Annotated in this window: 222 protein-coding genes and 2 tRNA genes (2 of these 224 cut by a window edge); 111 read left to right on the top strand and 113 right to left on the bottom strand. The window is 42.9% G+C overall.

Going from position 1 to position 230,686, the window contains the following annotated elements; genetic code table 11:
* The 5 genes from HYN43_RS14410 to HYN43_RS14390 all read right to left on the bottom strand — a co-directional run.
* Window positions 1-1,069, bottom strand: the 5' portion of a protein-coding gene (locus HYN43_RS14410) for a head maturation protease, ClpP-related (RefSeq protein ID WP_162996483.1). It extends 131 nt beyond the left edge of the window; the window shows 1,069 of its 1,200 coding nt (coding positions 1-1,069); its start codon is at window positions 1,067-1,069; the stop codon falls past the left edge of the window.
* 286 nt (window positions 1,070-1,355) lie between these two features.
* Window positions 1,356-1,586, bottom strand: coding sequence for a hypothetical protein (locus HYN43_RS14405; protein WP_119410014.1), 231 nt, complete (start codon window positions 1,584-1,586; stop codon window positions 1,356-1,358).
* A 183-nt stretch (window positions 1,587-1,769) separates the two neighbouring features.
* A complete protein-coding gene (locus tag HYN43_RS14400) occupies window positions 1,770-4,379 on the bottom strand; it encodes a hypothetical protein (protein WP_119410013.1) in 2,610 nt (869 codons plus the stop codon).
* 218 nt (window positions 4,380-4,597) lie between these two features.
* The gene (locus HYN43_RS14395; protein ID WP_119410012.1) at window positions 4,598-5,224 is read right to left on the bottom strand and encodes a hypothetical protein; all 627 of its coding nucleotides are present in this window, start codon (window positions 5,222-5,224) and stop codon (window positions 4,598-4,600) included.
* A 99-nt stretch (window positions 5,225-5,323) separates the two neighbouring features.
* On the bottom strand, window positions 5,324-7,372 hold the full coding sequence (locus HYN43_RS14390) for a hypothetical protein (RefSeq protein WP_119410011.1): 2,049 nt from the start codon (window positions 7,370-7,372) through the stop codon (window positions 5,324-5,326).
* Between the two features lie 85 nt (window positions 7,373-7,457).
* On the opposite strand from HYN43_RS14390, the gene HYN43_RS14385 reads away from it, so the two are divergent.
* Both HYN43_RS14385 and HYN43_RS14380 read left to right on the top strand, forming a co-directional pair.
* Window positions 7,458-7,901, top strand: a complete 444-nt coding sequence (locus tag HYN43_RS14385; RefSeq protein WP_119410010.1) for a lipocalin family protein — start codon at window positions 7,458-7,460, stop codon at window positions 7,899-7,901.
* A 122-nt stretch (window positions 7,902-8,023) separates the two neighbouring features.
* Window positions 8,024-8,476 carry a lipocalin family protein gene (locus HYN43_RS14380; protein ID WP_119410009.1) on the top strand — a complete coding sequence of 151 codons (453 nt, stop codon included), beginning with the start codon at window positions 8,024-8,026 and terminating at the stop codon, window positions 8,474-8,476.
* Between the two features lie 4 nt (window positions 8,477-8,480).
* On the opposite strand, the gene HYN43_RS14375 is transcribed toward HYN43_RS14380, so the two are convergent.
* The 5 genes from HYN43_RS14375 to HYN43_RS14355 form a co-directional block, all read right to left on the bottom strand.
* Entirely contained in the window at window positions 8,481-10,595 is a 2,115-nt protein-coding gene (locus HYN43_RS14375) for a hypothetical protein (RefSeq protein WP_119410008.1), read from the bottom strand.
* A gap of 48 nt (window positions 10,596-10,643) precedes the next feature.
* On the bottom strand, window positions 10,644-11,084 hold the full coding sequence (locus HYN43_RS14370; protein ID WP_119410007.1) for a hypothetical protein: 441 nt from the start codon (window positions 11,082-11,084) through the stop codon (window positions 10,644-10,646).
* A 227-nt stretch (window positions 11,085-11,311) separates the two neighbouring features.
* The gene (locus HYN43_RS14365) at window positions 11,312-12,022 is read right to left on the bottom strand and encodes a hypothetical protein (RefSeq protein ID WP_119410006.1); all 711 of its coding nucleotides are present in this window, start codon (window positions 12,020-12,022) and stop codon (window positions 11,312-11,314) included.
* Window positions 12,023-12,070: 48 nt separating this feature from the next.
* On the bottom strand, window positions 12,071-13,330 hold the full coding sequence (locus tag HYN43_RS14360) for a PBSX family phage terminase large subunit (protein WP_119410005.1): 1,260 nt from the start codon (window positions 13,328-13,330) through the stop codon (window positions 12,071-12,073).
* Window positions 13,331-13,365: 35 nt separating this feature from the next.
* Window positions 13,366-13,836, bottom strand: a complete 471-nt coding sequence (locus HYN43_RS14355; protein WP_162996482.1) for a terminase small subunit — start codon at window positions 13,834-13,836, stop codon at window positions 13,366-13,368.
* A 156-nt stretch (window positions 13,837-13,992) separates the two neighbouring features.
* Between HYN43_RS14355 and HYN43_RS14350 the strand changes: the two genes are divergently transcribed.
* The 6 genes from HYN43_RS14350 to HYN43_RS14325 all read left to right on the top strand — a co-directional run bounded on the left by HYN43_RS14350 (window position 13,993) and on the right by HYN43_RS14325 (window position 23,248).
* Window positions 13,993-14,499, top strand: coding sequence for an antitoxin Xre/MbcA/ParS toxin-binding domain-containing protein (locus HYN43_RS14350; RefSeq protein ID WP_119410003.1), 507 nt, complete (start codon window positions 13,993-13,995; stop codon window positions 14,497-14,499).
* Window positions 14,500-14,564: 65 nt separating this feature from the next.
* Window positions 14,565-15,029: an RES family NAD+ phosphorylase gene (locus HYN43_RS14345; RefSeq protein WP_162996481.1), complete on the top strand. Its 465-nt coding sequence runs from the start codon at window positions 14,565-14,567 to the stop codon at window positions 15,027-15,029.
* An 82-nt stretch (window positions 15,030-15,111) separates the two neighbouring features.
* Window positions 15,112-16,356 (top strand): BamA/TamA family outer membrane protein, encoded by a 1,245-nt coding sequence (locus HYN43_RS14340; RefSeq protein WP_119410001.1) that lies wholly within the window; start codon window positions 15,112-15,114, stop codon window positions 16,354-16,356.
* Window positions 16,357-16,628: 272 nt separating this feature from the next.
* Window positions 16,629-17,231, top strand: coding sequence for a hypothetical protein (locus HYN43_RS14335; protein WP_119410000.1), 603 nt, complete (start codon window positions 16,629-16,631; stop codon window positions 17,229-17,231).
* A gap of 146 nt (window positions 17,232-17,377) precedes the next feature.
* A complete protein-coding gene (locus tag HYN43_RS14330) occupies window positions 17,378-17,668 on the top strand; it encodes an RNA recognition motif domain-containing protein (protein ID WP_119409999.1) in 291 nt (96 codons plus the stop codon).
* A gap of 270 nt (window positions 17,669-17,938) precedes the next feature.
* Window positions 17,939-23,248 (top strand): NHL domain-containing protein, encoded by a 5,310-nt coding sequence (locus HYN43_RS14325; protein ID WP_119409998.1) that lies wholly within the window; start codon window positions 17,939-17,941, stop codon window positions 23,246-23,248.
* Window positions 23,249-23,307: 59 nt separating this feature from the next.
* On the opposite strand, the gene HYN43_RS14320 is transcribed toward HYN43_RS14325, so the two are convergent.
* Complete coding sequence (locus tag HYN43_RS14320; RefSeq protein WP_162996480.1) at window positions 23,308-23,652, bottom strand: hypothetical protein; 345 nt, start codon at window positions 23,650-23,652, stop codon at window positions 23,308-23,310.
* 216 nt (window positions 23,653-23,868) lie between these two features.
* Here HYN43_RS14320 and HYN43_RS14315 point away from each other — a divergent pair, with 216 nt between their 5' ends.
* Entirely contained in the window at window positions 23,869-24,369 is a 501-nt protein-coding gene (locus HYN43_RS14315) for a hypothetical protein (protein ID WP_119409996.1), read from the top strand.
* Window positions 24,370-24,471: 102 nt separating this feature from the next.
* Here the strand turns inward: HYN43_RS14315 and HYN43_RS14310 are convergent, their stop codons facing one another.
* From HYN43_RS14310 to HYN43_RS14305, 3 genes are all read right to left on the bottom strand, one after another.
* On the bottom strand, window positions 24,472-24,933 hold the full coding sequence (locus HYN43_RS14310) for a GNAT family N-acetyltransferase (protein ID WP_245447272.1): 462 nt from the start codon (window positions 24,931-24,933) through the stop codon (window positions 24,472-24,474).
* 128 nt (window positions 24,934-25,061) lie between these two features.
* Window positions 25,062-25,226, bottom strand: coding sequence for a hypothetical protein (locus HYN43_RS30375; protein WP_162996479.1), 165 nt, complete (start codon window positions 25,224-25,226; stop codon window positions 25,062-25,064).
* A 425-nt stretch (window positions 25,227-25,651) separates the two neighbouring features.
* Entirely contained in the window at window positions 25,652-26,353 is a 702-nt protein-coding gene (locus HYN43_RS14305) for a S24 family peptidase (RefSeq protein WP_119409994.1), read from the bottom strand.
* A 202-nt stretch (window positions 26,354-26,555) separates the two neighbouring features.
* Between HYN43_RS14305 and HYN43_RS30370 the strand changes: the two genes are divergently transcribed.
* The gene (locus tag HYN43_RS30370; protein WP_162996478.1) at window positions 26,556-26,750 is read left to right on the top strand and encodes a hypothetical protein; all 195 of its coding nucleotides are present in this window, start codon (window positions 26,556-26,558) and stop codon (window positions 26,748-26,750) included.
* A gap of 36 nt (window positions 26,751-26,786) precedes the next feature.
* The gene (locus HYN43_RS14300) at window positions 26,787-27,203 is read left to right on the top strand and encodes a hypothetical protein (RefSeq protein ID WP_119409993.1); all 417 of its coding nucleotides are present in this window, start codon (window positions 26,787-26,789) and stop codon (window positions 27,201-27,203) included.
* Between the two features lie 101 nt (window positions 27,204-27,304).
* On the opposite strand, the gene HYN43_RS14295 is transcribed toward HYN43_RS14300, so the two are convergent.
* Entirely contained in the window at window positions 27,305-27,643 is a 339-nt protein-coding gene (locus HYN43_RS14295) for a hypothetical protein (protein ID WP_119409992.1), read from the bottom strand.
* 210 nt (window positions 27,644-27,853) lie between these two features.
* Between HYN43_RS14295 and HYN43_RS14290 the strand changes: the two genes are divergently transcribed.
* Both HYN43_RS14290 and HYN43_RS14285 read left to right on the top strand, forming a co-directional pair.
* A complete protein-coding gene (locus tag HYN43_RS14290) occupies window positions 27,854-28,189 on the top strand; it encodes a hypothetical protein (protein WP_119409991.1) in 336 nt (111 codons plus the stop codon).
* Between the two features lie 166 nt (window positions 28,190-28,355).
* Window positions 28,356-28,718 (top strand): helix-turn-helix domain-containing protein, encoded by a 363-nt coding sequence (locus tag HYN43_RS14285; protein WP_119409990.1) that lies wholly within the window; start codon window positions 28,356-28,358, stop codon window positions 28,716-28,718.
* Window positions 28,719-28,822: 104 nt separating this feature from the next.
* Here the strand turns inward: HYN43_RS14285 and HYN43_RS14280 are convergent, their stop codons facing one another.
* Window positions 28,823-31,057, bottom strand: a complete 2,235-nt coding sequence (locus HYN43_RS14280) for a tetratricopeptide repeat protein (protein WP_119409989.1) — start codon at window positions 31,055-31,057, stop codon at window positions 28,823-28,825.
* A gap of 685 nt (window positions 31,058-31,742) precedes the next feature.
* Entirely contained in the window at window positions 31,743-32,075 is a 333-nt protein-coding gene (locus HYN43_RS14275) for a YnfA family protein (RefSeq protein WP_119409988.1), read from the bottom strand.
* A 102-nt stretch (window positions 32,076-32,177) separates the two neighbouring features.
* Between HYN43_RS14275 and HYN43_RS14270 the strand changes: the two genes are divergently transcribed.
* The 8 genes from HYN43_RS14270 to HYN43_RS14235 all read left to right on the top strand — a co-directional run bounded on the left by HYN43_RS14270 (window position 32,178) and on the right by HYN43_RS14235 (window position 36,336).
* A complete protein-coding gene (locus HYN43_RS14270) occupies window positions 32,178-32,900 on the top strand; it encodes a hypothetical protein (protein WP_162996477.1) in 723 nt (240 codons plus the stop codon).
* 83 nt (window positions 32,901-32,983) lie between these two features.
* Window positions 32,984-33,574, top strand: coding sequence for a TetR/AcrR family transcriptional regulator (locus HYN43_RS14265; protein ID WP_119409986.1), 591 nt, complete (start codon window positions 32,984-32,986; stop codon window positions 33,572-33,574).
* 5 nt (window positions 33,575-33,579) lie between these two features.
* The gene (locus HYN43_RS14260; protein WP_119409985.1) at window positions 33,580-33,969 is read left to right on the top strand and encodes a VOC family protein; all 390 of its coding nucleotides are present in this window, start codon (window positions 33,580-33,582) and stop codon (window positions 33,967-33,969) included.
* 29 nt (window positions 33,970-33,998) lie between these two features.
* The gene (locus HYN43_RS14255; RefSeq protein WP_119409984.1) at window positions 33,999-34,280 is read left to right on the top strand and encodes a YciI family protein; all 282 of its coding nucleotides are present in this window, start codon (window positions 33,999-34,001) and stop codon (window positions 34,278-34,280) included.
* Between the two features lie 95 nt (window positions 34,281-34,375).
* Window positions 34,376-34,594, top strand: a complete 219-nt coding sequence (locus tag HYN43_RS14250) for a hypothetical protein (protein WP_119409983.1) — start codon at window positions 34,376-34,378, stop codon at window positions 34,592-34,594.
* Window positions 34,595-34,751: 157 nt separating this feature from the next.
* Window positions 34,752-34,964 carry a hypothetical protein gene (locus tag HYN43_RS14245; RefSeq protein ID WP_162996476.1) on the top strand — a complete coding sequence of 71 codons (213 nt, stop codon included), beginning with the start codon at window positions 34,752-34,754 and terminating at the stop codon, window positions 34,962-34,964.
* 302 nt (window positions 34,965-35,266) lie between these two features.
* On the top strand, window positions 35,267-35,887 hold the full coding sequence (locus HYN43_RS14240) for a hypothetical protein (RefSeq protein WP_119409981.1): 621 nt from the start codon (window positions 35,267-35,269) through the stop codon (window positions 35,885-35,887).
* A gap of 77 nt (window positions 35,888-35,964) precedes the next feature.
* On the top strand, window positions 35,965-36,336 hold the full coding sequence (locus HYN43_RS14235; RefSeq protein WP_119409980.1) for a DMT family protein: 372 nt from the start codon (window positions 35,965-35,967) through the stop codon (window positions 36,334-36,336).
* 48 nt (window positions 36,337-36,384) lie between these two features.
* On the opposite strand, the gene HYN43_RS14230 is transcribed toward HYN43_RS14235, so the two are convergent.
* Window positions 36,385-37,491: a Gfo/Idh/MocA family protein gene (locus HYN43_RS14230; protein ID WP_119409979.1), complete on the bottom strand. Its 1,107-nt coding sequence runs from the start codon at window positions 37,489-37,491 to the stop codon at window positions 36,385-36,387.
* Window positions 37,492-37,681: 190 nt separating this feature from the next.
* On the opposite strand from HYN43_RS14230, the gene HYN43_RS14225 reads away from it, so the two are divergent.
* Window positions 37,682-38,080, top strand: coding sequence for a GNAT family N-acetyltransferase (locus tag HYN43_RS14225; RefSeq protein WP_119409978.1), 399 nt, complete (start codon window positions 37,682-37,684; stop codon window positions 38,078-38,080).
* A gap of 8 nt (window positions 38,081-38,088) precedes the next feature.
* Here the strand turns inward: HYN43_RS14225 and HYN43_RS14220 are convergent, their stop codons facing one another.
* Both HYN43_RS14220 and HYN43_RS14215 read right to left on the bottom strand, forming a co-directional pair.
* Complete coding sequence (locus HYN43_RS14220) at window positions 38,089-38,619, bottom strand: DUF4269 domain-containing protein (protein WP_119409977.1); 531 nt, start codon at window positions 38,617-38,619, stop codon at window positions 38,089-38,091.
* Window positions 38,620-38,621: 2 nt separating this feature from the next.
* On the bottom strand, window positions 38,622-39,440 hold the full coding sequence (locus HYN43_RS14215) for an N-acetylmuramoyl-L-alanine amidase family protein (RefSeq protein WP_119409976.1): 819 nt from the start codon (window positions 39,438-39,440) through the stop codon (window positions 38,622-38,624).
* Window positions 39,441-39,663: 223 nt separating this feature from the next.
* On the opposite strand from HYN43_RS14215, the gene HYN43_RS14210 reads away from it, so the two are divergent.
* On the top strand, window positions 39,664-40,485 hold the full coding sequence (locus HYN43_RS14210) for an alpha/beta fold hydrolase (protein WP_119409975.1): 822 nt from the start codon (window positions 39,664-39,666) through the stop codon (window positions 40,483-40,485).
* A 549-nt stretch (window positions 40,486-41,034) separates the two neighbouring features.
* Window positions 41,035-41,610 carry a YceI family protein gene (locus HYN43_RS14200; RefSeq protein WP_119409973.1) on the top strand — a complete coding sequence of 192 codons (576 nt, stop codon included), beginning with the start codon at window positions 41,035-41,037 and terminating at the stop codon, window positions 41,608-41,610.
* Window positions 41,611-41,697: 87 nt separating this feature from the next.
* Here HYN43_RS14200 and HYN43_RS14195 read toward each other — a convergent pair whose 3' ends face one another.
* Both HYN43_RS14195 and HYN43_RS14190 read right to left on the bottom strand, forming a co-directional pair.
* Window positions 41,698-41,919 carry a hypothetical protein gene (locus tag HYN43_RS14195; protein ID WP_162996475.1) on the bottom strand — a complete coding sequence of 74 codons (222 nt, stop codon included), beginning with the start codon at window positions 41,917-41,919 and terminating at the stop codon, window positions 41,698-41,700.
* 150 nt (window positions 41,920-42,069) lie between these two features.
* Complete coding sequence (locus HYN43_RS14190) at window positions 42,070-42,510, bottom strand: hypothetical protein (protein WP_119409971.1); 441 nt, start codon at window positions 42,508-42,510, stop codon at window positions 42,070-42,072.
* 106 nt (window positions 42,511-42,616) lie between these two features.
* On the opposite strand from HYN43_RS14190, the gene HYN43_RS14185 reads away from it, so the two are divergent.
* Together HYN43_RS14185 and HYN43_RS14180 are read left to right on the top strand one after the other, a co-directional pair.
* The gene (locus HYN43_RS14185) at window positions 42,617-43,867 is read left to right on the top strand and encodes a DUF2130 domain-containing protein (RefSeq protein WP_162996474.1); all 1,251 of its coding nucleotides are present in this window, start codon (window positions 42,617-42,619) and stop codon (window positions 43,865-43,867) included.
* 62 nt (window positions 43,868-43,929) lie between these two features.
* Window positions 43,930-44,847 carry a ChbG/HpnK family deacetylase gene (locus tag HYN43_RS14180; RefSeq protein WP_119409969.1) on the top strand — a complete coding sequence of 306 codons (918 nt, stop codon included), beginning with the start codon at window positions 43,930-43,932 and terminating at the stop codon, window positions 44,845-44,847.
* A gap of 5 nt (window positions 44,848-44,852) precedes the next feature.
* On the opposite strand, the gene HYN43_RS14175 is transcribed toward HYN43_RS14180, so the two are convergent.
* Window positions 44,853-45,062: a hypothetical protein gene (locus tag HYN43_RS14175; protein ID WP_119409968.1), complete on the bottom strand. Its 210-nt coding sequence runs from the start codon at window positions 45,060-45,062 to the stop codon at window positions 44,853-44,855.
* A 174-nt stretch (window positions 45,063-45,236) separates the two neighbouring features.
* Between HYN43_RS14175 and HYN43_RS14170 the strand changes: the two genes are divergently transcribed.
* A complete protein-coding gene (locus HYN43_RS14170; RefSeq protein WP_119409967.1) occupies window positions 45,237-46,244 on the top strand; it encodes an ABC transporter ATP-binding protein in 1,008 nt (335 codons plus the stop codon).
* A 10-nt stretch (window positions 46,245-46,254) separates the two neighbouring features.
* Here HYN43_RS14170 and HYN43_RS30975 read toward each other — a convergent pair whose 3' ends face one another.
* From HYN43_RS30975 to HYN43_RS14155, 4 genes are read right to left on the bottom strand one after another with little or no spacing between them, the layout of a single operon-like run.
* Window positions 46,255-46,737, bottom strand: coding sequence for a DUF6169 family protein (locus HYN43_RS30975; RefSeq protein WP_119409966.1), 483 nt, complete (start codon window positions 46,735-46,737; stop codon window positions 46,255-46,257).
* Window positions 46,721-46,894, bottom strand: coding sequence for a hypothetical protein (locus tag HYN43_RS30365; RefSeq protein WP_162996473.1), 174 nt, complete (start codon window positions 46,892-46,894; stop codon window positions 46,721-46,723). The genes HYN43_RS30975 and HYN43_RS30365 overlap by 17 nt, the downstream gene beginning before the upstream one ends.
* A gap of 41 nt (window positions 46,895-46,935) precedes the next feature.
* On the bottom strand, window positions 46,936-47,898 hold the full coding sequence (locus HYN43_RS14160; RefSeq protein WP_119409965.1) for an EamA family transporter: 963 nt from the start codon (window positions 47,896-47,898) through the stop codon (window positions 46,936-46,938).
* Window positions 47,899-47,907: 9 nt separating this feature from the next.
* Window positions 47,908-48,387 carry an Lrp/AsnC family transcriptional regulator gene (locus HYN43_RS14155; RefSeq protein ID WP_119409964.1) on the bottom strand — a complete coding sequence of 160 codons (480 nt, stop codon included), beginning with the start codon at window positions 48,385-48,387 and terminating at the stop codon, window positions 47,908-47,910.
* 251 nt (window positions 48,388-48,638) lie between these two features.
* On the opposite strand from HYN43_RS14155, the gene HYN43_RS14145 reads away from it, so the two are divergent.
* From HYN43_RS14145 to HYN43_RS14135, 3 genes are read left to right on the top strand one after another with little or no spacing between them, the layout of a single operon-like run.
* The gene (locus HYN43_RS14145) at window positions 48,639-49,199 is read left to right on the top strand and encodes an RNA polymerase sigma factor (protein WP_119409962.1); all 561 of its coding nucleotides are present in this window, start codon (window positions 48,639-48,641) and stop codon (window positions 49,197-49,199) included.
* 20 nt (window positions 49,200-49,219) lie between these two features.
* Complete coding sequence (locus tag HYN43_RS14140; protein ID WP_205589931.1) at window positions 49,220-49,621, top strand: hypothetical protein; 402 nt, start codon at window positions 49,220-49,222, stop codon at window positions 49,619-49,621.
* Between the two features lie 58 nt (window positions 49,622-49,679).
* Window positions 49,680-49,895 carry a hypothetical protein gene (locus HYN43_RS14135; protein WP_119409961.1) on the top strand — a complete coding sequence of 72 codons (216 nt, stop codon included), beginning with the start codon at window positions 49,680-49,682 and terminating at the stop codon, window positions 49,893-49,895.
* 63 nt (window positions 49,896-49,958) lie between these two features.
* Here HYN43_RS14135 and HYN43_RS14130 read toward each other — a convergent pair whose 3' ends face one another.
* Together HYN43_RS14130 and HYN43_RS14125 are read right to left on the bottom strand one after the other, a co-directional pair.
* Window positions 49,959-50,417 carry a VOC family protein gene (locus tag HYN43_RS14130; protein WP_162996472.1) on the bottom strand — a complete coding sequence of 153 codons (459 nt, stop codon included), beginning with the start codon at window positions 50,415-50,417 and terminating at the stop codon, window positions 49,959-49,961.
* A gap of 89 nt (window positions 50,418-50,506) precedes the next feature.
* A complete protein-coding gene (locus tag HYN43_RS14125; protein ID WP_119409959.1) occupies window positions 50,507-50,737 on the bottom strand; it encodes a hypothetical protein in 231 nt (76 codons plus the stop codon).
* A 124-nt stretch (window positions 50,738-50,861) separates the two neighbouring features.
* Here HYN43_RS14125 and HYN43_RS14120 point away from each other — a divergent pair, with 124 nt between their 5' ends.
* Both HYN43_RS14120 and HYN43_RS30360 read left to right on the top strand, forming a co-directional pair.
* Entirely contained in the window at window positions 50,862-51,521 is a 660-nt protein-coding gene (locus HYN43_RS14120) for a Pr6Pr family membrane protein (protein WP_119409958.1), read from the top strand.
* Window positions 51,522-51,659: 138 nt separating this feature from the next.
* On the top strand, window positions 51,660-51,806 hold the full coding sequence (locus HYN43_RS30360) for a hypothetical protein (protein WP_162996471.1): 147 nt from the start codon (window positions 51,660-51,662) through the stop codon (window positions 51,804-51,806).
* An 88-nt stretch (window positions 51,807-51,894) separates the two neighbouring features.
* On the opposite strand, the gene HYN43_RS14115 is transcribed toward HYN43_RS30360, so the two are convergent.
* Together HYN43_RS14115 and HYN43_RS14110 are read right to left on the bottom strand one after the other, a co-directional pair.
* Entirely contained in the window at window positions 51,895-52,092 is a 198-nt protein-coding gene (locus HYN43_RS14115; RefSeq protein ID WP_119409957.1) for a hypothetical protein, read from the bottom strand.
* 111 nt (window positions 52,093-52,203) lie between these two features.
* Window positions 52,204-53,058 (bottom strand): glycoside hydrolase family 16 protein, encoded by an 855-nt coding sequence (locus tag HYN43_RS14110; RefSeq protein WP_119409956.1) that lies wholly within the window; start codon window positions 53,056-53,058, stop codon window positions 52,204-52,206.
* A 174-nt stretch (window positions 53,059-53,232) separates the two neighbouring features.
* On the opposite strand from HYN43_RS14110, the gene HYN43_RS14105 reads away from it, so the two are divergent.
* The 3 genes from HYN43_RS14105 to HYN43_RS14095 all read left to right on the top strand — a co-directional run bounded on the left by HYN43_RS14105 (window position 53,233) and on the right by HYN43_RS14095 (window position 58,014).
* Complete coding sequence (locus tag HYN43_RS14105) at window positions 53,233-54,504, top strand: metallophosphoesterase (RefSeq protein WP_119409955.1); 1,272 nt, start codon at window positions 53,233-53,235, stop codon at window positions 54,502-54,504.
* A gap of 65 nt (window positions 54,505-54,569) precedes the next feature.
* Window positions 54,570-54,785, top strand: a complete 216-nt coding sequence (locus HYN43_RS14100; protein ID WP_119409954.1) for a hypothetical protein — start codon at window positions 54,570-54,572, stop codon at window positions 54,783-54,785.
* A 388-nt stretch (window positions 54,786-55,173) separates the two neighbouring features.
* Entirely contained in the window at window positions 55,174-58,014 is a 2,841-nt protein-coding gene (locus HYN43_RS14095) for a hypothetical protein (protein WP_119409953.1), read from the top strand.
* Between the two features lie 43 nt (window positions 58,015-58,057).
* On the opposite strand, the gene HYN43_RS14090 is transcribed toward HYN43_RS14095, so the two are convergent.
* The 5 genes from HYN43_RS14090 to HYN43_RS14075 all read right to left on the bottom strand — a co-directional run bounded on the left by HYN43_RS14090 (window position 58,058) and on the right by HYN43_RS14075 (window position 61,295).
* A complete protein-coding gene (locus HYN43_RS14090; protein ID WP_119409952.1) occupies window positions 58,058-58,573 on the bottom strand; it encodes a DUF6169 family protein in 516 nt (171 codons plus the stop codon).
* A gap of 7 nt (window positions 58,574-58,580) precedes the next feature.
* The gene (locus HYN43_RS30355; RefSeq protein ID WP_162996470.1) at window positions 58,581-58,724 is read right to left on the bottom strand and encodes a hypothetical protein; all 144 of its coding nucleotides are present in this window, start codon (window positions 58,722-58,724) and stop codon (window positions 58,581-58,583) included.
* Window positions 58,725-58,864: 140 nt separating this feature from the next.
* On the bottom strand, window positions 58,865-59,617 hold the full coding sequence (locus HYN43_RS14085) for a copper homeostasis protein CutC (protein ID WP_119409951.1): 753 nt from the start codon (window positions 59,615-59,617) through the stop codon (window positions 58,865-58,867).
* 110 nt (window positions 59,618-59,727) lie between these two features.
* Entirely contained in the window at window positions 59,728-60,738 is a 1,011-nt protein-coding gene (locus HYN43_RS14080; RefSeq protein ID WP_119409950.1) for a glycosylasparaginase, read from the bottom strand.
* A 116-nt stretch (window positions 60,739-60,854) separates the two neighbouring features.
* Window positions 60,855-61,295 carry a putative signal transducing protein gene (locus HYN43_RS14075; protein WP_119409949.1) on the bottom strand — a complete coding sequence of 147 codons (441 nt, stop codon included), beginning with the start codon at window positions 61,293-61,295 and terminating at the stop codon, window positions 60,855-60,857.
* A 54-nt stretch (window positions 61,296-61,349) separates the two neighbouring features.
* Here HYN43_RS14075 and HYN43_RS14070 point away from each other — a divergent pair, with 54 nt between their 5' ends.
* The 4 genes from HYN43_RS14070 (at window position 61,350) to HYN43_RS14055 (ending at window position 63,834) form a co-directional block, all read left to right on the top strand.
* Window positions 61,350-62,297: a helix-turn-helix transcriptional regulator gene (locus tag HYN43_RS14070; RefSeq protein WP_119409948.1), complete on the top strand. Its 948-nt coding sequence runs from the start codon at window positions 61,350-61,352 to the stop codon at window positions 62,295-62,297.
* Between the two features lie 118 nt (window positions 62,298-62,415).
* On the top strand, window positions 62,416-62,871 hold the full coding sequence (locus tag HYN43_RS14065; RefSeq protein ID WP_119409947.1) for an EVE domain-containing protein: 456 nt from the start codon (window positions 62,416-62,418) through the stop codon (window positions 62,869-62,871).
* Window positions 62,859-63,281 (top strand): SRPBCC family protein, encoded by a 423-nt coding sequence (locus HYN43_RS14060; protein WP_119409946.1) that lies wholly within the window; start codon window positions 62,859-62,861, stop codon window positions 63,279-63,281. Before HYN43_RS14065 ends, HYN43_RS14060 begins: the two co-directional genes overlap by 13 nt.
* A 94-nt stretch (window positions 63,282-63,375) precedes the next feature.
* Complete coding sequence (locus tag HYN43_RS14055) at window positions 63,376-63,834, top strand: GyrI-like domain-containing protein (RefSeq protein WP_119409945.1); 459 nt, start codon at window positions 63,376-63,378, stop codon at window positions 63,832-63,834.
* A gap of 94 nt (window positions 63,835-63,928) precedes the next feature.
* Here HYN43_RS14055 and HYN43_RS14050 read toward each other — a convergent pair whose 3' ends face one another.
* Together HYN43_RS14050 and HYN43_RS14045 are read right to left on the bottom strand one after the other, a co-directional pair.
* Window positions 63,929-65,263: a dihydroorotase gene (locus tag HYN43_RS14050; protein ID WP_119409944.1), complete on the bottom strand. Its 1,335-nt coding sequence runs from the start codon at window positions 65,261-65,263 to the stop codon at window positions 63,929-63,931.
* A gap of 102 nt (window positions 65,264-65,365) precedes the next feature.
* Entirely contained in the window at window positions 65,366-65,782 is a 417-nt protein-coding gene (locus HYN43_RS14045) for a winged helix-turn-helix transcriptional regulator (protein WP_119409943.1), read from the bottom strand.
* 81 nt (window positions 65,783-65,863) lie between these two features.
* Between HYN43_RS14045 and HYN43_RS14040 the strand changes: the two genes are divergently transcribed.
* The 9 genes from HYN43_RS14040 to HYN43_RS14000 all read left to right on the top strand — a co-directional run bounded on the left by HYN43_RS14040 (window position 65,864) and on the right by HYN43_RS14000 (window position 76,751).
* Window positions 65,864-66,748 (top strand): NmrA family NAD(P)-binding protein, encoded by an 885-nt coding sequence (locus HYN43_RS14040; protein WP_119409942.1) that lies wholly within the window; start codon window positions 65,864-65,866, stop codon window positions 66,746-66,748.
* A gap of 693 nt (window positions 66,749-67,441) precedes the next feature.
* Window positions 67,442-68,794, top strand: a complete 1,353-nt coding sequence (locus tag HYN43_RS14035; protein ID WP_119409941.1) for a DEAD/DEAH box helicase — start codon at window positions 67,442-67,444, stop codon at window positions 68,792-68,794.
* An 8-nt stretch (window positions 68,795-68,802) separates the two neighbouring features.
* Complete coding sequence (locus HYN43_RS14030) at window positions 68,803-69,069, top strand: hypothetical protein (protein WP_119409940.1); 267 nt, start codon at window positions 68,803-68,805, stop codon at window positions 69,067-69,069.
* A 7-nt stretch (window positions 69,070-69,076) separates the two neighbouring features.
* Window positions 69,077-69,409, top strand: coding sequence for a gliding motility protein GldC (gldC, locus tag HYN43_RS14025; RefSeq protein ID WP_090524371.1), 333 nt, complete (start codon window positions 69,077-69,079; stop codon window positions 69,407-69,409).
* A gap of 7 nt (window positions 69,410-69,416) precedes the next feature.
* Window positions 69,417-69,854 (top strand): hypothetical protein, encoded by a 438-nt coding sequence (locus HYN43_RS14020; RefSeq protein WP_119409939.1) that lies wholly within the window; start codon window positions 69,417-69,419, stop codon window positions 69,852-69,854.
* A gap of 90 nt (window positions 69,855-69,944) precedes the next feature.
* Complete coding sequence (locus HYN43_RS14015; RefSeq protein WP_119409938.1) at window positions 69,945-73,388, top strand: response regulator; 3,444 nt, start codon at window positions 69,945-69,947, stop codon at window positions 73,386-73,388.
* A gap of 2 nt (window positions 73,389-73,390) precedes the next feature.
* Window positions 73,391-74,221, top strand: a complete 831-nt coding sequence (locus HYN43_RS14010) for a CheR family methyltransferase (protein WP_205589930.1) — start codon at window positions 73,391-73,393, stop codon at window positions 74,219-74,221.
* Window positions 74,211-74,798 (top strand): chemotaxis protein CheB, encoded by a 588-nt coding sequence (locus tag HYN43_RS14005; RefSeq protein ID WP_162996469.1) that lies wholly within the window; start codon window positions 74,211-74,213, stop codon window positions 74,796-74,798. Before HYN43_RS14010 ends, HYN43_RS14005 begins: the two co-directional genes overlap by 11 nt.
* A 24-nt stretch (window positions 74,799-74,822) precedes the next feature.
* A complete protein-coding gene (locus tag HYN43_RS14000; RefSeq protein ID WP_119409936.1) occupies window positions 74,823-76,751 on the top strand; it encodes a hybrid sensor histidine kinase/response regulator in 1,929 nt (642 codons plus the stop codon).
* A gap of 6 nt (window positions 76,752-76,757) precedes the next feature.
* Here HYN43_RS14000 and HYN43_RS13995 read toward each other — a convergent pair whose 3' ends face one another.
* Window positions 76,758-77,243 carry a methylated-DNA--[protein]-cysteine S-methyltransferase gene (locus HYN43_RS13995; RefSeq protein WP_119409935.1) on the bottom strand — a complete coding sequence of 162 codons (486 nt, stop codon included), beginning with the start codon at window positions 77,241-77,243 and terminating at the stop codon, window positions 76,758-76,760.
* A 97-nt stretch (window positions 77,244-77,340) separates the two neighbouring features.
* On the opposite strand from HYN43_RS13995, the gene HYN43_RS13990 reads away from it, so the two are divergent.
* From HYN43_RS13990 to HYN43_RS13930, 13 genes are all read left to right on the top strand, one after another.
* Window positions 77,341-78,024: a heme exporter protein CcmB gene (locus tag HYN43_RS13990; protein WP_119409934.1), complete on the top strand. Its 684-nt coding sequence runs from the start codon at window positions 77,341-77,343 to the stop codon at window positions 78,022-78,024.
* A 444-nt stretch (window positions 78,025-78,468) separates the two neighbouring features.
* Window positions 78,469-79,653 (top strand): carboxypeptidase-like regulatory domain-containing protein, encoded by a 1,185-nt coding sequence (locus HYN43_RS13985; RefSeq protein WP_119409933.1) that lies wholly within the window; start codon window positions 78,469-78,471, stop codon window positions 79,651-79,653.
* A 137-nt stretch (window positions 79,654-79,790) separates the two neighbouring features.
* Window positions 79,791-80,306, top strand: coding sequence for a hypothetical protein (locus HYN43_RS13980; RefSeq protein WP_119409932.1), 516 nt, complete (start codon window positions 79,791-79,793; stop codon window positions 80,304-80,306).
* A 323-nt stretch (window positions 80,307-80,629) separates the two neighbouring features.
* Window positions 80,630-80,920 (top strand): WYL domain-containing protein, encoded by a 291-nt coding sequence (locus tag HYN43_RS13975; protein ID WP_119409931.1) that lies wholly within the window; start codon window positions 80,630-80,632, stop codon window positions 80,918-80,920.
* 9 nt (window positions 80,921-80,929) lie between these two features.
* Complete coding sequence (locus tag HYN43_RS13970; RefSeq protein WP_119409930.1) at window positions 80,930-82,768, top strand: AAA family ATPase; 1,839 nt, start codon at window positions 80,930-80,932, stop codon at window positions 82,766-82,768.
* A gap of 85 nt (window positions 82,769-82,853) precedes the next feature.
* Window positions 82,854-83,585, top strand: coding sequence for a cytochrome c biogenesis protein CcsA (gene ccsA, locus HYN43_RS13965; protein WP_281024320.1), 732 nt, complete (start codon window positions 82,854-82,856; stop codon window positions 83,583-83,585).
* A 1-nt stretch (window position 83,586) separates the two neighbouring features.
* Window positions 83,587-83,796 (top strand): CcmD family protein, encoded by a 210-nt coding sequence (locus tag HYN43_RS13960; protein ID WP_119409928.1) that lies wholly within the window; start codon window positions 83,587-83,589, stop codon window positions 83,794-83,796.
* A 151-nt stretch (window positions 83,797-83,947) separates the two neighbouring features.
* Window positions 83,948-85,384: a Glu/Leu/Phe/Val family dehydrogenase gene (locus tag HYN43_RS13955; RefSeq protein WP_119409927.1), complete on the top strand. Its 1,437-nt coding sequence runs from the start codon at window positions 83,948-83,950 to the stop codon at window positions 85,382-85,384.
* Window positions 85,385-85,480: 96 nt separating this feature from the next.
* Window positions 85,481-85,990: a hypothetical protein gene (locus tag HYN43_RS13950; protein WP_119409926.1), complete on the top strand. Its 510-nt coding sequence runs from the start codon at window positions 85,481-85,483 to the stop codon at window positions 85,988-85,990.
* A 404-nt stretch (window positions 85,991-86,394) separates the two neighbouring features.
* A complete protein-coding gene (locus tag HYN43_RS30350) occupies window positions 86,395-86,583 on the top strand; it encodes a hypothetical protein (RefSeq protein ID WP_162996468.1) in 189 nt (62 codons plus the stop codon).
* Between the two features lie 301 nt (window positions 86,584-86,884).
* Window positions 86,885-87,295 carry a cytochrome c maturation protein CcmE domain-containing protein gene (locus tag HYN43_RS13940; protein WP_119409924.1) on the top strand — a complete coding sequence of 137 codons (411 nt, stop codon included), beginning with the start codon at window positions 86,885-86,887 and terminating at the stop codon, window positions 87,293-87,295.
* Window positions 87,296-87,304: 9 nt separating this feature from the next.
* Entirely contained in the window at window positions 87,305-89,767 is a 2,463-nt protein-coding gene (gene ccsA, locus HYN43_RS13935; RefSeq protein ID WP_119409923.1) for a cytochrome c biogenesis protein CcsA, read from the top strand.
* Complete coding sequence (locus HYN43_RS13930) at window positions 89,768-90,478, top strand: phytanoyl-CoA dioxygenase family protein (RefSeq protein ID WP_119409922.1); 711 nt, start codon at window positions 89,768-89,770, stop codon at window positions 90,476-90,478.
* Window positions 90,479-90,481: 3 nt separating this feature from the next.
* On the opposite strand, the gene HYN43_RS13925 is transcribed toward HYN43_RS13930, so the two are convergent.
* Window positions 90,482-91,399, bottom strand: a complete 918-nt coding sequence (locus tag HYN43_RS13925; protein WP_119409921.1) for an alpha/beta fold hydrolase — start codon at window positions 91,397-91,399, stop codon at window positions 90,482-90,484.
* Window positions 91,400-91,480: 81 nt separating this feature from the next.
* On the opposite strand from HYN43_RS13925, the gene HYN43_RS13920 reads away from it, so the two are divergent.
* From HYN43_RS13920 to HYN43_RS30345, 7 genes are all read left to right on the top strand, one after another.
* The gene (locus HYN43_RS13920) at window positions 91,481-92,263 is read left to right on the top strand and encodes a Rossmann-like and DUF2520 domain-containing protein (RefSeq protein WP_119409920.1); all 783 of its coding nucleotides are present in this window, start codon (window positions 91,481-91,483) and stop codon (window positions 92,261-92,263) included.
* Between the two features lie 19 nt (window positions 92,264-92,282).
* Complete coding sequence (locus HYN43_RS13915; RefSeq protein ID WP_119409919.1) at window positions 92,283-92,615, top strand: 2Fe-2S iron-sulfur cluster-binding protein; 333 nt, start codon at window positions 92,283-92,285, stop codon at window positions 92,613-92,615.
* 88 nt (window positions 92,616-92,703) lie between these two features.
* On the top strand, window positions 92,704-92,946 hold the full coding sequence (gene iscX / locus HYN43_RS13910) for a Fe-S cluster assembly protein IscX (protein ID WP_090524422.1): 243 nt from the start codon (window positions 92,704-92,706) through the stop codon (window positions 92,944-92,946).
* A gap of 167 nt (window positions 92,947-93,113) precedes the next feature.
* Window positions 93,114-93,635, top strand: a complete 522-nt coding sequence (locus HYN43_RS13905) for a KdsC family phosphatase (RefSeq protein WP_119409918.1) — start codon at window positions 93,114-93,116, stop codon at window positions 93,633-93,635.
* Window positions 93,636-93,756: 121 nt separating this feature from the next.
* The gene (locus HYN43_RS13900) at window positions 93,757-94,329 is read left to right on the top strand and encodes a Maf family protein (RefSeq protein WP_162996467.1); all 573 of its coding nucleotides are present in this window, start codon (window positions 93,757-93,759) and stop codon (window positions 94,327-94,329) included.
* A 181-nt stretch (window positions 94,330-94,510) separates the two neighbouring features.
* Window positions 94,511-95,197, top strand: a complete 687-nt coding sequence (locus HYN43_RS13895) for a DUF4136 domain-containing protein (RefSeq protein ID WP_119409917.1) — start codon at window positions 94,511-94,513, stop codon at window positions 95,195-95,197.
* Between the two features lie 21 nt (window positions 95,198-95,218).
* Window positions 95,219-95,380, top strand: coding sequence for a hypothetical protein (locus tag HYN43_RS30345; RefSeq protein WP_162996466.1), 162 nt, complete (start codon window positions 95,219-95,221; stop codon window positions 95,378-95,380).
* Here the strand turns inward: HYN43_RS30345 and HYN43_RS13890 are convergent.
* From HYN43_RS13890 to HYN43_RS13880, 3 genes are all read right to left on the bottom strand, one after another.
* Entirely contained in the window at window positions 95,377-95,577 is a 201-nt protein-coding gene (locus HYN43_RS13890) for a hypothetical protein (RefSeq protein WP_119409916.1), read from the bottom strand. The two genes, HYN43_RS30345 and HYN43_RS13890, sit on opposite strands and share 4 nt — an antisense overlap.
* Window positions 95,578-95,593: 16 nt before the next feature.
* Entirely contained in the window at window positions 95,594-101,983 is a 6,390-nt protein-coding gene (locus HYN43_RS13885; RefSeq protein ID WP_121540045.1) for a LamG-like jellyroll fold domain-containing protein, read from the bottom strand.
* Between the two features lie 447 nt (window positions 101,984-102,430).
* Complete coding sequence (locus HYN43_RS13880; RefSeq protein WP_119409914.1) at window positions 102,431-104,416, bottom strand: M1 family metallopeptidase; 1,986 nt, start codon at window positions 104,414-104,416, stop codon at window positions 102,431-102,433.
* 163 nt (window positions 104,417-104,579) lie between these two features.
* Here HYN43_RS13880 and HYN43_RS13875 point away from each other — a divergent pair, with 163 nt between their 5' ends.
* Window positions 104,580-105,287, top strand: coding sequence for a carboxypeptidase-like regulatory domain-containing protein (locus tag HYN43_RS13875; RefSeq protein WP_119409913.1), 708 nt, complete (start codon window positions 104,580-104,582; stop codon window positions 105,285-105,287).
* Here HYN43_RS13875 and HYN43_RS13870 read toward each other — a convergent pair whose 3' ends face one another.
* From HYN43_RS13870 to HYN43_RS13850, 6 genes are all read right to left on the bottom strand, one after another.
* Window positions 105,288-106,214 carry a Ppx/GppA phosphatase family protein gene (locus HYN43_RS13870; RefSeq protein ID WP_119409912.1) on the bottom strand — a complete coding sequence of 309 codons (927 nt, stop codon included), beginning with the start codon at window positions 106,212-106,214 and terminating at the stop codon, window positions 105,288-105,290.
* Between the two features lie 94 nt (window positions 106,215-106,308).
* A complete protein-coding gene (locus HYN43_RS13865) occupies window positions 106,309-107,562 on the bottom strand; it encodes an ABC transporter permease (protein WP_119409911.1) in 1,254 nt (417 codons plus the stop codon).
* Window positions 107,555-108,475 carry an ABC transporter ATP-binding protein gene (locus HYN43_RS13860; RefSeq protein WP_119409910.1) on the bottom strand — a complete coding sequence of 307 codons (921 nt, stop codon included), beginning with the start codon at window positions 108,473-108,475 and terminating at the stop codon, window positions 107,555-107,557. Before HYN43_RS13860 ends, HYN43_RS13865 begins: the two co-directional genes overlap by 8 nt.
* 67 nt (window positions 108,476-108,542) lie before the next feature.
* Window positions 108,543-109,202 (bottom strand): hypothetical protein, encoded by a 660-nt coding sequence (locus tag HYN43_RS13855; RefSeq protein WP_119409909.1) that lies wholly within the window; start codon window positions 109,200-109,202, stop codon window positions 108,543-108,545.
* A gap of 9 nt (window positions 109,203-109,211) precedes the next feature.
* Window positions 109,212-109,373, bottom strand: a complete 162-nt coding sequence (locus tag HYN43_RS30340; protein ID WP_162996465.1) for a hypothetical protein — start codon at window positions 109,371-109,373, stop codon at window positions 109,212-109,214.
* 48 nt (window positions 109,374-109,421) lie between these two features.
* Window positions 109,422-110,015, bottom strand: coding sequence for a hypothetical protein (locus HYN43_RS13850; RefSeq protein ID WP_119409908.1), 594 nt, complete (start codon window positions 110,013-110,015; stop codon window positions 109,422-109,424).
* A 111-nt stretch (window positions 110,016-110,126) separates the two neighbouring features.
* On the opposite strand from HYN43_RS13850, the gene HYN43_RS13845 reads away from it, so the two are divergent.
* Complete coding sequence (locus tag HYN43_RS13845; protein ID WP_119409907.1) at window positions 110,127-111,509, top strand: Fic family protein; 1,383 nt, start codon at window positions 110,127-110,129, stop codon at window positions 111,507-111,509.
* Window positions 111,510-111,559: 50 nt separating this feature from the next.
* Here the strand turns inward: HYN43_RS13845 and dnaJ are convergent, their stop codons facing one another.
* The 5 genes from dnaJ to HYN43_RS13820 form a co-directional block, all read right to left on the bottom strand.
* Window positions 111,560-112,723 carry a molecular chaperone DnaJ gene (gene dnaJ, locus HYN43_RS13840; RefSeq protein WP_119409906.1) on the bottom strand — a complete coding sequence of 388 codons (1,164 nt, stop codon included), beginning with the start codon at window positions 112,721-112,723 and terminating at the stop codon, window positions 111,560-111,562.
* Between the two features lie 160 nt (window positions 112,724-112,883).
* Window positions 112,884-113,489, bottom strand: coding sequence for a nucleotide exchange factor GrpE (locus HYN43_RS13835; RefSeq protein ID WP_245447269.1), 606 nt, complete (start codon window positions 113,487-113,489; stop codon window positions 112,884-112,886).
* Window positions 113,490-113,728: 239 nt separating this feature from the next.
* Window positions 113,729-114,409, bottom strand: a complete 681-nt coding sequence (locus HYN43_RS13830) for a cell division ATP-binding protein FtsE (protein WP_119409904.1) — start codon at window positions 114,407-114,409, stop codon at window positions 113,729-113,731.
* Between the two features lie 6 nt (window positions 114,410-114,415).
* On the bottom strand, window positions 114,416-114,619 hold the full coding sequence (locus tag HYN43_RS13825) for a fructose-6-phosphate aldolase (RefSeq protein ID WP_110584940.1): 204 nt from the start codon (window positions 114,617-114,619) through the stop codon (window positions 114,416-114,418).
* Window positions 114,620-114,728: 109 nt separating this feature from the next.
* On the bottom strand, window positions 114,729-115,754 hold the full coding sequence (locus HYN43_RS13820) for an acyl-CoA reductase (protein ID WP_119409903.1): 1,026 nt from the start codon (window positions 115,752-115,754) through the stop codon (window positions 114,729-114,731).
* Between the two features lie 101 nt (window positions 115,755-115,855).
* Between HYN43_RS13820 and HYN43_RS13815 the strand changes: the two genes are divergently transcribed.
* Window positions 115,856-116,209, top strand: a complete 354-nt coding sequence (locus HYN43_RS13815) for a 4Fe-4S dicluster domain-containing protein (protein ID WP_119409902.1) — start codon at window positions 115,856-115,858, stop codon at window positions 116,207-116,209.
* A 439-nt stretch (window positions 116,210-116,648) separates the two neighbouring features.
* Window positions 116,649-117,413, top strand: a complete 765-nt coding sequence (locus HYN43_RS13810) for a C40 family peptidase (protein ID WP_119409901.1) — start codon at window positions 116,649-116,651, stop codon at window positions 117,411-117,413.
* Between the two features lie 2 nt (window positions 117,414-117,415).
* Here HYN43_RS13810 and HYN43_RS13805 read toward each other — a convergent pair whose 3' ends face one another.
* From HYN43_RS13805 to HYN43_RS13745, 13 genes are all read right to left on the bottom strand, one after another.
* Window positions 117,416-120,742, bottom strand: a complete 3,327-nt coding sequence (locus tag HYN43_RS13805; RefSeq protein ID WP_119409900.1) for a T9SS type A sorting domain-containing protein — start codon at window positions 120,740-120,742, stop codon at window positions 117,416-117,418.
* A 226-nt stretch (window positions 120,743-120,968) separates the two neighbouring features.
* On the bottom strand, window positions 120,969-124,361 hold the full coding sequence (locus tag HYN43_RS13800; RefSeq protein ID WP_119409899.1) for a T9SS type A sorting domain-containing protein: 3,393 nt from the start codon (window positions 124,359-124,361) through the stop codon (window positions 120,969-120,971).
* A 269-nt stretch (window positions 124,362-124,630) separates the two neighbouring features.
* Window positions 124,631-125,536 carry a WD40 repeat domain-containing protein gene (locus tag HYN43_RS13795; protein ID WP_119409898.1) on the bottom strand — a complete coding sequence of 302 codons (906 nt, stop codon included), beginning with the start codon at window positions 125,534-125,536 and terminating at the stop codon, window positions 124,631-124,633.
* Between the two features lie 127 nt (window positions 125,537-125,663).
* Window positions 125,664-126,251 carry a bifunctional phosphoribosyl-AMP cyclohydrolase/phosphoribosyl-ATP diphosphatase HisIE gene (gene hisIE / locus HYN43_RS13790; RefSeq protein ID WP_119409897.1) on the bottom strand — a complete coding sequence of 196 codons (588 nt, stop codon included), beginning with the start codon at window positions 126,249-126,251 and terminating at the stop codon, window positions 125,664-125,666.
* 155 nt (window positions 126,252-126,406) lie between these two features.
* Complete coding sequence (gene hisF / locus HYN43_RS13785) at window positions 126,407-127,162, bottom strand: imidazole glycerol phosphate synthase subunit HisF (RefSeq protein ID WP_119411237.1); 756 nt, start codon at window positions 127,160-127,162, stop codon at window positions 126,407-126,409.
* A 206-nt stretch (window positions 127,163-127,368) separates the two neighbouring features.
* Window positions 127,369-128,118 carry a 1-(5-phosphoribosyl)-5-[(5-phosphoribosylamino)methylideneamino]imidazole-4-carboxamide isomerase gene (locus HYN43_RS13780; RefSeq protein WP_119409896.1) on the bottom strand — a complete coding sequence of 250 codons (750 nt, stop codon included), beginning with the start codon at window positions 128,116-128,118 and terminating at the stop codon, window positions 127,369-127,371.
* A gap of 5 nt (window positions 128,119-128,123) precedes the next feature.
* Window positions 128,124-128,714 carry an imidazole glycerol phosphate synthase subunit HisH gene (hisH, locus tag HYN43_RS13775; RefSeq protein ID WP_119409895.1) on the bottom strand — a complete coding sequence of 197 codons (591 nt, stop codon included), beginning with the start codon at window positions 128,712-128,714 and terminating at the stop codon, window positions 128,124-128,126.
* Between the two features lie 156 nt (window positions 128,715-128,870).
* Window positions 128,871-130,013: a bifunctional histidinol-phosphatase/imidazoleglycerol-phosphate dehydratase HisB gene (gene hisB, locus HYN43_RS13770; RefSeq protein ID WP_119409894.1), complete on the bottom strand. Its 1,143-nt coding sequence runs from the start codon at window positions 130,011-130,013 to the stop codon at window positions 128,871-128,873.
* 44 nt (window positions 130,014-130,057) lie between these two features.
* Window positions 130,058-131,104, bottom strand: a complete 1,047-nt coding sequence (hisC, locus tag HYN43_RS13765; RefSeq protein WP_119409893.1) for a histidinol-phosphate transaminase — start codon at window positions 131,102-131,104, stop codon at window positions 130,058-130,060.
* A gap of 120 nt (window positions 131,105-131,224) precedes the next feature.
* Window positions 131,225-132,511 carry a histidinol dehydrogenase gene (gene hisD, locus HYN43_RS13760; RefSeq protein ID WP_119409892.1) on the bottom strand — a complete coding sequence of 429 codons (1,287 nt, stop codon included), beginning with the start codon at window positions 132,509-132,511 and terminating at the stop codon, window positions 131,225-131,227.
* Window positions 132,512-132,589: 78 nt separating this feature from the next.
* Window positions 132,590-133,441: an ATP phosphoribosyltransferase gene (hisG, locus tag HYN43_RS13755; protein ID WP_119409891.1), complete on the bottom strand. Its 852-nt coding sequence runs from the start codon at window positions 133,439-133,441 to the stop codon at window positions 132,590-132,592.
* A 698-nt stretch (window positions 133,442-134,139) separates the two neighbouring features.
* Window positions 134,140-135,657: a hypothetical protein gene (locus HYN43_RS13750; protein WP_119409889.1), complete on the bottom strand. Its 1,518-nt coding sequence runs from the start codon at window positions 135,655-135,657 to the stop codon at window positions 134,140-134,142.
* Window positions 135,658-135,862: 205 nt separating this feature from the next.
* A complete protein-coding gene (locus HYN43_RS13745; protein ID WP_119409888.1) occupies window positions 135,863-136,354 on the bottom strand; it encodes a D-glycero-alpha-D-manno-heptose-1,7-bisphosphate 7-phosphatase in 492 nt (163 codons plus the stop codon).
* A 230-nt stretch (window positions 136,355-136,584) separates the two neighbouring features.
* On the opposite strand from HYN43_RS13745, the gene HYN43_RS13740 reads away from it, so the two are divergent.
* Window positions 136,585-136,914 (top strand): YbjQ family protein, encoded by a 330-nt coding sequence (locus tag HYN43_RS13740; RefSeq protein WP_112573541.1) that lies wholly within the window; start codon window positions 136,585-136,587, stop codon window positions 136,912-136,914.
* A 118-nt stretch (window positions 136,915-137,032) separates the two neighbouring features.
* Here the strand turns inward: HYN43_RS13740 and HYN43_RS13735 are convergent, their stop codons facing one another.
* Window positions 137,033-137,230, bottom strand: coding sequence for a hypothetical protein (locus tag HYN43_RS13735; protein WP_119409887.1), 198 nt, complete (start codon window positions 137,228-137,230; stop codon window positions 137,033-137,035).
* A gap of 34 nt (window positions 137,231-137,264) precedes the next feature.
* Window positions 137,265-137,750 carry a hypothetical protein gene (locus tag HYN43_RS13730; RefSeq protein WP_162996464.1) on the bottom strand — a complete coding sequence of 162 codons (486 nt, stop codon included), beginning with the start codon at window positions 137,748-137,750 and terminating at the stop codon, window positions 137,265-137,267.
* A 214-nt stretch (window positions 137,751-137,964) separates the two neighbouring features.
* Between HYN43_RS13730 and HYN43_RS13725 the strand changes: the two genes are divergently transcribed.
* Window positions 137,965-138,909 carry a hydroxypyruvate isomerase family protein gene (locus tag HYN43_RS13725; protein ID WP_119409885.1) on the top strand — a complete coding sequence of 315 codons (945 nt, stop codon included), beginning with the start codon at window positions 137,965-137,967 and terminating at the stop codon, window positions 138,907-138,909.
* Here HYN43_RS13725 and HYN43_RS13720 read toward each other — a convergent pair.
* The gene (locus HYN43_RS13720; RefSeq protein WP_119409884.1) at window positions 138,902-139,822 is read right to left on the bottom strand and encodes a hypothetical protein; all 921 of its coding nucleotides are present in this window, start codon (window positions 139,820-139,822) and stop codon (window positions 138,902-138,904) included. The genes HYN43_RS13725 and HYN43_RS13720 overlap by 8 nt on opposite strands.
* Before the next feature lie 93 nt (window positions 139,823-139,915).
* Here HYN43_RS13720 and HYN43_RS13715 point away from each other — a divergent pair, with 93 nt between their 5' ends.
* From HYN43_RS13715 to HYN43_RS13705, 3 genes are all read left to right on the top strand, one after another.
* On the top strand, window positions 139,916-141,067 hold the full coding sequence (locus HYN43_RS13715) for a M28 family metallopeptidase (RefSeq protein WP_119411236.1): 1,152 nt from the start codon (window positions 139,916-139,918) through the stop codon (window positions 141,065-141,067).
* Window positions 141,068-141,081: 14 nt separating this feature from the next.
* Window positions 141,082-141,633 carry a GNAT family N-acetyltransferase gene (locus HYN43_RS13710; RefSeq protein WP_119409883.1) on the top strand — a complete coding sequence of 184 codons (552 nt, stop codon included), beginning with the start codon at window positions 141,082-141,084 and terminating at the stop codon, window positions 141,631-141,633.
* Between the two features lie 138 nt (window positions 141,634-141,771).
* Window positions 141,772-141,987 carry a hypothetical protein gene (locus tag HYN43_RS13705; protein WP_119409882.1) on the top strand — a complete coding sequence of 72 codons (216 nt, stop codon included), beginning with the start codon at window positions 141,772-141,774 and terminating at the stop codon, window positions 141,985-141,987.
* Between the two features lie 196 nt (window positions 141,988-142,183).
* Here HYN43_RS13705 and HYN43_RS13700 read toward each other — a convergent pair whose 3' ends face one another.
* Window positions 142,184-142,843, bottom strand: coding sequence for a YdeI/OmpD-associated family protein (locus tag HYN43_RS13700; RefSeq protein WP_119409881.1), 660 nt, complete (start codon window positions 142,841-142,843; stop codon window positions 142,184-142,186).
* Window positions 142,844-142,961: 118 nt separating this feature from the next.
* On the opposite strand from HYN43_RS13700, the gene HYN43_RS13695 reads away from it, so the two are divergent.
* Entirely contained in the window at window positions 142,962-143,648 is a 687-nt protein-coding gene (locus HYN43_RS13695) for a GNAT family N-acetyltransferase (protein WP_119411235.1), read from the top strand.
* A 65-nt stretch (window positions 143,649-143,713) separates the two neighbouring features.
* Here the strand turns inward: HYN43_RS13695 and HYN43_RS13690 are convergent, their stop codons facing one another.
* Both HYN43_RS13690 and HYN43_RS13685 read right to left on the bottom strand, forming a co-directional pair.
* The gene (locus HYN43_RS13690; RefSeq protein ID WP_119411234.1) at window positions 143,714-144,244 is read right to left on the bottom strand and encodes an RNA methyltransferase; all 531 of its coding nucleotides are present in this window, start codon (window positions 144,242-144,244) and stop codon (window positions 143,714-143,716) included.
* A gap of 116 nt (window positions 144,245-144,360) precedes the next feature.
* Window positions 144,361-145,527, bottom strand: a complete 1,167-nt coding sequence (locus HYN43_RS13685) for a galactokinase (RefSeq protein ID WP_119409880.1) — start codon at window positions 145,525-145,527, stop codon at window positions 144,361-144,363.
* 137 nt (window positions 145,528-145,664) lie between these two features.
* On the opposite strand from HYN43_RS13685, the gene HYN43_RS13680 reads away from it, so the two are divergent.
* Window positions 145,665-145,955 carry a YciI family protein gene (locus HYN43_RS13680; protein ID WP_119409879.1) on the top strand — a complete coding sequence of 97 codons (291 nt, stop codon included), beginning with the start codon at window positions 145,665-145,667 and terminating at the stop codon, window positions 145,953-145,955.
* A gap of 81 nt (window positions 145,956-146,036) precedes the next feature.
* On the opposite strand, the gene HYN43_RS13675 is transcribed toward HYN43_RS13680, so the two are convergent.
* The 6 genes from HYN43_RS13675 to HYN43_RS13650 all read right to left on the bottom strand — a co-directional run bounded on the left by HYN43_RS13675 (window position 146,037) and on the right by HYN43_RS13650 (window position 153,098).
* Window positions 146,037-146,438 (bottom strand): hypothetical protein, encoded by a 402-nt coding sequence (locus HYN43_RS13675; protein ID WP_162996463.1) that lies wholly within the window; start codon window positions 146,436-146,438, stop codon window positions 146,037-146,039.
* 97 nt (window positions 146,439-146,535) lie between these two features.
* A complete protein-coding gene (locus HYN43_RS13670) occupies window positions 146,536-147,399 on the bottom strand; it encodes an aldo/keto reductase (protein WP_119409877.1) in 864 nt (287 codons plus the stop codon).
* A gap of 198 nt (window positions 147,400-147,597) precedes the next feature.
* Window positions 147,598-148,002: a DUF1761 domain-containing protein gene (locus HYN43_RS13665; RefSeq protein WP_119409876.1), complete on the bottom strand. Its 405-nt coding sequence runs from the start codon at window positions 148,000-148,002 to the stop codon at window positions 147,598-147,600.
* A gap of 178 nt (window positions 148,003-148,180) precedes the next feature.
* A complete protein-coding gene (locus HYN43_RS13660) occupies window positions 148,181-150,907 on the bottom strand; it encodes a carboxypeptidase regulatory-like domain-containing protein (RefSeq protein WP_119409875.1) in 2,727 nt (908 codons plus the stop codon).
* A gap of 245 nt (window positions 150,908-151,152) precedes the next feature.
* A complete protein-coding gene (locus HYN43_RS13655; RefSeq protein WP_119409874.1) occupies window positions 151,153-152,103 on the bottom strand; it encodes a hypothetical protein in 951 nt (316 codons plus the stop codon).
* Window positions 152,104-152,156: 53 nt separating this feature from the next.
* Window positions 152,157-153,098 (bottom strand): hypothetical protein, encoded by a 942-nt coding sequence (locus HYN43_RS13650; protein WP_119409873.1) that lies wholly within the window; start codon window positions 153,096-153,098, stop codon window positions 152,157-152,159.
* Between the two features lie 90 nt (window positions 153,099-153,188).
* Here HYN43_RS13650 and HYN43_RS13645 point away from each other — a divergent pair, with 90 nt between their 5' ends.
* Window positions 153,189-153,659 (top strand): CYTH domain-containing protein, encoded by a 471-nt coding sequence (locus tag HYN43_RS13645; RefSeq protein ID WP_119411233.1) that lies wholly within the window; start codon window positions 153,189-153,191, stop codon window positions 153,657-153,659.
* A gap of 6 nt (window positions 153,660-153,665) precedes the next feature.
* On the opposite strand, the gene HYN43_RS13640 is transcribed toward HYN43_RS13645, so the two are convergent.
* Window positions 153,666-153,959, bottom strand: a complete 294-nt coding sequence (locus tag HYN43_RS13640) for a DUF3892 domain-containing protein (protein WP_119409872.1) — start codon at window positions 153,957-153,959, stop codon at window positions 153,666-153,668.
* 116 nt (window positions 153,960-154,075) lie between these two features.
* On the bottom strand, window positions 154,076-155,248 hold the full coding sequence (locus HYN43_RS13635; RefSeq protein ID WP_119409871.1) for a hypothetical protein: 1,173 nt from the start codon (window positions 155,246-155,248) through the stop codon (window positions 154,076-154,078).
* 160 nt (window positions 155,249-155,408) lie between these two features.
* Here HYN43_RS13635 and HYN43_RS13630 point away from each other — a divergent pair, with 160 nt between their 5' ends.
* The 5 genes from HYN43_RS13630 to HYN43_RS13610 all read left to right on the top strand — a co-directional run bounded on the left by HYN43_RS13630 (window position 155,409) and on the right by HYN43_RS13610 (window position 161,181).
* Window positions 155,409-156,152 carry a DUF5020 family protein gene (locus HYN43_RS13630; protein ID WP_119409870.1) on the top strand — a complete coding sequence of 248 codons (744 nt, stop codon included), beginning with the start codon at window positions 155,409-155,411 and terminating at the stop codon, window positions 156,150-156,152.
* A 98-nt stretch (window positions 156,153-156,250) separates the two neighbouring features.
* Window positions 156,251-156,589 carry an ArsR/SmtB family transcription factor gene (locus HYN43_RS13625; protein WP_119409869.1) on the top strand — a complete coding sequence of 113 codons (339 nt, stop codon included), beginning with the start codon at window positions 156,251-156,253 and terminating at the stop codon, window positions 156,587-156,589.
* Window positions 156,586-157,011 (top strand): SRPBCC family protein, encoded by a 426-nt coding sequence (locus tag HYN43_RS13620; RefSeq protein WP_119409868.1) that lies wholly within the window; start codon window positions 156,586-156,588, stop codon window positions 157,009-157,011. The genes HYN43_RS13625 and HYN43_RS13620 overlap by 4 nt, the downstream gene beginning before the upstream one ends.
* Window positions 157,012-157,022: 11 nt before the next feature.
* Window positions 157,023-157,469 (top strand): SRPBCC family protein, encoded by a 447-nt coding sequence (locus tag HYN43_RS13615; RefSeq protein WP_119409867.1) that lies wholly within the window; start codon window positions 157,023-157,025, stop codon window positions 157,467-157,469.
* Window positions 157,470-157,623: 154 nt separating this feature from the next.
* Complete coding sequence (locus tag HYN43_RS13610) at window positions 157,624-161,181, top strand: TraB/GumN family protein (RefSeq protein WP_119409866.1); 3,558 nt, start codon at window positions 157,624-157,626, stop codon at window positions 161,179-161,181.
* A 99-nt stretch (window positions 161,182-161,280) separates the two neighbouring features.
* On the opposite strand, the gene HYN43_RS13605 is transcribed toward HYN43_RS13610, so the two are convergent.
* The 3 genes from HYN43_RS13605 to ppnP form a co-directional block, all read right to left on the bottom strand.
* Complete coding sequence (locus HYN43_RS13605) at window positions 161,281-162,759, bottom strand: glutamate synthase subunit beta (protein WP_119409865.1); 1,479 nt, start codon at window positions 162,757-162,759, stop codon at window positions 161,281-161,283.
* Window positions 162,760-162,762: 3 nt separating this feature from the next.
* Window positions 162,763-167,280 carry a glutamate synthase large subunit gene (gene gltB, locus HYN43_RS13600; protein ID WP_119409864.1) on the bottom strand — a complete coding sequence of 1,506 codons (4,518 nt, stop codon included), beginning with the start codon at window positions 167,278-167,280 and terminating at the stop codon, window positions 162,763-162,765.
* A gap of 654 nt (window positions 167,281-167,934) precedes the next feature.
* A complete protein-coding gene (gene ppnP, locus HYN43_RS13595; RefSeq protein WP_119409863.1) occupies window positions 167,935-168,216 on the bottom strand; it encodes a pyrimidine/purine nucleoside phosphorylase in 282 nt (93 codons plus the stop codon).
* Between the two features lie 166 nt (window positions 168,217-168,382).
* Here ppnP and HYN43_RS13590 point away from each other — a divergent pair, with 166 nt between their 5' ends.
* Window positions 168,383-168,952: a DUF6252 family protein gene (locus HYN43_RS13590; protein WP_162996462.1), complete on the top strand. Its 570-nt coding sequence runs from the start codon at window positions 168,383-168,385 to the stop codon at window positions 168,950-168,952.
* Between the two features lie 75 nt (window positions 168,953-169,027).
* Here HYN43_RS13590 and HYN43_RS30335 read toward each other — a convergent pair whose 3' ends face one another.
* Window positions 169,028-169,444: a hypothetical protein gene (locus tag HYN43_RS30335; RefSeq protein ID WP_162996461.1), complete on the bottom strand. Its 417-nt coding sequence runs from the start codon at window positions 169,442-169,444 to the stop codon at window positions 169,028-169,030.
* A 336-nt stretch (window positions 169,445-169,780) separates the two neighbouring features.
* On the opposite strand from HYN43_RS30335, the gene HYN43_RS13580 reads away from it, so the two are divergent.
* Entirely contained in the window at window positions 169,781-170,206 is a 426-nt protein-coding gene (locus HYN43_RS13580; RefSeq protein WP_119409860.1) for a hypothetical protein, read from the top strand.
* A gap of 54 nt (window positions 170,207-170,260) precedes the next feature.
* On the top strand, window positions 170,261-170,812 hold the full coding sequence (locus HYN43_RS13575; RefSeq protein WP_119409859.1) for a sugar O-acetyltransferase: 552 nt from the start codon (window positions 170,261-170,263) through the stop codon (window positions 170,810-170,812).
* Between the two features lie 185 nt (window positions 170,813-170,997).
* On the opposite strand, the gene HYN43_RS13565 is transcribed toward HYN43_RS13575, so the two are convergent.
* Window positions 170,998-171,780 (bottom strand): DUF817 domain-containing protein, encoded by a 783-nt coding sequence (locus HYN43_RS13565; RefSeq protein WP_119409857.1) that lies wholly within the window; start codon window positions 171,778-171,780, stop codon window positions 170,998-171,000.
* Window positions 171,781-171,783: 3 nt separating this feature from the next.
* Window positions 171,784-172,554 carry an oxygenase MpaB family protein gene (locus tag HYN43_RS13560; protein ID WP_119409856.1) on the bottom strand — a complete coding sequence of 257 codons (771 nt, stop codon included), beginning with the start codon at window positions 172,552-172,554 and terminating at the stop codon, window positions 171,784-171,786.
* A 366-nt stretch (window positions 172,555-172,920) separates the two neighbouring features.
* On the opposite strand from HYN43_RS13560, the gene HYN43_RS13555 reads away from it, so the two are divergent.
* Both HYN43_RS13555 and mutS read left to right on the top strand, forming a co-directional pair.
* A complete protein-coding gene (locus HYN43_RS13555; RefSeq protein WP_245447267.1) occupies window positions 172,921-174,780 on the top strand; it encodes an LTA synthase family protein in 1,860 nt (619 codons plus the stop codon).
* Between the two features lie 120 nt (window positions 174,781-174,900).
* A complete protein-coding gene (gene mutS, locus HYN43_RS13550; protein WP_119409854.1) occupies window positions 174,901-177,510 on the top strand; it encodes a DNA mismatch repair protein MutS in 2,610 nt (869 codons plus the stop codon).
* Between the two features lie 107 nt (window positions 177,511-177,617).
* Here mutS and HYN43_RS13545 read toward each other — a convergent pair whose 3' ends face one another.
* Entirely contained in the window at window positions 177,618-181,154 is a 3,537-nt protein-coding gene (locus HYN43_RS13545; RefSeq protein WP_119409853.1) for a T9SS type B sorting domain-containing protein, read from the bottom strand.
* Between the two features lie 10 nt (window positions 181,155-181,164).
* Entirely contained in the window at window positions 181,165-182,217 is a 1,053-nt protein-coding gene (locus HYN43_RS13540) for a hypothetical protein (RefSeq protein WP_119409852.1), read from the bottom strand.
* Window positions 182,218-182,428: 211 nt separating this feature from the next.
* Between HYN43_RS13540 and HYN43_RS13535 the strand changes: the two genes are divergently transcribed.
* A complete protein-coding gene (locus HYN43_RS13535; RefSeq protein ID WP_162996460.1) occupies window positions 182,429-182,998 on the top strand; it encodes a C40 family peptidase in 570 nt (189 codons plus the stop codon).
* Here the strand turns inward: HYN43_RS13535 and HYN43_RS13530 are convergent, their stop codons facing one another.
* A complete protein-coding gene (locus HYN43_RS13530) occupies window positions 182,999-183,415 on the bottom strand; it encodes a hypothetical protein (protein WP_119409851.1) in 417 nt (138 codons plus the stop codon).
* Between the two features lie 87 nt (window positions 183,416-183,502).
* Between HYN43_RS13530 and HYN43_RS30895 the strand changes: the two genes are divergently transcribed.
* A complete protein-coding gene (locus tag HYN43_RS30895) occupies window positions 183,503-183,631 on the top strand; it encodes a hypothetical protein (protein ID WP_281024317.1) in 129 nt (42 codons plus the stop codon).
* On the opposite strand, the gene HYN43_RS13525 is transcribed toward HYN43_RS30895, so the two are convergent.
* Window positions 183,618-185,528, bottom strand: a complete 1,911-nt coding sequence (locus tag HYN43_RS13525; RefSeq protein WP_119409850.1) for a DUF3857 domain-containing protein — start codon at window positions 185,526-185,528, stop codon at window positions 183,618-183,620. The two genes, HYN43_RS30895 and HYN43_RS13525, sit on opposite strands and share 14 nt — an antisense overlap.
* Window positions 185,528-187,498: a transglutaminase domain-containing protein gene (locus HYN43_RS13520; RefSeq protein ID WP_119409849.1), complete on the bottom strand. Its 1,971-nt coding sequence runs from the start codon at window positions 187,496-187,498 to the stop codon at window positions 185,528-185,530. The genes HYN43_RS13525 and HYN43_RS13520 overlap by 1 nt, the downstream gene beginning before the upstream one ends.
* Window positions 187,499-187,623: 125 nt before the next feature.
* On the opposite strand from HYN43_RS13520, the gene HYN43_RS13515 reads away from it, so the two are divergent.
* Together HYN43_RS13515 and HYN43_RS13510 are read left to right on the top strand one after the other, a co-directional pair.
* Window positions 187,624-188,649: a 3'-5' exonuclease gene (locus HYN43_RS13515; protein WP_119409848.1), complete on the top strand. Its 1,026-nt coding sequence runs from the start codon at window positions 187,624-187,626 to the stop codon at window positions 188,647-188,649.
* 148 nt (window positions 188,650-188,797) lie between these two features.
* A complete protein-coding gene (locus tag HYN43_RS13510; protein ID WP_119409847.1) occupies window positions 188,798-190,036 on the top strand; it encodes an NHL repeat-containing protein in 1,239 nt (412 codons plus the stop codon).
* 58 nt (window positions 190,037-190,094) lie between these two features.
* Here the strand turns inward: HYN43_RS13510 and queG are convergent, their stop codons facing one another.
* On the bottom strand, window positions 190,095-191,027 hold the full coding sequence (gene queG, locus HYN43_RS13505) for a tRNA epoxyqueuosine(34) reductase QueG (protein WP_119409846.1): 933 nt from the start codon (window positions 191,025-191,027) through the stop codon (window positions 190,095-190,097).
* A gap of 202 nt (window positions 191,028-191,229) precedes the next feature.
* On the opposite strand from queG, the gene HYN43_RS13500 reads away from it, so the two are divergent.
* From HYN43_RS13500 to HYN43_RS13490, 3 genes are all read left to right on the top strand, one after another.
* Complete coding sequence (locus HYN43_RS13500; protein WP_119409845.1) at window positions 191,230-192,249, top strand: leucine-rich repeat domain-containing protein; 1,020 nt, start codon at window positions 191,230-191,232, stop codon at window positions 192,247-192,249.
* Between the two features lie 226 nt (window positions 192,250-192,475).
* Entirely contained in the window at window positions 192,476-192,844 is a 369-nt protein-coding gene (locus HYN43_RS13495) for a SpoIIAA family protein (RefSeq protein ID WP_119409844.1), read from the top strand.
* A gap of 10 nt (window positions 192,845-192,854) precedes the next feature.
* Window positions 192,855-193,046: a hypothetical protein gene (locus HYN43_RS13490; protein ID WP_119409843.1), complete on the top strand. Its 192-nt coding sequence runs from the start codon at window positions 192,855-192,857 to the stop codon at window positions 193,044-193,046.
* A gap of 109 nt (window positions 193,047-193,155) precedes the next feature.
* On the opposite strand, the gene HYN43_RS13485 is transcribed toward HYN43_RS13490, so the two are convergent.
* The 10 genes from HYN43_RS13485 to HYN43_RS13440 form a co-directional block, all read right to left on the bottom strand.
* The gene (locus tag HYN43_RS13485; RefSeq protein ID WP_119409842.1) at window positions 193,156-194,046 is read right to left on the bottom strand and encodes a polysaccharide deacetylase family protein; all 891 of its coding nucleotides are present in this window, start codon (window positions 194,044-194,046) and stop codon (window positions 193,156-193,158) included.
* Window positions 194,047-194,273: 227 nt separating this feature from the next.
* Entirely contained in the window at window positions 194,274-195,470 is a 1,197-nt protein-coding gene (locus HYN43_RS13480) for a Gfo/Idh/MocA family protein (protein WP_119409841.1), read from the bottom strand.
* A 36-nt stretch (window positions 195,471-195,506) separates the two neighbouring features.
* Window positions 195,507-196,529 (bottom strand): Holliday junction branch migration DNA helicase RuvB, encoded by a 1,023-nt coding sequence (gene ruvB, locus HYN43_RS13475; RefSeq protein ID WP_119409840.1) that lies wholly within the window; start codon window positions 196,527-196,529, stop codon window positions 195,507-195,509.
* Window positions 196,530-196,660: 131 nt separating this feature from the next.
* Window positions 196,661-197,392, bottom strand: coding sequence for a polyprenol monophosphomannose synthase (locus tag HYN43_RS13470; RefSeq protein WP_119409839.1), 732 nt, complete (start codon window positions 197,390-197,392; stop codon window positions 196,661-196,663).
* A gap of 110 nt (window positions 197,393-197,502) precedes the next feature.
* Entirely contained in the window at window positions 197,503-198,981 is a 1,479-nt protein-coding gene (locus HYN43_RS13465; RefSeq protein ID WP_119409838.1) for a POT-type proton-dependent oligopeptide transporter, read from the bottom strand.
* 122 nt (window positions 198,982-199,103) lie between these two features.
* The gene (locus HYN43_RS13460; RefSeq protein WP_119409837.1) at window positions 199,104-200,033 is read right to left on the bottom strand and encodes a hypothetical protein; all 930 of its coding nucleotides are present in this window, start codon (window positions 200,031-200,033) and stop codon (window positions 199,104-199,106) included.
* Between the two features lie 291 nt (window positions 200,034-200,324).
* Entirely contained in the window at window positions 200,325-201,503 is a 1,179-nt protein-coding gene (locus HYN43_RS13455; protein WP_119409836.1) for an acetyl-CoA C-acyltransferase, read from the bottom strand.
* A 139-nt stretch (window positions 201,504-201,642) separates the two neighbouring features.
* Window positions 201,643-201,819 (bottom strand): type II toxin-antitoxin system antitoxin, encoded by a 177-nt coding sequence (locus HYN43_RS13450; RefSeq protein WP_119409835.1) that lies wholly within the window; start codon window positions 201,817-201,819, stop codon window positions 201,643-201,645.
* Window position 201,820: 1 nt separating this feature from the next.
* Window positions 201,821-202,348 (bottom strand): hypothetical protein, encoded by a 528-nt coding sequence (locus HYN43_RS13445; protein ID WP_162996459.1) that lies wholly within the window; start codon window positions 202,346-202,348, stop codon window positions 201,821-201,823.
* Between the two features lie 4 nt (window positions 202,349-202,352).
* Entirely contained in the window at window positions 202,353-203,210 is an 858-nt protein-coding gene (locus HYN43_RS13440; protein WP_119409833.1) for an SPFH domain-containing protein, read from the bottom strand.
* Window positions 203,211-203,324: 114 nt separating this feature from the next.
* Between HYN43_RS13440 and HYN43_RS13435 the strand changes: the two genes are divergently transcribed.
* The 4 genes from HYN43_RS13435 to HYN43_RS13420 all read left to right on the top strand — a co-directional run bounded on the left by HYN43_RS13435 (window position 203,325) and on the right by HYN43_RS13420 (window position 206,799).
* Window positions 203,325-205,394: an HD family phosphohydrolase gene (locus tag HYN43_RS13435; RefSeq protein ID WP_119409832.1), complete on the top strand. Its 2,070-nt coding sequence runs from the start codon at window positions 203,325-203,327 to the stop codon at window positions 205,392-205,394.
* Between the two features lie 87 nt (window positions 205,395-205,481).
* Window positions 205,482-205,568 (top strand) — tRNA-Ser (locus tag HYN43_RS13430).
* 237 nt (window positions 205,569-205,805) lie between these two features.
* Window positions 205,806-205,892 (top strand) — tRNA-Ser (locus tag HYN43_RS13425).
* Between the two features lie 124 nt (window positions 205,893-206,016).
* Complete coding sequence (locus HYN43_RS13420) at window positions 206,017-206,799, top strand: hypothetical protein (protein WP_119409831.1); 783 nt, start codon at window positions 206,017-206,019, stop codon at window positions 206,797-206,799.
* Window positions 206,800-208,646: 1,847 nt separating this feature from the next.
* Here the strand turns inward: HYN43_RS13420 and istB are convergent.
* Window positions 208,647-209,408: an IS21-like element helper ATPase IstB gene (gene istB, locus HYN43_RS13410; RefSeq protein WP_119407387.1), complete on the bottom strand. Its 762-nt coding sequence runs from the start codon at window positions 209,406-209,408 to the stop codon at window positions 208,647-208,649.
* Window positions 209,409-209,428: 20 nt separating this feature from the next.
* Window positions 209,429-210,958, bottom strand: coding sequence for an IS21 family transposase (gene istA / locus HYN43_RS13405; protein ID WP_245446919.1), 1,530 nt, complete (start codon window positions 210,956-210,958; stop codon window positions 209,429-209,431).
* Between the two features lie 82 nt (window positions 210,959-211,040).
* Between istA and HYN43_RS30970 the strand changes: the two genes are divergently transcribed.
* Together HYN43_RS30970 and HYN43_RS30965 are read left to right on the top strand one after the other, a co-directional pair.
* Entirely contained in the window at window positions 211,041-211,400 is a 360-nt protein-coding gene (locus HYN43_RS30970; protein WP_425373714.1) for a hypothetical protein, read from the top strand.
* The gene (locus tag HYN43_RS30965; protein ID WP_425373713.1) at window positions 211,388-211,549 is read left to right on the top strand and encodes a leucine-rich repeat domain-containing protein; all 162 of its coding nucleotides are present in this window, start codon (window positions 211,388-211,390) and stop codon (window positions 211,547-211,549) included. The genes HYN43_RS30970 and HYN43_RS30965 overlap by 13 nt, the downstream gene beginning before the upstream one ends.
* Before the next feature lie 10 nt (window positions 211,550-211,559).
* Here HYN43_RS30965 and HYN43_RS13390 read toward each other — a convergent pair whose 3' ends face one another.
* Genes HYN43_RS13390 through HYN43_RS13375 form a run of 4 tightly spaced genes read right to left on the bottom strand, consistent with a single transcriptional unit; the run spans window position 211,560 to window position 214,066 of the window.
* Entirely contained in the window at window positions 211,560-212,198 is a 639-nt protein-coding gene (locus HYN43_RS13390) for a response regulator transcription factor (protein WP_119409827.1), read from the bottom strand.
* Window positions 212,179-212,997, bottom strand: a complete 819-nt coding sequence (locus tag HYN43_RS13385; protein WP_119409826.1) for a sensor histidine kinase — start codon at window positions 212,995-212,997, stop codon at window positions 212,179-212,181. The genes HYN43_RS13390 and HYN43_RS13385 overlap by 20 nt, the downstream gene beginning before the upstream one ends.
* The gene (locus tag HYN43_RS13380; RefSeq protein WP_121540043.1) at window positions 212,964-213,620 is read right to left on the bottom strand and encodes a hypothetical protein; all 657 of its coding nucleotides are present in this window, start codon (window positions 213,618-213,620) and stop codon (window positions 212,964-212,966) included. The genes HYN43_RS13385 and HYN43_RS13380 overlap by 34 nt, the downstream gene beginning before the upstream one ends.
* An 8-nt stretch (window positions 213,621-213,628) precedes the next feature.
* Window positions 213,629-214,066 (bottom strand): hypothetical protein, encoded by a 438-nt coding sequence (locus tag HYN43_RS13375; protein WP_119409824.1) that lies wholly within the window; start codon window positions 214,064-214,066, stop codon window positions 213,629-213,631.
* 167 nt (window positions 214,067-214,233) lie between these two features.
* On the opposite strand from HYN43_RS13375, the gene HYN43_RS13370 reads away from it, so the two are divergent.
* The 3 genes from HYN43_RS13370 (at window position 214,234) to ppsA (ending at window position 219,299) form a co-directional block, all read left to right on the top strand.
* Window positions 214,234-214,995: a hypothetical protein gene (locus tag HYN43_RS13370; RefSeq protein WP_119409823.1), complete on the top strand. Its 762-nt coding sequence runs from the start codon at window positions 214,234-214,236 to the stop codon at window positions 214,993-214,995.
* An 11-nt stretch (window positions 214,996-215,006) separates the two neighbouring features.
* Complete coding sequence (locus HYN43_RS13365) at window positions 215,007-216,464, top strand: hypothetical protein (RefSeq protein ID WP_162996456.1); 1,458 nt, start codon at window positions 215,007-215,009, stop codon at window positions 216,462-216,464.
* Window positions 216,465-216,671: 207 nt separating this feature from the next.
* A complete protein-coding gene (ppsA, locus tag HYN43_RS13360) occupies window positions 216,672-219,299 on the top strand; it encodes a phosphoenolpyruvate synthase (RefSeq protein ID WP_119409821.1) in 2,628 nt (875 codons plus the stop codon).
* A gap of 177 nt (window positions 219,300-219,476) precedes the next feature.
* On the opposite strand, the gene HYN43_RS13355 is transcribed toward ppsA, so the two are convergent.
* Window positions 219,477-220,346: a toll/interleukin-1 receptor domain-containing protein gene (locus tag HYN43_RS13355; protein WP_119409820.1), complete on the bottom strand. Its 870-nt coding sequence runs from the start codon at window positions 220,344-220,346 to the stop codon at window positions 219,477-219,479.
* 8 nt (window positions 220,347-220,354) lie between these two features.
* Window positions 220,355-221,254, bottom strand: coding sequence for a toll/interleukin-1 receptor domain-containing protein (locus tag HYN43_RS13350; RefSeq protein ID WP_119409819.1), 900 nt, complete (start codon window positions 221,252-221,254; stop codon window positions 220,355-220,357).
* Between the two features lie 548 nt (window positions 221,255-221,802).
* Between HYN43_RS13350 and HYN43_RS13345 the strand changes: the two genes are divergently transcribed.
* Window positions 221,803-223,794, top strand: coding sequence for a glycoside hydrolase family 127 protein (locus tag HYN43_RS13345; protein ID WP_119409818.1), 1,992 nt, complete (start codon window positions 221,803-221,805; stop codon window positions 223,792-223,794).
* Window positions 223,795-223,861: 67 nt separating this feature from the next.
* Here the strand turns inward: HYN43_RS13345 and HYN43_RS13340 are convergent, their stop codons facing one another.
* Together HYN43_RS13340 and HYN43_RS13335 are read right to left on the bottom strand one after the other, a co-directional pair.
* Complete coding sequence (locus HYN43_RS13340) at window positions 223,862-225,856, bottom strand: ATP-binding protein (RefSeq protein WP_119409817.1); 1,995 nt, start codon at window positions 225,854-225,856, stop codon at window positions 223,862-223,864.
* 626 nt (window positions 225,857-226,482) lie between these two features.
* Entirely contained in the window at window positions 226,483-227,613 is a 1,131-nt protein-coding gene (locus tag HYN43_RS13335; protein WP_119411231.1) for an acyltransferase family protein, read from the bottom strand.
* A gap of 271 nt (window positions 227,614-227,884) precedes the next feature.
* Here HYN43_RS13335 and HYN43_RS13330 point away from each other — a divergent pair, with 271 nt between their 5' ends.
* The 4 genes in view from HYN43_RS13330 to HYN43_RS30325 are tightly spaced (at most 43 nt apart) and all read left to right on the top strand, a layout consistent with a single transcriptional unit that may run on beyond the window.
* On the top strand, window positions 227,885-229,477 hold the full coding sequence (locus HYN43_RS13330) for a hypothetical protein (RefSeq protein ID WP_162996455.1): 1,593 nt from the start codon (window positions 227,885-227,887) through the stop codon (window positions 229,475-229,477).
* Window positions 229,478-229,484: 7 nt separating this feature from the next.
* Entirely contained in the window at window positions 229,485-230,012 is a 528-nt protein-coding gene (locus tag HYN43_RS13325) for a hypothetical protein (RefSeq protein ID WP_162996454.1), read from the top strand.
* Between the two features lie 43 nt (window positions 230,013-230,055).
* Complete coding sequence (locus HYN43_RS13320; RefSeq protein ID WP_162996453.1) at window positions 230,056-230,565, top strand: hypothetical protein; 510 nt, start codon at window positions 230,056-230,058, stop codon at window positions 230,563-230,565.
* Between the two features lie 9 nt (window positions 230,566-230,574).
* Window positions 230,575-230,686, top strand: partial view of a hypothetical protein gene (locus HYN43_RS30325; protein ID WP_162996452.1) — the start only. Its footprint extends 254 nt past the window's final position; 112 of the gene's 366 nt are visible here — the first part of the coding sequence; it begins with the start codon at window positions 230,575-230,577; its stop codon lies off the right edge, out of view.

Raw genomic sequence — 230,686 nt, 5'->3', positions numbered from 1 at the left:
TTTTTACCTCGGTGCGTGTTTTTTGGAGGTTAGCATTGGCTTCTTCAATCGCAGCGCGGGCTTCGGTTAAGAGAGCATTTTGTGCGTGCAAGCGCGCTTTAAGTTGCTGCATGCGGCTTTGAATATCCAGTGGTTTAGCCGCGGGTTTTAACTTATCGGCCGGTACATCATCCTCTTCGTCGGTTAACTGAGATTCTTCTTCTGCCGAAGGGGTTATCCTGTGGATTTTACCCTGCTTAACATCCAGTTGTTTGCCATCGGCGCAGGTATAAATATCGGTTATTGCCGGGGCGGATAGGTCTTCGTCCTGGAATACCTCGCTACCCTCTTCCAGTTGATCGCTGTGGTGCAGGGCTCCCTTGTCGGTAATGGTTTGTTTGTTCACCACTTTTTTAAAAAAGTTCATGATTTTGTTCAGTACCGAAGTGTTTTTTTCGATGAGTTCTTTGTTTTCGATGTTCATGCTGTTATTATTTATGTTTAAGATTTTGTTGATGCATCGTTGATAGGCAACAGGGGCATTGTTTGTGTAGTTTTTAATCAGTAGGCTGTTAGTGATTTGCGTATGGTAATCTTCAATCAAATCGATAAAACCGAGGTCGAGCGCCTGGTCGGCTGTCATCCAGGTTACAGCGTTAATCAGGCTGTTTATGGTAAGGCCATCCAGCTGCGATTTATCCATGTAGATCTGCGCCAAACGTTCCTGAACCGCGTTTAACATCTGCACATCTTTTAAAAGTTCGTCGGCATTGCCGCCTGTGCCCACCATGGGCTTGTGAATCATGAGCAAAGCATATTTGCTCATGATCACCTGCCTGCCCGCCATGGCTACAATTGAAGCAGCCGAAGCGGCGAGCGCATCGATATACGTGGTAACATTGCCGGGATATTTTTTTAACAGATCGTAAATGGCGATAGCGTCAAAAGCGCTGCCACCTGTCGAGCTGATATGCACCTCAACATCGGCTCCGGCCGCTGCGTCGAGCTGGGTTTGGATATATGCTGAGGAAAGCGTGCCCGAGCCAATGCAATCGGTGTCGGTATCGTATAAATAAATTTTGTAACTCATGTTTTTTGGTTTTGGTCCGCAAGTCCGGATGTCCGAAAGTCGGTGGGTGTCGGAGTGTGTTTGATTTTGAAATGCCTGGAGATTACAGGCCGTAGGATGCCGGTGGGCATACATCAAAGGTCGTTAGTATTTTTTATTGTGATGGTGACGGTGTTTTGTCAGTAAGTGACGGGATACTTTTGCCTGTAAAACTATAGGGTGATATTGCTATCAGAAGTACAAAACAAAGATCGGCATTGTAACGGTGGAATATGGTGACAGCGTTTTGTCAGTACCCGGGTAACGTTTATTCCGAAAAGCAATTTAGCGCCCGCCAGATAGTACGCTCATCTTTGCCAAATTTTACCTCAGCCTCTAAAACTGCCTGGTTTTTAGAGATCTGCCTGGCCTTTACCTGGGCATTGACCCATAGGTAAATCTCGCGGTAGATAAACACTTTGGTGGTAATAAAACCGGCCTTGTACATGGCCGAAAATACGCCTTCATCAAATAATGCGTTTGCAGTTTGGATATTCATTTTGGTTAGAGGTTAGAGGTTAGAGGTTAGAGGTTAGAGGTTAGAGGTTAGAGGTTAGAGGTTAGAGGTTAGAGGTTAGAGGTTAGAGGTTAGAGGTTAGAGGTTAGAGGTTAGAGGTTAGAGGTTAGAGGTTAGAGGTTAGAGGTTAGAGGTATGTTTTGTGTGCTGAATGGCATAATTTAATTATAGATTTACACGGTTTATGGTTTGTGCCAATATGTTTTGCTGAGTGTTAATATCTTTTACATCTACATAAACAGGAGGGAAGTTGTTGATCATTTGATAGGCCAGCGTGTTTGCCAGATCCTTAACATCATTTACCGGTTGATTATAATAGCGGTTGGCATTACCGCCATCAGTAAATATCCCACCTATGGCATAACCTCTGCCCGGATTGGGGATTGAAAAATCACGGCCGCCGTGGGCTACGTTAATGGCACTCACCAGGTTGCGGGCCCAGGGATTACGCATGGCTTCCGAAACTATAATGGCTTCGCCCGAGCGTAAATAAGCGTTGGTATTATCGCTGCGGCTATAGCCGGGTAATAATGCGCCACGACCATCAGATATATATTGCCCACCGGATGCAAACCCCGGTTTCTGTTTTATAATAGAGGCCAGTGATGATGCACCCACGGCCGCCACAATCGCAGTTTCGGCTATAGCTTTTGGAACGCCTACGAACGGAATAGCACCATCGGCAGACCAAATGCCCATTATCGCTTTTTTGGTATCAATAATAACCTGAGCAGCAGCCGCTGCCTGGTGAGCGCGGAAAGCAACTCTTGATGCAGCACTGTTTTTTCCAAAAATGCTTGTTAAGGCATTAGAAAGGCTGTCAACCGTTTTTAAATATTTCCTTTGACTTTCGGCCTGGGCTTCCAGCCGGGCTTTATCAAGATGCTGTTGCTTTCTATGGTAGTCATTTGTTACTTTTTCAAGCGCTTTTTCTTTGCCTTCTGCTGCAGTAATCGCCTGTTGTTTTTCCAGATCAAGTAGTCGTTGTTTTTGATCAAATTCTTTTTTCCAGTTTCCATCTTCGTGAGCATTATCTATACCGGTTTGAAGATCGTTTTGCTTTTCATCAAAAACTTTTTGTGCTTTACCCTTTTCAATGTTTTGTTTTATTTTTTTCTCGTCGGCAATAAATTTTTCATCTGCCTCCAATTTTACAGTATTAGCTTTGTCAATAATATCCTGTTCATACTGAAGTGCCTGAATGAGGGAATCTGCTTCCTGTTTCCGCCCTTGCCTGTTTAAATCATCGATTCTTTTTTGGATAGCAGATTTTTGTTTTGCGGCATCTTCGGCTTGTTGCGTTATTTCAGTAATTTTTGTGGTATGTTCATCCCTTAGTTGTTGTAAGCCCAACTCTTCAGCCGTTTTACCAAAGTCTCGTGCGGCTTTGTTTAGTTGCTCCTGGTATGCCTCCAGTTTTTTGAGATCTTCATTTTGAAATTTTTGATTGATGCCGGCTAAGGTAGCCACTCTTTCACTTTCTAACTGGCTTACGGTTTCTTTGTGCTTTTTATAACGTTGTTTCAGGTCGTCAAAGTGCTTATTGGTGCTTTCAATTTCTTTGGCGTAGTTGCCAAGCAAAATTTCAGCTTCACGATCTTTTGATTCTGAAAGTTCTTTCAGCGCTTCGGCAGTGTCATCAGTTTTACCTGATTTGTCGCGGCCTTTCGGCTCATCAATCTTTACTTCATACGCTAATAGTGTTTGCCTGGTTTGCTTTATTTTTTCGATAATGGGTTGGGCTTTTACTTTATAGTCCTTTGCCGCGGCATCTAATTTGTTTAGTTCGTCCTGTTGATCGGATAGTACTTTGTCCCAATAGGCTTTTCCGGTTAACTTTGCCGGGGTTTGAGTTTGAGTTTTAGATGTGAAACTTTTAAGCTGCTGCTCAACAATACTATTAATTGAGTTCATTCTTTTTACAATTTCTGCGTCTTTTTCAGCGTATTCCTTGTATTCGTCCTCTGCATCCTGCTTTACATTATATATCCCTCCTTTATAATTTTTTTTATTTGCATGATCAGGGTGGGCCCTGTAATCTTCTACTCTTTTTTTTGCCGCCTGATATCCTTCTGTTATATCCATCCGATCTTTTATCACCTCGGCCATTTTAGATTGAGCTGCCTCTTCAATCGCTTTTCGTTTTAGTGCGTCTGTGTATTCATTTATAGCTATTGTGCCTTCTTTTGTATTGATATTAGCGAGCGTTAAACTTTTTAAATGATCTGGCGAGAGTGCTATAAGTTTCTGAAGTGCATCGAGCCTTACATCGTCTGCAAGGTTTTGATTTTTTGCTATCGAGAGTAACACCATATATTCGCCCGATTGCCTGGAAACTGTTTGAGTGAATGCTTCCATCATATCCTTATAATCCTTCAACGCTTGTGCAGCTGCCCTGGCCTTATCCGAATCAAATAGCTTAGCTACAAACGACAAAACCTGTGGACCGTACGTTGCAATCAGCGTAATTCCTATTGATAACGCTGAATTCCAGGATAAAAATGCAGAGCCAAGCTCCTTTAAAATGCTTTTTGGCTTTTGCCCGGATGCGGCCAGTTCTTTATTTTGCGCATTTAGTTTCTGTATAGAATCTACTACCTCCGGCAGTTTTTCGCCTAAGGCAATCAATCCCTCCTTCATTCCATTTGCAAATTCGGGCATTTTGCTGTTCACACCAATTACCGCTTTTTTTAGTTCATTAAGCGCTTCGGTGTATTTATTTGCTTTTTCGATGTCAGCACTGCTGAGGTTGGGTGTATCATAGTAAGCACTCATAATTTATGTTTTTAATGCTGTTTGGCATATTTAAACAAGCGGTTTTTCATTTATTTAAATACGTTCAGCTTTTGGTATATCGATTATATTAGGGTCATAGTTGCAGCCGGTTTGTAGAGCACTCGTCTGCAACTATGCAATTTTTTTTGTGGAGCAGACTCACCGCAAAGCCTTAAAATAGAAAGGATATAGTGAAAACGCTATTTTTTGAATATTGATTATCGTTTAAATACAGATGCTTCCTGTTTCCCTGTAATAAACGGTGAAATATAATAGGCACTGTCGGCGAGGGTATAAGTTTCGGGTATATCAGCGTATGGTACGGGTCCCATTTCAATATTATTAATGTTAGGCTTAATAGCGTAAAACAACTCCGTTCCTTCAAAATTCTCCTCCTTTATTTTTGCATACATTAAAGCCTTATCCAAATAAGTGCCTAATAAAGCTGTGTGTTGTTTTAGCATTTTATCTTTAACATATCCCACACCTACAGCTATTAAATAAGGTTTTTTATTTAAATCGGATTTTTCTTTAAGCCTGTCCTTTTTTCGATCATTAAATGTAGAGGATAGATCGTCGTCTATTTCCCCGGATGTTAAAGGGCGTATTAATCTGTACACAGATATTGTATATCCAGAACCCTTTGGATCAAAATAATCTTCGGGTGCATACACTTTGTCTCCTTTTTCAAAATGTGTTGTATTGAAAAGGTAGGTGTAAATTTCGCTTATGGTGTCAAAATTGAATATCGCCAGGCATAATACAATTATGAGTATGCTTCCTCCAATCCATAATCTCTTTTTACTTTTAGCCGTTGTTGAATGATTGTTTGATTGTTGTGACATGATTTAAGTTTGCTATTTTTTTTAGTAAAAATAATTATTTTTGTTAAAATCAAGCCCAAAAATAATTTTTATTTATATCGATAATGCAGCCTTGCACAGCTATCCCATTTTTACTAATTCAACCTTAGTTGGCTGCCCCGCCCGCCAGCTATCAATCTTATTAATATAATAGTAACACCCATCCTGTTCAATATAGACAGGTACAAGCAAGTCAAGCTCCAGTATATCGCGTGGATTCAGCAAAAAGTACCGTACTACCTTTTTTGTGCGTGTAAGGATTTTTTCAAGTTCGCGGTAGTAATTACTTTTTAAACCAGGTAAAGTTTTTCCGCCGGTTCCGGGTTTATCGGCAAAGCACAGGTTGTACTCGCCATCGGGCTTATAAAAATAAGGTACAGATATGATATCGTTTACCTCTGCTGTTTTTTCGCCGTCGGTAAATTTTACTGTAGGATAATTCTTGAGGCTACGCAAATCCAATTTCTGATCTATCAATATTCGCGGGGATGTGCTTATGGTAAAATCGTTGGCGTCGGCATCCGGATCTGCCTTTTTTATCTGGGCTACCGAGCCCCCTGTATAGGGCGTATTTAGGGATGGTGCAAACTGGCTTTCAAATAAATCGGCCGAGGCCGGCAATGTTTTATCGGCTACTTTAATTTGCGCATCGGCAAAGTTTTTAGGCAGTACGTTATCATCCTCTTTATGTTTCATATTATTCACCTGCGCATAACCGCCGAGTTGAAAGCTGATGGCCTTACCCTGGTTTAAGGTTTTGCCGGTCCAGTTTTTGGCAATAGGAATATTGGCAACAATATCGGCAAATGAGTTGAAGGATACGATACGCTTGCTGTTATCGGTTTGGCAAACAATACCAAAACGCTGCAATACATCTTTCAACAAATCTTTTTGGCTGATATCCGGAAAAATCCGCTCGCATTGCACTTTCTGCCCGTATAAAAGCTGTTTCTGATCAACATCAAACCTAAAAGTAGCTCCCTTGTGGATAAAAACAGTAGTGTTGTAACGGTGTAAATGGAACGAGATAAATATCGAATCGCCTTCGGCGAGGTCAAATTCGTGCGTTACCTTCAAATTTTTAAAGTTTTCAGTGCGTTCGCGAGCGCCGGCAGGGTAGGCTTTATCGGTAAAGTTAACGGTAAGCGTTTCGGCATGGCTGGCATTTCCGTTGGCGTCGCGATAGTCGATATAAAGTTCAAAATAGCCGTTATCGCCGGTATTGGCAATGCCGTGCATATCCATATCAAAAATAACACTTGCAGTGCCTTTAACCCGTTTGGTTGTTGCATGATATTCGGCAAAACCTATGGGCCGGGTTTCGTCGGTATGGCTGTTGGCATGCATGCCGAGCTGCCCGCCATCAATGGTGATCTGTTCGGAAGTAACGTACAATAGTGAAGCGGCTTTGCCTGTACCTTCGGTCGAGTTTTGATAATCGGTACCGTGTTCAAAATTATCATTGGCAAACTGGCAGATGAGTTTGGGGTAAAGTTTGTTTTGCAGCAGCGATCCGCGGGCTTTATAGCCTGTATTCTTTATCATTAAATCGATAGCGGTTTTAATGAAAAAGCCGGGCCGCATGGTAAAAATATCAATCGGCTTATCAAAATCGGGCGTTATAAATCCGTAGTCGATCACCGGCCAGATCCAGCCATCCTGTTTGGTTTGTGATGTAACAATCTCGTTCAATCCCCATTCATGATCGTATTCCTTCCATGCCAGGTTTTGGCCATAATTTGTCCACTGGCTGCTGCTGTCGCCCATGTCATATATTTTGCCGTCGAGCGCATCAAAAAAATCAACATTACCGCTTAGTACGGTAATATTGGCACTATCCTGTTCAATACCGTTAAGCACGGCCAAACCGTAAGGGATAATTTCGAGCCCGTCCTGCACTATTTTGGCCTGGTAGTTATCATAAGGCAAGCCGGTGGTAAAAGCAATATCATCCGGAAAGCCTAAAATTTGCCTGTTGCGTTGCGTTAACGGCAGTTTAAACTGGTTGCTGGTGTTGCCTTGTTGGTTTTTAACCTCGGCCAGGTTATTAATCTGGAAGGTGAGGGCAATGGGACTGTCGTCGCTCAGATCAACAAGCTGATCATTAATATAAAGCTGTAGCTGGTTCATGTAAATGTTATAGCTGGTTTATAAGCAATAAATTGCGTAGGTTTATTGGGTTAATTAATTACTTATCACAAAACCTTCAAAGCAAATGAGATTTCGGAAATACCCGCCTGTTGTACTGTTAATGGCTTTATTGCTGTTTGCCTGTAATAAAGATGCCGTTGAACAGCCCGGCGGGATAGTTGGTAAATGGAATCTGAAAAAAACACGGGCACGCTTTTACAGAAACGGCGTGCTATACAGAGATACTTCGGCAACTAATTATACACCTGCACATTTTCAGGTTTTTAACAGCGATAGTTCGGGTTATGTTTCGTGGCCTCAATCATCCGGGTCCGCAATCTTCACATTTAAATACACTTTGAATGGAAATTTGCTAAAGACTACCGACACAAGACCCGGTTCTCCCGAGTTTACCTATACCGTAATTAAGCTTACACAAAGTTCCCTTGAATTAACTTTTGAAACGTCGATATCCACAGCAACAACCCGTTTAAGTGAGATAGAAAATTACACCTACAAACGGGAATAGCTCTTTATTGCGTTTGCATATTGATGAATCGCTTCTTTAAAATGCTTATTGCTGATTTATAAGCAATAAATTGTGTAGATTTATTTTACTCACCAATTCCGGTTATTTAAACCCCCAGGCGCATGAGATTATCAAAATACCTGCTTGTTTTGTTGTTACCTGTGCTTTGCATGTTTGCCTGCAGTAAGGATAAAAATGCCGCTGAGCCTGCTCCCGGCATAGTAGGTAAATGGTATCTTAAAAAATACCAAACACGTACCTACAAAAATGAGGTACTGGTAAAAGATACCTCGCGGGCTAACTATACACCTGCAGATTTTGAAGTTTTCGGTAGCGATGGTTCCGGTTATACCTCAAATTTTACCCCATCCGGCGAAACCGCGTTAATTCAATACAAATACACTTTAAATGGCAATGTACTGGTAATTAACCGCACTACACCTGCTTTTTATGAGGGTACCTATACTGTAATCACGCTAACCAACAGTTCGCTTGAAGTAAGCTACGAAAGTTCAATTACCCTAAACGGCGATCATTACCGGGGGATAGACAACATTAGTTTTAAACGGGAATAGCTGTTTATTGTGTTTGTATATTGATAGATGGCATATTAAAAGTAACGCTAAACGGAGCCTGGCCGTTGCGGGTTTCGTACTCGCTGTAAGTTGCCGTATTGATAACGATAGTTTGCCATTTTACCGGGTTTTTATTAACCAGCATCTGCACTTTGGGTGAGTATTTAATGGATTGAAGTCCTTTAATATCGTTAACCGACAGATCTTCGGCCATTACCTTCATCTTTTGTCCGGCGCTTTTACTTATCACTTCTTCAATACCCTGCTGGGTTTCCCAGTTTTGTACATAGTTTTTAATGATCACCGCGTTTTGCACATCGAGGCTTACCTCCTGGTTATATACAAAGCGATAATAATTCCACGAGCCCTTAAGGCCTATCCAGCGTAAATAAACAGAGTTATCGTCAACCGCATCGTCTATCCTGATGATTTGCGGTTTTGTGAGTGCCGTGAAAGTTAAGCCTTCACCGTATTTGATCTGCGCAGTAAAGTAAAAAGCCTCCGGTGGAAAATTGGCGCTAACCATCAGCCTGTGTAAACCGGTACCCCCGGTTAAAGGAATTTTAAATGTTGTTTGATTACCGATGATGTATTTACTGCCATCTTCGTTAATGATCCAGCTGCCATCTTCGTTTTGGAGTGACGATGGTGTATCCCCACCCGGTAACTCATTCCGGTTTATATCAAGCAATGTTAACTGGCAGTAGGGTTGCAATCCGGCCATTTGATCGGTAAAAATAAAACCGATATCAAACGGGTACCCTACCGAATAAGCTGGTTGCGCAAAATCGGTTATCCATAGCGCAGGTTCGGCATTGGGATAGGTGTTGGGTACGTAAGCAGCCATGTTTCCGCCATATTTATCACCCAGTTGTTTGGCGGCAAACAACACATAATAAGGGTTAGGGATCTGGCTGTAGGTGGTTGTAAAGCCCTCATCGGTGCCGTCATCATAATGTTGGGCATACTCAATGGTATAACTGCTGCATAGGTTGGTATCCCTGATATCGGCCAGCGTGTAGTTACTGTTATCAACCGGGCGTACCAGGCTTTGCAAAAAGTTGGATATATCGGTACGGATTAAACCCGTGTTATCGGGCCGGTTTATTGATTTGATGGTGTTTGTGTTACCGGTTAATACATCGGTATAAGTTATGCGGGTATACAACTCATAGTAAGGATACATGCTGTTTATATTAACAAAACCCGATGTGGCATTACCCGAGTAGGACGCATCAATTACAATGCTGTTGCTGCCGGTTATTTTTTCTACCAGGTAAACGCCATTGTAGTTGTTTGTGCTGATATAGATTTTATCGCCAATTTTAATCTTCGTTTTGCCTGTAGCAGGATCATTAAAGTTGCCGTTTACAGTAATTTCTGCGTGGCCGCCGTCTGCATTGGCTAATATACTTTTAATGCTGAAATCTTTACGTTGATAAGTGAATACTACGGGATTAAAAGCGGCATTCCAACGGGAAACGTATCCGTTAGGGAGTGTAACCGAGGGATCGCCGGTTAGCAGATTGGTTAATATCGGGATGCTGATGGCAGCGGTATCTGTACATCCCAGTGGGTTATTGTCTTTCACCATAACCTGAATCGTGCCTCCTCTTAACCCCGAAAAAGCGGCGGAGCTTTGCCAGTTAAGGCCGCCATCAATACTATACAAAATGGGCGCATAGCTTGTTGATGCACTAACGGTAATACGGGCATCTGCCGCGCCGGGGGCCGATTCGGGTTTATCAATGCTGATATGGTTTATGGAAAGATTGCACACCCCGGGATTTGGCGAGGGATTATTACCTGGCCTTACGGATACGATGGAATAGGCAACCCAATGGCTGTAAATCTGATCGCCTGATGGGCTGTAACTACTGTCGCGTATGGTACCCGAGTAAAGCAGGTACGACTGACCGGGAATAACAACTGTAAAAGTGCTCAGGGAACCTTCGTTATTCAACTGGTAGGTAACCTCGCAATTGTTGCCGTTGGCAGATTGGTTGGTATCGGCATCATAAATGCCGATGTACACATCGCCGCTATCAATCTGGCCGCCGTTTTGGTCGGGGTAGGTGGTGGATATGTTTATCTCTTCAATTCGGGCTGTTATATTCATTGCTGATAAAATGGATTAAATAACTGTTTGTGGTTGATATCGGCAGACCTAAAACTTATCGAAATACATGGTTGAAAGTGTAATGGTTAAGCCAATACCGCTTGTATTTACATCAAGCTTGTTATAAACCGGTACGCATTTGACCTTTTGCCCGGCCTTTACTTTAAAATACCGGCCTTCGCCTTCGCGATAGGTGGAAGCTTTTACAATAAACTCGTTGGCCAGCTGCAGGGCCTGGGTTATATATGTTTCATTATCGGCCGTAAACTGCCCGAATTCTGTTTTAAACAAAAACTCAAGATAAAGTGTGGATGCATTATCAACCGAGCCATTAACCTGCGGCAATAACTCGATACCCTGCAGGGGGTAAAGAAACACACAGGGGAATGAAATATCATCGGCTATCACATTAAGTTCGGTCTGGGTGCCGTAGGCAAAGGTTGGGTTGCCGCTAAGGGTTTGCACTATGGCTTCTATCTGGTTACGCATGGTAATAATTCCCGCCGCCCTGAAGATGGGTTTGGTAAAATAAATGATAGGCCAACAGGGATAGGCCGAATGATTTGGTATTGAATGTTATGATTGAGTAGCAAGCTCGCTGTATCTTTTTTGATATTCGGCTTCGGTTTTATTGAGCAGTAGTTTGGTTAACACCCGCTCGTAGGGCAGATTCATGATGGTTTCCCATTTGGTTACGTCGCCGCCGGCAAGGGCGTTTATGGTATTGATATATTTAAATTTTTCGAAGGCCTGGATGCCTGCCCTTTTTTCGAGCGGGGTAGAAGCCGATGCCAGAAGCTTGTTTTCGGTTTCGATAAGTTGGGATAACAGTGAAAAAAATGTTTGGCTATGGGCATTGCCTCCGTTACCCGCATTTGCTTTACCTGGTTTATAAATTCATCGACCTCGTACTCGTTGTAGGGTTTGCCCGTGGTTCGGCAGTAAAAATATTGGGCAAGCACCTGGCAGCATGCTTTTAATGATGGATTGAAATGGTCCTGCCAGCTATCTTCGCCATGCTTTTTTATAAAATCGTTTATCTCTTCGGCAATGATATCGCGGGCGGCCATAAATGCGCCAACCGGCTCAACCGATAGGCTTTGCATCACTTTTATCTTTCGCGCTGCGTTTGCATTGCCGGGCAGCTTGAAAACAACTTCTTTGGGTACGGTATCTAAATGATACAAATACCTGATTTGGCCGGCCAGTGAAAGTATGGCCTCGCCAAGCTCATGAAAGTCATCATAATTAACAACATTTTTAAGATCATTGGCCGGGATGTTGGCTAAAATACTGATGGCCTCAATGTCTTGTGCATCAGTTTTTTCCTGTAGGTCCATCATTTGCCCAAGTGTTATTTCATCCAGTTGCGTGGGTATAGCTACGCGCAACTTTCCGCCGATGGTTTTTAAGGTACGTTCTATCATTTAGTTGAGGTGTTGATTCGTTTTATTTTTGTGCTGATGAGATCAGGGTTAAAGCATTCCGCTTAGCATATCTGGCTGCTGCGCAGTTGCTGTAACCGGCAGGCGTGATTGCGCTTTACCGGTATGGCCTATTTTTAATTTATTAAGGGCGATATACCGGAGCGGATCAATCAGGTGATTGCAGTTATCCACCGGCTGGTTAATGGTTTTGCCAGATGCATCGGTACGCCATTTATACCGGTTAAGCTCATTACGCAGGTTTACGCTATCGCGGGTTACGTTAATTTTATATCGCTTCAGGATATCGATAGAGTTTTTAACGCTGTCAGCACCTTTTTTGGCGGCAGTTATCCGCCAGCCAAGCCGCTTCAACTCTTCTATCGATTTTGGTTCGGCGCTATCGGCAATAATTTCGTTATTAAAACCAACTCCCGCACTTTTTAAGCGCGCCGAGATATCGGGGTTGGTTAAGCCTGTTTCGTAAAAAAGCTCGTTAGCCCATAGCTCGCCGTTTTGCAGGTATAGTTCCAGGCAGCCTGTCTCATCATTGGTAAAACCAAAATCAAGGCCAAGGGCTATCAGTTTAGCACCGGCGGGGATGGCCTCACAAATGTACCAGTTGCCAAACACCAGCCCGGTTATTTTACCGGTGAGGCCGCGGGCATAAACTTTCCATAATTCAAGGTCCACGTTTTTTAAGGCCTCTATTTTATCCCTCATGGTGTTGGTAAGGAATGGATTGTGCCTGTGGTCGGATACAATGAGTTGTACGCCCGGTTTGCCTATCAAATGCTCGTGCGCCCAAAAGCCGGTATTGGGGTTATAATCAATAAATACACGCTTTTTGGTGCGCAGGGCCAGTTCAGTATACACATCCCATGTTATACCGTTGGCTTCATTTATAAACAGGTAATCCCTCTTGCCCGATTTGGCATCCTGGCTGTTATCATAGCTTTTAAACTCTATCAGGCTGCCGTTGGTAAATTCAAAGGTACGGTCGGTTTTGTTGTAACTTTTTATTTTACCCTGTAGTATTTCCGAACTGTGGTATATGTTTAAAGCATCGCGCAGGGCACCTGCTTTAAGGTTGGGGATATCCTGCCCAACAATGGTAATTATTTGTTTGGGCTTTTCGCCGGCAAGGCAAAAGAGCACCTGTTCAATAGCAAAAGTTTTACCGCTGCTTGTACCGCCCTGGTTAATTACAATATGCGCAATAGCCTGGTAGTTTTGTTTAAACAGTATCGAGCAATTAAAACCTTCGGGCGTTGTAAAAATCTCATCAGTTATTGTTGTTTCATCGGTCATGGTTTAGGTTTTGCCTTATGGGTTAGAATCGGGTTTTACAGCGAAACGTCTTTTTCGTTGCCGGCAGGCGGCGGACCTGTATTGATAATCTCAACTTTCAGGATATTATTATTTTCGGCATTGCCCGCGGGTTGCGGCGGCTTTTCATTCCAGCCAATGCTTTTTAGGGCAAACATGGCTCCTGTGGCATTTTGGTGCAGGGCAACTTCGTAGCTGGCTTCAATGCGGAGTACTGCACGTTTCAATACATCGGCGAAGGCACCGCCGGTGCGGTAGGCTTCCAACTCATCGCGGCTGTTAAAGCCGAGGTAAAATGCCAGGCCCGATATGGTGGCTGGCTCGGGAGGGCGATCCCATATTTTTTGATCTACGGTTTCTACATGGTCTTTGGTAACTTTTACTGGTTTTTGTTCAATATGGTATTCACCTTCAATATAGGTGAAGTATGCATCAATAAACTGCCCGGCCCGGACGGCATTATTGCAGGATAATAAATCAGGTTTCATTATGTTTAAAATGCCGAATGGCATAAAAGAATAATCAAAGATACGAAGCTTTTTTGAGATATGCTAATTTTTTTGGTAATAAATTGACATACTTTTTGGGGTGATAAAACAAATGTAAATATTTTCTATTTAAATAGAAAATATTTACATTTGTGTATGAGCAAATCAGTGAAAAATCGTGATACGGATATCCAGGCCAGGGTAGGGCAGGCCCCATCCAAACCTTATGTATTTACCGAAGCGCCCATGCAGGCTTTTAATGATCTGCTGGTGCCTTACGAAACCTATTTTAAATCGCCTTTGGCAAAGTTAGGGGCTATAAAACATGGTTTGGGCTCAAACTCTATCTCTGATTTATTAAAAGTAACCGGTGCTACCCAAAGCGATATTGCCAGGTGGCTGCATATTACCGAGCCTACTCTGCGTAAACATTTGCAAAGCCCTCATGATTTAAACCAGGGCCTTAGCGAACATATCATCCAGCTTTTTGAACTTTTTGATAAAGGTATGGATACTTTTGGCTCGCCTGATGAGTTTAAAAGCTGGCTAAAACATTATAATCCGGGTATTGATGCCATCCCTTATGATTTGCTCGATTCCATTACCGGCATCAGCATTGTTATAAGCCAGCTAATCCGTATTGATTACGGTGTGCTTGCGTAATGTTAATTAGTGAATTATTGATTTAGCGAGTTAGTGACGCTTGCTGATTTAAATTAATCTGTCTGTTGAACGTTTATAGAATAAGCCAAACCAAATACGCTTACGATCGTAAGGGGCCTGGCATTGATGGCCGCTGGAATTCGTTGGGGCAATATATGATCTATACCGGGGGCTCGCTGGCACTTTCATGTTTGGAAAAATTGGTGCATACACCCGGAACTTCTTTATACACCGGCGATTTTTCGGTGATTATTTTTAATGTACCCGATGATTTGCCTGTTTTTGAAATTAAGATAGAAAAGCTTCGTAAATTAAATGACGACTGGCACAAGGTGATCAATTATCCCATAACCCAAATGCTTGGCGATACCTGGCTGCGTAAAATGGAAACGGCGGTTTTAAAAGTACCATCGGCCATTATCGAGCTTGAGTATAACTACCTGTTTAACCCGGCTCATCCCGATTATGATAAAATAACCATCGGCAATGTTAGCAAGTTCACTTTTGATCCGCGGCTTAAAGCGCAATAACATCTTCAAAACAAATAATCAATAATTATTTTATACTTGCAGTTGTAAACCTTTAATCTCCCCTGCGGTTAAATAATTATAAATGGGTGTTAACAAAATAAGTATTTTAATTTTCGCAGGTTTACTGATTGCTGTTGCCGCGCGTGCCCAGGATAAAAGATATATACCCATAGGGCATACAAAATATAAAGATACCGTACCGGTAACCCATCCCGATACCACTTTTGAGCGCGATATTTTTGACGTGATCAGTTCTGTTTTTCATGAAAACCAAAAGCCGGGTAAGGTTGATTCTGTTACGTCAAAACCGGTTATATCCATTATCCCGGCGGTGGGGTATACGCTGCAAACGGGTTTTGCAGGTACTATATCAGGCAACGTTATTTTCAGAATGGCACCTGAAACGCGCATCTCCACCATTACCATAAACCCTGCCTATACGCAAAATAAGCAGGTGATTATTCCTATACAATCCAACATCTGGCTGAAGAATGATAAATATGATCTTATCGGCGATTTCAGGTTTTACAAATACCCGCAAAGTAGTTTTGGTTTAGGAAGTAATTCCAATATAGCCAACGAAAATCCCTTGGTTTATAGTTTTTTCAGGTTTCACGAAACAGTATTGCGCAATATAAAAGGTAACTTTTTTGCCGGGCTGGGCTATATTTTTGACGACAGGTGGAACATGTACGAAAAAGGACAGCTAAACGGGCAGGCGTCAGATTTTGAACGGTACGGCCCGGTAAGCAAATCAATATCCACAGGTATAACCTTCAGTGCATTGTATGATAGCCGGAATAATCCGATCAATGCCTCGCGAGGCTTTTACAGTTCGCTCCAATATCGTGATAACTTCACGTTTTTAGGCAGCACAACCGCCTGGCGATCATTAATTATTGATGTGCGCAAGTATTTCCGTTTCCCCGAACAATCAGATAACGTACTGGCCTTCTGGTCGTACAACTGGCTGATCATTCATGGTCGCCCGGCTTATCTTGATTTGCCGGCCACCGGGCACGATCCTAATTTCACTACCGGTCGCGGATATATCCAGGGCAGGTTTCGCGGTGCGCAAATGGTTTACCTCGAAAGCGAATACCGGTTTAAAATAACCCGCAACGGCTTACTTGGCGGTGTGGTGTTTGCCAACGCGCAATCGTTTTCGGCCGCGCCGGGTACGGCATTGCAGGGTATTCAGCCAGGTTTCGGTCCGGGCCTCAGGGTTAAACTTAATAAAGTATCAAAAACCAACATCGCTATTGATTATGGCTTCGGTCGCCAGGGCTCTAAAGGCCTGTTCATAAATGTAGGCGAAGTGTTTTAAACTGTATGACGTTTTGACCAGCAGGGTTTTAGCCTGGTTTTCCTGTTTTTAAAATGATATATTTTTTTCAAATTTCTCCTAAAAACAGGCGGTTGTAAAAGTGTTTTTTGCATTTTTTGTAAAAGTGACATTTTATGCCTAATTATGAATGAAATAGCACGAAAATTGCTAATTGTAAGCCGTAAGTTAAAAAACGTTAAAAATTTAATTGCCCAATACTATTTGATGAAATTTGTAATTAATTTATTGTATGTTTAAGCACCAATAAGCCTATGATCCGTAACAGCTTTACCAAATGGTTTTTTTTACTGATGTTATCCGTTTCGGTGGCTGTGTCTTCCTGTCAGAAAGATTCGGAAGTGAAGGATCTGGACGAGGCTAAAACAGCGGCTGTTACCAGTAAGGATAGTGTATCTGCGGTAAATATCATCAACACCCCAGGCAATTTCCTGGCAGGTAAGGGATCGTTAAAAGTTACCATCGAAGATTCGACCTATATATTTGATGCTGTTAAAGATTCTATTGCTTTTATTAATGTGCAGGACGGTGATAATAAATATTTTGGTATTACCGCTATCAACAAGGCTCATAACATGAGTTTCGGGATAAGCTCGTCGGGTTTGGCATCGGTTAAAAAAAGTAGTGATGTTGCCGGCAGCCAGTTTTTATTTAAGGTTGACGAAAAGAAACCTTTGCTGCAATACACGCTTACCAAATATGCCGGACAGCAGGATTTTGGAAAAATTGATATGGAGGAATACAATCACGAAAGCATGATAGCCAAGGGTACATTCTTTACATTTTTGGCCAAAGACGATAAATCCGATTCGCCTTTTTATAGGGTGGAAGGTAGTTTTGAATTGCAATTGAAATAATCTTTTTTAACTGCGCAATCTTTTTTTAACATCTCTTTTACTTCGTAATACTAAGGTAAAAAAGCCATTACCTCTGCGCGTTTGATTTCTCCCGACGTGGTAATCCGCGGCTTTTTTTGTATCTTTGCATAAATTTAAAAATATTGATGAAAGTATTTATTGCAGGTCTTCCTTTAGAAGTAGATGAGGCCGAATTAACAGCAGTTTTTGGTGACTTTGGGCCTGTTAAATCGCTCAGAATTATTAAAGACCGCGAAACAAAAGAGAGTAAGGGTTTTGGTTTTGTGGAGATGGTTAACGAAGACGAAGCTAAGGAAGCAATCCGTTGCATGAACGGCGCAAACTATTATGGACGCAGAATCACCGTTAACGTGGCTGAAGATAAAGGCCCTGGTTTTAACAACGGAGGCTCGAAAGGCAACTTCAGGCGCAATTAATCATTGAAAAACGTTATTCTTTTTTAAACATATCAGCCGGCACCGTCCGGCTTTTTTGTTTTATGCCGGTTTATAATTCAAATCATGCTAAATGAATATAGTTTATGCAAATTGATTGGAAAAGCATTAATTTAGTGTGTTTGTTGGGTTTTGATAAAATCCTGAACTTAAATACGTTGCTTTAACCTTACTCCAATTTAATGATCTTTGATATTTGCGTACCCCATATCGCAAGGTCTGTGAAATTGAGTTTGCATATAAATTAACATCATGCACACTTTATTAAAACAGGTGGTTATTACATTTTTGCTCGGGCTGGTTGTTACTGCAGGCTTTGGCCAGGCACCGCACATTGTTTATGCTAATCCGCAGCCGTACACGGTGGGTTCGGCTATTACTGTTTTAAGTCCTTCCAACACAGGCGGAGCTGTGCCTGCAACTGTATATGGTACAGTAAGTACATTTGCCGGCCAGCCCGGATTGCGTGGCACTAATGACGGATCATTAACTACGGCTTTGTTTGATGGGCCATGGGGTATCACAAATGATGTTACCGGAAATTTTTATGTAGTTGATGAACAATCTGGCATCGTACGAATAATCTCTACGTTAAACCAGGTTAGTACTTATGCAGGTAGTGGCAGTTGGGGTTATCATGATGGTAAGGGAAACAATGCCCAGTTCAGGTCACCTCATGGCATAACCATTGATAATGCCGGAAACCTGTATGTGGCAGATTACGGAAACGACGTGGTTCGTAAAATTACGCGGGCAGGCGTAGCCAGCACACTCGCCGGGCAAGTGAACATTCAGGGTGATGTTGAGGGTATGGGCAGCCAGGCTCAGTTTTATTTCCCAATGGCTGTAGCTGCTGATGACAACGGTAATGTTTATGTCTCTGATTTTATAAACAATAAAATAAAAAAGATAAACCCAGGTGCGTTGGTTTCAACATTTGCCGGAACAGGAGCGCCTGGTTCGCAAGATGGGGATAAATTAATTGCTACGTTCAGTAGTCCCTACGGTATTGCAATCGATCAAGCTGGGAGTTTGTATGTGACTGATTTTAATGACAACAAAATCCGGAAAATAGGAACGAATGGGAAGGTGGTAACGATTGCAGGCAGTGGAAAAACTGGTTTTGCCGATGGCCAGGCCGATGTGGCAAGTTTTTCTGGTGCAATAGATATTAAGGTAGATGCGGGGGGGAATCTTTATGTTGCAGATACTTATAATAATGCCATTAGATTAGTAACTGCATCAGGTAAAGTAATTACAGTGGCCGGCGATACCGGTGGATTTCAGGATGCTGTAGGAAAGCAGGCTAAATTTTTAGGCCCCACGGGAATAACGCTTTTTAAAGGGGCTGCTTATATTGTTGACAACGGAAATTATATAATCCGGAAAATGGTAACCATGGGATATCTTATAGATAAGCCATTGCCTGCTGGTCTTAATTTTGACCCCGCTACCGGTAAAATAAGCGGTACGCCAATAAACGAATCTCCGGCTACAGATTATACGGTGATAGCTTTTAATGAATCAGGCAGTAGCGAAACTACAGTAAGAATAGCGGTGGTTAAGCCTAATGATACCTCACCACCTGTGGTAGCTAAGCCTGATATCAAATATACTACACCCAATGTGTATGTAAGAAATATCCCTATCCTGCCGTTAAAGCCAACCAACACCGGCGGCGATGTTCCGGCAACTATTTATGGCGAAACCAAAGTTGTGGCAGGTACCGGCCAGTTTGGTACCGTAAACGGCGATGCAGCTAATGCACAGTTTAAACTGCCTTACGGCATCAGTATGGATGCGGATGGCAATACCTACATTGCCGAAAGCGGGGGAGGGATCAGGATGATCAGCGCGAGCGGACAGGTAACTTCATTAGGGACTGATGCCTTGCCTGGCCCGCCTTTTAATGTGCCTAAGCTTAATAACCCGCACGGGGTGGTGAAGGATAAAGCCGGCAATCTGTTTGTAGCCAATTACAGCAATCATAACATCCTTAAAATTACACCATCGGGCACGGTTACGATATTTGCCGGTATTAACCAGGCCGGTACGGCCGATGGACCCGGTAATGTAGCCAATATTATTAATCCTAACGGTATTGCTATTGATAAGGACGATAACCTGTACGTAACAGATGGAAACAATGCTATCCGCAAAATTTCTCCAACGGGTTATGTGTTCACCCTTGCCGGACAACCCTCGGCGGGCACTGCGGATGGCCAGGGCCGGGCAGCGAAGTTTAAAAAACCGGCCGGAATAGCGGTTGATAAGGATGGCAATATTTACGTTGCCGACCAGGGCGGCTTTGTGATCCGTAAAATTACACCCAATGGTTTTGTTTCAACAATAGCGGGTAATGGTACTTACAGCAGCGGCGATGGCAACGGAACGGCTGCCGGTTTCCAGGGGCCGTTTGGGATTGCCGTGGATGCATCGGGTAATGTATATGTAACAGATACAGGGATCGGTACTGTGCGCCAGATTTCGCCCGATGGCGAGGTTAAAACGGTAACAGAAGGCGGGCCGGTAAGTGTTGATACAGGTGCCGGTAACGGCGTGCTTTTTAGCAGTGCCTATGGTATAACTGTAGGCCCCGATGGTAACCTGTATGTAGCCGAATATGGCAAAAACTCTATTAAACAGGTTATAGCAACAGGTTATACTATTGATAAGCCATTACCAACCGGTTTAACCTTCGATCGGCGTACCGGCATTATTACTGGTACCCCAACAGTTTTATGGCCGCGTACTGATTATACCGTTATCGCCTATAATGCCGGCGGCAGCAGTAAGTTTACGTTAAGTATTGAGGTTGCTGATGTGGCGCCGCCGACAATTAGCGTGGGCGATGTTAGTGGTGTAGTAACGGCCTGTGTTGGTTCTGTATCGCTAAATTATCAGCAGTTTGCAGTATCAGAAGTAAACCTCACCGATGATGTGCTGGTTATAGCTCCTGCCAATTTTGAGGTGTCGTTACAGCCTAATGCCGGGTATGCTAACAGCCTGATCATTCCTCTTGTTGATTTGCAGGTACCACCCGATGGTGACGGAATTACTGTTTATGTAAGGTTGGCAGCTACCGCCCCCATCGGCAACCCTACCGGCGACGTGATTTTAAAATCAACCGGGGCTACTGATGTTCTGGTACCGGTAAGTGGGGTGGTGAAGTCAATAGTAACGCCGGGTGTAACTGCCGAACAAAAAAGCCCTGCCAATTGTCCCGGACAGCCTGTAACATTTATTGCAAAGCCTACCAATGGCGGTATCAACCCGGTTTACCAATGGTATGTTAACAACAATGCACAAGGAACTAATAGTGACGAGTTTACTCCGGCTACCATTGTTGCGGGCGATAAGGTAACTGTTAAACTTACCAATACCAGCGATTGCACCACATCGCCATCTGTAACATCTGCACCTGTATCCCCGCTGTATAAATCGCCGCTAACGCCAACAGTAACCATAACACAACCCGGTACAGATTGCCCGGATAAGCCGGTAGTTTTTGTAGCCAACCCGGTTAGCGGAGGCGTTAACCCTGTTTACCGCTGGTTTATTAACAACATAGATCAAAATTATAACGGAGCAACGTTCACCGCACCGGCCACCTTAAAGGCGGCCGATAAAGTAACGGTAGAACTTACCAATACCAGCGATTGCACCACATCTCCATCGGTGACATCCGCACCTGTATTACCAAAATACAAATTAGCGCTAACACCAACAGTAACAGTAACACAACCCAGTACAGATTGTCCGGATAAGCCGGTGGTTTTTGTAGCGAACCCGGTTAGTGGAGGCGTTAACCCTGTTTACCGCTGGTTTATTAACAACATAGATCAAAATTATAACGGAGCAACGTTCACCGCACCGGCCACCTTAAAGGCGGCCGATAAAGTAACGGTAGAACTTACCAATACCAGCGATTGCACCACATCTCCATCGGTGACATCCGCACCTGTATTACCAAAATACAAATTAGCGCTAACACCAACAGTAACCATAACACAACCCGGTACAGATTGTCCGGATAAGCCGGTAGTTTTTATAGCCAACCCGGTTAGCGGAGGAGTTAATCCTGTTTACCGCTGGTTTATTAATAATATCGATCAAAATTATAACGGGGCAACATTTACCGCACCGGCCACCTTAAAGGCTGCTGATAAGGTAACTGTTGAACTTACCAATACCAGCGATTGTACCACATCGCCGTCGGTAACATCCGCACCGGTATCCCCGCTGTATAAATCGCCGCTAACGCCAACGGTAACCATAACGCAACTCAATACAGATTGCCCGGATAAGCCGGTGGTTTTTGTAGCCAACCCGGTTAGCGGAGGAGTTAATCCTGTTTACCGCTGGTTTATTAACAATATCGATCAAAATTATAACGGGGCAACATTTACCGCACCGGCCACCTTAAAGGCTGCTGATAAGGTAACTGTTGAACTTACCAATACCAGCGATTGTACCACATCGCCGTCGGTAACATCCGCACCGTTATCTCCGTTATATAAATCGCCGCTAACGCCAACGGTAACCATATCGCAACCCAATACAGATTGCCCGGATAAGCCGGTGGTTTTTGTAGCCAATCCGGTAAATGGAGGTGTTAACCCTGCTTATCGTTGGTTTATCAATAATATCAACCAAAATTATAGCGGCGCAACATTTACCACTTCAGCTAACCTTGCCGCTACCGACCAGGTAGTTGTTGAGCTTACCAATACAAGCGACTGCACAAACGGCCCGGCAACGGTAAAATCTCTATCGGTATCGCCATTGTTTACTACCCCGGTTAATTTAACAGTAACTATCTCAGGGCCATCGGCCCCCGTATGTGAAGGTACAGAGCAGGTTTTTACAGCAGCACCAACTAATGCGGGCAGCAATGCAACATATCAGTGGCAATTGAATAATGTTAATGTTGGTTCAAATAATTACCAGTTTAAAAGTACCACTCTTAAAAACGGCGACCGCCTAATCTGCGCGGTTAGCAACGCTACTCAATGTAGTATTCCCGGCGTTAGCAATGAATTAGTTATTCAAACAGGGGCCCTTCCCTCAGTATCATTTAATGGCGATGTTAGTATAAAAAAAGGAGAAAGTATTATTTTATCACCCGATTTATCGCCGGGTATAGTGAGTTACGCATGGTCGCCCACCAGCGGATTAAGTAACCCGGCCATAGCAAATCCTGTTGCCTCGCCAACAGAAACCACAATTTATACCTTAACAGTAACATCAACCGGCGGCTGCCCGGCCTTTGCCGATGTTAAAGTAACAGTAGCCGGGCAAATGGTTATACCCAATACTTTTACCCCTAACGGCGACGGCGTTAATGATACCTGGAGTATCCCGGGCCTCGCAGCTTATCCTGCTTGCAGGGTAAATGTATACAACAGGTTTGGGGCCGGAATTTTCAGCTCGGTAGGTTACGCCAAAAACTGGAATGGCTCATTTAATGGCTATGAATTACCCGCAGGCACCTACTACTATACGGTTGATCTTAAGGACGGCAAAAAGCCATTGTCAGGCTACGTGGTGATATTAAAATAATATGCCTGTTAAATCAGGGGTAAACCCATAATCATAGCCCGTTTCGGATAAACCGGTTATCAGGAAGCTTGTGCCAGTGAAGTATTATCAAGGTTATTAAGCAGGCTATCAAGTTTAAGATTAAACTCTTTTAAAGGGATATCTCCTTTTTCAAACGCCGAAGTTAAATAGGTTAATTCTTCTTCAATATTATTCACAGTAGCATTGCTTACAATACCGCTGTTTTTTTGCAGATCTTCAATAATTTCTATTTTGTGTTCGGCGGCCTTTAACAGGTACAGTTGTTGTACATCGGCCGATATGTGGCCGTTGTCGCCTGGTTTGGTGTTTTGTTGTTTGTTAAATTCAACCAAAATAATAGCAGCAATAATAGCCGCAATTACCAGCATCATGATAGGATCCATCGTCGTCTCTTTCTTTATTATTGCCTGGCGGAGGGTGCCTGGCGGTTTATAATTAAAATAAATATAATACAATAAAGAATAAACGTGCCGAATATGTTGATAAATCAGCTTATTGTTGATAACTGTTGGTAAGTATTAAAAAAATTACAGGCCGATGCTGCCTCGGTTTGAATTTAACTTATTTTCGATATGTTATACATTTTAGTTTAGCATAGCATGGATAGCACTTTTTATTTATCCTTATTTCGGCAAGCTGTTGATGAACTTGACCCAAAACTATTACATCAAAAGCAGTTGCAAGTGGAAACCGGCGTTTGGTTAAACGCCGTAGTTTTAAGATTACATAAACAGCATTGGGCAAATAACCCGGATGCAAAACCGCAAACCGGGCCTGCAATTTTTTTCTCCATCTGGATTAGTAATGCCGGTATTGAAGAGCATAAACTGTTTTACAACATCCATGCATTAAAGTTAAGCAAGCTTAAAGGTTACGCCCTAACCAGCAGAAAATTTGCTGAAGACTTTAGAGAGGAGTTTAAAAGTATTGATCACAATTGGCCAAACGTTAGTATGAAATTCGGACCGCAAACTTTGATGCAGGGATGGAAATTAATTGATTTAGATTTTCTTAAAGAAGATATTTTAACCATTGTCAACAAGTTTATCGAAATTGATATGTTAATTGAAAACCTGCTGGTTAATGGAAAAGTAAGTTAAATTCAAGCTGAGGCACAACCTACCGGCGGTAACCATAATTTACCTTGGTGAACGCTTCTTTAGTAAGATAAGGAATGGTACTGGCAATCTTATTATTATAAACTATTCAATCCTTTTTTCATAACATAAAAACCTAAGGCCGGGGCGTATTTTTAAACTGATCTCTCCGGCCAGGCTATAACCCAATTTAGGAAACAGTTTTTGTGTTGCATGGTTTGCGGTGTTGGTGTCAACTCTGAGCGCTTTAATTCCCCTGGTTTGTGCTTCTGTTTCGGCCTGTTGTAAAAGTGCAGCGGCCACACCACGGCCCTGGTGATGAATGCTTACTGCAAGTCTGTGGGTAACGATGGCAGTTTGGGTAATATCGAGGCCGGCATCAGCATACTCTTCGTCCTGATCGGTGGTGATGGCTGATACGCCGGCTATTTGCCCGTCAATCTCAGCTACCCAAAGCTGGTTAAGGCTGATATCATCTGCAAAAACTTCGGCGTTGGGATAATCCTGATTCCACTGAAAATTGCCGGCAGCTATCATTACAGGTACCACACCGGCTACGAGGTTCATTATCTGAGGAATATCATTAGAGGTGGCGCGGCGAATGATCATGCTTGAAAAACTAAATTGAGCACCGCTAAAATAAAGAAAGTTTAAAACAGGAAGCTGGTGTTTTGTAGCAAAGCGTATTTGCAGCGTTATTTAACCGCGCGTTTCTTTTTGGTGCTCAGGCGGGCACTTGTTTTCATTTGTACAACTAAAACCCAGCTTAAAAGCAATATCAACGTATAAAACGCCGTGTTCTGAGCCCAGTTCCCTACGCTGAATTCGTTAGCAACATATTGTAGAATATTGTTTTGCATTTGATAGATGTTTTGTTACCAAGGCGTAGGTTGCTTTTAAGTTTCCTGTTTTAATTCTAAAGCCTGAATTTACAAATTAAATACAACTTTTAGGAATGTTTTTAATTGAAAGTTTAATTGTTGCATTAAAATGAATCTGGCTACTACTTTTGGGTGATTTAATACGGTATAAGGTTGCAAAACACATTTTTTATCAATAATTAACATTAATCAATATTTAACAGTAGAGTTGTAGAAATGTTGTATAGATGATTAATTATAGTGTTACAAATTACACCTTAATGACCGGCTGTATTGCATGGATAGCTACAGCATAATACAAATAAGCATTATAATTAACTACATAAAAAAACAGGGCTAAATTGCAGCCCTGTTTTCGAATAGCAACGAATGATTTTATTAAAAGGATGTATCTGTAACCCGGTTTAGTGGTTATGTTTTTTGTGAATATCCTTAACCAGGCAAAGTTTTTTGATATCATTTACCTTGATAATGAACGGCGCATATTTTAAGCGGTTGCCAATCATTTCGGTGGTATTATCCGAGTGTGCAATTACCTCGTCGGGGCTATCGCCTGCCAGCAGGCGTTTATACATCCTGTAATCGCCCCATTCAATATAATAAACCTCGCCTGGCAATATTTTTTTATCATGGATTATTTTCAGTGCAACCCAGCAGCCGTTTTCGAGGTAGGGGTACATACTATGGCCCCAAACCGGTAGCGCAAAGTCGCAATCTTCAATACCGGGGAAGTTCATGTGGCCTACCGGCTGCGAATCGTTAATGTCATTATATACCTCAACACCCGATGCTGTAGCCGAAATTTCGTACATCGGGATGCCTTCACTCTGTTTTTTTACAGGTTTTTGTTCAGAAAAATTTTTACTTTTTTCTCCTGAAATGTAATCTTTAAAATATTCTTTAAAAATACGGAGTTTTTCTGGATCGATGTTCTGCCGGCTCTTCATGATCTCGGTAATGGAGCTTGTTGAATTAAAGCCCAATATTTCTGCCAGTTGCGCATTTCCGCCAAAGGCTTTTCCTTTTAATTGATTGTATAGAATGATAAACTCGAGTGTTTCGGGTCGGATAGTCTTTATTTTGTTGGGTTTTGATCCTTCTTCCATGTTGAAAAGTTTTTAAAGATTTTTCTTGATTTAAATAAAGATTATTCTGTATATTTGTTTCGTTGATGATAGCTAAGGTAAATTAAATTATTGTAAAAACAAAACCTTTTACAAGTTAAATAAAGAATAAGCTCTTGTTGTAATACAGGAAATTGTAAATAAAAATAAAGAAATAATATCAACCCATAATTACCTAAACTGTATGATGTATATAGCATTCTCGGCCTTAAGCCAACAATCGCGGGATGGTGAGAGTCGCCACAATAATGACGCTTTAAATAGTAATGAATCATTGATCCGCTTCAAAGCATATGAGGCTGCCTGCGAAAAATATAAAGACCAGATCATAGAGATTCAAAAATACATGCCCGGCTGGATGCCGCCCTTTAATAGATAATATTCATTATTTAATAACAAACCAATAACCAATACCATGATAAAAATTTCGCAAAAATTAAAAAGCGAGCTCTGGTGGCTCATTATATCAGTTGATTACGATTACAGCCGGATAACCATAGCCGAGCACGATCTTAACGATGAATTGCTTACGCTTTGGCTGGAGGACAAACAGGATTTTAAAAATTCGATTGACGAATGCCTGCAGCTGGACATCCGCACACGCGATTTTGCCAGGATTATTAAAGCCGAAAATCTGAATAGCTACGAGGGTACCAAGGTGCACCCCACCAAAAACTTTGCCTATAAAGCCCGGATCGAGATCGATACCCCGCTACAGTGGTATCGAAGCGATGCATCGCCGGTTGAGCAGCAGTGGGCCCGCGAAGCCCTTTTAAAAGCAATGTTAACCCAACTTGTTGAAACAGGGGCAGCGGAAGATTACAATTATTGATGTGAGGTGCCTATGCTAAATGGCATTTAAATCATATATATAACGCATGCCTCTGGCTGTAGTTCTATGATGCTTTTACGGGCAGATTTTAATTAAGGTTTTTATTTTGTTTTAACTTCTTCGCGCTCTTTTACGCCATGTTCAACCAATTCTTCAACTTCGCTAAGGGCTTCGGCGGGTTGGGTTGCGTAATTAAGCTTACGAAAACGCCAGGTAGCAAAGGCCGGTTCCTGGAAACGATTTATTAATTTAAAAAATTTAGGAAAGTTATGCACTTCTTCCAATAATACCCCGGGCACTATACCATTGTTATCCAGTACCTCGCGAATGGTGTACTCCTTATCTTTGGTTATCCAGATCTCAAAATCGCGGCGTATCTCGTCCATTTTTTCCGGATCTATCTTATCATTAATGCAAATTACCTTATCGCCCGGTTTCATAGTGCTTGTGGAAATTTATGTTTTCGTTTAAAGTATAAACATTGCAAATGTGGGCTTTTTCGGCGTATTTGTAAATGTATAAATCCAATTATTGCCACAAAATGTTTTTCATTTAACTAAACATTTAAAAAAGTTTAAATTACTGTGCAACCTTATATTTACCAATATCGTAATAAAATGTATAACAAGTGTTTGATATAGGGTTTTATTATGAGTTACTTTTATATTTTTTTGATAGGCGGGTCGGTATTGGTATTTCTTATTTTGCAGTTTGATAAACAGCAACGTAAACGGGTTAATACCTTGTTAAAAAGTACAAATGATGTGCAGCCTCTGCTGATGATGCAAAGCATGGGGCAAAAGCTTAATGAAATAAACACAGTGCTTGCTGCAAATACATATAATGCCGCAATGCCTGCCAATATTAAACAGGAGATTGAAGTGCAATTGCGCCAGGTAACTTACGACTATAATAATGGCCGTATCACCATGCAGGCGTACAACAACAGGCTGAGCGATTTGCTTGAAAAGGCAGGAGCGAGGTAATTAAACGTGCTGATTTATTAATTGTATATAGTTTTTGTTGGTTAGTTTTATTTTAAGGTCATTTGCTGTTGGGGCATCTGACCTTTTTTGTTTTTTCGACCCTTTGAGCCAATAAAATAAATATGTATTGCCCGGATAAACAAAATGTTTATTATTGCAGTCACGTATGTCTGATGAAGCTATTATAAAACGGTTAAAGGTTGTTGTGAAAGAACACGGCGGCCAGTTAGGACTTGCGGGAGCCATTGGGGTTGACCAGGGCTTCATCAGCAAGGTGATCAACAAAAAGCAGGATATAAGCTATTATCTCATCCGTAAACTTTGTTTTCAGCTCAAATACTCGCCCGAATGGCTTATCCTCGGCACAGGCGAAAAAATGATCAACAAACCCGAGTCGGCCAAACTGATCACCGAGATTCAGATGATGCGTACCGAAGTTGATATTTTACAGGCCCGGATGCGCGCTTATGAAATAGAGCTTAAAGAATTGCGCGAACAGCTGCATGTGTCCGAAAAAAAAGCTGTGTAATAACACTGAATATCAGCTAAATGTAAAAGCCCCTTGCGGGGCTTGGTGTTATTTATAGATCAGTTAATAGTTTCTTGTTTTACGAAAAATACGAATAAAAAGTTTTACCTGCAATATTTACTTACATATTCTGCTGCTTCTTTTAAGCCCATGGCAAGCGCCTTATTCATATCGGCGCAGGCGCCTGTTTTATCATTAATTACCATTTTGGCGAGGCCCCGATGTAAGTAAGCTCTGCTGTTTTTTGAATCGATGCTGATGGCGGTGTTGCAATCCTGTATGGCCCCGTTGGGGTCTTTAAGATTAATTTTGGCCGTTGCCCTGTCAACAAGCGTACCGGCATTGTTGGGTTCGAGTTTAAGCGCCGCAGTAAAATCGTCTTTTACACCCTGGGCATCGCCTATATAACTTTTGGCAAGGCCGCTGTGGGCGTAAGCTTTAACGTTTTTCTCGTTCATGTAGGTGGCGTTGTGATAATCATCGGCTGCCCCGGCATAATCTTTCAGCGCCAGTTTGGCGTCGCCCCGCAATAAAAATGTTTCATCGGTTGAGTAAACTGACACAGCACGGTCAAGATCGGCAATAGCGTCCTTATAATTTTTTTGCTTCAATTTAACAGCACCCCGGGTTTGCCAGACCATTGCAGTAGAATCGGAAAGCGAATCAATTTTCAAAGCACTTGTTAAATCCAGTATAGCGCCGTTGTTATCTTCCATATCGGCCCGGGCTATAGCGCGTTTTAGCAATATGGTGATGTTTTTGGGGCTTTTTATTGCTGCCGTATTATAATCGGCCATTGCGCCTTTATCATCGCCGGCAGCCGCCTTAGCCTCGCCGCGATAAAGATAATAATTGGCATTGGCCGGATTTAATGCTATGGCTGCTGTAAATAACTGAACACCGTTGTTGGTGTATTTATAAAAGTTGTTAATATTACCCAGGCGCTGATAACCGGTTTGTTGCTGAGGAGAAAGGCTGATCAGTTTTTCCAGATCTTTTACTGCCGCAGCATAATCCGCCATTTTGTTTTTTTCGATAGCCCGGTTCAGGAATGCATAAGTGTAGGCCGGGTTAATGGCAATGGCTTTGGTATAATCATTAATTGCTGCCAGCGGTACACCCAAATCGCGATAGGCGTCGCCCCGGGCAAGGTAAGCTTCGTCGCTTTTGCTGTTTAAGCCAATGGCTTTGGTTAAATCGGCAATTACACCGGCGGTATCCTTCATAGCCATTTTGGCCTTGCTTAGCGTGATGTAGGCACTTACGCTGTTCGGGTTTAAACTAATTGCGGTATCCGCATCCAGTTTGGCTCCGGCATGATCACCCAAAGCCAGTTTTGAAAACGAACGGCTTTGATAAATATCTGCGTTTTTTTCGCCAAGTGCTATGGCCTTATCAAAATCATCCAACGCGCCCTGATTATCTTTCTGGTCGCTTTTTACAATACCCCGGTAGGCGTACAATTTACCATTGTTTGGAAACTGGCCGATGGTTTTGTTAAAATAATCAAGCGATCCCTTACCATCGCCCATGCTGTTTTGCGCATTGGCCATATAAAGCAGCAAGTTTGGAATGTTCGGATTAATGGCAGCAGCTTTTTTATAATCGTCAACGGCGCTCTTATAATCAGTAAGTTTGGCTTTAATATTTGCGCGGTAAAAATAAGCTTCGGCATTATTAGGGTTAAGGGTAAGCGAGTTGGTGTAATCGGCAATGGCACCCTTGTAATCATTTATATTGGCTTTGGTACCCGCCATGTACTGATAAACCTCGGCGCTTCGCGGGCTTAGTTTAATAGCCATGTTGTAATCAGCTATAGCTGCGGCAAAATCACCTTTATTGTTTTTGGCAAGGCCGCGATATTTATATAAATCAGCATCGTTGGGCGTGTACTGCAGGGCTGTGGTAAAATCGGCAATTGCACCTGCGTAATCGTTCATGTTGCTTTTGGCATTGGCCCGGTAGTGAAACATGTCGGCCGTTTTGGGGCCCAGGTTAATGGCGTGGTCAAAGTCGGCAATGGCAGTTTGGTAATCCTGTATGGCCGCTTCGGCATTTGCTTTATACAGGTATGCGTTGGTTAAGCCGGGTTTTAAAGTTGTGGCGCGGGTGTAATCGGTAATGGCCGCTTTGTAATCTTTAGTATTGCCGTAGGCATTCGCCCTGTAATAAAAGGCTTCGGCATTTTTGTTGTCTAATTCAATAGCACGGGTAAAATCCTGTATGGCACCTTTGTAGTCGCGCTGGTTGGCTTTGGTGTTGCCATTTTGGATGTAAGTGCCCGCAGTTTGGGCAAATGAATATAACGGTAACAGAAGTAGAAGCAGAATTTTTTTCATGAACCCAATAGTGGTTTACCAAATATCAATAAAAAAACTAATATTGAATATAGCAAAGCACGTACCGCAGTAAAATGCACATAAAAAAGACTGTAACCGCCACAATTCGGAAATAATGGGGATAAATTGGGGATTTAAAGCCACAATTCATCGCATTCTGGTCAGCTGATGATCGATATTATGAAAACGAAGCCTCATTACCGCTTCCGTTTTGGTTGCGCCTTTTATATAAGATAAGCGCGCTGCAAAGCGAAATGCAAAGAATTAAAACTAATTCGATAATTAGGTGACTTACGGGAACATGACCGGCATTGTTTGACAGTAATACACCTGCATCAGGAAGGATCAACCCAAAAAGAGGGAAGCAGAAGAACATTCTCAATATTATTAATTTTTCCATAATTACTAACATTTAGTATGACAATACTAAGGTACGGATTGTTTCTTTATAATTTAAATAAAAAAATCACATTTATTGCTTTTTACTGTTAACCGTAGTCAGGCGGCTTTTGTTTTTAAGTATTCCTGCTATGTTTAAACTTATAATTAAGCTTATCCGGATAACATAAACCCGGCCTGCTTGTTTCAGGTGTAAGCCCGTTTCAAAGCCGATAGTTTGTATAGGCTTGACAGTAAGTAGATTAAAATTTTATAATAAGCAGGAGAGGGCCGCCGCCGGTTGGTATTACTTGTTACGTGGGAAAAAGATAATAATGCAAGCGCCAAGCATGGCTATAATTGCACCAATTATATCATACTTATCGGGCTTAAAGCCGTCAACTTTCCAGGCCCAGAGCAGGGCCATCAGTATAAAAATGCCTCCGTAGGCCGCATACACTCTGCCAAAGCCTGCACTTTGCCAGGTAGCCACTACGCCGTACAATGCAAGGATAATTGCGCCGGTGATACCATACCACAACGGTTTGTCGGATTTTAGCCATAACCAGATCAGGTATCCGCCGCCAATTTCGCAAAGGCCGGCAATGATAAAAACAGCTAAAGATTTGATAATATTCATCGGGCTAAAAATAGCTGTAAAACCGGTATAATTGCTTTTTAAGGCTAATGAAGATTTCTTTTATTTTGTATGTTTGAACAGCCGATATCTTATACAACATTGATGGAACCTTTACAATTTAAACTCGATCCGCTTCAATATCCCGCCCTGCAAAAAAAGATGCTTATCAGGTCGGTTTCGCTGGTAACCATTTTATTAATAGCACTTTCTGTTTACACAATGCGGGATGCCAACAACAATGACGTTACGTTTTGGGTTGGTTATTTGATTTTTATGATTTTATTGTACTCTTTTTTAATGTCGAGGGCATTTAAAAAGCGCCGAAAGATTTACGAAAGCTACAGCATTACCATTGGTGAACAGGGCATAACCCGCAAGCAGGATAAATGGGCCGATTTGTATATCCCTTTAACCGAAATCACCGCCATCGAAAAAAAGACCAACGGTAATTTTGTGATTAAAGGTATCAGTAACGATCCGCTAAAAAAGATAAACATCATCAAACAAATTGAAGATTATGAAAGGCTTGAAGAGGTTTTGGCCAATATCAAACCCATTACGCTTAATGTAAAAACCCTATGGTGGGAAAAGTACAGTTTTCTGTTATCGCTAATTATTGTGATACCATTGCTGGGTGTTTATGTTGTTGATAATAAAATAGTTGTTGGTATAAGCGCAGCTATCAGTGTAGCAACACTTGTTTATATTTTTTTCAACATTCTTAAATATCGCAATTCCGTAAAAAGCTTAAAGCGCAGTTTATGGACTATCCCGCTCATAATCATCTCAGTTTTGGTAGTAGCTTATTTTAAGTTAATAGCCTGAGTTTTTAAAACATAAGTCAGAATTGTGTAAAGTGGTCATATTAGTTTTTAAATAAACGAACGCTCACTTATATTTATTGCGATATGCGACCACGCGACGAACATAAAGAGCAACAAATTCGCCAAAAGGCGATAGAAATGATAGTTAGCGATGGCCTCGATGGTTTTGGCATTAATAAACTGGCCAAAGCGGCAGGGGTATCGCCGGCTACCATCTATATTTATTATAAAGACAAGGAAGAACTTATTACCAGCCTGTGTATAAGCGCCGCCGAAAAAATGATGGCTTTCAGCCTTCAAAACTTTTCGCCCGATATGGATTTTGCCGAAGGACTTAAGGTACAATGGTATAACCGGCTGCACTATTTTTTGCATAACCCGCTCGATATGGAGTTTATCGAGATTATGCGTTATACCAACTTTTACGAAAAGGTGAGCCAGATGCTCAGCACAAATTTCGGATCGGTGCTGGGGCTGTTTATGCGCAATGCCGAGGAGAAGAAACAGCTTTTGCCCCTGCCTTTTGAGGTTTACTGGGCTATAGCTTACGCGCCGCTTTATCAGCTTATAAAATTTCATACCCAGGGAAACAGTTATGTAAACAGCAGTTTTGTGCTGGATGATAAGCTGATGGACCAAACCCTCCAACTGGTATTAAAAGCCCTCAAACCATAAAAGCCATGATGACCGCAACTTTAAAACTTAACCATATTAATTTAACTGTGACGGATGTTGCAGCCAGCGCGCATTTTTTTGAACAGCACTTTGGTTTTAAAATCGCCGAAGTGAAAGGCGAAAATATGTTGGCCATATTGGAAGGCACAGGCGGTTTTGTTTTGGTGCTAATGGCCGATACCTCTAACCGTAAGGGAAATAACACCTATCCCGAAATGTTTCACATCGGTTTTTTAGTTGATACTGCCGATGAGGTAAATAAGATTTATGAGGGGCTTAAGAAAGCCGGACTTGCTACCGAAAGGGCACCGGGAAATTTGCGCGGGGGCTTTGGGTTTTATTTTAATGCACCGGGCGGTATTTTAACCGAAGTTACCTGTTTAACACAAAATTAAAATCATCTATAAAAACAAAATAAACAATTATGATACATGCATCAGCCTATAAAGATCCGCATCATGTGATGCTGTTTTTTGAAGAGAATGATAATACTGCGCATGCCCTGCAATGCCTGTCAGCAAGGGAAAATTATTATCAAAACCTTAAAAATAGCGGCAAGGTGGTGATGAGCGGCAACTTCTGGAACCAGGATAAAAACTTTATCATCGTTTACGTTTCAAACGATGTGGAGCTGGAGCAAATTATTGAAAACGACCCTGCTTTGCAGCAAAATGTGCTTGAACTGGTGAGGGCCATGCCTTTTTAAACTGCGTACTTCTACGCATTTTGGTGGGTTAAAATACGGGGTAGGTTATATTTGCAGGTGTGTGAGTTACATGATAGCTTTGTACAAACAGCGCCATGGAACCTTTTTTACTAAACGTTGGTAAACGGACTTATAAAGTTATCCCCTCGGTTACTAATCAAACTACATTTAGCGTCATCAATTACTCATCGTTTTATACCATTGCCCGCTTAACCGAGGGATATTGGGAAATAGTTGAACACCGTTTTGGCGATCATTCAATCCCGCTGCAGGAGATTGGCCGTCATATTGAAGAGCATTGTAAGCTGTCATAATTAAAGTACCACCTTTTCCCGAATAGCATATTGTATTTATCATTAGATAAACAAATTGTATTAATTAACCTATTTGAAATTTTTTTATTTCTTTTTGATAAATATTCTTTTTTATTATTCCTGTTAGTTGTATATTGTGATGCCAAACCGATATACTATGGAAAAACTAACCATTTTAAGAATGTTTGCCTGCCTTCCGTTGTTTGGATTATTGCTGCCCGATGCAGCCACATTGATAACCGGATCATTTAACAACCTGTCGCCGGTTCGTATTTACATTGAATGTTTTTTATTGCTTTTTATAGTGCTCTGTACTTTGCGGATTGCCCAAATCAGCAAAGCACAAAACGCTGCCAGTACAGAACTGTAGGCTATTTTGCACAGGTTTGTACTTTAATATGCATACCAGTTTATAAACTTATATAACAGTTTAGTACCCCGAAACCTATTACCCGGCTAACCGCCGGGTTTTTTGTTGCCTTTATTTTAAGGCACAAAATGCTAATAAACAGCTTGCTTATGCTGTTTTTTTAGTACTTTTACCGGTAAATGAATCCTAAACATTGTTATCAAAACTTAGCAGGTAAAGCATATACCGCTATTTTAAAAAAATCAGGCTTTTGTCGTAATTTTTGTTTCACCATTATTTTATCCTGCTGCTTTAATGTTGTCATGGCACAACACCGCTCAACCCGGGGCTTAACCTATGGCGGCGGAGGCAACGGAGCAACTAACTTTAGTGATGGCTGGGGCGTGGCTTTTGGTACCGGTGTTGACGTACCGCAGGGAGAATTTAACTCTTTTTTTAAGCCGGCTATTAACGTTAATACCAGCATTTACAGGTTTTTAGGGCCATTAACGGTTGACTTTAACGTAGGCTACAGAAACTTCCAGCCTGATGAGCCCGTTGTGGAAGGCGATGGAATTACACAAAAAAACACCAATATGCCCGCGTTTTCGGCAAGTTTTGGAGTGGTCTATAATATCGATATAGCTGATAATTTCAGGGTTTATGGTGGCGTTAATACCGGAGCGTATTTTACCAACTTTGGCTTAGCTTATGTTTTCGATAATGGATTAGATCCGATTGTATTTGACGGATATAAAACCTCGTTGTATTATGCACCAAAGGCAGGTATTTCGTTCCCGTTAACCACCCGTTTAGGTATAAATATCGAATCGAAATATAATTTCTATACACAAAAAGCCGAATCTCAAACCGATCCAAGTGATAGCCGCTCGGCAAATTGGAATTCATTTACTATCGGAGCCGAACTTGTAATTAAGTTTTAATCATTGTTTACCTTTGTTGTTTAACAAACGCGCGGTAGTGTTGTTGTTTTAACGCGCTAAACAATAATAAAATTTAAATGAAGGCTTTACGTACAATCGGTTTTCTGTTTATATCCAACACATTCATGACTTTTGCCTGGTACGGGCATCTAAAATTTAAGGAATACGCCTGGGGCAAAAACCTCAGCCTGATAGCCATTATCCTCATCAGCTGGGGCCTGGCTTTTTTCGAATACCTGTTCCAGGTGCCTGCCAACGAGGGTGGCTTTAAAGAAAACGGTGGTCCTTTCTCATTGGTAGAGCTAAAAACTATCCAGGAGGCTATTACACTTACCGTATTTATGGTATTTACCACCCTGCTTTTTAAAAACGAAAAGCTGGGCTGGAACCATTTGGTTGGTTTTGGTTTGATAGTGCTGGCCGTGTTTGTGATTTTTAAAAAGTGGTAATAAAAAAGCCGCTTAATTAAGCGGCTATATACCATAAGGCGTTAAATATTAACCTATCTTTTCCCATTTGCCGCTGTCAAGGCTGCGGTAAATGGCATCAACCACAAGCATATCTTTTAGCCCTTCCTCGCCCGGAACCCGGCTTTGCTTATTTTGCGTTACGCACAGGGCAAAATCATCCATCTGCGCCGCCTGTTGATTTATTTGCGGAAACTGCATCTGGCTGCCATTCACTTTTCCATCAATACCGCCATATCCAAAGGCCGGGCCAAGCTCAAAGTTACCTTTCTCGGCTTCGGCCTTAAGATAGCCCCAATCATGATTGTAGCTCGATTTACCGGTAACCTTTTGTCCGCCGGGAAATTGTAGCTCCCAAAAAACAGTTTCATCAACTTCTTTAAACAAATCGGGTTTGGTTTTTTCCTGGGTGGCTTTAACTCTGATAGGTTCCTGTCCAAGTGTGTAGCGCGAACCCTGGATTGAATATATCCCCATATCCATCAGTCCACCGCCGCCGGCCAGGGCTTTTTTTAAGCGCCATGCGTTGGGATCGCCGCCATAGGTAAAGCCGTTGCCGGTATCAATGCTTTTTACCTTACCATAAACCTGTTTTTGACCAAGACGCATCAGCTCGATAGTATGCGGCTCAAAGTGCAGGCGGTAACCTATGGATAATAACCTGTTTGCTTTTTTGCAGGCTGCAATCATATCTTTGCAATCGGCAGCGTTCAGGGCCATCGGTTTTTCGCATATTACGTGCTTACCGGCCTGTGCAGCCCGTATAGTATATTCTTTATGCATGCTTACCGGTAACACCACGTATACAATATCTATATCCGGGTTTTTGGCTATCTCATCAAAGTTTTGATAATTGTAGATGTTTTTTTGCTGGATGTTATATTTTTTGGCCCAGTCAACTGCTTTTGATGGCGTGCCTGTTACAATGCCCGCCAGGTAGCAATGTTGGGTTTGCTGTAGGGCCGGAGCCAGTTGCCCGCCCGAATAATAGCCCAGGCCAACTAACGCAATGCCTAACTTTTTGGCGGGCTTTGCTGCTGCCAGTTGTATTAACGTCGGGCTCAAGGCCAACGAGCCAATGCCCAATGAGGCATTACGAATAAAATTTCTGCGCGATGTTTTTTGTACAGGTGCCATAAGCAGGATGATAAGCTGTTTGAAATGATGGGTTTACCCTATAAAAATACAAGTTTATAAATACTAATGTTTGTAAAAATGCTATGTGTTTTTACAATATGGGTTTGTGGACTATCTGCTTTTTTAATTCTGGCTTATATAGAATAGTCCACCTCCGAGTATTTTTGACATTATTAAATTTTTTATAAGCATGAACACCACTTACCAAACAGGTACAATACCTTCAGCTCAACAAGTTATCGAACTTTACAATTCGGCAGGTTTAAATCGCCCCACACATGACGCCCCGCGGATTGCCAAAATGTATCAAAATTCAAACCTTATAATAACCGCCTGGGATGGTGAAAAACTGGTAGGCGTATCGCGCGCGCTAACCGATTATTGTTATGCCTGCTACCTGTCTGATCTGGCAGTAAATAAAGATTATCAAAAAGAGGGGATAGGCAAAAAACTGGTTCAGTTAACTAAGGAGGCCATTGGGGATGAATCAATGTTGCTGTTATTATCCGCTCCTGCGGCAATGGAATATTACCCTAAAATTGGAATGGATGCGGTAAATAATGGTTTTATCATACCGCGGGCCAAATAACAGAATAATTAAACTTCAAAGTTTAGTAAAGCTGTGTAAGGGTCGCCCTCTAAACCGAGTGTCACGGCAAAAGCAGGTTCGGTTTTCATTCCCTGTTTTTTTAGATCGATAATTTGCTGCCTGAATGTTTCGGCTTTTTGCAGCAGCAATTGGTGTTCAATAAGCAAATGCCTGTAGGCCATTTGTTGTTTTACAGGTATTTGCTGGCCAAAAACTTCAACAGGGAACCCATCGAGGCAAAAGTTCGCTAATACAGCAGTGCTCCCGGCGAGATCTAAAGTTTTGATCGAAAAATCTTCGAAAACTGAAAATTTTGCCTCCAAGTGTTGGCTGAATCCATCGGTAGTAGTGTATTGACATATAATATCCAAATCGCTGCTTTCGATATCGATATTAATTGGAATAGTTCCGGTTAGTATAGGCGAAAAGGGGAGGAGCACATCTATAACCCGGTATTTGTTTAACAACCGATAAGCCTGAACCTGCCGCAGGGTGCCGCTGGCCAGGTATTCAATGGTATCAAATTGTTCAACCGGCATTATTAGTTTCCTTCCAAATCGTTTTTATACTGTTTAAGTGCTGTTACAATTGATCGCACAATTTCGTTTTGTCCAGAGGCTGAGTTAAGGTATTCCTCATCGGCCGGGTTGTTGATAAAGCCGGTTTCAACCAATACGGCCGGCATGCCGCTTTGCGCAAGTACCAGCACGCCCTGTTCCTTTACCCCAAGACTATGGCGGCCATTGGCTTTGCGGAACTGGTGATCAACCAGATCGCCAAAACGGATGCTTTGTTTACGATATTTTTGCTGAAAGGCGTTGAGTACAATGGTATTCACCACAGCATCGTCGCCATAGCCGTTATATTTTTGCTTATAATCCTTTTCAATAAATATCGAAGCATTTTCGCGCAGGGCCTCGCGTTGTTCTTCGCTGCGGTGAAAGCCGTATACAAGCAAAAGCGTGCCTCTTGACGTGCCTTTGCGCTGCGGCGATGAGTTACAGTGGATGGAAATAAAAAGGTTGCCATGATTATCGTTGGCAATATCGGTGCGTTTATGTAGTTCAATAAACACATCCGTGCTCCGGGTCATTATCACTTTAACGCTGCTCATTTCATCGTTAATGGCATCGCGCAGTTTTTTGGCTATACTTAACGATACATTTTTTTCTTTGGAATAAGCGCCGTGCGAACCCGGATCTTTCCCCCCATGCCCTGCATCAATAATTACTGTTTTAAATTTAAAATGATTGGCAACCGGCGCATTTTGCTGGCTGTAACAGCATTGACAAATAAACAGGCAAATCAAGAAACTAAGCAGCGGAATTATTTTATGGCTTGTGGGCACGGTAGCAGGCATGAACAATATTTGTATACAGGTTTATAAATAATTCATTCTATAATACTTATAGGTATGATATTGTTTTACCTGTATGGTTTAAAAAGTGTTTTTATTTAAAGGGGGCAAATATAGTACATGTTTGATTTACAGGCGAATCAAAAAAATAAATACGTAGCCTGCAACCGGTTTACAGGCAACGCATTATCTGTGTATATTTAAACAACTAAAAATTAAACCGGTCATGATGTTAAAACAACTTTTTTTATTGATGCTCACATGCCTTGCATTAACAGCCTGCAGCCAGCAAAAGGGAATTATTTATGGCGATAATGCCGTAGCCGGCAAATACTATGATGTACGCGGAATAAAGCTTTACACCGAAGTGTACGGCACGGGCAAACCATTGTTAATGATACATGGTAACGGCGGAAGCATAGGAGTCTTTGAAAAAAACATCCCTTACTTTGCAAAAAAGTATAAAGTAATAGCGGTAGACAGTCGGGCGCACGGTAAATCAAAAGATACCCGCGATTCGCTAACATTTGAGATGATGGCCGACGATTTTGCGGCGCTGCTTGATGTGATGCATATCGATTCGGCCTATGTACTGGGCTGGAGCGATGGCGGGATCAATGCACTGGTTTTGGCTATGCGCCATCCCCAAAAAGTGATCAGCCTGGCATCAACCGGGGCAAACCTCTGGCCCGATTCAACTGCTCTCGTGCCATCAGTATGGCGCGATATGGTGAAAGAATATAATGATAAAAAAGACCACAAATTTATAACTGATAAGGAAAGGAACGACCGTAAGGTGTTTTTGCTTGATTATAGGGAACCTAATATTAAGCTATCGGCCTTAAAAGCCATCAAATGCCCCTCGCTTATCATTGCCGGCGATCATGATGTGATTGTTACCACGCACACCGTTCAGATTGCCGAAAATATCAAAAATGCTTACCTCTGGATTTTACCAAATTCTGGCCACGCAACGCTTGTTGAACATGCCGACGAGTTTAATGAAAAGGTGGATGATTTTTTTTCGGGGAGATTTCACAAAAAATAGAGGAGGAGTTAAATACCTAACAACATAAAAAAGCCGGGTTTAGGCCCGGCTATTCACATAATTACTTTAGTTTTTGAAAAATCTCAATTATGAGGTAATAACAGGTATCAGGGATTTAAGTTTTAAAAAAGGATTTTTTTTCAATCCTTATTATTGGCGGAACAATAAGCTTTGCTTCAATCCGTTTTCAATACATACCAATTTAAAAGCTTACCTGCAGCTTTACTGTTTAAACAATAGTAATATCATGAAACCCGAAAATCAAAAGTTGCTGGTAGATATCCTGTTAACCGTTTCCTTTGTTTTAATAATTGCGCTTGCTATCATTATGGTGTATCAGCCCGACATTTCCATAAACTGAGATACAGAGCATTATTTTATCCCCAAAGTGATACCGATATTTTTAATTTTGTTTTGATACCCCACTAAATTAGTAGTATATTGTCATCCGATTTTAATAAATTAAGTGTTTGAACATTTAATTTTTGAAGTCACAATCATTTCTCTACTTTTGAGCCATAAATCAAAAACAAAAAAAAATTTAAAACAATGAAAAAGATTCTTATCCTGTTAGCAGCAGCATTTACTTACACGGCAGCATCAGCACAAACTACCTGGACTGTAGACAAAGCACACTCGAACGTTAAATTTACAGTAACCCACTTATTGGTATCTGACGTTGACGGTACTTTCAAAAACTACGATGCTACCATCACTGCTACAAAACCTGATTTCAGCGACGCTAAATTCCAGATCAGCATTCAAACTGCGTCTGTATCAACTGATAATGATAACCGCGATAAACACATTTCGAGCCCGGATTTTTTTGATGTAGCTGCTTACCCAACTATTACTTTTACCAGCACTGCTATCACCAAAACATCTGATAAACACTACAAACTTACCGGTAACTTAACTTTACACGGTGTTACCAAACCGGCTTCGTTTGATTTATGGTACCGCGGTACTATCCAAAACCCTATGAGCAAAGCTGATGATGCCGGTTTCCAGTTAACCGGTACTATCAAACGTTCAGACTATAACTTCGGTGCTAAATTCGGTAACGCCATCGTAAGCGACGAAGTAACCATCAAAGCTAACGGCGAATTTGGTAAAGCTAAATAAGCAGGAGAAAACAAATATTAACAGAAAACGGCGCGGATATTCCGCGCCGTTTTTTTATAGTGATGGGGTTTTAGGGAGGTATCGAAATCAGACTTGCTGGTACTGCATTTTTACCTGTTGTTGCTTTTTCAGGTAACGGATAACCAGCGTACATATCACAATGGTAACTATAAGCATGGCACCACTTATGATATGGAAAAAAGGTAACTTAAACTGGTTGTTGATAATTAACTCGGTAACATCGGGTATGATGATGGCTATCAACGGCAGGCAGGAAAACAACCTCAAAAGGCTTAATTTTTTCATCATAACGGCAACAGGTTTAAGTAACAATTTGTTACATTCAAATATGCAACCTGTTTAATGATTGTGAAATACCTACTACATGGTATTTTTCATTGCAGTTTTACCAAAAAAATAATAAACGATATAGCTTTTTGTAAAAAGAGAAGCGCGCTTTTACCTGGCAAGCAATTGCTTAAGCACATTAAACCACAGCTGGTTTTTGGCCCCGAAAAAGCCATGATCAATAATAAGGTAAATGGTTTTTACCTCGTCTTTATATTTATAGCGTAACCTTAAAGGCTGCCAAAACATACCGGCATTACGCACCATACTGCGCGTATAAAATTCATCAAAGCCTAAATACAGTTGTTCAAGGCTATCAAGCGGGATATGCTCATAGCTGTCACCATCAAGTACAATGCTTTTAGGGGTCAAGATAATTTCGCCATTGTAGTGGTGTGGCGGAGGGGTAAAGGCAAATAATGCACCGGCCTCGTTGGCCAATCCAAGTGTTGCCAGATCGTAATCATGGCTCCACATTGCTTTACCTATCCTCAATATCTGCATGTTATAAAACTCGTATTTAAAACGGCATTTGCAATAAATTGTTATCATTATAGTTTCATTTTGTTACAATAATGTTAACGCTATCTGGAGTAAGTCCCCTCTTGCTAAAATTCCTATCTTTGATAAACCGGGATATTTCCGGTTATTAAATAATATGGCTACAGAAGTTAAGTGCCCAAGTTGTGGTTTTGGTTTTCCGATAGAGGAGGTGATGGCCGAGGAGTATAAAAAGCAGCTCCGGCTTAAAATGATGGATTACACCCGTCAAAAAGAAGAGGAATACCGGAAAAAGGATGAAGATTTTGCGGCGAAGGAACGCCAGCAACAGGCTGCTTTTGAGCAAAGGCTTAGTAACGAAAAGAAGCAACTGCAGCAAACACTTGAGGATAACCTGCGCAAAACCATAAGCCAGGATTTTGAAAATCAGCTTGTATTGTTAAAAAGTTCGGCTGCGGAAACCGAGGAGAAACTAAAGCAGTCGCGCCAAAAAGAACTGGAGTTTTTGCAGCGTGAAAAGCAATTGCAGCAAAAAGAAGAAGAGATGGAACTTGCCATGCAGCGTAAGTTGCAGGAGCAGCGTAATGAACTGAGCGAGCAGATTCGTAAGCAGGAAGCCGAGCGGCATAATATAAAAGATACCGAGCATCAGCTGAAAGTAAAGGAACTTGAAAAGCAGCTTGACGATCAGAAAAAGCTGGTTGATGAGATGAAGCGCAAAGCCGAGCAGGGCTCCATGCAGCTACAGGGCGAAGCCCAGGAGTTGATATTGGAAGAACTGCTGCGTAATTATTTCCCTTTTGATTTGATTAGCGAAGTAGGTAAAGGCGTACGCGGAGCCGATTGCGTGCAAACCGTACGCAACCAGTTTGGCCAGGAATGCGGCCGTATTATTTACGAAAGCAAGCGTACCAATGCTTTTTCGATGGATTGGATTGAAAAGCTGAAAAAAGATATGCGCAGTATGGGCGTTGATGTGGCCGTGATAGTTACCCAATGTTATCCCAAGGGTATGGACTGTTTTGGCGAACGCGATGGTGTATGGATCTGTAGTTTTGATGAGGTGAAAGCGGTATCCTATATTTTGCGCGATGGCGTAATGAAGCTATCAAACCTGGCCAAATCGCAGGATAACAAGGGCGATAAAATGCACTTGTTGTATGATTACCTTACCAGCAGCGAGTTTTCTGAGCAATGGAAAGCCATCCGCGAGGGTTACATGAGCATGCGCCAATCCATCCAGCGCGAGCGCGATGCCATGGAAAAACTTTGGAAAGCCCGCGAAAAGCAACTGGATAAAGTATTGTTAAGCGCGGCCCACATCAGGGGTAGTATTGAGGGCATAGCTGGTAGCGACACTATCCAGCTTAACCTTACCGATGACGAAGATGCCTTGTTGCTTGAGTAACAAAATTAGTGCATCTTTAAGGATAGCTATGATTTGTATTATTTGCTGTGTACCTTGATGCTATGAAAAGGATTATACTTTGCTTCAGTATACTGGTGCTATTAGTCTGCGAAGGCAAACTATCGGCACAACAAAATAATAAACTACCGCAATTGCTGATCAGGCTTGATGATATCGGCATGAATCACTCGGTTAATATGGCCATGTTAAAAGCGGCGCAAACAGGTATGCCGCTTTCAGCATCGATGCAATTTGCCTGCCCCTGGTACCAGGAAGCGGTAGAAATATTGAAGCAGTATCCCAACGTAACGGTGGGTGTGCATTTAACGCTTACATCCGAGTGGAAAAATTATCGCTGGGGACCGGTTACCGGCCGTACTGCTGTACCCAGTCTGGTTGATTCGAATGGCTATTTCCCGCAATCAACCAGGGCATTCAATAAAAACCATTATAAGGTAGATGAAATTGAAACCGAACTATCGGCACAAATCGAAAGGGCAATAAACTCGGGCTTAAAAATCACCTACATCGATCCGCACATGGGCATTATGCTTTCAACGCCCGAACTACGCGCCCTTACCGAAAAACTGGCCCATAAATATCACCTCGCCATATCAACATTAAGCAGCGTAACCTATTTTGGCGAAACCTATAAGGAAATGTGGGGCGAGCCCATCGCAACAAAAAAGGAAGCCTTTTTAACCTATATAAGTAAACTGAATCCGGATAAACCTAACCTGATGGTGTTGCATACCGCTACCCCAAGCCCTGAAATGGATGTGCTTGTGGATATGAACAGCAACATGATGAACTCGAAAGATGGAAAACCGCTTACCAGCGTGCACAGGCAAACAGAACTTAACGCGCTTTTATCGCCCGAATTTGCGGCTATGATAAACAAAAAGTTTAAGCTGATTAATTACAGCCAGTTATTAGCCGGGAAAGATCTCAGCATATTAAAGGCTGCAGATAATGAATAGTAATCCTATTTTTTTGACGTAACTACTATTACTATGCCGCCTATAACCAATATCCCGCCAAGGTACGGCGGCCAGTTAACAGATTTTTCTTTGTCGGCCGATACCTGGATTGGGCCGGCATCTATAATCTTTTCTTTCTTGGTGTAGGTGAAGCCTGTCCAGATTAACATGGCTACACCTGCTATTATTAATATTACTCCGATAAGTTTATTCATGGCAGGTTTGTAATTTGTACCTATATCAATAAAAGTTTTGGGCTATTTGTTTTTTAACGGGTGATAATTAGTTTGTTGGCGATATAAAGTTTTTTTGCTTTTAACTTTTTTATAGATTAGAAGTCCCAAAACAAAAAATTACAACAAGGTTTAGCCTTTAAATTTACATCCCGCATGACAGACGACCTGATACTGGAAACCATATCCATCACCAAAAACTTTTTTGGTGATAAATCTTCGGGCGTTAACAACATTACCATTTTTGTTCCCAAGGGCAAAATAACAGCCATTGTAGGCGAAAGCGGGAGCGGCAAAACCACCTTGCTTAACCTGCTTTACGGCACCCTGGAGCCCGACCATGGCGATGTTTTTTTTAAGGAAGAGCGTGTTTTGAGCCGTGAAAAAGGCATTCAGCACGCGCACAAAGCTATGCGCATGGTAGCTCAGCACAACACCGGGCTCGATCCGCGTACTTCAGTATGGGACACCATAAACGAAGGCTTGCCCGACGAAGATCAGAGCCAGTCTATCCAGCGTGTTACCGAGGCTTTGCATCTGCTTAATATTTACGACCTGAGGGAAATGCCTTTCGGCAAATTAAGTGGCGGCGAAAAGCAACGGGTAACCATTGCCAAGGCGCTGATAAGTCGGCCCGAAGTTTTACTGCTTGATGAGCCTTTTAACCAGGTTGACGCTACTTACCGCGAAGGGCTGCAGCACGATATTCGCTACATTGTAAAAGCCTGGGGTGTAACGGTTGTGTTGGTATCGCACGATCCGGCCGAGATCCTCTCTATGGCCGATGAACTGATTGTATTGAAAGAGGGCGAAATTGTAGAGAATGGCAGTCCCGAAGAGTTATATCTCTCGCCTAAATTGTTATACACGGCACAAATACTGGCCAGCTGCACTAAATTAACATCCACCGAGGCAAAAATATGCGGCATAAAAAGTAAGCGCGGTGTGGTAGTGGTATATGCCGAGCATATAAAAATCAGCAGCTTGGGCAGCAAGTGGCTGGTGAAAATGGTACTGTTTAAAGGTTTTTTTGAGGAGCTGATAGTTGAGAGAGACGGCATTACGCTACGGGTGCTGAATCACGACAGGAAGAAGTATCCGGTGGGAAGTAAGATCAGCATCAGCATCAGTAAATATTTTGAGTTTGGGAAATGGGAGAATTAGGGGTTAATAATTAATAATCATTTAATCCCCAATAATCTATTGTAAAATAGAACGAGGATATTAATCTTTTCTTTTGTGGGTTATTCGTTTTAAATAAGATAGACGCATAAAACCCTTTTTTCCCGAGTTCGGATGATGAACTGTGTTTTTCCAGATTATTATTTAACTCGTGATACCAATTATTGAAAGTCACATGCCTGTTTCTTGCTTTTCCGTCATTAGTCATAAACATATAAAGTACCGCATCGTCGGGCTGTGTTTCAAAGAAATGATTAATGATATAAACGATGGTATGTTTAACTTTGCTGTCGTAATACCTTTTAGTACTAATAGTTTCTTTACAGGTGAAACCAAAAGAAACAACTTTGATTTCGTTCTCGTCGGGATCAATTAAGGTAAATTCGGTAAAATAAGCGTTGTAAAGGATTCCGGAAGATGTTGTAAATCTGTATTCCTTATCTTCCGTTATTTCAACATTATAATGGGTGTACAAACCTGATGTCTTTTAATGTTGAAAGCGGCTGCCCTTTATTTACGGCATCAGCAATACGATCTTTATCCTCCATTAATTTCTTAAAGGGGTTAACCTTTTTTGTTTCAGCAGATTTACTGGTTGAAGGCTTATCGATATTTTCTTTTTCAGTTTTCACTTATACAAATTTCGTAAAAAAATATCAAAAACAAAGCCATCTCATTCAGCCACTGCTACTTTCTCCTCAATCACCTTCGCCTTCCTATACTTCGAAAGATTAATCAGCAACACACTTCCCAATATCACCACCAAACCAATCACCTGCAAAAAGCTCACATGCTCGCCTGCAAAAATTACCCCAAGCAACACAGCTATCACCGGGTTAACATAGGCATAGGTGCCAACCTGCGTTGCCGACCTAACCTGTAAAAGCCACACATAAGCTGTAAACGCAGCTATCGAACCAAATACTACCAGGTAGGCCAGAGCCCACCAGCTTTGGGTTGGTATGCTTTGCCAGCTAACAGTTTGCACCTCGCCGGTTAAAAAGCTTGCCGGAATAAAGAAAGCGCTTGCTGCAAGCATTTGCCAGGCCGCATTTACCGTACCCGAGCCTTTGTTGTTGTAATGCTTTGAATATAACGAGCCCGATGCCCAGCCCAACGTTCCGAATACCAATAACAGCATGCCGGGTAATTTTGATGCTCCGGTTGATGTGCCGAGCATGCTTTCAATTTGATCACTGAAAAGTAGTATTACGCCAACAAAGCCTATCAGCAAACCGGCAATTGTGCTTTTGCTTTTAAAGTTTGTTGCCCAGTTTGGTTTATCCAGCAATACAAACCAAATTGGCGGCGACGTTACCATGATAGCCACCACGGCGCTTGGCAATGTCTGTTCTACCCAAATTACCACACCGTTGCCTATCACCAGCAATAAGAAACCACTCACAGCCGCATGCAGCACATTTTGTTTTATAAAAATCTTTTCGCCTTTAATAGCGCACCAGATCATTAATAACAACCCGGCGGTAAAAAAACGCAATGCCCCCAACAGCAAAGGAGGGAAACCGGCTACGGCAATCTTTATAAAAAAGTAAGTTGAGCCCCACACAATGTAAACGGTGGCAAAGGCTAAAACAACTAATAGGGGCGAGGCAGATTTTTTGGCGGCAGGTGTCATGATGTAAAATTATTTTTCGGGTATAACCAATTGTTGTTGTTCTTTCACGGTTTCGAGCACTATGGTGGTGCGGGTGCTCAAAATATTCGGAATTTTACTGAAATAGGTACGGATGAGGCTCATGAGCGATGCCGAATCATAAGTGCGTACCTTAACCAGGTAGCAATCATCGCCGGCAATACAATGCACTTCCTGTACCTCCGGTATTTTGGCCAGCTCGCGCGATGTTGCTTCGCTTCCGGGGCCATCGGCCGCTTTCATAAAAATAAAGGCTACCATTTTTTGCTGTAACGCAACGGGGTTAATGCGGGTGGTGTATTGCTGGATCACGTTTTTCTGTTCCAGCTTTTTCACACGCTCCAGTATCCCCGATGGCGCCATGCCCAGCTCGCGGGCCAGATCGGCGTTGGAGATGCGGGCATTATCCTGCATCAGTCTGAGGATTTGCAGATCGGTTTTGTCTAAGAAAATTTCTTGCTCGTTGATCATACAGTAATATTCGATATAAAATGAATTAAATTCAAATATTTTTATTTAAAATGAATTTAATTCGACAAAAGTATATTTATGGTGTTTAAACATCGTTTTTGTGATCCTGGATTTTATTGCATGAAATGCTGTTTTTACCCTTTAAAGTGCAGTTTGGGAGCAGGAATGATTTTTTTTGAAAAAAATTAAAATGTTTTAAAACGATAATCGTCTTTATCTTTAAAAGGATAAAGAAATTGACAACAGCGATAATGCCCCAGGACAAAAACAGCCACATCATACAAACAATTGCTGCGTATGGTAAAAACCTGTTGGGATTTATTCGCCGCAGGGTAAAAAGCGATGCCGACGCCGAAGATATACTACAGGACGTTTGGTACCAGTTTAGCGCAGTTATCAACTCTGAACCGATTGAACAAACCAGCGCCTGGCTATACCGGGTGGCCCGGAATAAAATAACTGATAAGCATAAAAAAAAGAAGGAAACCCTAATTGATGATATGCTGGCCGATGATGAAGATTATGACGATGAAGCCCCGGACTTTAAAGCCATACTCCTCACCGAAGCTACCACTCCCGAAACCGAGTATTTGCGCAACCTTTTTTGGGAGCAGTTATTTTTTGCGCTGGATGAACTACCCGAAGAACAAAAGCAGGTATTTATATGGCACGAACTGGAAGATATTCCTTTTGAGGAAATTGCCAAACGTACCGGTGTTAATACCAACACCCTGGTATCGCGTAAGCGCTATGCGGTATTGCATTTGCGCAAACGCCTTGCCCAGCTTTACACCGAAATTTCTGAATATTAAAAATTAAGATATTAAATAACATGAAACCATTTTTTTATAAAAGGCGATTCATTTTTATCCCGCTTGGCATAATTACCTGCCTTGCTGTGATCAGCTTTGCCGTAATGCAGCTTTGGAATGCCTTGTTGCCCGATATACTTCACGTAACCACCATTACCTATTGGCAGGCCCTTGGCATATTTATTTTATGCAAAATACTGTTTGGCTTTGGCAAAGGCGGCCCCAAAGGCGGAGGCGCACCCTGGATGCGCGGACGCATGGCCGAGCGTTTTAAAAACATGAGCCCTGAAGACAGGGAGAAATTCCGTGCACAATGGGAAGACCGTATGTGCGGCTGGAAAGACCGCGGCAGCCGCTTTAACCGCCATTGGGACGATTTTAAAAATGCGCCCGTAAATGATGAAAAAAAAGCAGAAGAATAGCTTTTTGCTTTCGGCCTTAAGCTTTCGGCTATTTTAATTACCCCCAAATATAAATAATATGGATGTGCTGGTATTTGCAACAAGCGTAACCCAAAAACGGCAGCTAAGCCGGGTACAAAATTTATTAACCAAAGAACCCGACATTACACAATGGAACTTTGATCTGGACGATTGCGACAATATTTTACGCATCGAAGCCAACGATGTTTCCCCCCGTTATATTGAAACTTTGCTGCAAAAGGCAGGCATCCATTGCCAGGAGCTTGAGTACTAAGCATCCGGGCAATGTTTTAAAGCCAATATATTTTTTTAGTTTTTGATTGTTTAGCGGCCCGGCTTATTTTTTAGCCGGGCTGTTTATTTCTATCCAATACCCATCCGGATCCTGAAAGTAAAGTTGCAGTACGCCATCGGCCCTGAAAGTGGGTTCTTTGCTGTCGCCTTTCCAGTTGCCGTAAGGGATGTTCATAGCATCAAGTGTTTTGGCAAACTCTTTTACCGATGATACCGTAAAGCACAGGTGCACACCTTTTACCTGTTTCTCGTTACGCTCGGCCTGTATTACGTGTAGTTTTACGTTATTACCAAGGCTGTACCATTGGTGCACAGTATCGGCAAAGGGATTATCAACTTTTTTAAGGTGCAGCACTTTGGTGTAAAACTCGGTGCTTTTTTTAAGGTTGCTGGTGGTTATGGCGATATGATCAACCACGGGGACCAAATCGGTACCGGTTTGCGCGCGGGTTACCACGGGCATTATTGCGCATGCCATCAGCATTAATAAAAAGGTTTTCATTTGCATGTAATTGGTTGTTTAAAGCCTAAAGATATGTGTTTATCCCGGCCGGCAAACCAACCAACAAACAAATAAATTACAAAATACCTTTAGTGGAAGGCCAGTGCAGCTTTGCCATTCATATTACAATCGTAAACGCTGTTATGGGCGTTCCAGTCGTTTATGTCAATAGCGCCCGGCTTTGTTTGGTAATGGTTATCATTGTTAGGGCATTTAATTACATAGCCCACGTCGCCGGCCAAAGCAATTACAGGGCGGGCGCCGCATATCCTGCAGCTTCGGCAGTAAATAGATCCCGGTATGTTTACGTATCCCCTCATACTCAATTTACGTTAGGTTTATAAATTCAGTTTCCTCATCTTCAGTTGTTTATTTTCGTTGTGTACTGTCCATGCTTTTTTGAAAATTATTTTATGGTAATTTTAAATTTAGCCCGGTATTAACATGAGTAAACAAGAACTAAACAATATTACATTCAGATTGAAGCCTTTGTTACTCAGCTCAACTGTTATTGTTATATGGTTCGCTTTAATATTACAAATTGCTATCTCTGTTCCCGCTTATCTGGCCCGGGGGCGGAGCCTTAGCGGTATCCTTGTTCAATTATTCAGCTACTTTACCATCCTGAGTAATCTGCTTGCTGCCATAAGCCTCAGTACCTTAGTATTGATGCCCCGAAGCAAATGGGCAGGGTATTTTTCACGAAGCCATGTTTTTAGCGGGGTACTGTTGTACATGATTATCGTAGGGGTAACCTATAATCTTGTCCTTCGCGGGTTGTGGCATCCGCAAGGTTGGTTTAGGCTGGCCGACGAATTATTGCATTCTGTAAATCCGCTGCTCATTATAATCTGCTGGCTATTGTATGCTCCTAAAACACTGTTAAAGTACACCCAGGCCCTTAACTGGCTGTGGTTCCCTTTTTTGTACTCGGTTTATATTTTTGTTAGGGGAGCTTTATGCCATTTATATCCGTACCCTTTTTTGGATATAGATAAACTGGGCGCTTACCAGGTGTTTATTAATGCTGTTTTCATGCTGGTTGCCTTTTTGGTTATAGGTTTAATACTGGTATGGCTAAACCGGCTGCTACTTAGGTCTTAGGCTTACCTGCAGGATGTTACGCTGCCTGATAATTGGTTGTATCTATGTAACAACAGTATTACGGCCTTGTTTGTGGCAATGTTTCGGCACGATAAATGATTTATGGAGACATATTTATTAAAACATAAATCATCTGCTATGAAAACCACCGTTTCACGCTCAATTGCTTTGCTAATATTAGCGGCTATGGGCTTTACAAGCTGTTCTGTCGAGTACCGCGAACGTCGCAGGCACCGTCACGAAGAAAGAGTTAGGGTACACGAACGTGTAATTATCCAAAATTAAAAAAGAGATATAAAACAAAGCAGGCCGCGCTTCATCAGCACGGCCTGTTTTGTTTATGGCGATTAAAACCGGATTGTTCGATTAATTTTCAATCATTCCACAGGTGACGGTGAAATTTACCCTCCAGTTTGTTTTTAATATAAATATCGTCTTTGTGCACAATGCAATCACTTGTATGAATTTCGTCTTCAGAAGTAACTTTTATAATACTGCCCGAAATTTGCTCCACTATACTTGATAGCGTGAGGATTTCGGTATCGGGGATTTGAACGGTTAATATGGCCATGGGTAGATGTTGGTTTTTTTGATAATTCAAAAATATGGCAATAAAATTTGGCTTATGTTTTATGAAAGTAAAATTTAAATAACCTTTATTTTACAAATCTCATCAATAATATTAATTCGCGTTTTTAGTTATCAATACCCAGTCTACAAATACTTTGGCCTGCCCGGCTTTAATTTTATCCACGGTGGTTTGTGATAAGCCATGGTAAGGCTTGGTAACCTTATTAACCCCGCCGGGGTAGCCGCCGCCGATGGCGAAATTGAGGATCACAAACTTTTTATTATCAAAAGCCCAGCGGCCATATTTTTCAACCATGGTTTTGGTTACGGTATAGGTAACCTTGCCATCTACCTTAAAAATGAGGCTCTCGGGCGACCAATCTACCGTGTACACATGCCACTGCGTAACATCGATACCGGCCGGGAAGGACACCCTTTTTACTATCGGCGTATCGCCAAAATAGCCCGGGCCATGCAGTGCGTGGCTTACCCAACTCGAGTCGCCTACAGTTTCCATAATATCTATTTCGCCGCAGTCGGGCCATTTACCGTTGCCAAGTGCCCAGAAGGCAGGCCACAAACCTGCACCGGCAGCCATTTTCATCCTGGCCGAAGCCGTACCGTAAGTAAACTCCATTTTAGCGCGGGCGTTGATCCTGCCCGAAATAAAATCATATTTACGCTGTTCCTTACTGGTAAAGCCTGGCTGATAAAGTGCCTTTAACACCAATGCACCATTTACAGCACCCTCAGCTTTTCCATCAACAAGGTACAATGTAGCCGCCGAATCAACATAAGCTTGTTGTTCATCATTAACGGTGTGCCCGGTTATTTCAACGTTCCATTTGCTGCGGTCGATGGCAGGTTTATTAAAATCTTCAAAGAAAACGGTATCGGTTTTAGTTTGTGCGATGGCTTGTGATGCCACCAAAAGGCTTGCTGATAACAGCAGGTATTTCAAATTCATTTTTGGGAGGTGTGAGATAATTGCCTAAAAATAGGTAATAGTTGCAGAGTTCAAAATCAGCATCATATATTTTACAATAAACCATGGCAATTTGTATTCCTGATTTAAAAAAATCCCCGCAGGGGCTATAACATAACCCTTACTTGCTTAAATTGCATACTTTGATAATTTTATATGCACAACGGAGGCTTTATACGCGTGTTTTTAATTGCTTCGGCAATAAGCTTACTGATGGATTGGTATGTGTATTCGGGGTTAAGAACCCTCACTGCCGACTGGCCATCAAGCCTTTGGCGTAATATTGTTTTGTGGGGATACCTGCTAATATCGGTAGGCGTGACCGTTCTTTTTATATCCGGTTTTGGCGCATTCAGCACAGCTAAAGGCATGCGGCCATTTCATGAATGGATGCTGAGCCTGTTCCTTACCTTTTTGGTTACTAAGGTAGTTTTTATATTGATTTTGTTTTTGGGAGATCTTGCGAGGTTTTTTACAGGGATTTTCAACCTTTTAAGCAATAACGCGAAGGCAAACGGTAAATCCGTCTTCCCCGGCAGGCGTAAATTTATTAGCGAGATAGCCGTTTTAGTAGCCGCTGTGCCTTTTACTTCGTTTTTTTATGCCATGTTTAAGGGCAAGTACGATTATAAAGTACATCGCACTACCTTGTATTTTGATGATTTACCTGATGCCTTTGATGGTTTTACCATCACCCAGCTATCTGATATCCATTCGGGCAGTTTTGATAACGCAGAAGCCATGCAGCGCGGAATAGATCTGGCTAAAGCTCAAAAAAGCGACCTGTTTGTTTTTACCGGCGACCTGGTAAATAATGCAGCTTCCGAAATAGAACCCTATATCGACAGATTCGGGCAGATCAAAGCTCCGTTTGGCCAGTTCTCCATTTTAGGCAACCACGATTATGGCGATTATATCCAATGGGATACTCCTCAGGATAAGGTAGCTAATCTTGAAAAACTCAAACAGCATCACAAAGAGTTAGGTTACCGTTTATTGTTGGATGAAAATATAACTCTTGAAAAAGGTGGCCAAAAAATTTCATTGATAGGGATTCAAAACTGGGGCAGAGGCTTCATTCAGCTCGGCGATTTGGAAAAAGCAATGCAGGGGGTACCGGAAGATGCATTCAAAATACTACTCTCGCACGATCCTACCCATTGGGAGGAGCAGGTTCGGTTCCATCCAACAACTATTCACCTCACCCTATCCGGCCATACTCATGGTGCTCAGTTCGGTGTGGAAACTGCAGGTTTCAGATGGAGTCCGGTACAATATCGTTATCTTGATTGGGCGGGATTAATCAACCAGAAGAACAGGTACTTATATGTAAACCGGGGTTTTGGCTTCCTCGCCTTTTCGGGCAGATTGGGCATCTGGCCCGAGATTACCGTGATTGAATTGAAGAAAAAAACACATACCGCCTGAAATTTAAAAGGTTTGTAAACTGTTTGGCAGGGTTTTTATTCAGTTTATTATAAACATGGAAAATTATGGCAGCCAGCAATATAAAAAAAATAGGAAAACGAAGCCCCGAAACCCGGCATCAACACACTAACGCCTGGCAGGTAATGAAACCCTTTGTGCATTTTGGTATAAAGGCAACAGCTGCAATAGCGCATACACTGATAGCTATCGTGAAACATATTCCTAAACCCGGACGCAACGATGCCCCCAAACACGGTAGTAAAAAGGTAATCAAAATATGATATAACTTTTTATGCCGGTATTTTTCACCCGTCAATAAACGGTGAAAAATACCGTGTTTTCACGGATTGCGCGGCGCCTTTTTTATGCCGAAATTTAGACATTGATTAAAACTAACAAAACAAAGTGAATCGGCGGCGGGGAGATAACAATATTGTTGATAGTGGTACCATAGCATAAAAGCTTTGTAAAGGATGGTTGGACGCGTTACTAAATAATACCGGGCATAAGACTTACCCTTTAGTCGTCCGTAAAAAATATTGCATACCTAAACCTTCTCTTTTAACGTTGTATTTTACACCCGCCGGTTCCTGGCGGGTGTTTTTTTTGCCATTTTAAATCGAAACTTTCACGTTGCTAAACACGCAATTTGTGCTTACTTTCATCCCGATGAATCATCTGCCTACCGGTTATAAAACGCTTCGAAAATTAATTCTTCCGGCATTACTGCTTTCTGTTACCTTATCAAAAGCCCAAACATTTGGCGGCAATCCGCCATCCATCAAATGGCGACAGGTAAACACGCCCGTTGCCCGGATCATTTTTCCTGCCGGACTTGATTCGGCCGGGTTAAAGGTGGCCAATATTATGGGGCAGATGAATAACCGGATCCGTCCAACCATAGGTTTCAGGCAGAGGCAAATTAGCGTGGTGCTTCAAAACCAAACCACTATAGCTAATGGTTATGTGGGCTTAGCCCCCTTCAGGAGCGAGTTTTATTTAACTCCTGAACAAAACAGTTTTGACATAGGCAGCCTGCCATGGCCGCAGCAACTGGCCATACACGAGTTTAGGCATGTACAGCAATACAATAACTTCAATGTAGGTATTTCGCGGGTTTTGAGTTTTATTTTTGGCGAGGGCGGGCAGGCGCTGGGCAATGATCTGGGTATCCCCAACTGGCTTTTTGAGGGTGATGCCGTGTTTAACGAAACACTGGTAAGCGAGCAGGGCAGGGGCAGGTTACCCTATTTTTTTGCAGGTTACCGCGCACTGTGGGCGGCCGATAAAAGCTACAGTTACATGAAGCTCAGAAACGGATCGTACCGCGATTACATTCCCGATCATTATCCGCTTGGTTACATGATGGTAGCCTACGGCCGCGAAAAATATGGTGAGAATGTTTGGAAAAACATAACGCATGATGCCGCCGCTTACCGGGGCGGTTTTTATCCCTTTCAATGGGCAGTGAAAAAATATACAGGCGAAACGTTCAGTACATTTTCGGCAAGCGCATTCGACCATTTTAAGCAACAGTTTATTGAGGATAGCAAACAACCGGTTGCTGAACAAAAAAGGCATTTTGACGCCAATCGCCAGTATCCGGCTTTTGCAGGTGATAGCACGCTTATCTACGCTAAAACAACTTACGATAACCTGCCTGCCTTTGTAATTAAAACCGGTGATAAAGAAAGGAAGATCAGCACGCGCTCCAGTTCGCTCGATTCTTATTTCGATTATAAGCAGGGCAAAATTATATACGCCACTTACCGGCCCGATTTACGCTGGGGCTACCGTAATTACAGCGAACTGATGCTGCTTGATGTTAAAACCGGGCAGGAACACCGCATTACATCAAAGGCTAAATATTTCTCTCCGGCATTTAACGATAAAACTGATAAGATAGTAGCTGTACAGGTTGATCCCTCAGGTGCAAGTACCCTGCATATACTCGACACTGCAGGGGCTTTAAAACAGGTTGTGCTAAACCCGCAGAAGCTTTTTTATACTTATCCTAAATTTTACGGTGATGATAAACTGATTTCGGCTGCACGCAACAGCGAGGGGAAGATGGCCATCACCCTTACTGATATTTCAACAGGAACATCAGTAAATTTAACCTCCCCGGACTACCGCCCGATAGGTTTTATCAACCTTAAAAATGATACCCTTTATTATACCCAGACCGATGGGAAAAATGACCGCCTGTTTGTAATGATGCTGAACAGCCGAAAGGTATTTGAGATGCTGCCTACCGGGCACGACAGCGGGATTGGCTACTACCAGCCGGCGGTGGGCAATACTAAACTGGCCTGGGTAGATTTTACTGCCGATGGTTATCATATTAACCAGGCTGATAAAAAAGATTTGAAGTGGATAGATGCCGACGATACTTATGCCCGCTATCTGCCTGATATGGGCATTACGGCACTTCAAAAAGATTCTGCTGCTCATTTATTGGATAATGTGACTGATAAACCATTGCCTGTTACAAAATATTCAAAAGCGCACGGCCTGTTTAATTTTCACAGCATCATCCCCAATATCAGCGATCCAAACTATTCGTTTGCAATTACCGGCGAAAACGTGCTGAATACCTTCCAGTCCGAACTTTCATTTGATTATAACACCAACGAGGGTTACAAGCAGTTTGGGTTCGATGCGATTTATGGCGCGCTGTTCCCGTATATTTCTGCCGGGGCAGATTATACGCTGGATAGGCGCAGATTTTTTAAAGGCCAATACGTATACTGGAATGAGACTGCCGTACACGGCGGCTTAAGGGTACCGCTAAATTTTAGCGAAGGCAAACACTCAATGGGTGTAACCTTTGGCAGCGATTTATATTTTAACAGCATCAATTTTCAACGTGCCTACAAAAGCAGTTTTGCCGACAGATCATACAGTTACCTTAATAATTACATCAGCTTCAGTAACCAAAGCCAGCAGGCTCAAAAAAACATCTATCCAAGGTTTGCGCAAAGTATCGGTGTAAACTATAAATCGGCTATTTCAGGCTCGGGTGCAACTCAGCTGCTTACCACAGGCGTATTTTATTTCCCCGGATTGTTTGTGAATCACAGCCTTGCCATCAGCCTGGCCCATCAGCAAAAAGGGAAAGATAATGTGATCAGTTTCTCCAATGATTTTCCTTTCTCCAAGGGGTATACCGCCGAGAATCTTGATAATATGAATAAAGTAGGCTTAACCTACCACCTGCCCCTTGCTTACCCTGATGCGGGCTTTGGTAACTTGTTTTATATTATGCGTTTACGCGCCGCCCTGTTTTTTGATTATACCCACGTTAACGCCAAAAACTTTTTTACCGATGGCAGCGGCTTTAAACAAAATTTCCGCTCGGCAGGTGGTACGTTGTATTTCGATACTAAATTCTTTAATCAAAACAGTATCACCTTCGGTATCAGGTACAGCCGGTTATTGGATGATGACTTTTTTGGCGGAACGGGGAGTAACAGGATAGAGTTGGTGTTGCCGGTTACGTTTTTTTAGGGGGATGGCAGGATTGCCAAAATTGTAATGGTTAGTTTAAATACTATTTTTCTCGAATAATAAAATAAGCAAAGTCATTGAACTCGTGTTTTAGTACTTCAATGTTGCTGTTATTACTGTTGGCAATAAAACCCAGATAATAGCTTGATTCATTAATACGAACTTCGACGTTATGTCTTTCTAAACAGGTGACTTTTACATAGCTTTCCCATTTATCGAATAACCTGCTTCGTTCCCGTTGTTTTTTATCAGATGTGTCGCAGTGATAAAGAAGTACGGTTTCGCTTCCGTTAAACTCAACGAAATCATTAATCACCTGATAAATAGTTGGGAATATTTTAGCGTCATAAAGTTTGTTACTTTCGTTCCCTGCCAAACTTGTTTTTCTAAACCCTAACGCATACCCACTTTGTAATAACAATGGGAAGTTTTGAATATAGTGGGAATATTCATCAACCTTAAAATAAACAGTATAAACAAAGTTTTGAGATGTCACGAAATAGTAGAATATACTACTATCTTCATCCTGCTCTTTAAGGAAAGAATAATAATTATCCAATTTGTAATTATTTCTTCTTTAGAGATGAGAACTTTGCCGCAGCCATTTCGTCTATCTTCTTGAATGTTTCGGCTTTTTTACGATCTAATTCTTCAAAGAAAGCAATAGCCTTTTTGTTACCAGGAGATATAACAATTTTTTTAACTTCCATGATCTTTGAGCTTTTTATTAAACTATAAATCAGATGCTTGAATCATTGTTTAGTTTAATACAAAGATAATAAATATATTTTATTCAGATACTGCGGCAGTTTATGATCTAACGGGTGATATCCCCAACTGATTTTCTATCCTAACTATTCGCCAATCTGATCAACTCTTTAACACGCTCAACCCCGGTTACATCAATACTATATTCATCCCCCGCTTCAGCGCTCATCATAATATGCTCATTATGATATTTCATTTTGCTCGGGATCTTAATCCGTGCTGATGAGTGAACCTCGGTAGCGCCGGTAAAATGTACCAGATCGGCAACATTGGCTTCACTTACACCGCTGCCGGGCATAATGCTTAACCTGCCTGCGGCCTGTTCAATAAGGCGGTTAAGATTGCTGGCTCCCTCAATGGCGGTGCTTTTACCTCCCGAGGTAAGGATCCGCTCGCAGCCCATTTCAATAATCTGCTCAAGTGCTTTGTGCTGATCGACGCACATATCAAAGGCCCGGTGAAAAGTTACGCCAAGACCCCATTGCCGGGCAAGGCGTACCATTTCGGTACAGCGCTCTACATCTATGTTGCCATCCTCTTTCAAAATACCTATCACAACACCATCGCATCCGGCATCAATGCAGTACCTGATATCGGCCATCATCAGTTTGTACTCCATATCGTTGTACAAAAAATCGCCGCCCCGCGGACGGATCAGTACATACAATTTAATATGCAACAGGCTGCGGGCCATCAATATACTTCCGTGCGAGGGGGTAGTGCCACCATCCTTCAAATTTTCGCACAATTCAACCCGCACTGCACCTCCATCCTGGGCTGCCAGGGCCGATGTTACCGAATTTGCGCAAACTTCGAGTGATATCAATTGTGACATGTGCTTTTTTGTTGGTTCATGGTTGATAGTTCATGGTTCATAGCCGAACTTGCTTTGCTACGGCGCTTAACAGTTTTTTACTATGAACCATCAACCATGATCTATGAACTCTATTTATAATAACTCTTACCCGGAATTAACAGATCCTGCTGCTGGGCGTTGCATACCGCGTACGAAAAACCGCTTTGTATGGCATACGCACCGTATTCGCCTTTTTTATTGATGGCTAAAAAGCCTACCTGGATTTTTTTGGCTATTTCGGGCTTCTTTTTAATAATGCGTTGTACGGCTTCCTTGCAGGCATCTTCCGGCGATAATCCCTGCCTCATCAGTTCAACCACTAAAAAGCTGCCCACGTTACGGATCACTTCTTCGCCCACACCGGTTGATGTGGCACCGCCAACTTCATTATCTACATAAAGGCCAGCACCTATAATAGGGCTATCGCCTACGCGGCCATGCAATTTAAAAGCCATGCCACTGGTGGTGCATCCGCCCGAGATATTGCCTTTGGCATCTATTGCCAGCATGCCAATGGTATCGTGGTTGTATTTATTGCCGGGTTTACCGCCGTTTTCAATATTCATTACCGGGCTGTATTTAGCCGTTTTTAACCATTCCTTCCAAATCTTTTCTGTTTCGGTGGTTAGCAGCTTTTCCTTTTTCATGCCCTGTTCAACGGCAAATTGGGTAGCGCCTTCGCCAACCAGCATTACGTGTGGGGTTTTTTCCATCACCATGCGGGCTACCGAAATAGGGTGGGCTATATTTTCCATAGCTGCTACCGAGCCGCAGTTACCAAACTCGTCCATAATGCACGAATCGAGGGTAACGTGACCGTCACGATCCGGCAAACCTGTACGGCCTACAGTGTGGTTGGTAATATCTTCGGCTTCGGGAATGCGGGCACCGGCTTCAATGGCATCCAGCGCGCGGCCGCCGGCCGATAATACTTTCCATGCCCCTTTATTGGCAATGATGCCAAAATCCCAGGTAGAGATAACAATTGGATAGCCACCTTCGGGCCGTGGCGTTATGGTTTTTGCTATAGTTGATTTTGAAAGTGCTGCAAGTGAGGCACCTGCTGCTGATAGTTTAATGAACTTACGGCGGTTGTACATAGCGCTAATATATAAAAAACAGTCTTAAGTCTTAAGTCGGCAGCCTTAAGTCGAAAGTTTTCATCGGTGAGTGAACTACTTAAGACTTCCGACCTAAGACTTCCAACTATAAAAAACTACTCAAAATCGCGCTGGCAGTTAAAACAATGCCAGGCTTTGCGACTGTAAAAAGGGAAGATCATCAGAAAAAAAGATACGATAGCAGTAAGCCAATGCACCCGCTTTTCTGTTGCCGAACCGTAGCGCACGTTGGTCGATCCGCAGTAGGGGCAGATTACGGCGTTAAGCGTTTCATCGTCAATTTCTATATGGTCCTGATCGTGCAGATCACCTTCGGCTGCTAATATTTCGCGGCAGCGTTCCAGGTCGCGTTCAAATATTTTTAATTTGATGCCGCCTACGGCTTGGTTATATAACGGGTTTGAGCCTATGGTGTTTTCGTCGGCAATAAAGCAGGGAATGCCATAGCCTTCCAACTTGGTGCGGATAATGTGGGCCAGCATAACATCGTAATAAGTTTCAAATGTTATGATCTTTTCTTCGGGTTGAGCAGCCATATTGTAGATAAATAATGGTCAAAGGTAAATTGTTTTTTATTTAATTTGGACGCCATGAACCGCATCGACCGAATATCAGCCATTTTAATTCAGTTACAATCGCGCAGAGTTGTAAAGGCTGGCGATATTGCCGATAGGTTCAATATCAGTTTGCGCACGGTATACCGCGATATAAAAACGCTTGAAGAAGCCGGCATTCCGTTGATAGGCGAGGCCGGCGTGGGCTACTCTATTATGGATGGTTACCGCCTGCCCCCGGTAATGTTTACCCGCGAAGAAGCCACCGCTTTTTTAACGGCCGAAAAGTTTGTTGAAAAGCTTACCGATACAACAACCATGGCTCAATATCAATCGGCCATGTATAAGGTTAGGGCCATCCTTAAATCGCACGAAAAAGACGCGCTCGAAAACCTGGATGGTAGTATTGAGGTGTTGAAAAGTCACAGTCAAAAACGGGCCGATAATGCAAACCATATCCAAACCATATTGGATGCCATCATTTATAAAAAGGTGATCTGCATTGACTATTTCGCCTTCCACTCGCAACAGGATACCAAACGCGATGTGGAGCCCATTGGCGTGTTTTACCTGGATAGTTTCTGGCACCTGATAGGCTACTGCAGGCTGCCTAATGACTACCGCGATTTCAGGTTGGACAGGATCAGGAAACTGACGGTAACTGATAAAAGCTATGTAGGCAGCAACCACCCTACGCTTAAAGATTATATTGATAAAACAGCCTGCGAAAAACACCTGGAACAGGTAGTGATCAGGGTTGATAAAGAGATTCACAATTACCTCGATCAGCAGAAATATTACAGCGGTTTTGTATCCGAAAAAAACATCGGCAACAAAATTGAAATGACTTTCCTAACCATGTCGATAGAAGGCTTTGCCCGCTGGTATATGATGTTTGGCGACCGCGCCGAAATTATAAAGCCCGATGCGCTGCTGCAAAGGGTGCGTGAGATAACCTCGGGCATAGCCCAAAAAATAAATTAATCTCCTGTTTTACTGCTGACATAGGGCTGTCACCGGCCGTTTGTTACTTTGTTTCATGATAAGCAAGACAGGGCGTTTATTGGCCCGTGTTTTTGCTTGTTGTTAAAATCTTACCCTTATGAAACATTGGATAATTGTAGTATCAAAAGATCATATCAGTCGGGGCATTTCCGGCGGATTTATCCAGGCTTGCCACGGCAGGATTGCACCCCTCAAGCAGATGGCAGTTGGCGATTGGGTTGCAGTTTACTCCCCTAAACAAAAAATGAATGGCCATGAGCCTTTGCAGGCTTTTACAGCCATTGGCCAGGTGCGCGATGAGGATATATATCAAAAGCAAATGGCTGTCGATTTTGTTCCTTACCGTCGCAACCTAAACTACTATGAGTGTACCGAAGCACCCATTGCCCCGATGATAGATGAACTTGATTTTATTACCGATAAAAAAGCCTGGGGTTATAACTTCAAATTTGGTTTCTTCGAGATTCCCGGCGCGGATTTTGAGAAGATAAAAGAGCAGATGATAACCGCAAAACAACCACTACTAAATAAAGCTACATTATGGAAAAATTAACAGTAACCGTACAGGTGAAATTTAAAGCACCGAAAGCAAAAGTTTGGCAAGGCCTTACCGATCCGGCTTTGGTAAAACAGTATTTTTTTGGCACCGATCTTCAGTCGGACTGGAGGGTAGGGGAGCCTATCATATTCAGCGGAGAATGGGATGGTCACAAATATGAAGATCACGGAACGATACTGGATATCGACCCCGGAAATTTTGTAAAATACGATTACTGGAGCAGCATGAGCGGCACCGAAGATAAGCCCGAAAACTACGCCAACATAACCTACAACCTTACCGAAAATAATGGCGAAACCGAGCTTACCGTTACCCAGGATAATGTAAAGAATGAAGAAGCCAAAGCTCATTCAGAACAAAACTGGAAAGGACTTTTTGAAGAATTACGAAAATTGATAGAATAGCGGATAGTACTTAACTGTTTATTTATATAAATAAAGTAAATAATTGGTTAAAAAATATTTATAAATAGGCATAACAAATAGTAATAACCCCTGTATGGATAAAATAGCAATAAAAGGTTTCTTTTTAGTTGGAATATCGGTGCGTACCACTAACCAAAACGGGCAGGCCATTAAGGATATTGGCGGGCTATGGAACTGGTTTATGAGCGAGCAGATTTTACAGCAGGTAGTGAACCGCCTGAGCGATGATATTTATTGCGTTTATACCGATTATGAAAGCGATAAAGACGGTTACTATACTACGGTACTTGGCTGCCGCGTAGCCACAAAAGATAATATTCCTGAAGGCCTTATTTGCATTACGGTACCACCCGGAGATTATAACAGGTACGTAGTTAAAGGTGCCCTACCGCAAGCCGTTGGCGAAACCTGGAAGCAGATTTGGGATAGTGATATTGACAGGAAATATATGGCGGATTTTGATGTATACGGCGAAAGATCGCAGAGCCAGGATGATGGAGAGGTGGAAATTTTTGTTGGGGTGAATATTTGAATCAGAATTTACAGAATTTTAGAATTGACAGAATTTAATCGGACGAAAACTTTCCATTCTGAAAATTCTAAAATTCTGTAAATTCTGATTCAGACTACCTGTTAAAACTCAACCTCTCCCCATTCTTACCCTCAATAAGTTTACCACCCTCATAAGCCAGATTACCCGATACTATAGTATGCGTTACCTGCGAGCGGAAGGTGTTACCTTCAAACGGACTCCAGTTACATTTGTATAGGATGTTGTTTTTGTTTACGTTCCATGGCTTGTTTAAATTAACCAGCACAATGTCGGCCCAGTAGCCCTCGCGGATGTAGCCGCGTTTATCAATCTGGAACAGGATGGCTACGTTGTGTGCCATTTTTTCTACTATCTTTTCTAAGCTGATTTTGCCATGATGATAAAGCTCAAGCATAGCCGGTAAGGCATGCTGAACCAATGGTCCGCCTGATGGAGCTTGCAGGTAGGCTTGCTCTTTTTCTTCAATGGTATGCGGGGCATGGTCGGTGGCAATAACATCAATGCGGCCGTCTAAAACTGCTTTCAAAATTCCGTCCCGGTCGGCTTCGGTTTTTACGGCAGGATTCCACTTAATGTAGTTGCCTTTGGTTTCGTAATCGGCATCGGTAAACCATAGGTGATGGATGCAGGCTTCGGCAGTAATTCGTTTATCTTTTAACGGAATGGTGTTATCAAAAAGATGTGTTTCACGCTCTGTAGAGATATGTAAAATATGCAAACGCGTGTTGTGTTTTTTTGCCAGCTCTATCGCCATTGATGATGATAAATAACAAGCTTCCGCACTCCTGATCTTAGGGTGTAAACGTACCGGGATATTCTCGCCAAGCAGTTGTTTATAATGCGCCAGGTTGCTCTTTATCGTAGCCTCATCTTCGCAATGTGTTGCAATCAAAGTTGGTGCCTGCGCAAATAATTTTTCAAGCGTATGCGGGTCATCAACCAGCATGTTGCCGGTAGAGGATCCCATGAATACCTTGATACCGCAAACCTTGTTGACATCAGTATGCAAAACCTCATCAAGGTTGTTATTTGACGCCCCCATAAAGAAGGAATAATTAGCCAGCGAATTGCGCGAAGCGATCTGGTATTTATCTTCCAAAAGCTCCTGCGTTAAGGTGTTGGGAACGGTGTTCGGCATTTCCATAAATGAGGTAATACCACCCGCCACAGCTGCACGCGATTCGCTGAAAATATCAGCCTTGTAGGTGAGGCCGGGCTCGCGAAAATGCACCTGATCGTCTATGCAACCGGGGAGTAAATGCAGGCCTTCGGCGTTGATTATTTCATCGGCCTGCACGTTAATCTGGCTGTCAATTTTATCAATCAGGCCATCTTTTATCAGCACATCAGCAACGTATTGTTTGTTCTCATTTACAATGGTTGCTGCTTTTATCAGGATTGTAGACATATTTTTGAATTTCGGATTTGAGATGTTTGATTTCGGATTTGTTATTAGCAGCTCAAACTTACAAAGTTTTTAAAACTTCGTACATCATGTAGGAGGATCGCGTTACATATCAGCGAACGTTTCTTCCGATGGAAAATCGCCCAGGCTCCTGTAAATCGGGATTCCATTTGCTTCACTGTCATCAACCGCCCACTTCGACATCGCGTACATTACCGGCCTTAAACCCATGCCTGTTTCGCTTAGCCTATAGGTTACGTGGGGCGGTACAACAGGTTTGGCCTCCCGGATGATAATGCCGTCATTTTCCAGTTGCTTTAAATGCTGTATCAGTACTTTTTCGGTTATACCGCCTACCGATTTTTTAATCTCGCTATAGCGTTTACTGCCGGTTAATAAATGAAACAGAATGATGGGTTTCCAATAGCCGCCTATCCGCTCCATTACATAGGTTACGGGGCAGGCTGTAAAGGCTGCCTGCTTATTTTCCTGTATGGTCGAGCTTTCTTTTATCGCTGTCATGATGATACATACTTTGGGGTAAGTACTTGTAAAAAAGTAAGTACAAAAATACCTTTGCTCTCAATAAAAACAAAACATATCATGAAAATTATAGTAACAGGTTCAACCGGAAACATAAGCAAACCATTAACGCAAACATTAGTTGCCGCAGGCCACAATGTAACAGTAATTAGCAACAATGCAGATAAAACCGCAGAAATAGAAGCCCTTGGCGCTAAAGCCGCTATTGGTTCGTTAGCTTATGCTGATTTTTTAACCGATACATTCACTGGTGCCGATGCCCTTTATGCCATGGTTCCTCCAAATTTTGGTGCCGAAAGCCTAAGGGCATACCAAATTGAAACCGGTGAAAGCTATGCAGAAGCCATCAGGCGTTCGGGCATTAAAAAAGTTGTTATGCTGAGCAGCATCGGCGCACACCTGGACAGCGGTGTGGGCCCGATAAAGGGGATTCATGATGTTGAAGGTATTTTTAGCAAGCTGGATGGTGTTGATATAAAATTTGTCCGCGCGCCGTTCTTCTTCACCAACTTTTACGGCAATATCAATCTGATCAAACACCAGGGCATCATCGGTTCAAATTACGATGCCGATACAAGGTTGATTATGGTGCACCCAAGGGATATTGCCGCCGCCATAGCCGAAGAGCTGCAACATGATTTTACAGGTAAAGGCGTTCGTTACATTGTAAGCGCTGAAGCCACAACCAGTGAGGTAGCCGCAACTTTAGGCCAGGCCATAGGCAAGCCCGAACTGCCATGGATTGAATTTACCGACGAGCAGCTTGAAGCTGGCCTGTTACAAGCCGGCGTGCCTGCCGAAATGACCCGCAATTTTGTTGAAATGGGCACCGCCGTAAGAAGCGCAAAGATTTGGGAAGATTACGATAAGCACAGGCCAACCACATCGGGTAAGGTTACTTTGCAGGATTTTGCTAAGGAGTTTGCAGTGGTTTATAATGCATAAGCTTGCTGCTTAGCCTCTTCCCTGTATAGCCGCCATGCTTGTTAAAGAAGATCCTTCGCTATCGCTGCCATTGACAAGTCTATAACGTGTTGATAATCAGATGTGAAAAAATGTCATTTCCAATGCGATTATTTGTGCGCAAATATACCCCAACTCAGGATGACAAACTTTTTAATTATGTCATGGGTAGTAAGTAAAAGCCGCGGCCTCTGAAGGATTTATGTCATTATGCGGGGCGGTCTGTCAACCCTGAGCTTGTCGAAGGGTCGCGCGCAGAGGCCCTCCCAACCATGCTTCGACGGGGCTCAGCGATGACACCCATTTAATTATGTCATGCTGAAGAACGAAGCATCTTCTATAACTTGTATAGCGGCTATACAGGGCGAAGAAGATGCTTCGTTCCTGCCCTTGAAAAGTCTATAACGCGTTGATAATCAGATGTAAAAAAAATGTCATTTCCAATGCGATTATTTGTGCGCAAATATACCCCAACTCAGGATGACAAAATGTTGATATCGTAATTATCCTTCAGAGGCATCGACTTTTGTCTACTCACAAGGATGTTTCTATATTTTTCTTTCTTTCTTTCTTTCTTGTCTCCTGCCTCTAAACTTCCTGCTTCTAAAAATTTCCTGACACCCCCATGTTTTCCCACCATTGTTCCTACTTCAACAAAAAGCCTATCTTTGCGGCATGGCAGTAACTTTTGATGATTTTAAATTTAACCGGCAAATTCTTAACGCGATAGCCGATGCCGGTTATACCGAAGCTACGCCTATTCAGCAAAAAGCTATTCCGCCAATATTGAACGGGCAGGATGTAATGGGTATTGCGCAAACAGGTACAGGTAAAACCGCGGCCTATGTATTGCCCATTATCATGAAGCTTAAATATGCCCAGGGCGAACATGCCCGCGCGCTCATCGTATCGCCAACGCGCGAGCTGGCCATGCAAATTGAAGAGAATATCAAGGCTTTTGCAGCCTACACCGATCTGAGGGTTGTGCTGCTTTACGGCGGCCTTGGTCCTAAAACGCAAATTGAACAGGTTAACAAAGGTGTTGATATTATTGTGGCCACCCCCGGCCGGTTTATGGATATTTACCTTGCCGGCCATATCGTTACCAAAACATTACAGGTATTGGTTTTAGATGAAGCCGACAAAATGATGGATATGGGCTTTATGCCCCAGATAAACCGAATACTGGAAGTAGTCCCCGTAAAAAGGCAGAACCTGCTTTTTTCGGCTACCATGAGCGATAAGGTACATCAGCTTTCTGCAAACTTCCTGGAGTTTCCTACAGTTATTGAGGTTACACCGCAGGCTACGCCGGCGCAAACGGTTAACCAGCACTTGTACCATGTGCCCAACATCAAAACCAAAATTAACCTGCTTAAAAAGCTGTTGGATAATGAGGGCGAGATTACCAAACTAATCGTGTTTTGCAAAACCCGTTCGGTAGCCGAGGATGTGTTTAAATTTCTCACCCGTAAGTTTGGCGAGACTGAAGTGAAGGTACTTCATGCCAATAAAGGACAAAATACCCGCATCAACTCCATCAATTCATTTAAAAATGATGATGTCAAGATTTTGGTGGCTACCGATGTGGCTTCGCGCGGAATTGATGTGAGCGATGTAAGCCACGTGATCAATTTTGATGTGCCGGTGGTTATTGAAGATTATGTGCATCGTATCGGCCGGACCGGCCGGGCGCTGCAATCGGGCGAGGCTATCACCTTTGCTACGCCTTCCGAGATTTATTATATTCGTAAGATCGAAAAGCTGATCAAACAAACCATCCCGGTTGATAACATCCCGGATGATGTGTTTATTGAAGAAACACCTTATGAAGAGCGCCAGGATCAGGCCCGGGAAATAGACATGCAAAAACGCAAAGAAGATCCCGACTTTAAAGGCGCTTTCCACGAAAAGAAGACCCTTAACCAGCGTAAAAAATTTGATGCTAATAAGGATAGATCAAAGTATGGCTCAAAAGCCGCCAGGCAGGGTACAGGCAAATCATCTAAAGGCAAAAAACGTCACTAAACCCATCAATGAAATTCAGATTTACCCCTTTAAACTTTTTTACCGCTTTTTTAGTAGCTGTAGCAGCCTATGTGTTCATTAACGGAGCAAGTATCGCCGGTAAACCGCTGGAGCATTGGGGGGGCACCATTGGCTGGATATTTTTATTATTTGCCTTTGTGGTTTTTGTGATAGACATCATGTTCCGCAATTTTTTTATCGAAACCAAAAGGATCTGGATGGTGGAGAGTTTCTTCATCGTGCTGGTCATCGTTATATTCTTACTTGTTAAATAAAAATAAAATGAAAACCGCTGAAATAAAGCTTACCGTTACCCTTGATGATAATAACGTTCCTGAACATATCCTTTGGGAATCGACCGACTCGACCAATAAAGAAGCGTTGCCTGTAAAATCAATGATGCTTGCCCTGTGGGATCAAAGCTATAAAAATACCCTGCGCATCGACCTTTGGACCAAAGATATGCCGGTTGATGAGATGAAACGTTTCTTCTACGAAACCCTTCAAACCATGGGCGACAGCTTTTTACGCGCCACCGGCGAAAAAAACATAGTAGAAGACCTGCGCGACTACTGTGCCCACTTTGCCGATAAAATGGAGATCACTCAAAAATAACCTAAATATGCGCCTTAGCTCAATTTTTTCATTTGTAGGTTTTGCCTTGCTTTTCGCGGCAACCTACTGTCCCTTATTAAGGGTGTTCCATGTAGCCAGCTGGAATATCTATAAATTAAACCAGCCTTATGGCCTGGTGCTTTTACTGGTAGCCGTTATCGGTATTATCGTATCGTTTCTTAACCAGGCAAAAGTTATGCGCGCCGCAGCCTGGTTGTCGCTGGTATTGGTTGTATTGCTTTTAGCTGCCGCCATTTTTAAGGTAAACTCTACATTTAGCTTTATCCCTTTTAAAGGCATCAACAAATTTTTAACCAGCCAGCTTAAGTTTCAATGGGGCTGGTATGCAATGTTTGCCGGCCCGGTTTTGGCCGTAATCGGTGCTATGAGCAGTAAGCCAAAAGTTTTTATCCCCGCTGCAACCGATACCACTGAAACGAATTAATATTCCTGGTATGTTTTAATTAGCTGTAATGTTTACATTACAGCTTTTTTTTAAACATATTTGTATCTCAGAGATTAACACAAATACCTAATGTTAAAGTTTTCTTTTCGCCAGCAGGTTTTAGCGGGCTTCACGGTTTCTATTATCCTTGTTTTTATAGTTGGCATTTTGTCGTTCAACAGCCTGATTAAATTTGAAGAGGATAATACCTGGGTTGATCATACCCAAAAGGTTATTCATACCTCAACCAGTTTATTACAGGAATTGATTGATGCCGAAACCGGGATGCGTGGCTACGGTGCTACCAACAAAAAGGTATTTCTTGATCCTTATAATGCTGCTTTGCCTAAAATAGCCGATGACCTTGCCAATTTAAAAGATATGGTTAAGGATAATCCTATGCAGATAAAACGCGTAGATTCGATTAACAAACTGGTGAAGGATCAGTTGCTGATCCTGAAAACAAATATCGAAACCCGAGAAGCGCAGGGTTTGGATTACATGGTGCAGCGTAATATGTTTTTAAATGGCAAGGAGAATATGGACCACATCCGGATGCTTATTGACCACATGACCAATGCCGAGGAACGACTGCTTGGCAACCGTAAGGAAAGCTCACAGGAAGCTTCAACATTTGCCAAAATAGTGATAGCCTGCGGCTCGCTGGTGTTTCTCCTCATCATCCTGATGCTGTTCTTCTACATCCAGAAAACATTCGATCAGCAAAAGAAAATAGAAGAAGAGATCAGGGTTGCCAATATTGAACTTGGCCGCGTACTTGCCGATAATGAAGCCAAAAACTGGCTGCTTACCGGCACCGCTGCTCTCAACGAAAAAATGCAGGGCCAGCAGGCCGAAAAAGAATTGTCGGCCAACATCCTGTCGGAAGTTTGTACGTATACCAACGCAGTAGCGGGCACGTTTTATTTGTATAATGAGGCCAGCGATAGGCTTGAGCTTTATGCTTCGTATGCTTTCCATAATCCAGATTTTGTTAAAAAATCAGTACGTTTTGGCGAAGGCTGGCTGGGCCAGGCAGCCGCAAACGGAAAGGCTACCGTTGTAAAAGGAAAAATTAACGATAAACTTGAATTATCATCATCGGTATTAAAAACTGATTTGACGGAAACATTCATCGTTCCTTTCTACTTTGATAAAAAGCTGAAGGGTGTAATGGAGGTGGCCTTTAACGAAGATCTGGCCGCCAATAAATCGCAATACATTCTGGCTGTGGCCAATGATATAGGCATAGCAATAAATACTGCGCAGGCACGTACCATTATGCACGATCTGTACGAAGAAACCCAGCAACAGGCCGAAGAACTGGAAGCACAACAGGAAGAACTGCGTGTTACCAACGAAGAACTGGTTCAAAAAACCGAAGAACTGCAGGCATCTGAAGAAGAACTACGCGTACAGCAGGAAGAATTGCGCACCACCAATGCTGAACTGGAAGAGAAAGCCAGCTTGTTGGAAGAAAAGAACCAGGCCATTGAAGAAGCCCGCCGCGCTATCGACATTAAAGTTCAGGAACTGGAAACTACAGGTAAATATAAATCGGAGTTTTTGGCCAATATGAGCCACGAATTGCGCACGCCCCTTAACAGTATCCTGGTACTGGCCCGCATCCTGAAAGATAATAAACCGCTCAACCTGTCGGAAGATCAGATCAAATATGCCAGCGTAATATTCAATGCCGGTAACGATTTGTTGACCCTTATTAATGATATCCTCGACTTGTCAAAAATTGAATCGGGCAAGCTGGATATGCAGAATGAGGATATCAAGGTAGCCGATATTGTAAACGATATGGAAATGTTATTTGCCGAGGTGGCGGGTAACAAGCATATCAATTATACCACAGCCATAAGTAAAGACCTACCGGCTACTATATTTACCGATAAGGTGCGTCTTGAGCAGGTAATTAAAAACCTGTTGAGCAACGCGTTTAAATTTACACCCGAAAACGGATCGATATCCATCAACGTTAAGCGGGGTGCGGCGCCCAAAACTGTCAGCTTTACCATAAAAGATTCGGGTATTGGCATCCCGGCCGAGAAGCAGCGTGTGATATTTGAAGCCTTTCAGCAGGCCGATGGGTCAACCAGTCGTAAATATGGTGGCACCGGTTTAGGCTTATCTATCAGCCGCGAGCTTGCCTATCTGTTGGGCGGTAGCATAACCCTGAGCAGCGAACCGGGGATAGGCAGCGAATTTACACTTACTGTGCCATACGAGGCAAAAATTGTTCAGCATGTTGAAGAGGTATTGCCAACAGCCGAAACCTTTAAACCTGTTGCCGAGGTTTTGCCACAAATAAAACCTGCACCACGCGATCCGGGCCGCGAACCTTTGGTAGTTATTGTGGAGGATGATAAAAACTTTGCCAATATATTGCAGGATTATGCCCGCGATCATGGTTATAAATCTATCATGGTATACGAAGGCACACGCGCGGTTGAAACCATAAAAGAGGCTAAGCCCGATGCTGTGGTGCTGGATATTATGCTGCCGGGCAAAGATGGCTGGCAAATTTTAAAGGAGTTGAAAAATGATGAGGAAACTATGCATATCCCGGTACACCTGATGTCGGCCGGCGATGCGGCGGCCAATCGCGTTCGTCGTGAGGGCGCCATCAATTTCCTTAAAAAACCAATTAATACCGAAACGCTGGATAAGCTTTTTGCCGATATTATGGTGCAAAGCGGTACACGTTTTAAACAGATCCTGCTGGTTGAAGATCATAAAGCCCAAAGCCAGGCACTAAAAGATTTGATGCAAAGCCAGGGCATTACGGTAGATCAGGCTTTCGATGGCGAGTCAGCATTCAGGATGTTGCATGAAAACGAGTACCAGTGCGTAATTCTTGATCTTAACCTGCCGGATATTTCGGGGTTGGATTTGTTGGATAAAATTAAAGAGGTTGAACGCTTTTTGGCATTGCCCGTGATTATCAACACCGCCATGGAGCTTGATAAAACATCAGTTAACCGCCTGATGCAGTACGCCAACGCCATGGTGGTAAAAACCAATAAATCGTCAGACAGGCTTATAGACGAGGTGAATTTGTTCCTGAACAAAATAAGTGAAACCGCGGCCAATAACAGCCCGCAACCCGCAACTCTAAAACCAAAAATGGTTACCAAAAGTAAAGACAGTATTAAGGGTAAAAAAGTGTTGATAGTGGATGATGATATGCGCAATATTTTTGCATTAAGCAGTGCCTTGCAGGGTTATGACTTCAATGTAGAGATAGCTAACGACGGAGAAGAAGCACTAACCAAACTGGAAGAGATCAGAGATATTGACATTGTATTGATGGATATTATGATGCCGAAAATGGATGGTTACGAAGCAACAAGGCAAATTCGTAAACAAAACAAATGGGCGAAGTTACCTGTAATAGCCTTAACAGCAAAGGCCATGAAAGACGACCGCGAAAAATGCATAGCGGCGGGCGCCAACGATTACATTACCAAACCTGTTGATATGGACAGGCTGATATCGCTGATGCAGTTGTGGCTTGAAAGTTAATTATGGATACAGCGCAGGGAATTATATCGCAGGCCCAGGTTTTTGAACTGATTGATATTATAAAAAAAGTTCATGGCTTTGATTTTGCGGGCTATACAAAGGCTTCGTTAAAGCGCAGGCTTATTCGCATTATGCTGCTCAATAAGTTTGAGTTTTACGATTTAAAGCATGTACTGATTAATGATGCCGCCTTTTTTCAGGGCTTTTTGGAGGAAATTACGGTTAACGTTACCGAAATGTTTCGCGACCCGGCTTTTTATAAAGCGGTTAATACACAGGTAGTGCCTTACCTTTCTACCTATCAGCATGCCAAAATATGGAGTGCAGGCTGCTCAACGGGCGAGGAGGTTTACTCGATGGCCATACTGATGAAGGAGGCGGGTTTAGGTAAAAAATCGTTTATCTACGGTACAGATATTAACACCGAAGTGCTGAGGGAGGCCCGTAAAGGTATTTACAGCTTACGCAACATAAAAAGCTATGCCGAAAACTACCAGTACACCGGCTTAAAAGGATCGATAACAGATCATTTTACCATTTTGTATGATGCTGCTTCGGTGCATAATGAGTTAAAGCAAAACACGTTGTTTTCGGTACATAATTTAATATCTGATAATGTGTTTAATGAGTTTCAGATGATTAGCTGCCGCAACGTTTTTATTTATTTCGAAACGTTTTTGCAGGAGCGGATCCTGGAGTTGTTTTATAAAAGCCTGTGCCCGTTGGGTTATTTATGTCTTGGCAGTAAAGAAACAATCCGGTCAGACGCTTTTAAAACAAAGTTTAAGGTAATCAACCAAAAGGAAAATATCTATCAAAAAGTTGGCACCTGATAAAAATTTATTGGAGCGATGGCAGGCTGCCGAAATACTATTATTCGGCGGTTCGGCGGGCTCGTTCAAAATTTTGTTCCGCATTATTAAAGAACTTCCGGGTGCGTTTGGGAAAACAGTAATCCTTATCATCCACCGAAAAAAAAACTTTTTTAGCGAAATTGAAAAACTGTTTGCCGAGAACAGCCGTATGTATATGCGCGAAATTGAGGATAAGGATATTCTAAAAAAGAATACCATGTATATCGCGCCGGCAAACTATCATACCCTGATTGAGGAAGGCGGATATTTTAGTCTCGACGTTTCGGAGGCCGTATGGTACTCAAAACCATCAATTGATGTTACTTTTGAAAGCGCTGCCGAAGTGTATGGCGACAAATGCGTGGCTATACTGTTATCAGGAGCAAATCAGGACGGGGCTGATGGTATGTTGAAGATTAGAAAAAGCGGCGGCCTTACTATAGCGCAGCAGCCCGAAGACGCCGAAATGCCCGAGATGCCGCGGTCGGCGATAAAAAATGGAGCTGCAGAATACGTGTTAACACAAGATGAGATATTTAAATTATTGCTTTTATAATCAGCATATTACCCCAAATATTACATGACCCCTGTTAATATTCTTATTGTTGATGATAGAGAAGAGAACATAATTGCGCTCGAAGCATTGCTTGAACGCGAGGATATTAAAATATTTTCTACTACATCGCCAAACGAAGCGCTTAAAATTGCCTGGGAAACCAATATAGCGATTGCACTCGTTGACGTACAAATGCCCGAAATGGATGGCTTTGAATTGGTTGAGATGCTTAAATCAAATCCGCGTACCAAAGATATCCTGGTAATTTTTGTTACCGCCATATCCAAGGAAGCAAAATACGCGGTGAAAGGCCTTGGTACCGGCGCTGTAGATTACCTGTATAAACCGCTCGATCCGTACATCACATCGGCCAAGGTTGATTCGTTTGTACAGCTGGCCCGCACGCAGGCCGATATCAAACAAAAAAACGAGGAGCTTCAAAACTATGCCGTAGTGGTGAAAAACTCGGCAGATATTATCAGTTCGGTGGATGCGCAAAGTTTGCGGATCATTGATATCAACCCTACCGTCGAAAAAATAATGGGGTTCAAGGCGGCCGAACTGATTGGAAAAAGTATTGTTGATCTGGCTATTGGAGATCATCAGCCGGCTTTTCGCAAAAAACTGGGCGAGATTATCAAGGATAACCTCAGTTTTGCCATTTTTGAGTTTAAGTTTGAAACCTTTGATAAGCGGGTAATTTGGGTAGAGTGCCGGGCAGCGTACCGAAACAAGGTTATTTTTATCAATATCAGCGATATCTCGCCGCAAAAAAGCTACCAGGAGCAGCTCATCAAATCAAAAGAAAACGCCGAATACAGTAAAAAAGTCAAGGAAACGTTTTTAGCTAATATGAGCCATGAGCTGCGTACGCCGGTAAACGGTATTATAGGCATTACATCGCTTTTGCGTAAAACCGGGCTTAACGAGCAGCAGCTTGGGATGCTCGATTTGCTGGATACCTCATCCAAGTCATTATTGGGTGTTATTAACGATGTGCTTGATATTTCGAAAATTGAAGCCGGCAAGTTCAGCATCATTCGGGCGGCAAGCAATGTTTATGATATCGTAAAATCGGTATTCAACCTGTTGAAGTTTAAAGCCGACGAAAACAATATTGAGTTTTTGCTGGAGATTGAAGAAGAGGTGCCACAATACCTGATGATCGACTCGTTGAGGCTTAACCAGATTTTGATGAACCTGCTGAGCAATGCCCTTAAATTTACAGAAAGGGGATATGTAAAGTTGAAGATTGTTGTACTGCAGAAGCATAACGATAAGGTTAAAATTAAATTTATTGTGGAGGATACCGGCATCGGCATCCCATCCGACAGGCTGAACAAGATCTTCGAATCATTTGAACAGGCCGAAGATGATACATCCAACAGGTATGGCGGTACCGGTTTGGGCCTTACCATTGTAAAAAAACTGGCCGAGCTTAAAGGCGGCGAGCTTACGGTAAGCAGCCAGGTTGGAAAGGGCAGCACCTTCAACTTTACCAACTGGTATACTATTGCCGTTAAGCCTAAAGAAAAGCTAACCACTAAAACCGATAAAACACTGCCACCGTTTAATAATGTGCGTGTATTGGTGGCCGAAGATAATATGGTTAACCAGTTTATGCTTTCTAAAATATTAAAAGACTGGAATGTAGAAGTGGACATGGTTGATAACGGCCGCAAGGTAATTGATAAACTAACCGACCGCACTTACGACATCATTTTGATGGATACCCATATGCCCGAAATGAACGGCTACCAGGCGGCCAAAACTATCCGGGTTGATTTTGAGGAGCCCAAACGGAGTATCCCCATCATCTCACTTTCGGCAGCAAGTTATGATCATGAACAGCAGGAGGCTATTTCGGCCGGGATGAACGATGTGCTATCCAAGCCGTTTATGCCTTACCAGCTGCACGAAAAAATGGCGAGGTTGCTAAAGGTGGATGCATAAGCAGGTTTAAAACTCCAGTTTAGTTTGCCCAATGCCCAGTACTTTAGCCTCGTGCTCCAGCAGCCATTGTTTGCGCCAGATACCGCCTGCATAACCTGTAAGGCTGCCGTTTGCGCCGATAACCCGGTGGCAGGGGACCACTACCCATAAAGGGTTACGCCCGTTTGCTGCAGCAATAGCCCTTATGGCCAGCGGATTATTCATCTGGTTGGATTGTTGGGTATAGGTAATGGTGCTTCCGTAAGGGATCTTCATCAGTTCGTTCCAAACTTCCTGCTGAAAATTGCTGCCCGATTGTTTTATCGGGAAAGTGAATTCCCTCCGTTTGCCCGCGAAGTATTCATTTAGCTGATGGATAGCGGTTTGCATCAGGGGAGTGGAGGCAGGCTCAATATCATATTCCTCATCGCGGATGGATATAGATGAAATGAAGGCATCCTCCTCAATAATGCGGGCAATACCAACCGGGGTTTGGAAATAAGCTACAGGCATGCAATATCAGGTTTATATCAGTCAAAATTAGGCTAATTTTATTAGCCTGTCAAATCTACACCCCTTCAGTTCGCCCTTATTGATTACATTTGCCACCATGAAATTTGTTAATGAAACCTGGTACCTGCTAAAAAAGGAGATTTTGCTGGAGTGGCGGGCAAAATATGCTTTTAATGGTGTTTTGCTATACGTGGTTTCAACGGTGTTTGTATGCTATATTTCGCTTAACCTTAATCCTGGTTTTGCAAACAGTAACGGTTACCCGGTGGTTTGGAATGTGTTGTTCTGGATTATTATGCTGTTTGCGTCGGTAAACGCCATAGCCAAAAGCTTTATGCAGGAAAGTAAAAACCGCCTGTTGTATTATTATTCTATTGCCAGTCCGCAGGCTATTATACTTTCAAAAACCGTTTACAATGTTTTGTTAATGTCGTTACTAAGCGTATTGGCATTAATTGTTTACCTCGTATTTTTCCCAAACACCCTTGGCGATCCGCTGTATTATTTCCTGGCCGTGCTGTTGGGCAGCCTGAGTTTTTCAACGGTTTTTACCATGATCTCGGCTATAGCCTCAAAAGCAGGTAATAACGGTACGCTGATGGCAATTCTCAGCTTCCCGGTTATCATCCCGGTAATCCTCGTGCTTATTAAACTGAGCAAAAGCGCAATGGATGGGGTTGACCGGAGTTTTTTTTATGGCAACATTGGCGTGCTGTGCGCTATTAATGCTATTGTAATAGCTACTGCTTTACTATTGTTCCCTTATTTGTGGCGAGACTGAAGTAGGTGGGTTAAATGGTTTGGCTGCTTAAGCTGATCAATTTTTCATTACACCAATTTCCTTCGCGCGAAGAATTGATTGAACTATGCTTTTATCTTGCTGTTTGGATGTAAAAAACCAAACAATACAGCTTGTGTTCCACTTTTTTAGGTGGAACACCTGAGAATTTCTCACATTAAATTACCATTGATAATCAGCATGTTACAAAATGCGGTTTTTTACTATAAGTTAAGTGGAACATCTTGGTATTGATAATCAGGTATTTGCGTTTTTGAAAAAACAAAACTGGAACACCCGTTTTTAAAATTGGAACACTTGTTTTTTAAAATTGGAACGCTGACAGGTTGTTGTCAGTGGTCTGGCGAAATAACTGGTAATTTCATCAACCATTCATAAAAAATGTGTTTTTTTATACTTTGAAAATTAACGCCCTTATTTTACTAAATGCGCTTTTATTGGTTTCTGCTTATCTGTTTTTTATGCCCGCTTATCGCTTCGGCCCAATCAAACACCATAACCGGTAAGGTTGTACGGGCCGATACCAAAGCGCCCGTACCCAATGCCAGCGTGTTTTTAAATAATGCCACCTACGGTACTTCTACCGCCGAGGACGGTACTTTTACCCTCAGCGGCGTAAAATCCGGCCAGTACACCCTGGTAATTACCGGTGTTGGTTACGAAGAATATTCAACCACCGTACTGGCAGGTAAAGAACCTGTGAAAATTAGCGCCGAACTCACCCAAAAAGTACTGATGCTGCGCGAAGTAGTGATCAGCAGCAATGCCGACTGGAAAAAGAACTACGAACTTTTCCGCAAGGAGTTTGTAGGCAATACCGAAAACGGCAAAGAATGTAAAGTAACCAACCCGCATATCCTTAACCTCATTTATCACCGCGGCAAGCAGCAACTGGAAGCATCGGGCGATGAGTTTTTGGTGGTGGAGAACCTGGCTTTAGGTTACCGTACCAAATTTTTGTTGAAGAGTTTTTTGTTTGATGGCATTGAGCATACCATATCCTACTCGGGCAGCGCCCTGTTCGAGAACCTGCCCGGCAGCACCGAACAAAAAAAGATCTGGAAGAAAAAGCGTGAGGACGCCTACTATGGTTCGGCACAGCATTTTTACCGCTCGTTGTATAAAGGCACATTGAAGCAGGAGGGCTTTGAAGCGCACGATTTTACCCGCTACCTCAACCCCGAACGCCCCGACGAGGCTGTGCTTGCAGCACGGATTAAGAAATACCGGGAGGGCCCCCGCGATTCGTTGGCTAAATACTACAAGCTAAGCAACATGACCAAATGGTTTCATGAAAGCATGGTTAAAACACCCTACCAGGAAATGGAAATTTTGCGTAAAACGCCGCAGGATGGTATTTATGCCATCACTTTTCCGCATTTTTTATACGTAGTGTACACCAAACGCGAAGAAACCACCGAATTTAAAGATGTTTACCACCCGCTGGATATGCCCAACTACGAAACCAGCGTGCTCACCAAATACTCCAACTTTGTGGCTTTTGATATGAACGGCATTGTGGTATCAAGCCCTGGGCCGTTATATGAAGGTTCATGGTCGAAAGCTAAGCTGGGGGATTTGTTGCCGGTGGATTATGAGCCGGGGGATTGAGGGGGAAATCTCACATAAACGGATATTATAAGTTCACTATTTTTAAATAACAAGTAAAATAGTCGCTTCGACCTGCCTTGTAAAAGATGATTGGAAAATTGTAGTTTTAAGAAATTATCAAAAATCAACAATCGAGAATGGTAGTAGATCTTATCAGCAGGGCGCTTTATTTAAGATCAAAAGGCGATAATACATTATTTGAAAAGGTTAGTGAATGGTTGGAAAATTCACTGGTGAATCCAACTTCAAAATTTTCGGTCGAAAATGAGATGTATTATTCGAAAGAAATTTCATCTGCGCAGTTCCAAGACATTATTGATGAAGATGAATCAGATTGGTTTTTAATGTATTCCGAAAGTTTTAAATTTATGGCTATCGCGAAAAAGAGAACAGTTTCTGAAAATCTGATAGGTGAAAAAGCGGGAATTTATATAACAACGCTTTGGATAATAAAATCAAATATTAAATCCCTTAATGTTGATCAGGAGCCAATATTAATTTACACTCCTTATCGCTTTGATTGGTCGAAACTTAATTTAGCATATGATTTTAAAATGCTAATGATTAAACTTTTAGATCCAAGAGTCAAGCTGATGCAAATGCCAAGTTATGCGGCACCCGAATGGGTAAGCTGGACTACTAAACGAGCGTAATTACCAAATCCCTCAGTTTTTTGTCGCCTTTGATATGAACGGTATGGTGGTGTCGAGCCCAGCGCCGTTGCATGAGGGCTCATGGTCGAAGGCTAAGTTGGGGGATTTGTTGCCGGTGGATTATGAGCCGGGGGATTGATTTAGCGTTTGATGTGATAATTGCGCAAAAACCATCTTGACTTAAATTATTATATAGATGTTTGTCGCTCGTGATATTTAGTCAATTTATTTGTAATCAGAAATTAACCGTTTTTGACGATCATATATAATATTGCATGACTGGGAAATAATATCTAAATTCGGTTTGTAATTAAAACCTTATTATGATTGCACTACTCACTGATGCAATTCAATCACAGTTGTTGATTGAATTTGAATATGATGGTGGACTAAGAGTCGTTGAACCTCATTGCCATGGAACTTCTTCTAAAGGAAATCATGTTTTAAGAGCCTACCAAGTAGATGGTTATTCGTCAACTGGAAAGATGGGCTGGAAATTATATGATGTGTCAAAAATAACATCAATAACAGTTCAAGAAGAAAAATTCTTAACCTTAAGACCAGATTACTCGAGAGGAGACAAAGGAATGGTTAGTATTTATCATGAATTATAAAGTTAACCTGTGTTACTTCAAGAATTTTCATTGCAAGGATATAAATGTTATCGTGATTTAACGACTATTCCGTTCCATAATTTGACTGTTTTAATTGGAGAAAACGATTGTGGGAAATCTACGATTCTGAAAGCTCTCGGCCTTTTTTTGGGTAAATTTAATCAGCAAGAGGATGACTTCTATAATTTAGAAGGTGCAGCTGTTGATACTTTTACTCTAACAGCAAAATTTCAAGTCGATTTTGCTAATGTATCCGAATTATTATCTCCATTTATAGTCGATGGTTATGTATTTATCAAAAAAATTTATACAAGAGGGTTCGCCTTTAGATGTTTTATCAATAAGATTGCCTTACAGGACATTGACTTAGAGACTTATACTAATTTAAACTCCTCTGATATGAAAGATTTATTGAATAGACTTGGGTTACCAGCCTATTCAAATCAAGATGACAGAAAAGCTGAAGTTAAACGGTACATTGAAATAAATAATGAGATGCTGCCTAAGCATGTTTTAGAAACAGAAATTAATTTTAATACAGTAAGTCCAGCGCTGCCTCACTATCAATATTATGGAAGCCATGAATATGGCAACCCTCAATCGTTGGTTAAAAAAACTCTTGAAAATATTATCAGAAACCAATTTTATAACGAAGACGGAGAATTGAAATCGTCATCTATTAGGAAGGTGAAAAATAATGTTCTACAAAAGCTAAATCAAAGTATTGAGCAAAATCTTCTAACACAGATACAAAAATACAATCCTAAAATTAGAAGTATCCAAGGGCGGATAAATATAGATTTTGCTCAAGGGTTGAATTTTCAAGGTCTTGAACTTGATGAAGGGCAAGGATTTAAGTTAGTTGACCACAAAGGAGAAGGCTCAAAAAAAAGATTATTCCTTTCTATTTTAGAATGGGACAAAGAAATTCAAACGAGTAGCCAACAAAACAGGCCGGTGATTCGAGCTTATGATGAGCCTGATTCAAATTTGCATTTTGAAGCGCAACGGAAAATGTTCTATGCGATTTCAGAGGTTGCAAACAACCCTCAGGCAAATACGCAGTCTATTATAGCCACCCACTCTTTGACAATGATAGACAGGGCTCCATCTAATTGTATTAATCATATTATTCAGGAAGCGGGTGTGTCATCGGTGAATTTTTTGCAAACGGGTGGCGATTTGGAAATTCAGAAATTTTTAAATCAAGTGTCGATTGTTGGGGGGATTAAGAATAGCAGTATATTTTATGAAAAGTGTTTTTTAATCGTAGAGGGAGATAGCGAAGAAGCGAGTATGGGGAAAATTTATAAAAAATGGTTTAATCGCACATTGTCCGAAGATGGGATCGTTATAATTAATTTGCAAACAAATGGTGCTTGGTTTAACTTTCTTAAGTTGCTTAGAAATAATAAGAAAAGTAGCACCGTGATGTTGTTGGATTCTGATACGCAAAATCCAGAATGTGGTGCATCTGTTACTGTTGCCAAATTAAATGAGATTGGTTTCGATGCAGACTTTCTAAATAATCAAGTGTTTTTCGCTGGAGTACAGGAATTTGAAGACTTATATCCAGATAAAAGAATTCGAGACGTTTTTAACATCCTTTATCCTCGACCCACAAAAAGACAATGGACGTTAGCGGATATACAAAGATTAAGGATTGATCATTTGAAAATCTCTAAAGGATTTGATATTGAAACTCTTAAGTTTATTAAGCATCATAAAAATCGATATAGGAAACCAGAATTTGCTTCTTCTATAATTGATCTGATGACGGAGAAGGAGCTTAAAACTATTCCCGTACTCCAAAATTTGTTTGATAAAATTCAGGATATTTTGAGTTGACCATCCTGAAATCTTTAACTATTAGTTGCGTCAAACAAAGCGCGATTGGTAAATATAACCAGGACGCATTATAGTGAGATATATCATATTCTATCCCTTATTCACTCCCCAATTTTTCCTTACCTTTACCGCCACAAATCATATGAAGTTTATTTATCAAACATGGTGGAAGGTAATAGCCGTTTTACTGGTATTATCTACTTTTTACACCGGGCTGGTTTTTAAAGCGCCACGGTTGCCAATTATTCACGAAACTATCCGCAATTTATATTTCCACGTGCCTATGTGGATGGGCATGCTTACGGTGTTTGTGGTGTCGGTTTATTTCAGCATTAAATACCTGCAAACGGGTAAGGAAGAGCATGACCTGGCCTCTGTTGAATGTGTTAATACCGGGCTGTTGTTTTATACCCTCGGCCTGTTAACCGGCATGCTTTGGGCCAAATATACCTGGGGCGAGTTCTGGAGCGGCGACCCTAAGCAAAACAGCGCGGCTATCGCGTTCCTGTTATACTGTGCTTACCTGGTGCTGCGCAACTCGATAGATGAGGAGCAGAAGCGTGCCAAAATTTCGGCCATTTACAACATTTTCGCTTTCCCCATTATGATTGTGCTGATCTTCGTTTTGCCCCGTATGACGGATTCCTTACACCCCGGCAGCGGCGGTAACCCTGCCTTTGGTAAATATGATTTGGATAACGGCATGAAGGTGGCCTTTTACCCGGCCATGCTGGGCTGGAGCTTTATCGCCCTTTGGATAGCCACCGTGCGCTACCGTATCCGTTTAGTTGAAAACAAGAAGAACGCTATAAATTAATATGAAAAAATTATCTCTTGTATTGTTGCTTATCCTGTGCTGTACTGTTGCTTTCGCACAGCAGGGCCAACAAGTTGAAATGGCCGACGCGCTGCGCAGCTCGGGAAAAATTTACGTGGTTGTAGCAACTATTTCCATAATTTTTGTTGGATTGGCTATTTTCCTGTTCACTATCGATCGCCGGTTAAAAAAAGTCGAAAACGAAAAGTAGTTCAAATAGTATGTTTAAATTGTTTAAACATATTTTTCGTAGCGCTGTTGATGGTGTACGAAGCACACTAACTAATAAATATTTGCAATATTGATAAAAATTGTACCAAATTTGCTCACTTTTTTAAGAGTTTAATATTTATACAATAGTTATGGCTACGAATATTTTAGTCGCCGACCAGGAAACCCACTTTTTTGGCGACGTATGTAAAAACTTTGATCACGCTGCTCAATTCACCAAACACGATGCCGGCTTGCTTGATCAGATCAAATCATGCAACAGCGTTTACCGCTTCCGTTTCCCTATCCGCAGGGGCAATGGTTTCGAGGTAATTGATGCCTGGCGCGTTGAGCATTCGCACCACCAGTCGCCAACCAAAGGCGGCATCCGCTACAGCGAAATGGTGAACGAGGATGAAGTAATGGCCCTCGCCGCCCTCATGACCTACAAGTGTGCCATCGTAAACGTGCCCTTCGGCGGCGCTAAAGGTGGTATCAAAATAAATCCCAAAAACTACACCGTAAGCGAACTGGAAAACATCACCCGCCGCTATACCGTAGAGCTAATTAAAAAGAACTTTATTGGTCCAAGCATTGACGTACCTGCACCGGATTATGGATCGGGCGAGCGAGAAATGAGTTGGATTGCCGATACTTATGCCACCATGAATCCTGGTCAGCTGGATGCCATGGGTGCTGTAACAGGCAAACCTATCGCCTTGCACGGTATTGCCGGCAGGAGGGAAGCAACCGGCCGCGGTGTAGCCATTGCCACCCGCGAGTGTGTGAGCGTTGGCGAGGATATGCAAAAAATTGGCCTGCTGCCGGGCTTATCAGGCAAAAGGGTAATTGTACAGGGTTTGGGTAACGTGGGCTATTATTCGGCTAAATTTTTGGCAGAATTAGGTGCCATTATAGTAGGCCTTTGCGAGTTTGAAGGCGCTATTTACAACGAAAATGGTTTAGATGTGGAAGCTGTATTCCAGCACCGCAAAGCAACCGGCTCTGTTTTAGGTTATGCCGGTGCTGCACAGGAGTTTACCAATACCATGGAAGGCCTGGAGCAACCATGCGATATTTTGGTTCCTGCTGCTTTAGAAAACCAGATCACGGTAGATAATATCCGCAACATACAGGCAAAAATTATTGTTGAAGGCGCAAACGGCCCAACATCACCCGAGGCCGAGGCTATATTTTATGCCAACGGCGGGATAATCGTTCCGGATATGTATGCCAACGCAGGCGGTGTAACGGTATCTTACTTCGAGTGGTTAAAAAACCTGAGCCACGTGGCCTTTGGCCGCATGAACCGCCGTTTTGAAGAAAACTCCAACCTTAACCTGGTAAATATGGTTGAAGGCATTACCGGTGTGGCTTTAACGCCTATGCAGCGTTCAACCATTATTAAAGGCGCTTCGGAGTTGGAACTGGTAAACTCGGGTTTGGAAGATACCATGATCCGCTCATACCACGAAATCAGGGAGATTTATAAAAGTAATCCTGATATCGGCACCTTGCGTAACGCGGCTATGGTGGGCGCTATTAATAAAATAGCCGTATCGTATCAAAACCTTGGTATCTGGCCATAATTACGGATTTTAATAGTTTTAATATATAGCGGGGTGGGTTTGTAAAAACCCGCCCCGTTTTGGTTTTGGAAAGGATACGCTAATTTTGTTTTAGAAATGAAAGCCTCAGATATACAAAAAAATAAAAACCGCAACCGTAGAAAACGAAACAAGGCTCTTATGCCATATTTAATAGCATTATATGTGCTGTGCTTTTTTGCGTTTTTTTATTCGGCACTTAATCTTCGTTATGTTTTAATTGATAACACGTTGCCGCTGTTGCTGGCAGCGTTTTGCGGATTAATTGCAGTTTTTTTTACAAGAGATCGCAATAGTTACTTTTTTGCAATTATCGGGTATGGATCGCTTTTGATAGGTGTGCCCTTATTTATTAATAACATGTTTGCTGATGTTAAGGATGTAGAGATGAAGTTGCCCATAAAAAATAGGCAACACGCGCGGGGAAAGCATGGGGCTTCTGTTGAGGTAAGATATAATGATTTTGATAAAGAAATATTGATAGACGATGATGCCGATCTGGATAACTGCTTCTATATTGTTTTAAATATGAATAAAGGTTTGCTTGGCTACTATATTATAAGAGAAACTCGTTTGGTGAAAGAATAAAATATAGGAGATGCTTGTCTTTTCGCTTAACATCGGCCAGGGGTTAATAAGATCATTTCTGATAATTTTTGCATATTTATAAGGTGTATAAAACCGTTAAAAAGTTTAAGCATCAACAGGCCCAACAGAAAAGAAACCGGAAGATTCGGCAGTATATATTCTGCGGAATATCTGTTATATGTATAGTTTACGCGTTTCGTGAATTAAATAGCACATTTATTTCAAAATGGCCTGTAATATTGGCCTGGGCCATATCGGGGATTTTTGTCTCAGTGTTTATTATCAAAGAAATGCGGACCTTTTGGGTAGGTGTATTCTTTTCGGGAGCAATTTTTGTTGCTGTGCCCTTGTTTCTCAATGATGTTTTGTCGGACGGAAAGACCCGGGAGTTTAAGGTTGTTATCATGCATAAGTATCATGCACGCAGACGCAGCAGCGCAAAGGTAGATATTGAATTTGCGGAGGTCAATAAAACAGTATTTGCAAATGATGATCAACAGGTTGATTCGTCATCATACGTAATACTTGAATTGAAAAGAGGGTATTGGGGATATTATATTACTACCAAGCCCTCAAAATTTGTTAAGGAGTAGGTTTTAGGAGGAGCGGACACCGGCAAAATCAATTGGCAGGTTGATTTTGTCTGAACCCGAATTTATTGAATTAATGAATTACCAGAATGCAAGGAAAATTCTATAAATTCTAATAATTCCCCCAAATTCGGGTTCAGACAAAAATAAAGTCCTTCCCATCCCACCAATCTCCCCAAATCCCGGTTCAGACAATCCCCAAGCTATCAAGAACGATTCTAAATAAAACATATACCTTGTAATAAACATATTTCGCTGCACGTTTTGTATTTTTGCAAATCGATTTTAATTATATAAACCGCAGATGAAAAAAAGCGCAATTTTTGGTTTGGTTGTTATAGCGGTGGCTATAGCGGTTATCATAAGTGTTTATTCAAGTTCAAGTACTTACGCAACCTTTGCCGAGGCGCAGGTAGCCGGTACCGAGCTGCATGTTATCGGTCACCTCAATAAAAAGAAAGAACTGGTTTATGATGCCACCAAAGACGCCAACTATTTTTCATTTTATATGAATGATAATAAAGGCGAGGAGCGCAAAGTTATCATTAACAGCACCAAGCCCGAAGATTTTGAACGTTCGGAGCAACTGGTAGTTACCGGCCAGATGGTTGGCAACGAGTTTCATGCCTCCAAAATCCTGATGAAATGCCCATCTAAATACACACAGGATAAATTAGACGTTACCGAAGTAAAGGCTAAACAAGCCAGCATTTAACCATTTTTGATGAATACAGTATTTCAGGGCGAGCACCTTTTACCGGGGCAAATCGGCCAGTTTTTTATCGTTCTTTCGTTTGGCGCAGCCCTGCTGTCATTTTTAAGCTATTATTTTGCCACTACCGATGATGCCGGCAAGCTGAACAGCAGCTGGCAGCGTTTAGGCCGCATTGGCTTTATTGTTAATTCAATAGGCATTTTAGGAATGGGGATCTGCCTGTTCTATATCCTTTATAATCATTATTTCGAATATCATTACGCATGGTCGTACACCTCGCGTTCGTTGCCTGTTTACTATTTGGTGTCGGGTTTCTGGAACGGGCAGGAGGGAGGCTTTTTGCTGTTTGCTTTTTGGCAGGCTGTTTTAGGCAACCTGTTAATTGTTAAGGCAAAATCGTGGGAGCGCCCGGTGATGACGATTGTAGCCCTTTCGCAGGTTATTTTAGCTACTATGGTTTTGGGTATCGATATTTTAGGTACCCGGATAGGTAGCTCACCATTTTTATTACTGCGCAATTCGGGTATTGAAGCGCCTATATTTGCGCGGCCGGATTACCTGAGTTTTATAAAAGACGGGCAAGGCATGAACCCATCCCTGCAAAACTACTGGATGATCATTCACCCGCCTACCTTGTTTTTGGGTTTTGCATCATTGGTAGTGCCTTTCGCGTATGCGGTGGCCGGTCTTTGGCAAAAGCGTTATAAAGAATGGGTTCAGCCTGCCATATCATACACCTTATTTGGCGCGATGATTTTGGGTACCGGCGTTATCATGGGTTCGTTCTGGGCTTATGAGTCGTTAAATTTTGGTGGCTTTTGGGCCTGGGATCCGGTAGAGAACGGTTCAATCTTCCCATGGTTAACCATTGTTGCTGCCTTGCACGTGCTTATCGTATTTAAAAACAGCGGTCACTCCTATTTCACAGCTACATTTTTGGTGCTGATCAGCTTTGTGCTGGTTTGGTATACTTCGTTCCTTTCACGAAGCGGCATCCTGGGCGAAAGCTCGGTGCATGCCTTTACCGATCTGGGAATGTTCTGGCAGCTGGTTATCGGGATCTTGATATTCCTGTTTATTACCATTGGTATTTTGATATGGCGATGGAAAGAGCTGCCTATCACCAAAAAAGATGAAGAAACTTACTCGCGCGAATTTTGGATGTTTGTGGGGTCGGTGTTTTTAGCGCTGTCGTGCTTTCATCTTATTGTGGTTACCTCGGTGCCGGTATGGAATGCCATGTTCGGTACTAAAATAGCTCCCCCTGCCGATGCTGTTAAGCATTACAATGTTATCCAATCGGCATTTGCCTTTGTGGTGACCATACTTACTGGCTTTACCCAATTTTTAAAGTATAAAAAAACGGATATTACCCGTTTCTTCATCACTACAGGTGTTTACTTTTTATTCGCTATCCTCATCACCGCTTTAATTGTAGCTGTTACAGGTGTTTACAAGCTAAACGTGGTGTTTGTGTTAGTAATGTGCGGCTCGGTTTATTCGGTAGTTGCTAATGCCAAGGTGTTGGTTGATGCATTTAAAGGTAAATTTAAACTTGCCGGTGCCGCGGTAGCGCACCTTGGTTTCGGGTTTCTTTTAATTGGTGCCGTTATCGCTGCCGGAACCAGTAAAGTGGTATCAAAAAACGAAAGCGGAGAACTTGCTGTACAAGGCTTTGACGAAAAAGCGGGCAATGTGAAAGAGAATATCATGATATACAAAAACGTACCGGTAAAAATGGGCGATTACACCGTTACCTACCTGGGCGATTCGATATCAACTCCCGAACATTTTTACAAGGTTGATTACAAGCGATTGGATGCTAACGGCAAAGTGCTCGAAAACTTTGTGCTGAAACCCAAGGTACAGGCCAGCCGCGAAGCCGGCTTTGCTTCATCGCCGGATACCAAACACTATTTAACCAGCGATTTGTATACCCATATCACCGCCGTACCAAGCCAGGGTTTTAACATGCAAGGCGGCGAAGCCGCACACGATGAGGGTAACGACGATAAAAATTACGACGAACCCGTTCCGCATGAAGTGGTGGTTGGTGATACCATCAGGTACCGTGATGGTTTCATGATCCTGAAATCGATCAACAAGCAGGCCACCGTGCAAAACATTAAAGTGGGGCCGAATGATATTGCCATCGGTGCCAATATCGAGGTGCATGCCAACAATACCATCTACAATGCCGAGCCGGTGTTTATGATTAAAGATGGCAATGCTTTTGATTTTTCGCGCAAGGTTGATGATGCCGGGTTAAAACTCCGTTTTTCGAGGATTAATCCTGAAAACAAAAAAATCGAGATTACCGTTTTTCAGCAGCCTAAAAACAAAAAACCATGGATAGTAATGCGCGCTATTACTTTCCCTTATATCAACTTCTTCTGGAGCGGTACCATTATTATGGTGATTGGCTTCCTGCTCTCTATCCAAAGAAGAAATAAAGAGCTTAAAACCGTTTAAGTGGACGTTACCGGGCATCAGTATAAAATTGCTAACAATGGGTTTACCGTTGTTGATGATATTTATACTGATGCCGGGGTAAATGATATTTTATTAGCCATTGAATATGCCGACAAAACAGGTCCCTTGTTCAGGCAAACGGATGATTTGTTCGCCATCAGGCAATTTCTGAAAGTTATTCCCGGGGTATCTTCTTTAATATTTACTGATAAGCTAAATACCTGCCTGCAACAACTGTTTGGCGATGGTTATTTTGTGGTGAAATCAATTTACTTTGATAAGCCTGCCTTATCCAACTGGTTTGTTGCCTGGCACCAGGATTTGACCATATCTGTTGATGAAAAAACTGATATGGAAGGCTACGGCCCCTGGACGGTTAAGCACAACCAATTTGCCGTGCAGCCGCCTTTAAATATTTTGCAGGATAATTTTACCATCAGAATTCATTTAGATGATACCGATGAGGGTAATGGCGCGTTAAAGGTTATTCCCGGTTCGCACCTTAGAGGGATAAATCGTCCCGAAAATGTTGATTATGAAAACTCAACGCCTGTGAGTTGTAATGTTCAGGCCGGAGGGATGATGATTATGAAACCTTTACTGATGCATGCCTCCGGCCGTACCATTAATTATAAAAAGCGGCGGGTGGTGCATATTGAATTTAGTAAAGCAGAGTTGCCCGCCGGTATGCTGTGGGCCGAAAAAATGTGATAATCAACCCTTCAAAAACGACAGGATCTTAGCGTTCACAGTATCCGCCTTCTCTATCATCGGCAAATGAGCCGCATCTGCAACCGGAAAGAAGTCGGTTTTTAAAACGCCACGTATCGAATCGCTGAAACGGGGCGCTACAGTTTTATCAAACTTACCCCAAATCAGCAAAACAGGTTTATCGGCCCCGGCAAGGCAGGTATAGGTCTGTTTTCCGCTGTTATAGTTATATAATGTTGATACCAATGCATTGCGAAAACCTTTGTATTGCATTTGAGGAGCATAGAGCTTTGTCCAGCCGGGGTGCTGTTTGGGGTACCTGAAATCGTCCATCTGTCCGCTTATCCGCTCGTCCGAGTTTACAGCTTCATTATACAATGTAAAATATTGAGGTGCGGCCGGCTTTTTCATTTCATATACCGGGTCGATGAGGATTACTTTGTTAATGAGCTCGGGGTGACTGCAACTGAAATTGCTTACAACCGCACCGCCGAATGATACACCCGCAAGGCTCACCTTACCCTGTAATTTAACTTCCTTAATAAGCTCCAGCAGCTGGTTGTTGTAAAGTGCAGGGTCGTAAGTAACGTAAGGCCTGTCCGAGTAGCCGCGGCCATACATGTCGTACCTTAATACACGATAGCCTTTTTTAACAAGAAATTGGTAGGTGGCATCCCAGATATAGTAGGGAACACTAAAGCCGTGCACCAGTACAACCGGCTCACCGCCCACCGGGCCGCCAAGCTGGTAATGGGTTACGCCCTGGCTTAGTTTAACAAAATTTCCGCTTACGCTTTTGCGGTCGGCATCGGTTAATAGGCGGCTTTCTTTGTCATTGTATTTATAGAAGCTGTAGAGTATTAATGACGCAGCCCCGACAAGAAATATCACAATTATTATGCTTACTTTAAGTATTTTCATGCGGTATTAGATGTTAGTGCCTAAAATACAGAAATATTTAAATCACAGGTAGTTAATTAACCGCCTAATTGTAAAATTAATATGCGCATAACAATTATAGGCTCGGGCAATGTGGCAACACACATGGCGGCGGCGTTTAAAAATGCCGGTCACGGCATTGTACAGGTGTATAGCCCTAACCTGCAAAATGCAGCACTGCTGGCCTATCACGTTGGCGCCGAAGCTATTGATAACCTTGATCATATCAACGCCGATACCGGGATGTTTGTAATATCGGTTAAAGACGATGCCATAACCGCGGTGGCCAGGGCATTGGCTGTTCACAAAAAGTTAATAGTACATACATCGGGCGCAACCGATTTGAATAGTTTGCTGGCTTTTACTCCCGATGCAGGTGTGTTTTACCCTTTGCAAACCTTTAGTAAAGTGCGGGAAATCGATTTCAGGTCAGTTCCGCTTTGTTTAGAAGGTGCCGGCGATGAAATTCTTGCCCAACTCAAACAACTGGCATTCACCATCAGCAATAATGTATACACAGTTAACTCTGCCCAGCGTAAAATATTGCACCTGGCCGCAGTATTTGCCTGCAATTTTCCCAATTATTTATATGGTGTAGCGCAGCATCTGCTGGCTCAGCATCAAATGGAGTTTGGCATGTTGCGGCCGCTGATATTGGAGACAGCCCAAAAGGTGCAGGAGCAACTGCCAGGGGCTGTGCAAACCGGGCCTGCTGTGCGTAATGATGCGGGTACCATGAACGCGCATCTGCAAATGTTAAGCGATATGCCCGGCTTGCAGGATATTTACACTTTATTAAGTCAGGGCATTATCAAAAACAATAATGACGTTACGGCAAACGGGTAATTTTGTTACTTTTGCCTAAATGAACATTTATAAGTTAAAGATCAACTTTGAGGAAAAAGGGCACGAAAGCATTGAACTGCCTATAGCCGAAGGAGAATCTGTATTAGACGTATGCCTGGAGAACGGCATCGAGCTACAGCACAATTGCGGTGGTGTTTGCGGATGCAGCACCTGCCATGTTTACGTGAATAAAGGGATGGATAACATCCAGGAGATATCTGATAAGGAAGAGGATTTTATCGACAGGGCTGTAAACCCGCGCATCAACTCGCGTTTAGGTTGCCAGTGTGTGATAGTTGATGGCGATATTGAAGTTACCTTACCTGATCAGTCGCAGTTTTTAGGCCACTAAATTTGCAGCAATCCCTTTAAAACAATAAATAAAACGTATAACTTACAACGTATTAGCGTAACCGGGGTAATACGTAAAATCAATTAAAATGAGCGACAATAAATTTGCCTTGCCAATTCACTGGAATGATTATGAAGATATTGCCATCGAACTTTATGAAAAGTTTGGTGATGATTTCGACGAATCAAAAATATACCGCATCCGTTTTACCGAACTGCTGGAGTGGGTACTGAGCCTGCCAAACTTTGCCGGCACCCGTGCCGAATCAAACGAAGGCCACCTGGAGCAGATTCAATCGGCCTGGGTGTATGAGTGGCGGGATAACCAATAGTTTCGGTTTGCAGTTTTGAGTGGGCGGTTTGTAGTTAGTGGCAGTTTTTAGTAGCAGCGGCAGTTGCAGTTAGTGTGTTTAAATCACTCTAAATTGAGCTGAATCGGTGTAATCATCCTTATAATCGGTGTAATCCCAAAAAATAAAATCGGAGTAATCCCCAAAACATGGAGTCGTTCCTGAATAAATTAAAAGATATTACTACCCTCATTTTTGATGTGGATGGTGTATTGACCGATGGTTCGGTATTTGTTACCGATACCGGCGAGCAAAGCCGTGCCTTTAACATTAAAGATGGGTATGCGCTGCAGCTCGCCGTTAAATGCGGATATAATGTTTGCGCCATATCGGGCAGTCGTTCAAAAAGTGCTATTTACCGTTTAAACAGCCTGGGGATCCAGGATGTGTATATGGGTACGCATACCAAATCGCAAAGGTTTAAAATCTACCTTGAAGAAAAAAGCATTATAGCCACCAATGTATTATACATGGGCGATGATATCCCAGATTTGGAAGTAATGAAGCTTGCCGGTTTACCGGTTTGCCCTGCCGATGCTGTAGAAGAGATCAAGGCAGTAAGTGCTTACGTATCGCCATATGGCGGCGGAAAAGGCTGTGCCCGGGATATCATCGAAAAAGTGCTCAAGGTTCAGGATAAGTGGATGAGCAAACAGGCTTATAGCTGGTAGATTATGGTTCATGGGCTATGGTTCATAGTTCAGGCACTTTATTTAATCGATAGCCACGTAGCTGCTATAAACCATGAACCAAATGCGGCTACCATGATCCATCAACTATGATCTAAAAAATATGCAAACAATCCCTCCCGTAATTCTCGCATCAAAATCGCCGCGCAGGCAGGAACTGTTGCGGTTGATGGATATCGATTTTCGCGTTGTGCTGAAAGATGTTGATGAATCATACCCCGAAGGTTTAACTCCGCCCGAGGTTGCTTTGTATATTGCCCGTAAAAAAGCGGAAGCCTACAACGAATCGGTAACTGATGAGGTGGTACTGACTGCCGATACCATTGTTTGTATAGACGGATTAATATTAGGCAAACCCGAAACACCTGCCCATGCGGTTGAAATGTTGCAACGCCTCTCGGGCAGGGTGCATGAAGTTATCACCGGTGTTTGCCTGTTGTATAAGGGCGAGCACAATATGTTTTATGATCGGTCGGAGGTGTTTTTCCGCAGGCTAACTGATATCGAGATCAGTAGCTATGTTGATAAATATCAGCCGCTTGATAAGGCAGGTTCATACGGGATCCAGGAACGGATCGGCTTAATCGGTATTGAGCGGATTAATGGTTCTTATACCAATGTGGTGGGGCTCCCTACCGAAAAAGTTTATGCACAGCTGATGAATTTGGGCCGTTAAACTTGTTTTCGCCATCTTAAATCCTTTTATAGCCTTTGTTACTGATAATAGTTTCAGGTCGATCAGGTTACTCCTGTTTCTATCTACCATAATTCTCTTCTCCCAATTAATAAATAATTATCTAAATTAAACCTTTGTTTCCTGCATAGTCTAATGTTGTAAATAAAGGGAGTAATTTGTCATGAAAAAATCTATTAACACAGGGTTGGCACTTTTGCTGCTGGCCACCTTGTCGGCTTGCAGCAGTTACAATTATTATACAGCAGCCCGTAACAAAACAGATCTCTCTTCTTACCGCACATTTGCCTGGCTACCTCCTGCAACCATGACCAATAAAGCCGGCGCAGTTGTGAAAAAAGAAGTAGCAGACGAAAAGGTGAAGGATGCAGCCGTTGCTGCGCTCGAAAACAAAGGTTTAAAATTTCAGGAAGGTGATGGCAATGACGCCGATTTGCTGTTAAGCTATTCGACAGTGACCGGCCGCGGCATGCGTACCGAATTTTATCCCAGCTATTATGCCGGTTGGGGGTACCCGGGCATCGGCTTTGGTTATGGCTGGGGTTGGGGCTACCGCAGGCCATTTTATGGCTACGGTGGTTGGGGTTGGGGATATCCGTACGGCGGCTTTGGTTATGGCTACGGCTATGGCGGCGGCGGTTATGCCCGTGTACCTTATAAAGAAGGCACCCTGATTATTGACTTGGTTGATAACAGAACCCGCAAACTGGTATGGCGTGGATTTGGCGTAGGCGAATTGCACAATCCTCAAAAAACACTAAAAGAATTGCCTAAGGTGGTCAGCGGTATTATTGAACAATTGCAACTTAACCAGGTGCAGCAACCACAGCTACCTACTAAAAAGGCCTGATCGGTTTAACTTAATTTCAAAATGAAAATCCCTCCGGCTATAAATAAGCGCGGAGGGATTTTTATTTATGGTAATGATGATGAAAACAGCAACAAACCGGTAGTACTATCGTACATACAGCAATATAACACAGAACATGTTAAACAGGATATAACTGAAAAACAAAAATCCCTCCGGCCTTAAGCCTGGAGGGATTTTTGTTTACGGTATAAGTGTACAACCGTTATGGCAAAGGCTGCCACAGCCAATACTATAACCCAGGTATCAAGCGGGCAAACAGCATCGCCATCGGCGCCATCGCAAGGGTTTTCCAGCTGTGCAAAACAGCTTAGGGTAGTAGCCACAAAAAGCAATGTGGTTATAAATATCTTTTTTATCATGCGCACAAATCGTTTATTACAATTTTACAAATTTAGCTATTCCAAATAAACTTTTGGTTTTATTATCAATTACCTCAATCACGTAAGTGCCGGGTGTGAGGTTACTTACGTTGTTTTGCCAGTAAAGTTGCGTAATATTTACATTTTTTAACAATATACCGCTACTGTTAGTTAAGCGGATATTGTAATTTGATGATGCTTTGGTTTGTTTAATACTCAAATTAATCAAATCTGTTGCCGGGTTAGGGAATACCATCACCTGGCTGTTGCTGATGTTATTGTTGGTATTTGAGTACATCAGCGGCAATTCTTTTGAAAAGCTGATATCGCTGTTTACGTCTGTAAGCTGCAGTCTGTATTTATTCAGGCCATTGGCGGGGTTAGGGTCGATATAACTGTAGCCACCCAAACCGCTTGATTTTGATACGCTGATGTTATCCCAGGTTTTACCATTATCGGTGCTCCGCTGAACGGTGAACAAGGTATAATTAGCTTCGTTTTGAACCTGCCATGCGGTTTGCGCGCCGGTTGTTACTTTGGTTGCAGTAAAATCTACCAGGCGTAGGCCCAAAGCCGGGTCCTGGCGTAATATTAGCTTAAACCTGTCTTTGCCGAATGAAGCAGCGTTGCCTTTATCAATATTAAAGTTGTAAAGCGTGTTGGCTTTAATATCTACCGAGTCTTTGGTGAAGCTGTCTTTAAGCCAAACCTGGTATAAAGCAGGAAGATTGCTCACATCCGATAAGTTTAGCTGATACGCGCCCGAAGCGGTAGCATCTGCATACAGTGGGATAACCTGCTGTACTTTATGTGGGTATGGGCTGCGGTAAATAGTAGCCTTAACACTATCGCTCGACATTGCCGAGAGGCTTACCTGTGCGCCGTTGCCGCCTAAATCTTCTGCGTCTTTAGCTTCGTTGTAAGCCGGGCTGATATCCGTTTTTAAACCTATTACTATCGCATCGGTATTAACAGTATCTTTAATCAGCCTGAACCTTAGTAATGATTCGCCTCCGTTACCTGCTACAGGAGTTGATTGGGCTATTTGCTCTGTTGGCATGGCCGCAAATGCCGCGAATTTTGATGTAGACGCTATTACAGGCCTGTTGGGTGAACTCAATATAGCCTGGGTTATTGCTGATGAAGGCTGACTGTTTGTTTTGGCCGATTCGCGGAACGTTAGGGTTTGCCCTGTAGCTGTTGCCCTGATAAAGAAACCTTGGCCTGAAGCAATCAGGTTACTTGCATAGCCATCGCTCGAAATACCCGGATTTTGGGTTGTGGTAGTATCAGCAGCCGAGATCGCTGTGCTTTTTTGCTCGTAAGTTGAGTACTGCTTGGTGGTTGGGTTGTATACCCAGATCTTTAGCGGGCTGCTCAACGTAGTACCCGATTCATTCGGGAAGCCGTTACCATATATTGATGAAGTAGCCTGGCTGGCCTGCCTGTTAAACTTCTCGATGTTGATGGTACTGGCATAAGGGTTGGCTACCAGGTTGAAGCCAGATACTGTTTTGCTACCGGTATTGCTGGAGGTTGAATACAATAAACTTGTAGTTTGGCTATACCAGTTTTTTACGGTGATATTACCGGTATTAAGCGTTCCTGTAGCAGTAAATGTTGTACCGGTTGGTACATAGCTTGCTACTGTTTCGGCAGCTATATCACCAGCACTCCTGTCGCCCCTGAAAAAGAACAGAAACCCGTTACCGGCAGGCAACGTGAATGTACCAGATTCGTTATCAAAAGAATAGTTTGGAGCGGTAGAGATATTATTTACACCGCGATAGTTACCGCTGCTGAAGGTAGTGTTTGATACAAGTGTGTTTTCCCTGAAGAAATAGATAGAAGGGTTGTTGGCATTTGGCGAAAGATCAAAGCCACCTGCTGTTTTAGTTGTGCCGGTTACATAGGCAGAGTTTTTGAGGAAGTTAACAGTAAACACACCGCTGCCGTTATTTACAGGCGATGTTAGCAAACGGTAACCACGTTTTGACGAACCTCCGGCTATGTAACGCTCAACGCTAACGTTGCCAGTAATACTTAAACCTGAGGGGATCGCGGCTACTGTTGCTGTTTGTGTTGCCACGCTTTTTAAAGTGAAGGTAGCCGGAGAGCTTACCACAAGGCTGCCGCTGGTTAGGGTAAGCACGTTGTATAAATCAAGTTTGCCCGAGGCAAGGGTTACCACGCCGCTGGTAGCGGTGTTATTTACCGTCATGTTTCCTACATCGCTTGAGCCTGATGTACTGTTACCGGTAAATGACTGGGCGGTAATTGGCGATGCACCATTCCAGGTTATGGCAGATGTATTGAAGCCTGCACTTGTACCCTTGGTAAGGGTGCCGCTATTAAATATATTACAGCCAACACTAAGGGTGTAACTGCCCAGATCAAGCTTGGCACCGCTTGCTATGTTTAGTGTGTATACACTTTTGGCAGCGGTTAACACAGGATATACATTTGAGCCATTTGTTGGTATTATGATATATTCGGTGCCGTTTAGCGATGGTGCTACTCCGGCTATACCGGTTGATGTATTGGTCCAGTTATTTGCTGTGCCTACAGCGGTGGTACCTGCAGCACCTGTCCAGGTGTAGGTTTGCATGCTTGGCGTTACAATAGCAGTGCTTTGCGTACAACCATTTGTGGTGGTAGTTAAAGTGTAGTTGGTAGTGGTAGCTTTGCTGAAAGTAACCGGGCTGCCTGTACCGGTAAGACTGGTGTTGGCGTTGTCAACCCAACTGTAAGTAGGGCTACCCGGCCAGCTCTGCGCTGTAATGGTTAAAGGATTGTTAGCGCAATACATCGTAGAGAACTTGTAAAGGTTCATGTCGTTCGATGTGATCTCTGAAGCCGAAAGTTCGTGGTTGTAAATCGCAATATCGTCAAGTGTACCAACAAAGTAATCGTTAGATGGGCGGCTTGGCCATCCCTGCAGGCTATCGCCGCCAATGCGCCAAAACTCGCTGATTTGCTGGGGTGTTGTGTAAGTAGATGTAGATGCTTTCAAGGTGCCATCTACGTAAATCTGCATGCCGTTTGTTGGGCCATCTGTTACTATAACGTGGTGCCACAGGCCGTCGTTGTAAGCGGTACCACTTGGGGTGTTGATGGTTACAGTACCGTTGTTGTAAACGCCGTAATAAAGCTGACCGGCATCGTTCATATACAGGTTCCTGTCTTGCGTGGCATTGCTGCCGGTTTGGTTGCCGCCAATGCCTATTAGTTTGCCACCGGCAGTTGTGGTTTTAAACCACACACTGTAGCTAAATATTAGCGGTGTATATTGCGTTGTGGTTGAAATATACTGCGGACTGGCATTTGTACCACTAAAGCTGTAAGCTCCGTTGGCAAGGCCGTTCCTGTCGGCCACGGTTGTTGGCAAAGTTGTGCCCTGTAATGTACCGTTATTGCTTAAGCCCGACCAATCAGTTAAACTGCCGCTTTCAAATGGATAGCTTAGCATCGGGCTGTTTATTGATGATGAAGCTTTAGGGTTTACAGTAACAGTTACCGGAGTGCGCAAGCTTGTGTTACCGCCCGATGTGTAAGATACATATAACGTAGTTGTACCGCCTATGAACGGCGAATAACTTGCAGATGCACTGCTTTGTAGGGGAGTTGTAGTTGTATTATCAATATACCAGTTATATGTAGCACCGGTGGGGCTTGTTACGGTTAGCGTTGCCGTACCCGCGCCGCAAAGCGTTGTGCCTGCTACCGAAGGGCCCGCAATGCCAACTACAACGGTTTGGGTAGTAGTGCTTGAGCATGAACCTTTGGTTACCGTAAGACTGATGGTTTTAGTACCTGTGGTACTCCAGCTAACACTATAACCAGCCTGTGTGCTGCCTGTTGCTGTACCACCGTTAAATGACCATGTATAGGTTGCAGCAGCATCGTATGTACTGGTTAATGTTACCGTTGATGAACCGGTATTTACTGCTACCGGGGTTGTTGCAGTAAAATTACTACCCGGCAGGGTATTAACCGTTGGTGTGTAAGTAGCTGTTGATGAGCAGCCACCAGGCCCTCCGGTTACGGTTAAAGTATATGCACCTGCAACCGCGCTCGAAAATACACCCGGGTTGCCGGTAACAGTAGAGCCGCTTGGCGGTGTCCAGGTAAAGGTAGCACCTGTGATGGTGGGCGCATAGATGCTTAACGGGCTTCCTGCGCAAACAGGAGCGTAGGCGCCTATCTGATTAACATCGTTTAAGGCAGATACTGCAGAACTTGTAAGCTCGGTGTTGTAAACGGCTACATCATCAATTGTACCGCTAAAATAAGGGCTTGTTGGGCTTGATGGCCATCCGCTTAATTCATCATAGCCAATTTTCCAATAGCCGTTTCTTGTTTCGGCCGCGTAATAGGTAGAGGTGGCCACCGATGTGTTATCCACATACATTACCATGCCCGATGTGGCGCCAAATGTAACCACCACGTGGTGCCAGTTACCATCGTTATAAGTTAAGGGCGAGGTTATAGTACGGTAACCGCTGTTATAAACGCCAAAAATCAACTGTCCGCTGTTGGTCATATAAAGGTGACGGTCATATCCGCCCTGCGCCGAAACGTTCTGTCCGTTACTAAAACTCATTAGTTTACCGCCCGAAGTGGTTGTAGTATTAAACCACAAACTCATGGTAAACGTTTGCGGACCGGCGATTTGTGTTGTTGACGACATCCACTGGTTGCTTCCGTTAAAACTGTAAGCGCTGTTGGCAAAGCCGTACCTATCGGTAGTTAAGGTAGGTGTGTTTTCTAATACACCGTCATTCTGGTTGCCCGAAACGTCTTTGGTATTGCCACTAAATGAGTACGAAATGGAGGCATTGGTTAATGGCGAACTCACTATAGGATTAATAGTTGCCGTAACCGCCGTACGTGCACTTTCGCTGCCGCCTGATGTGTAGGTTACATAATACGTTTTGGTAGTTACAATGGTGGGCGAGTAGCTCGCTCCTGTAGCCACCGCTGTACCGCCGCTTGCAGCCGTATACCAGCTATAAGTACCACCCGAAGGAGAGCCGCCTGATGCAGTTAATGTAACCTGCCCTGCGCCGCAACGGGAAACGGCTGATGCAGAAGGGGCCGCGGGAGGCGCCTGGCCTACAAAGGTTATCACATTCCCGTTTGATGAAGGGCCGGTGTAGCTTATTGCTGAGCTGTTGCCATTGCCTGTAAAGGTATTGATACTGGTAACTGTTATAGTACCATAAGGAGTGTTGCCGTAATTTAATTGTGATTTTACTGTACCGGTAACGAAGTAATATCCCGGAACCGAGTAGGTGCCATCCGTGTTACCCGAAGTTGTCAACAGGTCACTTATATTGTAATTCTGAACGGCGTTTCCGGTAAGTGCCATTGAACCTATATACGAATCGGAAGAGGTTGAATAATAAGAATCATCAGAACGATAAAGTCCGCCGGTTCCGTTAAAATATCCTTCAAACCCTGCCCCCGACGTATTTAACGCAAATTGGTTGACTATAAAGTTACCCCTCGCGGTAATCTTCATGCCATAAAATATAACGTTTTCATTGGGGTAGTAGGAAGGTTGGGTTACATTATTTGCTGTGCCGTTAACACCGGTGGCGCTGAATTGTAGAACACGGGTGTACATATCAAAATTATCCCACTGAAAACGGCCATCCGATGTAGTTGTTGATTGCAGGTACGAATAATAGTATGTGCTGAAACTGCTGCCTGTGTTGCTTGTAGTTGACGCTACCAATGTTTTTGCAGTAGTCATGCCGGTAACAAATACATCTTTAAATATTGCCCAGCGTCCGTCCTTTAATCGCTGTACCTTAATCATATAGGTTTGCTGATCATTGGCCATCGAAGTGTTCAGAATCTCATTATACCGGCCACTGCCCGAGTTGGTATCGTACCTGTATCTTAAGCTAAGCGAAGTACCGGTGTGTGTTATATAAAAACCCTGCATGGTGTTGGCAGCGTAGGCGTTGGCAATCAGCCAGTAACGCCAGCTATTGTTGCCTGTTGCCATAACATCAGGATCATCAGGACTGCTTGAACTGTTGTTTCTGTATATAAAGTTCCACTCAAAGTCGTTCTGCGTCATGTCGATAGTACCCGTTCCGCTGCCAACAAAATCCCAGCGGATAGCGCCAATAGCATTGGGCGACGGAACAGCAGAGCGTAAACTTACAGATCCGTTAAGCGGGGAGGTGGTTGAAGCATCGATTGTTATTGACGAGCTTGAACGGGTGGCATTACCAACGCCTGTTGCGCCTAAAGAAGTTGTGTTGTTGGCGCTTGCCGTTTCGAAGTTGTTGTAATAGTACGTGGCGTTATCACTCGTTTCCTGGGCAGAAACTGCGTTAACCAGACAAAACAGGAATCCGGCAAAAAGAACGCGGAGTAATTGTGTTTTCAAAATCAATAGGTTTTAGGGGCATCATTGCAATAATGATGCTAATTCAATAAAAACGGCATTAAAGTACGAAAATTCACTCAATAAGATACTTACGTTATAAATGCACGCCTGGATTTGCAGTTTTATTGCGAAAATGAAAACGCGTTGGTGTTTAATTATTAATTATTATTTACCCACTTTGGGGAATTTTTTTCCCTTTGGTTTTAATCAATAGCTATTTTGTTAACTTATAGTGATAGATAATTAATTAACCCTAAAAGAAAAATATTTTCATATTTATTCCTATTAGGAGTAAGGTTTATTTAGGAGGGATATACTTGTTGAGTATATTGGCGGATTTTGTACCTGTTATGCCCGGATCGGCCAGTAAAAACCTGCGGTGTTTGATATCTGTTGAATAAAAGTCGGCAAGTGTTCAACAAAATTGACACTTGCCGGCCGGTGCATTTATTTAATCTTCAGCGTATTATTAGCCCGGTTAAGATCTGGCAAAGCAGCATCCGGGTCAACAGTTACCGATTCGGCTTCCTGCGTGGTAGGCAGCGTATAAGTTATCTGTTTGTATTGCAGCCACGTTTCTACCGGCAGGTAAAAACGTTTTTTGCTGCCATCTTTAAACTTCACTTCAACAGTAAATGGCATTGGCAGTTGTTCTTTATTTACCACGTTGATGGTAATGCCCTTTGAAGCATCTTTACCTGCGTACTTAGCATCAATTAAAGCTATATCAAGCAGCCAGTTGTTGTAAAACCAACCTTTCCAAAACCATGATAGATCTTCGCCGGCACCATTCTCCATCGAGCGGAAAAAGTCGTCAGGTTGGGGGTGTTTATAGGCCCATTGTGCTATGTAATTTTTAAAGGCATAGTCAAACCTGTCTTTTCCCAAAATCTGTTCACGCAGCAAAACCAAACCAAAAGCCGGTTTATAATAAGTAAGCGGATGGCGGTATTTTTCGGGAATGGCATCGGGGGCAGTCATAATGCCTGGGCTTTGCGGATCGAGCAGTGAGGGGATAATTTCATCCGCAGGGTTGCCGCCGCCGGGGGCATATTCGCTGTCGCGCTTAGGTGCATACTCGCCTTTGTTAAATGCATCCGAGGCGTAAATATCAATAAAAGTATTCAGGCCTTCATCCATCCAGGCGTAACGGCGCTCGTTCGATCCTACGATCATCGGGAACCAGTTATGGCCAATTTCATGCGCGGTTACCCAGTAAAGCACGCTGCCTTTATCGGTAATGCCGTCAAATACAATGCCGGGGTACTCCATGCCGCCGGCTATGCCAGCCTCGTTAATGGCAACAGGGTAAGGATATACAAACCATTTTTCCGAAAAATATTCGATAGATTTTTTTAGGTATTCAGTAGCCCTGCCCCAGGCATCGTTACCATAGCTTTCGGCAGGGTAAACGCTCATCGCCATCGATTTTTTGCCGCCGGGCAGGTTAACCCTTGCAGCATCCCAAATAAATGCTTTTGATGCGCCAAAGGCAACATCGCGGGTGTTGAGCATTTTAAAATGCCAGGTTAGCGTGCCTTTATTAACCGGACGGCTGGCCGGATCATTAACCTCGGCCAAATCACGGATCATGATGGTTTTATCGCTATTGCGGGCCTGTTCTAAGCGGGCAATTTGTTTGGCCGTTAACACTTCTTTAGGGTTCTGCAACTCGCCCGATCCGGCTACAATCATATCCCAAGGTACGGTAACAGAATAATCTATATCGCCATAATCTAAATAAAATTCGCCGCTGCCCAAAAATGGCAGGGTATCCCAACCGTGGCTGTCATCATAAACACACATCCGCGGAAACCACTGGGCTATCTCATAGATCTTGCCGTTTTTAGTATCGCAATAATCAGTACGGCCTCCAAAAGTGCCGGGAATGGTATAATGGTATTTTATGCGCAGGCGGATTGGCCCTTTTTGCAAAGGATGTGCCAGGCGTACCTGCATGCGGGCATCAGTAATTACAAAAGGTATGGCTTTAATCACATCGCCATAATCTACCGATACCGATTCGATCTGGTAGCCATCGGTATGCTGATCGGCTGCGGGTGTGCGATCGGTAAAAAAGTTGGAACGGGCATCTTTTTTATAAGTGTTTTGATCCAGCTGCAACCACAGGTAGGGCAGGGCATCCGGACTGTTATTAACGTAGTTGATCACCTCGGTGCCGCTAATAGTTTTGGTAACCGTATCAAGAGTGACATTAAGGGTATAATCTGCCCGGTTTTGCCAGTATTTTGCACCTGGAGCACCATTGGCCGAATGGTAATCATTACCCTTTTCGGTATAAAACATGGGCGAAAAAGCCGCCGCCGGATTGTAGTTTGATGTGGTATCGTTAGGATTGAGTTTTTGTTTTTGCGCAGCCGCGCTGATAGTTAAAACCGACAGTAGGGCAATGCCGATAGATTTTAATTTCATGCTGTGTAATTAAGCAGGCAATATACAAAGGATGGTGTGAAAAACGGTTTAGTAAAAAAGTTAAAATTGGTTTATGGAATTATGTACCACACCGCATCATACAGTAAACCGCTTAATCAGCCGGGATGAAATTAATATATTTATCAATTAAAATGTTGACCTAATGGCCATTCAACACATCAGCATACCTAAACCCTGCCACGAGCAATGGCAACAAATGAAACCTGTTAACGGCGGGCGTTATTGCGATCACTGCTGCAAAACAGTTACCGATTTTACGGTGATGAGCAACGAGGAGATCATCAAACAACTTTCGGCAAAAGATAACGTTTGTGGCAGGTTTGCCCAACACCAGTTGGATGGCATCAACACAAGTATCGGCACAAATAAAAAGCGATCATTATCATGGCTGAGCGTTTTGGTGGCTTCTGTAATAAGCTTAACTCATTCCCCAAAGGCACAAGCCCAAACCAGGCTTGTTCTTGAGCAAGGAGAGTTTTCCCGTAAAGATAAAATGCCTGCTCCTGCTTTTAATCCGTTAGTAATCCAGGGTATTGTAACCGAACAAGGAAGTGGTTTGCCAATTCCGGGGACAACAATCCGCTGTAAAAACGGCGAAACTACGAGTACAAATCTTGATGGCGGGTTTAAGTTAATGGATGTTTCAGAAACTGATACGCTGGTTATTAGTTTTATCGGTTATAAAACGCAGAAAATAGGCGTTGCAGCAATAACAGATAAATCGCAATTAAAAATAGAAATGGAACCCGTTTCAACTATTGCTGATTGCCTAACCGTTGTAGCCGGAGGCGTTTGGGTGCGACATTCTTTTGTTCATCGCCTGTGGCATAAAATAAAAAACATATTTTAGTTAGGCCAGCATGCCTGCCAAAACGCCCTCCTTTAGCGAGTTGGTGCACATGCTTATGTTGTGAATCCCCAGCGTGTGCATTATAAACCGGGTTACCAGCGATGCGGCAACAATCATATCAACCCGCACCGCGATAATCCCCGGGTTGGCCGCCCGTTCATGATGATTGGAAAGGATGATTTTATTACTGAGCGTCAATAATTCCTGCTCATTAAAATGATAGTATTGAATTTTTTTCAGATCAAATACTTCGCCTTTTTCTGTCTCAATCAGCCCTGCAAATGTTTCAAATGCACCCGATGAGCCTATCAGCCTATCTATTTCAGCATTTGCGGTAGCAATAAACAGATCGTTCAGATTATCTTCCAAATACAAATTCAGTGCTTCGATAGAAGCCTGCGGAATTGGGTCGGTACGGTGAAACTGGTCCAGCAGGCGGGCAGCGCCAATTTCAAAGCTTTGTTTCCAATGGATTTGATGAGCATTGCACAAGATAAACTCTACGCTCCCTCCGCCAATATCCATAATAAGCGAATTTTTATCGTCGAGGATTCCGCTTAGTTTAACACCTTCATAAATAAACCCGGCTTCCTGTTCGCCGGCGATGATCTCAATAACTATTCCGGTTTGTGCTTCCACTTCCCTGATAAAATCATGCCCGTTTGATGCACTGCGCAGGGCTGATGTGGCTATTGCTCTCACTGCGCTTGCATTGTTATCTTCAATAAGTTGATGAAAATGCTTCATGGTATCAACGCCGCGCCGAAAAGCCTCCGGAATGATGTATCCCTTGTTAATACCACCTTCGCCAAGTTTAACGGCTTCAGTAATGTGTACTATTTCGCGATAGTTGTGGATATCGCCTTCGGCAATTAATAAATGGAAGGTATTTGTACCCAAATCCATCACTGCAACGCGTTTACTCATGCGGCTAAAATAAATAATCCCCGAAAATGTTTAACCATCACCGGGGATTTTGTTCTTTAAATCCGAAATCGAAATTCCGATATCCGAAATCAAACTATTCTTTATAAAAAAACCACTTGGCCATTTCTTTGAAACTTGCTTTTTTACCATACATTAATACTCCAACCCTGTAAATTCGGGCAGCAATATAGGTGGTAAACAAAAAGGCGATTACCATCAGGCACATGGATACGGCTATTTGCCACACCGGCGGCTCAAACGGGATTCTTACCATCATGGCAACCGGAGCCGTGAATGGGATCATGGATAGCCATACAGCCAGCGGGCTATCGGGCGCGCGGAATAGTACCGACACCGCCAGGATATAGGTAAACAATAAAGGCAAGGTTATCGGGAACATAAACTGTTGCGTTTCGGTTTCGCTATCAACAGCCGAACCTACTGCCGCAAACAACGCTGCGTATAGCAGGTATCCGCTTAAAAAATAAAACAGGAAACAACCCAGTATATAACCGAACGGAATAGTTTGTATCACAGCCAAAGCATTAGCCATAGGGTTGCCCGGCGAACTAAGCGAGTGCCCCGCGATTTTGGTTGATATTACCGATAGAATGATCCATGCGCTAAACTGCGTTAAGCCAACCAGGCCTACACCAATAATTTTGCCCAGCATTAATTGAAATGGTTTTACTGATGATATTACCACCTCAATAATACGGTTGGTTTTTTCTTCAATAACGCCGCGCATAACCTGTCCTCCGTAAATAAACAACGAGAGGTATATAAATATTGCACAGGCGATACCAATTAAAATATTGGGGCCGACGTTGGCGTTTTTATCACCCTTGTCGGATATTTCAACAGCGTTTAACGATATGTTTGTTTTTTTGATGGATGCCAGCAATGCCGGATCAATATTGTGCTTAAGCAGGTTGTCGGCAAAAGCTATCTCGTTCATCTGCTTTTCAATACCGTCGGCAAGAGGAAGAGAGGCCTTCTTTTTAGAAAAGATCTGTACCGAATCTTTTTGAAGATAATTAGCCGGGATATATAATATAGAAATACCCTCGCTGTTTTTCAGGATCTCTTTAGATGATTTAAGATCTGTTAGCGCGTAATTGAATTTGATATTCTTGTCGTCGTGGAATTTGTGCACAAACACACCGCTTTTGTCAATTACATTAACGGTTTGTAATGACGAGATCTTATCGCTATCGTCGGCAACTAATTTGATCACAAAGCCCATAACCAAAATTAACAACGGCACCACGAAAATCATTACGATGAACGATTTTTTGCGTACACGCGTAAGGTATTCGCGCTGTATAATGAGTAGTACTTTATTCATGGCCGGCAGAGTTAAGGTTTACTTTTTCGATGAAGATCTCGTGCATACTTGGTATCACTTCCTGCAGCATATTTACCCTTGCTTTAGGTATCAGGTATTGCAAAACATCGTTGGAGTTGTGCCCGTTGGCGAGTTTTATTTTGATGATATGGCTGTCGTCATCACCGGCAGTTTCGCTCACAATGTTAAACGGCTGATTGCCGTCAAAAATAATTGGCGCACCGGCATATTCTACAAGATAGGTTTCGCTGCGGTATGAGTTGCGGATCTGTTTAACCTTGCCATCCAGTATCTTGTGCGATTTATTGATCAGTGCGATAGCATGGCAAAGCTCCTCGACAGATTCCATGCGGTGGGTGGAGAACAAAATGGTAGCGCCTTTTTGGTTCAGCTCCAATATCTCGTCCTTAATGAGTTCGGCGTTAACCGGGTCGAACCCGCTGAAAGGCTCATCAAGGATGATCAATTCAGGCTCATGCAATACCGTAGCTACAAACTGTGCTTTTTGCTGCATGCCTTTGGATAACTCTTCGATTTTCTTTTTCCACCAGGTTTCCATGCCAAGCTTTTCGAACCAGGATTTGAGGCGTTTTTGCGCTTCGGCGCGGCTAAGGCCTTTCAAACGGGCCAGGTAGATCATCTGCTCGCCGATCTCCATTTTTTTGTACAGGCCACGCTCTTCGGGCAGGTAGCCTATCCGTTCGATATGCGATTGGTTGAGTTTTTCACCATTAAAATAAACTTCGCCCGAATCTGGCGCGGTAATCTGGTTGATAATACGGATAAGTGAAGTTTTACCGGCGCCGTTAGGACCCAGCAGGCCGAAAATTTGCCCGCTTTCAACTTCCAAACTTACATCGCTTAAAGCCCGGTGACCGGCGTATTGTTTAACAATGTTGCGGATGCTTAGCATTAGTTAAGGTTTATTTATAAAGTAGTTTGGTAATTAGATAAGCACCTTGCTTAAATGTTACAATGTTTTACAGCTCATCCGGCCATATTATATGGCCTTCGCCCTGGTAATTATTTGCTTCGATATTGGGTTGGCTGTTAAGCAGGTTTAAAATGCCTACCGCCAGGTACATTCCGGCAAAAGGAATGAGCAGATCAATGAGGCTGATATACCATATAAATTTATCCAGATTATTAAGGGCCGGGAAATAGGGCGCTAAAAAAGGGATAATGGCGTAGAACATTGTAGTGAGTATTTCGGCAAAAATCAGAAACTGCAACTGTGCTTTAAATTCTCTGCGTTTGATGGTAAATGTAATAAGCCAGGTAAAAACAAAAACATAATAGCTTATTGTCGTGAAGGTGGAACCCCACTTAGCATACAACTTATAACTGGCTTCACTGCCATAAATCAATAAATTGGGTGTAATGCTATTTATAACGTGACATACAATATAAACAACCAGCAAGCCACTTATAATTGATTTTTCATTTGCACTTTTAAGCAGACCGATAATATATAAACTTGTCCAGAGTATGTATATAATATCGACTAAGGACTCAGCCAGATATGCGTATTCAAATTTGGGCAGCCTGAGTTTAATTGCTGCAAAAACAAACACCTGCAAAAAGGCATATACGATGGATAATACTAAAATTGATTTGGTGTTACTGATGTTTATTGTCATTGTTGCGGGTTAGGTGGCAAGTATTGAATGCCCTGGTTTTGAATATATTGAATGAGCGAATAGTTTTTTAATGATATGGCAGTTATTGGTTTGGCCTGATGCCATGCCGGTTTGATTCAGTAAATCATAGAACAGGATGATAGAGATGGCAAATGATAAATTATAAACCATCCAAAGTGAAAATTAAAAATACCGAATTTGGGCGTTCTTTATAGCTTTTTAAAACCTATTGGCAATTACATCCGGAGTTGCCTTTTCAGTTTTAAGGTATCGAAAAATTTGAAACAATGAATAAAAGATAGCTACCGAAAACAACATCTCAAGTGGCGTTGTGAACTTGAAAACCGAATTGATATGATATACCATCGACAAAATAATGCCTACAAATTTTGTGAAGATCAAAAGGAAAAACAGTACAGCGTAAATGCAATACGATACTTTGATTTGCCTGGTTTTTATCCTGAAGGATTGAATAGCCATAATTTGCGTTATCACGATACTTACCAAAATAAGCACGATGTAAATAACCGCGTAGGCAGGGTTTTTACCGATTAGCAAATAAAATAACATAAAGAGCACATCAGAAATTACGTAAACCGTATACGTGATTATGATCGACTTTTTTTCGTTAAGATACTTTAATACCGTAGTCATATAAATGATGGGTATGATATAAAAGATCTCCAAAAAAAGCATCAGCAGATTTGTTGGTTGCTTATTATCCATCCTGCTAATTACAGATGATAGCAACAGGCAAGTGTATACCAGCGTGAAGGCAACCATTAGCCAGGTTGTTTTGGTGTTTACTTTCATTAGGGTTTAGTTATGATAAAGCTTTGGAAACGGTTTTCGCTAAATTAATCAAATACCGCAAAACCCGAAGCGTCAATTTATAAATGCAGAGCGATTGCTTATCTTTAAAAAATGAACCTGAAACTCGAAACCGAATTTAGCAAAGCCCCAATATTAGCGGAAATTGACGATCTGAAAAAGCAGGTAGACAATATGCGACCATTGCCTCTTGATGTTGAAGGCAGGGTAATGCAGAAGCTACGCCTTGACTGGAATTATAACTCGAATGCTATTGAGGGGAATAAATTGAGTTATGGAGAAACGGTTGCTTTTTTGATGGAAGGTATTACAGCCAAGGGAAAGCCACTAAAAGACCATTTAGACATTCGCGGACATAACGAGGCTATTAATTTTCTGCTTGGTATGGTAAAAGAAGATCGGCCTTTATCCGAATCTGATATCCGCGGGCTGCATGAAATGATCTTGGTTGAGCCTTATGATGTGCCAGCTCAAACCGCAGACGGAATGCCAACAAAAAAAAGAATTATTCCCGGCGTTTATAAAACAACGGCAAACCATGTGCAAACTGCCACGGGCGAAACTCATTATTATGCTACTCCAGAGGAAACGCCTGCTAAAATGCGTGAGTTGATGGAGTGGTATTATGAAGTGGATAGTAATGCCGATGTACATCCTGTTGTTGTTGCAGCATTGTTTCATCACAAGTTTGTGGAGATACATCCTTTTGATGATGGGAATGGAAGGTTATCGAGGATTTTAATGAATCTGGTATTGCTTAAGAAAGGATATCCGCCTGTAGTTGTTAAAATGGATGATAGAAGGAATTATTATTCCTTATTGAGTAGGGCAGACGTGGGGGAGAGTTGGCCTTTTGTAGAATATGTCGCTGAGCGTTTGCTATGGTCTTTGGAATTATTCTTTAAAGGAGCTAAAGGAGAAGATATTGACGAGGATGAAGATATAGATAAGGAGATAGCTCTATTGCAAATACAATTAAGGGGAGATACAACTTTACAGTTCAAAAAAAATGTATCCATTGTTCAACGTGTTTTTTCAGAAAATATTTATCCTTTGTCCGAAAAAATTATCATAAAATTGGATGTCTTTCAACAATATTTCTTTGCAAGCAAGAACGCTTTTGAATTTACTTTTGATGGATTTCATGGAGTTTTGAGATCCTCATTTCCCATAGATGAAAATGCTGAGCGATCTTTAAGCGAATTGTTAAATGAGTCTTATCTTACTGAATTAAAGGAGATTGATATAAATATAGATTTTTTAGAATTTAAAAATCACGTTAACAAATTCAGTCTGTACTCTATTGTTAAAGTTTCTTTTGAAGATATCTATTACAACATTCTAATAAATGAGTCTTTAATAGTTGCGAAACTTTATCATGAAAATTTATCTTCAAGTGAGGAAGCTAAAATTATAAAAGAAGTTATTCGTCAATTTAAACAGCAATTGGAAGTAAAACAAAAAGCCCGAAGTTAAACCTCCGGGCTTTCAAAAAGCTTTATGCTTTCGGCTTTCAGCCTTAAGCTTTATTCAAAATACTCCTTCATCCGCTCAAAGAAACTCTTCTCGTTCTTACCCGGATTCGGTTTAAAATTAGGTGAACCTTGCAATTTCTCCAGTATCTCACGTTCTTCGCGGCTTAATGCTTTTGGTGTCCAGATGTTGATGTGCACCAGCTGGTCGCCGCGGTGGTATGAGTTTACTTCCGGCAAACCTTTGCCTTTCAGGCGCAGAATTTTGCCGCCTTGTGTACCCGGATCAATTTTGATTTTTGCTTTACCATCGATTGTTGGCACTTCAACAGATGTACCCAAGGTAGCATCAACAAAGTTTACATGCAGATCGTAAATTACGTTATTACCATCACGTTTTAAAGTTTCGTGAGGTACTTCCTCAATCAGAATGATCAGATCGCCGGGAACACCGCCGCGTGGGGCCGCATTACCTTTGCCGCTCATGCTTAGCTGCATACCTTCACTAACACCGGCAGGCACCTGGATAGTGATCAGCTCTTCGCCGCGCACTACGCCATCACCATGACAAACATTACATTTTGACAGTATGGTTGAGCCTTCGCCGTTACAGGTAGGGCAGGTGCTTGTTGTTTGCATCTGGCCCAAAATGGTATTGGTTACCCTACGCACCGCACCGCTGCCACCGCAGGTTTTACAGGTTTGGAACGATGATTTATCTTTAGCGCCGCTGCCATCGCAGGTTTTACAGATGATCTGCTTGTTAACCTTGATTTTCTTTTCGGCACCATTGGCAATTTCTTCCAGCGTTAAACGCACTTTAATGCGCAGGTTGCTACCGCGGGCTACGCGCCTGCCGCCGCCACCGCTTTGCCTGCCACCGCCAAAGAAACCTTCAAACGGACTGCCGCCGCCAAAAATATCACCAAACTGGCTAAATATGTCGTCCATATTCATGCCGCCACCACCGTAACCACCGCCATTGGCTGATGATGCGTTAGCCGCGTGACCAAACTGATCATAACGCTGGCGCTTTTCAGGGTTGCTCAGTACTTCGTAAGCTTCGGCAGCTTCTTTAAACTTTTCTTCGGCGTCTTTATCACCCTCATTTTTATCCGGGTGATATTTGATAGCCATTTTACGATATGCTTTCTTTATATCATCAGCGCTGGCCCCTTTAGCAACCCCAAGCACATCGTAATAATCTCTTTTAGCCATGTTTTTAATGTCGAATTATTGAATTAATGAATTAGTGATTTGAAAAATCTCCTAACTCACATTCTGATATTTTATTTATTAGTAAAGCATTATATGAACTGAATTAAGCAAACAAGCGTCAATCACTAATTCGCTAATTCAATAATTCACTAATTAATTTTTACGCGCCTACTACTACTTTGGCAAAGCGAACCACCTTGTCATTAAGGGTGTAGCCTTTTTCCATTTCGTCAATTACCTGGCCTTTTTGGTCATCAGTAGGGGCAGGGATATTGGTAATGGCTTCGTGCAGGTCGGCATCAAAGGCGGTGCCTATTGAGGCCATTTCTTTAAGCCCTTTTTGGCCTAATATATTTTTCAGTTTGTGCTGAATTAAAGCTACGCCTTCCTTAACAGAAGCAACTTCGGTAGCTTTTTCCATGGCACGTTGCGCGCGTTCAAAATCGTCAAGTACAGGTAAAAGGGCTACAATAACATCTTTACCTTCGGTTTTGCGGGCTTCTTCGCGTTCTTTAATGGTACGCCTTCTAAAATTATCAAATTCGGCATATAAACGCAAGTACTTGTCATTAGCCTGTGCCAATTCGTCTTTTAATTTTTCTTCGGCAGTAGGTGTAGCAGCTTCCTGTTGTGTTTCGACAGCTTCAGTTTCGGGGGCTTGTTCCTGCCCTTCGTTTTGTAGTTCCTCGTTGTTCACGTCGTTTATATTTTCAGTATTATTAGTATTCACCGGCTTCTTTTTTTTCAACATATCGTTAAATTTCATAGCACGTAGTGCCAATCAAGTATCCTGCCATAACCGCAAAGCGGTCAAGCTGTCAGTGCTATGCAATAAATTTAAGCAAGGGTGACAGGGGAAGCGACAAATGGGCAAGGTGCTTTCTAAGAGCCGTCATTGCGAGGAACGAAGCAATCCCCAATAGGCAGAGCAGCTAAGCAAGTTGCCCTGTACAGTTTGGGATTGCTTCGTTCCTCGCAAGGACGTTGTTAGAGAGGCGTTTTAGCTTATATTTCCACATCTTCCAAAACCTTACCATTCTCGCATTTAATAATGCGCGATGGGAAAGCCCGGATAATATGATAATCGTGCGTTGCTACTAAAACAGCGGTGCCCGATTGGCTGATCTGTTTCAACAGTAATACAATCTCTTCGGATGTTTCGGGGTCGAGGTTACCGGTTGGTTCGTCGGCCAGGATAATTTCGGGGTCGTTGAGCAGGGCGCGGGCAATTACTACGCGTTGCTGCTCGCCGCCCGAAAGCTCGTGCGGCATTTTTTTAAGTTTTGAGCGTAAGCCCACCTTCTCCAAAACGTCAAGCGCTTTATCTGCAATCAGTTTTTTATCTGTCCAGCCGGTAGCACGCATCACAAAGTTGAGGTTTTGCTCGATGGTACGGTCTGTTAGCAATTGAAAGTCCTGGAAAACGATACCCAGCTTACGGCGCAGGTAGGGGATATCCCGGCCTGGCAGCTTGCTCAACTCGTAACCACAGGCATGACCGGTACCGGCTTTAATACCCAGATCGCCGTAAATAACTTTCAGCAGGCTACTTTTTCCTGATCCTGTTTGGCCAATCAGCCAAACAAAATCGCCTTTATCAACATGCAGGTTAACGTTGCTGAGTACCAGGTGCGCCTGTTGAAAAATATCAACGTTGTTTAGCTTTATTATCGAATTTCCAATCATTGTATTTTATAGCTCTAATTTTAAGATTTGCCCAAACGGCAAATCCTTGATAATATTCATGATGTGCTCGGCCTTATCGCCCAATCCCACCTTATCCAGCGATTTATCAGGCCTGTCAACCCTGAAATACGCCAGCAAGGTAAACTTATCGTCTCTCAGCTGCACATAATCAGGTATTTTGGCAACGCCTTTTACTTTTATGATATACATCTTTTTAGCTTGAAGCTTAAGGCTCAAAGCCCAAAGCTATATATTTTCAAAGGCAGCTTTCAGCTTTAAGCCTTCGGCTTTCAGCTCGCCTCCCAAAGGTATTGTTTATTTAAAGATTTGACAAAAATTCCATCGTATCCACGCCATCAGCATAATCCCATAACGCGGGTTGCTGGCTTTGGCCAAAGGTTACTATCTGGTTGGTGATTTGCAATGGCAATTCGCTCACTACGCACTGGATGTTTTCGGTATTTTGTGTGATGATATTTTCTGCATCTGCCACATCATTATAATAACCGAAAAATAGTACTGACAATGGGGATGTCAGCCTGTCATCTTCCTTAACCATTAAAAATCCATTGTCAAAATGTTTATCACCATTAACTAAGTAAATGGATTTGTTATAATCGTAATTGTTGTTGTATTTGTGGTGATTGATAATGGCTTTGTGATTTTCTATTGATTCGAAGAAGAAGGTAAAATCATAACCCTCCGGTACCAGTACTTTAGATACATTACGGCAACCAAGACCGAAGTAATCTAAAATATCATGTCCTAAATCAAATAGCTGCTCTGCAGTTTCATTGCCGCTTAGTACCGCTATACTGTTACGGTTTTTACGGATAATGTTGGGCACTTTGCCAAAGTAATAATCAAAATAACGCGAGCTGTTGTTGCTGCCGGTAGCTATTACAGCATCAAAACCTTCAAGGCGTTCAACAAAGCTATAACTATCTGCAAATGATGGATCAATAGCCACCAGTTTTTCTAACACGGCTTTTATTAGGCGGGCATCTTGTGATGATGCTTTGATCAGCGCTTTATTTCCAGACGATATTACACACAGCACATCATGAAAACCCACCAGGGGAATATTACCTGCCAGGATTAATCCAACTTTTTTGGCTGGCTTGTTATTTTCAAGATCGTATTTTGAAAACCACGCTTCCAGATCGGCGGTATTTAGCATGTTGCCAATGGCTTTTACTGCCTCGGCTACGCTATCGGGCGTAAACCATGCATTGTGGTATTGCTCGTTATTGATAAGGTTGGTAAGCACGGCATCGGGTGCTAAAAGCTGCCTGCCCAACTCAGTAAATGAATTTATTGAATGTTTTATATTAATTTTTGACATATATATGTTAGGTGATTAAACCCTCAACCCCTTTTTTTGTTATATTTGTACGCTTGCAATTTGCAGGCAAAGTTAATTGAGATTATTAGATATTTAGAAATATGGCGATTAAAATCACCGACGAATGCATAAACTGCGGGGCCTGCGAACCCGAATGCCCTAATAATGCCATCTACGATGCAGGTGCGGCATGGCGTTTTAGCGATGGTACCGGCTTGAGAGGGGTAATTGATTTTGGCGATGGTAACACCCTTAATGCCGAAGAATCACAAGCTGCTTTATCCGACGATATATATTACATCGTACCCGATAAATGTACCGAATGTGTTGGTTTCCACGATGAACCTCAGTGCGCTGCCGTTTGCCCGGTTGATTGCTGTGTTGATGACGAAGATATCCGCGAAACAGAAGAAGAACTGCTTGCCAAAAAAGATTGGCTGCACATGAACGAATAGTAATCGTTTTTATATGATATTGAAAAGGGAGACGCTTTAGTGTCTCCCTTTTTTTGTGGTTGATGAGGATTGATAGAGCTATCGCCAACTAAAAAAAGAATAACCGCGCGCATAATTTACTCACCCGGTCTATGCTACGCTGGACCACCCTCTCTACGACAGGCCGGAAAGAGGGTAGGAAAAGTAAAATAAAAAATAAGAAATCCCTTCTTTATGCGCAGCGTAGAGGAGGGGTGACAAGCGCGACGATGGCGGGGTGAGTAATGCCGGTGCCGGGTTTATTATTTAAAATCCCAAAAAATATTCGTATCATCGTAAAGCCTTCCCCTGAGGCAAATACAAATACCAATTATATAAACAGTATCATTTTTTTTAACGTTGCGTATACAGCTTGTAAATACGCTGTGTATTTTTTGTTAATTTGACGTTTACATCAACTATGGAATACGGGATCTGTAACCTTGCCGTAATTCCGCTCAGGGCTGAGCCTAACGAACGGAGTGAGCAGGTTTCGCAATTATTATTTGGAGAGGCTTTTGAAATTACCGAGTGGCAAACCAACTGGGTTAAAATAATTGCCGAAAATGACGGCTACATTGGCTGGATAGGGCGCCTGCAATTTGCCATGTTAGGGCACATCGCTTACAAACATATAAAACATCACGCCCCACAACTAACCTACCGGGCCGTTACCCAGGCCTGGAAAATAAGCGATAACAGCGTAATTTATTTGCCTGCAGGTAGTTCCCTCACTTTTTTGGAAGGTACATCCTGCCGCATAGGCAACGAGCGTTTTGAGATCATAGGCGAAATAGGCGAGCGTGAAGATATTACCGCCACCGCCAAATCATTTTTAAACTCGCCGTATTTATGGGGCGGCCGTACGCATTTTGGTATTGATTGCTCCGGTTTTACCCAGGTTGTTTATAAAATGAAAGGCATCAGGCTAAAACGTGATGCCAGCATGCAGGTAAAGGAAGGCAAAAAGGTAGAATCGTTGCAGGAAGCAAAAACCGGCGACCTGGCCTTTTTTGATAATGCCGAAGGAAAGGTAACCCATGTAGGCATTCTGCTTAACAATGAGCACATCATTCATGCATCGGGCAAGGTAAAAACAGATACCATCGACAATGAGGGCATCTACTCGGCCGATCAAAAACGCCATACCCACAAGCTTTGCGGTATCAGGCGTTTTATTCCGTAATGCTATTTTTTGATAAATTTCTTTACACCTAAAAGCGTATTGTCCTTTACATCAACAACCTGCATAATATAGGTGCCCGGTATAAATGCATCAACATTGTTTTGCCAGCTGGCTTGCGATGCATTGGCAGTAGCAACCACCTTGCCCTCCATATTGGTAATATTGATGCGATAATTGATTGGTCCGTTGGTTTTTAATCTCATTTGTGCGTATACCACATCGGTTGCAGGGTTGGGATATATACTCATAACCTCGCTAATAGTGTTTTTAGTATCGGCATACATTAGTGGGACAATTTTGGATAAGGTTGTGTCGCCGTTCAGATCAATTTGGGTTAGCCGGTATTGATTTAATCCATTTGCAGGTTTCGCATCCATCACAGCATAGTTTTTAGCATTGCTGGAATAAACGGTATCGAGCGTAATAAACGTTTTGCCATCGTCGGTGCTGCGTTGGGCGATATAGGTGGTGTAGTTAGCTTCGTTTTGAGCAATCCAGCTAAGTTTTGAGCAATCGTTTATTTTTTGTGCGGTAAAATTAAGCAGTTTAGCCAAATGTGCAATGCTTTGGCGTACAATAAGCTGAAAGCGGTTCATGCCAAAACTGGCAGGGTTTGTTTTATCGATGCTGAAGTTATAGTCACTGTTTACCTTAGCCAATACCGAATCTTTGGTCAGATTATCTTTAATCCATACCTCGTACAAATCAGGCAGATCTTTCAGATCAGTCAGGCGCAGTTTATAATCGCCGGATGCAGTGGCATCTACAAATAAAGGTATAGTTTGCTGCTGTTTGCCGGGGAAGGGGCGGCGGTGAATGGTGATCTTAACACTATCGCTGGATAATACCGAGAGGCTTTCCGGTGCGCCGTTTCCGCCAAGGTCTTCTGCATCTTTATCTGCATTATATGCCGATGACACGCCCTTTACAAGTACAATCACTACGCCATCAAAATTAATCGAATCTTTAATTAGTCGCAGCCTGATTAACGGCATTGGCCAGGCGTAAGGTTTAGGTACGTTCGTGCTTGCTTCGGTAGCAGCAAGTTTGCTGCTGGAACTAAATGCCATGGCTATTGGCGTTTTATCTTTAGGAATGCTGAATACCCCGGTAAGCGATGCCGAATTTGGCTGGGTACTTGTTTTGGCCGATTCTCTGAAAGTCATGGTTTGCCCGCTGGCTGTAGCGCGTATAAAAAAACCTTGTCCGCTGGCTATCATATTGCTGGCTACGCCACCGGTAACACTTTGTAAGCCGGGGTTTACGGTGGTTGTGGTATCGGCCACCGACGTAATTTGGTTAGCGTTTTGCTGATAGGTTTCGTATTGTTTGGTGGTAGGGTTAAATACCCATATAAAAACCGAAGGTGGTGTTAGTGTTGAGTTGGTTGTATAAACCTGTGCCTGTTGCCCCGAAATGTAAATAGATGAGCTTGCATCGGCCACAGCACCCGCTGTTCCTTTGCGGTTAAATTTTTCGAAATTAATGGTGCTTGCATAGGGGTTGCCCACCAGGTTGTAGCCCTGTACCCGGCTGCCTGTGGTGGTGGTATATATAAGCGCCCCGCCGGTGTACCATTGTTTAACAGTGATATTACCTTGATTAAGGGTGCCGGTTGCTGTAAAAGTGGTGTTTTCGGGCACGTGCGAAATTACGGTTGCCGAGCTTATGCCGGATGACCTGTCGCCCCTGAAAAAAAACAGGAAGCCATTACCTGATGGTAAACTATAGGTACTACCTTCGTTATCAAACGAATAAGGAGTTGAACCCAAACTGTTAACCCCTCTGAAATTGCCGGTTGTAAACGAATTGTTTGTATAAGCTGTATTTTCCCTGAAAAAATAAATGCTGGGGTTATTGGCATTTGGCGATGTATCAAAACCTCCTGTGGCCTGGGTTGTACCTGTTACAAAAGCCGAAAGCTTCAGGTACTCCAATCGGAAATTTCCCGATCCGTTATTAACGGGCGATGTAAGTAGCCGGTAGCCACGATAATACCATGCGCCGCCGTTAACATAACGCTGCACATTCACATTACCAGTGATTGCCGTGCCAGATGGAACGCTGGCAACTGTAGCCGAACCGGAAGCATCCGATTTTAGTGTAAGGATACCACCGCTGACTAAAGTTGCCGAGCCGCCCATAGTAAGGATACCAAGGGATGAAACCGCGAATTTTCCAGCACCCGACATGGTTTTTGTATTTGTGCCCTGGAAAAACACGTTTTTGAAAACTACGCCGTTGCCCGAATCTGATCCTGATTCGCTGAGGGATTGAGTGCCGCCACCAAAAATTACGGATGGGTTATTGGTAATCACGTCAACTTTTCCCGATGCCGAACTCCAGTCGCCGTTAATACTCAGATTACCCGAACCAACGTTTTTGGTGCCGGCAGATGAAAAAATGATATTTTGGTAAGCCGACGGACTGATATTGAGCAACGAAGAGCTTTCAGTATAAACAGTTTGCGCACTCGCACCCGAATACTCAACCGAGCAGGTGCCTGAACCGCCGCCGTTATTGTAAAAATCTATCGAGCCCGCAATGCTGGTACCGTCCAGCGGGGTGGCATTGGTAAGCTTTAAATTGGGGGTAGATGTTGATGCAGCAGGTACATCAATGGTGAAAGTGGACGACGAGGGTGTTGAACCTACGGCCAATACGCCGCTGCTAACGTTTTTTGTAGCAATTTGCCCGGCAACAGTTGCGGTTCCTCCTCTTAAATAAAACGCAGCGTTATTATACCCTAACGGAATGGTAAGAACAAGATACGCCGTACTATATACGCCTATATTGCCGCTTACGGTTAAATTAGCCACCGATGATACCAACTGAACATTGTTGGTGGTTAAAGCAAGCACATTTAAAAATGTGATCAAATCGCCGGCCTGTACAGAAGCGCAGCTGATATTGCCCGTGCCGGCCAGGGTACCGGTTACCGTATTGCTGCCCAAAATACTTATCGAAATAGTGCTTGGCAGTTGTTTTATAGCACCTGTTACGGTCAGCGTAACGCTGCTGCCCGAAACTGTTATTGTTGAAGATTGTAAGGTGCCGATGCTAAGCGACGCGCAGGTGGTATTTGAAGTTATAATAGGCGCGTTGCCGCTGCTGAAAGTGAAATTGACCCCAACCTGGATATCATCTGTTGATGATGGTGCCGCTGATGGTGTTGTAAATCCAATACCCAGGGTGCCGGGTACTTTCCAGTTGTTTTTATCGGTCCAGGCATTCGGATTGGGCGAGGCACCGCCAACCCAATCATAAACGGTTGCCGAAGCCGTTGAGCAGAAAAGTAAAAATATAATCAGGGTGATTTTATTTTTCATAAACTATACTTATTCATACTATTTTTTATATTCTCAGAAGCTATATTATGGATTTGAGCTTCTTTTGCGAATAGAGATAATAGGAGTATAGTTACGCTTATTTAGCTATAAATGTTACGGTTTTTCATGAATGAATAAAATGAATAGCCGTGTGGATGCTGAATGGAATGAAATTATTTTTCAATGAGTATTGTGTGGTTAATACATTATTTATAACAACAAATGTTTATTTTTTTATAAACTTTTTAAAGCCGATAATGCTGTTATCGCCGCTGTTTAGTACCTGCATAATATAAGTGCCCGGTGCAAAGCTGCTCACGTTGTTTTGCCATTGCGGCTGCGATGATGTAGTGCTGGCCATTATTTTGCCTTCAACATTGGTGATATTGATTTTATATTTAACCCGGCTTTCGCCGTTAGGCTGCACTTCGGTACGCACAATATCAACGGTAGGGTTAGGATACAGGCTGATTTTGCTGATTTCCTGTTGGGGTTGAGCAGTGTACATCAACGGTACAATGTTAGAGTAGTTGATGCCCCCGTTCAGGTCAATCTGTTTTAAGCGGTATTGGTTAAGGCCGGTTACGGGCGTTTTATCAACCAGTAGGTAATTTTTTGAGTTGTTGGAATAGATGGTGCCTATAGGGTCGAACACTTTTCCGTTATCGGTGCTGCGTTCTACGGTATAGATGGTATAATCGGCTTCGTTTTGAGCCTGCCAGGTAATTTTTGCTCCTTCGGCTATTTTATCGGCATTAAAAGCAAGCAGGCGCACCATCATGGCCGGATTTTGACGGATTATCAGCGTAAAGCGCTTATCTCCAAATGTTTCCGGCGAACTTTTATCAATATTAAAACTGTAGCTGCGGTTATTCTTTATATCTACCGAATCGCGTGTAACCGCATCTTTCAGCCACACATCATACAATGCAGGTATCGAGCGCACTTCGGTCATATCAAAACGGTAAGTTCCGCTATTGATAGCTGTGGCATAAACCGGGATCACCTCATCCTGTGTTTTAGGAAAAGGGAGATGGTTAATGGCTAAGCGCACACTATCTGCAGATAATAGCGAAAGACTTTCGAGGGCACCATTACCGCCCAGATCCTCTGCATCTTCATTCTCGTTATATGCCGTATGTGCGGTATCGGCAAAAGTCATCACCACTTCGTCGTTATTAATGCTATCTAACGATAATTTGAGGCGAAGCAGTGGATTAGGCTGTTCGGTACTTTGTTGCTGCTGAACAAATTCCCTCGTACTCATCAATTGGATAAGGTTTGATGAAGTTGGCTGTGTAGTGGTTTTAGCAGCCTCGCGAAAGGATAAACTTTGATTAGTACTGGTAGCCCTGATAAAGAAACCCTGCCCGCTGGCAATCATGTTGCTTGCCGCTCCTGTTGCTGTGCTGTTGGTTGGGTTAACGGTAGTGGTGGTATCGGCAGTGCTTGTTATCGATCCGGATTTTTGCTTATAAGTTTCGTATTGTTTTGTACTGGGATTAAACACCCAAATGGTTGATTGTGTTACGTTTGCTGCCGGAAAATTGGCTCCGTAAACAGTAGAACTGGTTGAGTTTCGGTTAAATTTTTCCCAGTTAATAGTTGAAGCATAAGGATTACCCACCAAACAATACCCACGGATGGTTGAATTGGCCAGCGAAGTATTGGTATAACCCAGCAAAGTACTGCCCGCCTTATACCAAAGTGCAACGTTAATTGTACCGGCATTGGGCACGCCAAGCTGGGTAAAAGTTACATCTTCGGGATAATCATAAGGCAAAACGGTTTTGGTACCGGTTTGGGTGGAGTTGTCGGTTTTATTCCCTCTGAAGAAAAATAAAACACCGTTACCTACCGGAATGTTTACGGTGGTATCGTTTACGTTTTGAAAGTTATTGCGGCTTTGTGTGCCTATATTATAAACCGGGCTGTTATTTATTTTGTTGATACCCTTAAACGGCCCGGATGTAAAAAGGGTGCTGCTGGGTTTAATATCTTCCCTGAATAAGTATAACGATGGGTTATTGGCATTATTGGCAGGGGTATTAAATCCACCACCCGCGGCTCCGGTTACATATGCATCATTAAGCAAATAGGTAAGGTCAAAAACCTTTAGGCTCGACACCGTGCCGGTATAAACAGGCGAACTGATTAACCGGTAACCACGTTTACTCAAACTGGTGCTGCTTCCCTTAAAAAAGCGCTGAATTTTAAAGTTGCCGGCCAGGCTGCTCCCCGATGGGACAACACCGATACTGGCCGAACTGGTAGCATCCGAGATTAATGTAAGATTACCGTTGCCGTTAAGCTGGGAGTTACCCGACATGGTAATTACCCCTGTGTTTTGAATATAAAAGTTGCCTGCAGTTATGGTTTTGGTGCCGCCGCCGCTAAAAGTTACGGCACCAAAAGTGGTGCCTGCTCCTCCGTCGGTAAAACTTTGTGCCGATGCTCCATCAAAGGTTAATGAGCCCGAGCCTTGTGTAAAAGTGGCGCTGTTGGTAAAGTTACCGGATATGGTGGTAGCAGCGCTGCCTAAAGTAAAGAAGCCCGAATTGGTAAGGCTGCCGTTAAGATCGATAGTGCCCGAACCCTGTGTTACGGTGGTGCTGTTGGTCCAGCTGGCGGTACTGGTGCCTGAGGTACCGATGGTTATTGTTGGGTTATTGGTACTGATGTTAACTGTGCCGCCACTTGTATTAAATGAGTTGCCTATGGTAAATGTTGAGCCGTCAACAACTTTGGTACTTGCTCCGCTTAACACAAGTGCATCGTAATTTTGTGGTGCGTTACCAATGGTAGTACCATCGGCCCCGGTATAAACGGTTTGGGAGCCCGATGTAGCAGCATAAATTACCGTAGCATGGCCGGTAACATTAGGGTTATAAAAGTCGATATACTGGTACTGCGATGATGTGGTGAATGAGCCAATGGGTGCGGCATTGGTTAAAGTAAGCGTAGTATTGGCGGTACCCGCCGAGGCGTAAAACAGGTTTCGGTTGGGAGTGAGCGTTGATACGGTGGTGCCGATATCCTGGTATTTAAACTGTCCGTTTAGGGTAAGAGCACTGTTCAGGTCAAACTCGGTATCATTTAAACCTGTACCGCTATTGGTTCCCGAGGTGAAATTTGATACCGAGGTAAATGCGAGGTTTCCCTGGATAGTTAGTAAACTTATCTGGCAGTTAATAATTACCTTAACTACCCCGTTAAGAGCAAATAAACCTAATATGATACCATTGGGCGGCATGGTATTATCGCCCACATTAAAATTACCCTTAACAAGCATGGTGCCCAGGCCGGCCAGCGTTGTGGTATAAGTAGTTAAATCGACATTTGATTGACCGTGTTTGGCCGTTACATCGCCATTAACAGTGAGTGTAAAGCCGCTGTTTACAGTTAAGGTTGAATTTACAGCACCAAAAGTTAAGGAAGCACAGGTAACATTTGAACTGATAGCCGGTAAATTAGTGAAAGTTTGATTGGTGCCTATCCTGATAATATCTGTTGCAGCAGACGGTGCCGAAGCCGGAGTTGAACTGCCCACTTTCCAGTTGCTTGCCGTGCTCCAGGCGGTACTTGTGGTGCCCACCCAATCGTAAGTGGTTTGCGCCATTGCTGTTTTTGTGAGTAATAGCGATAAAAGTGGTATTATAAATATTGATTTCGCAATGGCTCTCATAAACAAACGTACTAAGTTTAGGTACAGCGGTTTTAGTTACTGTAACTTATAGGTTAATATACGTTCGCTAAGGGAAAAAAGTTATGGTTTTATTGAAAATAAATAAAATGAACAGGGTGTTGATTAATTAAAGATTAATCAACACCGAAAATCAAGCGCTAAATCAATTTATGTAGCTAAAAAAATAACCGATAAGTAATAAATCAGAAATCGATTTTCCAGTTAATGATATTTTTATCATCACTTACCGAAAGCAATTGTTCCGGCCCGTTCCAGGCCAATTTATTGATGGAAAGTGCATGGCTGGGATAGCCTTTTTCCCTGCTGATATTTTTGTAGAGTTTAAAATCGTCGGAACCCCAGATCTTGATGCTTTTATCCATACTGGCCGTAGCGAAATAAGGAAGGGTAGGGTGAAAAGCGATATGATTAACGGCAAACAGGTGCGCCGGGATATTTTTAATTTCCTGGTAAGTATTGCTATCCCATATTTTTACCTGCGCATCGCGTGCCCCGGTAGCCAGGTAAGCGCCATCGGGACTGTATGCTGTAGAAAAAACAGCCATGCTATGCCCGTGGAGGGCTTTAATGATGGTATAATCTTCCAGATCATAAATACCAATGTGATTATCGCGGCAGCCAAACGCAACCTGCTTTTGGTCGGGCGATACGGTAATACAGCGAACCGTATCTTTTGATACGGAAATGCTATGCACCATCTCCAAAGTTTTCAGGCTCCAGACTGATACGGTACCATCTTCGGAGGCTATGAGCAGTTCATCTTTTTTAACCGATGATTTGATGTCAAAAATAGCCTTGCGGTGATGTCTTAATGGCTTAAGTAATTTTTGCTGAATAAAATCAAATACCAAAACTTCGCCGCTGCGTAAACCTGCAAACATTAAAGGATAACCTTCCGGGCAATGAATGGCATAAATAGAGGCATTAACCGGAAACATCACCTTGATGAAAGAAAAATCCCTCAAACTCCACTCAACCAAACCTTTATCATTGCCGCCGGTAAACAATATTCCAGGCTTTTGCGATAGCTCAAGCGTAAATATCGGGTTAGCATGGCCTGTAAGTTCGGCTGTTTTTTGTACGATCATTGTTCAGTTTGCAGTTTTCTGTTGGCAGTTTGCTTATTCAGTTTGCAGTTATCTGTTGGCAGTTTGCAGTTTATATTTTTTCAAGAACTCTTCAACTGCCCACTGCCCACTAAAAACTGCCAACTGCCTAACGGTGTCTTGATTCTAAGTTCTTAGCGATAGTTTCTAACGATAAACCTTTTTCGCGAAGCAAAACTAATAAATGGAAAACAAGGTCTGATGCTTCGTTGATCAGATCGGTTTCTGTTTCGGCCAGGGCGGCTATAACTGTTTCAACGCCTTCTTCACCCACTTTTTGGGCTATTTTGTTTAAGCCTTTGTTGCGAAGCTTATTAACGTACGATCCTTCAACCGGGTTAGTGTACCTGTCGCCAATGATGTTTTCCAGCTCGAGGATAAAGTTTTGATTGTATTCGGTATTGAAGCAACTGCGCGAGCCGGTATGGCAGGTTGGGCCATCGGCTTTGGCTTTGATCAGCAGGGTATCGTTATCGCAATCAATGCTGATGCTTTTTACATGCAAAAAATTGTTGCTGGTTTCGCCTTTGGTCCACAGGCGGTTTTTTGAGCGCGAATAAAAAGTTACGATGTTTTCCTGAACGGTTTTATCGTAGGCTTCCTGGTTCATGTAACCCAGCATCAGTACTTCTAATGTTTGCTCGTCTTGTATGATCACGGGGACAAGTCCGCCGGTTTTTTCGAAATCTATGTTCATTATCAATTTCTTTTATGCTGTTCGAAGTCTCTGACTTCGAATTAGCTATGAATGTAGTTTGCAACTACATAAAATTACTGTAGTCGAAGACTACAGGCATAGTCGTCCGAAGTTGGAGACTTCGGACAGCGGACTTTTATCTTTAGAAATTAGTCTTAAATCCTAACCTCAATACTATTCCCCTTCAAAGTCCGCTTCAAATCAGGTATCAAAATCTCACCATAATGAAACACCGAAGCCGCCAAAGCAGCATCTACATTGGTTTTCTCAAACACATCAACAAAATGCTCAACTTTACCGGCACCGCCCGAAGCAATTACCGGGATATGAACGGCATCGTTAACAGTTTTTAACAAGCCATTATCGAAGCCACCTTTTGTACCGTCATGATCCATAGAAGTTAAAAGGATTTCACCAGCACCACGGCTTTCGGCTTCCAATATCCACTCCAGAGTTTCACGTTCAGTCGGCAGTCTGCCACCGTTTAGGTGAACAATGTTTTTGCCATCAATATGGCGAGTATCAACCGCAATCACTACAAACTGAACACCGAAAGCGGCCGCAAGTTCATCAATCAGTTTTGGGTTGCGTACTGCGGCAGAGTTGATTGAAATTTTATCTGCGCCGGCATTCAACAAAGCATCCGCATCAGCAATTTCGTTAATGCCACCGCCAATGGTGAAAGGAATATTGATTTGCCTTGCAACAGCCTTTACAAGCTCAACCATAGTTTTACGGCGTTCAACTGTCGCAGTAATATCCAGAAACACCAACTCATCAGCTCCTTGATTTGAGTAATTCCAGGCTAATTCAACCGGGTCTCCGGCATCGCGAAGGTCAACGAAGTTTACGCCTTTAACGGTTCTACCGTCCTTAACATCCAAACAAGGGATAATTCTTTTAGCAAGCATGGGCCAATTATACATCCGTCATTGCGAGTAACCATCAGGGGAAACCCTGAAAAAAAAACGTAATGACGTGTGAAAATCATATTTGATAATCAACTATTTACGATCACGTCATTGCAAGGAACGAAGCAATCGCGAACTGTACAGGGCGGACCTGCAAACCGGGGATTGCTTCGTTCCTCGCAATGACGTTTTTTAATAACTTTTATTTAGATAGATATTAAAGCATCCAAATTCCAATGCTTCACATCTTCAATGCTGATACGATTCTCATAGATGGCTTTTCCAACTACTACCGACTCCACTTTCAAACGGTTCAGTTTTTCAATATCACCCATTGAGCTTACACCGCCCGAAGCGATTAGCTTAATAAACGGCGAATGATCAAGCAGTTTTTCATACAGTTCGATACCAGCGCCGCCTAATTTGCCGTCTTTACCGATATCGGTACACAGGAAACGGAAAAAGCCTAAAGCAAGGCATTTATCAACGTAATCCATCAGTTTAATTGGCGAGCTTTCCATCCAGCCTGAGTATTTGATCACCTCGTCAAGCACGTCGATAGCTACTACTACCTGGTCGGAGCATTTTTCTTTTCCGCAAATTTCTTTGCTTAGTTCGGGCAGGAAGTTAGGGTTGGTGAGGGCTTGCGTACCTACAATAACGCGGTGAACACCGGCATCGATCAATTCTTTTACCTTTTCGATGCTGCGGATACCGCCGCCGTATTGCACCTTCATATCGGTTTTGCGGATCACATCAAACAGGTATTGCTGATTGCTGAAATCGTTTTTAGCACCGTTCAAATCAATAATATGAATGAAATTGGTGCCGTTGCTTTGGTAGCGCTCAATCATTTCTTCAAGGGTAACGTCGTATTCGGTTACCTGTCCATAGTCGCCTTCACGAAGGCGGACTACCTTCTTGTTCAAAATGTCGATAGCAGGAATAATGTACATATCCTTTATATTTTAGAAAAATTAGTTAACAATGTTTCGCCAAACTCGCCCGACTTTTCCGGGTGGAATTGTACGCCATAAAAATTATCAAGCCAAATTGATGCCGAAAACTGATTTCCGTAATCGGCAGCCAATAAAGTGTATGCTTTATCATACTCAATAAAGTATGAATGTACAAAGTAAAAGTGTGAACCCGACGGTATATTTTCAAAAAGCGGGTTCTCCTTTTCCGGAAACACCCGGTTCCAGCCTGTATGCGGCACCTTATGCTCGGCACTATCTTTAAACCTTAAAGTTTTAACCGGGATGATATCCAACAGGTCTGAATCGCCCTCTTCCGAGTAGGAAGTAAGCAGCTGCATACCCACGCAAATACCCAGTGTAGGCTTTTTTAAAGCTTTAATAGCAGGCACCAGGCCGGTTGCTTTAAGCTTGTTCATAGCCGCACCCGCATGCCCAACACCCGGAATGATGTAACGGTCGAACTTTTCCAGATCGGCCTCGCTGTTCACAAAGCCATAGGGGATGCCCAAACGCTCCAAAGCGGCTGTGAGGGAGAAAATGTTTCCGGCGCCGTATAGTATAATACCTATCATTTTTTTAAGATTAAAGATGTAGGGAATTAAGAATCAAGATGTCAAGAATCAGGAATCAAGAACGCTTTCATTAAATCTCTTGCCTCTTGATTTATTGTTTCCTGCTTCTGCCACTCTTTGTCTTGCCTCCTGATCTCTTGTGTCTTGCCTCTGGACTTACAAAAGTCCTTTAGTGCTTGGTAAAACCATCTTATCTACATCACGTTTTACGGCCATTTTTATTGCCTTGGCAAAGGCTTTAAATATAGCTTCAATTTTGTGATGTTCGTTCTGTCCTTCGGCTTTTATGTTCAGGTTGCTTTTTGAGGCATCGCTGAACGATTTGAAGAAGTGATAGAACATTTCGGTTGGTACGTCGCCAACTTTTTCGCGTTTAAAATCGGCTTCCCAAACTATCCAGTTACGTCCGCCAAAATCAATAGCTGCTTGCGCCAGGCAATCGTCCATTGGCAGGCAGAAACCGTAACGCTCAATACCCATTTTGTTACCTAATGCCGAGGCGAATATCTCGCCTAAAGCGATACCTGTATCTTCGATGGTGTGGTGCTCGTCGATATGCAGATCCCCTTTTGCAGTAATTTCAAGGTCGATGCTGCCGTGACGGGCTATCTGATCCAGCATGTGATCAAAAAAATGAAGACCCGTTGAGATCTTCGCATCGCCTTTACCGTCTAAATTGATTTTGATATGGATATCGGTTTCTTTAGTAGCACGGCGGTGCTCAAACACCCGTTGCCCAAGTTTTAAAAACTCATAAACCTTTTGCCAATCGGTAGTTTCGAGGGCGATCACATCATCAATATGATCCGCATCCGAAAACTCGCTGCCGCCAAGGTTGCTGTTGTTGTTAAGCCAGATGGCTTTAGCGTCGAGGTTTTTAGCCAACAGTACATCGTTTTTACGATCGCCAATAGTGAATGAGTTTTTCAGGTCGTATTTATTCTCGTCGAGGTATTGTGTAAGTAAGGCAGTTCCTGGCTTGCGGGTAGGGGCGTTGTCGCGGGCGAAAGTGCGGTCGATGATCTGATTGGCAAACGTTACGCCTTCGCCTTCAAAAGTTTGCAGGATAAAGTTATGCACCGGCCAAAAAGTATCTTCGGGGTAAACCGAAGTGCCGAGACCGTCCTGGTTGGTAACCATCACCAGCTCAAAATCAAGTTCTTTAGCTATTTTGGGCAGATAGGTTAACGCGCCGGGATAAAACGAAAGCTTGGCGAATGAGTCTATTTGCTCATCCGGCGTTTCATTGATCAGGGTGCCATCACGGTCTACAAATAATATTTTCTGTAAATTACTCATTGTATACAATTAGCGATTTTTGAGTTGTTGAATTAGCGATTTTTTTACTCAAAAGTTTTAAGGGTTTCGAGTAGGATAGTGTTCTCATCCGGTGTACCAATAGTGATCCTGAGGCAACCTTCGCAAAGCTCCACTTTTGAGCGGTTGCGCACAATGATGCCTTGTTTCACCAGGAAATCATAGATGCCGTTTGCATTGGTTGTTTTTACCAGTATAAAGTTGGCATCGGATGGGTAAATATCTACCACAAATTCCATGTCTTTCAGAGCGAGAACCAGCCTGTCGCGTTGCGCGAGGGTTTCTTTTATCCACTCATTCACCTGGTCAACATTGGCTAAAGCAGCTAAAGCCAGTTGTTGTGATGATTCGTTCACGTTGTAAGGCGGTTTTACCTTGTTCATCACTTCGATGATCTCTTCGCTGGCAAAGGCCATACCTACACGTAAACCAGCCAAGCCCCAGGCTTTCGATAGGGTTTGCATTACCACCAAATTGGAATATTCGGTTAGTTCCTGGATAAATGATTTTTGCCTGCTGAAGTTGATGTAAGCCTCGTCAACCACCACAATGCCCCTGAAATTGGCAAGCACGGTTTGAATATCATCGCGATTGATAGAATTACCTGTTGGGTTATTTGGTGAGCAGATAAAGATAAGCTTAGTGTTTTTGTCAACCGCTTCGGCAATGCCTTCTACGTTAAGCTGGTATTCTTCGGTAAGGTTTACTTTGCGGATCTCGATATCATTGATATTGGCTGATACCTCGTACATGCCATAAGTTGGCGGTACCAAAACCACGTTATCAACGCCGGGATTACAAAAGCTGCGGAACAGGATATCGATGGCTTCATCGCTTCCGTTACCTATAAAAATATTACGCGGCGGTACGCCTTTAATTTCGGTAATGCGTTTTTTTAGATCGTACTGCAATGGATCGGGATAGCGGTTAAACTGCTGATCTAAGGGGGATCCAAACGCGTTTTCATTAGCATCTAAAAAAACGCTGGCTTCGCCCTGGTATTCATCACGTGCGGATGAATAGGGTACAAGGCGTTTTATATTTTCTCTGAGTATATTATTAATGTCGAACATTGGTGTTTTCTTTTCTTCTCGTCATTGCGAGGAACGAAGCAATCCCCGATTAGCCGAGGAACCATGCAAGTCCGCCCTGTAAGTTGGGGATTGCTTCGTTCCTCGCAATGACGTTTTTATTTAATTGTTTATTCTCACACTTACCGCATTCCTATGCGCATGCAAACCTTCCAGTTCTGCCAAAACCTCAACCGTATGGCCAATATTGCCAATCCCTTCGCGGGTGATATGCTGAAACGTGATCTTCTTTACAAACGAATCAACCGATACGCCCGAATAAGCTCTCGCATAACTACTGGTTGGCAAGGTATGATTGGTGCCTGATGCATAATCGCCCGCACTCTCGGGGGTAAGGTTCCCTAAAAATACCGAACCCGCGTTTATGATGCTGCCGGTTATCTGCTCCCAGCTTTCGGTAGCTAATATCAAATGCTCCGGCGCATATTGGTTGCTGAAACTCATGGCCTCGGCAAGGCTATCGGTAATTACCACGTATGAGTTATCGATGGCCAGTTTGGCAATCTCGGCACGGGGCAAAACAGGTAATTGTTTTTCAACTTCGACAATAGCCTTTTCAGCAATCTCTGCCGATGTACAAACCAAAACAGCCTGGCTATCAATGCCATGCTCGGCCTGCGCCAACAAGTCGGCAGCTATATAAGCCGGTACCGCGCTATCATCAGCAATAACCAACACCTCCGACGGGCCGGCAGGCATATCAATAGCCGTTGTAGTGGTAGACTGAATAATGGTTTTAGCCTTGGTTACAAACTGGTTGCCCGGGCCAAAGATCTTATCAACCTTAGGGATGCTCGCTGTACCATAAGCCATAGCGGCCACAGCCTGCGAACCACCAGCGAGGTAAATCTTATCAATATTCAGCATCAAAGCAACAGAAGCTATGAAAGCGTTAACCTTACCATTTTTTTGCGGCGGCGAACAAACCACTATCTCATGGCAACCCGCAATACGTGCCGGAATACCCAGCATCAAAAACGTACTCGGTAAAACAGCAGAGCCACCGGGAATATACAAGCCAACCTTTTCAATCGGCCTTAATTCGCGCCAGCAGGTTACGCCGGGCATGGTTTCAACCTTGTCTTCGGTTTTTAGTTGCGTTTGATGGAATTTGTAGATGTTGCTGTAAGCAGTTTCCAAAGCCGCTTTCTGATCGGCAGATATTGCCTGGGCAATCTCCTCCAGTTCGGCTTTTTCAAGGTAAAGTTTGTTCAGTTCTACCTTATCAAACTTCAAAGCATAATCAAGCAAAGCGCTATCGCCGTGCTGTTGTACGTTGGCAATTACGTCTTCAACAATAGTCCGGATCTCGTTGGCCGGGTCAACATTGCGCTGAACCAGCTTTTGGATTTCGGCAGATGATAGTTCTGAATAATTGTATGTTTTCATTCCAGTTTGCAGTTATTGGTTTACAGTTTGCAGTTAGGACAATTTACTTGATGCAAACTGCCAACTGCCCACCGCCAACTAAAGAATTATCTTCTCAATAGGCATTACCACAATGCCCTGCGCGCCGGCCTGTTTAAGCTGGCTGATGCGATCCCAAAAATCGCGCTCGGGGATCACGGTGTGTACGGCTACCCAGCCTTCTTCGGCCAGTGGCACTACCGATGGGCTTTTTACGCCCGGCAATAACGCGGTGACAGCTTCGAGATTTACTTTTTCAACGTTAAGTACCACATATTTAGTCTCTTTGGCGCGTAATACCGATTGCACACGCTGAATCAGTTCCTGAACCAAATCGCTTTCTGCTATCTCCTTGCTGCCAATCAGCACAGCTTCTGATGACATTACATCGGCAAAAGGTTTCAACCCGTTGCTTTTCAGCGTACCGCCGGTTGATACCAAATCGCAGATTGCATCGCTCAAACCTAAGCCTGGAGAAATCTCAACGGAGCCTGAAATGGTGCGGATATCTGAAGTAATGTTTTGTTCTTTTAAAAATTTGCCGAGGATGGCAGGGTAGGTGGTAGCTATGGCTTTGCCGTTTAAATCGGCCAGTGTGTTAATATTGCTGCTGTTTGGTACCGCTATTTTTAACGAGCATTTACCAAACCCGAGGCGTTGCAGGTAGCTTACTTCAACTTCGGTTTCCTGGATCACATTTTCGCCAACTATGCCCAGATCAGCAATGCCATCCTGCACATATTCAGGGATATCATCATCGCGAAGGAAAAGAATTTCTAAAGGGAAATTTGATACCGGCGAGATCAGCGAGCTTTTGTAATTTTCGAAGTTTAAGCCGCAATTTTTTAACAATTCAACAGATTTTTCGTTGAGTCTACCCGATTTTTGGATAGCTATTTTAAGTGTTTTCAAAAGATTGAATTTAAGAGACTATGATAAAAAAGAGTATAAACGGAGGTTGTTATTTCGCGTAGAAACATACATATTAGCTGATCACCACATGGTGGTGATGCAGATGAAGATGATGTAGTGCGATACCGTTCATTTTTTATATAGTAAAACTATAGATTAGCAGCGCAAATATAGACAGTTGTTTTTTAAATCAAAATTTAATGTGAAAAAGTAGGCGAGGGGATAAAATTTTAGGGAAGTTTTGCCGGGAACAGGGCCGGGTTTTAGAATTTTATTTTGTCTGAACCGGGATTTGGGGGGATTTGTAGGATGGGCAGGATGCTAAGTAAAACAACTAATCTCTATTCTCCAATCACTAATCTCTAAATTCAGGGCGTTGCCTGCGGCCGGGCTTTACGCTCATACTGCACGAGGCATTAGCCACAAGGCCGGTATCCGCTCCAATCCCTAACGTGGCCCTCGCACATTGTCTTTTGCCGTTGTTGGTGTTGTCACCAACAACTCTACGCTATGCATGCGGCCTTAATGTTTTATAAAGAGATTAGGGTGCTAAAGTTGTTGGTGACAACACCAACAACGGCGGGGAGGTACGAAGCAATCCCCGACTTTACAGGGAGGATTTGCTTGGCCGCTCTGCTTGTTGGGGATTGCTTCGTACCTCGCAATGACGTTGGGTATAAAATGCTAAATCCCAAAAATCACGGTTCCATATACTCATAAATCCCACCTTCTTCGCCAAAATCTTTAATCAACTTCAACTTCTTAACCTTCTGAATATCCTTCAAATTAATCAACTCCGGGTTTTCGAGCACGTTAAACCATATGAGGTAGTAATGCTTCCCCTGGTAAAACTTGTCGATATCTTTTGTAAAGAAACGATGGGGGACAAGATATGATGATAGCCCTGAGAAGAAATAAACCGCCTCGTGCGCGTCGGTATAAATTTTAACGCCGGGTTTAAAAAGGCTTTTATCACCGCTGCGCAGGTAAATGGCAAATTCTGAGTCGATCCAGCTTTCGTCGGTAAAGCCGGGGTTGCCGTACTCATCGGCTACCTGGTCGGCGTAGCGGGCTTTGTCAATCAAAAATTCGCTGGTGATAAAGCCGAGCATCATTACCGTCATTACCGCGCCAACAACACGGCGGGTTGTAGTGCTTTTTATTTTTCTGAGCACCAGCAATGCCCAACTTGTATAACCCCACAAAGCGGTAATAAACAGTGGTGACAGCAGACGGTGGTTAATCCGTTCGTACCTCGAAAAGGTGGATGAAAGCACAATAAACGCTCCGTAAACCAGCGCGAATGTAATGGCCAGGTTCTCAAATCTATCTACCCTCCGATGGTAATAATTGTAAACCAGCGCGGCTATAAATCCGAGGAAAATAATGATGGCCAATGGTGTAGCAGCCCAATACTGGTTGGATGTAAGGCCCATCCAATCGCACATCACGGTGCCAAAATAATACAGATTTTTGCTGAACGGCGTTATTGAAGGCTCCCGCGGACCGGTAGTTGTACCAGTTATAAAAGCGTTGAATACTAAATTGCCAACTAATAGCGATATACAGATAACCCCGTAAAGTAAAATATGCCCTATCTTCTTTTTTAAAGGCAGCACCCTATCCAACAATAAAAGCAAACCGCCGGTGCCCACAATAGTAACCGCCGCATAACGGGTGATACAACTTACAGCAGCTATTAAAGCGGCGATAACCAGCGCCTTAATGGTATGTGTTAACAGGTATCGCCTTAAAGCCACCAGGAAAAACAAAATCTCGAGAATAAACAACGTCTCCGACCATAAGTACGAATACACCTGCAACAAAGGCGGACTTAATAAAATAGCTACCAATATCAGGCATTTATAAACCCTCGATGCCGGTACAAAACGTTCTGTGATCCACCCGCTGGTAAATATCAGCGTAGCGAACATAATGCCGTTAAGCACAGCACCAAATTTAACCGGATCTACCTGGGTAATTATCGAAATAATACCAAGATAAACCGGGTAAAAAACCGGAAAATCAACAATGGGTACATGGTTAAAAGTGAGCAGATTACCATGCGTTTTCAAACTATGCGCCGCGCTGGTGTACATAATACTATCCGGCGAGATCCCCACACCGCTATACCTGAAAAACAAACTCAAAACAAACCAACCTATCAAGGCGGCTAATACAGAATCGAGGTTTTTAAGGTAACGGCTTTTTTGCATAGGATAATATAAATATTGGTAAAAAGCAGGAGAGAGGAAAATGTTTTAGGTAGAGCTGCTTATTTTATGCAGCTTTCTTATAAAACCGTCATTGCGAGGTACGAAGCAATCCCCGATAAGCAGAGCGAATGTGCAAATCGGCCCTGTATAGTTTGGGATTGCTTCGTACCTCGCAATGACGTGGTTAGTATATGTTAGCGTCTACTTACGCTATCTGATCCAAAACAGTACTGATAGGCTGATCACTATCAATCAAAATACCTTTAATCCCTGCGGCTGTACCTGCCTCAACGTCGCGTTCACGATCGCCGATGAAATATGATTTTGATGAATCGATGTTATATTTTTCGATGCCTTGCAGCAGCAGGCCCGGCTTCGGTTTGCGGCAATCGCAATCGCCGGTAAAGTTGGGGTGGTGCGGGCAGTAAAAAAAGTCGGTTATTTCAACGCCATGGTCCTGGTAAACCTGTTTTAAGTGATTGTGCATTTTGGCAAGTTCTTCTTCGGTATACCAGCCTTTGGCTAAGCCGCCCTGGTTTGTGGCAACCAGCAGCATATAACCACGATCCTGTAAAGTTTTCAGGGCATCGAAGTTGTCCAATACTTTGAAATCCTCAAAACGACGGATGTAATCGCCCATTTCATGATTCAACACACCATCACGATCTAAAAAAACAGCTTTAATTTTATCAGGCATCTATTGTAAATTTTTCGGCAAAGGTACGGTTTTGGGTTCATAATTGATGAGGTATAGTTCATGGATCATAGTTGATGGTTCATGGCTGGTTTTTTTGATAACAATAATGAAAAATCCCGAAAATCTTTTAATCCCCCCAAATCAAGGTTCAGACAAAAAAATAAAAACAGATATTTACGTAATATCGTTAACCTTAAGTCATCTAAATTAAAATCACTCAATAAACTAAAATGGATACATCACTTATTACAACAAGCACATCATTAGAAGGGTACAAAGTTACCCGTCATTTAGGCGTTGTGCGCGGTATTACCGTACGCAGCCGCAGTGCGCTGGGCAACATTGCAGGCGGCTTTCAGTCGCTTTTTGGCGGCAGGCTTTCTATTTATGTGGAGCTTTGCGAAAATGCGCGTGAGGAGGCTTACCAGCTTTTAATTCAACATGCGCAGGCCATCGGCGCCAACGGCATTATTAACATGCGTTACGATGCCAACGAGGTAATGCAGGGCATTACCGAGGTGCTGGCCTATGGTACGGCAGTTGTTGTTGAAAAAATTTAATATAAACAAATACGGGGCTTAATTAAGCCCCGTATTTGTTTCATGTATTTCGAATCGGATTTTACCGCTCTTCAATCATCTATACCGACTAAATAAGTTGAGGTATCTTAACCTGCTGTTATTTAAAGTAAGATAACGGTATGGTTTTCCACATGCCGTGTGCCAGGTGACCTATCAGTAACTCGTAAATAAGATAAACCGGCCAGAATATGTAATGAATAATCAGTAATATAATACTGTGGTTATAGTACCAGCTTATCATCAGGGTATATAAACCTAAAACAAGGTATAATATGCTGGTTTCGCGTTCTTTCATTTTTCTTAGCTTTTTTACTCAGCTAATTTATCAATTACTTGCAATTTTTCATGTTGTAAATTACGCTGTAACCGGCGGTGTTATCAGTTTTGGGTTTGCCTGTTTCGCCATCGTATTTATAAGGCTTTTGTGCCAGCTGGTTTCCGCGCAACTGAAACTCAACGCTTAGCGTGTCTGAACTTCCTTCCTGCCCGTAGGTCCACAGGGCATTAATCACGTTGCCGTTCAAATTGCCCATCAAGGTGCCTTTGCGGGCATCTTTTTCTTTGGGCAGCCAGTCCATATCACCGGTAACTTTGTTGCCATTAATGTGCAGGTTTACTTTGGTTGTATCCTGCGATGCAGTACCCTCGGTGGTGTAAAAACAGTATTCCATGTTAACGGCCGGTGCATCTGGCGCGTTGGCGATGGCTGTATCACTTTTGCTAAGTGTTGTATCACCATTTTTGTTGCCGCTATTGCCCGAGCAGGAGGCTACAGCAAGCGCAATAAAAGAAATAAGGCCTAATTGAAATTTCATAAATGTATTTTTTGCTTTATCTGTTATGACAAACAAAGTAGCAAAAGGTTAGGCAGATTATGCGTTATGGCATAAATATTTTACAGTAAAAGTAGAGGAGCGGGCTAATGTTTACCTGCTAACTTTATTTCTGTGTCAAAAACTAATGTTGCTAAGTTGACCCTAAACCAATCAATCCTGCTATATTTAACCCGCAAACCAATCAAAAAACCTCATGAAACGCAGAAACTTTGTTCAAAGCTCGGTGCTGGCAGGCGCATCATTACTTACCACCGGTGTTTTAAAAGCCGCTACCTTAGCCGGCTGCGCCGATAACGATAAAAATGCTGCTGCTATAGCGGGCGACAAACCTTTTAACCTAAACTATGGCATTCATGATGGCATGTTTAAAAACCATGCCGGCGATGACTTTATCGACCAGATAAAATTTGCTTACGACAAAGGCTTCCGTGCCATTGAAGATAACGGCATGAGCGGTCGCCCGGTTGATCAGCAGAAAAAAATAGGCGAAACCTTAGCCAAACTGGGTATGGCAATGGGGGTATTTGTGCAGCCTGGCTTGGGCAATGACAGCAATATGCTGGCCACCGGCAAAGCCGATCAGGTTGAAAAATTTATAGCATCATGCAAACAAGCCGTTGAAATAGCAAAACGTATTGGCAGCAAACTGGTTACCGTTGTTCCCGGCGATTTTGTGCGTAATTTGCCCATCGGCGTACAAACCGGCAACGTGATCGAGGCCATTAAAAAAGGTACCGCTGTATTAGAGCCTCATGGTATCATTATGGTTTTAGAGCCATTAAGTGATAACCCCGACCTGTTTTTGCGTACACCGGATCAGGCTTATGCTATTTGTAAAGCGGTTGGCAGCCCATCGTGCAAAATATTGTATGATATGTACCACGTGCAACGTAACCAGGGCAATATTATTCCAACGTTAGATTTAGTGTTTGACGAGATTGGTTATTACCAGATAGGCGATAACCCCGGCCGTAAAGAACCCGGTACCGGCGAGGTTAATTATAAAAACATTTTTAAGCACATTTATAACAAAGGCTACAAAGGTGTAATGGGCATGGAGCATGGCACTGCGGGCGCAGGTAAGGAGGGAGAATTGGCGCTGATTAAAGCTTATCGCGAGGCGGATAGCTTTATGTAAGGGGCAATTTGCTTTTCAGTTGCTTACCAATATCGATAAAGCTTTTATGATTTAAAGGAAACTCCAGGATCACATGGGCCAGGCTCAATATAAAAAGCCATTTAATACCCAATTGGTAATTGTAGAAGTATAAGGTTACCGATGCTATCCAGATTAACACAATTACTAATGCTGTTGCTTTGCCAACTCGGTGCCAGTTAATCACTTTGGTTTTGCTAAACCAGTTGATGTAATGGTAGGTATAGGCAAAGGCGATTATTCGCGTTAAAATAATACTCGCCCTATTAGCGTATATATCGATGCTTTGATTGCGGAGGGTTGTAGTATTGATATGTGCGAAGTATTTATAGCCATCAGTAGCCCATTGGGCAGGTTGATGATGAGTATCGGTAAATAGAACGTTTAAAAGCACTGGGCAAATCAAAAACACGGCGAAAGCCACGTAACCGGAAAAACTTTTATCTTTCAAAGTGCCCAACAACAGGAATGCCCCGGTAAAAATATACACATGAATTAGGGTTGGGATATATAAGCCAAATATAGTTCGTAACAGGTTATTGCTGAGCAGGAAGTAACCCATTAATACCCATAATGTAAAATACAATACCCGGTATAGTATTTTGTTAATACTTAATAAGATGAACGAGAGGCCGAACGTATAGTATACCAGGTTGGCCGTTGGGAGTTTAAGCAGTATACAAGCCGCCACAACTGTAGCTATTAACAAATAATCGTGCTTTTTTAGAGTGAAAAATTGCCGGCTGTTTAACCACGATATTTCCGTGAGATAATGCAGCGGGCCAAGTATAGCATATGAAAGCAGCACCAACTCGAAGGGAATGAACATTGCAAGTACCGCCGAGGCCAGCATGGCTATAATATTTAAATAATTGATGCGGGTAATTGCAGCCATTGATATATGAGGTAAACCCTGTACGAGTTTGCACCGTTGCGCAAAACTAAAATCAACGGCAATGTACACAATCCAAATACTTATTTTTATCGGATGAAACTTAAACTTATCATCCCATTTCTGTTCCTTGCAAATATCGTTTCGGCACAAGATACCGTGTTTGCCCGCAAAATGGTAGATACGCTTACCTCACCCTATTTCTGGGGCAGAGGATATACTAAAGACGGGGTTCATAAAGCCGCAGATTTTTTAGCCGCGCAATTTAAAAGCTACGGTGTTAAACCAATGGATGGTAAGAGCTATATACAACCGTTTAGCTATCCTGTAAATACCTTCCCTGGTAAAATGGAGCTGGCTATCAATGGTGTACAACTTTTGCCCGGAAAAGATTTTATCGTTTCGCCGGATAGCAGGGGCGTAACAGCTACGGGGCAGTTGATTAAAAAGGACAGTACCCATTTTATCGATCAGCAAAACAGGATCATTGTTTCGTTGGAGAATAAGCTTACCTGGTCGGCCGAGGGGCAGGCGTTGGATTATACGGTGATACAGGTAGATAAAAAAGCTTTGAAAGAAGTTCCCGTAGCTATTAAAGTGGATATTGAAAACAAATTAGTCCCTGATTTTAAAACGGCGAATATCTGCGCGATAGTAAAAGGCACTTCCAAAACCGATTCGGTAATTGTTATCACCGCTCATTATGATCATTTGGGCGGCATGGGCAATAAAACCTATTTCCCGGGCGCTAATGATAACGCCAGCGGGATCTCTGAACTGATGGGGCTTGCCCGTTACTATGCCAAACATCCGCTGCTATACAGTGTGGCATTTATTTGTTTTTCGGGAGAGGAGGCCGGTTTGCTGGGTTCAAAATATTTTACGCAAAACCCGCTTATCCCGCTTAAAAATATCCGCTTCCTGGTTAATCTCGATTTGAATGGTACCGGCATTGATGGTATCACGGTGGTTAATGCCACAGTTTATCCCGTGGAGTTTGCTGCTATACAACAGATTAATAAGGAAAATAACTATTTTGTGAAAGTGGCTTCGCGCGGTAAGGCTGCCAACAGCGATCATTATTTGTTTACCGAGCAAGGTGTGCCTGCTTTTTTTATTTACACATTGGGTGGCATCAAAGCTTATCACGATGTTTTTGATATCAGCAAAACACTGCCGCTAAATAAATATGTTGAACTTTTTAACCTGATTTTGAAATTTAACCGTAGCGTTGCCGGCGCTAAATAAGCTCATTTCAATTTATGCTATCTCCCAACTTTAACCCTTTTCCGGTTTTAACTACCGAACGGTTGATATTACGCCGTTTTACGCACAACGATGCCGCCGATCTGTTCGAAATGCGATCAAACGAAGAGGTGATGAAATACATTGCCCGGCCTATATGCAAAACCATTGATGATGCCGTGGCGCTTATTGATGTTATTGATAAATTGCTTGATGGTAACGATGGGATAACATGGTGTATCTGTTTGAAAAACAGTGATAAATATATAGGCAGTATAGGTTTTTGGCGGATAGAAAAGCACAACCACCGTGCCGAGATAGGTTACCTTTTAAACCCGGCCTACCAGGGTCATGGACTGATGCAGGAGGCTGTGGAAGTAACTATCAGGTATGCGTTTAATGATCTCGGTTTACACTCGATACAGGCTAATGTTGAGCCCGAAAATATAGCTTCCATTAACCTGTTATTAAAAAATAACTTTGCACAGGAGGCTTATTTTAAGGAAGATCATATGCATAATGGGCGCTTTGCCGATACGGTGATCTTTTCGTTATTAACACAAACTTAAATCTGTTAACAAATTATTTATGCCGGGTATTTTGAATTAAAAAAAAATAGTGCATGTTTACACATAAAACCAATTATACCTGTGCTGAAAACAATTCAGTTTAAATGGGGTTAACATTAAAAATAAAAGAAACTTATCATGGCAACAGAAAAAGGAAGCGGTATTACCGCGTATTCAGTAAAAACAAAAACTAAAAATGTACCTATGATCAACCCGGTTATCGATGTAAAATCGGGCAGATACATCGCTACGGGTACCGACAGCGAGGGTAACAAAATGGCTGCCATTATGGGCAAAGCTGCTGCCGAAGAACATATCAAAAATGGCAACGCTAAAAAAGGCTCAGGCTGGTAAGAAATACTGTTGAAATGAAAACGCCCTGTGTTGATAAGCACGGGGCGTTTTTGGTTTTATAAGGGCGGTGTTTTTTAGTTTGAGATTTTTAGGCACGCGAAGGCGCGAAGACGCAAAGGTTTTTTGTGGATGTTGGAGATTTTTAAGTACGCAAAAGAAATAAGACCTAATCTCTGTTCTCTAATCACTGATCTCTTTACTTATCCGATGGATTTTTCTTTTTATTCTGCAGCATCTCTACCATTTTCGCCAGCCTGTCTTGCTTAGTTTTTTCCTGTTTTGCTGTTAGTATCCAAAGTACGTATTCTTTTTTGTGGCTGTAAGCCAGCGATTGGAAATAATTTAAGGTTTCAGGATATTGCTCAAGTGCTTCTTTGATATAATCGGGCAGGGTGACTACTTTACTCTCCACATCAATATACGCCCCAAACTCATTGTTCTTAACAGCTTCATTTCGGCCTTCAGATACTTTTACAACTTCAACCGGTTTAAAACGGAGGGCTGTCCATACCTCATTAATCGCTGCCGAAGCTACGGGCCGCAGGCCGTATTGCGCGGGGGCATCCCAACTGCTCATCATTTCGAGGTCGGTTTCAATGCCCGAATTTTTTTTGGGGTAGATGATCCAGAAAACGGTATCAGGTTTTAATAAAGGGGTAATTATCTGAAGCTCGGATGCCAACACGCTGCTGTTGGTTACAAACAGTTGAATGCCGTTAAACACGCCATCCACATTAAAACTGATTTCGACACCCTCCGGAAGCGGGTTAAGGCTGTCAGGATAATTTGCCGGGGCGTTTTGCAATAGCCAGTGCGAATTTGGCTTCATCTGTAGTTTTTTGGCAAGGGCGTTCATCGTAAAAGTTTATAATGGATACAGCTAATGTAAGCAATAAATTAAAATAGCATGACAAGCTTTAATGATGCTGTTGCCCGTTTTTTATAGTTTTGCCGCAACCAATCCCCATAAAATAATGGATCACGTACTTGATAACCCCGCCTGGAATGCCCTCGAAACAGGAAATAAAGCATTTGCAGGAGGAAATGATATAGCGCGCTATTTCCCTAAAGAGGTTTCGCCCTTTGTAGCCTTAAACAAAACATCAGCCGAAAATTTCGATCTGCTTTTCAATACTATTCCTTTCGAAAGCTACTTTATATTTATTGCTCCGCATGATATTGAGATACCTGCCCCATGGGAGACGCTTGCTTATTTAAAATGCCTCCAGATGGTTTTAGATGATAATGCCGCCGCCGATGTTGACGATGCTGATCTTGTTCCGCTTACCGATCAGCATATTCCGCAGATGCTTGAGCTTACTAAACTAACAAACCCGGGTCCTTTCGCCGAACGCACTATCGATTTTGGACACTACCGCGGCATTTTTGATGGTGATAAACTGGTTGCCATGGCCGGGCAACGCCTAAACCCAAAACCTTATGCCGAGATCAGCGCCGTTTGTACCCATCCCGATTACCTTGGGCGTGGCTATGCCGGTAAACTACTGCTTAACCAGGCACGCCGCATCCGCCAGGCAGGCGAAATTCCTTTTTTGCATGTAAAGGCCGAAAATGAACGGGCTATCAGGGTTTATGAAAAGCTGGGTTTTGTAACAAGAAAGGAAATGTCATTTTATGTGTTGAGGAAGGGCGCTCTCTAAATGCCGTAATCCTTTGTTAACGCAAATAATTTAAGCCCTCCCTACCGGGAGGGTTTGGGTGGGGCTCATATCGCCATCTTGGCAAAAAAATCCCAAAGCACAATCCCTGCCGATACTACAATGTTAAACGAGTGTTTGGTACCGAACTGTGGGATTTCGATACATTCATCAATAACCTGCATCACTTCGTCGCTTACGCCATTTACTTCGTTGCCAAAAATAAGGGCATATTTGCCATCATCGGCAGGTTTAAATTGGTGAAGCATGGTGCTGTTTTCGGCTTGCTCAATGGCTATGATCCGGTAGCCTTCTTTACGTAATTGCTCAACGGCCTGTAACGGGGTTTCGTAATAGGTCCAGTTAACGGATTGGGTTGCGCCGAGGGCAGTTTTTTCAATTTCGCGATGAGGGGGTTGTGCGGTGATGCCGCAAAGACAGATCTGCTCGACAGCAAAGCCATCTGATGTACGGAAGATAGAGCCGATGTTGTGCATGCTGCGCACATTATCCAAAACCACAGCTACCGGTAGCTTATCCTGTGCCTTAAACTCATCAACCGTAGCCCGGTTCAGCTCATCTAATTTTAATTTGCGCATCGTTTTTGGGTTCATGGTTGATAGATCATGGTTCATAGCTGTTACAGTTTGTAAATGGGCCATGAACCATGATCTATCAACTATTAACCAATGGCAAAAATATTAAATATCTGCTATTAATTTAGCACCGAGGCTAAAACGCCTACACCATCGCCTATCAGTGAGCTGTAAACAGATGGCGCATAGCCGATTTTTTGGGTATAGTATTCAGTAACTTCTTCGCTGAATTTTTCGAAAGCGTCACCTTTTACCAGGGCAATGGCGCAACCGCCGAAACCTGCACCTGTCATGCGGGCACCGGCCACATCGGGGTTGGTTTTGCTGTATTCGGCAACGGTATCAAGCTCAATGCCGCTTACCTCATACAGGTCGCGCAATGAATCGTGCGATGCGTACATCAGTTTGCCAAATTCGGCAAGGTTGTTTGCGGCAAGTGCTTTTGCTGCCAGTTTTACACGATCATTCTCTTCAATAACGTGTTTGGCACGTTTTAATACAACCGGTTCGGTTATCAGGTATTTGTATTGCTCAAACGTGGCACTGTTTATTTCGCAAAGGTATTTGATATCCAGTTGCTGTTGTAACTCTGCTAAAGCTGTCTGGCATTCCTGCACACGCTCGTTATATTTTGATTCGGCCAGTTTGCGGGGTTTGTTGGTGTTGATAATAGCCAGTACATATTCGCCCAGGTTACTGTCTACAGCTTCGTAATCCAACGTATCGCAGTTAAGCATCAGGGCTTTATTTTTCTCGCCGAAGGCAACGGCAAACTGATCCATAATACCGCAGTTAACGCCTATAAAGTTGTTCTCTACGTCTTTAGATAACTTTACCAGATCCAGCTTGCTGTAGCCGCTATTAAACAGGTCGTTCAGCGCGTATGAGGTAACCACCTCAATTGATGCTGATGACGACAGGCCCGAACCGATAGGAATATCGCCATAAAAAAGCATATCCAAACCTTTTACCGGGTGACCGTCCTTAACAAAGCGATCAATTACACCAATAGGAAAATTAAACCAGTTCTCGCCTGTTTTTTCATAATTGAGTTGCAGAGGAATATCCAGTTGTTCGCTAAAATTCAAACTTCTGAAACGGAAAATACCGTCTTCATTTGGCGAGGTTAGCAAATAGGTACCAAAGGTAATGGCACATGGCATTACCAAACCGCCATTGTAATCAATATGCTCGCCTATGAGGTTTACACGGCCGGGTGAAAAGTACGCGTTATCTGCTTCTTTGTTAAAGATTTTAATAAATTCCTGGTGCAAATTATTCTTCATTATTCAGGTTGGTTTTCGGAAAACAAATATTGTAAAAATTGTCAACTTTACAGTTATAAATATTAATTTAATTTTTAATTTATTTTAACAAGCAGTTTGCAGATATTGGCAACTGTTAATCAATTAAAAACTTACCCATGAAACAATACCTTGTAACCGCCTATGATTATACCGATGCCGAAGCTTTTAACAGACGTATGGCCGCCCGTCCGCATCATGTTGATGGTGCTAAGGCGCTAAAAGCAAGCGGTAATTTTGTTGTTGGCGGTGCCATGCTGAATGATGAAGGCAAAATGATAGGCTCGACTATGATTGTGCAATTTGAAACCGATGAGGAGATGGAAGCCTGGAAACAAAACGATCCTTATATTACCCAAAAAGTGTGGGAAAGTGTTGATGTGAAGCCGTTTAAAGTGGCAGACGTTTAATACAGTTGGCAGTTTTGGGTTGGCGGTTTGCAGTTATAAATCAAAACACTGCAAACTGCAAACCGGGAACTGCTAACTGATCTATTCTCTTTGCCAATTATCCATTTTCCAGTATCCGTCCAAATCTTTGGTGTAGAAAGCGGTATACCTGTTTCCTTCAAGGTTAAAATCAAATGAAAACTCGTTAGTCGATGCATCATCGGGCAAAAAGTTTGTAACTATGCTGTCTGCTACAGCGGCTATGGTACTGCTAAAGTTGTCTTCCGCTGTAGGAATGGTTTGTTTTTCGCTTTCAACAAAATCGTTAAAAGTATCAAACTGATAAGTGCCGTTTTTTTGCTTGCGGGCGGCTTCAAAGGCGGCTTCGGCCCATTGTTGCTTGTAGGCTTCCATGGCGTTGAGCAAATCTTCGGCGGATATTTCGGGTAAGCCGTCGGCACCGGTAGTGTTATAACTGTTCAGGATCTCTTCTTTGCTTTTCATATCCGAAATAATGTTTATTAATAACAAAGGATGCCGGTTAGGCATCCTTTGTTATTAGCAAAAGTAATAAATATTGTTTGAAGCGGGCTTTTGGGCCTTATACTTCGCCAATGCTATCCAATATAGCTATATCATCTTCAGATAACTGAATATCGGCAGTTTTCATATTTTCCTCAAGGTGAGCAACGCTCGAAGTGCCCGGGATAAGCAATATATTAGGCGAATGATGCAATAACCAGCTTAATGCAACCTGGTGTATGGTTGCCTGATGTTTTGCGGCTATGCGTTTCAAAATTTCTTCGCCCTGCACATTGCCGCCGCCAAGCGGAAACCAGGGTATAAAGGCGATGTTGTGTACGTTGGTATATTCCAATTCAGCTTCCCATCGGCGGTTATCAACGCTGTACATGTTTTGGATGGATACCACTTCAAAATACTGCTGAGCCAGTTTAAGATCCTGGATACTCACCTCCGACAAGCCAATATGCCTGATTTTACCCTCCTGCTGTGCCTTTTGCAAAAACTCAAACGATTTTTCGGCAGGTACTTTAGGGTCTATGCGGTGTAGCTGATACAAGTCAATCCGTTCAACCTGCAGGCGTCTCAGGCTTCCGTGAAGCGCTTCTTTCAAATGTTCGGGCGAGGCATCAACAGGCCATTCGTTTGGGCCTGTACGCAGCAGGCCACCTTTGGTGCCAATCAGTAAATCGGTTGGATAGGGGTGCAGCGCTTCGGCTATAAGTTCTTCAGATACATTTGGACCGTAGCTGTCGGCCGTATCAATAAAATTAACGCCAAGTTCAACGGCGCGCCTCAGCACGCGGATCGCCTCGTCTTTATCTTTCGGCGGCCCCCAGATTCCTGTACCCGTAATGCGCATAGCGCCATAACCCACGCGGTTAATTTTTATATCGCCGCCAATGGTGAACGTCTTCTCGAATGAACTTGTTGTGTTTGCCATATTGCTGTGTTTTAATATCAACTAAAATACAGCGCTATTGTTTACAGAATGCTAACATCAACGTCAAATTGAATAACGGAAATTTAAATTGACATCCCCAGGATTTTAGAGTCAATTTTTGGGCGGATTTTTTGACCTGTGCTATCAAATAGCATCCGCCCTAAAATCAATTAAGTACGTTTTAGATGTCGCAATTTTTTATCTCCAGGCGCCTAATATCAACCCCATTAAGGTTAATGAAACTACGCTGTAGCCTCCGTTAATAAATATCAGTCTCCAGCTTTTAAGCTCAAATAAGCTATGAATGGCAATGGCACAGAATGTCCAGATGCCGGCCAAAAATCCCGCTGTTGCTCCCCATGCCAGGTCGGTTTTGGCATCGGCTAAAAACATGGCCAGATTAACCGCCATAATTAGTGAGAAAAATGCCGTGAACCCAAAAGCCCGTCCTTTGTTGGAGGCTTGCAGTTCTTCTGTGGTAAGTTTATTGTCGGCAACCCAGGCATTGGCAAACAATACCGGCGAATACCAGATGCCGCCTACTAAAAATGCAGATAAGGCTGCCACCACAACGGCCAGCCAGTTGATAAGTTGAAAGTTCATAATGACAATAGTTTAAATTGATATGTGTTAAACGAATATAATAAATTGAAACAAAACAAATTATGCGAATATGACAAATCGCCTTAATGAACAAATTGCTTAACACAGTGCATAATGTAAAAGCCCCGGCAAGTTTTTGTAAACTGCCGGGGCTTTTTATGTTTAAAAACACAAACTGCTATTTCACGGTGTAATGCAATACATATCGGCCTATGTTCCCTTCGGCATCAATGCCTTCAATTATAGCCCGGTAAGTACCACGCTGATCGCTGTTAAAAAAGCTGAAAGTGGCCGCCCCGGTTGTTTTATCGGTTATGATGTTAGGTTTCCAGTAAATGGTATTGCGCAAATCGCCGCCCAGTGTGCCGGCTTTGGTAACATCGTATTTGGGCGAATAAAACTCTTTGGCTTTGGTATACCCCTGCACCGCGAAAGTGATCACGTTTTGCTTAGGGATCAGTTCCTGCAATTGGGCAAGCGTTATTTTTTGCTTTTTAACCACTTTTTTGTTGATAAGCAAAATACCCTTTGTTTGCGTGTTTCGATTAATACCGCTAACACCATCATTCAAAAATATCTCTACCGACTCAACGTCCGCACCCGTCATGCTTGTTAAAAAGTTGGCATCAACCGGCGTACTGCCTACGTAAACCTGCACCGGTGTACGATCGCCGGAGTTATAGCTACGGCTTACGTAAAAATTATTATCTACGTAAGTTAACCCCATTGCTGCCGTTTGAAGACAGTTTATCAGTATAGGGCAACCTTGTAACTGCTGTGCCGAAACCTCATGATCGGCCTGCCCCGGTAAGCCCGCAAACGTGCCTCCGTAATCGGTATGGCTGGCCTTTTTTACAATTTTTGTCGATTTAACAACAACTTCCTTTATAGTGCGCGAGCTTTGATATTGCCTGTAGCTGTTTTGCAGGTAAGGGCGGAAGGTACTGTCGATATTAATAATCTCATCCGCAATATTGATGTTTTTACTCAGCTTTTGATAAGCTTCGCCGTTAACGCTTATCACCATGTTGCGGCCATTAGGATTATTACGGGCACTCAGGGTTATTTTTGATGTATCGGGCACATTCACGTTGCTGAATTTAAAATTGCCCGACATGTCGGTAATTGTTTCCGCCGAAAAGTTTTTATCCGGGATCAATAAACGCAGGCTTCCTTTGGCAACCGGCAAGCCGTTATTGGTACGCAGCGTACCGGTTATATCAATACCCTGTTCGGGCATCAGGTAAATTGGCGGGGTTTTATCGGCCAGGATATCTTCATAATCAAAACGGCGGTAGCCTTGCGTAAGCATCAGGATATCCAGGTTGGCAGCTTTTTCATCGTCGGGCTTATTGAAGTAGTAGTTGGGCTTTTCGATAAAACCTTTCAAATCCGACGTAAGCAGCATGTGACTTAGTATGGTCCATTCGTTGTCCTCGTTTGACGGCACAGTGGTATCATCAAGCACGGCTACCGAAAAGCTTCCCTCGGCAGGTTTATTTTCATTTTTTGCCGATACGGTGATTTTAACATTCCCCCTTGTGGTATAAGATGGCTTATCGGTTTTAAGGGTGACGTTCATCTGATCGTTATGTTGGATAAATGCAATCCGCTCGCAAAGAGCGTACCCGCCCGATGAAAATAATGTTAACTGTATTATACCCGTAGGGAACTTGGTTTTGGGGATGCTGGCCGAATAAGTTGTGCTGTTTAAAACAGTTTGCGCGGCATAATAAATAACGCCGCCGCCCTGGGCTACGAGGTAAAAGCTCTTGTTTTGCTTGCGCTGAAAAAACAAATCGTTTGCCGAAATTTTAACGGTGAGGTTGGTTGGGTCATTATTGTAAACACTGAGGCTTATCCCCATAGATTGTACACGGGGCAGGTTGTAAGTAGCCGTAGAACCATCAGCAAAAGTGACATTGGCTTTGTACGACCGCTCGAGATCGGGTGTCATGGCGAATATACCCATGCCCAGGTGTGCGCTGTTAAACTGGGTTACTTCGGTACCCTTATCATCAACAATGGTGCCTTTAATATCAACGCCCAATCCGCTGGAGGCGATGGCCTTGAAGGCTATCCTGGTACGCAAGCCGTTGGTTAACTGTCCGCCTTCCGGAAAAAACTGCACATCATAACCTTTGATAGCCGTACGCATAGAAAAGCTGCTGTTGATGGTTTTACGATCGCCCACATCAATTGCGGTTACCAAAATTCCTCCCGATATCACATCGGCCTGGCTTTCGGGGATATCTACCAACAGCACACCTTTATCGTCGGTTGTGCCGTGGCCTTTGGTTACCGGGTCGCCGTTTTTCATCAGCTGCCAGTTTACGCGTTTGTTGGCATACGGCGTATTATCGGGCCCTTTATATAAAATGCTGGCATCAACCTTAACACCGGTGCGTTTGGTTGAACTTTTATAGGTAATATTGGTGCGTACCTGGTTATCGATGGCGTTACCTACGTTAAAGGTATGATCGTAAAAATAATCAGCATCAAAATTGCGCATCCAGTTGGTATAGCTGCGCAGGCGGTAGGCGCCCTGCTTATAAGTATCGCCGTTAAGTACAATGTTTCCACTGGCAAACCCATTGTTAACCACAATACGCTGGCTCTCCACCACCGAATCGCGGTTATTGATCAGGTCAACATATACAATTTTGCTTAGTGCCGATGGCTGGTGCTTTTCGATGGTTACATAAGCTTTAAACCAAAGCGTATCACCCACGGCATAGTACGGCTTATCGGTATGCAGGTAAACTTTTTCGATTGGAAAACTGCTGCTGAATTTGCTTGTTTTTTCGAGAATAGTAGTGAGGGGAATGCTATCCTGCTGGGCAAAAACAGTAGCGCCGAAGGCAGTAAGCAAACAAATTATAAGTAAAAATCTACGTACAATCATCAATTTAAGTTAAGATACTAACAGGGGCTAATATAAACATTAAGGCCGTATTGCATTTTGCCCCAAAGGGTATTTAACAATTTTTTACAAAGCGCGGCCCGGCTTTACGTTAAAGTTAAACGCAAAGGGATCTGCAGCGATATAAAATAGCACGATTGTTACTTTGATTGAGCCGGGGAGTGGGAGAAAGCGGAAAGCCCGAAAGTTAAGCCAACGTAACATCTTCCAGGCTTTCCGACCAAAGCCTACTTAGCCTTCTTTCCTTCTACATGTACCGATACCATGCTCGAGTGGATCATGCCCAGGGTTGAGCCCGGTTTAATGTTCAGATAAAGTTTTAAATAACTTTCCATCACTGCTTTCGATGTGTGAATATAATCGGCTTTCGTGTCTTCGTCATCAAGGCCAATAAGGGGATAGCCATAGTAAGTGCGGCCTTTGTCATCAATATACATGGTAAACGAAAAATAAAAATCCTTATAAGCCTTGTTAATCACGATATCGTATGTCGGATCGAGGTAATCGTCAGAATTATCAAAGTTGTTCATAATATCCGGCCTGGTGGTACGCTGCGAAACGGTTACCATGCTGTTTCTGCTGGTAATTTTGGCCGGCTGGCGCGCGGCGAAAGCTTTGTTGTAATCAGCATTTGCTTTTGCACTGAGGCCTTCAATAAACAGGGTATCCTTGCGGCTTGGGCGCCTTAATATTGATGTATCGGTATGTAATACGTTTTTTATATAGTTATCAGCAAAAAAACGCATAAACACCTTGGTGCCCTTAACATCAAGCGAATCGCCTTTCTGAATCAGGATCTCCATGGTGATACTGTCTTTGCTGATTGTCCTTACTTTTAACCACGAGCGGGCCGCGTTAAAAATAGAATCATACCCACGGGTAAGCGGAAAATTAATAAACGCATTTTTGGTGGGACTAAAAATGCTTATCGAATCGTCGGATACAAACTTGAGCTTCCATTGGGGCTCCAACTGGTAACCGTATTCGTTAAAGGAAAGTCCGTTACGCATACGACGTGATACCTCGGAGTAATTGATACCATTGTAGGCGCGAAAAGAAATTAGTTCCCTTTTTTTGCTTCCCGGTTGCGAGTGGTTGCAGCCAAATGCTATTATTGATAGTAGAAACAAGGGGGCTAATAAGCCCGTTTTTGTTGTTTTTAAGTTGATGAATGGCATTGCCGCTAAGATATAGATAATTAGATAAACGGCTAAAAAATGGCTTAATATCGTTACATGCTCCGCTTGCCGGTAACATGAACGGCTATTTCGCTGGTATGCACAATGCCAAGCGTTGTTCCCGGTTTTAAATTAAGATAATATTTAAGGTAGCTGTTCATAACAGCTTTTGAAAGATGGATGTAGGTTACCTTCCGGTCCTCTTCTAAAAATACGGTGAGCGGGCGGCCGTAATGCATGTTACCCAATGGGTCAACAAATATCGAAAACGAATAATAAAAATTGGCGTAGGCCTTATCAATGGTGATATCAAATTCGGGGCCCATATATTCGCTTGAAGTATCGAAATTATTGAGCATGCTTGGTTCGGCGGGCCGCTTTTCTATTTTTATCCGGTTGCTTTTGCTTGTAAGCTCAACCGGTTGGCGGGCGGCAAAAGCCTTTTCGACATTTTTATTGGCCACAGCTGCAAGCCCTTTTATATAAACGGTATCCTTAAGGCTGGGGCTTTTACATTTGCTCAGGTTGCCGTGCAGTACGTTGGCTATATAGTTATCTGCATAAAATATCATGTAAACTTTAGCACCACGGGTATCTACCGAATCGGCATAAGCCTTAAGCAGTTCTACAACCAGGCTGTCTTTGGTCATTGTCTTAACCTTAAGCCAGGCGCGTGCGGTGTTAAAAACGGAGTCATACCCACGGGTAAGCGGGAAGTTGATGAAGCGTTTTTTGGTTGGGCTGTAAATGCTTGTCGAATCGTTTGATACGAATTTCATTTTCCATTGCGGCTCCAGTTGGTATCCGAAACTGTTGAATGAAAGACCGTTTTCTGAGCGCCGGGCTATTTCGGTATAACTGATGCCCAATACAGGTTTAAACGAGATCAGGTCTTTTTCGCCGCCATGTTTAACAATGTTGCGTGGTTTACAGCCGCAACAAAACAAGATTAATAAAAGCCAGGTTGATTTGGTAAAAGGTTTGGTAATTATCATACAGTAGCAATATGTATAACTAAATGTATGATATTTACCCACGCGCAAATGTTAAAAAATGCTAAAAGTTTGTGCGCTTGCAGTAAAAATATGGCTATAGAAATAGAACGTAAGTTTTTGGTTGATAAGGAAAAATGGCAGCAGCTTGAAAAGCCAACGCCAATGCATTTAAGGCAGGGTTATATTTTTAGCGATGAAAGTAAAACCATCCGGCTGCGCATAGCTGATGACCAGGCCTTTATTACCATAAAAGGAAGCACCACAGGAATGAGTCGCAGCGAGTTTGAATACGCTATCCCTGTAGCTGATGCGGCGCAGATGCTGGATGATCTTGCTGTTTCCGAACTGGAAAAATACCGTTACAACATCACCTATTCGGGCAAATTATGGGAGGTTGATGTTTTTTTAGGCGATAACCAGGGCCTCGTAGTGGCCGAGATTGAACTTGACAGCGAAGACGAAGAATTTGAACTGCCGTTATGGGTAACAACCGAGGTTACCGGCGATAAACGATACTATAACTCTAAACTAAGCATCCATCCCTTTAAAAACTGGGACTAAATTCAATCAGGCGCACTCCGGCAAACCCAGCAGGTAGTCGGGTTCCGATTCGTCATAAACAGTTTTTACATATTTGTTTCCCTCGGGGCATACCGCCGGGATCAAGGTTGTTTTGTTGCCTTGCTTATCTATAATATAAGCTTCACCATCCTCGTTCTTGATCCAATCGTAAAGTTTCGATCTTTCGGTGATGCCTTTCACATTAATGCGCTCGTTTATCCATTCCAGCGAGTCGATGGCCACATAGGGATTATCGTGCGGCCGGGTGTCGGTTTTTATACATACTATACGTACAGCCATGGTGCTAATTGTTATAAATTATCAGGTGAGATAAAATTATGGCAAATAACAATACTCCGAAATAGGTATAATCACCCAATTTTCGATACGTAAAATTACCTATTGCGTGAGTGCTGCTACTTTTGGCATGGGCCACCCTGCAGCCTGAAAAATTTAAAATGTACGGGGATTACTTCTGTCTCGTTTTTAAAGCCTTTAATGGCAAACAAGCCAATATACCGGGGTGTCATATCAAAATCCTGGCTGGCAACTTCCTTAAAGGCAGTGTTTTGTACCTCCCCGCCGGCATATAAAAAGCGAAACCTGCTGCCGTTTTTTTCAATCCGCAAAGCCGAATTGAGCAGGTTTTTGAACAAGGCAGGGCTGGCAGCGGCGCTATCCGGGTAAAATACAACGTGGTGCGCAATCTCTTCGGGTTTACCAAAGCCGGGGCCAAGCGAGGTGATGGCCTGCACCAAAATTTCGCGGGGGCGTTTGTAGCCGCCAAAAAAATCGTTATAAGCTAAGGATAGCCTGATGCTTTTGCCGGTAAGGCTGGTATCTTCCAATAGCAGGAGCCCGGCCTGCTGCCATTCCTGTTTCGGAATAAAATTATCGAGATGAACCTCTGCAGTAAAACAATCGGTTTTTATAGGGTGGAGTAACAGGTTTTGGATAACCGGCTTTTTTGAGGTATCGGGCCAGTTATCACCTTCAAGTGTAAATAAGGTAAGCGCTTTAGGCTTTTCGTTTTTTCTGTGCCAATGGGCATTGTCCTTTGCCTGTACAAGCCAGTTGTTGCTTTGAAGCGCGGCATCGCTTACCTCGTTAAAATTATCGTAAAATGTTTGGTTTACGGATCGGCTTTCACGGGTAATCATAAAAATAACTATCAGGCTAATCACAGCCACTAACCCGGTGATACTCCAGGCAAGCCGTTTGGGTGTTTTATGCGTTTCCGGCGGGATTGCCTGAAATTGTTTCCGGTACATAAACCAATAAGGATAATGGCTTTCGTTATCCTTCCGTTTAAGTTCGGTAGTATAAGGTGCTCCTAAAACATAGCGTGCCAGGGTATCGAGAGTTGCTGCCGAAGGGTTTTCAGGCTTCCCGGTATCTCCGCCCAAAACAAAAAACGAATAATTTTTGATGCTTTTCCAGCCCACGCTAAGGCCCGTAAGTTCATTAACCTGGTTGGCCATTATACGGCTTTCGGTTTCGGTCATGGCGGTACCAATGGCATGACCAAAGCATTTTTGATATGCCTGCTTAAATAAACCCGAAAAAATCAAAAGATCCGTATTGGTCATAAATTATTGATAAACAGTGTGTAGTGTGCTGTAATTAAGGTTTACGCCACATTTCCGTTCGGCTTCCGCCGTGCTCAAATAAGCCTGAAGATATTTACAAAACGGTTGCCGGTACCGTGTTTTTCAAATCAACCGATCATAAATATCAACAAAAAAACAGATGAAATTCAGGATCATTATTATTTTATGTTTCCTTGTAAAGGGCACATTGGCGCAAAACCTGCAGTTGCATTACGATCTGCGGCATACGGTAGATCCGGGCCGCAACTCAAAAAATTTCCCCTCCTTATACTTCGAGTATTTTAAATCGATGAAAAAGCCAGGCGATTCGGCATTGGTAAAACCGGGGGCATTCTTTTTAAAGGTACAAACCGATTTGCAGGGAGCGGATAACAATATCGGCAAATCATTTATCCAGGTATCCCAAAGTTTTAAGTTCTGGAAACCCGATGTGTTCCTGAGCGTTCAATACAGCGGCGGCCTGGGTGTTACCGAACCCAAGCATTACAGTTACTACATAACCAATGCGTTTTCGCTGGGGCCTGCTTACGGTTTTGCGTGGGCAGGAGTATACTTTAGTACCAGCCTGAGTTATACCTATAATGCGCTGGAAAAGCCCAGTTACGATTTTATGTATTCATTTTATTGGGGCAAAGGTTTTTTTAACTATAAACTGGAGTTTAAAGGCGATTTTGAAGTATACACCATTAACCGTAATCAAGGTGATGATTTTACACGGAATTTACGCGGTAAACGCCTCTCGTTTTTTGGCGAGCCGCAATTGTGGTATAACATCAATAATACCGTAGGAGTAGGGGCCAGGCTCAATATGTTTTATCACGTGGTAACAACCGAAGATGTTTTTCAGAATTATCCTACCATAGCTGTTAAGGTTAAACTATAGATAGCAAGGGGGAAATAAATTTTCAAAAAACTATTGCGTAACCAAAAGGTTTCATTTAAATTTGTAACCGAACGGTTTCAAATAACTGTTCGGTTATTATGCGCAGAGACGTATTCCAGGCCATTGCAGATCCTACCCGTCGCGAAATCATTAATCTGATCGCCTATAAAAACATGAACCTTAATGCCGTGGCCGATAATTTTGATATCAGCAGGCCGGCGGTATCCAAGCATATCAAAATACTAACCCAATGTGGTTTGCTGGTGATTAAGCAGCAGGGGCGCGAGCGTTACTGCCATGCCAACCTGCAGCAGTTAAAGCAGGTTACCGATTGGGCTGAGCAATACCGCCAATTCTGGACACAAAAACTGGATGCACTTGACGCATTTCTCACTAACGAACAAAACAACGATAACCATAAAAACGAAAAGCTATGAGTACGCAACCTTTTGTAATTGAACGCGTTTACGCGGCACCCGTTCAAAAAGTGTGGGAAGCCATCACCGTTAATGAAAAAATGAAGCAATGGTATTTTGACCTGGCCGAATTTAAGCCCGAAGTAGGTTTTGAATTTGAGTTTACCGCCGGGGATGATAAGTTTCAATACCGCCACCTGTGCCGGGTAACCAAAGTAGTTGAGGGTAGCGTTATAGCTTATACCTGGCGTTATGATGGCTATGAAGGGGATTCGGAAGTTACCTGGGAGCTTTCGCCTGAGGGAGAGGGAACTAAACTGGTGTTAACCCATACCGGTTTAGAAACATTTCCGCCGATTGATGCCTTCAAAAAAGAAAACTTTGTGGCCGGCTGGACACATATTACCGGCATTTCGCTTAAAGATTTTTTGGAGAAGGTATAAAATAAGCTGCCATGAAAAACCAACCACTTATTATTAAACGCCTTTTTGATGTGCCGGTAACACGCCTGTGGAAAGCTTTTACCGACAATGAGAGTATGAAAAACTGGTATTTCGATATTCCTGGCTTTAAACCCAAAGCGGGTGCAGAATTCAGTTTTCCGGGACATATAGATGGCCGCGACTTCATCCATCGCTGTAAAATAACCAATGTTGTGCCACTCAGGAAAATTGCCTATGATATGGTTTTTGATATTGATCAAATACAAAAAGGCTTAATGGTTAAAACCCATGTTAGCTTTGAGTTTGAACCCGCGGAGGATAAAACCTGGCTTACTTTAATTCACGAAGGCCTGGAGAATTTTCCGGAGGGGCTCAAATGGTTTGCGTTTGATGATTTTGTTAAAGGATGGAGCCAGCTGTTTGATGATAAGCTTAGCGGATATTTAGCGCAGAGTTAGAAATGATTGGCAAAACAGAAAAAGGCATTTGAGTAGTTCAGATGCCTTTTTCTGTTTTGCCATGTTATGTTTTTATAAAGTTATCCGCCCGGTATAAAGGTAAAGTTACAATCACTTATCTTTGTAGCTTACTTAAACCCTGTTACAATATTATATGGTTAAATTTTACTTATCACAATTTTCTGCATTTTCATTTTCCGCAGGTCTGAAACGCTTATTGACGGCTGTATTGATACTGTTGTTTATTTCGCCCGTCATCGCGCAGCAACAAAAAAAGGATTATACTTTGTTATGGCGCATTAGCGGCAAAGGGCTAACAAAGCCATCGTACTTGTTTGGTACCATGCACGTTAAGGATAAACGCGTTTTTGGTTTTAGCGATTCGGTAATGCTGGCTATACAAAAAAGTGAAACGTTTGCGCTTGAGGTACATCCCGATACGCTGATGAGCAAAATGTTTGCAACTCTTGCCGACAAAGAGTCGCGACGCGGGCTGCGTGATATGCTTTCGCCGGAAGAGTATGCCAAAATTGCCAAACGTTTTAAACAGAAAAACGGCTACGCAATGGGTAATATCGACCCGATGCAGCTGGAATCGGTGATGCGTCCCGAAAAAAAGAACCCCGATGATAAAAAAACATTTATCGATGCTTTTTTGTACGGTGTTGCCCATGGCATGAATAAACCTATTTACGGGCTTGAAAATGCTGCCCAGCAATTTGATGGCTATTTTGGCGCCAATTCAGACATTAAGGAAAGAATTAAAAACCTGGTTGATGATAACGACAAAGAGATTATCAACAGCGAGGAGGAAATGATAAAAATATACAGCACCGGTAATCTCAACAAGCTTGCAGCATATTTAAGTCTCTCCGAATTGAATGACGATGAATTGATAGCCCGCAACAAGGTGATGCTAAACAGCATTGTGAGTCATATTCATAACCAGTCGCTGTTTTCGGCTGTTGGAGCCGCGCACCTGCCGGGGCCGCACGGGCTAATTGAGTTATTGCGAAATACCGGCTATACCGTAGAACCCGTAAAGGCCGATTTTACAGGTGTTGCCAATCGTTTCAATACCGATTACACCAAACTTAACTGGAAACCTTATGTTGATAACGAAAACGGCTACTCGTTCGAACTGCCGTTTACACCCGAAAAAACAAATATTTTTTTAGGACTGCCATCCGTAATTTATACAGATATATCCAACGAGGTGTTTTTCGGTGCTTATGCTATCCTGAAAGGTTCGGATACCAAGCCGGCCGATGAAAATGCCGTGCTGCAGAGCATGGTTAATGTATTTAAAAAAAATCAGGACAATCATATCGTCAGCAAAAAACCGGTAGCGGTAAACGGCATTAAAGGCACCGAGATTTTGATGCGCACCAATGGTGATTATTTACGCCTCAGGGTATTATTCAGCAATAATTTTCTGTACCTGTTATACGCGGGTACCCAGCTCGAAAATTTATATACACCTTATGCCAACCGCTTTTTTAACTCGTTTAAAACATTTAAAACAGCACCAAAGGCAAATCCGGCGTGGATCACATTTAAAAATGATACCGGCGCATTTGCCGTGCATTTACCGTCAGAACCAAAGCTGATTGTAAAAAATATACCCAACCCGATTGCCCGGCAAGGCGAACCCTTCAGCATGAAAATTTACCTGGCGATGGATAGCGTTAACCTGATGACCTACCTGGTGCGTTATAACGATTACCCCAAAGGATCATACCTGGCCGATAAAAATAAACTGTTTGATGCAATAGGTAACGAGTTTAAGGGCAAAGGCAGCATGATTGGCAAACCGCACAAAATAGTTGTTGACGGGTACGAGGGCCGCGAGGTTGACTTTAAGCTTTTAGATAAATATTATTGCCGCCTCCGCCTTTTGGTACGCGGCAACCGCACTTATTTATTAATGAAGCAGAACATAGAGGAAGAAAAGCCGCTGCCGGCTGGCGATGATTTTCTGGAATCGTTTAAAATGATTTCCTATAAAAAGCCCCAGGCTACTACCTATAATTTCGAGGGTACTGATTTTTCAGTAACCACGTTTGAAAAATTACGCTTTATCAGGGATTCGGTTGCCAATTACAGATCTTTCCTGAAGAATTCGGTAACTGCTTATTCAACCAATACGGCCTCGGGCGGAGTTTATGGTGTTGAGCATACTAATATCAGCAAATACTACCGCGCAGCTCATGTCGATTCGGTATACAATAAGCTGATTCCGAAGTTTGTGCCTTATACCGATACGCTTTTAAAGGTTGATACTATCGTGGTTAATAATATTACAGGCCGGGAGTTTATTTCGCAATCTAAATCAACAGGGGATAAAAAAAGGGAACGCCTGTTTATTGATAACGGCGATCTTTTTTACATGACAGCCCATATTGCTGATGAAGAATTATTTAGCGAAACAAGCAATGAGTTTTTTAATTCGTTAAAAAAGGTTCGCGATACTCAACCCATCGATTTAAGTTCATCGAAAGCGGCTGTGATAATTAATGATCTCGTTTCTGCGGATTCTGTTTTGAATCAGGGTGCAAAAGGTGCCCTGGCGTATTATGATTTTAAAAAGGATGAGCTGCCATATGTTTACAAAGGCCTGCAAACCAGTTATCCGGCCGATAGCCTGTACGGCGGCCCCGGTCGGTTGCTGCTTAACGTGCTAAATAAAACGCATGACGATAAGACTATCGAAGTACTTTCGGCATTGTATAAAAGGGCTGATATTAATGATAACATGAAGCCGCAGATATTGAAAACGATAGTTGATGTCGATAAAAAGAAAGGATACCCGGTATATCTTGATCTGCTTACCGGTGGTCCTGCTTTTAAAGCCAGGTACAACTATGATACCTTCGCGCCGCTTAATGATTCGCTTGATTTTGTGCAGGCTAACTATGATCGCATTATCCCGCTTTTAAAAAATCAAAAGTTTCGCTCCAGTCTGCTGTCTGTTTTTCAATCAATGGCGGGCGAAAAGGATGGGAAATATGATAACCTGATCCGTACGCATTTTAATGACATAACGGCTTTTGCCAATGCCGATCTCGATAAGTATCTGAGCAAAACGGATAGTAACTCCACGGATATGTATACGCCGGTTTATTATTACCTGTCGTTAATGAAAAAAGTAAAGGGGCAGCCAATAACAAGCACTTTTACCGCAAAACTGTTAAAACGAAATGATATCAATAAGCATTTGCCAACCGCTGTGGCTACCCGAATTGAAAACAAGCTGCCCGTTAGCGATGCTGTTTTGAATAAACTATTGGATAGCATGGTTCAGCGGTACGATTTGATGGAGGAGCTTAGCAAAGCAAAACAACTGGCCCGGGTACCTGCCAAATACAAAACCCAGGCTGCCTTTGCCAAATTATGTGTTTACCAAAACGCCATAGCAAACGATGAAGATGAAAGCGCCGAACAGTTAAAGCTGTTGGGTAGTATTACTGATAAAGGCAAGCTGTTTTATGTTTTTAGCTATAAGCTTTACTCTGAAGATGAGGATTTACGCGAGCTGGCGATAAGCGGTCCTTACACACCCGGTTCGTCAAAACTTGACTTTACCAGCTATCATGCCTATGAAGAACAAGCCGAAAAAGGCTTAACCTGGCAAAAGCAAGCCAAAAGGATGATAGTTGAATTGAAGAAACAGAACGAAGAATTACAAACTTCGGCAAAAGACGTAGAGTAGAATTTCTATAAAACCAACAAAGCCGGGCAAACGCCCGGCTTTGTTGGTTTTATAGAAAAGGAGAAAAGAAACTAACCTCTGATCTCCAACCTCTAATCACTAAAATACTTGCTCAAACTGATTAACCCCATCTTTACTTTCCAGTAAAGAGTGGCCCATCAAAAACTCATCAACCTTGCGGGCGGCTTCGCGGCCCTCAGAGATGGCCCAAACCACCAGTGATTGTCCGCGGCGCATATCGCCTGCTGTAAAAACTTTGCTTACGTTGGTGCGGTAAACACCTTCTTTAGCTTTTACGTTTTTACGGTCGTCGAGCTCAACACCAAGCTGGCTGATGAAAGTATCAGCCTGTGGATGTAAAAAGCCCATAGCCAGGAATACACGCTGACAAGGAATTTCACGTTCCGAACCTTCAACTACATTAAATTTAACCGGACGGCCCATAAAATCCTGTTCCCACTCAACATCAACCACTTTCAGGGCGCGCAGGTTACCTTCCTCGTCGCCAAGGAACTCCAGGGTGTTAACACCCCAGAAACGGTCGGCACCTTCTTCGTGCGAGCTGGTGGTTTTCAGTACCATTGGGTAAGTAGGCCACGGCATGTGCTGTGTACGCTGTGCAGGCGGCTGGAACATCACCTCAAATTGCTTGATAGATGCAGCACCCTGGCGGTTTGAAGTACCCACACAGTCCGATCCGGTGTCACCACCGCCAATAACAACTACATCTTTACCTGTAGCAAGGATATCCTCGGCAGTAACATCAATATTGCTTACACGTTTGTTTTGTTGTTTCAGGAAATCCATAGCAAAGTGGATACCTTTCAACTCGCGACCCGGAATGTTCAGGTTACGCGGGATGGTTGAACCACCGGCAAGGATCACGGCATCGTTGTTACGTACCAGCTCATCGGCTGCTACGTTTACACCAACTTCGCTGTTGTATTTAAATACAACACCGTCTTTCTCCATTACTTCGATGCGGCGTTCTACTACCCATTTCTCTAACTTAAAGTCAGGAATACCGTAGCGTAATAAACCACCTGCACGGTCGTCACGTTCGTAAACGGTAACGGTGTGGCCTACTTTTACCAGCTGTGCTGCAGCGGCAAGGCCCGCAGGGCCAGAACCTACCACGGCTACTTTTTTGCCGGTTTTAATTAGCGGAGCGGTTTGCTTAACCAGTTTTTTCTCGTAAGCGATCTCGATGATATGGCGCTCAATTTCCTCGATAGCAACAGGCGGCTTGTTGATGCCTAACACACATGCCGATTCGCATGGGGCGGGGCAGATCCGGCCTGTAAACTCGGGGAAGTTATTGGTTGACGATAATATATGGTAAGCTTCTTCCCAGTTTTTACGATACACGGCATCGTTAAACTCAGGGATGATATTACCCAAAGGGCATCCCGAATGGCAAAAAGGGATCCCACAATTCATACACCTTGCCGATTGCTGGTTAAGCTTCTCTTCAGAGTATAAATTTACAAATTCGTTATAATTTTTAACGCGTTCAGCAGCCGGAACTTTTGAAGGTAGTTCACGATTAAACTCCTGAAATCCTGTAGGTTTTCCCATTTCTTAGCCTATAGTTTGATATTGTAATTTCTCTAATACTTTTTTATACTCTTTCGGGAATACTTTCACAAACCGGGTTGAAGCCTCATTCCAGTTGTTCAATATTTTTTGCGCCAGCTTGCTGCCGGTTAGGGTGATGTGCTTACGCAGCAGGGTCAGAATTTCTTCTTCGTCCTTAGTGTTTAGCGGGTCAAGATCAACCATTTCGGTATTGCAGTTGTCTGCAAAAGTACCTTCAGGATTGTAAACCCATGCCAAACCACCGCTCATACCTGCCGCGAAGTTGCGACCAGTTGCACCCAGGATCAGCGCGCGGCCACCGGTCATGTACTCGCAACCGTGGTCGCCAATACCTTCAACAACCGTAGTAGCGCCCGAGTTACGTACCGCGAAACGCTCGCCGGCCATACCGCCTACAAACAACTCGCCCGATGTAGCACCGTAAAGGGCTACGTTACCGATGATGATGTTTTCTTCCGGCGTGAAAGTGGCGTTAGCGGCAGGATAAACTGCAATCTGCGCGCCTGAAAGGCCTTTGCCTACGTAATCGTTAGCTTCGCCTTCCAGCTCAAAAGAAACACCTTTGGTAGTAAATGCGCCGAAGCTTTGACCTGCCGAACCTTTAAATTTAAAGTTGATGGTATTATCAGGTAAACCAGCCGAACCGTAAACTTTCGAGATCTCGTTTGATAACATGGTACCGATGGTACGGTCAACGTTAATTACATCGAAAGAAGCGAATACCGGGGTTTTATCTTCTAAAGCAGGTTTTGCAGCTTCAACCAGTTTCCAGTCGAGGATGTTAGCCATGCCATGATCCTGAGCTTCGCTGTTGTAAAGCGTCATGCCTTTGGTGTTGGTAACCGGGTGTAGGATGCCGCTCAAGTCGATCTTTTTGGCTTTCCAGCTTTGCAGGTTATCTTTTACTTTCAGGAATTGTACGCGGCCAACCATTTCATGAATGGTACGGAAGCCAAGCTCGGCCATAATTTCGCGCAACTCTTCGGCCATAAAGCGGAACAGGTTCACGATATGCTCCGGTTTACCAGAGAAAAGTTTACGCAATTCAGGATCTTGAGTTGCAACACCTACCGGGCAGGTATTCAAATGGCATTTACGCATCATGATACAGCCGCCTGCAACAAGGGCAGCGGTAGCTACGCCCCATTCTTCGGCACCCATCAAGGCTGCGATAGCCAAATCCCTGCCGGTTTTCAACTGACCATCAGTTTGCAATACCACGCGGCTGCGCAGCTTGTTACGAACCAGTGTTTGGTGTGCTTCAGTCAAACCAAGCTCCCAAGGTAAGCCTGCATGTTTGATCGAGCTGATTGGCGATGCACCTGTACCACCGTCGTAGCCGGCAATCAGGATCACATCGGCGTGTGCTTTGGCAACACCGGCAGCGATAGTGCCTACACCTGCTTTTGATACCAGTTTAACGTTGATACGGGCAGCGCGGTTGGCATTCTTAAGATCGAAGATAAGCTGTGCCAAATCTTCGATAGAATAAATATCGTGGTGCGGCGGAGGCGAGATCAAACCTACACCCGGTGTTGAGTGACGGGTTTTAGCGATCCAGTCGTCAACCTTGTGGCCCGGCAGCTGACCGCCTTCGCCTGGTTTAGCACCTTGTGCCATTTTAATCTGTAACTCATCGGCATTAGTAAGGTAGTTTGAAGTTACACCGAAACGGCCAGATGCTACCTGTTTGATAGCCGAGCGCAATGAATCGCCGTTGGGCAATTTGTCATAACGCATTTCGTCTTCACCGCCCTCGCCGGTATTACTTTTACCGCCTATGCGGTTCATGGCAATAGCCATAGTACTGTGCGCCTCGTGCGAGATAGAACCGAATGACATCGCACCTGTAGCGAAGCGCTTCATGATGTTTTCTGCCGGTTCAACCTCATCAATGCTGATAGCTTCGCGGTGGTGGGCAAAATCAAGCAGGCCACGGATGGTGTAGTGCTTTTCGGTTTGCTCGTTAACCGCTTTAGCATAGTTTTTATATACCTCGTAGCTGTTGCTGCGGGTAGCATGTTGCAACAGGTGTACAGTGGTAGGGTTAAATAGGTGGGCTTCGCCGCGGCGTTTCCACTGGTAAATACCACCTTCAGGTAACAGGTTATCGGCACCTTTAGCCTCAAAGCCCATTTTGTGTTTGCAAAGGGCTTCGCGGGCGATCTCATCTAAACCTAAACCACCAATACGGGTAACCGCGCCGTGGAAGTATTTGTCAACAACAGTTTTGTTTAAACCGAGGATCTCGAATACCTGCGCGCCATGGTATGACTGCAAGGTAGAAATACCCATTTTAGAGAAGATCTTTAACAAGCCATCGTTAATTGATTTAACGTAGTTGCTTTGCAGCTTCTTAAGTTCGTAGCTGGTTTCAAGGCTGCCATTGTTTTTCAGCGTTTCGATAGTTGAAAGCGCTAAGTAAGGGTTGATAGCAGTTGCACCGAAGGCCAGCAAGCAGGCAAAGTGGTGAACTTCCCAGGCATCGCCGGTTTCAACAACTAAACCTACCGAACCACGGCGACCTTTACGGATCAGGTGGTGGTGTACTGCAGATGTAGCCAGCAGGGTAGGGATAGGGGCATGCTCCGAATCAACCGCGCGATCTGAAAGGATCAATACCTCGAAGCCGTCGTCAACAGCATCCTCGGCGTAGCGGCAAAGGCGGGCAAGGCCTTTCTCTAACGAACCTGGCAGGCCATCAGCCTTAAAGTATGTTTGCAGCGTTTTAGCGTGGAACAGGCCGGTATCGATACTGCGCAGTTTTTCTAACTGGTGGTTTTTCAATATCGGGTGTTTCAGCACAACGCAATGGCAATGCATTTTATCTTCGTCCAACAGGTTGCCGTTGTTACCTATAAAGGTAGCAAGGCTCATCACCAAACGCTCACGGATCGGGTCGATAGGAGGGTTGGTTACCTGGGCGAAGAATTGTTTAAAGTAGCTTGACAGGTGCTGAGGTTTATCCGAAAGGATAGCCAAAGGCACGTCGGTACCCATCGAACCAACAGGTTCTTTGCCATCCAATGCCATCGGTTTTATGATGGTATCGATATCCTCTCGGCTGTAACCAAATACCTGCTGGTAACGGTAAACCGAAGCTTCAGATAAGCTGGCGAAAGCTAAACGAGGTTCAGAAAGCTCGCTCAGGTTAATTTTATAGTTCTCTAACCAACGGCCGTATGGCTGTTGTGAAGCAACTTGTTGTTTAATTTCCTCGTCGGTAATGATGCGGCCTTTTTCGGTATCGATCAATAACATTTTACCTGGCTGTAAACGGCCTTTACGTAAAACGGTGCTTTCGTCGATAGTTAAAGTACCGGCTTCTGATGCAGCGATAACGCGGCCATCACTGGTGATCACAAAACGCAACGGACGTAAGCCGTTACGGTCAAGCAGTGCGCCTACCAGTTTACCATCGGTAAAGGTGATGGCAGCCGGACCGTCCCATGGCTCCATTAAAGTAGCGTGGAACTCGTAGAACGCTTTTTTAAGCGGATCCATAGCCTCGTTACCATCCCATGCCTCAGGCACCAGCATCATCATTACGTGTGGTAATGAACGGCCGGAGTGCAATAACACCTCGATAATGTTATCCAAACAAGCCGAATCCGACTGGTTGTTATCAATAACCGGCAGCAACATATCCATCTCTTCGGCGGTGAAGTATGATGAAGCGTATGATTTCAGGCCGGCATAAAACCAGTTTAAGTTACCTGTTAAGGTATTGATCTCGCCGTTGTGAGCGATCATGCGGAACGGCTGCGCCAGTTTCCACGATGGGAAAGTATTGGTTGAGAAACGCGAGTGGATCATGGCAAAGCCTGATGCGATACGCGGATCAGAAAGGTCTGAATAATATTTACGTAACTGGTAGGTAGTAAGCTGGCCTTTGTAAATGATTGTTTTACAGCTTAATGATGTAAAATAAAAGTTTTCAGAAGCACCGGCTACAGTTTCGGTAATGGTTTTGTTGATATACCTGCGCAACACGAATAGCTTACGCTCAAAATCTTCGGCGTTTGTAATATGATGCGGACGGGCAATATAAATTTGCTCAACATCTGGCTCGGCCTGGCGCGCTGTTTCACCGATAACTGATGAATCAACAACCAGTTTACGCTCGCCTAATTTATGTAAGCCTAATTTTTCAATAGCATTATTAATAATGGTACGGCAGGCCTTCTTCTGGGCCGAATCCTTCGGTAAGAAAATCATACCTACGCCATACTCGCCCGGTTCGGGCAGGCTGATCTCGAGGTTTGAGCATTCTTCCATTAAAAACTCATGGGGCAGTTGTATCAATATACCTGCACCGTCCCCGCTTTCGGGGTCGCATCCGCACGCACCACGGTGTTCCATGTTTTCGAGCATGGTTAGCGCGTTGTCAATGATCTGGTTGGTTTTATGACCGTCTATATTGGCAATAAATCCCGTTCCGCACGAATCGTGTTCAAATTCCGGTCTGTAAAGACCCTGGTGGCTATCAGTTTGATCCATTGTTTAAATTAAACCGTTTATAATTTTATAAGGGGTGTAACCACGAAGTTACCAAAACTCAAATAAATTATAAAATTTACGGTAATTTTTAAAGATTTCTAAAAAATCAATTATTTAAATCATAATTATTTAACATTCTCTCAATAAAAAGAAGTAAATATTATGATGTACAAAATGAAAGTACGGAAAAATTTATTTAGAATCAATATAAAGTTATACCAAACTTGTGCAATACATTTATTAAAGCTGCCGTTTTAGCTATAACCAAATAAAATTTTGTGGCGTTTTCCTATGTAATTAGTAGGGATTGGGGGAGGAGTTCATGGTTGATGGTTCATGGATCATAGCCGGAAGTTGGATTATTTGAGGAAGGAGAGATATAGGCCTCTTGGAAAATAGAAATGCACCAGAGGTGCAAAAGCTTTGTAGATAATAATGTAGCGAATTTTTCTGTGTGCCAGAGGTACACAACGCCGGTAGAAAGGTAAATAGCAAGATTTTTTGTCTGAACTCGAATTTATAGAATTAAGGAATTAACAGAATGCTGAGTAAATTCTATAAATTCTAATAATTCCCCCAAATTCGAGTTCAGAAAAAAAGAAAAATCCAACAAATCCCCAAAATCAACCCAAATCACGGTTCAGACAAAATAGTCTACCTATAAACACACAGATACGAACTCTGCACGCTGGTTTTTACTTTGAAAGATGTATTGGCTTCAACTTCAAATACTTGCCCGTTAGTATAAGTTTTCCATTCGCTTGCGCCAGGTAATAACGCTTCCAGCGCACCTTCAATAACCGTCATGGTTTCATGGCTTGAGGTGCCAAATTCGTATTCGCCGGGTTCAATAACACCTATGGTTGAGCGACCCTGCGGAGTGGTGTAGGCCAGCGATTTAACTGCACCTTCAAAGTATTCGTTTACGTTTATCATGTTTAAAAATTTGCCGCCTAATATGGGTAAATAAAATGATTTGTATTATACTTGGCGCTTAAACTATCATAAGTACGCAAAACCACGAATGTTAAAATATGTGAAAAAAGTAATTTCAGTTGTAATTATTACTTCTTAAACATCGTTATTTGCATAAAATTTATATATGAGGAAAATTCAACTATTGATGCTGTTCGTTTTATCAGCTATAATATTCCAGGGCTGTAAAAAGGACGTTGTTACTTCTGCTTCTGTTACCTCCGATCAAATACTTGCTGCCACTATAAACGGTACTTCATGGATTCCTGATGATGTTACTGCTACCATAAATTATGATGCCGGTGCCAAAACCAAAACTTTTAGCGTGGTTGGTACAGCCGATCTTAAGCGCGTTAGGTGGACGATTACGCTGGCCGATGCCGCCAGTGCTACTGATGTCAATACTTTTCCGCTTGCTACTTATCGTGTTGATGCTACCAATAAGTTAAGAATGGCTTATCTTACATCGGCCGATGGTACTGTTTACAATCAGGTGGGCACCGTAGATGCGGGTTTAGGCACAGTTATTATCACGGCTATTGACCCTACAAAAAATGTAATTACCGGAACTTACAACCTTACTGCCAAAAAAGTAAACTATAACCCCGATGGTACTATTGCATCAATAGAAACATCACAAGTTCAGGGTGGTTCATTTACTAATCTGCCTTACACGTTTACACACGTGAGTAACTAACGTTTAATAAAAGAATAACAACAAGCCCCGGATTGCATTGCAATCTGGGGCTTATTGTTTATAACCTGTACGTTATTAGTGAGTAGGGCCGGTCGGCATCGTCGGGCTCGAAGGGTTTGGCTGCGGGCTCGGACTTGGCGTGGTTGGCGTTGGCATATTAGGCTGCGGGTTAGGATTTGGTGTGCTTGGCTGCGGCACCGGGTTAGGGGTGTTTGGCGTTGGCGTAGGGCTTGGCGCAGGCGTAGGTGCCGGCGGAACAGGGGTTGGCGTAGGCACCGGCATAGGTACCCTTGTTGGATCTGTTGGTGTTGGATTATTGGGTTTGGTTTCCTGTTTTTTCGGTTTCTTTTTCTTTACCGTATCCGTATCGGCAACCATAGCAGTTTTTTTGATAATAGAAGTATTTATAGTGGTATGATGAACTCCTGCAAATGATAATGAGCCGGCTATAGACAGGGCAACAGCAGCGGCCGCGATTCTTAGATTTTTCATAATTATTTCTTTTAGTTTATGAAAGATTAACTATTAGTATGACAATAGCTCCATTTAATAGTTTTCGATAATTTGATTTTGAGCTGAAACCGGGGGCAAGCTAAAAGCCGAAGGCCGAAAGCAAAAAGCAGAGGAGTTCGAAGAAAGCTTTAAGCCTTCGGCTTTCAGCTTATAAAGTAAAAAGATTTTGAAAAAGCTTTAAGCGTTCGGCTTTCAGCTTTCAGCACACAATGAGGGTTGAGTTGCGGGGAAGGAAAAGTTTTAAACTTTAAATTGGTATCACAATTATGTTTGACCAGGATTAAAAGTTCGACCAGCTTTTTGTTCCGCACCTAAATGAAAATAGTTACATTTAAATACAGTAAATCCCTATGGGTTTTTGGCATTGTTGTGCCATCGTTCATGACCGTTTTTTGTGTGCTACGCCTCAAAAAAGATAACTGGCCCGAAATACTACCCATTATAACGGCACTCGTTTTTGTAATAATAAGCTTTTGCAAACGCTGTTTCACTTATGATTTGCGCGATAAAATTGCCCTGCAACTTGATGATGAAAAACTAACATCATTTATAGATGGAAAGGTGATTTACTGGCATGATGTTACCGGCATCAGCTATCAAAGAATAAGATGGGGTATCCGGATTTGTTTTAAGGTTAACCGACACGATATTTTTGAAGAAACCGTTTGTATTGCCACCACGCATATAGAGGGTAACGACTTTGTAATTTATAATGCCATCAACCAGTTTATAAAACTGTAAATGCTTTATTGACGGTTATACATTACCTTTATAACAAACCAACCCTTTGCCCTGATGACCGAACTTGAAAAAATGATAGCCGGCCAGCTTTACAATGCCGGCGATACCGAACTGGTTGCCGAACGTTCAAAAGCCCGGGCCTTATTTGTTGAGTACAACGCAGCAGGATATGATGATAAAGAAACTAAAACAGCGATTTTAAAACAGCTGCTTGGTTGTTTTAAAGGCAATATAGATATTCAATCTCCTTTTTACTGCGATTATGGGTTTAACATTACCGCCGGCGAAAACCTGTTCATGAATTTTAATTGCATTGTGCTTGATTGTGCTAAAGTTACTTTTGGCGATAATGTTTTCCTTGCACCCAACGTGCAACTATACACAGCTTATCATCCTGTAATAGCTGCCGAACGGATTAAAGGACCCGAGTATGCAGCGCCGATCACTATCGGCAACAATGTGTGGCTGGGCGGTGGGGTAATTGTTTGTCCGGGTGTTACTATTGGCGATAACACTACCATTGGGGCCGGCAGCGTTGTAACCAAAGATGTCCCGGCAAATGTTTTAGCCGCCGGTAATCCCTGCCGGGTGATCAGGGCGTTATGATTTCGGATTTCGGATTTTCGATTTCGGATTTTTTTGGCGGGTTACACCGATTGATTTTTGATTGCGCCGATTTTTATCGGGGGATAGATTGTTTTATGATTTCAAAAATTACTTTGAGATTTAAGATTCCGGTTTTTATGCAAATGGCAGGAAATGCTTTGCATCTTCACCGCTCACAATAATAATCAGGCTGGTAAGATAGATGGAACTGTTTGTTTTTTTAAAAGTTTTAATTCGGCTACTATAATAAAACTAACAATTACCAAAAAAGCCCAGGAACTTATTTTTTGATAGTTGACCATAGCCCAGGTATGATGCTGATAGGCGTATTTCCAGGCACCCAGCCTGGTGGCTATGTTCTCGGCCAGCCAAATGAAAAAGCCAATCAGTATAAAGGCAATTATAGCAGGCATGCGGTAAGCAGTGCCTTGCAGGTAATAAATGACAACCGACCGCCTAAAAAAATATAAGATTAATACACCGACGGCATAGCGTACATCCATTATAAAATGATTGGTGAAAAAATTAACATAGATAAGTGCGCCAATGGTACGGGTAATAATGTGAGAGGGCCAATTCACTATTTGCAGGTTAAGCCGGCGCCAGGCCTGGCACATAAAGCTGGCTACGCTGGCATACATAAAACCGCTGTAAAGCGGCACACCGCCAACTTTAAAATATGCAAATTCGGGGTAGACCCATGATCCGTAATGCACTTTAAACAGTTCCATTAAAAGGCCAAGCAGATGAAAAACACAAATTACCAGCACTTCATCTTTGGTTTCAATACCGGTATAATATAGCGCAGCTTGGATAAGTAAACAGGTCATCAGCATAAAATCGTACCGGGGCAGGATGCCTGCAAACAGATGCGACAAACCAAGCATTACAAACACCAAAACCGGAAACAGGCACGAAAGTGCCAACTGGTAAACAAAAGTGCCTGAATGGTTAATGATGGTTTTCATAATTTAATTGATAATTAACGCTGTATCCATTTGCCGGATGCGGGTTTTGTATTGAACAGGCAGCAATGCATCCCTGAAAAGCCTGCCAGGTTTAAGGTGCTTAACAGCCTTGTATACTTTTAAAACAGGCCGCAACCAGGCAAGCCTGCCAATGGGTAATTGGCGGCTTACCTGTTCAGGAACGGTTAATAACTGCGCCTGTTTAAGAATGAGGTAACGGATTGGGCCGAGGTGTTTTCGATACTGTCGATATAAATCGGTTGTAAACTCACTTTTTACCAGGTTTTGCTCAAGATGTGTTTGGCGCATTTGCAGGTATTGGAGATAATCTGCCGGCAGATTTTTTAATTGCATGCGTTGCCCTATGCGGTTAAATACATCAAACACCTCTTTTTTTTCGCGGCCGGTAAGAGGGACTTCCAGTAATTCGTACGAACGGATGGAGAGATCAATAAGGAGGAACAACACATCGCGGTATGCCCAATCCGGTATTTGCGATCCCCGGGCACTTTCTACTCCATGGTGTATGGCTGTTATTCTGTCGATGGCTTTTAAAGCGGCTTCATGCTCCGAAAAAAGGATCTGGCGCGAGTAATCAACAGTGCTGAACAGGCGGCCTAATGGGTCGGCAGGGAGTTTGCCGGTGAAGTAGAGCCAGTCTACCGCCTTGTTTAAAGCAAACTCGGCAGCAGCGCCTGCAAATATAAAAAGTACTGTATCTGCTTTGCCCCAGATACGGCGTACTATGGAATGTTTATCTACGAAATATGTCATTGTAAAAGTACTTTGCATCTCAAAGTTAAATCATTTGATTTTAATTTCCAAGAAAATAGTATGCCGATGTATGATTATGCCGGGAACTGTATAATAGGGGCAATTCGCAACTGATATTAGCTTAAAGCCATGATGGATGGTTTTTGTAATCGATATGTCATTAATTAAATGTTGATTTTGCATTAAATAATTGTTATTTAAATTTTTCTACATTCGCTCCTCAATAGGTAAACAGGGCAAGACCTTCCTGCCTGGTCCGGGTCCGGTACAACCGGTAGCATTTGATTTTTAATGGGAGCTAAATGGAGATTAGCCGAGTATAAAGTGCTTTTATACAGGCTGTTTTTAGGATATTTGTTTTATTTTATGGCAAGGGTATTATTCTTTGCCTTTAACACGCATCTTTTTGCGGTTGATGGTTTTTGGGCGCTGCTTAAGTTGTGCTATTACGGTATGGCTTTTGATACCACGGCCCTGCTGTATACCAACAGTTTGTTTATATTGCTCAGCGTATTACCATTAAAGGTAAATACCCGGCCAGGCTTTCAAAAGGGGATGGCTGTTTTATACTTCATCACCAACCTGCTTTGTTATGCCACCAATTTTGTAGATATCATTTACTACCGCTTCAGCCAGGTACGATCAACCAAAGCTACACTTGATGTGCTGGCCGACGAGAATAATAAAAAGCTGCTGTTTACCCATTTTTCTGAAGCATATTGGTATGTGGTGGCATTGTTTATCATTTGTTCGGTTTGCTGGGTTTGGTTATATAAACGGGTAAAATTAAAACCACAGCCGGTAACCGATAATAAGGTGTATTTTTTATCATCGGTGGTGTCGTTTTTTGTTATCCTTACGTTGGTTATTGGCGGCATCCGTGGCGATTTTGAGCACAGCACCAGGCCCATCAATATGGTTGATGCCTATAAGCACATCACCATCCCCAACCAGGGCGATATTGTGCTGAATACCCCTTTTGCAATTTTCCGTACGCTGGGTACTAATAACTATAAATTGCAGCACTGGGTTGATGATGCCTATATCAGTACCAATGTAAAGCCTATAAAACAATATAGCAGCCAGCCAGTCGCAAAACCCAATGTGGTGATCATTATATTAGAGAGTATGGCCCGCGAATATTGGGGCAGCATGAACCGGGATGTAGCTATTCCGGGCTTTAAATCGTATACGCCGTTTCTGGATTCTTTATCAAACAGTAGTTTGATATTTACCAATGCCTATGCTACAGGCAGGCAATCTATCCACGCTATGTCCTCGGTATTGGCGGGGATTCCGTCTTTTCAAAACGCGTTCACTTCATCGCCTTATGCCAAGCAAAACATCCAGTCGATAGTATCGGTTTGTAATGATATGGGGTACCAAACTTCATTTTTTCACGGTGCGGCCAATGGTTCGATGGGATTTCAGGGTTTTGGGAGCATTTTGGGCTATAAGCATTATTATGGGCGTACAGAGTACAATAATGATCGTGATTTTGACGGCATCTGGGGGATTTGGGACGAACAATTCTTTCAGTTTATGGGGCGTAATTTAACGCAACAAAAGCAGCCTTTTATGGCTACGCTATTCACCCTTTCATCGCATGATCCATATCAGCTTCCCGAAAAATATAAAGCAAGGTTTACCGGCGGGCCGCTGGCTATTGATAAATGTGTGCAGTATACCGATAATGCGTTAAGGGAGTTTTTTAACTATGCCAAAACGCAATCCTGGTATAGCAACACCATTTTTGTGATCACTGCCGATCATACCAGCCAAACCTACTACCCTGAATACAGCAAACAGGTTAACCGCTTTGCCGTACCTATATTATTTTACAGCGCCAACCCCGCCTACAACTTAAAAGGCATCCGCACCGACCTGGCATCACAAATGGATATTTACCCAACCCTGGCCGATTTAACCGGCTATCACAAACCCTTCCGCTCATGGGGGAGGAGTTTAGTGAGCAGCCTGCCCAATGAGCAGCCCAAACTCATTAACTCCACAGGTAATATTTACCAGTTTATGCAGGGCAATTACACTTACCTGTTTGATGGAAAAAACTTTACCGGGATTTTTGGGGTAGAGGATAAAGGTTTGGATAAAAACCTGATGCCGGGCGGATTAAATCCCGAAATGCAAAAGGGCATGCAGGATTGTAAGGCCTTGATACAGGATTATGTGGATAGGATTGTGAATGGGAAGATGGTGGCGAGGTAGTTTAACGATAGGTGGCCGTCCCGGCATATCACTTATTCCACATCACCCCAAATTTTCCACATTACCCTAAAACCCCTGCCAATGCATTAACTTAGCCGATTAATTAAAAGGATAAACCGCTTGGCTAAAGATACTACCAAAGAAACCCCTTTAATGCAGCAATACAATGCTATAAAGGTAAAGTACCCCGGTGCTTTGCTGCTGTTTAGGGTGGGCGATTTTTACGAAACATTTGGCGAAGACGCCGTAAAGGCTGCCGGTATTTTAGGCATTGTACTTACCCGCCGGGCCAACGGTGCCGCAACGCATATTGAGTTGGCCGGTTTTCCGCACCACTCGCTGGATACCTATCTGCCCAAACTGGTGAGGGCCGGGCAGCGCGTGGCCATCTGCGATCAGCTTGAAGATCCCAAAACCACCAAAACTATCGTTAAACGCGGCGTAACCGAACTGGTTACCCCCGGCGTTGCTACTAACGATAATATCCTGCATCAAAAAAGCAATAACTACCTTGCTTCGCTGCATTTTGAAAAAAACAGTATCGGTATTGCGCTCATAGATATCTCAACCGGCGAGTTCATGACTGCCCAGGGCAACAGCGATTATATTGATAAGCTGCTGCAAAGTTTTTCGCCCAGCGAGGTGATTTACCCCAAAAGCCGCACCCGCGATTTTAAGGATACCTACGGCGACCGCTTTTATACCTACGCCCTGGACGAGTGGCCTTACAGCGGCGATTATGCCAACGAAACCCTGCTTAAACACTTCGGTGTAAAATCGCTTAAAGGTTTCGGCATTGATAAACTGAACTTAGGTATTATAGCTGCCGGCGTAGCTATCCATTATCTTAACGAAACCGAGCACCGCAACCTTGGCCATATTTCGGCTATCAGCAGGATTGAGGAAGACCGGTATTTGTGGCTCGACAGGTTTAGCATCCGTAACCTGGAGCTGGTAGGTTCGGCCAACGAAAACGCCATGACCCTGGTTGATGTGCTTGATCATACCTGCTCGCCCATGGGAGCCCGTTTGCTGCGCCGCTGGATAGTGATGCCGCTTAAACAGATCAAGGCTATTAATGATCGTTTAGGCGTGGTTGAGTACCTGATAGGCAACGAAGAACTGCGCGAAGAACTGTTGCAATTCCTTCGGCAAATAGGCGACTTAGAAAGGCTCATCTCCAAAATCGGCCTGCAAAAAGCCAACCCGCGCGAGGTTTGCCAGCTTAAAAAGGCGCTAACCGCCATAGCACAGATTAAACGCATAGCCGAAAACTCGGAAAGCGCACCATTGCGTGCCATTGGCGAGCAGCTAAACCCCTGCACGCTGATCTGCGAAAAAATTGAACGTGAACTAAACCCCGAGCCGCCGGTGATGCTGGTAAAAGGTTCGGTAATGAATGAGGGGATTAATGACGAGCTGGACAGGCTGCGTAAAATTGCTTTCGGCGGAAAAGGCTACCTGCTGGAGATCCAGAAACGTGAGGCCGAGCTTACCGGCATTCCATCGCTCAAAGTATCATTTAATAATGTGTTTGGCTATTACCTTGAGGTAACCCATGCCCATCGTGATAAGGTACCAACCGAGTGGATCCGCAAGCAAACGCTGGTAAATGCCGAGCGTTACATCACCCCCGAACTCAAAGAATACGAAGAGCAGATTTTAGGTGCTGAAGAAAAGATCCTCGCCCTCGAAACGCAGCTTTATAACGATTTACTGTACTCGCTTGCAGAGTATATCAAACCTATCCAGCTTAACGCCCAGCTGATTGCCCGTTTGGATGTGCTGCTTAACTTTGCCAGCATCTCTATAAAAAACTATTATGTTAAGCCGGAGATAAACGAAAGTAAGGTACTGGATATTAAAGGTGGCCGCCACCCGGTTATCGAAAAAAATCTGCCGATAGGCGAAGAGTACATTACCAACAGCGTTTACCTTGATTCGGAAACGCAACAGATCATCATCATTACCGGTCCTAACATGGCGGGTAAATCGGCTTTGTTAAGGCAAACCGGTTTAATTGTGCTGATGGCCCAGATGGGCTGCTTTGTACCGGCCAGGGAAGCTACCATCGGTTTGGTTGATAAGATTTTTACAAGGGTAGGGGCTTCGGATAATCTTTCATCAGGCGAATCGACCTTTATGGTGGAGATGAACGAAACGGCCAGCATCCTCAACAACCTGTCCGACAGGAGCCTGATCCTGCTGGATGAAATTGGCAGGGGTACTTCAACTTATGATGGCATTTCCATCGCCTGGTCTATCGCCGAGTATCTGCATAATCATCCAACAGCAAGGGCTAAAACGCTGTTCGCCACGCATTATCATGAGCTTAACGAATTAAGCAATTCATTCAACCGTATCAAAAACTTTAATGTATCGGTTAAAGAAGTTGGCCAGCAAATTATTTTCCTGCGTAAACTGGTACCCGGCGGCAGCGAGCACAGTTTCGGGATCCACGTGGCTAAACTGGCCGGTATGCCATCCAAGGTATTGAGCCGCGCCAACGAGATCCTGAAAAAACTTGAAAACGAGCGCACCGGCGGCGAGCATATTAAGGAGAGTATCCGCAAGGTGCAAAAACAGGCTGTACAGATGCAGATGTTTTCGATTGATGATCCGGTATTGGTAAAAATCCGCGATACGCTGAACAATCTTGATGTAAATACTTTAACCCCCGTTGAGGCTTTAATGAAGTTGGATGAGATCCAAAGGGTGGTGAAGAGTTGACCGTTGAATTTTTTGATTACGCTGATTTCGTTGATTTCTGGCAGGTTTATCATAACAAAAAACGGGACCAATACTGGTCCCGTTTTTTGTTATGAGATTATTCACCTTTAATATTTCAGCACAAAATAACCGTTTAAGTTTTTCCAGCCGGTGGTGGTTTTGTAGGTAATGAGGTAGTAATAGGTGCCTGGCTTCTGCATGGTACCCGTTACCGATGAGTGTCCGTCAAATACTACCTGCTGATTGTCGTAACCAGCCCGTTCGTATATCTTCAATCCGTTAGGGTCAATCAGCGTTACCGTGTTTTCAGCGTATGCTGTTATGCCGTCAATAACCAAAACATCATTAATACCATCTCCGTTTGGAGATACGGCCTGTTTTACAGCAAGCCGGGTTTCGGCAGTGCTGTCGTTATTTTCTGAGCTTATTGCCAGTGTACTTACGGATGTTCCGGCAGGTTTGGCATTTACGGTAAGCGTACGATTAATTGCCGGTGCAGCTGCGTAAAGTGTATTACCTGCCTGGGTTGCCTGTATAACTGTTGTTCCTGAACCGGTAATATGGATAAGCCCGTTAACAATAGTGGCTACCGCCGTGTTGCTGCTGGTATAGCTAATCGGTAGGCCCGAACTGGCTGTTGCTGCGGCATCAAAATCGGGTGCGTTGTATGCTTTTGCGGCTAATACGGCAAATGTTATTGTTTGTTTGGCTTTAACAACCGTAAGTTTTTGACTAACGCTTGCTGCCGCATTGTAAGTGGCGTCGCCTCCCTGAGAGGCTGTGATTACGCTGCTGCCTAAACCGTTAATGTGGATAAGGCCATTAACAATAGTTGCCACAGCCGTATTGCTGCTGGTATAGGTAATGCTTAAACCCGAACTGCTGCTTGCCCCCGGCGCAAAATCTGCACTTAAATAAGGTGTTGCAGGTATTGTGGCAAATGTAATCTGCTGGCCTGCTTTGGTTACAGTAAACGTTTTTACAACGCTTGCGGCAGCATTGTAGTATGCATTGCCAGCTTGTGCAGCTGTTATATTAGCAGTGCCTACACCCGTAATATGAATTAAACCGTTAACGATAGTTGCAACTGCAGGGTTGCTGCTGGTGTAATTTACCGCTAAGCCCGAACTTGCAGTCGCCCCGGCGCTAAAATCGGCCGTGCCGGGTGGTTGCGGCGTGATATCGGCAAAGGTAATCTGTTGGTTGGCTTTAGTTACGGTTAGTGATTTAATCACACTTGTCGCCGCGTTATAGCCTGTATTACCCGCCTGCGAAGCCGTAATGTTTGTAGTGCCTACACCTGTAACATGGATTAAACCGTTAACAATAGTGGCTACGGCATTATTGCTGCTGGTATAACTCACCGTTAGTCCTGAACTTGCCGTTGCCCCGGCACTATAATCTGCCGAACCGAAAGTTACCGGCGATAGTGCCGCGAAGGTAATAACCTGGCTACCCTTGGTTATGGTTAAAGTTTGTTTCACTGCAGCGGCCGCGTTGTAGTTGCCGTTGCCGGTTTGTGAAGCGGTAATGGTGCAACTTCCGCCGGCCACAGCATGGATTTTGCCATTAACTATGGTAGCTATTGCTGTATTGCTACTTGCAAAAGTAACGGCAAGTCCTGAGCTCGAACCAGCTGAAGGCGTGATATCCGCAGCGCCAACCTGTAAAGCAGGTAAAACTGAAAAAGTGATAGTTTGCGAGGCTTTGCTTACTGTAAGCAGCATCGAAGTATCGCGGGCAGCATTGTATGATGTGTTGCCCGCCTGTGATGCAATAATCCTGACTGTTCCCGCCCCGGTTATATGAACCTGCCCGTTAATAATTGTTGCTATCGCGGTATTACTGCTGCTAAAGCTAAGCGGCAACCCCGAGGTTGCATAAGCTTTAGGCGCAAAATCGGCGGCGCCGTATGCCACGGGCTGGAATTCGCTAAAACCGATGGTCTGGTTCCCCTTAATTATAGTTACCGTTTGGGTTTGAGCTACCGCCGCCGTGTAATTGTTGTTGCCGGCTTGTGTTGCGGTAATAATAGCGGTTCCGGGTGCAACTGCGTGTATGCGGCCGTTAATAATGGTTGCTACCGCGGTGTTGCTGCTGGTATAAGTAAGCGGCAAATTAGATGTGGCGATAGCCGTTGGTGTATAATCGTAAGCACCTACCGCAAGCGAAGGTATTGCAGGGAAACCAATTTGCTGACCGGTTTTGTTAATGGTTAACACCTGAATGCTATCCTTTGCCGCATTGTAATTACTGTTGCCAGCTTGCGATGCTTTAATGTTACACTTACCTGCTGCTTTAATATGTATTTTACCATTTACAATGCTGGCAATGGTTGTATCTGCGCTGGTAAAAGTTACAGGCAAGCCGGATGTAGCCGTGGCGGATACAGCGAAATCGGCACTGCCGTAAGTTTTAACCGGCAGTGCGGCAAATGCTATGGTTTGATCGCCTTTGGCTACAGTTAGTGTTTGTTTAACTGTGGTTGCCACTTTAAAACTGATATTGCCTGCCTGCGAGGCTGATAGTATGGTTGTCCCTGTTTTTTTGAGGTGAACCTTACCGGCCACAATGCTTGCCACAGTAGTATCGCTGCTGGTGTAGGTTAAGGGCATGTTGGATGATATTTTGGCACCGGGATCAAAATCGGCAACACCAAACTTTTTGGTAGCTGCAGCTGCAAAGGTGATGGTTTGCGCCGCCTTTACCATCCGTTTCATGGCCCGGTATGACCACCGGGTACTATCGCGGTTATCACGTACCCTGATGTACAGCGTATCAATATCGGCCGATTTTGCATTGGCCGGTATTGCAAGCGCCAACGTATCGCTGCTTGTTGCAGGTACGGTAAGTTTAGTGCCCTTGCCTATGCCCGGATCTGTTTTAAAGAAAAACTCGGCTGCTATAATTTTAATTACACCGGGTTGTTTAATTACTTCTATGCTTTGGCGTGATGTGTGGCTCCAGAATCCGGCGGCATCTTTAAACCTTACATATAGCTTGTGGTATCCCTCGGTTAATGACGAGGCCTGCGCTGCAAATTGCTGCGCAATATCTGTGGTTTGAGCGCTTAATGATATCGCGGTTCCCAAACCAATCCCCGGATCTTTATCCACAAAATATTCGCCCGAAACCAGTTTGTTGTTTGCCGGTATCACCTGGATAGAACGCCTGATAGTATGCCCCCAAACGCCATAAGCATCTTTAAAACGTATATATACCGTATGATAACCGGCAGCTACACCTGTAACGCTGATATTAAAATTACCGGCGTCCTGCGCGTTGCGTGTTATACTGAAAGCTTTGTTGTTGCCAATACCGGCATCGGTATCAATGCTGTACTCGCCGGTAAGCGCAGTTGTGGTAACCGGCGCTGGTTGCACCTCAACCGAGCGGCGGACGGTTTGGCTCCAGCCGTTGTTACTGTCCTTTACTCGGGTGTACAACATATGATAGCCTTTAGTTAGGGCAGATACATCCGGGTTAAAGGTAAACGAGCCATCGGTAGCAGCGGTTACACTCACTATTTTGTTGCCGCCAATGCCGGCATCCGTATCAAAATAATATTCAATCTGCACAATGTTTTGTGCAGAGGCTAATCCCCCTGCAAACAGCAGGAGCAGTAGCGAAAATATACATTTCATGGCCTTTTGGTTATTTAATTACCCTGGCCTTAATGGTTACCGGTAGTGTAGTGGTAGTGGTTACACCTGTTGTATTGATATCATAAATTACCGGAACAGGCGGCAAACCCGAAAGCGTATACCTGTTGCTTTCGGCCGCACCACCAAACGGACCGCGATCAGTACCATCAGATCCATTTGCGCTGGCAGCCGAACCTGTTGCCAGCTGATAGGCTGCATCATTTGATGTTGCGCCGGTTACAAATAAACTGAGTATGCTGGTAACTACAATGTTATTGTTGGCGGTGCCAAATTGATTGTTGGCCGATGCGCTTACGTTGTATGATGCATTGCGGTTTGATTTGTTATTGATATCAACAACCGCGTTTGAATTGATAATAATATTGTTTTGGAAAGTACCGGTTATCATTTTAAGTACCGCGTTAGTACCCCGGGCAGGCATGCTAAAAACATTATTCCTGCATTCTAAAAGTGAATAGTTGTAATCAAGAACTAATTCCGTTTGTACAATATTGTTGTTAAAAACTACGTCGGTAGCAAACGCACTCGAACTATAATTAATGGCGTTATACCCGGTGTAGTTGCTGGGGTTCGCAAAAAAATTTTGAAGTATTTTAATGTCTGATATGTTGTACCCGATATAAATTCCCCATTGGTTAATTAAACAGCGTTTAATTGTAATACTATTGGCCTGGATAGATATACCGGACGAACTGGTTATCTGTACGCCCATAAGAGTCGATCCGTCAGATCCTTCGCCAAATTGTACATAGGGTATAGCTACGCTCAAAACGTTGGTTGTGGTATTTGGGTTTTGTGAAAGCCAATAACCTGGACCTATGATGGTAAGTTTTTTATTAACGGTTATACTCTCGTAACCTTTTGCTGAACCTTCCACATACAATATATCGCCGCTCAATACATTGTTGTCGGCAACAGCGGCAGCTAATGAGGTGAAATTGGCCGAGAAACCATTGTTGTTAACACGCCATGATTTTGCGTTTGATACCGATGCAAAAACCAGCACGAATGCCGCCAGGAGTAAAGATTTTTTCATTTTCATGATAAAGTTTAGTTATTAATTATAAGTGTTATCTTGCTGTAAAGTAATAGCTTAAATATAGTAATAGGTGTTTTTATTTATTGTAACGCAGATGTTATATTATTAAAAATACCTGTATCCGGGTAGATCATGAGTATTATAAAATTCACAATTGTGGATATGTTGGTAATATGAGCGGGACTGTTGTTGCTCTTTGTACTATTTTTACTTCATGATTATTCCCGTTCCCCGGTTATATTACTATTTATTATTATTTGTATCGGTTGCCGTTTTATCATCATGTCATAGCCGTAAAGCTGCAATGCGGGGGCAGCCCGGCGATGTAGTGAAGCCTTCGGGCGATATTGCTTCAAAATACTCCGAAATTATGGGTGTTGACAGGAGCGATATTCAAAACGGTCGTCTCTACGCCTTTATCGACCAATGGATGGGCACGCCCTATAAATTTGGCGGCCTGGATAAAGATGGTATCGACTGCTCGGGTTTAACGTTTTTGCTGGAGCAGCAGGTGTACGGAATCACCATCCCAAGGATGACCAGTAAGCAAATTACCGTTATTAAACGAAAATATGAGGATGAGCTAAAAGAGGGAGACCTTGTTTTTTTTGATTTTGACGGAAAGCAGTTTAGCCACGTAGGTGTTTACCTGCAAAATGGCTATGTGGTACATGCCAGTTCGCGCCGTGGGGTAATTATAGTAAGGCTGCGCGACCCATCTCTTTACAAATATTTTTCGAGAGCCGGGTCGATAGAAAATTTGCCTACGGGGATGAGTAACTAATTATTTTTCGGTGATGGTTATGTTTCCGCCTTTATCGGTTGCTTTATAAACGTCTATCATAATCGTAACATGCGTGTTGCCGTATTGATAAAATACTGATGGCCCGTTACTGTCTTTTAAAATAAGGGGATATTTTATCTGTTTAATTAACGTGGTAATGTAAGCCTTGTTCCTGCTTTGATATGTGGCGCCTTTTGCATTGTAATCAATAACTTCTTCATTTAGTGCATGCGCGTTTTTAATAAACCGGGGAATAGGATATGGCCGTTCGTCTTTAACAAACAAAAATGGCTTATTGATAAGATAATCAGGATTCTTTTCCTTTAAAAGATGATGCAGATTATCAAAGGTGATGCTTTGCCCATATAAATTTACACCACAGATGGTGCATGCAACCAAAAAAAGTAACTTTTTCATCAACAGCTAAGTTTAGGAGATCCTGTTTATTCAAATATTAAAAACACAGGCCCGATACTATTCAAATTTGGGTATTTTTACGCCGTAATGGAGCAAAATAAACCCGACTATTCATTCTGGACAAAGTATAAACGCTTTGCCGGTAACGAGATCATGCTTTACGTCATCATGATTATCGGCATTATCCTCGGTATAGTTATCTTTAGTTACCTTTAACAATGGTGATGTTGTCGTCATCACTATCAGTTACCTGTTGATAAAAATCAACCATATCCTGGTATGTCTCCTTGCTGTAGTTACCGTCAATTATCTGCAGTTTGCGGCTGTAAATAATTTTATCGCCATTAACGGTAACGCTGGCTTCAAACTTGCCGAAAGGTTTTTCAAGCTGTATGTTTTTTGGGCGCAGGTCAATTTTATATCCGGCTGGCATGGTGTAGGTAATTTCGTCCTCATCGGTATACCCACGATTAATGTGAACATCATTGTGCCTGTTACGTACCTCGCGCAGCGGCGTGCTGATACGGTTGGCCGGGTTGGCCATAAATACAATTTTATCACCGTTAACCGATCCGTATTCAGATGCCGTAATTTTTAACGTTTCTGTGGTGTAGGGCTGATCTACCTTAAATTGCTTCAGATCAGAACTCTCAATTTCGAGGTTGTTGATCGGGTAGATCTTTTTCAGATCTTTAAGCTGATCTGTTTTTGATTCGTAAATCACACCATCGCGGTCTTCATAATTTACCCCTTTAAAATTAGTGACCATTGTGCCCGAAAGATCGCCCTGGGCGTTTAGCGTAAATGAGGCTTTACGCTGCTCGAGGTTAACCTGGGCAGCGTATTTGGGGGTATGGATCAGTTTGCCGCCCTGTGGGGTGCAGGCCAGCACTATGCGGTCGTCTGTAAAGTTTCCTAAAAAGCCGAAGGGCATATTCTGGCTGGTACACTCTAAAAAGGTGGTATCGTTTTTAAATGGCAGGCACAGGATCACGTGATCTGCCTGGTCTAAACTTGCAAAATCGGGCTGCAGACTTATTTTTTGGCTTCCCGATTTTACTACACAATAGTACGAATCTATGTCTACCGCTTTCAACAATGCCTGGGTGTAATTAACCAAGGCCTTGCAATCGCCATAGCTTTGCTGATCAACATCCGAAGCAGGGAATGGCTGTAAGCCGCCAATACCAACCGAAATATTGATATAATGCGTTCTGCCCTGCATATACTCATATATTTTGCGGGCTTTGGCTTTTGGGTCGGTAATGGAGGCGGTGAGTTCCTTCATTTTTTGCACCGTTACCGGCGATAACTGCTGCCTGCCGGCATTTAGCTTGTCATATTGCCACTGGCCCAGCTCCTTCCAGTTGGTGAATGATCCGCTTATCCCGCGGTAGGTGAACTTTTCCGGAACTATTTTAAGACTTGGCATTCTTTCCCGGTAAACCGGGCTATATGGCTCACTTCTTAATGCTTTTAAATTACTTATTTGCCAGGTATAGGTTTGCTGTCCCTGTTTATTGAGTGCAATAACCGGGTTTACCGGCAAATTAGTTGGCCGGTACCTGATTTTAAAATCGGGCTTACAAATCAGTGTGTATGAACTTTTTTCAACCGATACACCATCAGAAACAAGGGGGTGCCAGTTTTCCAGATCGAGCGATTGTTTTGATTTGATGTCATACTCATAGCTTACGGTATAAGGGTACTCGATAGCCCGGGGCTGATAGTGTTTCAGCTTCAAATCGGTAAAAAGCGAAAATCCGTCGTGAGCGCTATTGTCGTCAAAATCACTTTCCGAAAATTTGCTAACCGGCTTTCCCCATTGGTTATAAATTATTCCTTTTATATCCTTAATAATATAACTTTTATCATACCATACCACTAAACCGGCATCGTCCTCTCCGTTTTTATTTAATACAGTGATGGCCTTTTTTACATGGCAAAGCGTATAGTCGAAATCTTTAACCTCCACGGTGGTTTCCTCAGTGCGCACTACTGCGCCAGCATAAGGCAATAAATCTTTTGAAATCAGCGAGACATCATAATTGTCCTGCGCCTTAACGCTGGTTGCTGCCGATAATATAAACAGTGCTGCTAAAAATGTCTTCATTATTTTTTCTTGAAGATCATATCGCCTTTCTCAGTAAGGATGATCTTATTGAACAATTCTTTAAGATAAGGGTATTCGGCCGGATCGTAAACCGTTTTGTTAAACTGTGTAATGTTCGAGAAGGTGAACGTATTATTATCCTGCGTTTCAAACGAGGTGGCAAACATACCCCCTTTATTTGGCAAACCGTAAGCCACCACCTGCGGCGGCGTTTCAATGGTGTATTGAGCCGGCAGGTGCATTACCAGTACCAGCCGGCTGTCTGATGCATAGCCCCAGTCTACCGGGTAATCCCGCTCGGCCAGTTTAAACGGATTAGTGGTGCGTTTTTCCCAAAAATAAGGGTTAAACAAAAGCTTATCGTGATTATCGTTACTATAGGCATCAATCTCTACTTCAAAAGTCTCGCGTAGAGGGTTATCCAGGCTGTCGAGGTTTAAGATGTCTGATTTTAAAATCTTCATCTTCGGTTGTTTCTCATCAAAATCCTCCACATATTCATCAACGGTATTAAATTTTTTAATGGCTTTGCGTCTGTCGTACGCATCGTAACCTTTGTAATAAGAAACTATGGTTCCTTTCATTTTGCCGTTATCAAGCAGGGTAAGCTCGAGCGTGCGGGTGGTGGCGCCTTTTTGCTGCGTACCAAGGTCAATCCAGTACGATGGTTTGTTAAGGCTTACCACGCGGCCTTTATCGTTTACGCATCGCAACGGTAATAAGCCAAATTGCAGCAGCGGGTCGGTAGCATCCAGCAGGTAGGTTTTATCGCCAATGGTAACTTTGGCTATCACATAGTTAAAGTCGGTTAATACCGGGTAAAGCGTATTAACCATGCCGTGGTCGCGGGTTGATAATAATACGGCCTCGGCATTAAGCCCGGCTGCGTTTAGGGCGGTAACCAGGGTAAGGTTAATATCGGCCACACTACCCGAGTGGGTTTCGATGGCTTTCTTTATATTTTCGCTGTAAATGCCATAGTAATCGTTAAACTTTATTTGCTTTTGCACCCAGTTGTAAAGGGTTTTGGCCTTATCAAGTTCGTCGGTTTTACCGGCAATAACGGGTGTTATATAATCTTTAAGTAAACTACCCCGTTTTAGCTGCGAGCCAAAACTTTCGTGCGTTTTCAGGATCCGGTCAACATCGCTCCATTGCTTGGTTACTACGGTTTTTACACCGGTGTAAGGATTGGTAACTTCCACCAGCTCAAAAAATATGGCCGACAGAAAGTTTTTGCGGGCCGTCATATAATCTTCCTTAACAAAAGCGGGGATATCCTGCATGCCGTAGGTGATATGCGAGCAATCGGCTTTTGAACCTCCCGAAATAAAACATTCGCGTTCAACTTCTGATGCACTTTTGGTAAGCTTCAGCACACCGCGTAAAGATGCATTAAATGTCCAGAAGCCGGGGATATGCACCTCATACTGCGAGTACATTTTAGGAATATCATCCTGGAAATACCAATCTCTGAAATAGTCGATATACGGCGATACCAGCTTGTATTTAAACTCGATAACGCAACCCGGGTGCAGGGCAGGCAAAGCAAATTTCACCGTGCTGCCATATTTGTAATCTTTTACGGTGAAAACCTTTTTTGGGTCGAGATCTGCTTTTTGTATGATGCCGTTTTCGTCTTTATAATAAGTGGTACCGGTAACCTCATCAACATCTTCGGATACGGTTTCATTGTGGTGAATGGGAATATCGATGGTGCCGTTGTTAAAACCTTCCTTGGTGAAAATTTTAATTTTTGCGTGATAGGTATAAATCAGCCTCACGTGGTCGTAAACCTCATCTATCCGGGTATTGCCAAATTCATTTAAAAAAACAGCGTTGGCCTGTGGGTCTTTATCGTATTTGGCCATTTCAATTTCCTTGTCGGACACGCCCGGCTCAAAATCCTGCGCATTGGCTAAGTTTGATAAGCCTATAGAAATGAGGGCGATAAGAAAAAATCTCTTCATATAAATTGTGATAATTAGGAGGCTATTAAAATAAATAATAAATCGGTATAATAAATGAATTAAAAAATTTATTGTGCTGATTAATTTTAGGACATTTGCAACCTTTGCATATCTGATCAACACAAATGAAATTAAAACTAAAACGACCTCTCGCTTTTTTTGATCTTGAAACAACAGGTACTAACATCGGTGCCGACCGCATAGTTGAAATATCTGTTATCAAGCTTCATCCTGATGGCAGCGACGAGGTTAAAACCTGGCGTGTGCATCCGGGTATCCCCATTCCGCTCGAATCATCATTAGTGCATGGCATTTATGATGAGCACATCCAAAACGAAAAACGGTTTCATGAGCTGGGGCAGGAGATAGCCGAATTTATAGGCGAAAGCGACCTGGCAGGTTACAACTCGAACAAGTTTGATATCCCGATGCTGATGGAAGAGTTTTTACGCGCCGGGGTTGATTTTAATTTAGATGCCCGCCATTTTGTTGATGTACAGAACATATTTCACCAGATGGAACAGCGTACGCTAAAAGCCGCATACCAGTTTTACTGCAATAAAGTAATAGAAAACGCCCACTCGGCCGAAGCAGATACCCGTGCCACCATGGAAGTACTGCTGGCCCAGATTGAACGTTATGAAAACGTAGAATGGGAAGATAAAAAAGGCAATAAGCTGGTGCCGGTTGTGGGCGAAGTAGAGGCTTTGCACGTATTTACCAACCTGAGCAAACCTGTTGATTTTGCCGGCCGCATGGTTTATAACGAACAGGGTGAAGAGCTGATTAACTTTGGCAAGCATAAAGGCAAGCGTGTGGAGGATGTATTGAATGTTGAGCCAAGCTATTACTCATGGATGATGCAGGGCGATTTCCCGCTGTACACCAAACGTAAGCTGGAAGAGATTTACAACCGCTGGAATGCTAAACGCATTGCCGAGCGCCAGGCCAACAAAGCTGCGCAATCTAAGCCGGCCGAGCAACAGCCTGTAGCTCCCAAACCAGAGTACCAGAAAAAGGAGTTTACCAAACCTGATCATACCAGGAACCCTAATTACCAAAACAAACCTTTTAAAAAGAAGGAAGAGCCTGCAAAGCCGGTTGATGAAGATATGCTGCAGCAATTGGCCCTGAAGTTTAAAAAGGGATAAATATTTCGATATCAAAAAAAGATCCCCGGTCATGATAAAATGGCCGGGGATTTTTTTTGAAAAAATACAAAGTAGTTTGTATTTAAATGTCATATAATAATAGGTAACTTTATTGCTTACCAATTAGTTATACCTAAATCTACAAACTATGAAAAAAATATTTTATCTTTTGGTTATAGCCTTGTTGTTGGCTTCAGTTTCATTGATCACATCTTGCCATAGGGATCACCATTTACCGCACCCGGGACATGGCGATACAACGGTAACCACTCCCTGCACACAGGGCTTCCCCACATTGGTATGGGTAAAACCACTTACCGATTCGACAGCCAACACAGGTGAAGCCGCAGATATCACCGTGGGTAGCGATAAAAATTTACTTATATCGGGATTTTTTAACGGTACCGGCGATTTTAACCCCGGTACGGCCGTTTTAAACCTTACGGCTCCGTCGGCAAATGCTCCGTATCAACAACATTTTGATGTTACCGGCAAATTTTTAACCGCTAACGTGGTTAGCACAGCCGGCATACCGCCATTACCTGCGGGTTCGGTTAAAAGGTTAAGAGACGCTGCGGGCAATTATTATACTTTTGGCTCGTTTGCAGGTACTTATGATTTTGATCCGGGAGCAGGTGTATTTACGCTAACCTATAACGGCCCTGCCGATGAAGTTGGAGGTGCTTACTACATCCAGAAACTGGACGCTTCAGGAAATTTTAAGTGGGCCGTGTTAACCGGTATTATTCTCACTGCCGATTATACATCAAACGCTTTTGATATTGATGCCAATGGTGCAGTTTATGCAGGTGGTTATATGCCGGTTGAAGAGCCGGATGCAGGGCAGGGCATTGTAAAGTTTGATAGCAATGGTGCCCTGGTATGGCGAAAGGGTACCGAAACCGCTAATGATATGGACCTGCTTACAGACAGCAAAAAGAACGTTTATACCGTGAGTTACAACTACCTGTCCGGACAGCCTCATGCCCTTGTGAAATATGATAGTAATGGTAACCAGGTATCAAAAACCAACCTTGCTTTAGGAGGCACTTTATTAACCGCAAATTTGAAACTGCAGGCCGATGCGTTTGACAATATTTACGTGGGTGGTAGTATATCAACCGATTTTTTTGTTGAAAAGCATGATCCTTCCAACCAGATAGTATGGACTATCCGCAGCCATGGCGTACTTAATCCGGGTGAAAACCCGTTGCGAAGCCGGAACGAGCTTACATCTCTTGCTATAGATGCTGCAGGCGAAAATATATACCTTATAGGCATTTATTACGGAACGGTTAATTTTAACCCGGGCAGCGGCTCAAATACGCTAACAATGCCTTTTCCGGAGGGGAGATACTTTATAGCGAGGTACGCTCAGTGCCATTAACACAGTTTCAGTTAAACTAACAAATACAAACGAAGCGGCTTTTATTATGCAGAGGCTATCAATCTTTAAGAAAGCCGATATTCCTTGTTAAACCGCTGAATTTGGTACGCTTAACCGCAGAGTTCTTAAATACTTTTTGAAAAACATCCTGGGTGATATCCTGCCAGTCGTCTTTTTTTAAATGAAGAAGATCGGGGTGAGCGATGAAAGCAGGTTCAGTGTTTAACACCGAAAAGCGGTTCCAGGGACAAACGTCCTGGCAAACATCGCAGCCAAACATCCAGTTGTCCATTTTGCCCTTAAATTCGGCGGGTATTTCATTTTTTAGTTCGATGGTGAGATAGGAGATGCAGCGGCTGCCGTCAACAACATACGGCCCAACAATAGCATCGGTAGGGCAGGCATCAATACAATTGGTGCAGGTGCCGCAATGATCGGCAGTGGGTGCTATGTCATATTCCAACTCAAGGTCGATGATCAGCTCGGCTAAAAAAAAGAACGAACCTGCCTTTTTATTAAGCAGGTTGCTGTTTTTACCAATCCAGCCCATCCCGGCTTTACGCGCCCAGGCCTTATCCAAAACCGGGGCCGAATCAACAAAGGCGCGGCCGCCTACCTCGCCAATTTTTTCGTTGATAATTTGCAGCAACAGCTTTAGCTTATCTTTAATTACGGCATGGTAATCAACGCCGTAGGCATATTTGGATATTTTTGGTGCAGATGGGTCATCCTGTATTTGATCGGTATAATAATTTATTCCCAATGAGATTACCGATTTCGCTCCATCAACCAGCAAGCGGGGATCGAGCCGCTTATCGAAATGGTTTTCCATGTAATTCATTTCGCCATGCATGTTCTGTTTAAGCCATGTTTCAAGGCGAGGGGCCTCCTCTTCCAAAAAACCGGCTTTGGCAATGCCGCAAAACAAAAAACCAAGTTTTTGGGCCTCGTTTTTAATGAGTTGGCTATATGCCTGTTTATTTTGCTGCATGCTGCAAAGATACTATAAATTGAAATTGATGAATAAATTAAGGAAGAGGGTTGAATGGGCCGGGCACCGGCCTCCACCAATATTCGTGATTATAAAATAGCCTGTTTTTTCCCATTATTTAAAACATATTTCAAACCAATTAATGTACATTGCCAGTTAAGATGATAATTTCCTATTCAAAAACTAACTTTATAACTTCTAAATGAGAGCGCCGTACAGAATTCAAGATCCTGATGTAATTGATGAAATAGTTATTGGAAAATTACTGGATGACAATAAAGAAGTAATTGTGCAGTTTTCCTCCGAAGTTAATAGCAGTGATGTCTTATCTAAACTAAATGAAATAGCTGGAAAATACGATGAAAATTTGACTATTCGATTTTATGGAAGTTCCCGAAATTCATTTGATTGTAGCATTCTCGACCAAATACCAGAAGTAAAATCACTAAGTATTGACTGCTTACGACAAGCTCATAATTTAGAAAGAATTACTTCCTTACGAAATCTAAAAAAAATGGGGATTGGTATATTTGAGCTTAAAGAAACTGATATACTAAGCGCTAAAAATCTCCAAAACGTAAACAGGTTATATTTATTTGACACTAAAACAAAGGCTTTAAACTTGAAGTATTTATCCAGCTACAAAAACTTGGAATATTTGATTGTGGCAGGACATACTAAGAATATCGAAGCGATAGGTTCTTTAAAAAAATTAAACCATCTCAGCTTAAATAGTATATCTAAAGTTCCATTATCATTTGTAAACGAATTGCCGATTCTGAGCAAGTTGAACATTATACTTGGAGGTCGAGATAGTATTAGCGAGATTGACGGTAAAAACATTGAAAATCTAAATCTCACCTGGATAAGAGGGTTAAATAATTTAGAAAATATAGGACGCTTTCATAAGTTAAAAACACTATTAGTTGAAGACCAAATTCGCTTGCCAAAAATTCATTTTGACAAAGAACTTAATAATTTGACCGACATAAAGGTTCTGAACTGTAAAACCCTTACTTCTTTAACTGGGCTTGAAAACCTTCCGGCACTTCATCAACTCAGGGTTTCCAGAACAAATATCATTTTTGAAAGATTTATTCAACAGCCATTACCGTCAAAATTGAAAATTTTGGCGTTTTATACCTCTAAAAATAAAGTTGATTCACAATTGAAATTGCAGTTAAAAGAATTGGGATACGTAGATGGATTGGATGAAAATTAGCGTGTAGGATATATAAAAAAGGAAAAATAGAATTGCGGGCTAATTTCCCAATTTTAAAACGCGTCTATCACTTAGAAACGTACTTTAAATCAAATTGAGTTTGATTTAAGATTAGTTTTTTGCAGCGAATCAGCAATGCAACCATTTTGTTACCTCATAACAAGAATGAAAGTTTAACTATTGGTGCAATTTTTGTTTTTATGCTGAAAAGTACAGGTTGATAAACATGCTTCAGCATATTAAATATTTGCCTACGCATGTGTTGGGAATGCATGCTGTTGGCCATGTTACAAATGATGATTACGAAAACGCGCTACGCCCGCTGCTTGCCGATAAGGTAAAACGCATAGGGAAAATAAATTTTTTGCTGGTACTGGAAACTAATATCAAAAATTTTAGTGCCGGTGCCTGGTGTGGTAACATAAGGCTTGGCCTTAAATATTTTACCCGTTGGAATAAAGTAGCTGTAGTAACCGACCAGGAGGGTGTACGCGAATTTAGTCATCTTTTTAAATATATCCTGCCCGGAAGGTTTGAGGGTTATAAACTGGAAGAGCTGGATGAGGCGGTTAAATGGGTAACCGGAACTAAATAAATATATTATTATGGAAAATTTGAATAACAGGCCGATACCGGACAAGAATAATGATGATTCGGATCTGCATAATGATGAATTAGGCGAAAACAGCGGTGACGACACCATAATTGCCAGCGAAGATGCTGAGCCAGGTAAAACCGAAGAAAATAAGGTAAAATCGTCTAATACAGGGCAGGGGCCCGCAGGCGAGGGGCTCTAAAAGTTGTTGGAGATATAAGAACTTTGATGATTATAAACAAGCAATGCCCGGTTTTACCGGGCATTGCTTGTTTATAAACTTATCTCACCTTTTTTACAAGAGCGGAGGATTAAAAGCTGCTTCTGATACTATTGCTGAATGTTTTTGTACTCCAGTAGCCGCTATCTAAAATCCTTCTAACAGTCATTAGCGGATCAGATGGGTCGCGTTTGTCGGCTAACTGGAAAGCCATTTTGAAACCGTGTTTGCGTAGCTCAGGCAAAGCGGCTTTGTTCCAGATGCCAAAAGGGAAGGCAAAGTAATCCATTTTTTTGCCGGTGATCTCTTCCAGTTTTTTGGTTGGCTTGTCTATCTGGGTAACCCAGTCATCAACAGGGCGGGTAGTTACTTTACCGTTTTTGCCGATAATTTTAAGCGTTGAATTATGCGAGTAACGGTCAACACGGTGGTGATCCCAGGTATGGCTGGCAATCACGTTGCCTTCGTCTGATAATTGTTTGATTTGTGCGGCAGTCATGTATTTCGGCCTGCCGATTGATACGGTCATCACAAAATACACTGCTTTAAAGCCATACTTTTTTAGGGTAGGATTGGCTACCGTAAACTGATCCAGGTCGGTATCATCGAAGGTAAGCATGATGGGCTTTTTAGGCAGCGGGGTGCCTTTGGTAAGATAAGCGTAAAGCTGATCGGGCAGAATGGTATGGTAACCGCTGTCGGCCAGCATTTTGATGTGTTCCTTGAAAAAAGCAGGCTGTACTATGTAATCCTTGGCGTTTTTTGAATCGGTTGCCACCCAATTACGGATCTGGTGATAACAAACAATAGGCACTTGTTTGCGGGCCATGATGGCAGCGTTATCGGTTTGCGGGGTAGCTGTTGCAGGGGCGTTAGCAGTGCCAGGTGTTGTTGTGGCAGTTGTTTTATCAGCTGGTTTTGATTGGCATGATATTGCACCAAACGCACCAAAAGCCAGCATAATTAATGTTTGTTTTATCATATTGTAGGTTGGTTATTGAATCAATTTAACGGCCGCTAAATTAGTAATTATATAACATGCCTTAAATAAAATTAATTATCGGAATAAGAATTCCGGGCGCACGGTAAACCGGGCCACCACCAATAAAATGATCCACAAGATGTATAAACTTGCAAAGGCTCAAAAACGCTTATAGAATGTTAGCGTCTTTAAGCCTTTGTATAACAATTTGTCGGATTTATTTGTATTTACAATACTATCCGCCTGCCTTCTTTTATCGAGCGTTTGGCTGCATCCAGTATCTGCATCACTATCATATTATATTTTAATGATGAACGATCGTATTCGGCGCTTTTAAGCGGGTGTAGCAGTGCATTGGTAAAATAAGTTACCGGCGCGTCATCAGGAGAGGGCAGGGGAGCAGCTACATAACTGCGCGAATTGTGATTGTTGAGTTTTAGCTGAACGTTGTCCTTATCAAATGCATGAATATAACCCTTAGCGCCAAAAATTTCCATATCTTTAATCCCGTAAGGCCAGTTCCACGAGGCTTCAATCTGGCCGGTGGCGTTGGGGTATTCAACCAAAATGGTGGCATCATCCTCTACTTTAGGGTACACGTTTGGTTTATAATGACGGGCAATAGCGGTAACAGCTATCGGGCGCTGGCCTTTCATTAGCCAGGTCATCAAATCGGCTCCATAGCAGCCGAAGTCATTCAGCGCGCCGGCACCGTTTAGTACCGGGTCGGTAAGCCAGCTCAGGAAATCTTCGCTGCAGCCAATTTCTTTTGGTCCCTGGTGGCCATCATGTACTACCATTTTGCGAATGATACCTATACTATCCAGCTTAACCGTATTATAAGCATCCTGGAACGAGGGATACCAGGTTGTTTCATAGTTGGTTAAAACTTTGATGTAATACTTTAAAGCCAGGAACTCCATGCGCTTAGCCTGCTCCAAGGTAGCGGCCAGAGGTTTCTCAACCATTACCGAAATACCCAGCGGGGCACAGGTTTCAACAATATCTACGTGCTTACCTACTTCGTTATAACCTAATACAATAGCAGGCTTGCGGGTGGTGCACATTTTTTTCAGATCGTCAAAAAACAATGAATCGGGCAGGTTGTAGGCTTTGCCAAATTTTTCCCAAAGTTTTTTGTTTGGCTCGGCTATGCCTACAATGTTTACATTGCCTTTGCGGTATTCGCTTAATATCAGGTGAATATGATCATGGTTTAGCCCCATAATGCCAACTTTTAAAGTAGGCAGAAGTTTTTTTGCAGGTACGGTATCCTTTTTAGCCTTGAGCGAATCGTTGGGAAGCGTAACCGAAGTTGCCGGGGCAGGAGGATTAACCGGCGGCGGCGGAGTGGTTTGCGCCGATACCAGGCCGCTTATGATAAGCGCAGCTGTGCTCAATAAAAGTTTTAATTTAGTTTTCATGGTTGGATAGCGGGGATGTATTTATGTAGGTTTATATTAAAATAAGGATGGGTTTCCGCCCAGTTTTATTTTTCCTAAATGCTTGTAGGCTGCTTCTGTAGCTTCACGGCCGCGGGCCGTGCGCATTAAAAAGCCTTCCTGTATCAAAAACGGTTCGTATACCTCTTCAATAGTGCCTTCATCTTCACCAACTGCCGTTGCCACGGTTTTTAACCCCACAGGGCCGCCTTTAAACTTATCAATAATGGTAAGCAAAATCTTGTTATCCATCTCATCCAGCCCGTGGCTATCCACATTCAGGGCGTTCAATGCATACTGGGCTATTTCGGTATCAATTTCTCCGTTCCCTTTTATCTGGGCAAAATCGCGCGTACGACGCAGCAGGGCGTTGGCTATACGCGGGGTGCCGCGGCTGCGGCGGGCAATTTCATAAGCGCCTTCATCCGTAATGGGTGTTTTTAATATCGATGCCGAACGAAGCACAATGGTAGTAAGCAGCTTGGCATCATAATATTCCAAACGCGAGTTAATGCCGAACCTGGCCCTCAACGGAGCAGTAAGCAAACCCGAACGGGTGGTAGCACCAACCAGGGTGAAGGGATTAAGCGAGATTTGTACTGAGCGCGCATTAGGACCGCTCTCCAGCATAATATCTATCTTAAAATCCTCCATGGCCGAGTAAAGGTACTCTTCAACCAGCGGACTTAAACGGTGGATCTCGTCAATAAAAAGAATGTCGCCGGTTTCAAGGTTGGTAAGCAAACCGGCCAGGTCGCCGGGTTTATCTAAAACAGGACCAGAGGTGATTTTGATACCCACGCCCATCTCATTAGCTATAATGTGCGACAAGGTGGTTTTACCCAGGCCGGGAGGGCCGTGTAACAACACATGGTCAAGCGCTTCCCCGCGCTGCCGCGCTGCCTGAACAAATATTTTTAAGTTGGCTAATATTTTATGCTGACCGGTAAAATCCTCAAACTGCTGCGGACGCAATACTTTTTCAATATCACGTTCGGTATTGTTGAGGCGTTCACGATTAGGATCAAGATGTTCGTTCATTGCCAACGAAATTAGTAATTTTTTTGAAATGGAGGTTAGAGGTTGGAGATTAGAGGTTAGTAAAATTTACGTTAGATATAAACTGAACGTAGTCAAGCCTAATCTCAAGTTTCTAATCTCCAATCACTAAATTACCCCTCCGGATACTTCCTGAAAATACTATTAATCTTCATCTGGATTACCCCCAGGAAAGCTTCGCGGAAAATACTGGTCGACATTTTGGAGGTGCCGGCCGTGCGGTCGGTAAATATGATGGGAACTTCAACCACTTTAAAACCATGTTTAATGGTGGTGTATTTCATCTCTATCTGGAAAGCGTAGCCTACAAACTTAATCTTGTCGAGCTGTACGGTTTCAAGTACTTTGCGTTTGTAACACATAAAGCCTGCTGTTGAATCCTGGATATTAATGCCGGTTATAAAGCGTACATAAACCGATGCAAAATAGCTCATCAACACCCGGCTCATAGGCCAGTTAACCACGTTTACGCCATTGATGTACCTTGAACCAATGGCCGAATCTGCGCCGTCTATACAGGCCTGTCTTAAACGAAGCAGATCATCCGGATTGTGCGAAAAATCGGCATCCATCTCAAAAATATAGTCGTAATGGCGGGCTATGCACCATTTAAAGCCGTGGATGTAGGCGGTGCCGAGCCCTTGCTTACCGGCACGCTCTTCCATAAAAAGACGGCCATCGTATTCGGGCTGAAGGCTTTTTACAATCTGCGGCGTACCATCGGGCGAGCCGTCATCAATGATGAGGATATGAAAATCGTGAGGTAAGGAAAATACCTTGCGGATCATCCGCTCGATGTTCTCCTTCTCGTTGTAAGTAGGTATTATAATAATGCTATCCGGCACTTAACAAATTCAAGTAAAGTAAAAACAGCCAAAGCTAATTGATTTAAACCGGCTCTGAAAATCAAAAAATTCAGAGGGCTTTTTTTAACTGTATTTAACGCAAGTTGTTTTTATAAATTATGGGTATCGGCAATCACCTCGTTGTCAACATACGGATCGGTAATGTAGTTCCTTTCTTTAAGGCGTGGGGCAACAAACATAAATATGATGATAAACACGCTGATAAAGGCCACAAAAAACCATTCGTAATTGGCACCTTTTAAATTTCTGGCCCACCAGCCACCGTCTTCAATTAGTCCGTTAACCAGTGCGGTGATCAGGTTGCCAAATGACACAACCAGGAACCAAATGCCCGACATAGTACTTTTCATTGATTTTGGTGAATGTGTATAAGCATATTCTAAACCGGTAATTGATACCAACACTTCTGCAGCCGATAATATTAAAAACGCCAACACCTGCCACCACATTGATGGCGAGCCGCCATGATCAATACTTACGTGTGTAAAACCGATTACCACAAATGATAATGCTGTTAAAACCAACCCGGCGCCAAGCCTGCGTAAAGGCGTTGTTTTTAAGCCGATTTTATCCAGGTTAGGGTAAATTACATAGTTAAAGAGTGGGATGAACAGCAAAAGGAAAATGGTATTGAACGTTGACATTGAGCCCGGCTCGATCATAAAAGAGGTGAAACCAAGGTTAATGTTTCGGTTCATTTTTGCAGCGTAAAGCGTCCATTCTGATAGGCACTGATCCCATACAGCCCAGAAAGCCAATGCAAAAAAGAATACCGAAATTACGCGGTATACCGCTTTAACGCCTTCAACACGTTCAGGGTCATAACTTTCTTTTGCAATATCAAGCAACGACTGGCCTGGTTTCTTTTTGCTTAAGTTGGTAAGGGCGTACCAGGTAATAAACACAAGGTTGTTGCGGTTTACGCCCTGCGGAGGCACTTTTACGTATTTTTTGCGGCCCAGGAAAAATATGAGGGTTGCCAAAGCCATTAAAATTCCGGGAACACCAAAAGCCCATTTAGGGCCATAGTATTTGTAAATAGTAGGAATAGCAATTGTTGACAGCATAGAGCCGGCATTGATGCTGAAGTAAAACCAGCCGTAAACTTTTGAAAGCAGATCCTGGTTGCTGGCATCAAACTGGTCGCCCACGTTAGCCGAAACGCAGGATTTGATACCACCTGCGCCAATAGCAACCACAAGCATACCAAACTCAAAACCGCTGAGGCTGGTATCAAACATCGCCAGCAACAGGTGCCCGAGGCAATATACCAACGAGATATAAAGGATGAGTTTATATTTACCGGTAAACCAATCGGCAATCATACCGCCAACAAATGGCAAAGCGTATGCCACCATAACAAACAAATGGTTCAGTTTATTGGCGTGGGCATCAGCTTGTTGTGCCAGCGCCGGAACCTCGGCAGGGTTAAAAAATTGTTTTACCAAAAACAGGGTGAGTATTGAACGCATGCCGTAAAAGCTAAAACGTTCGGCAGCTTCATTGCCAATGATATAAGGTACACTCTTGGGGAATCGCGACTTTGCCGGAGCGGTTTTTTCTTGCATTTATTTAAATTAAAAAGTCTGTAAAAATAATATAAATCTTCATAATCAAAATTTAATACCGAAAGTGTTACAATTTAAGTAATTAAAGCAGTGGTATGAGATGATTAATGCTTATTTTATTCTTAATGGCCCGATGGAACGCTTGCACGATCACGGGCAGCCTGTTTTTTAGGATCAACGTAATCGGTGCCGGTAGCTGCATCGGTATTATCGGGGATGTTGCGCATATCCAGCGTTTCAACAAAGCTCCAGCGGCCGTTTTTTAGCTTGTAGCCATCATAGCTCAGGTCGGGACCGAAGGTTTCGGGGTGGTTTTTCATCTTATCGTCGGGGGCTGTAAGATGATCAAATACAATCAGATTTTGTTCGGGGATGTATCTCAGCAACATAGATACCTGGCGGGCGTATTCAAAAACCACGCGCTTGCGGTTTTTGCCGTTGCCATCAAAAACCGGCATACCAAATTCGGGCTTGTCATTATTGAAAGCCAACACATCCAATACCTTTTTGGTTGATTTTACGGTATTTCCCTTCCAGCCAACAAGCACGTAGTAAGGTTTTACTGTGTGTACAGGGATAATTTTATAATACTGCGCGCCATACCATTTGCGGTTATCGGTTATGGTATCTTCGGGGCTTTTCATCAGCGGCGAGTAATCTTCCAGTGGGTACATCTTTAACTCGCCGGTAGGGGTATTGATCTGTACGGTACCGTAAAAGCGATAGCTGCCGTCAAGGTTCATTACATGCCAGGTAAGGATGCGGAAACGGTTATCGGGCGATTTGATGATGCTTATGGCCTTCACCGAATCAAAAGGATAAGCGAATGAATTGTCGATCCTCAAAGCCTGCACAAGGGTAGGGATAAACTTGTAATTAGCGTTTTTGCGCTCCATATCATTCTCATCGTTCACCATTTTTTTGCCCAGGTGTGCAAGGCTGTCTTCAAGCACGGTTAGCCGTTTAAGCCGTCCGGCATCATCGGTATGCTGGGCAAAGGTTTGTAAGCAAAGCAGGAGGGAAAGGATGGTAAGCGCTGTTTTTTTTGTCACGATTATATTTTAATTATTTCATTTATTTTAGGCGGTTACCTAATAGTTATTTATATGGGGCGATCCTGCCAATGTCATGTTGCTCTGAATAGTTTGAAACTTAACGATGCTTTTAATAACATCTAAACTCCATTCTCCAATCATTGATCTCTAAATCCGGGCGTTACCTGTGGTCCGGGCTATCCGCTCATAGGCCTGCAGGCCTTATCCGTTAGCTAACGGACGGTATCCGCTACTACCCTAACGCGGCCATTGCGCATATTTGCAATGAGTTTCTTTAATCTTTACTTATCAACGTAAATTTTCAATAACAATTGCGCTGGCCCCGCCGCCGCCGTTACAAATACCGGCAGCGCCGTATTTACCGTTGTTTTGTTGCAATACATTTAAAAGGGTAACAACAATCCGGGCCCCCGAAGCCCCCAGCGGGTGCCCCAGCGCTACTGCCCCTCCGTTAACATTTACTTTTTGGGGTTGGATGTTTAAAAGCTGGTTGTTAGCTATTGATACTACTGAGAATGCCTCGTTAATTTCAAAAAAATCAATATCCCCGGTTTGTAAACCTGCCCGTTGTAAAGCCAGCGGAATTGCTTTTGAGGGTGCGGTGGTAAACCACTCAGGCGCCTGCTGGGCATCGGCATAAGATACTATCCTGGCCAGCGGTTTAATGCCAAGCTCGTCGGCTTTTTCCCAGCTCATTAGCACAACCGCGGCTGCGCCATCATTTAAAGTAGAGGCGTTGGCGGCTGTTACTGTTCCGTCTTTTTTAAATACAGGCCTTAGTGTGGGGATTTTTTCAAACTTTACTGTGCCGGGCTCTTCATCTTCGGTAAACATGGTGATTTCACCTTTTTTATCTTTAAGGCCAACAGGGGTAATCTCCTCTTTAAATTTGCCGGCAGCCTGTGCAGCCTGGGCACGTTTGTATGATTCTACGGCGTAGGCGTCCTGATCGTCGCGGGTAATATGACAATCGGTAGCACAAAGTTCGGCCGCCGAGCCCATGTGGTAGTCGTTGTAAACATCCCACAGGCCGTCTTTAACTAATCCGTCAATAATTTCACCATTACCTAAGCGGTATCCGTTGCGGGCCTTATCCAAATAGTAAGGCACATTGCTCATGCTTTCCATACCGCCGGCAACAACAATATCATTTTCGCCCAGAGCGATGCTTTGAGCTCCAAGCATAATAGCTTTCATGCCCGATGCGCAAACTTTATTAACAGTTGTAGCAGGCAAATAGGGGAGCCCCGCAAATATAGCCGCCTGTGTAGCCGGTGCCTGCCCAATATTGGCCGACATTACGTTACCCATAAATACTTCCTGCACCTGGTCGGGCTGTAATCCAGCCTTTTCAACTGCCGATTTAATCACCGCCGCACCCAACTGTGTGGCACTGATGGCTGCCAAACTACCACCAAAGCTACCTATGGGTGTGCGTGTTGCCGCTACTATTACTACTTCTTTCATGTGTCGCGCATTAAAATTGGTGGCCAAAGTTAGTAATTAGTTGGTAGTGATTGGAGGTTGGAGATCAGAGATTAGTTAGTAAAGCAGTTTTAACCGTTGGATTTGATTATTTGAGCGACATTGTTCTAATCTCCAACCTCTAATCTCCAATCTCCTTACCTTTCTTCTTAAACCCCTTTTTCCGCGCAAGCAAAGCCTGTTGCAGCAGGTATTCAACCTGTCCGTTGGTGCTTCTGAACTCTTCGGCTGCCCAGGTTTCTATCTCCTTTAGCATTTCGGGGTTAATGCGTAGTACAAATGCTTTCTTCTCCGCCATATCAAGTCGCGGCCGCTGCTTCGGCCTGTTTAAATAATATTAAATTTATGCCCAGTAAGGCCAATAAAGGCAGGTGGGGCAGGGTGTTAACCACGCCGGTATCGATGTGCACAACAAAAGGCCTGCTGCGGCTAAAAGCCTTGGCCTGCACGCTTAGCATATCGCCGTACTGCTCGTTTACCCAGGTAAATGTGCGCGACAGCAGCTTTTTATTAAAAAAGTTTGCCGAAAAACCGTCATTAAGCTCTGCCAGTATTTTACGGCTCCAAATTTCGGGCGTTACCATACCAATTTCCGTGCCGCCGGGTTGTTCAATAATAAACTTACGGCTTAACCAGCCTTTTCGTTTTACAACCCAACTGCCTGTGGCGGTTTCGAGCAAACAGCTGCGCTTCATGGCGCCCGAATAGGTGAGTTTACCGTAGCTGAATTGTCCGTCGGTAAGCTCGTACCATGGCCGCCAGAAACCGTGCCTTAGTACCGGCAGTTCCGTTACCCGCAATTGATCGAAACTTCTGTAATATTCCATGTTATTAATGGTATAAAGTGCCAGTGTTAACAACCGGGTTCACAGCTTTATCGCCGCAAAGTACTACCAATAAGTTACTTACCATAGCGGCTTTGCGCTCTTCATCAAGCTCTACAATGTTTTTTTCGGATAGTTTGTTCAGTGCCATTTCTACCATGCCAACAGCACCTTCAACAATAAGCTTGCGGGCCGCGATGATAGCTGATGCCTGTTGTACCTGCAGCATGGAATGGGCAATTTCCGGTGCGTATGCCAGGTGTGAAATGCGGGCTTCCAATACCTCGATACCGGCGCGGTTAAGACGTTCGTTCAACTCCTTTTCAAGCATTTCGCTTACCTGGTCGGCACCGCCGCGTAGGGTGATGGTAGCTGTTTCGTCTTCCAGGTTATCATAAGGGAAAGTGTTGGCCAGGTGCCTTACCGCGGCCTCGCTTTGGATGTTTACGTATTGAATGTAGTTTTCAACCGCGAAAACGGCAGCGGCGGTATCTTTAATTTGCCAAACAATAACTGCGGCAATCTCAATCGGGTTACCAATACTGTCGTTCACTTTTAATTGCTGGCCGTTAAGGTTAAATGCTTTTAATGAAACTTTCTTTTTTACGGTGAAGGGATTAACCCAAAAAAAGCCGTCTTTTTTTACTGTGCCCACATATTTGCCAAAAAAGGTGAGCACCTTCGATTCATTGGGGTTTACAATAATCAGGCCCGGTAGTAAAAAAATAAAAGTAACTATAAGCAAGATGATGCCGATAGCTAATTGCCCTTCTATGAATAAAAGGACTGATACAATTAATAATACCATCGATACAATAAATGTAGCAAAGCCGGATGGCGGGTTGATGATTTTTTCAGGATTCATGATTTAGTTTGATTTTAAAATGATATCACAAAGATATCATAATCCTTTTCACAAAAGCAAGAAAAACTGCATATAACAGAAACTTATATTATTTTTGGCAGGTTAAACACATCAATGGCAAAACTATCCACATCGCGCCAAAAGGCTTTACTGCGCAAATACGCCCGTAACGTTAAATATTTAATGACGGTGGCCAGTGTTGTGCTTATTGTTTACTTTTTACCAAAGCAGGCAAAATTTAGCTACGAGCATGAAAAAGGCCGCATCTGGAACCAGAAAGACCTGGTATCGCCCTACAACTTTGCCATCCTGAAAACACCGCAGGAGATTATGAACGATCAGAAATCGGCCCTTGAAAGTGTAACCCCTATTTACCAGCTTGATGCCACCGCCGGCAATGTGCAGATTGAGGGTTTTAAAAGCGATTTGGAGATTAAATGGCATAACGCAGGCTTAAATGATAAACTAAAACCTAAATACATCAGCACGGGTGTTGATCTGCTTACCGAAATTTACCAAACCGGGGTGTTTAAAACCAACGCAAAATACCAGCGCGGGAGCGAAAATTATACAATTCAAATCCTTAATAGAAATATAGCCACAGATCGCAATACCGGCGAATTGTTTACCCGCGAAAAAGCATTGGCTTATTGCGACAAGATTTTAAGTCGCCACAATGATCTGGATAAGGCTTTTTTATTGGATTTAATCAGTAACCGACTTCAAAACAACCTAAGCTATGATAATAACCTCACTACGCGATTGGAAAAAGAAAAAGTCGATGGCCTTTCGGTAACCCGGGGCATGGTACAAAAAGGGGAGGTGATAGTTTACAAAGGCTCGGTAGTGAATGATGATGTTTACCAGAAGCTCGAATCGTTTAAAAAGGCCTTTGAGGATAACGCCCGTGTAAACGGCAACCGTAACCTGGTGCTGCTGGGGCAGTTTTTTTTGGTGGGAATTGCCATAACCCTGCTCATGATATTTTTGTACCTGTTTCGTAAAGATATTTATGCTGATAACAGGTTGGTGGGTTTGATTTTGCTGGTAATCACCGCTATGCTGGCAACGCTAAGCCTGGCCATCAAACTGCAGTTCCCTACAAATTTGTACTATATTCCTTATTGCATAGTGCCCATTATTATCCGCATTTTGTTTGATACCCGCCTGGCGCTGAATATTCACATGCTGGTGGTGCTGATGGCCGGATTTTTTGTGCCCAACAGCTTCGAGTTTGCTTACTACGAGATTACCGCCGGTATGGTATCCATCTACAGCATCAAAAACCTGGTGCGGCGCGAACAGTTCCTTATTTCGGCAGTGATTATCATATTTAATTATTTTGTGGCCTTTCTGGGCATCACCTTTGTGCGCGAAGGCGATTTTATGAATATCGATTGGACGGAGTTTTTGCCTTTTGTGGTGAGCGTATTGTTAACGCTGCTGGCCTATCCGCTTATTTACCTGTTTGAAAAGATTTTTGCTATCACATCCGAAATTACCCTGATCGAGCTTACCAATACCAACGCACCACTGCTGCGTGAACTGGCTTTTAGCGCGCCCGGAACTTTTCAGCATTCGTTACAGGTAGCCAACCTTGCCGAAAATGCCATTTATGCCGTAGGAGGCAACGCGCTGCTGGTTAGAGCAGGAGCTTTGTACCACGATATTGGCAAAATGGAAAACCCGCTGTTTTTTATCGAAAACCAGGCTTCGGGCTTTAACCCGCATGATAAGTTGCCTTATGAAGAAAGCGCCCAGATCATTATCCGCCACGTGAGCAAGGGGATTGAAATGGCCCGTAAAGCTAACCTGCCCGAGGTGGTGATTGATTTTATCCGAACTCACCATGGCAATACCCGGGTTGATTATTTTTACCAGTCGTCGCTCAAAAATTTCCCCGAAAAGTTTATCAACGAGAACATTTTCCGCTATCCGGGGCCTATCCCGTTCACCAAAGAAGGCGCTGTTTTAATGCTGGCCGACTCGGTGGAGGCCGCCTCCCGCTCGCTGAAAGAACCCGACGAAGAATCCATCAGCGTACTGGTTGACAGGATTGTGAAATATAAGCTTGATCAGAATCAGTTGAAAGACAGTAATATAACTTTAAAAGATATTGAAACCATCAAAGCTATTTTTAAGCGGATGCTGATGAGTATTTACCATGTTAGGATAGATTATTAAAAATGTAATTTTTTTTTGAGGGGATAGTTGAATTACTATATTTGCAGTCCCCGAAAAAAGGGAACAAAAGCTTAACCAAAGCGTAACGGAGAGATGCCTGAGAGGCCGAAAGGAACAGTTTGCTAAACTGTCGTACTGGAAACGGTACCGAGGGTTCGAATCCCTCTCTCTCCGCCTTCGATCGCTGAAGCGATCTACGGCGGACGCAGTCCGCTGTAGGAAGCGAAAGTGATCTTCGCCCGCCGAAGCGGGCTACGGCGGATGAAATCCGTTGTAGCTGCGTAGGAGGGCTTCGCCCGCAGGGGACACGATTAATGAAATCTGGAATGATTTTAAATATAAGACCCAAAGTATTGGGTTTTATTATTTTGAAGGAACGCGTTTATTCCCTCTAACATAAATAAAGTAAACGGAGAGATGCCTGAGAGGCCGAAAGGAACAGTTTGCTAAACTGTCGTACTGGAAACGGTACCGAGGGTTCGAATCCCTCTCTCTCCGCTTCTCAAGAGGTTCGCAAGTTGCGAACCTTTTTTCTTTGTTTTTAAGTTACGCTTTATTAAAACTGGAGATATTATTTTACTTATCTTGGATCACAGAGATTTTAAGTTTAATTAATAACTTCATGGAAGAAAACAAGATAAATCCCTTAGACCAATTTCAGGAAATCCTGGATCAGCAACACAAGAACGTTAAACAAGGCATCAACAATACGTTACTTAACGACATCTTGAAAACGGCGAAAATTGTAGGAGAAAATAAAGACGAAACAAAACTAAAAGAGCTTATAACCGACCTTAGGGAACGATTCAAAAATGAAGATCTGAATCAGGTAACAGAAATATTTAATTATTGTCAAAGTTTTTTGTCAACGAACGAAGAACCCTTACCGATGCCCTCCCAATTATGCATATCAATAGGTAAGTTATTTACGAACGAAAATCTTCATTATACTGCCTGCAAAGTTTACGATAAAGATGAAATAACTGGCGGATGTGCATTGTCCTTTTTAGGTTACCTGGCTATGCATGAGCATCATACAGGATATGTTCTCAATTTTATTAGAGAAAATTTTGAAGGCTTCTCAAAAAATAAAAAAACAGAATGTGTGTTTCAGCTGAAAGAAACGTTGCCAGATAACGAAGTTGCACAACAATTAATAAAAGACAGCGGAATTACTAAATACGAACTCATCTTTAGCACGGAAGTTGACTCAACATCAAAACCTATTACTTTTCAAATAGAACACACTAAAAATACGTATGACAAAAACGGTCAGGAATCAAAAGGAACTGATGTAACATCAAAACCAGCCACGTCTCAAGAAGAAAATATCGAAAATAGACTCAACAAAAATATTCAGGAATCAAAAATACCTTGGTGGAAATTTTGGTCAAAAAACAAATAAATATTCTATCATTAAACTTTTTTATGTCCATAATGATAAGCAAGATCCCATCAAGGTGTTCTAATAGATTCCCGTTCACCCCGCCTTCGCCCGCCGAAGAAAATTTAAAAGAGAAGCCGGATAATTTATCCGACTTTTCCTATTTTAGCCTCCAACCAAACCTTTTTACCATGTGATACCACGTTTATATTTCGAATTAAATAACGGAAACACCACATAGGCTGTACCGTAAATCTAAAAGAGAGGTTTACCCGGCATGAAAAAAAATATGTACCGGCAACAAAACCCATCGCCCGCTTAAATTGCTTTGGTGCTGTTCTTATCCTGATAGATACAGGGCTTATGAATTTGAGCGATATCTCAAATCTGGCTCAGGCAGGGCATTTGCAATCCTAAAACCAATGAACAGGTTTGGGTTGACAAGCGAATATTGCATACCGATCTTGATTTGCCAATGCGAGAGGAATACAATCAGTTTATAGGTGATATTTTGGCAAAACACGAAGTGGGTGTTTGAAAAGTCGAAATTTAGCAAAAAGCCGGGAAAAAGGCTGCGATGTTGGTTTATGATATAGTCGCTGCAATTAGAAACAGTAAACTATTTCGGTACATTATGCATCAACCCAACAAGTTTATAATAATTTTCAAGCGGGCGTATAATGATGTTCTCGCCCGCCCACCTGTAACAGGTTTCCGCCGTCGGCCCCGTAGCCGCCCAGGGCTGTCGGGCAGATCGGCAATGTAACCGCGCCATTTGCCGCCACTCCGGGCGCAGCCAAACTGGAGGCCGTTGGCCTTGCCCTGCTTCATTTTGTCTTTCCAATCTAACTAAGAAAACGGTACAAACATTTCGCCTGGGCATACGACTATCGAAATATTGTTGTTGATAAGCAGCGTGAGTATACGTACATTAAAATTCCGCCGGTACCGGTCAACAAAATGAAGCAAATCTGTCAAAGCGGAATAATTTAAAGGGGTGTTAATTATGGATTAATGGCTGTGGTTTCGGTGAGGAAAATTGTGAAACCCGGAAACTCATTTTATGAGATCCCGCATAGACGGCTTAAAGATGTAAAAAACAATGCGCAGCCCCTGTACGGCGCATTATTTATTAACTAAAACTGCATTTTTTAATAAAAAAATACAAATAAAAAGAACTATAGGGAAATATCATTAAAAGGGGATAATCTGGATCTTAGGGCTGGTTTTAATGCGAACCTAAATAACGATGCCACAGGTAGCAGAAACGCTGAGTATAATGTAGAAGGATCACAATAACCAGTTTTTTATTTGCAATTAAGATATAGACGTATTTGCGATAGTAAACGTTACAATCTGCATTAAATTTCCGTTACGAAAAAATTATCTGTCGTTTTAGTTCTTCAGGCACAAAATCCTAATCATTGAACAACCTTTCATTGGATGGGAGATTTGCGATGGAAGGCATTTTAAATTATGCTACCAACGGCACCTGGCTTCTGATAAGGTTTGTTGCAATATTAGGATGAATCTCTCCCTCCCTTTTTAATATTGTCGTGGCAAATTTATAAATAATTACATACGATAAAATGCCTATTTAGTAGTATATACATTTTAAAGTAACACTACAAAATGTGGCTTTATTATAAAGCTTTTTCAAACTCTTAACAAAGTTTGTGAGGCATGGTATTCAGTAAAATTAGGGGCTCCTCATGGCCGGAGTTGCCGTTAAGTTGATTTACTTCGGCAATTTAATTGCCTGTATAATACGGAGAAGTTGACCAGGTGATTCCGTGGCAAATTGACCACCTAAAGTGCTGGCGAACGAGCGCAGCGAACGCTGTAGAAGCGTTGTCAAAAGTAGTTATTTAAAGTGTGTTTTGCAGATAGCTTTTTTCGGGCTCTGCCGGCCTTCTTTTTCTCATCGACTCTCCCTTAAGTTCCATCCGGTGCGCATCATGCACGATACGGTCAAGGATAGCATCAGCGATCGTCTTTTCACCAATGACCTCATACCATTTACTGACCGGCAGTTGAGAGGTAATGATCAATGACGTTTTACCGTGCCTGTCCTCAATGATCTCCATCAGTGCAGCCCTGCTCTGCGCATCAAAAGGCTGTATACCGAAGTCATCCAGGATCAGTAGTTGCTGGCGTTCCAGTTTGGCGACATCCTTCATATAGGAACCATCTGCCTTAGCCATCTTCAGCTTAGCAAAGAGCTTGGGTGTGCTGGCATAGAACACGCGGTAACCCAGTATGCAGGCTTGGTGTCCGATAGCAGAAGCGATATAGCTTTTGCCGATACCGGTGCTGCCTGTGATCAACAGGTTCTCATTCCGGTCAATAAAGTGGCAGTCTGCCAGGCGCATTACCTGATTGCGGTCGATACTACGGTCGGCATGGTAGTGGATGTTCTCTACCGAGGCCTTATAGCGGAACTTAGCATACATGATCGTACGCTCTATGCGCCTGTTCTGCCGGTCGTCCCATTCGGCCTCTACCAGGTGGGCCAGCAGTTCATCAGTAGTGTATTCAGCGGTCTGGCCCGTTTCCAGGCAGCTTTTAAAGGCATGGTACATGCCAAAGAACTTCAGCTTGCGAAGTTTGTCCAAGGTGTTCGTGTTCATATCGATCTATTTATTAATGGTTATTTATAGTAGTTCTCTCCACGGATATTGTCATGGCTGGGCATAGGCAGTTCGTCAGCAAATAAGCTATCCTCGTAGCTGTCCATCTTGTTCTCCAGTATCTGCTGTATGGTCTTGTAGTTATAAACGCCATAACCGAGTGCACGCCTGCAAGCGCTGGCCAGCCTTTCGTTACCTGCCTTACGCGCCAGGCTGAGGATACCGATACAGGAGCGGTAAGCTTGTTCCGGGTGTTGCTTCCGGTCCAGTATCTTCAGGATGTAAAGCCTCACATCCTCATGAATGGATGCCGCCCATTCCAGGAACTTATCTGGTGTCCATTCGGTCATAAAGCGGTGTGTCGAAGCCAGGTGGTCTTTATCCGTAGTATAGCTGTAAGGGCTTTTGATACGCCTGTGCATGGCAATGCGTTCGTAGTGGTAATAGACCTCTACGTTGGTGCGGGAATACAGCAGTTTGACCTTCCTGCCGATGAAGCGGTACGGTACGCTGTAGTAGTGTTTGTCGATACCAAGACAAACATGCCCGTTCTTCATTACGGTGGCCTGGTGCTGCCGTTTGAACTCATAACGTAATGCCGGTAATGGCGAGAGAGCCTGGCGTTCTATCTCCTCGAACTGGAGCTTTCTGCTGTAATTGCGGCCTTTCAGCGGCTGGCTGTTATGTGCTTCTAAAGCGGCTTTGACCGCTGTGTTCAGTTCTGCAAGGGTATGATAGGCCTCTTTGCGAACAGGTGCGTAGATACGGCTGTAAACGATCTTAACAGCTCCTTCTACCAGTGCTTTGTCGCGAGGGCGGTACGCCCTCGCTGGTAAGATGGTCGTTCCGTAATGGTCGGCAAAGTCGGCAAAGGTCTCGTTCAGTGTTGGCTCATAGCGGTTGCTTTTGGTAACGGCAGCCTTCAGGTTGTCGGGAACGATGGCGGCAGGTACGCCGCCATAAAAGTGCAGGGCATTCTCGCAGGCTGCTATAAAGTCTTCTTTCTGCTGGCTCAGCACAGCTTCTACGTAAGTTAGCTGACTGGCACCAAGGATAGCAACGAACACCTCGGCCTCGATGACCTCACCGGTATCCTTGTCCGTTATGCTTAGCTTTTCACCGGCAAAGTCCACATACAGCTTATCACCGGCTTTATGATCCAGGTGCATCGTGGGGTTCACGCGGGCTTTCCACTGGTTGTAATAAAAGCAGAACTGGGTGTACTTGAACCCGTCAGGGAACTCTTTGATATAAGCTTCCCACAGGATGCGGCGGTTCATGCCGACACGCTTTAACTCTTTATCTATCTGCGGGAAACAGCGCTGCAGGGCCACCATGCGCTTGTCCGGGGGGCGTTCACTGCTTTTGCCAAAGAAGTCCTCCAGCTCTTTATCATTAAGGGTATTGATCTCTTCGAACGTAAAGCCGCTGGCATCGAACGCAACAAGGTACTTCTTTGCGGTATTGCGTGACACGCCGGACTGGGCCGCTATCGATAGCTTGCTGCGGCCCTGGCTGTACATCCTTAGGATCTGTCTTATCTTACTCATGCTTATCGTAGTGTTGGCCATTAGTGAAGTTGTTAAACCTCAAAAATAGGCCTGCTTCTACAGCATAAGTGGCTCGTTCGGGGTGGTCACTTTCCCGCGGAATCAGGTGGTCACTTTCCCGCGGAATCGGTGGTCAGTTTCCTCCGAAATCAGGTGGTCAATATCAGCGAATTCTCCAGATAATGCTTTGCGTGAACTTCCATCAACATTTCAAAACCTACAGGCGCTTAGGATCTTGAACATTGATAAAAATCAGTTGTCGTCTTTTTCGGACGTTATCATGAAACTCAAAAGTCTCCGTACTTTAAATGCCTCTGCCAACGGGTTAGGTATCATCCCTGCCGGGATAAATCAATTATTCAGACTCCTGAACCTGGTCATTCAACTAACGTTAAAGAACTGCCTGCATCAATATGGAATTTTAAAAAGTTGTTGTATCTAAATATCAAAAACAATCAAATTACAGCAATACCTGATAGGATTGGTCGGCTAAAAAAACTTCAGAAGCTTTATTTAGATGGTAACCCGATATCGCCCGATAATATAAGGCGGATCCATGAATTACTTCCGGATTGTATAAGAGATAAATAAAATATGTTTGCTAAACGCTTACTACATTATTTTTGATAGCATATAAAACAAGCCCTACCCGCGATTTAACCTGCAGTTTCATGAATAGCGACTCCCGGTGATTATCCACCGTTCTTGGACTGATGGACATGAGATCTGCTATCTCTTTATAAGTGAGGTCAGAACAACATAGCTTCAAAAACTCGCTTTCTTTTGGAGAGATCGTGGTTTCTGCCGGTTTTGCAAATGAGCGGTACATTTTGCCCGAAACCAGTTCGTTAAGGTAAACGCCGCGTTGTTTCAATGCGGTTACAGCTTCTTTTAACTCGGCAGGATGGCATTCTTTCAATACATAGCCTCCAGCGCCGCATTTTATCATTTTAATAACGCTTTTGTCGTCTTCATACATGCTTAAAGCAAGTACGGCTATATCAGGATAATTTGTTTTGAGCCAGGAGGTGGTATCGTAGCCATCCATCACCGGCATATTTACATCCATTAAAACAACATCCGGGATCCGGCCGGCCGCCAGGCATTCCTGTAGCTGTTTGCCGTTTCCAGCTTCGCAAACCACTTCTATATCGGCATATTCGCGCAACAGGGCAATCATGCCGCGACGAAAAAGCAAGTGATCATCTACTATACCTATTTTAATGGTTGATGTGCTCATTGTTGTTTTTATAGGGAACTTTGATTGTTACTGTAGTGCCCTTGCCAGGTATACTTAATATTTCGGCAGTTCCGCAGATGAGTTCGGCGCGGTTTAATATATTGCTGATACCCATGTGCCCGGATGCGTTTGTTTTTTCTTCAACATCAAATCCGCAGCCGTCATCACTAATCTTTAATGTAAGCAGATCTTCCGAACATTCAATCGAAATCATGATAATCGTTGCCTCGGCATGTTTGATAATATTGTTCACAGATTCCTGGAAAATGCGGAATATCATCAGCTCACTATTGGCATCCAGCCCGGGCAAAGCTTCCTGTTCCGGGCAAAGGATTTCTACGGTTACCGTTTCTGATTTTTGGAGCCATTTAATTTCGTTTTTAACCGAATTGATGAGCCCGTCTTTAAGCATTTGTTCGCCCTGTAACAGTTTGCCCAGCAGGCGCAGCTCCTGGATTGATTTACTGGTTAGCGAAATGGCCGAATCGATTTTCTCCCTCGTTTTTTCGGGGTTCTGTTCATTTATTGATTTAAGCGTTAGGTTAGTGAGGCTTAAAAGCTGACCGATATGATCATGAAGATCGGCACCAACAGTTTCCAGCGTTTGTTCATGCACCTCTACGCGTACCCTGCTTATTTCGGTATCAAAATTCTGCTTCATCCTGATCGTTTCGTCTGCATGTTTCCTCTTTCGCTGGTTGTATTGGCTAACTAAAAGAATCAGCGTTATAGGGGCGAGGATAAAAACCGCCGTAATTAATATCGCTAATTGTTCGATTTGCGTTGATGATACCTGCATCTGAATGAATAGCTCCAGAATGCATACATCAGTATGTTCAGGGCCATATAAATATAGGTATAAAGGCGGCTATTTAAATGCCCTTTGAGGTTTAAAACCGAAAAGAGCAACCCTACCGCCAAACCACCAAAATAATAGATCAGCGAGCCGGTGATCCACCAAAAAGGGGTATGCGTTTTTAACACAACGTAATCGTCACCTCTTATTAAAAGAAATAAATAAAGAAAGCCGTAGAAGGAGAACACCACCGACATAAGCGTTGTGGTGGTGTTCATGTAATCATAAATACCGTGCCGGGCAATTTCGGAAAGGTAAAAGCCAAAAACTAACGCCAAACCGGCTATCATCAACCATCCGCTAACTTTATATTCCCTGAGACACATGTAAAACATGCCGCTGATAAACATGCACTCGGGGATGGTAAGCAGATTATAGATCTGGCTGTTTTTTTTAAACTGGTTGGTAATGTTGTAATGTCGTCCTAAAATTTCAACTATCACCGTAATTAAAAGAAATACGATGGCCGATTTCCAGATCGGGCTCTTGTCTCTACTCAAAAAATATACGGATACGACGAAGCAAAGTAGTTCAATTACAATGGTTACCGTGATATACCTTTCCATGCCTGAGCTTAAAGTTTTGTGCCGTTACATTGTGGCTGGCATAATTCACCCCTGTTTTCAGGTGGGCTGTCTTTTGAACTAATCGTTTTTTCCACCTTTTTTTGATTGGGTTCAATCCCATCAAAGTAGTCTTCGTGAAATTCGATTCCGTTCTCCCCCTTAACTTTTTTAGTCGAAACAAGCACAACTGTGTTTTTGCCTATGAATTGCCGTTGACCCTCAGGTATTGTATTCTCAGTGTATCGCGCAAAGTAAACCCGCAGGCCGTCGGTTCCGAAACCTGCAGCTTGCTCGTCCTTTAATCGCTTTACAAGTTCTTCAATTTGGTCAAGTCCGAACCATACGCTTTTTGTCAGTCCGTTTTGTGCGGCGTTGTAAGCCGTTACCATCTCCTGAGCATCAGCCTGGCTGATCTCTCCGATGGGGGGTGTTGGTAGTAAAATCATGATGTGATAAATAATTTGTTTAGGCCAAAATTATATGCGTTTGATATCACTAATATAGTGATAAATACGGTTTTATATACCGGGAAAAATACCCCTTTTAATTTTCATTTTACCCCCTGTGTTCCCGCTTGCCCATCGGCCAATTTTGTGTAAAAAAACATAAAGCAATGGAACTTACAATTATCATGAAGCTTATCTCGGTAGTACTGGCGATAAGCCTGGCCAGCGAAAGGCTGGTAACTTTTTTAAAAACCATAATCCCGTTTCTCGCGGGTCCGCAACCGCCGGATGTGAGTGCAGAAAACTCTAAGACTGAATTAATCCGTAAAGCCATCGTTATGCTGATTGCATTCGCAGTGTCCTGGGTTGGCGCATCTTTTCTGGATAGCCCAGCCAACCTGTGGGGCCACCTGAGCCTGGATCCTAACGACATGAATAAGGGTATTCCTTTTTTCATAATCGCAATTATGGCTTCAGGAGGCTCTGCAATCTGGACTAACCTGCTTGGCTTTGCCAAAGCAATAAAGGATATAGGGGCTGAAAAAAAGACACAGGAAAAATTCAATACACTAAAAAAATCCGATGAGTTCAGGTTTGCAGGTAACGGCCTGAAAGCCTTTAATATTGTAGGTGCAAAGACTGAATCGGAACTGAAAACCATCAATTTTGAAGCTGCCTTTTCGGGAGGCAGCGGCCAGTTAACCGTTCTTTTTGAAAACGGACTCGGAGAGCTCATTTTTTCCAACAGCGGAACAAAAACTCTTGATCTTCCCCAGGGTGCCTTGAATTATATCATTTCGGGCAGTAGCTCTAACGGGCCTGGTGGCGGCATTGTGTTGTCAATTTCCGGAAGCGTTATCAGTAACGCGCCACATTCGTACGGGCCTGGTATTATCTGGCCCAATATTCAAACCATGATTGTAACCTAAACTTATTAGCAATGAAAAAGATACTTCTTTGTGCCATAGGTACACTATTAACTATTGTTTCAATGGCGCAGGAGCGCGGAAATATAAACGCACCAGCTAAAGCGGATAGCACTTCGCAGAACATACTGAAGCAATATAAGGACCAGCGAAATGCAGCAATGATAAGCGGCCATATTACAAGCACAGGAACCTTGCAGGATGTATTGACAAATTACCTGCAGATAGCCGCAAAGAACATAACAACCAACGAAAACGGTTTGCAGCTGAAGTTGAACTGGTTTGCCTTGAATAGCAACCCGCATAAATATGATAATACCAAATTTGACTCTACGAGTTGGCAGCGAAACGGTGAGTTAGTTGGGTCGATAGGGGCGGATAAAGATTTTTCGGTAAAAAGCTTTCAGATAGGTGCAAATTACAACGTGTTAAAACGTAATGATGTAGCCAGAGCCAAAATCGATTCATTATATGTTAAGCCATTTTACCATGAAAGTATGATTCTTTCAGAGGCATTGGGACGAATATTACCTATTGTGCAGCAGCGGGTTGAGCCCCAAATCTTATCATATTTACAAAGCCTGTATTCTTCAGGTAATTCTGTGGATACAGCAAAAGCAAAAGCGGCTATTAATAATAGGGTGCCTGGATTAATTTATGATGGTCGCTTAAATCAGCAGGCGTTAAATATTTTGTTAAGCCAGGTTGATGCCGAAATTAAAATGAAATCGCCCCTGAGCGAATCAGTGAGAAAAGCAGATAGCATTTTTGTAAGGGCGCTGATCTCCGAAACAATTGGGGCAGGATTGAATGAATACTTCGGCAGCTATGGGAAATCACCATTAAAGTTTAGGGCTTTAGTAACTGATGATGAAACAATAAGCCTGGGACAGTTTATTAATGCGAGGGTGGCCGAAAATCCTTATTTACATGATACGTTAAGGGTATCAACCTTACTTGAGTTAAATAAAAAAATATTTGACGATTATAACAGTGTGCTGCATTACATTGGCCGGCAGCCGCTGGCAACTTTTGGTTATCTGTATACCCATGGCAGTGGTAATATCTTATCAAGCCACGTAACATCTTTCAATTTTGTTTACGGCCCGGGCGGAATCAACTCAAAAGGCTATGGTCAAATAACTGCGTCTCTTTCTGATACGCTGAGCAGCAACGACAGGACAGGCGCGATCAGGAATTTCAAACGAAATATCATTGCCCTTAAGGCTGGTTATAACTGGTCGCTTTTATCCGACGGAACAAAGTCGTTGGTTGAGTTTAACGCACTGGCAGAACTGGACCGGGCTACCGGCAGCAGTTACATAGCCGGGCAGGATAAAAGCAGGTTTTACTTCAATTCATCGTTGAGAGGCAGGCTGCCTTCATCGCCCTGGCTTAAGTTAAGCCTGAAATGGGATCCTAAAGGCGGCAATGTATTCGGTTTATTTGATTTTACCTATAACCTCGATTAGTAAAATCGCAGGCTTTATCTTGATTTTTGGCTGTTTTGTTTGGGCGCTTTTTGCTATATAACGCAAAAAGCACCCTGATAGTCTGCCTGAAAAAATATACTTCAAAAAGCCGTTTTAAGCGTTTGCACATAAATATATTTGGCTTGTAAATACTGTAAATCAATCCTACAGTGCTGATATCTTAAGCAATTACAAGCCACTATTTATATGACAGGTAACCATAATGCAACCGCCTTTATTTCAGATTTTCATCATCTCGATAAAACACAACTTGCAATAGCAGGGGGCAAGAGCGCTAACCTGGGCGAGCTATCCCGGATTGAAGGAGTTAATGTGCCGGATGGCTTTTGCGTTTTAACGGGGGCTTTCAATGCCATAATTGGAACATTGCCGGTACTTGACAGTTTGTTTGAACAGTTATCATCATTAAATGCTGCCGACCGTACTAAAATAAATGAGTTAGGTGCTGAAATACGTAAGCATATTGAAGACGCTTTTATCCCATCAGCGATTGAAGCGGATATCATAGCACATCTTACAAAATTTGATGCAGAAGACGCTTTTGCAATCAGATCGAGCGCAACGGCCGAGGATTTACCAACAGCATCCTTTGCAGGGCAACAGGATACCTATCTGAACATTATAGGCAGGGAGGCTATCCTTAAGCACATCAGCAAGTGTTGGGCCTCGCTATTTACCGAAAGGGCAATTATGTACCGCATTCAAAACGGTTTTGATCATAGTAAGGTTCAATTGGCCGTGGTGGTACAAAAAATGGTTTTCCCTCAGGCTGCCGGCGTACTGTTCACTGCCGATCCCGTTACTTCAAACCGGAAGATAGTTTCTATTGATGCAGTTTACGGGCTTGGTGAAGCTATGGTTTCCGGCCTGGTAAATGCCGATAACTATAAAGTTCGCAATGGTACTATTACCGGCAAAAACATCCCCTTAAAAAAGCTGGCGGTTTATGCAGTAAAAGCTGGCGGTACCCAACAACAGCAAATTGAACCTGAACGGCAAAATGTCCAGGTGCTTAGCGATGAAGAGATTTTAAAGCTTGAACATATCGGCCGGAAGATTGAACAACATTTTGGCTGCCCGCAGGATATTGAATGGTGCTTGGCCGATGGTGTGTTTTATATTGTACAAAGCCGGCCCATAACCACTTTATATCCCATACCCGACGCAAATGATCAGGAAAAACATGTTTATATATCTGTAGGGCATCAGCAAATGATGACGGATGCCATGCGGCCATTGGGCTTATCGTTATGGCAGCTAACAGCCGCCCGGCCTATGTATAAGGCAGGTGGCCGGTTATTTGTTGATGTTGCGGATAGCCTGAAGTTGGCTACCGGGCGGCAAATGCTGCTGAAAGCCATGGGGCAGCATGATCCGTTGATAAAAGATGCACTTGTTACACTTATTGAGCAGGATGATTTTATAAAACTATTGCCGGATGATAGCGGGGATGCCGGTAAAGGGAATAATGAAACTCATCCTACGGTACCTCCCGTGTCGGCGAAAGCCGACCCTGCTATGATTCCTGATCTGATTGAAAGTAATGAAGCATCGGTTGGAGCCTTAAAACAAGAGATTCAAAGCAAATCAGGAACCGATCTGTTTGATTTTATAGTTAAGGATCTACAGCACATGAGGCAGGATTTATTCGGACCGCAAAACATGGCTGCTATTATGGCCGGCATCAATGCTTCAACCTGGATCAATGAAAAAATGATGGAATGGCTGGGTGAAAAAAATACGGCCGATAAGCTCTCTCAATCGCAGGCTAACAATGTAACTTCCGAAATGGGGCTGGCGTTACTGGATGTGGCCGATGTAATCCGCCCGTACCCGGAAGTAATTGCTCATTTGCAGGTGGTACAGGATGATAGTTTTTTGGATGAATTGCCAAAATTTAAAGGCGGTGAAGAAACCCGCAATGCTATCATGGCTTATCTGCAAAAATACGGCATGCGTTGCGCAGGAGAAATTGATATTACCCAAACACGATGGAGCGAAAGCCCCAAATTGCTTTTGCCCATCATTCTTGGCAATATCAAAAATTTTGAGCCAGGCGCAGGCAGCCGCAAATTTGAGAAGGGATTACAGGAAGCATTGAACAAGAAACAGGAATTATTGAATAGTTTGAGGCAACTGCCGGATGGAGATAAAAAAGCGGAAGAAGCCGGGCAAATGATCAACCAGCTTCGTGATTTTGCAGGTTATCGCGAATATCCTAAATACTGTATAGTTAGCCGCCTTTGGGTTTATAAGCAGGCTCTGCTGCGCGAAGCCGAAAAACTGGTAAGGGCTAAGTTTATTGAAAAAAAAGAAGACGTGTATTATCTCTCTTTTCAGGAATTTCGCGAAGCGGTACATCTTAATAAGATAGATCAATCCCTTATTGGTACCCGGAAAGAAGAGCATAAAATACACGAAAAATTAAATCCACCACGGGTTATCACCTCCGATGGTGAAATTATTACGGGTAAATATCAAAGAGAAAACCTGCCTGAAAAGGCCTTGATAGGATTACCGGTTTCTGCCGGTATTATTGAGGGCAGGGCACGTGTAATATTAAACATGGCCGATGCCAGCCTGGAAGAAGGAGATATCCTGGTAACTGTATTTACCGACCCCAGCTGGACTCCGTTGTTTGTATCCATAAAAGGCCTGGTAACCGAAGTTGGCGGCCTGATGACACACGGGGCGGTAATAGCCCGCGAATATGGGCTGCCGGCAGTTGTAGGGGTAGAGAATGCGACTAAGCTGATTGCGGATGGGCAACGGATAAGGGTGAACGGGATGGACGGATATGTGGAGATATTGTAGTTGTGACTCGAGATTATGTAATAAGAGCATAAATTATCAAATGAAAAAGAGCTTGGGGCTGCTTTGATCGCTTATTTATCAAGTAGGAGCGGATGGTCGGATTTTCGTTTTAAATACATCTTTATTTAATTGTTTTAGAGTTTAAATTTTTTATTGATCATCTTTTAAAATGATCTATTAGTCGAATTGAAGAGAATTATATTTAAACATCTGATTGGTAAATACTTCGTTCTTAATAATATTCAGTCTATGAGTAAACTCATTGTCTGTCTGATTAGCTAAACTCAAAGGAAGTATAAAAATTTTATAATACCACGCCAGGTATGAACTGAGAAGTTTTAAAATTAAATCATTATCTATTTTTTCTTCCTTCGCAAATATTGCCCATTGATCATAATAGATTAATAGCCTGTCGATATGGTTTACTATTATATCGCGTTCGTTTCTCAAATCTGATAAATTGGGCATTTCTTTTTGATTGTTTTCAAGCCGCCTAACCCAGGCACTTACAGCAATCCTACTTTCCCTTATCAGATCTGAATGCCACTCGTTATATAAATTCATTGTATATTTTGGCTTTGTCATGATTTTCTGAATCTCATGCCTTCTTTCTGATCCGCTTGATGCGATGTTAATAGGAGATAACATAACACTTGCCAAACTGGCGATTACAGAATCTAACCCAATATTAGTTATCGCGTACACTCTATCGGTAAGTGAAACTGAATATTTTTCAATAATGCCTGGAGTAACGTTATGCCATACCGGTAATAAGATTTTCTCTCCTGAAACATTTTGTCGGATAAGAAAGGTGTCAAGGTCTGACTTTGAGGAAATCATTTGCATGAAAACCTCACTTAAAATAATAATTCCGAAGTGTGAATCCTTTAATCCATTTTCAATTTTTATTCGAATCGCTTCGTTATCTTCCGATAAAAATTCATCAGGGCGAATTTCATATCCTATTTTTTTTAGCCCATCGGCAATTGGTAAAGCTATACCTTCTTTATCTTCCGGGGCAAAGCAAATAAATGCATCATATTTCATCAATTATACTATTTGTTTAATAACTCTGTTTTTATCAAGTGTAGTAGGTTTTTAAAATCCTCGTTTTTTTCTGGTGTTTTCAACAGAGGGGAAATTAAATTTTCTTCAAAAAAAGATGAGTATTCACCAAGTAACATAAATATTTGATCCACATTAATAACTTTTGCTTTTGATAATAATGCCCACTTTTCATAAAAATGGATTATTTCAAAAACATGGTATTCTAATATCCCGCCCCTATCTTCAACTTCAGATAGTGGAATCATTGTGATATTGTTTAACTTGTTAGCCGTAATCCATTCCGTAGTATATTTTATACTTTTCTTAAAATTAGGCCAATGCCATTCATTATATAATTCTATTGTATAGGCAGCTTTTAATATTACATTTTCTTCTTCTTCAGTTATATTATTGATAACTTTGTTAACTGCTGGCTTGTTAATTATAGCTTTTATTTTATTTGCCAATACATCGGCTATATCTTCAGTTGTTATATCAAAATTATTTACAAAGTTTTTCAATACCTCAATCACTATAGCTGGTAGCGACTCATTATATTGTTTTAAACTATTATCCAGCGATATTAAAAATGATTCTATCTCATTTGGCCTTATTTCGTGCCAAATCGGAATGATGTAGTTTTTAACTCCTAATTTCTCTTTAGCAGCAAACCAATTCAATTCGTAAGTTGTCCAATGTTTACTCAGATAGGATTTGGATATAATTATTATTCCATAGTTAGAATTGAGGATGCCGTCGTCAATTGTTTTCTTAATAGAGTCTCCGATACTCATGACGTTAGCATCAAACCATACCTTATAATCAAGTTCTGATAACGCAATGGCTAATGGTCGTGCAATTTTTTCTTTCTCCTCTGTGGCATAAGATAAGAATATATCATATTTCATTTTTGATAAGGTTAGGTTAGCATCAATGATTGGTTATAATTACAAAGCACTAATTTTGCTAAGAAATGCTCAGCAAAACATCTTGATTTTAATAAAAAAGTTTCTCTTTTTTTATTACTTTAATCGAAAATATTTTAATAAATGTCTCATTTAAAGATAAGTAACTTTACTAAAGGAAAGCAGACTTTTTTAAAATATTTTGCATTTAAGCCTTTGAATAATTAAAGAAGATTGGGCGTAAAACTCATGCGTTTGGTTCGTATTTTGCCTTAAATGTAGTCTGCTGTTTTCAGAAAGTTACTTTGAGATATCGCAATTATCAGATATGTGTAACTCTGATAAATAGAGTTTTTAAAATAGTATCAAAGAATTAAAAATACGAAGAGAAATAGATTGTTCCTTTTTTGGCCAATCATAATATTTATTTACCACTTAGCCTAACTTGTTGTTCTTAAGAAAAAAATCTATCAAAAAAATTAAGTGTTAATTTCACAATCATAGTTTTTTATCTACCTTAACCTTCAATTTTAAACCGGATAAACAAGATTATGAAGCAATTGATACTGGTGCTTGGCTTAGCAGCCGGCACGGCTACAGCCCAGGTTAAAGACTACCCCATAAAACCCGTACCCTTTACCGATGTAAAACTGAACGACCATTTTTGGTTGCCCCGCGTTGAAACTAATCGCACCGTTACTATCCCGGCATCATTTGCGCGCTGCGAAAACACCGGCCGCGTTAAAAACTTCGAGATGGCCGCCACCCGTACAGGCAAGTTTTGCACCAAGTTTCCGTTTGATGACACCGATATTTACAAAACTATCGAAGGGGCCTCATATTCGATGGCTGTGCACCCGGATGCTAAGTTGGATAGATATGTGGATTCGCTGGTGGCTGTGGTAGCTAAAGCCCAGGAACCAGATGGTTACCTGTATACGGCCCGTACTATTGATCCGCTGAACCCGCACCCGTGGTCGGGTAGCCAGCGTTGGGTAAAAGAAAATGAGTCGAGCCATGAGTTATACAATTCAGGGCACTTATTTGAAGCGGCCAGCGCACATTACCTCGCCACCGGCAAACGCAATTTTTTAAATATAGCTTTGAAAAATGCCGACCTGCTGGTGAAAACCTTTGGCGATGGCAAGTTGCACGTAGCTCCGGGACATGAAATTGTAGAGATGGGCCTGGTGCGCCTGTACCGCATAACCGGCAAAACTGATTATTTAACCCTGGCCAAATTTTTTATCGACCAACGCGGCAAACGCCGGTACGATAAAACCGATAGCAACCCATGGAAAAACGGCATGTACTGGCAGGATGATATGCCGGTTACCGAACAGGAAACACCCGAAGGCCATGCCGTACGCGCCATGTACCTGTACTCGGGTATGGCCGATGTTGCCGCACTCACAGGCGATAAAAAATATATGGACGCCATTGACCACATCTGGAACCAGATGGTGAGCAAAAAGATTTATGTACAAGGTGGGATAGGTGCTATCCCCGACGGCGAAAGATTTGGCGACGACTACGAATTGCCTAACACTACGGCCTATAACGAAACCTGCGCAGCCATTGGCAACGTTTACTGGAACCAGCGCATGTTTTTGCTTCACGGCGATTCGAAATATATCGACCTGATGGAGAAAATTCTTTATAACGGACTCATCTCTGGCGTTGGACTTGATGGTAAATCATTTTTTTATACCAATGCCATGCAGGTTACCGATGGCTTTACACACTCATCGCTCGAGCCGGCGCGGTCGGGTTGGTTTGAGTGTTCGTGCTGCCCTACCAATATGGTTAGGTTTCTGTCGTCGTTACCGGGTTACATCTACGCAAAAAAAGATGATAATGTTTACGTTAACCTGTTCATTAGCGGATCGGCGAGTTTACAGTATGATCATACCACGGTTAACCTAAGCCAAACCAACAATTACCCCTGGAATGGTTTGCTCTCGCTTAATGTATCGTCCGAAGCACCTAAACGCTTCAATATGCTGGTAAGGATTCCGGGCTGGGCACGTGCGCAGGCTATCCCCTCAAATCTTTATGCCTTCCGTAACAAACAAGCGCAGCCCGTAACCATTAAGGTAAATGGTGCTGTGGTAAAGTATCAGCTTAAAAATGGCTACGCTGTATTGAACCGCGTTTGGAAAAAAGGCGACCAGGTACAGGTGAACCTGCCAATGGAAGTTAAAGAAGTTGTGGCCGATAAAAACCTTAAGGTAGATAGCAACCGCCTTGCCCTGCAACGCGGCCCCATGATGTACTGCGGCGAATGGAAGGATAACAATGGTAAGGTAAGCGATATCGTGATCCCTTATAACACCAAATTTAAACCTGTTTTCGAGAAGGACTTTTTAAACGGTGTAATGGTACTTAAAGCGCAGGTAATGCGTAAGGATGGCCTGAACAACAATCTTAAAAAAACAAACTTTACCGCTATCCCATACTACTCATGGGCCAACCGCGGCAAGGGTGAAATGACGGTATGGTTTCCGCAAAATTTAATGAATAAGGAGTTTGCGGCTAAGTAAAATCTCAAACTGAGCTGCCAAAAGTGGTGCCGCCATTAATACAATACGGTGGCACTACTTTTGGTTATTACAATGGCAACCTGAACCAAAACGTACTGCCTTTACCTTCTACGCTGTTAACGCCAATGCTGCCGTTATGGCGGGTGATGATTTCCTCGCAGATATAAAGCCCCAGCCCCAGGCCAGATCCCTGGTGGCCCGAAGGATCGACACGATAATAGCGATCAAACAGGTGCTGCTGTTTTTCGAAAGGAATACCGGGGCCATAATCGGTAACTGATACGGTTACATAGTCTTCGGCGGTATGGATATCCACCTCGATAGTTTCGGATGAGGGGGCGTATTTAACGGCATTGTTTAAAAAATTGGTGAGTACCTGGTCAATACGGTGCTCATCGGCGTAAACCTGTAGCTCCAGGTTGCCGGTTATAATAATTTTATGTTTGGCGATGATGCTGATGGGGTTGGCCACCGCATTAACCAGTTGCGACAGTATAAAATGACTTTTATTAAGCCGGATATCCGATTGCTGTAAACGGCTTACATTAAGCAAATCCTCCACCAATGCACTAACCCGCTCAACACTTTTGCGCGATTGCATGATCAGCTTAGGGATCATCGTTTGCTCGGACTTGTCCTTTATCCTGTCCATCAGTTGCAGCGATGCTTTCAGGCTGGTGATCGGCGTTTTCAGTTCGTGACTGGCAATACTGATAAAATCGTCCTTTTGTTGCTGTAACTCTTTGTAGGCTGTAATATCCAGCACCGTACCCAGGATGCGATCGGGCGCATTATCGCTTTTATAAAACACTTTGCCCTGCGCCCTAACCCAGCGGATGGGGCCGTTTTGATGCCACAGCCTCGCTTCGTAAAACAATTGCCCGCTTTGCAATGCCTCTGCGTGGGCATCTGCCCTGGTCTGCCGGTCGTCGGGGTGAATAAGCGGTTCGATGGTATCTTTACCCGGAGGGCTGTCCAGATCAAAAATCTCGTTAAATTTCCCCGAAACAACCGGGATCCCTGTTTGCAGGTCGAGGTCAAATATGCCAATGCCGGCGGCGTCTACAGCCAGGCGGCTGCGTTCTTCGGCCTGTTCAATTTTTTTACGGGCGGTTACCATATCGGTAACTTCAATAGCCAGTACCATAATGGCGCTCACCTGTCCGTCCTGGCCCAAAATGGGTTCGTATACAAAATTAACCAGTACCTCCTCATCGGCACCTGCGCGCGAAAGGATCAGCCTGTGCTCGTTGGCGGCGTAGGCTATGCCCGTTTCAATAACCCCGTTCATGATAGGAGCGTAGGTTTGCTCGGCTTCGGGTACAATTTGCCATATGGTGCGGCCTTCAAAAAACTCACGCGGCCGGCCAACCAGCTGCAGGTAAGCATTGTTCACTTCCTGTACCATAAAATCATGGGCGCCTATCAGGCAAATACCAACCGGTGCCTGCGCTATCAGCTGCCTGAAACGGTTTTCGCTTGCGCTTAGTTCGTTGTTGGCATTTTGTAAAAACTCTTCAGATAGCCTTAATTCTTCGGTTATGGCCTGTAGCTCTTCGTTAATGGCAGCCAGTTCTTCATTGCTGGCCCGCACTTCTTCGTTGGCTGCGGTAAGTTCTTCGTTGGTGGCGGTAAGTTCTTCAATGAGATGCTGTTCGCGGTGACGGCCGAGATAGCGTTCGGTTACATCGTTGGCAGTATGTAGTATGGCGTAGGTTTTTCCGTTGCCATCCTTAATAGGCTTGTATTCAAAATCAAAATAAAAGGTTTGCAGTTCACCATTAACCACAAGGTTGGCAGGTGTGTCGGTACCCGTAAAGGTGATGCCTTCGTTCCAAACCCGTTTAAACATATCAATAAAGGGCTGGCCTTTAAGTTCGGGCAGCGCATCGGCAAGGCTTTTGCCTATTACGCTGCGGTCTTTACCCCAAACATTGATCATGGCATCATTGGCGGCCTGTATAACGGCATCTTCCGAAACGTGTACGGCTGTGGGAGATTGGGTCATACAAAGCACTTCAATCAGTTGCTTATCAGTTAACAGGTACGGCGAGTTATCCATTGTAATTATTCGGGGAAGCCTTGCAAAAATAATTGCGCAAGGTATTAAATATTACAATAATGTTGATGTTTTGTTTAGGTGGATTAAACTGTTTTTAGGTTTTAAGTTGGTATTGTTTTGGTGAGAGATTTTTAGGAACACGGAGATGCTGAGGCGCAAAGTTTTTTTGTGCAGGTTGAGTTGTTTTGGGTTTTAAGTCGCTATTGTTTTGGTGGGTTTTTTTAGCACGCAAAGGCGCGAAGGTTTTTGTGGATTGTTGGAGGTTGAATCCCCGGGATTTTTAAGTTCGCAAAGATGCTGAGACGCAAAGGACTAATCTCTGTTCTCCAATCACTAATCTCTTAACTGCAAGCACGCAAAGTAAGCTAAGACGCAAAGTGTTTTTGTGGTTGTTTGTGACTTTGTCGGGGAAATCGCTTTTGAAACAAGTCGGATTACACGAGGCCCCCATGGAGCCATTCATAGGTACTGAATATTGCTATAAACACAAAACTCGTAATGGAGTTATAAAAACACCCCAGCGGGGTATCGTGTTTATAGCAAATGAATAGAGATTTTCCGGCTCCACAGGAGCCACGTGTTTTAAAAGCGATTTCCCTGGTGACTTTGTGTGAGGGGGGCATACGTTAATTGCTTCGTTTTTCGAGTGCTGCTTCTTTGGCGTCTTCTGCTTCTTCCTTTTCCATTTTTAATTTGAGGTATTTGCGGATGGGGAGGTCCAGCCATATCATAATAGTGTATGCCAGGGCAATAAGCAGGGGCACGCCAAATAAAATAACAATAGTCATTTGGTTTAGCGATGGCTTTTTCAGTTCAACCCAACTCATAAAAAGCCAGATGAATGGATAATGGATCATGTAAAGCGGGTAGGAGATCTCGCCCGAAAATTTGCAAATAGCCGCATAAGCCGGTTTTAGTACCGCACCCGCACCAAAGGCTACCAGCAGCGGGAACAGGATTATGGCCGCGGCACAATCAACATAAGGGTTGGTTTTTTCGGCAAAGGGGATCATGAAAACAAGCAGCAGCAATATGCTGATGCCGGCGAAACCGGCCCTTGATTTAATAACCGAGCCAGAGCGGTAAACCAGGATGCCGGCTATAAACGAATAGAAAACCCTGATGCCGCCGCCCGCAAAACTATCGCCTCCCCAGCCCACGCCAAGGTAGCCCGCACGGTTGGCCTCAAAACACAGCAGTGCCGTTGCAACAAGCGCCAAAGCCCATAATATTTTATTGCTGATCTTCACCAGTACCAGCGCATAAAACACATTGGCAATGTACTCCCAAAACAAGCTCCAGGTTGGCGGATTAAGGTGAAACAGGTTAAAATACCGCTCGTGTACCAGCGGGTAGGGAATCATGAGGCACGAAGCCACAAACATGCCGAAGGTTTTGGTGGCATAAGTATCATAAAGATCATTAAAAGGATCAAACACGAAGGCTACCAGCCCGATAACCGAACCGATAACAACCAGCGGATGCAGACGGATAAGCCGGAGCCTGATAAAACGCCATACACCAATCTGCTTTAGGCGCTCATCATAAGCATAAGCTATTACAAAACCCGAGAGGCAAAAAAAGAAATCGACAGCGAGGTAGGCATGGGCTATAAAGCTTTGATGATAATCGGGCACGGCAATTTCCATAAAGTGGAAAATGACAACGGCAATGGCTGCCACGCCCCTCAGGCCATCTAAAATTGGAAAATGCTGCCTTGATTGCAGCGCCGCCGGCAATACACTTGTTTGTTGCATGTTGCTATAATTGGTTGCCGGGCTCAACGTGTTAAGATAACACTAAGTCCGGTTACCAAATATGATGGTTTTGGTTTTTAACGGGTGGTTAAAACGTATCAATCTTTCGAGGTTTTGTTTCATTTGTTGGGGGGACGGGGATTTAAATGGAATATCAGAGGCGATTAGTGATAGAGAAATTATTATTGTTGTAATAAAAAAATAAATATTAATCCTGTTTTGTTGTTTGAAATATTATTTTAATATTTGGTTAACCAAAACCGATAAACAAATGAAAAGGTTAACCGCCAGGCATTATTTCACTATAAAGAACCTGTTATTTTTGTTTTTTGCTATATGTTTAATAATTATTGTTTACAGCTGTAAAAAGGAGAATCGAACTAACAAAAATACAGATATCGTCAGTCCTGCTGTATTAAAAGCCAAAAACTGGTATGAAAATGCTTATCCATCGGTTTCCAAAACAAGCACACTCTCAACAATCGGCAACCCGGATTTAAGCCAACTGGTAAACCCCGACTGGAGCCAATCAAAAAATTACACCCGTTATGACGACGATGTTATCGAGCTGCCTATAGATAAGGACGACCGGCTTAATTTTGATTTATCAAACAACGCGGGCCTTATTTATAATAATAAATACAGCCGCAGCTGGTTTTTACTGCTCAATAAGTTTGATAGGTACAGTGCCTATATCATGACCATTATAGCCGATTCGGCCTATATAAAAAGCAAGCCAGATGGGCTTAAATTAAACAGCTATAATAAACACGATGCCGACTTTACCGGCATTGTGATATACAGCACGCCGCAGGGTAAATATGTAAACGGCTGGTTTTATAAAAACGGTGTTATATCCGGGTATTTACCTCCAGGCCAGACAAGCGAAACCGAGGGCGACCCAACCGTACAAAACATTAAAACCAACACGGTGACAACCGTAAGAACCTGCCAGGATTTTATTCAAAAAACCTATTATAACGGCCAGCTTGTAGCCACTACCGTAATAGCCACTTATTGCACCACTACCACTATTGACGATGAATCAGGAAATGGCAGCAGCGGGGTTGGCGGCAACTTAGGCGGCGGCGGTGGAGGCGGTGGCGGTGGCAGCAGCACTACCAATCCTCCAAATACCCCGCAATGTAATATACCTTATAATAATGATGCGGTAAAAACGGTTAAGATAAACAGCTTGCAAACCCAAAAGGTAGCGCCTATTGATGACGGAGGTTTTCCGCCTCCGGCAAATCCTATTCCTTGTCCGCCGCCTGCGGTGGTTAATTTGCCGCCTGTGACTACGATTGTCACCAACAATGTTACAAATCCTTGCTTAAAAAAAATGGTAGATGCCACAATAATTTCTGGAGTGAATACCCAAATAAACAGTCTTATAAAAGATGTATTTGGGGGAACTGAAAAATTAAATCTGAAGTTTGTTGACAATGTATCACTTGCGTCCGGAACAGAGGGCCATACCGAAATGAACGGCGGCTTCGATTCATTTGGAAATTTAAATATAGAGATTCAATTAAATAAAAATGAACTCCCTGGTTATTCGCAACAATTTGTTGCAACCGTTATAATGCATGAGGCATTACATGCCTACTTGCAGGCTAAAGGAGTTGACCCTAAAAATCAACATGAAAATATAATCATCGATTATGTTACTAAAATGAGTGCATCGTTGATGCAAATGTTTCCTGGTTTATCATCGAATGATGCAAAAAACTTATCTTTAGGAGGGCTTGACCAAACGACAACCTTTCTTTACACTGTTGCAAGAGATATGAAGCTCTCCGGTGACTACGCCGCTACTCAATTGGCTTACTCTGTTGGATCGTTAGGTTCGAGATGTAAATAAATCTAATATGAAAAACTTTATAATATATATCTTTCTTTTAGCCTTATGTTGTTTATCAGTCAAAACTAAAGCGCAGGACAGAATATTGGGTGAGGGCAAGTATAAACATTTATTATCTGATAGCCTTTACAACGAGTTTTCTTCTACCGTTTACAGCAGTTTTTACAATCCATCATATATGTCTGTAACTACACCAACGTTCGCTGTGTTGAAAATTAATTTTGATGCAACTTGCAAAGTAACAGATATGCGATTTTCAGATAGCGCGGATTCGACTTTTGTTAAGGCTTTTGAAAACAGAAAAAAATGGCATAATGATAGAGCAACGCTTGAAAAGTATGCAAAAATAAAAGGGTACAAAGATTTATCCCTGTTAATTCCTGTAAGCTTTGAACCGCGACTTCCTGATTCTGATAAACATTACACCAATAACTATATTGAATCATATATGAGGTTCAACAATAAAGATTTTGAAGGAAAGGCTATTATGATGCCGCCAATTTTTATACGTGTGTTAGCAAAAGGAGAGAGGTAAATAAGAATGAAATGAAAAAAAGGTGCTATTATCATCATTGATTTTGCTTTTTGTAGCAGCGTCACTAAATGCTCAGGTAAAACTCAATAACGATATCAAAACAATTCAGAAAAGTAAGTTCAAACGTACGGCAGCAGACAGCTTGTACCTTGAAATTAATAATTTCATTTATGGTACATTTTATAATCCTACTTATTGGGAAACAAAAACTCCAACTTTTACTGTATTAAAAGTAGATATCACTTGGGACGGGAGAGTATCTGATATGAGATTTTCAGATAGTGCCGATTCTGCTTTTGTTAAAGCGTGGAATGATAAGCTCCAGACGCACGATATTAAGGCGACTTTTGGCAGATATGCCAAAGAAAAATCATACGAATATTTATCATTATTGATACCGGTAAGTTTTGAGCCCTTACAACCGAAGTCTGAGAATCATTATGCAAATAAATACCTGGAATCATATCTAAAATTTGATAAACGGGATTTTGAAGGAGAAGCTATTATGATGACACCAGTGTTTGTACAGGTATTGGCAAAAGGAAATATGTGAGGAATATATATGACATTATTTGGCAGGGACAAAATGTGTGCTATTTGTAGTTTATCTGTAAAATATTGTATTTTGTTAATTCTTTCTTTACCTGGATTATTATTCCCGGTAAATGCGCAAA

The sequence above is a fragment of the Mucilaginibacter celer genome, from assembly GCF_003576455.2.
In the GTDB taxonomy this organism is placed as follows: domain Bacteria; phylum Bacteroidota; class Bacteroidia; order Sphingobacteriales; family Sphingobacteriaceae; genus Mucilaginibacter; species Mucilaginibacter celer.
The sequence above is the reverse complement of the archived record's forward strand: the minus strand, read 5'-3'. Positions and strand labels throughout refer to the sequence as shown.

Bases quoted from the DNA above. Each gene is read 5' to 3' on its own strand.
- HYN43_RS14405 (WP_119410014.1), bottom strand. From the start codon at position 1,586: ATGAATATCCAAACTGCAAACGCATTATTTGATGAAGGCGTATTTTCG.
- HYN43_RS14400 (WP_119410013.1), bottom strand. From the start codon at position 4,379: ATGAGTGCTTACTATGATACACCCAACCTCAGCAGTGCTGACATCGAA.
- HYN43_RS14395 (WP_119410012.1), bottom strand. From the start codon at position 5,224: ATGTCACAACAATCAAACAATCATTCAACAACGGCTAAAAGTAAAAAG.
- HYN43_RS14390 (WP_119410011.1), bottom strand. From the start codon at position 7,372: ATGAACCAGCTACAGCTTTATATTAATGATCAGCTTGTTGATCTGAGC.
- HYN43_RS14385 (WP_119410010.1), top strand. From the start codon at position 7,458: ATGAGATTTCGGAAATACCCGCCTGTTGTACTGTTAATGGCTTTATTG.
- HYN43_RS14380 (WP_119410009.1), top strand. From the start codon at position 8,024: ATGAGATTATCAAAATACCTGCTTGTTTTGTTGTTACCTGTGCTTTGC.
- HYN43_RS14375 (WP_119410008.1), bottom strand. From the start codon at position 10,595: ATGAATATAACAGCCCGAATTGAAGAGATAAACATATCCACCACCTAC.
- HYN43_RS14370 (WP_119410007.1), bottom strand. From the start codon at position 11,084: ATGCGTAACCAGATAGAAGCCATAGTGCAAACCCTTAGCGGCAACCCA.
- HYN43_RS14365 (WP_119410006.1), bottom strand. From the start codon at position 12,022: ATGATAGAACGTACCTTAAAAACCATCGGCGGAAAGTTGCGCGTAGCT.
- HYN43_RS14360 (WP_119410005.1), bottom strand. From the start codon at position 13,330: ATGACCGATGAAACAACAATAACTGATGAGATTTTTACAACGCCCGAA.
- HYN43_RS14355 (WP_162996482.1), bottom strand. From the start codon at position 13,836: ATGAAACCTGATTTATTATCCTGCAATAATGCCGTCCGGGCCGGGCAG.
- HYN43_RS14350 (WP_119410003.1), top strand. From the start codon at position 13,993: ATGAGCAAATCAGTGAAAAATCGTGATACGGATATCCAGGCCAGGGTA.
- HYN43_RS14340 (WP_119410001.1), top strand. From the start codon at position 15,112: ATGGGTGTTAACAAAATAAGTATTTTAATTTTCGCAGGTTTACTGATT.
- HYN43_RS14335 (WP_119410000.1), top strand. From the start codon at position 16,629: ATGATCCGTAACAGCTTTACCAAATGGTTTTTTTTACTGATGTTATCC.
- HYN43_RS14330 (WP_119409999.1), top strand. From the start codon at position 17,378: ATGAAAGTATTTATTGCAGGTCTTCCTTTAGAAGTAGATGAGGCCGAA.
- HYN43_RS14325 (WP_119409998.1), top strand. From the start codon at position 17,939: ATGCACACTTTATTAAAACAGGTGGTTATTACATTTTTGCTCGGGCTG.
- HYN43_RS14320 (WP_162996480.1), bottom strand. From the start codon at position 23,652: ATGGATCCTATCATGATGCTGGTAATTGCGGCTATTATTGCTGCTATT.
- HYN43_RS14315 (WP_119409996.1), top strand. From the start codon at position 23,869: ATGGATAGCACTTTTTATTTATCCTTATTTCGGCAAGCTGTTGATGAA.
- HYN43_RS14310 (WP_245447272.1), bottom strand. From the start codon at position 24,933: ATGAACCTCGTAGCCGGTGTGGTACCTGTAATGATAGCTGCCGGCAAT.
- HYN43_RS30375 (WP_162996479.1), bottom strand. From the start codon at position 25,226: ATGCAAAACAATATTCTACAATATGTTGCTAACGAATTCAGCGTAGGG.
- HYN43_RS14305 (WP_119409994.1), bottom strand. From the start codon at position 26,353: ATGGAAGAAGGATCAAAACCCAACAAAATAAAGACTATCCGACCCGAA.
- HYN43_RS30370 (WP_162996478.1), top strand. From the start codon at position 26,556: ATGATGTATATAGCATTCTCGGCCTTAAGCCAACAATCGCGGGATGGT.
- HYN43_RS14300 (WP_119409993.1), top strand. From the start codon at position 26,787: ATGATAAAAATTTCGCAAAAATTAAAAAGCGAGCTCTGGTGGCTCATT.
- HYN43_RS14295 (WP_119409992.1), bottom strand. From the start codon at position 27,643: ATGAAACCGGGCGATAAGGTAATTTGCATTAATGATAAGATAGATCCG.
- HYN43_RS14290 (WP_119409991.1), top strand. From the start codon at position 27,854: ATGAGTTACTTTTATATTTTTTTGATAGGCGGGTCGGTATTGGTATTT.
- HYN43_RS14285 (WP_119409990.1), top strand. From the start codon at position 28,356: ATGTCTGATGAAGCTATTATAAAACGGTTAAAGGTTGTTGTGAAAGAA.
- HYN43_RS14280 (WP_119409989.1), bottom strand. From the start codon at position 31,057: ATGAAAAAAATTCTGCTTCTACTTCTGTTACCGTTATATTCATTTGCC.
- HYN43_RS14275 (WP_119409988.1), bottom strand. From the start codon at position 32,075: ATGAATATTATCAAATCTTTAGCTGTTTTTATCATTGCCGGCCTTTGC.
- HYN43_RS14270 (WP_162996477.1), top strand. From the start codon at position 32,178: ATGGAACCTTTACAATTTAAACTCGATCCGCTTCAATATCCCGCCCTG.
- HYN43_RS14265 (WP_119409986.1), top strand. From the start codon at position 32,984: ATGCGACCACGCGACGAACATAAAGAGCAACAAATTCGCCAAAAGGCG.
- HYN43_RS14260 (WP_119409985.1), top strand. From the start codon at position 33,580: ATGATGACCGCAACTTTAAAACTTAACCATATTAATTTAACTGTGACG.
- HYN43_RS14255 (WP_119409984.1), top strand. From the start codon at position 33,999: ATGATACATGCATCAGCCTATAAAGATCCGCATCATGTGATGCTGTTT.
- HYN43_RS14250 (WP_119409983.1), top strand. From the start codon at position 34,376: ATGGAACCTTTTTTACTAAACGTTGGTAAACGGACTTATAAAGTTATC.
- HYN43_RS14245 (WP_162996476.1), top strand. From the start codon at position 34,752: ATGGAAAAACTAACCATTTTAAGAATGTTTGCCTGCCTTCCGTTGTTT.
- HYN43_RS14240 (WP_119409981.1), top strand. From the start codon at position 35,267: ATGGCACAACACCGCTCAACCCGGGGCTTAACCTATGGCGGCGGAGGC.
- HYN43_RS14235 (WP_119409980.1), top strand. From the start codon at position 35,965: ATGAAGGCTTTACGTACAATCGGTTTTCTGTTTATATCCAACACATTC.
- HYN43_RS14230 (WP_119409979.1), bottom strand. From the start codon at position 37,491: ATGGCACCTGTACAAAAAACATCGCGCAGAAATTTTATTCGTAATGCC.
- HYN43_RS14225 (WP_119409978.1), top strand. From the start codon at position 37,682: ATGAACACCACTTACCAAACAGGTACAATACCTTCAGCTCAACAAGTT.
- HYN43_RS14220 (WP_119409977.1), bottom strand. From the start codon at position 38,619: ATGCCGGTTGAACAATTTGATACCATTGAATACCTGGCCAGCGGCACC.
- HYN43_RS14215 (WP_119409976.1), bottom strand. From the start codon at position 39,440: ATGCCTGCTACCGTGCCCACAAGCCATAAAATAATTCCGCTGCTTAGT.
- HYN43_RS14210 (WP_119409975.1), top strand. From the start codon at position 39,664: ATGATGTTAAAACAACTTTTTTTATTGATGCTCACATGCCTTGCATTA.
- HYN43_RS14200 (WP_119409973.1), top strand. From the start codon at position 41,035: ATGAAAAAGATTCTTATCCTGTTAGCAGCAGCATTTACTTACACGGCA.
- HYN43_RS14195 (WP_162996475.1), bottom strand. From the start codon at position 41,919: ATGATGAAAAAATTAAGCCTTTTGAGGTTGTTTTCCTGCCTGCCGTTG.
- HYN43_RS14190 (WP_119409971.1), bottom strand. From the start codon at position 42,510: ATGATAACAATTTATTGCAAATGCCGTTTTAAATACGAGTTTTATAAC.
- HYN43_RS14185 (WP_162996474.1), top strand. From the start codon at position 42,617: ATGGCTACAGAAGTTAAGTGCCCAAGTTGTGGTTTTGGTTTTCCGATA.
- HYN43_RS14180 (WP_119409969.1), top strand. From the start codon at position 43,930: ATGAAAAGGATTATACTTTGCTTCAGTATACTGGTGCTATTAGTCTGC.
- HYN43_RS14175 (WP_119409968.1), bottom strand. From the start codon at position 45,062: ATGAATAAACTTATCGGAGTAATATTAATAATAGCAGGTGTAGCCATG.
- HYN43_RS14170 (WP_119409967.1), top strand. From the start codon at position 45,237: ATGACAGACGACCTGATACTGGAAACCATATCCATCACCAAAAACTTT.
- HYN43_RS14160 (WP_119409965.1), bottom strand. From the start codon at position 47,898: ATGACACCTGCCGCCAAAAAATCTGCCTCGCCCCTATTAGTTGTTTTA.
- HYN43_RS14155 (WP_119409964.1), bottom strand. From the start codon at position 48,387: ATGATCAACGAGCAAGAAATTTTCTTAGACAAAACCGATCTGCAAATC.
- HYN43_RS14145 (WP_119409962.1), top strand. From the start codon at position 48,639: ATGCCCCAGGACAAAAACAGCCACATCATACAAACAATTGCTGCGTAT.
- HYN43_RS14140 (WP_205589931.1), top strand. From the start codon at position 49,220: ATGAAACCATTTTTTTATAAAAGGCGATTCATTTTTATCCCGCTTGGC.
- HYN43_RS14135 (WP_119409961.1), top strand. From the start codon at position 49,680: ATGGATGTGCTGGTATTTGCAACAAGCGTAACCCAAAAACGGCAGCTA.
- HYN43_RS14130 (WP_162996472.1), bottom strand. From the start codon at position 50,417: ATGAAAACCTTTTTATTAATGCTGATGGCATGCGCAATAATGCCCGTG.
- HYN43_RS14125 (WP_119409959.1), bottom strand. From the start codon at position 50,737: ATGAGGGGATACGTAAACATACCGGGATCTATTTACTGCCGAAGCTGC.
- HYN43_RS14120 (WP_119409958.1), top strand. From the start codon at position 50,862: ATGAGTAAACAAGAACTAAACAATATTACATTCAGATTGAAGCCTTTG.
- HYN43_RS30360 (WP_162996471.1), top strand. From the start codon at position 51,660: ATGAAAACCACCGTTTCACGCTCAATTGCTTTGCTAATATTAGCGGCT.
- HYN43_RS14115 (WP_119409957.1), bottom strand. From the start codon at position 52,092: ATGGCCATATTAACCGTTCAAATCCCCGATACCGAAATCCTCACGCTA.
- HYN43_RS14110 (WP_119409956.1), bottom strand. From the start codon at position 53,058: ATGAATTTGAAATACCTGCTGTTATCAGCAAGCCTTTTGGTGGCATCA.
- HYN43_RS14105 (WP_119409955.1), top strand. From the start codon at position 53,233: ATGCACAACGGAGGCTTTATACGCGTGTTTTTAATTGCTTCGGCAATA.
- HYN43_RS14100 (WP_119409954.1), top strand. From the start codon at position 54,570: ATGGCAGCCAGCAATATAAAAAAAATAGGAAAACGAAGCCCCGAAACC.
- HYN43_RS14095 (WP_119409953.1), top strand. From the start codon at position 55,174: ATGAATCATCTGCCTACCGGTTATAAAACGCTTCGAAAATTAATTCTT.
- HYN43_RS30355 (WP_162996470.1), bottom strand. From the start codon at position 58,724: ATGGAAGTTAAAAAAATTGTTATATCTCCTGGTAACAAAAAGGCTATT.
- HYN43_RS14085 (WP_119409951.1), bottom strand. From the start codon at position 59,617: ATGTCACAATTGATATCACTCGAAGTTTGCGCAAATTCGGTAACATCG.
- HYN43_RS14080 (WP_119409950.1), bottom strand. From the start codon at position 60,738: ATGTACAACCGCCGTAAGTTCATTAAACTATCAGCAGCAGGTGCCTCA.
- HYN43_RS14075 (WP_119409949.1), bottom strand. From the start codon at position 61,295: ATGGCTGCTCAACCCGAAGAAAAGATCATAACATTTGAAACTTATTAC.
- HYN43_RS14070 (WP_119409948.1), top strand. From the start codon at position 61,350: ATGAACCGCATCGACCGAATATCAGCCATTTTAATTCAGTTACAATCG.
- HYN43_RS14065 (WP_119409947.1), top strand. From the start codon at position 62,416: ATGAAACATTGGATAATTGTAGTATCAAAAGATCATATCAGTCGGGGC.
- HYN43_RS14060 (WP_119409946.1), top strand. From the start codon at position 62,859: ATGGAAAAATTAACAGTAACCGTACAGGTGAAATTTAAAGCACCGAAA.
- HYN43_RS14055 (WP_119409945.1), top strand. From the start codon at position 63,376: ATGGATAAAATAGCAATAAAAGGTTTCTTTTTAGTTGGAATATCGGTG.
- HYN43_RS14050 (WP_119409944.1), bottom strand. From the start codon at position 65,263: ATGTCTACAATCCTGATAAAAGCAGCAACCATTGTAAATGAGAACAAA.
- HYN43_RS14045 (WP_119409943.1), bottom strand. From the start codon at position 65,782: ATGACAGCGATAAAAGAAAGCTCGACCATACAGGAAAATAAGCAGGCA.
- HYN43_RS14040 (WP_119409942.1), top strand. From the start codon at position 65,864: ATGAAAATTATAGTAACAGGTTCAACCGGAAACATAAGCAAACCATTA.
- HYN43_RS14035 (WP_119409941.1), top strand. From the start codon at position 67,442: ATGGCAGTAACTTTTGATGATTTTAAATTTAACCGGCAAATTCTTAAC.
- HYN43_RS14030 (WP_119409940.1), top strand. From the start codon at position 68,803: ATGAAATTCAGATTTACCCCTTTAAACTTTTTTACCGCTTTTTTAGTA.
- gldC (WP_090524371.1), top strand. From the start codon at position 69,077: ATGAAAACCGCTGAAATAAAGCTTACCGTTACCCTTGATGATAATAAC.
- HYN43_RS14020 (WP_119409939.1), top strand. From the start codon at position 69,417: ATGCGCCTTAGCTCAATTTTTTCATTTGTAGGTTTTGCCTTGCTTTTC.
- HYN43_RS14015 (WP_119409938.1), top strand. From the start codon at position 69,945: ATGTTAAAGTTTTCTTTTCGCCAGCAGGTTTTAGCGGGCTTCACGGTT.
- HYN43_RS14010 (WP_205589930.1), top strand. From the start codon at position 73,391: ATGGATACAGCGCAGGGAATTATATCGCAGGCCCAGGTTTTTGAACTG.
- HYN43_RS14000 (WP_119409936.1), top strand. From the start codon at position 74,823: ATGACCCCTGTTAATATTCTTATTGTTGATGATAGAGAAGAGAACATA.
- HYN43_RS13995 (WP_119409935.1), bottom strand. From the start codon at position 77,243: ATGCCTGTAGCTTATTTCCAAACCCCGGTTGGTATTGCCCGCATTATT.
- HYN43_RS13990 (WP_119409934.1), top strand. From the start codon at position 77,341: ATGAAATTTGTTAATGAAACCTGGTACCTGCTAAAAAAGGAGATTTTG.
- HYN43_RS13985 (WP_119409933.1), top strand. From the start codon at position 78,469: ATGCGCTTTTATTGGTTTCTGCTTATCTGTTTTTTATGCCCGCTTATC.
- HYN43_RS13980 (WP_119409932.1), top strand. From the start codon at position 79,791: ATGGTAGTAGATCTTATCAGCAGGGCGCTTTATTTAAGATCAAAAGGC.
- HYN43_RS13975 (WP_119409931.1), top strand. From the start codon at position 80,630: ATGATTGCACTACTCACTGATGCAATTCAATCACAGTTGTTGATTGAA.
- HYN43_RS13960 (WP_119409928.1), top strand. From the start codon at position 83,587: ATGAAAAAATTATCTCTTGTATTGTTGCTTATCCTGTGCTGTACTGTT.
- HYN43_RS13955 (WP_119409927.1), top strand. From the start codon at position 83,948: ATGGCTACGAATATTTTAGTCGCCGACCAGGAAACCCACTTTTTTGGC.
- HYN43_RS13950 (WP_119409926.1), top strand. From the start codon at position 85,481: ATGAAAGCCTCAGATATACAAAAAAATAAAAACCGCAACCGTAGAAAA.
- HYN43_RS30350 (WP_162996468.1), top strand. From the start codon at position 86,395: ATGCATAAGTATCATGCACGCAGACGCAGCAGCGCAAAGGTAGATATT.
- HYN43_RS13940 (WP_119409924.1), top strand. From the start codon at position 86,885: ATGAAAAAAAGCGCAATTTTTGGTTTGGTTGTTATAGCGGTGGCTATA.
- ccsA (WP_119409923.1), top strand. From the start codon at position 87,305: ATGAATACAGTATTTCAGGGCGAGCACCTTTTACCGGGGCAAATCGGC.
- HYN43_RS13925 (WP_119409921.1), bottom strand. From the start codon at position 91,399: ATGAAAATACTTAAAGTAAGCATAATAATTGTGATATTTCTTGTCGGG.
- HYN43_RS13920 (WP_119409920.1), top strand. From the start codon at position 91,481: ATGCGCATAACAATTATAGGCTCGGGCAATGTGGCAACACACATGGCG.
- HYN43_RS13915 (WP_119409919.1), top strand. From the start codon at position 92,283: ATGAACATTTATAAGTTAAAGATCAACTTTGAGGAAAAAGGGCACGAA.
- iscX (WP_090524422.1), top strand. From the start codon at position 92,704: ATGAGCGACAATAAATTTGCCTTGCCAATTCACTGGAATGATTATGAA.
- HYN43_RS13905 (WP_119409918.1), top strand. From the start codon at position 93,114: ATGGAGTCGTTCCTGAATAAATTAAAAGATATTACTACCCTCATTTTT.
- HYN43_RS13900 (WP_162996467.1), top strand. From the start codon at position 93,757: ATGCAAACAATCCCTCCCGTAATTCTCGCATCAAAATCGCCGCGCAGG.
- HYN43_RS13895 (WP_119409917.1), top strand. From the start codon at position 94,511: ATGAAAAAATCTATTAACACAGGGTTGGCACTTTTGCTGCTGGCCACC.
- HYN43_RS30345 (WP_162996466.1), top strand. From the start codon at position 95,219: ATGAAAATCCCTCCGGCTATAAATAAGCGCGGAGGGATTTTTATTTAT.
- HYN43_RS13890 (WP_119409916.1), bottom strand. From the start codon at position 95,577: ATGATAAAAAAGATATTTATAACCACATTGCTTTTTGTGGCTACTACC.
- HYN43_RS13880 (WP_119409914.1), bottom strand. From the start codon at position 104,416: ATGAAATTAAAATCTATCGGCATTGCCCTACTGTCGGTTTTAACTATC.
- HYN43_RS13875 (WP_119409913.1), top strand. From the start codon at position 104,580: ATGGCCATTCAACACATCAGCATACCTAAACCCTGCCACGAGCAATGG.
- HYN43_RS13870 (WP_119409912.1), bottom strand. From the start codon at position 106,214: ATGAGTAAACGCGTTGCAGTGATGGATTTGGGTACAAATACCTTCCAT.
- HYN43_RS13865 (WP_119409911.1), bottom strand. From the start codon at position 107,562: ATGAATAAAGTACTACTCATTATACAGCGCGAATACCTTACGCGTGTA.
- HYN43_RS13860 (WP_119409910.1), bottom strand. From the start codon at position 108,475: ATGCTAAGCATCCGCAACATTGTTAAACAATACGCCGGTCACCGGGCT.
- HYN43_RS13855 (WP_119409909.1), bottom strand. From the start codon at position 109,202: ATGACAATAAACATCAGTAACACCAAATCAATTTTAGTATTATCCATC.
- HYN43_RS30340 (WP_162996465.1), bottom strand. From the start codon at position 109,373: ATGGTTTATAATTTATCATTTGCCATCTCTATCATCCTGTTCTATGAT.
- HYN43_RS13850 (WP_119409908.1), bottom strand. From the start codon at position 110,015: ATGAAAGTAAACACCAAAACAACCTGGCTAATGGTTGCCTTCACGCTG.
- HYN43_RS13845 (WP_119409907.1), top strand. From the start codon at position 110,127: ATGAACCTGAAACTCGAAACCGAATTTAGCAAAGCCCCAATATTAGCG.
- dnaJ (WP_119409906.1), bottom strand. From the start codon at position 112,723: ATGGCTAAAAGAGATTATTACGATGTGCTTGGGGTTGCTAAAGGGGCC.
- HYN43_RS13835 (WP_245447269.1), bottom strand. From the start codon at position 113,489: ATGAAATTTAACGATATGTTGAAAAAAAAGAAGCCGGTGAATACTAAT.
- HYN43_RS13830 (WP_119409904.1), bottom strand. From the start codon at position 114,409: ATGATTGGAAATTCGATAATAAAGCTAAACAACGTTGATATTTTTCAA.
- HYN43_RS13825 (WP_110584940.1), bottom strand. From the start codon at position 114,619: ATGTATATCATAAAAGTAAAAGGCGTTGCCAAAATACCTGATTATGTG.
- HYN43_RS13820 (WP_119409903.1), bottom strand. From the start codon at position 115,754: ATGTCAAAAATTAATATAAAACATTCAATAAATTCATTTACTGAGTTG.
- HYN43_RS13815 (WP_119409902.1), top strand. From the start codon at position 115,856: ATGGCGATTAAAATCACCGACGAATGCATAAACTGCGGGGCCTGCGAA.
- HYN43_RS13810 (WP_119409901.1), top strand. From the start codon at position 116,649: ATGGAATACGGGATCTGTAACCTTGCCGTAATTCCGCTCAGGGCTGAG.
- HYN43_RS13805 (WP_119409900.1), bottom strand. From the start codon at position 120,742: ATGAAAAATAAAATCACCCTGATTATATTTTTACTTTTCTGCTCAACG.
- HYN43_RS13800 (WP_119409899.1), bottom strand. From the start codon at position 124,361: ATGGCGCAAACCACTTACGATTGGGTGGGCACCACAAGTACCGCCTGG.
- HYN43_RS13795 (WP_119409898.1), bottom strand. From the start codon at position 125,536: ATGATCGTACAAAAAACAGCCGAACTTACAGGCCATGCTAACCCGATA.
- hisIE (WP_119409897.1), bottom strand. From the start codon at position 126,251: ATGAACATAGATTTCGAAAAAACCGGCGGACTTGTCCCCGTGATCATA.
- hisF (WP_119411237.1), bottom strand. From the start codon at position 127,162: ATGCTTGCTAAAAGAATTATCCCTTGTTTGGATGTTAAGGACGGTAGA.
- HYN43_RS13780 (WP_119409896.1), bottom strand. From the start codon at position 128,118: ATGTACATTATTCCTGCTATCGACATTTTGAACAAGAAGGTAGTCCGC.
- hisH (WP_119409895.1), bottom strand. From the start codon at position 128,714: ATGATAGGTATTATACTATACGGCGCCGGAAACATTTTCTCCCTCACA.
- hisB (WP_119409894.1), bottom strand. From the start codon at position 130,013: ATGAGTAATTTACAGAAAATATTATTTGTAGACCGTGATGGCACCCTG.
- hisC (WP_119409893.1), bottom strand. From the start codon at position 131,104: ATGTTCGACATTAATAATATACTCAGAGAAAATATAAAACGCCTTGTA.
- hisD (WP_119409892.1), bottom strand. From the start codon at position 132,511: ATGAAAACATACAATTATTCAGAACTATCATCTGCCGAAATCCAAAAG.
- HYN43_RS13750 (WP_119409889.1), bottom strand. From the start codon at position 135,657: ATGCAAAAAAGCCGTTACCTTAAAAACCTCGATTCTGTATTAGCCGCC.
- HYN43_RS13745 (WP_119409888.1), bottom strand. From the start codon at position 136,354: ATGCCTGATAAAATTAAAGCTGTTTTTTTAGATCGTGATGGTGTGTTG.
- HYN43_RS13740 (WP_112573541.1), top strand. From the start codon at position 136,585: ATGGATACATCACTTATTACAACAAGCACATCATTAGAAGGGTACAAA.
- HYN43_RS13735 (WP_119409887.1), bottom strand. From the start codon at position 137,230: ATGAAAGAACGCGAAACCAGCATATTATACCTTGTTTTAGGTTTATAT.
- HYN43_RS13730 (WP_162996464.1), bottom strand. From the start codon at position 137,750: ATGAAATTTCAATTAGGCCTTATTTCTTTTATTGCGCTTGCTGTAGCC.
- HYN43_RS13725 (WP_119409885.1), top strand. From the start codon at position 137,965: ATGAAACGCAGAAACTTTGTTCAAAGCTCGGTGCTGGCAGGCGCATCA.
- HYN43_RS13720 (WP_119409884.1), bottom strand. From the start codon at position 139,822: ATGGCTGCAATTACCCGCATCAATTATTTAAATATTATAGCCATGCTG.
- HYN43_RS13715 (WP_119411236.1), top strand. From the start codon at position 139,916: ATGAAACTTAAACTTATCATCCCATTTCTGTTCCTTGCAAATATCGTT.
- HYN43_RS13710 (WP_119409883.1), top strand. From the start codon at position 141,082: ATGCTATCTCCCAACTTTAACCCTTTTCCGGTTTTAACTACCGAACGG.
- HYN43_RS13705 (WP_119409882.1), top strand. From the start codon at position 141,772: ATGGCAACAGAAAAAGGAAGCGGTATTACCGCGTATTCAGTAAAAACA.
- HYN43_RS13700 (WP_119409881.1), bottom strand. From the start codon at position 142,843: ATGAACGCCCTTGCCAAAAAACTACAGATGAAGCCAAATTCGCACTGG.
- HYN43_RS13695 (WP_119411235.1), top strand. From the start codon at position 142,962: ATGGATCACGTACTTGATAACCCCGCCTGGAATGCCCTCGAAACAGGA.
- HYN43_RS13690 (WP_119411234.1), bottom strand. From the start codon at position 144,244: ATGCGCAAATTAAAATTAGATGAGCTGAACCGGGCTACGGTTGATGAG.
- HYN43_RS13685 (WP_119409880.1), bottom strand. From the start codon at position 145,527: ATGAAGAATAATTTGCACCAGGAATTTATTAAAATCTTTAACAAAGAA.
- HYN43_RS13680 (WP_119409879.1), top strand. From the start codon at position 145,665: ATGAAACAATACCTTGTAACCGCCTATGATTATACCGATGCCGAAGCT.
- HYN43_RS13675 (WP_162996463.1), bottom strand. From the start codon at position 146,438: ATGAAAAGCAAAGAAGAGATCCTGAACAGTTATAACACTACCGGTGCC.
- HYN43_RS13670 (WP_119409877.1), bottom strand. From the start codon at position 147,399: ATGGCAAACACAACAAGTTCATTCGAGAAGACGTTCACCATTGGCGGC.
- HYN43_RS13665 (WP_119409876.1), bottom strand. From the start codon at position 148,002: ATGAACTTTCAACTTATCAACTGGCTGGCCGTTGTGGTGGCAGCCTTA.
- HYN43_RS13660 (WP_119409875.1), bottom strand. From the start codon at position 150,907: ATGATTGTACGTAGATTTTTACTTATAATTTGTTTGCTTACTGCCTTC.
- HYN43_RS13655 (WP_119409874.1), bottom strand. From the start codon at position 152,103: ATGCCATTCATCAACTTAAAAACAACAAAAACGGGCTTATTAGCCCCC.
- HYN43_RS13650 (WP_119409873.1), bottom strand. From the start codon at position 153,098: ATGATAATTACCAAACCTTTTACCAAATCAACCTGGCTTTTATTAATC.
- HYN43_RS13645 (WP_119411233.1), top strand. From the start codon at position 153,189: ATGGCTATAGAAATAGAACGTAAGTTTTTGGTTGATAAGGAAAAATGG.
- HYN43_RS13640 (WP_119409872.1), bottom strand. From the start codon at position 153,959: ATGGCTGTACGTATAGTATGTATAAAAACCGACACCCGGCCGCACGAT.
- HYN43_RS13635 (WP_119409871.1), bottom strand. From the start codon at position 155,248: ATGACCAATACGGATCTTTTGATTTTTTCGGGTTTATTTAAGCAGGCA.
- HYN43_RS13630 (WP_119409870.1), top strand. From the start codon at position 155,409: ATGAAATTCAGGATCATTATTATTTTATGTTTCCTTGTAAAGGGCACA.
- HYN43_RS13625 (WP_119409869.1), top strand. From the start codon at position 156,251: ATGCGCAGAGACGTATTCCAGGCCATTGCAGATCCTACCCGTCGCGAA.
- HYN43_RS13620 (WP_119409868.1), top strand. From the start codon at position 156,586: ATGAGTACGCAACCTTTTGTAATTGAACGCGTTTACGCGGCACCCGTT.
- HYN43_RS13615 (WP_119409867.1), top strand. From the start codon at position 157,023: ATGAAAAACCAACCACTTATTATTAAACGCCTTTTTGATGTGCCGGTA.
- HYN43_RS13610 (WP_119409866.1), top strand. From the start codon at position 157,624: ATGGTTAAATTTTACTTATCACAATTTTCTGCATTTTCATTTTCCGCA.
- HYN43_RS13605 (WP_119409865.1), bottom strand. From the start codon at position 162,759: ATGGGAAAACCTACAGGATTTCAGGAGTTTAATCGTGAACTACCTTCA.
- gltB (WP_119409864.1), bottom strand. From the start codon at position 167,280: ATGGATCAAACTGATAGCCACCAGGGTCTTTACAGACCGGAATTTGAA.
- ppnP (WP_119409863.1), bottom strand. From the start codon at position 168,216: ATGATAAACGTAAACGAATACTTTGAAGGTGCAGTTAAATCGCTGGCC.
- HYN43_RS13590 (WP_162996462.1), top strand. From the start codon at position 168,383: ATGAGGAAAATTCAACTATTGATGCTGTTCGTTTTATCAGCTATAATA.
- HYN43_RS30335 (WP_162996461.1), bottom strand. From the start codon at position 169,444: ATGAAAAATCTAAGAATCGCGGCCGCTGCTGTTGCCCTGTCTATAGCC.
- HYN43_RS13580 (WP_119409860.1), top strand. From the start codon at position 169,781: ATGAAAATAGTTACATTTAAATACAGTAAATCCCTATGGGTTTTTGGC.
- HYN43_RS13575 (WP_119409859.1), top strand. From the start codon at position 170,261: ATGACCGAACTTGAAAAAATGATAGCCGGCCAGCTTTACAATGCCGGC.
- HYN43_RS13565 (WP_119409857.1), bottom strand. From the start codon at position 171,780: ATGAAAACCATCATTAACCATTCAGGCACTTTTGTTTACCAGTTGGCA.
- HYN43_RS13560 (WP_119409856.1), bottom strand. From the start codon at position 172,554: ATGACATATTTCGTAGATAAACATTCCATAGTACGCCGTATCTGGGGC.
- HYN43_RS13555 (WP_245447267.1), top strand. From the start codon at position 172,921: ATGGCAAGGGTATTATTCTTTGCCTTTAACACGCATCTTTTTGCGGTT.
- HYN43_RS13545 (WP_119409853.1), bottom strand. From the start codon at position 181,154: ATGAAATGTATATTTTCGCTACTGCTCCTGCTGTTTGCAGGGGGATTA.
- HYN43_RS13540 (WP_119409852.1), bottom strand. From the start codon at position 182,217: ATGAAAATGAAAAAATCTTTACTCCTGGCGGCATTCGTGCTGGTTTTT.
- HYN43_RS13535 (WP_162996460.1), top strand. From the start codon at position 182,429: ATGATTATTCCCGTTCCCCGGTTATATTACTATTTATTATTATTTGTA.
- HYN43_RS13530 (WP_119409851.1), bottom strand. From the start codon at position 183,415: ATGAAAAAGTTACTTTTTTTGGTTGCATGCACCATCTGTGGTGTAAAT.
- HYN43_RS30895 (WP_281024317.1), top strand. From the start codon at position 183,503: ATGGAGCAAAATAAACCCGACTATTCATTCTGGACAAAGTATAAACGC.
- HYN43_RS13525 (WP_119409850.1), bottom strand. From the start codon at position 185,528: ATGAAGACATTTTTAGCAGCACTGTTTATATTATCGGCAGCAACCAGC.
- HYN43_RS13520 (WP_119409849.1), bottom strand. From the start codon at position 187,498: ATGAAGAGATTTTTTCTTATCGCCCTCATTTCTATAGGCTTATCAAAC.
- HYN43_RS13515 (WP_119409848.1), top strand. From the start codon at position 187,624: ATGAAATTAAAACTAAAACGACCTCTCGCTTTTTTTGATCTTGAAACA.
- HYN43_RS13510 (WP_119409847.1), top strand. From the start codon at position 188,798: ATGAAAAAAATATTTTATCTTTTGGTTATAGCCTTGTTGTTGGCTTCA.
- queG (WP_119409846.1), bottom strand. From the start codon at position 191,027: ATGCAGCAAAATAAACAGGCATATAGCCAACTCATTAAAAACGAGGCC.
- HYN43_RS13500 (WP_119409845.1), top strand. From the start codon at position 191,230: ATGAGAGCGCCGTACAGAATTCAAGATCCTGATGTAATTGATGAAATA.
- HYN43_RS13495 (WP_119409844.1), top strand. From the start codon at position 192,476: ATGCTTCAGCATATTAAATATTTGCCTACGCATGTGTTGGGAATGCAT.
- HYN43_RS13490 (WP_119409843.1), top strand. From the start codon at position 192,855: ATGGAAAATTTGAATAACAGGCCGATACCGGACAAGAATAATGATGAT.
- HYN43_RS13485 (WP_119409842.1), bottom strand. From the start codon at position 194,046: ATGATAAAACAAACATTAATTATGCTGGCTTTTGGTGCGTTTGGTGCA.
- HYN43_RS13480 (WP_119409841.1), bottom strand. From the start codon at position 195,470: ATGAAAACTAAATTAAAACTTTTATTGAGCACAGCTGCGCTTATCATA.
- ruvB (WP_119409840.1), bottom strand. From the start codon at position 196,529: ATGAACGAACATCTTGATCCTAATCGTGAACGCCTCAACAATACCGAA.
- HYN43_RS13465 (WP_119409838.1), bottom strand. From the start codon at position 198,981: ATGCAAGAAAAAACCGCTCCGGCAAAGTCGCGATTCCCCAAGAGTGTA.
- HYN43_RS13455 (WP_119409836.1), bottom strand. From the start codon at position 201,503: ATGAAAGAAGTAGTAATAGTAGCGGCAACACGCACACCCATAGGTAGC.
- HYN43_RS13450 (WP_119409835.1), bottom strand. From the start codon at position 201,819: ATGGCGGAGAAGAAAGCATTTGTACTACGCATTAACCCCGAAATGCTA.
- HYN43_RS13445 (WP_162996459.1), bottom strand. From the start codon at position 202,348: ATGGAATATTACAGAAGTTTCGATCAATTGCGGGTAACGGAACTGCCG.
- HYN43_RS13440 (WP_119409833.1), bottom strand. From the start codon at position 203,210: ATGAATCCTGAAAAAATCATCAACCCGCCATCCGGCTTTGCTACATTT.
- HYN43_RS13435 (WP_119409832.1), top strand. From the start codon at position 203,325: ATGGCAAAACTATCCACATCGCGCCAAAAGGCTTTACTGCGCAAATAC.
- HYN43_RS13420 (WP_119409831.1), top strand. From the start codon at position 206,017: ATGGAAGAAAACAAGATAAATCCCTTAGACCAATTTCAGGAAATCCTG.
- istB (WP_119407387.1), bottom strand. From the start codon at position 209,408: ATGAACACGAACACCTTGGACAAACTTCGCAAGCTGAAGTTCTTTGGC.
- istA (WP_245446919.1), bottom strand. From the start codon at position 210,958: ATGAGTAAGATAAGACAGATCCTAAGGATGTACAGCCAGGGCCGCAGC.
- HYN43_RS13390 (WP_119409827.1), bottom strand. From the start codon at position 212,198: ATGAGCACATCAACCATTAAAATAGGTATAGTAGATGATCACTTGCTT.
- HYN43_RS13385 (WP_119409826.1), bottom strand. From the start codon at position 212,997: ATGCAGGTATCATCAACGCAAATCGAACAATTAGCGATATTAATTACG.
- HYN43_RS13380 (WP_121540043.1), bottom strand. From the start codon at position 213,620: ATGGAAAGGTATATCACGGTAACCATTGTAATTGAACTACTTTGCTTC.
- HYN43_RS13375 (WP_119409824.1), bottom strand. From the start codon at position 214,066: ATGATTTTACTACCAACACCCCCCATCGGAGAGATCAGCCAGGCTGAT.
- HYN43_RS13370 (WP_119409823.1), top strand. From the start codon at position 214,234: ATGGAACTTACAATTATCATGAAGCTTATCTCGGTAGTACTGGCGATA.
- HYN43_RS13365 (WP_162996456.1), top strand. From the start codon at position 215,007: ATGAAAAAGATACTTCTTTGTGCCATAGGTACACTATTAACTATTGTT.
- ppsA (WP_119409821.1), top strand. From the start codon at position 216,672: ATGACAGGTAACCATAATGCAACCGCCTTTATTTCAGATTTTCATCAT.
- HYN43_RS13355 (WP_119409820.1), bottom strand. From the start codon at position 220,346: ATGAAATATGATGCATTTATTTGCTTTGCCCCGGAAGATAAAGAAGGT.
- HYN43_RS13350 (WP_119409819.1), bottom strand. From the start codon at position 221,254: ATGAAATATGATATATTCTTATCTTATGCCACAGAGGAGAAAGAAAAA.
- HYN43_RS13345 (WP_119409818.1), top strand. From the start codon at position 221,803: ATGAAGCAATTGATACTGGTGCTTGGCTTAGCAGCCGGCACGGCTACA.
- HYN43_RS13340 (WP_119409817.1), bottom strand. From the start codon at position 225,856: ATGGATAACTCGCCGTACCTGTTAACTGATAAGCAACTGATTGAAGTG.
- HYN43_RS13335 (WP_119411231.1), bottom strand. From the start codon at position 227,613: ATGCAACAAACAAGTGTATTGCCGGCGGCGCTGCAATCAAGGCAGCAT.
- HYN43_RS13330 (WP_162996455.1), top strand. From the start codon at position 227,885: ATGAAAAGGTTAACCGCCAGGCATTATTTCACTATAAAGAACCTGTTA.
- HYN43_RS13325 (WP_162996454.1), top strand. From the start codon at position 229,485: ATGAAAAACTTTATAATATATATCTTTCTTTTAGCCTTATGTTGTTTA.